Annotated in this window: 206 protein-coding genes, 1 other RNA gene, 3 pseudogenes and 2 riboswitches (2 of these 212 only partly in view); of the genes and pseudogenes, 109 read left to right on the top strand and 101 right to left on the bottom strand. The window is 30.5% G+C overall.

The window, feature by feature from the left end; genetic code table 11:
- A protein-coding gene (locus CW731_RS02310) for a S9 family peptidase (RefSeq protein ID WP_100947599.1) crosses the window boundary here: on the bottom strand, positions 1–440 show its start. The gene continues 1,663 nt to the left of window position 1, outside the view; the window shows 440 of its 2,103 coding nt (coding positions 1–440); it begins with the start codon at positions 438–440; its stop codon lies beyond the left edge, outside the window.
- Positions 441–579: 139 nt separating this feature from the next.
- Here CW731_RS02310 and CW731_RS02305 point away from each other — a divergent pair, with 139 nt between their 5' ends.
- On the top strand, positions 580–903 hold the full coding sequence (locus tag CW731_RS02305; RefSeq protein WP_100945208.1) for a YbaB/EbfC family nucleoid-associated protein: 324 nt from the start codon (positions 580–582) through the stop codon (positions 901–903).
- A gap of 115 nt (positions 904–1,018) precedes the next feature.
- Complete coding sequence (locus CW731_RS02300) at positions 1,019–3,616, top strand: AsmA-like C-terminal region-containing protein (protein WP_100945207.1); 2,598 nt, start codon at positions 1,019–1,021, stop codon at positions 3,614–3,616.
- Between the two features lie 58 nt (positions 3,617–3,674).
- Here CW731_RS02300 and CW731_RS02295 read toward each other — a convergent pair whose 3' ends face one another.
- On the bottom strand, positions 3,675–4,121 hold the full coding sequence (locus CW731_RS02295) for a DUF5362 family protein (RefSeq protein WP_232734703.1): 447 nt from the start codon (positions 4,119–4,121) through the stop codon (positions 3,675–3,677).
- Between the two features lie 117 nt (positions 4,122–4,238).
- Positions 4,239–5,513 carry an ornithine--oxo-acid transaminase gene (gene rocD / locus CW731_RS02290; RefSeq protein ID WP_100945206.1) on the bottom strand — a complete coding sequence of 425 codons (1,275 nt, stop codon included), beginning with the start codon at positions 5,511–5,513 and terminating at the stop codon, positions 4,239–4,241.
- A gap of 336 nt (positions 5,514–5,849) precedes the next feature.
- On the opposite strand from rocD, the gene rlmD reads away from it, so the two are divergent.
- The 11 genes from rlmD (at position 5,850) to CW731_RS02240 (ending at position 14,461) form a co-directional block, all read left to right on the top strand.
- Entirely contained in the window at positions 5,850–7,304 is a 1,455-nt protein-coding gene (rlmD, locus tag CW731_RS02285; protein WP_100945205.1) for a 23S rRNA (uracil(1939)-C(5))-methyltransferase RlmD, read from the top strand.
- 173 nt (positions 7,305–7,477) lie between these two features.
- Positions 7,478–7,786, top strand: coding sequence for a 4a-hydroxytetrahydrobiopterin dehydratase (locus CW731_RS02280; RefSeq protein ID WP_100945204.1), 309 nt, complete (start codon positions 7,478–7,480; stop codon positions 7,784–7,786).
- Between the two features lie 33 nt (positions 7,787–7,819).
- Positions 7,820–8,314 carry a DUF6452 family protein gene (locus CW731_RS02275; protein ID WP_100945203.1) on the top strand — a complete coding sequence of 165 codons (495 nt, stop codon included), beginning with the start codon at positions 7,820–7,822 and terminating at the stop codon, positions 8,312–8,314.
- Positions 8,295–9,014 carry a DUF6048 family protein gene (locus CW731_RS02270; RefSeq protein WP_100945202.1) on the top strand — a complete coding sequence of 240 codons (720 nt, stop codon included), beginning with the start codon at positions 8,295–8,297 and terminating at the stop codon, positions 9,012–9,014. Before CW731_RS02275 ends, CW731_RS02270 begins: the two co-directional genes overlap by 20 nt.
- Positions 9,015–9,080: 66 nt before the next feature.
- A complete protein-coding gene (locus tag CW731_RS02265) occupies positions 9,081–10,028 on the top strand; it encodes an isopenicillin N synthase family oxygenase (protein WP_100945201.1) in 948 nt (315 codons plus the stop codon).
- A gap of 15 nt (positions 10,029–10,043) precedes the next feature.
- Positions 10,044–10,367 (top strand): translation initiation factor, encoded by a 324-nt coding sequence (locus CW731_RS02260; RefSeq protein WP_100945200.1) that lies wholly within the window; start codon positions 10,044–10,046, stop codon positions 10,365–10,367.
- Positions 10,368–10,376: 9 nt separating this feature from the next.
- Positions 10,377–11,246, top strand: a complete 870-nt coding sequence (locus CW731_RS02255) for a nucleoside phosphorylase (protein ID WP_100945199.1) — start codon at positions 10,377–10,379, stop codon at positions 11,244–11,246.
- On the top strand, positions 11,247–12,107 hold the full coding sequence (locus tag CW731_RS02250) for a substrate-binding domain-containing protein (protein ID WP_100945198.1): 861 nt from the start codon (positions 11,247–11,249) through the stop codon (positions 12,105–12,107).
- 19 nt (positions 12,108–12,126) lie between these two features.
- Entirely contained in the window at positions 12,127–12,267 is a 141-nt protein-coding gene (locus tag CW731_RS15535) for a hypothetical protein (RefSeq protein ID WP_157812169.1), read from the top strand.
- Between the two features lie 296 nt (positions 12,268–12,563).
- Positions 12,564–13,442: a UDP-2,3-diacylglucosamine diphosphatase gene (locus CW731_RS02245; protein WP_100945197.1), complete on the top strand. Its 879-nt coding sequence runs from the start codon at positions 12,564–12,566 to the stop codon at positions 13,440–13,442.
- 5 nt (positions 13,443–13,447) lie between these two features.
- Positions 13,448–14,461: a glycosyltransferase family protein gene (locus CW731_RS02240; RefSeq protein WP_100945196.1), complete on the top strand. Its 1,014-nt coding sequence runs from the start codon at positions 13,448–13,450 to the stop codon at positions 14,459–14,461.
- Here the strand turns inward: CW731_RS02240 and CW731_RS02235 are convergent.
- Entirely contained in the window at positions 14,445–15,107 is a 663-nt protein-coding gene (locus CW731_RS02235; RefSeq protein WP_100945195.1) for a uracil-DNA glycosylase, read from the bottom strand. The two genes, CW731_RS02240 and CW731_RS02235, sit on opposite strands and share 17 nt — an antisense overlap.
- A 183-nt stretch (positions 15,108–15,290) precedes the next feature.
- Here CW731_RS02235 and CW731_RS02230 point away from each other — a divergent pair, with 183 nt between their 5' ends.
- The 4 genes from CW731_RS02230 to CW731_RS02215 all read left to right on the top strand — a co-directional run bounded on the left by CW731_RS02230 (position 15,291) and on the right by CW731_RS02215 (position 26,370).
- On the top strand, positions 15,291–18,782 hold the full coding sequence (locus CW731_RS02230; RefSeq protein ID WP_100945194.1) for a T9SS type A sorting domain-containing protein: 3,492 nt from the start codon (positions 15,291–15,293) through the stop codon (positions 18,780–18,782).
- Positions 18,783–19,066: 284 nt separating this feature from the next.
- Positions 19,067–21,274 (top strand): DNA mismatch repair protein MutS, encoded by a 2,208-nt coding sequence (locus tag CW731_RS02225; RefSeq protein ID WP_100945193.1) that lies wholly within the window; start codon positions 19,067–19,069, stop codon positions 21,272–21,274.
- Positions 21,275–21,501: 227 nt separating this feature from the next.
- Positions 21,502–22,704, top strand: coding sequence for an exonuclease subunit SbcD (sbcD, locus tag CW731_RS02220; RefSeq protein ID WP_100945192.1), 1,203 nt, complete (start codon positions 21,502–21,504; stop codon positions 22,702–22,704).
- A gap of 12 nt (positions 22,705–22,716) precedes the next feature.
- Positions 22,717–26,370: an AAA family ATPase gene (locus CW731_RS02215; protein WP_100945191.1), complete on the top strand. Its 3,654-nt coding sequence runs from the start codon at positions 22,717–22,719 to the stop codon at positions 26,368–26,370.
- 120 nt (positions 26,371–26,490) lie between these two features.
- On the opposite strand, the gene CW731_RS02210 is transcribed toward CW731_RS02215, so the two are convergent.
- Entirely contained in the window at positions 26,491–27,558 is a 1,068-nt protein-coding gene (locus tag CW731_RS02210; protein WP_100947597.1) for a methyltransferase, read from the bottom strand.
- A 308-nt stretch (positions 27,559–27,866) separates the two neighbouring features.
- On the opposite strand from CW731_RS02210, the gene CW731_RS02205 reads away from it, so the two are divergent.
- From CW731_RS02205 to CW731_RS02195, 3 genes are all read left to right on the top strand, one after another.
- Complete coding sequence (locus CW731_RS02205; protein ID WP_100945190.1) at positions 27,867–30,764, top strand: FAD-binding and (Fe-S)-binding domain-containing protein; 2,898 nt, start codon at positions 27,867–27,869, stop codon at positions 30,762–30,764.
- Between the two features lie 138 nt (positions 30,765–30,902).
- Positions 30,903–31,895 (top strand): aldo/keto reductase, encoded by a 993-nt coding sequence (locus CW731_RS02200; protein ID WP_100945189.1) that lies wholly within the window; start codon positions 30,903–30,905, stop codon positions 31,893–31,895.
- Between the two features lie 111 nt (positions 31,896–32,006).
- Positions 32,007–32,504, top strand: a complete 498-nt coding sequence (locus CW731_RS02195; protein WP_100945188.1) for a hypothetical protein — start codon at positions 32,007–32,009, stop codon at positions 32,502–32,504.
- Here the strand turns inward: CW731_RS02195 and CW731_RS02190 are convergent.
- Together CW731_RS02190 and CW731_RS02185 are read right to left on the bottom strand one after the other, a co-directional pair.
- Positions 32,501–33,319: a 1-acyl-sn-glycerol-3-phosphate acyltransferase gene (locus tag CW731_RS02190; protein ID WP_100945187.1), complete on the bottom strand. Its 819-nt coding sequence runs from the start codon at positions 33,317–33,319 to the stop codon at positions 32,501–32,503. The genes CW731_RS02195 and CW731_RS02190 overlap by 4 nt on opposite strands.
- A gap of 57 nt (positions 33,320–33,376) precedes the next feature.
- A complete protein-coding gene (locus CW731_RS02185; RefSeq protein ID WP_100945186.1) occupies positions 33,377–34,006 on the bottom strand; it encodes a CoA pyrophosphatase in 630 nt (209 codons plus the stop codon).
- An 83-nt stretch (positions 34,007–34,089) separates the two neighbouring features.
- On the opposite strand from CW731_RS02185, the gene CW731_RS02180 reads away from it, so the two are divergent.
- Positions 34,090–34,356: a hypothetical protein gene (locus CW731_RS02180; protein WP_100945185.1), complete on the top strand. Its 267-nt coding sequence runs from the start codon at positions 34,090–34,092 to the stop codon at positions 34,354–34,356.
- Here the strand turns inward: CW731_RS02180 and CW731_RS02175 are convergent.
- From CW731_RS02175 to cysS, 4 genes are all read right to left on the bottom strand, one after another.
- The gene (locus CW731_RS02175) at positions 34,353–34,664 is read right to left on the bottom strand and encodes a DUF6787 family protein (protein ID WP_100945184.1); all 312 of its coding nucleotides are present in this window, start codon (positions 34,662–34,664) and stop codon (positions 34,353–34,355) included. The genes CW731_RS02180 and CW731_RS02175 overlap by 4 nt on opposite strands.
- A gap of 6 nt (positions 34,665–34,670) precedes the next feature.
- Positions 34,671–35,504, bottom strand: coding sequence for a prolipoprotein diacylglyceryl transferase (gene lgt / locus CW731_RS02170; RefSeq protein ID WP_100945183.1), 834 nt, complete (start codon positions 35,502–35,504; stop codon positions 34,671–34,673).
- Positions 35,505–35,600: 96 nt separating this feature from the next.
- On the bottom strand, positions 35,601–35,834 hold the full coding sequence (yidD, locus tag CW731_RS02165) for a membrane protein insertion efficiency factor YidD (protein ID WP_100945182.1): 234 nt from the start codon (positions 35,832–35,834) through the stop codon (positions 35,601–35,603).
- Positions 35,835–35,945: 111 nt separating this feature from the next.
- Positions 35,946–37,424: a cysteine--tRNA ligase gene (cysS, locus tag CW731_RS02160; RefSeq protein ID WP_100945181.1), complete on the bottom strand. Its 1,479-nt coding sequence runs from the start codon at positions 37,422–37,424 to the stop codon at positions 35,946–35,948.
- Between the two features lie 396 nt (positions 37,425–37,820).
- Here cysS and meaB point away from each other — a divergent pair, with 396 nt between their 5' ends.
- Together meaB and CW731_RS02150 are read left to right on the top strand one after the other, a co-directional pair.
- Complete coding sequence (meaB, locus tag CW731_RS02155) at positions 37,821–38,888, top strand: methylmalonyl Co-A mutase-associated GTPase MeaB (RefSeq protein WP_100945180.1); 1,068 nt, start codon at positions 37,821–37,823, stop codon at positions 38,886–38,888.
- 97 nt (positions 38,889–38,985) lie between these two features.
- Positions 38,986–39,495, top strand: a complete 510-nt coding sequence (locus tag CW731_RS02150) for a DUF3124 domain-containing protein (protein WP_100945179.1) — start codon at positions 38,986–38,988, stop codon at positions 39,493–39,495.
- Positions 39,496–39,659: 164 nt separating this feature from the next.
- Here the strand turns inward: CW731_RS02150 and CW731_RS02145 are convergent, their stop codons facing one another.
- From CW731_RS02145 to CW731_RS15935, 4 genes and pseudogenes are all read right to left on the bottom strand, one after another.
- Positions 39,660–41,885, bottom strand: a complete 2,226-nt coding sequence (locus tag CW731_RS02145; RefSeq protein WP_100945178.1) for a TonB-dependent receptor plug domain-containing protein — start codon at positions 41,883–41,885, stop codon at positions 39,660–39,662.
- Positions 41,886–41,914: 29 nt separating this feature from the next.
- Positions 41,915–43,210 carry a lipopolysaccharide assembly protein LapB gene (locus tag CW731_RS02140; RefSeq protein WP_100945177.1) on the bottom strand — a complete coding sequence of 432 codons (1,296 nt, stop codon included), beginning with the start codon at positions 43,208–43,210 and terminating at the stop codon, positions 41,915–41,917.
- Between the two features lie 142 nt (positions 43,211–43,352).
- Positions 43,353–44,234 (bottom strand): annotated as a pseudogene (locus CW731_RS15725) (DUF4331 family protein).
- Positions 44,235–44,327: 93 nt separating this feature from the next.
- Positions 44,328–44,600, bottom strand: a pseudogene (locus CW731_RS15935) (DUF4331 family protein); the annotation flags it as partial.
- Between the two features lie 191 nt (positions 44,601–44,791).
- Between CW731_RS15935 and CW731_RS02125 the strand changes: the two are divergent.
- The 4 genes from CW731_RS02125 to CW731_RS02110 all read left to right on the top strand — a co-directional run bounded on the left by CW731_RS02125 (position 44,792) and on the right by CW731_RS02110 (position 48,403).
- Positions 44,792–45,610 (top strand): ion transporter, encoded by an 819-nt coding sequence (locus CW731_RS02125; protein WP_100945174.1) that lies wholly within the window; start codon positions 44,792–44,794, stop codon positions 45,608–45,610.
- Between the two features lies 1 nt (position 45,611).
- Entirely contained in the window at positions 45,612–46,538 is a 927-nt protein-coding gene (gene miaA / locus CW731_RS02120) for a tRNA (adenosine(37)-N6)-dimethylallyltransferase MiaA (protein ID WP_100945173.1), read from the top strand.
- Entirely contained in the window at positions 46,528–47,802 is a 1,275-nt protein-coding gene (locus tag CW731_RS02115) for a DUF2254 domain-containing protein (RefSeq protein WP_100945172.1), read from the top strand. Before miaA ends, CW731_RS02115 begins: the two co-directional genes overlap by 11 nt.
- 82 nt (positions 47,803–47,884) lie before the next feature.
- Positions 47,885–48,403 carry an OmpH family outer membrane protein gene (locus CW731_RS02110; protein ID WP_100945171.1) on the top strand — a complete coding sequence of 173 codons (519 nt, stop codon included), beginning with the start codon at positions 47,885–47,887 and terminating at the stop codon, positions 48,401–48,403.
- A 79-nt stretch (positions 48,404–48,482) separates the two neighbouring features.
- On the opposite strand, the gene CW731_RS02105 is transcribed toward CW731_RS02110, so the two are convergent.
- The 3 genes from CW731_RS02105 to CW731_RS02095 form a co-directional block, all read right to left on the bottom strand.
- A complete protein-coding gene (locus CW731_RS02105; protein ID WP_100945170.1) occupies positions 48,483–48,707 on the bottom strand; it encodes a hypothetical protein in 225 nt (74 codons plus the stop codon).
- A gap of 91 nt (positions 48,708–48,798) precedes the next feature.
- Positions 48,799–50,178: an MATE family efflux transporter gene (locus tag CW731_RS02100; RefSeq protein WP_198519842.1), complete on the bottom strand. Its 1,380-nt coding sequence runs from the start codon at positions 50,176–50,178 to the stop codon at positions 48,799–48,801.
- A gap of 126 nt (positions 50,179–50,304) precedes the next feature.
- A complete protein-coding gene (locus tag CW731_RS02095) occupies positions 50,305–50,871 on the bottom strand; it encodes a fasciclin domain-containing protein (protein WP_100945169.1) in 567 nt (188 codons plus the stop codon).
- A gap of 190 nt (positions 50,872–51,061) precedes the next feature.
- On the opposite strand from CW731_RS02095, the gene tpx reads away from it, so the two are divergent.
- From tpx to ribB, 6 genes are read left to right on the top strand one after another with little or no spacing between them, the layout of a single operon-like run.
- The gene (tpx, locus tag CW731_RS02090) at positions 51,062–51,559 is read left to right on the top strand and encodes a thiol peroxidase (RefSeq protein ID WP_100945168.1); all 498 of its coding nucleotides are present in this window, start codon (positions 51,062–51,064) and stop codon (positions 51,557–51,559) included.
- Positions 51,560–51,563: 4 nt separating this feature from the next.
- A complete protein-coding gene (locus tag CW731_RS02085) occupies positions 51,564–51,944 on the top strand; it encodes a diacylglycerol kinase family protein (RefSeq protein ID WP_100945167.1) in 381 nt (126 codons plus the stop codon).
- Positions 51,945–51,976: 32 nt separating this feature from the next.
- On the top strand, positions 51,977–54,454 hold the full coding sequence (locus CW731_RS02080) for a DNA translocase FtsK (protein ID WP_100945166.1): 2,478 nt from the start codon (positions 51,977–51,979) through the stop codon (positions 54,452–54,454).
- Positions 54,455–54,488: 34 nt separating this feature from the next.
- Complete coding sequence (locus CW731_RS02075; protein WP_100945165.1) at positions 54,489–55,145, top strand: outer membrane lipoprotein carrier protein LolA; 657 nt, start codon at positions 54,489–54,491, stop codon at positions 55,143–55,145.
- 60 nt (positions 55,146–55,205) lie between these two features.
- Positions 55,206–56,654, top strand: a complete 1,449-nt coding sequence (locus CW731_RS02070; protein ID WP_100945164.1) for an LptF/LptG family permease — start codon at positions 55,206–55,208, stop codon at positions 56,652–56,654.
- Positions 56,655–56,658: 4 nt separating this feature from the next.
- Positions 56,659–57,804 carry a 3,4-dihydroxy-2-butanone-4-phosphate synthase gene (ribB, locus tag CW731_RS02065; RefSeq protein ID WP_100945163.1) on the top strand — a complete coding sequence of 382 codons (1,146 nt, stop codon included), beginning with the start codon at positions 56,659–56,661 and terminating at the stop codon, positions 57,802–57,804.
- A 213-nt stretch (positions 57,805–58,017) separates the two neighbouring features.
- Here the strand turns inward: ribB and pepE are convergent, their stop codons facing one another.
- Positions 58,018–58,719 (bottom strand): dipeptidase PepE, encoded by a 702-nt coding sequence (pepE, locus tag CW731_RS02060; protein ID WP_100945162.1) that lies wholly within the window; start codon positions 58,717–58,719, stop codon positions 58,018–58,020.
- A gap of 99 nt (positions 58,720–58,818) precedes the next feature.
- Here pepE and CW731_RS02055 point away from each other — a divergent pair, with 99 nt between their 5' ends.
- The 6 genes from CW731_RS02055 (at position 58,819) to CW731_RS02030 (ending at position 66,482) form a co-directional block, all read left to right on the top strand.
- Positions 58,819–59,604: a hypothetical protein gene (locus CW731_RS02055; protein ID WP_100945161.1), complete on the top strand. Its 786-nt coding sequence runs from the start codon at positions 58,819–58,821 to the stop codon at positions 59,602–59,604.
- Between the two features lie 74 nt (positions 59,605–59,678).
- On the top strand, positions 59,679–60,470 hold the full coding sequence (locus CW731_RS02050; RefSeq protein WP_100945160.1) for a carboxypeptidase-like regulatory domain-containing protein: 792 nt from the start codon (positions 59,679–59,681) through the stop codon (positions 60,468–60,470).
- A gap of 84 nt (positions 60,471–60,554) precedes the next feature.
- The gene (locus tag CW731_RS02045) at positions 60,555–61,358 is read left to right on the top strand and encodes a hypothetical protein (protein ID WP_100945159.1); all 804 of its coding nucleotides are present in this window, start codon (positions 60,555–60,557) and stop codon (positions 61,356–61,358) included.
- A 29-nt stretch (positions 61,359–61,387) separates the two neighbouring features.
- Positions 61,388–61,885, top strand: a complete 498-nt coding sequence (locus CW731_RS02040) for a DUF6702 family protein (protein WP_100945158.1) — start codon at positions 61,388–61,390, stop codon at positions 61,883–61,885.
- 31 nt (positions 61,886–61,916) lie between these two features.
- Entirely contained in the window at positions 61,917–64,046 is a 2,130-nt protein-coding gene (locus CW731_RS02035) for a M1 family metallopeptidase (protein ID WP_100947595.1), read from the top strand.
- A gap of 231 nt (positions 64,047–64,277) precedes the next feature.
- Positions 64,278–66,482, top strand: a complete 2,205-nt coding sequence (locus tag CW731_RS02030; RefSeq protein WP_100945157.1) for a M1 family metallopeptidase — start codon at positions 64,278–64,280, stop codon at positions 66,480–66,482.
- Positions 66,483–66,665: 183 nt separating this feature from the next.
- On the opposite strand, the gene CW731_RS02025 is transcribed toward CW731_RS02030, so the two are convergent.
- Together CW731_RS02025 and idi are read right to left on the bottom strand one after the other, a co-directional pair.
- Positions 66,666–67,079: a 6-carboxytetrahydropterin synthase gene (locus CW731_RS02025; RefSeq protein ID WP_100945156.1), complete on the bottom strand. Its 414-nt coding sequence runs from the start codon at positions 67,077–67,079 to the stop codon at positions 66,666–66,668.
- On the bottom strand, positions 67,072–67,590 hold the full coding sequence (gene idi, locus CW731_RS02020; RefSeq protein WP_100945155.1) for an isopentenyl-diphosphate Delta-isomerase: 519 nt from the start codon (positions 67,588–67,590) through the stop codon (positions 67,072–67,074). Before idi ends, CW731_RS02025 begins: the two co-directional genes overlap by 8 nt.
- 120 nt (positions 67,591–67,710) lie before the next feature.
- Here idi and CW731_RS02015 point away from each other — a divergent pair, with 120 nt between their 5' ends.
- From CW731_RS02015 to arsB, 8 genes are all read left to right on the top strand, one after another.
- The gene (locus tag CW731_RS02015; RefSeq protein WP_100945154.1) at positions 67,711–68,418 is read left to right on the top strand and encodes a peptidylprolyl isomerase; all 708 of its coding nucleotides are present in this window, start codon (positions 67,711–67,713) and stop codon (positions 68,416–68,418) included.
- A 163-nt stretch (positions 68,419–68,581) separates the two neighbouring features.
- Positions 68,582–70,174, top strand: coding sequence for a peptide chain release factor 3 (locus tag CW731_RS02010; RefSeq protein ID WP_100945153.1), 1,593 nt, complete (start codon positions 68,582–68,584; stop codon positions 70,172–70,174).
- Positions 70,175–70,177: 3 nt separating this feature from the next.
- The gene (locus CW731_RS02005; protein ID WP_100945152.1) at positions 70,178–71,740 is read left to right on the top strand and encodes a hypothetical protein; all 1,563 of its coding nucleotides are present in this window, start codon (positions 70,178–70,180) and stop codon (positions 71,738–71,740) included.
- 108 nt (positions 71,741–71,848) lie between these two features.
- Positions 71,849–72,781, top strand: a complete 933-nt coding sequence (locus CW731_RS02000; RefSeq protein ID WP_100945151.1) for a peptidylprolyl isomerase — start codon at positions 71,849–71,851, stop codon at positions 72,779–72,781.
- A 331-nt stretch (positions 72,782–73,112) separates the two neighbouring features.
- Complete coding sequence (locus tag CW731_RS01995; protein ID WP_100945150.1) at positions 73,113–73,445, top strand: helix-turn-helix transcriptional regulator; 333 nt, start codon at positions 73,113–73,115, stop codon at positions 73,443–73,445.
- A gap of 48 nt (positions 73,446–73,493) precedes the next feature.
- Positions 73,494–73,961 (top strand): DUF6428 family protein, encoded by a 468-nt coding sequence (locus tag CW731_RS01990; protein WP_100945149.1) that lies wholly within the window; start codon positions 73,494–73,496, stop codon positions 73,959–73,961.
- A 16-nt stretch (positions 73,962–73,977) separates the two neighbouring features.
- Positions 73,978–74,610 carry a low molecular weight phosphatase family protein gene (locus CW731_RS01985; protein WP_100945148.1) on the top strand — a complete coding sequence of 211 codons (633 nt, stop codon included), beginning with the start codon at positions 73,978–73,980 and terminating at the stop codon, positions 74,608–74,610.
- A gap of 3 nt (positions 74,611–74,613) precedes the next feature.
- Positions 74,614–75,660: an ACR3 family arsenite efflux transporter gene (arsB, locus tag CW731_RS01980; RefSeq protein WP_100945147.1), complete on the top strand. Its 1,047-nt coding sequence runs from the start codon at positions 74,614–74,616 to the stop codon at positions 75,658–75,660.
- A gap of 145 nt (positions 75,661–75,805) precedes the next feature.
- Here the strand turns inward: arsB and leuB are convergent, their stop codons facing one another.
- From leuB to leuC, 4 genes are all read right to left on the bottom strand, one after another.
- Positions 75,806–76,861, bottom strand: a complete 1,056-nt coding sequence (leuB, locus tag CW731_RS01975; RefSeq protein ID WP_100945146.1) for a 3-isopropylmalate dehydrogenase — start codon at positions 76,859–76,861, stop codon at positions 75,806–75,808.
- Positions 76,862–76,958: 97 nt separating this feature from the next.
- Positions 76,959–78,479, bottom strand: a complete 1,521-nt coding sequence (locus tag CW731_RS01970; protein ID WP_100945145.1) for an alpha-isopropylmalate synthase regulatory domain-containing protein — start codon at positions 78,477–78,479, stop codon at positions 76,959–76,961.
- A 22-nt stretch (positions 78,480–78,501) separates the two neighbouring features.
- Positions 78,502–79,101 carry a 3-isopropylmalate dehydratase small subunit gene (gene leuD, locus CW731_RS01965; RefSeq protein WP_100945144.1) on the bottom strand — a complete coding sequence of 200 codons (600 nt, stop codon included), beginning with the start codon at positions 79,099–79,101 and terminating at the stop codon, positions 78,502–78,504.
- Between the two features lie 72 nt (positions 79,102–79,173).
- Positions 79,174–80,583: a 3-isopropylmalate dehydratase large subunit gene (leuC, locus tag CW731_RS01960; RefSeq protein WP_100945143.1), complete on the bottom strand. Its 1,410-nt coding sequence runs from the start codon at positions 80,581–80,583 to the stop codon at positions 79,174–79,176.
- Positions 80,584–81,107: 524 nt separating this feature from the next.
- Here leuC and CW731_RS01955 point away from each other — a divergent pair.
- The 5 genes from CW731_RS01955 to CW731_RS01935 all read left to right on the top strand — a co-directional run bounded on the left by CW731_RS01955 (position 81,108) and on the right by CW731_RS01935 (position 85,345).
- Positions 81,108–81,377: a hypothetical protein gene (locus CW731_RS01955; RefSeq protein WP_157812168.1), complete on the top strand. Its 270-nt coding sequence runs from the start codon at positions 81,108–81,110 to the stop codon at positions 81,375–81,377.
- 345 nt (positions 81,378–81,722) lie between these two features.
- Positions 81,723–83,567: a cystathionine beta-synthase gene (locus CW731_RS01950; protein ID WP_100945141.1), complete on the top strand. Its 1,845-nt coding sequence runs from the start codon at positions 81,723–81,725 to the stop codon at positions 83,565–83,567.
- A 198-nt stretch (positions 83,568–83,765) separates the two neighbouring features.
- The gene (locus CW731_RS01945; RefSeq protein WP_100945140.1) at positions 83,766–84,446 is read left to right on the top strand and encodes a lipopolysaccharide assembly protein LapB; all 681 of its coding nucleotides are present in this window, start codon (positions 83,766–83,768) and stop codon (positions 84,444–84,446) included.
- A 90-nt stretch (positions 84,447–84,536) separates the two neighbouring features.
- Entirely contained in the window at positions 84,537–85,001 is a 465-nt protein-coding gene (locus CW731_RS01940) for a DUF962 domain-containing protein (RefSeq protein ID WP_100945139.1), read from the top strand.
- A gap of 5 nt (positions 85,002–85,006) precedes the next feature.
- A complete protein-coding gene (locus CW731_RS01935) occupies positions 85,007–85,345 on the top strand; it encodes a tRNA-binding protein (protein ID WP_100945138.1) in 339 nt (112 codons plus the stop codon).
- Positions 85,346–85,392: 47 nt separating this feature from the next.
- On the opposite strand, the gene CW731_RS01930 is transcribed toward CW731_RS01935, so the two are convergent.
- The 3 genes from CW731_RS01930 to CW731_RS01920 form a co-directional block, all read right to left on the bottom strand.
- Positions 85,393–85,551, bottom strand: coding sequence for a YqaE/Pmp3 family membrane protein (locus CW731_RS01930; protein ID WP_076686390.1), 159 nt, complete (start codon positions 85,549–85,551; stop codon positions 85,393–85,395).
- A gap of 167 nt (positions 85,552–85,718) precedes the next feature.
- Complete coding sequence (locus tag CW731_RS01925) at positions 85,719–88,217, bottom strand: M14 family metallopeptidase (RefSeq protein WP_100945137.1); 2,499 nt, start codon at positions 88,215–88,217, stop codon at positions 85,719–85,721.
- 166 nt (positions 88,218–88,383) lie between these two features.
- Positions 88,384–88,659 (bottom strand): helix-turn-helix domain-containing protein, encoded by a 276-nt coding sequence (locus CW731_RS01920; RefSeq protein ID WP_100945136.1) that lies wholly within the window; start codon positions 88,657–88,659, stop codon positions 88,384–88,386.
- Between the two features lie 157 nt (positions 88,660–88,816).
- On the opposite strand from CW731_RS01920, the gene CW731_RS01915 reads away from it, so the two are divergent.
- The gene (locus tag CW731_RS01915; protein WP_100945135.1) at positions 88,817–89,329 is read left to right on the top strand and encodes a VOC family protein; all 513 of its coding nucleotides are present in this window, start codon (positions 88,817–88,819) and stop codon (positions 89,327–89,329) included.
- Positions 89,330–89,437: 108 nt separating this feature from the next.
- On the opposite strand, the gene CW731_RS01910 is transcribed toward CW731_RS01915, so the two are convergent.
- The gene (locus CW731_RS01910; RefSeq protein ID WP_100945134.1) at positions 89,438–90,613 is read right to left on the bottom strand and encodes a dicarboxylate/amino acid:cation symporter; all 1,176 of its coding nucleotides are present in this window, start codon (positions 90,611–90,613) and stop codon (positions 89,438–89,440) included.
- A 254-nt stretch (positions 90,614–90,867) separates the two neighbouring features.
- On the opposite strand from CW731_RS01910, the gene CW731_RS01905 reads away from it, so the two are divergent.
- From CW731_RS01905 to CW731_RS01895, 3 genes are all read left to right on the top strand, one after another.
- A complete protein-coding gene (locus CW731_RS01905; protein WP_100945133.1) occupies positions 90,868–91,707 on the top strand; it encodes an AraC family transcriptional regulator in 840 nt (279 codons plus the stop codon).
- Positions 91,708–91,919: 212 nt separating this feature from the next.
- Positions 91,920–93,422 (top strand): aldehyde dehydrogenase family protein, encoded by a 1,503-nt coding sequence (locus CW731_RS01900; protein ID WP_100945132.1) that lies wholly within the window; start codon positions 91,920–91,922, stop codon positions 93,420–93,422.
- Between the two features lie 98 nt (positions 93,423–93,520).
- Positions 93,521–94,030 (top strand): YqhA family protein, encoded by a 510-nt coding sequence (locus CW731_RS01895; protein ID WP_100945131.1) that lies wholly within the window; start codon positions 93,521–93,523, stop codon positions 94,028–94,030.
- A gap of 118 nt (positions 94,031–94,148) precedes the next feature.
- On the opposite strand, the gene guaB is transcribed toward CW731_RS01895, so the two are convergent.
- The 7 genes from guaB to CW731_RS01860 form a co-directional block, all read right to left on the bottom strand.
- Positions 94,149–95,624: an IMP dehydrogenase gene (guaB, locus tag CW731_RS01890; RefSeq protein WP_100945130.1), complete on the bottom strand. Its 1,476-nt coding sequence runs from the start codon at positions 95,622–95,624 to the stop codon at positions 94,149–94,151.
- A gap of 280 nt (positions 95,625–95,904) precedes the next feature.
- Positions 95,905–98,304, bottom strand: a complete 2,400-nt coding sequence (locus CW731_RS01885) for a TonB-dependent receptor plug domain-containing protein (protein ID WP_100945129.1) — start codon at positions 98,302–98,304, stop codon at positions 95,905–95,907.
- A 3-nt stretch (positions 98,305–98,307) separates the two neighbouring features.
- Positions 98,308–99,681, bottom strand: coding sequence for an HTTM domain-containing protein (locus tag CW731_RS01880; protein WP_100945128.1), 1,374 nt, complete (start codon positions 99,679–99,681; stop codon positions 98,308–98,310).
- Positions 99,682–99,750: 69 nt separating this feature from the next.
- Entirely contained in the window at positions 99,751–100,851 is a 1,101-nt protein-coding gene (locus CW731_RS01875; RefSeq protein WP_100945127.1) for an imelysin family protein, read from the bottom strand.
- 89 nt (positions 100,852–100,940) lie between these two features.
- The gene (locus CW731_RS01870) at positions 100,941–102,122 is read right to left on the bottom strand and encodes a DUF4856 domain-containing protein (RefSeq protein WP_100945126.1); all 1,182 of its coding nucleotides are present in this window, start codon (positions 102,120–102,122) and stop codon (positions 100,941–100,943) included.
- Between the two features lie 137 nt (positions 102,123–102,259).
- A complete protein-coding gene (locus CW731_RS01865) occupies positions 102,260–103,783 on the bottom strand; it encodes a bifunctional UDP-sugar hydrolase/5'-nucleotidase (RefSeq protein ID WP_100945125.1) in 1,524 nt (507 codons plus the stop codon).
- A gap of 78 nt (positions 103,784–103,861) precedes the next feature.
- Positions 103,862–104,719 carry a hydroxymethylglutaryl-CoA lyase gene (locus CW731_RS01860; RefSeq protein ID WP_100945124.1) on the bottom strand — a complete coding sequence of 286 codons (858 nt, stop codon included), beginning with the start codon at positions 104,717–104,719 and terminating at the stop codon, positions 103,862–103,864.
- An 84-nt stretch (positions 104,720–104,803) separates the two neighbouring features.
- On the opposite strand from CW731_RS01860, the gene CW731_RS01855 reads away from it, so the two are divergent.
- Positions 104,804–105,973, top strand: a complete 1,170-nt coding sequence (locus tag CW731_RS01855) for a nitrate/nitrite transporter (RefSeq protein WP_100945123.1) — start codon at positions 104,804–104,806, stop codon at positions 105,971–105,973.
- 141 nt (positions 105,974–106,114) lie between these two features.
- On the top strand, positions 106,115–106,633 hold the full coding sequence (locus CW731_RS01850) for a thioredoxin family protein (RefSeq protein WP_100945122.1): 519 nt from the start codon (positions 106,115–106,117) through the stop codon (positions 106,631–106,633).
- A gap of 83 nt (positions 106,634–106,716) precedes the next feature.
- On the opposite strand, the gene CW731_RS01845 is transcribed toward CW731_RS01850, so the two are convergent.
- The 15 genes and pseudogenes from CW731_RS01845 to CW731_RS01775 form a co-directional block, all read right to left on the bottom strand.
- Positions 106,717–107,094: a hypothetical protein gene (locus tag CW731_RS01845; RefSeq protein WP_100945121.1), complete on the bottom strand. Its 378-nt coding sequence runs from the start codon at positions 107,092–107,094 to the stop codon at positions 106,717–106,719.
- Positions 107,095–107,190: 96 nt separating this feature from the next.
- Complete coding sequence (locus tag CW731_RS01840) at positions 107,191–107,967, bottom strand: zinc-dependent peptidase (RefSeq protein WP_100945120.1); 777 nt, start codon at positions 107,965–107,967, stop codon at positions 107,191–107,193.
- Positions 107,968–108,204: 237 nt separating this feature from the next.
- Positions 108,205–109,977: a translational GTPase TypA gene (gene typA / locus CW731_RS01835; protein WP_100945119.1), complete on the bottom strand. Its 1,773-nt coding sequence runs from the start codon at positions 109,975–109,977 to the stop codon at positions 108,205–108,207.
- A gap of 124 nt (positions 109,978–110,101) precedes the next feature.
- Positions 110,102–111,154, bottom strand: coding sequence for a molybdopterin-synthase adenylyltransferase MoeB (moeB, locus tag CW731_RS01830; protein WP_100945118.1), 1,053 nt, complete (start codon positions 111,152–111,154; stop codon positions 110,102–110,104).
- 40 nt (positions 111,155–111,194) lie between these two features.
- A complete protein-coding gene (gene thiH, locus CW731_RS01825; RefSeq protein ID WP_100945117.1) occupies positions 111,195–112,304 on the bottom strand; it encodes a 2-iminoacetate synthase ThiH in 1,110 nt (369 codons plus the stop codon).
- Between the two features lie 4 nt (positions 112,305–112,308).
- Positions 112,309–113,079 carry a thiazole synthase gene (locus tag CW731_RS01820; protein WP_100945116.1) on the bottom strand — a complete coding sequence of 257 codons (771 nt, stop codon included), beginning with the start codon at positions 113,077–113,079 and terminating at the stop codon, positions 112,309–112,311.
- A 122-nt stretch (positions 113,080–113,201) separates the two neighbouring features.
- A complete protein-coding gene (gene thiE, locus CW731_RS01815; protein ID WP_100945115.1) occupies positions 113,202–113,807 on the bottom strand; it encodes a thiamine phosphate synthase in 606 nt (201 codons plus the stop codon).
- 5 nt (positions 113,808–113,812) lie between these two features.
- Positions 113,813–114,568, bottom strand: a complete 756-nt coding sequence (locus tag CW731_RS01810) for a hydroxymethylpyrimidine/phosphomethylpyrimidine kinase (protein WP_100945114.1) — start codon at positions 114,566–114,568, stop codon at positions 113,813–113,815.
- A 42-nt stretch (positions 114,569–114,610) separates the two neighbouring features.
- On the bottom strand, positions 114,611–115,207 hold the full coding sequence (locus CW731_RS01805) for a thiamine phosphate synthase (RefSeq protein ID WP_100945113.1): 597 nt from the start codon (positions 115,205–115,207) through the stop codon (positions 114,611–114,613).
- Between the two features lie 168 nt (positions 115,208–115,375).
- Positions 115,376–117,235 carry a phosphomethylpyrimidine synthase ThiC gene (gene thiC, locus CW731_RS01800; protein WP_100945112.1) on the bottom strand — a complete coding sequence of 620 codons (1,860 nt, stop codon included), beginning with the start codon at positions 117,233–117,235 and terminating at the stop codon, positions 115,376–115,378.
- Positions 117,236–117,284: 49 nt separating this feature from the next.
- A pseudogene (gene thiS, locus CW731_RS01795) lies at positions 117,285–117,491 on the bottom strand (sulfur carrier protein ThiS); the annotation flags it as partial.
- Between the two features lie 46 nt (positions 117,492–117,537).
- A riboswitch (TPP riboswitch) is annotated at positions 117,538–117,632 on the bottom strand.
- A 153-nt stretch (positions 117,633–117,785) separates the two neighbouring features.
- On the bottom strand, positions 117,786–118,364 hold the full coding sequence (locus CW731_RS01790; protein WP_100945110.1) for an NAD(P)H-dependent oxidoreductase: 579 nt from the start codon (positions 118,362–118,364) through the stop codon (positions 117,786–117,788).
- A 62-nt stretch (positions 118,365–118,426) separates the two neighbouring features.
- Entirely contained in the window at positions 118,427–118,990 is a 564-nt protein-coding gene (locus CW731_RS01785) for a Crp/Fnr family transcriptional regulator (RefSeq protein WP_100945109.1), read from the bottom strand.
- 42 nt (positions 118,991–119,032) lie between these two features.
- Entirely contained in the window at positions 119,033–119,317 is a 285-nt protein-coding gene (locus tag CW731_RS01780) for an LETM1 domain-containing protein (protein WP_100945108.1), read from the bottom strand.
- Positions 119,317–120,480: a proline dehydrogenase family protein gene (locus CW731_RS01775; RefSeq protein WP_100945107.1), complete on the bottom strand. Its 1,164-nt coding sequence runs from the start codon at positions 120,478–120,480 to the stop codon at positions 119,317–119,319. The genes CW731_RS01780 and CW731_RS01775 overlap by 1 nt, the downstream gene beginning before the upstream one ends.
- Positions 120,481–120,568: 88 nt before the next feature.
- On the opposite strand from CW731_RS01775, the gene aroB reads away from it, so the two are divergent.
- Complete coding sequence (gene aroB / locus CW731_RS01770) at positions 120,569–121,627, top strand: 3-dehydroquinate synthase (RefSeq protein WP_100945106.1); 1,059 nt, start codon at positions 120,569–120,571, stop codon at positions 121,625–121,627.
- A 143-nt stretch (positions 121,628–121,770) separates the two neighbouring features.
- On the opposite strand, the gene CW731_RS01765 is transcribed toward aroB, so the two are convergent.
- On the bottom strand, positions 121,771–122,223 hold the full coding sequence (locus tag CW731_RS01765) for a cold-shock protein (RefSeq protein ID WP_100945105.1): 453 nt from the start codon (positions 122,221–122,223) through the stop codon (positions 121,771–121,773).
- Between the two features lie 250 nt (positions 122,224–122,473).
- On the opposite strand from CW731_RS01765, the gene CW731_RS01760 reads away from it, so the two are divergent.
- From CW731_RS01760 to CW731_RS01740, 5 genes are read left to right on the top strand one after another with little or no spacing between them, the layout of a single operon-like run.
- Complete coding sequence (locus CW731_RS01760; RefSeq protein ID WP_100945104.1) at positions 122,474–123,145, top strand: TetR/AcrR family transcriptional regulator; 672 nt, start codon at positions 122,474–122,476, stop codon at positions 123,143–123,145.
- Positions 123,146–123,147: 2 nt separating this feature from the next.
- Positions 123,148–124,812: a peptidase domain-containing ABC transporter gene (locus CW731_RS01755; protein WP_100945103.1), complete on the top strand. Its 1,665-nt coding sequence runs from the start codon at positions 123,148–123,150 to the stop codon at positions 124,810–124,812.
- Positions 124,813–124,817: 5 nt separating this feature from the next.
- Positions 124,818–126,176 carry an HlyD family secretion protein gene (locus CW731_RS01750; RefSeq protein ID WP_100945102.1) on the top strand — a complete coding sequence of 453 codons (1,359 nt, stop codon included), beginning with the start codon at positions 124,818–124,820 and terminating at the stop codon, positions 126,174–126,176.
- A gap of 4 nt (positions 126,177–126,180) precedes the next feature.
- Positions 126,181–127,581 (top strand): TolC family protein, encoded by a 1,401-nt coding sequence (locus tag CW731_RS01745; protein WP_100945101.1) that lies wholly within the window; start codon positions 126,181–126,183, stop codon positions 127,579–127,581.
- A gap of 44 nt (positions 127,582–127,625) precedes the next feature.
- Positions 127,626–128,060 (top strand): hypothetical protein, encoded by a 435-nt coding sequence (locus tag CW731_RS01740; RefSeq protein ID WP_100945100.1) that lies wholly within the window; start codon positions 127,626–127,628, stop codon positions 128,058–128,060.
- Between the two features lie 32 nt (positions 128,061–128,092).
- Here CW731_RS01740 and CW731_RS01735 read toward each other — a convergent pair whose 3' ends face one another.
- The 4 genes from CW731_RS01735 to CW731_RS01720 form a co-directional block, all read right to left on the bottom strand.
- Positions 128,093–128,551, bottom strand: coding sequence for a MaoC family dehydratase (locus tag CW731_RS01735; protein WP_100945099.1), 459 nt, complete (start codon positions 128,549–128,551; stop codon positions 128,093–128,095).
- 2 nt (positions 128,552–128,553) lie between these two features.
- Positions 128,554–129,183, bottom strand: coding sequence for a trimeric intracellular cation channel family protein (locus CW731_RS01730; protein ID WP_100945098.1), 630 nt, complete (start codon positions 129,181–129,183; stop codon positions 128,554–128,556).
- A complete protein-coding gene (locus CW731_RS01725; protein WP_100945097.1) occupies positions 129,183–130,304 on the bottom strand; it encodes a DEAD/DEAH box helicase in 1,122 nt (373 codons plus the stop codon). Before CW731_RS01725 ends, CW731_RS01730 begins: the two co-directional genes overlap by 1 nt.
- Positions 130,305–130,485: 181 nt before the next feature.
- A complete protein-coding gene (locus CW731_RS01720) occupies positions 130,486–130,875 on the bottom strand; it encodes a thioesterase family protein (RefSeq protein ID WP_100945096.1) in 390 nt (129 codons plus the stop codon).
- Between the two features lie 104 nt (positions 130,876–130,979).
- On the opposite strand from CW731_RS01720, the gene CW731_RS01715 reads away from it, so the two are divergent.
- Entirely contained in the window at positions 130,980–132,317 is a 1,338-nt protein-coding gene (locus CW731_RS01715) for an MATE family efflux transporter (RefSeq protein ID WP_100945095.1), read from the top strand.
- Between the two features lie 353 nt (positions 132,318–132,670).
- Here the strand turns inward: CW731_RS01715 and CW731_RS01710 are convergent, their stop codons facing one another.
- A complete protein-coding gene (locus CW731_RS01710; RefSeq protein ID WP_100945094.1) occupies positions 132,671–133,345 on the bottom strand; it encodes a DUF2461 domain-containing protein in 675 nt (224 codons plus the stop codon).
- Between the two features lie 57 nt (positions 133,346–133,402).
- On the opposite strand from CW731_RS01710, the gene CW731_RS01705 reads away from it, so the two are divergent.
- The gene (locus tag CW731_RS01705) at positions 133,403–134,215 is read left to right on the top strand and encodes a DUF1853 family protein (protein WP_100945093.1); all 813 of its coding nucleotides are present in this window, start codon (positions 133,403–133,405) and stop codon (positions 134,213–134,215) included.
- A gap of 159 nt (positions 134,216–134,374) precedes the next feature.
- Here CW731_RS01705 and CW731_RS01700 read toward each other — a convergent pair whose 3' ends face one another.
- The 4 genes from CW731_RS01700 to CW731_RS01685 are packed head-to-tail and all read right to left on the bottom strand — an operon-like array spanning position 134,375 to position 138,678.
- Positions 134,375–135,484 carry an efflux RND transporter periplasmic adaptor subunit gene (locus CW731_RS01700; RefSeq protein ID WP_100945092.1) on the bottom strand — a complete coding sequence of 370 codons (1,110 nt, stop codon included), beginning with the start codon at positions 135,482–135,484 and terminating at the stop codon, positions 134,375–134,377.
- Positions 135,485–135,503: 19 nt separating this feature from the next.
- Positions 135,504–136,748: an ABC transporter permease gene (locus tag CW731_RS01695; RefSeq protein WP_100945091.1), complete on the bottom strand. Its 1,245-nt coding sequence runs from the start codon at positions 136,746–136,748 to the stop codon at positions 135,504–135,506.
- Between the two features lie 2 nt (positions 136,749–136,750).
- A complete protein-coding gene (locus CW731_RS01690; protein ID WP_100945090.1) occupies positions 136,751–137,983 on the bottom strand; it encodes an ABC transporter permease in 1,233 nt (410 codons plus the stop codon).
- A 2-nt stretch (positions 137,984–137,985) separates the two neighbouring features.
- Complete coding sequence (locus tag CW731_RS01685) at positions 137,986–138,678, bottom strand: ABC transporter ATP-binding protein (protein WP_100945089.1); 693 nt, start codon at positions 138,676–138,678, stop codon at positions 137,986–137,988.
- A gap of 333 nt (positions 138,679–139,011) precedes the next feature.
- Here CW731_RS01685 and CW731_RS01680 point away from each other — a divergent pair, with 333 nt between their 5' ends.
- Both CW731_RS01680 and CW731_RS01675 read left to right on the top strand, forming a co-directional pair.
- Positions 139,012–139,425 carry a thiol-disulfide oxidoreductase DCC family protein gene (locus CW731_RS01680; RefSeq protein ID WP_100945088.1) on the top strand — a complete coding sequence of 138 codons (414 nt, stop codon included), beginning with the start codon at positions 139,012–139,014 and terminating at the stop codon, positions 139,423–139,425.
- A gap of 55 nt (positions 139,426–139,480) precedes the next feature.
- The gene (locus CW731_RS01675) at positions 139,481–140,140 is read left to right on the top strand and encodes an HAD family phosphatase (protein WP_100945087.1); all 660 of its coding nucleotides are present in this window, start codon (positions 139,481–139,483) and stop codon (positions 140,138–140,140) included.
- A 56-nt stretch (positions 140,141–140,196) separates the two neighbouring features.
- Here the strand turns inward: CW731_RS01675 and CW731_RS01670 are convergent, their stop codons facing one another.
- From CW731_RS01670 to CW731_RS01650, 5 genes are all read right to left on the bottom strand, one after another.
- Entirely contained in the window at positions 140,197–141,576 is a 1,380-nt protein-coding gene (locus tag CW731_RS01670) for an aminotransferase class V-fold PLP-dependent enzyme (protein ID WP_100945086.1), read from the bottom strand.
- A gap of 32 nt (positions 141,577–141,608) precedes the next feature.
- On the bottom strand, positions 141,609–142,142 hold the full coding sequence (locus CW731_RS01665) for a cysteine dioxygenase family protein (RefSeq protein ID WP_100945085.1): 534 nt from the start codon (positions 142,140–142,142) through the stop codon (positions 141,609–141,611).
- Positions 142,143–142,592: 450 nt separating this feature from the next.
- Positions 142,593–142,919, bottom strand: a complete 327-nt coding sequence (locus CW731_RS01660) for a hypothetical protein (RefSeq protein ID WP_100945084.1) — start codon at positions 142,917–142,919, stop codon at positions 142,593–142,595.
- Between the two features lie 2 nt (positions 142,920–142,921).
- Positions 142,922–143,761, bottom strand: a complete 840-nt coding sequence (locus CW731_RS01655) for a sulfurtransferase (RefSeq protein ID WP_100945083.1) — start codon at positions 143,759–143,761, stop codon at positions 142,922–142,924.
- A 9-nt stretch (positions 143,762–143,770) separates the two neighbouring features.
- Complete coding sequence (locus CW731_RS01650) at positions 143,771–145,099, bottom strand: dicarboxylate/amino acid:cation symporter (protein WP_100945082.1); 1,329 nt, start codon at positions 145,097–145,099, stop codon at positions 143,771–143,773.
- Between the two features lie 122 nt (positions 145,100–145,221).
- Between CW731_RS01650 and CW731_RS01645 the strand changes: the two genes are divergently transcribed.
- Positions 145,222–145,860 (top strand): DUF937 domain-containing protein, encoded by a 639-nt coding sequence (locus tag CW731_RS01645; protein ID WP_100945081.1) that lies wholly within the window; start codon positions 145,222–145,224, stop codon positions 145,858–145,860.
- A gap of 58 nt (positions 145,861–145,918) precedes the next feature.
- On the opposite strand, the gene bshA is transcribed toward CW731_RS01645, so the two are convergent.
- The 4 genes from bshA to dnaB all read right to left on the bottom strand — a co-directional run bounded on the left by bshA (position 145,919) and on the right by dnaB (position 151,141).
- Entirely contained in the window at positions 145,919–147,052 is a 1,134-nt protein-coding gene (gene bshA / locus CW731_RS01640) for an N-acetyl-alpha-D-glucosaminyl L-malate synthase BshA (RefSeq protein ID WP_100945080.1), read from the bottom strand.
- 164 nt (positions 147,053–147,216) lie between these two features.
- Positions 147,217–148,062 (bottom strand): transketolase, encoded by an 846-nt coding sequence (locus CW731_RS01635; RefSeq protein WP_100945079.1) that lies wholly within the window; start codon positions 148,060–148,062, stop codon positions 147,217–147,219.
- 233 nt (positions 148,063–148,295) lie between these two features.
- Positions 148,296–149,555 carry an asparagine synthetase B gene (locus CW731_RS01630; protein WP_198519841.1) on the bottom strand — a complete coding sequence of 420 codons (1,260 nt, stop codon included), beginning with the start codon at positions 149,553–149,555 and terminating at the stop codon, positions 148,296–148,298.
- Between the two features lie 71 nt (positions 149,556–149,626).
- A complete protein-coding gene (gene dnaB, locus CW731_RS01625; protein ID WP_100945077.1) occupies positions 149,627–151,141 on the bottom strand; it encodes a replicative DNA helicase in 1,515 nt (504 codons plus the stop codon).
- Between the two features lie 138 nt (positions 151,142–151,279).
- On the opposite strand from dnaB, the gene CW731_RS01620 reads away from it, so the two are divergent.
- From CW731_RS01620 to CW731_RS01590, 7 genes are all read left to right on the top strand, one after another.
- A complete protein-coding gene (locus CW731_RS01620) occupies positions 151,280–152,356 on the top strand; it encodes a DUF3810 domain-containing protein (RefSeq protein ID WP_100945076.1) in 1,077 nt (358 codons plus the stop codon).
- A 97-nt stretch (positions 152,357–152,453) separates the two neighbouring features.
- Complete coding sequence (locus CW731_RS01615; RefSeq protein ID WP_198519840.1) at positions 152,454–155,414, top strand: amidohydrolase family protein; 2,961 nt, start codon at positions 152,454–152,456, stop codon at positions 155,412–155,414.
- Positions 155,415–155,419: 5 nt separating this feature from the next.
- Positions 155,420–156,715 (top strand): amidohydrolase family protein, encoded by a 1,296-nt coding sequence (locus CW731_RS01610; RefSeq protein ID WP_100945074.1) that lies wholly within the window; start codon positions 155,420–155,422, stop codon positions 156,713–156,715.
- 205 nt (positions 156,716–156,920) lie between these two features.
- The gene (locus CW731_RS01605) at positions 156,921–157,718 is read left to right on the top strand and encodes an RNA methyltransferase (protein ID WP_100945073.1); all 798 of its coding nucleotides are present in this window, start codon (positions 156,921–156,923) and stop codon (positions 157,716–157,718) included.
- 3 nt (positions 157,719–157,721) lie between these two features.
- Entirely contained in the window at positions 157,722–158,465 is a 744-nt protein-coding gene (gene ppgK / locus CW731_RS01600; protein WP_100945072.1) for a polyphosphate--glucose phosphotransferase, read from the top strand.
- 150 nt (positions 158,466–158,615) lie between these two features.
- The gene (locus tag CW731_RS01595) at positions 158,616–159,380 is read left to right on the top strand and encodes a hypothetical protein (RefSeq protein WP_157812167.1); all 765 of its coding nucleotides are present in this window, start codon (positions 158,616–158,618) and stop codon (positions 159,378–159,380) included.
- A 153-nt stretch (positions 159,381–159,533) separates the two neighbouring features.
- Complete coding sequence (locus CW731_RS01590; RefSeq protein ID WP_100945070.1) at positions 159,534–160,766, top strand: M48 family metallopeptidase; 1,233 nt, start codon at positions 159,534–159,536, stop codon at positions 160,764–160,766.
- On the opposite strand, the gene CW731_RS01585 is transcribed toward CW731_RS01590, so the two are convergent.
- A complete protein-coding gene (locus CW731_RS01585; protein ID WP_100945069.1) occupies positions 160,763–161,239 on the bottom strand; it encodes a hypothetical protein in 477 nt (158 codons plus the stop codon). The genes CW731_RS01590 and CW731_RS01585 overlap by 4 nt on opposite strands.
- 117 nt (positions 161,240–161,356) lie before the next feature.
- Between CW731_RS01585 and CW731_RS01580 the strand changes: the two genes are divergently transcribed.
- From CW731_RS01580 to CW731_RS01570, 3 genes are all read left to right on the top strand, one after another.
- Entirely contained in the window at positions 161,357–163,579 is a 2,223-nt protein-coding gene (locus CW731_RS01580; RefSeq protein WP_100945068.1) for a bifunctional (p)ppGpp synthetase/guanosine-3',5'-bis(diphosphate) 3'-pyrophosphohydrolase, read from the top strand.
- Between the two features lie 72 nt (positions 163,580–163,651).
- Positions 163,652–164,101 carry a Fur family transcriptional regulator gene (locus CW731_RS01575; RefSeq protein WP_100945067.1) on the top strand — a complete coding sequence of 150 codons (450 nt, stop codon included), beginning with the start codon at positions 163,652–163,654 and terminating at the stop codon, positions 164,099–164,101.
- A gap of 38 nt (positions 164,102–164,139) precedes the next feature.
- Positions 164,140–165,411 (top strand): adenylosuccinate synthase, encoded by a 1,272-nt coding sequence (locus CW731_RS01570; RefSeq protein ID WP_100945066.1) that lies wholly within the window; start codon positions 164,140–164,142, stop codon positions 165,409–165,411.
- A gap of 80 nt (positions 165,412–165,491) precedes the next feature.
- On the opposite strand, the gene CW731_RS01565 is transcribed toward CW731_RS01570, so the two are convergent.
- From CW731_RS01565 to nirK, 6 genes are all read right to left on the bottom strand, one after another.
- Positions 165,492–167,288 (bottom strand): hypothetical protein, encoded by a 1,797-nt coding sequence (locus CW731_RS01565; protein WP_100945065.1) that lies wholly within the window; start codon positions 167,286–167,288, stop codon positions 165,492–165,494.
- 148 nt (positions 167,289–167,436) lie between these two features.
- Complete coding sequence (locus tag CW731_RS01560) at positions 167,437–168,690, bottom strand: alginate export family protein (RefSeq protein WP_100945064.1); 1,254 nt, start codon at positions 168,688–168,690, stop codon at positions 167,437–167,439.
- A 44-nt stretch (positions 168,691–168,734) separates the two neighbouring features.
- Positions 168,735–169,457 carry an iron-sulfur cluster repair di-iron protein gene (ric, locus tag CW731_RS01555; RefSeq protein ID WP_100945063.1) on the bottom strand — a complete coding sequence of 241 codons (723 nt, stop codon included), beginning with the start codon at positions 169,455–169,457 and terminating at the stop codon, positions 168,735–168,737.
- Positions 169,458–169,461: 4 nt separating this feature from the next.
- Complete coding sequence (locus CW731_RS01550) at positions 169,462–170,172, bottom strand: SCO family protein (protein WP_100947594.1); 711 nt, start codon at positions 170,170–170,172, stop codon at positions 169,462–169,464.
- Between the two features lies 1 nt (position 170,173).
- On the bottom strand, positions 170,174–170,899 hold the full coding sequence (locus CW731_RS01545; RefSeq protein WP_232734702.1) for a formylglycine-generating enzyme family protein: 726 nt from the start codon (positions 170,897–170,899) through the stop codon (positions 170,174–170,176).
- A gap of 66 nt (positions 170,900–170,965) precedes the next feature.
- Positions 170,966–172,420 (bottom strand): copper-containing nitrite reductase, encoded by a 1,455-nt coding sequence (gene nirK / locus CW731_RS01540; protein ID WP_100945061.1) that lies wholly within the window; start codon positions 172,418–172,420, stop codon positions 170,966–170,968.
- A 91-nt stretch (positions 172,421–172,511) separates the two neighbouring features.
- On the opposite strand from nirK, the gene CW731_RS01535 reads away from it, so the two are divergent.
- Both CW731_RS01535 and CW731_RS01530 read left to right on the top strand, forming a co-directional pair.
- Positions 172,512–173,006 carry an Rrf2 family transcriptional regulator gene (locus tag CW731_RS01535; RefSeq protein WP_232734701.1) on the top strand — a complete coding sequence of 165 codons (495 nt, stop codon included), beginning with the start codon at positions 172,512–172,514 and terminating at the stop codon, positions 173,004–173,006.
- Positions 173,003–174,223, top strand: a complete 1,221-nt coding sequence (locus CW731_RS01530; RefSeq protein ID WP_100945059.1) for a hypothetical protein — start codon at positions 173,003–173,005, stop codon at positions 174,221–174,223. The genes CW731_RS01535 and CW731_RS01530 overlap by 4 nt, the downstream gene beginning before the upstream one ends.
- Here the strand turns inward: CW731_RS01530 and CW731_RS01525 are convergent.
- Positions 174,192–175,628 (bottom strand): aspartate aminotransferase family protein, encoded by a 1,437-nt coding sequence (locus CW731_RS01525; RefSeq protein ID WP_100947593.1) that lies wholly within the window; start codon positions 175,626–175,628, stop codon positions 174,192–174,194. The two genes, CW731_RS01530 and CW731_RS01525, sit on opposite strands and share 32 nt — an antisense overlap.
- Before the next feature lie 217 nt (positions 175,629–175,845).
- Between CW731_RS01525 and CW731_RS01520 the strand changes: the two genes are divergently transcribed.
- From CW731_RS01520 to CW731_RS01510, 3 genes are all read left to right on the top strand, one after another.
- The gene (locus tag CW731_RS01520; RefSeq protein WP_100947592.1) at positions 175,846–177,390 is read left to right on the top strand and encodes an OstA-like protein; all 1,545 of its coding nucleotides are present in this window, start codon (positions 175,846–175,848) and stop codon (positions 177,388–177,390) included.
- Entirely contained in the window at positions 177,391–178,575 is a 1,185-nt protein-coding gene (locus CW731_RS01515) for an aspartate aminotransferase family protein (protein ID WP_100945058.1), read from the top strand.
- Positions 178,576–178,730: 155 nt separating this feature from the next.
- Positions 178,731–179,072, top strand: a complete 342-nt coding sequence (locus CW731_RS01510; RefSeq protein ID WP_100945057.1) for a hypothetical protein — start codon at positions 178,731–178,733, stop codon at positions 179,070–179,072.
- A 152-nt stretch (positions 179,073–179,224) separates the two neighbouring features.
- Here CW731_RS01510 and CW731_RS01505 read toward each other — a convergent pair whose 3' ends face one another.
- The 12 genes from CW731_RS01505 to CW731_RS01455 all read right to left on the bottom strand — a co-directional run bounded on the left by CW731_RS01505 (position 179,225) and on the right by CW731_RS01455 (position 191,518).
- On the bottom strand, positions 179,225–180,118 hold the full coding sequence (locus tag CW731_RS01505; RefSeq protein ID WP_100945056.1) for an anti-sigma factor: 894 nt from the start codon (positions 180,116–180,118) through the stop codon (positions 179,225–179,227).
- A 77-nt stretch (positions 180,119–180,195) separates the two neighbouring features.
- Complete coding sequence (locus tag CW731_RS01500) at positions 180,196–180,867, bottom strand: Crp/Fnr family transcriptional regulator (protein ID WP_100945055.1); 672 nt, start codon at positions 180,865–180,867, stop codon at positions 180,196–180,198.
- 59 nt (positions 180,868–180,926) lie between these two features.
- Complete coding sequence (locus CW731_RS15930; RefSeq protein WP_368356657.1) at positions 180,927–181,304, bottom strand: peptidoglycan DD-metalloendopeptidase family protein; 378 nt, start codon at positions 181,302–181,304, stop codon at positions 180,927–180,929.
- A 95-nt stretch (positions 181,305–181,399) separates the two neighbouring features.
- Positions 181,400–181,627 (bottom strand): hypothetical protein, encoded by a 228-nt coding sequence (locus CW731_RS15925; protein WP_368356656.1) that lies wholly within the window; start codon positions 181,625–181,627, stop codon positions 181,400–181,402.
- Between the two features lie 61 nt (positions 181,628–181,688).
- A complete protein-coding gene (locus tag CW731_RS01490) occupies positions 181,689–183,956 on the bottom strand; it encodes an aconitate hydratase (protein ID WP_100945054.1) in 2,268 nt (755 codons plus the stop codon).
- A 183-nt stretch (positions 183,957–184,139) separates the two neighbouring features.
- Positions 184,140–184,442: RNase P RNA component class A (rnpB, locus tag CW731_RS01485), an RNA gene on the bottom strand.
- Between the two features lie 193 nt (positions 184,443–184,635).
- Positions 184,636–185,778, bottom strand: coding sequence for a molecular chaperone DnaJ (gene dnaJ, locus CW731_RS01480; protein ID WP_100945053.1), 1,143 nt, complete (start codon positions 185,776–185,778; stop codon positions 184,636–184,638).
- A 65-nt stretch (positions 185,779–185,843) separates the two neighbouring features.
- Complete coding sequence (locus CW731_RS01475) at positions 185,844–186,392, bottom strand: nucleotide exchange factor GrpE (protein WP_100945052.1); 549 nt, start codon at positions 186,390–186,392, stop codon at positions 185,844–185,846.
- Between the two features lie 87 nt (positions 186,393–186,479).
- The gene (locus CW731_RS01470) at positions 186,480–187,028 is read right to left on the bottom strand and encodes an HNH endonuclease (RefSeq protein ID WP_100945051.1); all 549 of its coding nucleotides are present in this window, start codon (positions 187,026–187,028) and stop codon (positions 186,480–186,482) included.
- Positions 187,029–187,086: 58 nt separating this feature from the next.
- Entirely contained in the window at positions 187,087–188,397 is a 1,311-nt protein-coding gene (murA, locus tag CW731_RS01465; RefSeq protein ID WP_100945050.1) for a UDP-N-acetylglucosamine 1-carboxyvinyltransferase, read from the bottom strand.
- 6 nt (positions 188,398–188,403) lie between these two features.
- Positions 188,404–189,057 carry a DUF4290 domain-containing protein gene (locus tag CW731_RS01460; RefSeq protein WP_100945049.1) on the bottom strand — a complete coding sequence of 218 codons (654 nt, stop codon included), beginning with the start codon at positions 189,055–189,057 and terminating at the stop codon, positions 188,404–188,406.
- Positions 189,058–189,196: 139 nt separating this feature from the next.
- A complete protein-coding gene (locus CW731_RS01455) occupies positions 189,197–191,518 on the bottom strand; it encodes an ATP-dependent helicase (protein WP_100947591.1) in 2,322 nt (773 codons plus the stop codon).
- Positions 191,519–191,815: 297 nt separating this feature from the next.
- Between CW731_RS01455 and CW731_RS01450 the strand changes: the two genes are divergently transcribed.
- The 3 genes from CW731_RS01450 to CW731_RS01440 are packed head-to-tail and all read left to right on the top strand — an operon-like array spanning position 191,816 to position 193,666.
- Positions 191,816–192,430, top strand: coding sequence for a SatD family protein (locus tag CW731_RS01450; protein ID WP_100945048.1), 615 nt, complete (start codon positions 191,816–191,818; stop codon positions 192,428–192,430).
- The gene (locus CW731_RS01445) at positions 192,431–193,150 is read left to right on the top strand and encodes a DUF3307 domain-containing protein (RefSeq protein WP_100945047.1); all 720 of its coding nucleotides are present in this window, start codon (positions 192,431–192,433) and stop codon (positions 193,148–193,150) included.
- A 3-nt stretch (positions 193,151–193,153) separates the two neighbouring features.
- Entirely contained in the window at positions 193,154–193,666 is a 513-nt protein-coding gene (locus CW731_RS01440; RefSeq protein ID WP_100945046.1) for a hypothetical protein, read from the top strand.
- Between the two features lie 87 nt (positions 193,667–193,753).
- On the opposite strand, the gene CW731_RS01435 is transcribed toward CW731_RS01440, so the two are convergent.
- A complete protein-coding gene (locus CW731_RS01435) occupies positions 193,754–194,842 on the bottom strand; it encodes a YncE family protein (protein ID WP_100945045.1) in 1,089 nt (362 codons plus the stop codon).
- Positions 194,843–194,847: 5 nt separating this feature from the next.
- Positions 194,848–196,677 (bottom strand): TonB-dependent siderophore receptor, encoded by a 1,830-nt coding sequence (locus CW731_RS01430; RefSeq protein ID WP_198519839.1) that lies wholly within the window; start codon positions 196,675–196,677, stop codon positions 194,848–194,850.
- 80 nt (positions 196,678–196,757) lie between these two features.
- Positions 196,758–196,958: riboswitch (cobalamin riboswitch) on the bottom strand.
- 56 nt (positions 196,959–197,014) lie between these two features.
- Between CW731_RS01430 and CW731_RS01425 the strand changes: the two genes are divergently transcribed.
- Positions 197,015–198,151 carry an ABC transporter substrate-binding protein gene (locus tag CW731_RS01425; protein WP_100945043.1) on the top strand — a complete coding sequence of 379 codons (1,137 nt, stop codon included), beginning with the start codon at positions 197,015–197,017 and terminating at the stop codon, positions 198,149–198,151.
- 6 nt (positions 198,152–198,157) lie between these two features.
- Positions 198,158–198,718: a cobalamin adenosyltransferase gene (locus tag CW731_RS01420; protein ID WP_100945042.1), complete on the top strand. Its 561-nt coding sequence runs from the start codon at positions 198,158–198,160 to the stop codon at positions 198,716–198,718.
- A 199-nt stretch (positions 198,719–198,917) separates the two neighbouring features.
- Here the strand turns inward: CW731_RS01420 and CW731_RS01415 are convergent, their stop codons facing one another.
- From CW731_RS01415 to CW731_RS01400, 4 genes are all read right to left on the bottom strand, one after another.
- Complete coding sequence (locus tag CW731_RS01415) at positions 198,918–200,198, bottom strand: LuxR C-terminal-related transcriptional regulator (protein WP_157812166.1); 1,281 nt, start codon at positions 200,196–200,198, stop codon at positions 198,918–198,920.
- A gap of 91 nt (positions 200,199–200,289) precedes the next feature.
- On the bottom strand, positions 200,290–203,034 hold the full coding sequence (locus CW731_RS01410) for a DNA gyrase/topoisomerase IV subunit A (protein WP_100945040.1): 2,745 nt from the start codon (positions 203,032–203,034) through the stop codon (positions 200,290–200,292).
- A 189-nt stretch (positions 203,035–203,223) separates the two neighbouring features.
- Complete coding sequence (locus CW731_RS01405; RefSeq protein WP_100945039.1) at positions 203,224–203,424, bottom strand: hypothetical protein; 201 nt, start codon at positions 203,422–203,424, stop codon at positions 203,224–203,226.
- On the bottom strand, positions 203,411–205,273 hold the full coding sequence (locus CW731_RS01400; protein ID WP_100945038.1) for a DNA topoisomerase IV subunit B: 1,863 nt from the start codon (positions 205,271–205,273) through the stop codon (positions 203,411–203,413). The genes CW731_RS01405 and CW731_RS01400 overlap by 14 nt, the downstream gene beginning before the upstream one ends.
- Positions 205,274–205,494: 221 nt before the next feature.
- On the opposite strand from CW731_RS01400, the gene lysA reads away from it, so the two are divergent.
- The 8 genes from lysA (at position 205,495) to CW731_RS01370 (ending at position 214,880) form a co-directional block, all read left to right on the top strand.
- Positions 205,495–206,739 (top strand): diaminopimelate decarboxylase, encoded by a 1,245-nt coding sequence (gene lysA / locus CW731_RS01395; RefSeq protein WP_100945037.1) that lies wholly within the window; start codon positions 205,495–205,497, stop codon positions 206,737–206,739.
- A gap of 80 nt (positions 206,740–206,819) precedes the next feature.
- Entirely contained in the window at positions 206,820–207,332 is a 513-nt protein-coding gene (locus CW731_RS01390; RefSeq protein WP_100945036.1) for a GNAT family N-acetyltransferase, read from the top strand.
- A gap of 83 nt (positions 207,333–207,415) precedes the next feature.
- Entirely contained in the window at positions 207,416–209,539 is a 2,124-nt protein-coding gene (locus CW731_RS01385) for a Tex family protein (protein WP_100945035.1), read from the top strand.
- An 18-nt stretch (positions 209,540–209,557) separates the two neighbouring features.
- Entirely contained in the window at positions 209,558–209,695 is a 138-nt protein-coding gene (locus tag CW731_RS15530; RefSeq protein WP_157812165.1) for a hypothetical protein, read from the top strand.
- A gap of 35 nt (positions 209,696–209,730) precedes the next feature.
- A complete protein-coding gene (locus CW731_RS01380) occupies positions 209,731–210,771 on the top strand; it encodes a RelA/SpoT domain-containing protein (RefSeq protein ID WP_100945034.1) in 1,041 nt (346 codons plus the stop codon).
- 167 nt (positions 210,772–210,938) lie between these two features.
- Positions 210,939–211,082: a hypothetical protein gene (locus CW731_RS15525; protein ID WP_157812164.1), complete on the top strand. Its 144-nt coding sequence runs from the start codon at positions 210,939–210,941 to the stop codon at positions 211,080–211,082.
- 169 nt (positions 211,083–211,251) lie between these two features.
- Positions 211,252–213,573 (top strand): type IA DNA topoisomerase, encoded by a 2,322-nt coding sequence (locus tag CW731_RS01375; RefSeq protein ID WP_100945033.1) that lies wholly within the window; start codon positions 211,252–211,254, stop codon positions 213,571–213,573.
- 380 nt (positions 213,574–213,953) lie between these two features.
- Positions 213,954–214,880 (top strand): sterol desaturase family protein, encoded by a 927-nt coding sequence (locus CW731_RS01370; protein ID WP_100945032.1) that lies wholly within the window; start codon positions 213,954–213,956, stop codon positions 214,878–214,880.
- Between the two features lie 196 nt (positions 214,881–215,076).
- Here the strand turns inward: CW731_RS01370 and CW731_RS01365 are convergent, their stop codons facing one another.
- From CW731_RS01365 to CW731_RS01355, 3 genes are read right to left on the bottom strand one after another with little or no spacing between them, the layout of a single operon-like run.
- Positions 215,077–215,298, bottom strand: a complete 222-nt coding sequence (locus CW731_RS01365) for a VF530 family DNA-binding protein (protein ID WP_100945031.1) — start codon at positions 215,296–215,298, stop codon at positions 215,077–215,079.
- A complete protein-coding gene (locus CW731_RS01360; protein WP_100945030.1) occupies positions 215,298–215,963 on the bottom strand; it encodes an NAD(P)H-binding protein in 666 nt (221 codons plus the stop codon). Before CW731_RS01360 ends, CW731_RS01365 begins: the two co-directional genes overlap by 1 nt.
- Entirely contained in the window at positions 215,963–217,591 is a 1,629-nt protein-coding gene (locus CW731_RS01355) for an aminopeptidase P N-terminal domain-containing protein (protein WP_100945029.1), read from the bottom strand. Before CW731_RS01355 ends, CW731_RS01360 begins: the two co-directional genes overlap by 1 nt.
- A 132-nt stretch (positions 217,592–217,723) precedes the next feature.
- Between CW731_RS01355 and gcvT the strand changes: the two genes are divergently transcribed.
- From gcvT to CW731_RS01300, 10 genes are all read left to right on the top strand, one after another.
- On the top strand, positions 217,724–218,809 hold the full coding sequence (gene gcvT / locus CW731_RS01350) for a glycine cleavage system aminomethyltransferase GcvT (protein WP_100945028.1): 1,086 nt from the start codon (positions 217,724–217,726) through the stop codon (positions 218,807–218,809).
- 109 nt (positions 218,810–218,918) lie between these two features.
- Positions 218,919–220,034, top strand: coding sequence for an SDR family oxidoreductase (locus CW731_RS01345; protein WP_100945027.1), 1,116 nt, complete (start codon positions 218,919–218,921; stop codon positions 220,032–220,034).
- Between the two features lie 31 nt (positions 220,035–220,065).
- Complete coding sequence (locus tag CW731_RS01340) at positions 220,066–221,064, top strand: metal-dependent hydrolase (protein WP_100945026.1); 999 nt, start codon at positions 220,066–220,068, stop codon at positions 221,062–221,064.
- 396 nt (positions 221,065–221,460) lie between these two features.
- Positions 221,461–222,477 (top strand): Gfo/Idh/MocA family oxidoreductase, encoded by a 1,017-nt coding sequence (locus CW731_RS01330; RefSeq protein ID WP_100945024.1) that lies wholly within the window; start codon positions 221,461–221,463, stop codon positions 222,475–222,477.
- A gap of 105 nt (positions 222,478–222,582) precedes the next feature.
- The gene (locus CW731_RS01325) at positions 222,583–223,449 is read left to right on the top strand and encodes a YkgJ family cysteine cluster protein (RefSeq protein WP_100945023.1); all 867 of its coding nucleotides are present in this window, start codon (positions 222,583–222,585) and stop codon (positions 223,447–223,449) included.
- 227 nt (positions 223,450–223,676) lie between these two features.
- Positions 223,677–224,462, top strand: coding sequence for a hypothetical protein (locus CW731_RS01320; protein ID WP_100945022.1), 786 nt, complete (start codon positions 223,677–223,679; stop codon positions 224,460–224,462).
- Between the two features lie 186 nt (positions 224,463–224,648).
- Positions 224,649–225,026, top strand: a complete 378-nt coding sequence (locus CW731_RS01315; RefSeq protein WP_100945021.1) for a hypothetical protein — start codon at positions 224,649–224,651, stop codon at positions 225,024–225,026.
- Between the two features lie 71 nt (positions 225,027–225,097).
- Positions 225,098–225,508: a DoxX family protein gene (locus CW731_RS01310; RefSeq protein ID WP_100945020.1), complete on the top strand. Its 411-nt coding sequence runs from the start codon at positions 225,098–225,100 to the stop codon at positions 225,506–225,508.
- Positions 225,505–225,927: a DsrE family protein gene (locus tag CW731_RS01305; protein WP_100945019.1), complete on the top strand. Its 423-nt coding sequence runs from the start codon at positions 225,505–225,507 to the stop codon at positions 225,925–225,927. Before CW731_RS01310 ends, CW731_RS01305 begins: the two co-directional genes overlap by 4 nt.
- 10 nt (positions 225,928–225,937) lie before the next feature.
- Complete coding sequence (locus CW731_RS01300; protein WP_100945018.1) at positions 225,938–226,960, top strand: TQO small subunit DoxD; 1,023 nt, start codon at positions 225,938–225,940, stop codon at positions 226,958–226,960.
- A 196-nt stretch (positions 226,961–227,156) separates the two neighbouring features.
- On the opposite strand, the gene ychF is transcribed toward CW731_RS01300, so the two are convergent.
- A complete protein-coding gene (gene ychF / locus CW731_RS01295) occupies positions 227,157–228,248 on the bottom strand; it encodes a redox-regulated ATPase YchF (RefSeq protein WP_100945017.1) in 1,092 nt (363 codons plus the stop codon).
- A gap of 154 nt (positions 228,249–228,402) precedes the next feature.
- On the opposite strand from ychF, the gene CW731_RS01290 reads away from it, so the two are divergent.
- Positions 228,403–229,896 carry a carboxypeptidase-like regulatory domain-containing protein gene (locus CW731_RS01290; RefSeq protein WP_100945016.1) on the top strand — a complete coding sequence of 498 codons (1,494 nt, stop codon included), beginning with the start codon at positions 228,403–228,405 and terminating at the stop codon, positions 229,894–229,896.
- Positions 229,897–229,959: 63 nt separating this feature from the next.
- Here CW731_RS01290 and CW731_RS01285 read toward each other — a convergent pair whose 3' ends face one another.
- The gene (locus CW731_RS01285; RefSeq protein WP_100947590.1) at positions 229,960–230,310 is read right to left on the bottom strand and encodes a 4Fe-4S dicluster domain-containing protein; all 351 of its coding nucleotides are present in this window, start codon (positions 230,308–230,310) and stop codon (positions 229,960–229,962) included.
- A gap of 69 nt (positions 230,311–230,379) precedes the next feature.
- Here CW731_RS01285 and CW731_RS01280 point away from each other — a divergent pair, with 69 nt between their 5' ends.
- A protein-coding gene (locus CW731_RS01280) for an acyl-CoA reductase (protein WP_100945015.1) crosses the window boundary here: on the top strand, positions 230,380–230,686 show its start. 755 nt of this gene lie beyond the right edge of the window; 307 of the gene's 1,062 nt are visible here — the first part of the coding sequence; the start codon lies at positions 230,380–230,382; the stop codon falls past the right edge of the window.

Here is a 230,686-nt window from a genome sequence, read left to right as displayed (position 1 = left end):
ATATTTAAACCTCCTAATTGAAAATAATCGAAATCTTTAGCCAATTCATTTACATTAAACATTATTTGTTCTTCTGCTTCTAAATTGTCCTTTTTTCTACTATAAATAGGGTATTGCATTCCTTTCTCAAAACGCGTAATATAAAAATAACCATTGTCTTTATAAGGTACAGAAGAATCATCCTCTTTAATTCTACCTTTCATTTCTTCGAATAAATTCTCTTCAAAATTCTTAGAAAATTCAGTTACTTTATCATGATACGTATTTTCTTCCTCTAAATAATTAATTACTTTCTGAGTTTGATCATCTCTTACATCCCCTAATTTTTGTTCATCAGTCAAACGCATCCAAAAATAGTTATCTATTCTTACATCTCCGTGTTTTTCTAATTTAGTGGGTTGTTTCTCTGCTGTAGGTGCTTTTGCATCTATATTTTTCATGGGTTCATTTTTACAAGCGGTTGCAAAAATAAGACTTAAAACAATGGTTGTAACAAATAATTTTCTCATTTTTAGTTGATTTATATATCCTTACAATTTACTAAATTTGCAGCTAACTTAATTTTAAAAAGAAATAGACATGTTTGGAGACTTATCTGGAATGATGAATAAATTAAAAGATGCGCAGCAAGAAGTTGAAAAAACAAAAACTAGATTAAATTCTGTTTTAATTGATGAAGCTTCTGCAGACAATAAAATTAAAATTACACTAACCGCAAATAGAGAAATTAAAAACATATCTATTCACGAATCTTTACTCTCTGATGCAGAAGAGTTAGAAGATTTTTTAATTCTTACCTTAAACAAAGCAATCGCTAAGGCATCTAAAATTAATGAAGATGAAATGGCAGCTGCAGCCAAAACGAATATGCCAAATATACCAGGAATGGACATGTTTAAGTAACATTATCTCTTTTTAAGAGATTTAAAAAAACTCATTTGAGTTATTTTTAACAGTATTTAAACTAAGATGCCTCTTGTAAAAGAGGTATTTTTGCATCATAAATATAATATTGATTATGATGGAAGAAAAAAAGAAGTCATCTTTAGGAAAGAAAATACTTAAGTGGTCTGTTTCTATTTTTTTAGTTTTATTAATTGCATTAATCTCCATTCCTTTTTTGTTTAAAGACAAAATTGTAGCAATGGTTTCTAAAACTATTAATAATAACATAAATGCAACCGTTACTTTTAAAGAGACAGATTTAAGTTTGTTAAGAAATTTTCCTTTAGCAAGTTTAAAAGTAAAGGATATTCTTGTTATAAATAAAGCACCTTTTTTAGGTGATACTTTATTCAAATCTAAAGAACTAAACTTAAATTTAAAAATTACAGAACTCTTTAAAAGCACTACAGAAACTTTAGAAATTAACAGTGTTTCCTTACAAAACGGAGCGCTACATATTCTTTTCAATAAAGAAAATATTGGCAATTATTATATTGCTAAAAAGAGTAATACTTCTACTGAAGGCTCAGAAAGTTCGTTATCTCTAGCAATAAAAGAGTACGAATTGGAAAACATTAATTTTAGCTATTTTGATGAAAACTCTCAAATAAAATTAGCTGTAGACAGCATTTATCATATAGGAAAAGGAAATTTCGCAAAAGACATTTTAGATCTAGATACAAAAACCGATGCTAAAATTTCTTTAGATATGGAAAACGTAAATTATCTAAATAATGTATCTATAAAGTTAGATGCTGTTTTAGGAATCGATTTAAAAAACTTAAAATATACATTTAAAGAAAACACTGGTTACATCAATCAATTGCCTTTAGAATTTAATGGGTTTATTCAGTTGGTAGAAGAAAATCAGTTGTACGATATGACGTTTAAAACGCCAACCTCAGACTTTAAAAATTTACTAGCGTTACTACCTAAACAATATTCAGGTAATTTAAATACCATTAAAACCGAAGGGAATTTCGATTTAAAAGGTGTGGTAAAAGGAACCTATTCTAAAACTACAATTCCAACTTTAGACATTTCTTTTATTTCTAAAAATGCGATGTTTAAATATGCCGATTTACCAAAAGCTGTTCATAACATAAATATAGATGCTAATATTATTAATAAAACAGGTTTTGCAAAAGATACATATGTTGCAATTAATAAGTCTTCATTTAAAATAGATCAAGATGTTTTTAGCGCAAACGGCAACATTTCAAACTTAACAAAAAACGCGACTGTAAACTTAGAAGCTAAGGGAAATATTAACTTAGCGAATATTAGAAAAGTGTATCCTATATCGCTAGAAAATGAGTTAGAAGGAATTTTAAAAGCAGACATTATTACAAATTTTGATATGAATTCTATTGAAAAAGGAAACTATCAAAACATAAAAAACAAGGGTAATATTACCATTTCTAACTTCAAATACAAAGGTGAAGATGTCGCTAATCCGTTTTTTATCGATAAGGCTTCGGTTACATTTAATACAAATACAATAAAACTAGAAGAATTTAATGCAAAAACGGGTGCTTCCGATTTGGCTATTCAAGGAAACTTAGAAAACTTTTATGGATTCCTATTTAAAGATCAGAAATTAAAAGGGAACTTCAATCTAAACTCTAGTAACTTTAAGGTGGATGATTTTTTAGCGAAAAGTGAAACCACCATAAAAACCCAAGAAACTTCTAGTTTAAAAATCCCTGCTTTTTTAGACATTACTTTAAACACAAAAGCAAAGAAAGTAATTTACGACAATATTAACCTGATCAATGTTTCTGGAAACATTTTAATTAAAGATGAAACAGTAACCTTAAAGGATCTAAAATCAGATGTTTTTGGAGGTAATATTGGTTTCAACGGAGTTGTTTCTACGAAAGGAAAAAAATCTAAATTTACGATGGATTTAAATTTAAAAGAATTAAATATTTCAGATTCTTTTAGCAGTTTAGAAATGTTAAAGTCGATTGCTCCTATTGCAAAAACTATTGAAGGTAAAATAAATTCGACCGTAAAAGTTTCTGGAGATTTGGATGCGAATATGACGCCTAATTTAAAATCTATTACAGGTGAGTTATTCGGAAAACTATTAGACCCGAAGTTAAATGGAAGTAATTCTAAAGTACTAACGTTGTTAGAAAAAAATGTTGATTTTATAAGTCTAGACAAATTAAATTTAGACGGCATAAATGCACTACTAACCTTTAATAATGGTGAAGTAAGTGTAAAGCCTATCAACCTAAATTATAAAGACGTTGGTATTGTAATTGATGGTAAACATGGTTTCGACAACACTATGAATTATAATGTTACGTTTGATGTGCCTGTAAAATATTTAGGAACTACTGTTACAAACGCTTTGGCTAAACTAACTCCAAAAGATGCCGAAGAAGTTAAAAGCATCCCTGTAAAAGCAATTTTAACAGGTAGTTTTTCGAGTCCTAATTTTTCTTCAAACATTAAAAATGCAACGGCAGATTTAATGAAGAATATTATCGAAAAGCAAAAACAAAGCTTACTAAATCAAGGAAAAGATAAATTGAAAGATTTGCTTTCTGGCGGAATCAAAAAAGATTCAACAAAATCTACAGATAAGACAAAAGATAAAATAAAAGATGTTCTTGGTGGACTCTTCGGAAAGAAAAAAGATACTGTTAAGAAAAATTAATCATAAAAAAACGGAAGCAAATTGCTTCCGTTTTTTTATATACAATACTTTTAAAGTTCTAGAAAGCCGCAGCCGCACCTATAACACCAATAATTGCTGCTAAAACATAAATTGACAGAATTATAATTGTAAAAACTCCAATAAACTTATAGTGAGATTTTAGCATTTCAAAAGCACTTGCTAATACTTCATCATCTTTAGAAATGAGTGCTTTTTTCATTTTTACAGAAAATTGATACAAATAGTATATTGGAAAAATGTAAATAAGTCCAAATATAACATATAACCCAGTCATCATACTTCCAACATCAAAAGGCATTGCTTGCGTTTGTGGCATATTATTATAAATAGCTCCTATAAAAAAGCTGCCTATAAGCATTAAGCCTAATCCTATAAAACCTAATATAGATAAGAATTTACACCACTTTGCTGTTTCTTTCAAAAATCCTTTAGCAGCACTTGTTAAGGTTAGTTCTTCTAATTCTGTAATCGCATTTTGCATCATTTTTTTATTTTGTTAGTTATGTCCAACAAAAATAGTCAAATTAAGATATTGACAAATAAAAAGCCACAAATAAAAAATTTGTGGCTTTTAGACATCTAAATTTAAAAAGTACTATTTCTAAAACTCAGAAATTGTATTCTTAATAATGGCAATACAATCCATTAATTGCTCTTCAGTCATTACCAAAGGTGGTGCAAAACGAATAATATTTCCGTGTGTAGGTTTAGCTAATAAACCATTATCTCTTAATTTCATACAAATATCCCAAGCAGTAGAACTATCTTCAGAATCGTTAATTAAAATTGCATTCAACAAGCCTCTTCCTCTAACAGATTCAACCAAATGATTGTTTTTACAAAACTCCGTTAATTCGTCTCTAAATATTTTCCCTAATTTATCTGCGTTTATTGCTAATTTCTCATCAGCAACAACTTCTAAAGCAGCCATTGCAACAGCAGCAGCAACAGGATTTCCGCCAAATGTAGAACCATGGTTTCCAGGGCCAATTACATTCATAACAGCATCATTTGCTAAAACAGCAGAAACAGGATATACTCCTCCACTTAACGCTTTACCAAGAATTAAAACATCTGGTTTAACTTCTGGTGTACCAGAGCAATTTTTCTCTGGACACGCACAATTTCCACAAGTAGCCAATAAACGCCCCGTTCTAGCAATACCTGTTTGTACTTCATCTGCAATAAATAATACATTATGATCTGCACACAATTTTTTTGCAGCTGCTAAATAACCATCAGAAGGCACAAAAACACCCGCTTCACCTTGTATTGGTTCTACTAAAAATGCAGCAATATTATTACTACTTTCTAACGTTTCTTGTAATTGCTGTAAATTGTCATATTCAATTTTAATAAATCCTTTTGTATAAGGACCAAAATTCTTTCTAGCCACAGGATCATTAGAAAACGAAATAATAGTAGTTGTTCTACCGTGAAAATTATTTTCACATACAATTATTTCTGCCTTATTTTCATTAATTCCTTTAACTTCATACGCCCATTTTCTAGCAATTTTTAAAGCCGTTTCTACAGCCTCTGCACCAGTGTTCATTGGCAAAAGTTTGTCAAAACCAAAAAGCTCTGTAGCATATTTCTCATACTGCCCTAACATGTCATTATAAAATGCACGTGAAGTAAGTGTTAAAGTTTTTGCTTGATTTACCATTGCATCTACAATTCTAGGATGACAATGCCCTTGATTTACTGCGGAATAAGCAGACAAGAAATCGTAATATTTTTTTCCTTCAACATCCCAAACATATACACCATCACCTTTACTCAAAACCACAGGAAGTGGATGATAGTTGTGTGCACCATGTTTACTCTCTAATTCTATCGCTTGTTGCGATGTAAGTTTGTCTAAAACAGCCATTTTATTTATTCGTTTTAAATGTTTATAATTAAATAACCATTCCTGTTCTACCTTTATCCTTTCAGTAAAAACTGAAAATTCAGCGTGGGAAAGAAATCATCCCCGAAGTTTCACAAAAGTAAATAAAATAATTAACTATTTGAACACAGAGTTTGTAGAAGTGTGGGCGTTCCCTAAAGGTCGCGCTTTCCGCTATATCTTTTTGTAAAAAAACAAAAAGGATGCCGCTACAATCGCTAACGCAAATAGCAAACTAGAAAGACTGTAAACTTAAATTGAATATCAGCAAATCTATCAATATCTTTTTCCTAATTTTGCAAATCAAAATCATAAGAAATGCCACGTAGAGAACGCAACAAATTTGTAAAGAAGAATCAAGTTTTAGAATTAAAAATTGAAGATTACGCTTTTGGAGGAAAAGGGATTGCAAGAATTCATTCGGAAGAAGGAAGCTTTGTTGTTTTTATACCTAATACGTTGCCTGGTCAATTGGTAAAAGCACAAATTAGCAAATCTAGTAAGAACTATGCAGAAGCAAAGTTAATCGATGTTTTAGAACCCTCTGAAGATGAAATTGAAGTTCCGTATCAAGACATCCCTGGTGCACCTTACATTCAATTACCAATAGAATTACAACACAAATATAAAAAAGAAAGTACCCTTTCATTATTCAAAAAAATAGGAAAGGTAGAAAATATAGTAGACTTATTTGATGAATTTGTAACCTCGCCAAACGTATTTCATTATCGTAATAAAATGGAATATGGTTTTTCTGCCATTGGGTATGACAGAGTTACAAAAAGAGATAAAGACGAATTTACCTTAGGTTTTAAAAGACGTGGCGTTTGGTGGATGGGAGATAATTTAGAAAAAGATTCTGGTTTGTTTGACAAACAAATGGAAGACAATCTAAAAAACATTCGTCAATATTGTATCGAAACAGGCTTAGCACCTTGGCACGGACCAAAAAGAGAAGGTTTCTTCAGGTATTTTGTGGTGAGAAAATCTTTTAAGACAGACGAGTTATTATGTAATTTAGTAACCACATCCCCAGAATTAGATAAGTTCGATTTAAATAAATTCGCAAACTTTCTAAAAGATATTTTCGGAGATCGTTTAGCTGGTTTATTACACACTATTAACGATGAAACTGGAGACAGAACCATTGCAACTTCAGGAAGTGTAGATTTAGTCTACGGAAAAGATAAAATTGTAGAAGAATTATTAGGTTTAGATTTTGAAATCAGCATGAAAAGCTTTTTTCAAACAAACCCAAAATGTGCGGAAAAATTATACGATAAAGTTGTAGCATACGTTTTAGAAGATAAGTCTAAAGTAGACAATACGGTTGTAATGGATTTATTCTGTGGAACAGGAACCATCGGACAAATTGTAGCTTCTAAAAGTGAGAACGCAAAAATTGTAGGTGTAGACATCGTTGCATCTGCAATTGAAGATGCAGAAAAAAATGCCAAAAGAAATAAGATCGATGGTTTACAGTTTTATGCAGCAGATGTTGGTAAGTTTTTAACGGCACATCCTGAATATGAAAACAAAATTAAAACCATTATTTTAGATCCTGCAAGAGCAGGAATTGCACCTAAAACATTACAAAAGATAATTAATCTTAAAGCAGATAGAATGGTGTATGTTTCTTGTAACCCTGCAACACAAGCTAGAGATACAGAACTGTTAGCTGAAGCTGGGTATCAAATTAAGAAAATTAGTTTGGTAGATCAATTTCCGCATACAAGTCATATTGAGACGGTTGTTTTGTTTGAAAAGTGTTAAAACAACTCATAATTTCTAAATAATTGGGTTTTATTTCTGAAAATGAAACTATTTTAGCAAGACAGAAAATATAAAAAATTACAAATAAGTTCAATTATTTACGAAAACATCCGTTAAACTCGTAAAAAAATAGCAATAAGCGATTCAATAAATAAACTCTAAAAGTAAATACCATGAATAAGATAAAACTATCAGAATCAGCAATAGAAAAAAAATTAGAAAACCTTGTAGATTGGGAATATTACGACAACGCATTACATACCGATTTCGAATTCGATAATTTTAAAGATTGTATGTCTGCAATGAATAGAATTGCCTTCGAATGTGAAGCCTTAAATCATCACCCAGAATGGACAAATGTATACAATACATTAGATATTACATTAACAACGCATGATGCTGATGGTGTTACAGAATTAGATTTTAAATTAGCGGCTGCAATCAATAAAATTGTAGAAGTTGAAGAAGAAGAAGAAGAATAGTTCTATAAAAACAATCTAATTATTATTTAACTTGTGAAAAAAATCATTCTCTTTTTATTACTATTCCTAGTCCTCTTTTCTGCTTGTGAAAAAGATGATTTCTGTGTACAGAATCCTGTAACATCAAAATTAATAATAGATTTTTATGATGCTACCAATAGAGAAACGCCTAAAAAAGTACAGCTATTATCAGTTTGGTCTGGTACAAAAGATACTATTTCGCAATATACAAGTGTAAGTGAAAATAGTATTTCAATTCCTTTGAATTCTTTAACCTCTGAGACGGTATACTCATTTAAGAAAAACACTTCAGGTGGCGCAACTTCAAAAAATGAAATTACTACATTTACCATAAAGTATGATACAGAAGAGGAATTTGTTTCTCGTTCTTGTGGTTACAAGGTCGTTTTTAATAATGTAGCATTTTCTGCAGATACGGGTTCAACTTCTTGGATAAAAGATTTTACACCAACAACTATTATTAATCTTGACAATCAAACTACAGCACATGTACAAATATTTCATTAGCATTTGTTTGTTATTTGTTTTTGCAGAAGGTTTTTCTCAGGAACAGAAAAAAGACACACTTCTTAGCAAAGAAATAGATACAGTTATCTATAAGACAAACTATGGTTTTCGTTTAGGAATAGATATTAGTAAACCAATAAAAGCTATTGTTGATGGCGCATATAGTGGTTTTGAGATTGTAGGAGACTATAGAATTAAAAAGAATTTATATATTGCTGCAGAAATTGGTTATGAAGAAGAAACAAGTGCAGAAGATTTTTCTAATTCTACTTCTAAAGGAAATTACATTCGTTTAGGTGTTAATTATAATGCTTACAAAAACTGGTTAGACATGAATAATGAGATTTTTGTTGGATACAGATACGGTTTCAGTTTATTTGATCAAACATTAAATAGTTATACACCAAATGTGTCAGATGCAGAAAATGGCAATTATTTTCCAGCAAACCTTAATACCGCAGCAAGATCTGCTACAAATTTAAATGCACATTGGTCTGAATTAATGTTAGGTATAAAAGCTGAATCCTTTAAAAATTTCTATGTTAGTTTTAGTGTTTCTTACAAAGTTTTAATGAGTGTAAAAGATCCAAAGGATTTTAAATCTTTGTTTGCCCCAGGATTTAATAGAATTTTTGAAAGTAATACCGGTTTTGGCTTCAATTATACATTAAGTTACTTAATTCCGTTTTCAAAAAAATAAAACCACGCTATTAATTACTGATTTTTCAGTAACTTTATAGGCTGTTTTTAATAAAAAACTACAAAAATGAATAAAATACCAAGTGTAAACTTAGCAGATTTTTTATCTGATGATAAAAATAGAAAGCAAAAATTTATAAATGAAATTGGTCACGCTTATGAAAACATAGGTTTTGTGGCTTTAAAAGGTCATTTTTTAGACGATACATTAGTCTCTGACTTATATAGCGAAATAAAAAACTTTTTTGATTTACCTATTGAAACAAAAGAAAAGTATGAAATACCTGGAATTGGAGGACAAAGAGGCTATGTTTCTTTCGGAAAAGAATCTGCTAAAGGTAAAAAGGAAGGTGATTTAAAAGAATTTTGGCATTTTGGGCAATATGTAGAAGACGATGTAGAAAGAGCCAAAGAATATCCAGAAAATGTACTGGTAGACGAACTTCCGAAGTTTAACAAAGTTGGAAAAGAAACCTACAAAATGTTAGAAAAAACAGCCAAATATGTGTTGCGTTCTTTAGCATTGCATTTAGATTTAGAAGAAACATATTTCGATCATTATATTAAAAACGGAAATAGCATTCTACGTCCTATCCATTATCCGCCAATTAAAACAGAACCAAAAGGAGCTGAAAGAGCTGCCGCTCATGGAGATATTAATTTAATTACTTTATTAATGGGGGCGCAAGGAAAAGGTTTGCAAGTTCAAAACCATAATGGAGATTGGATTGATGCAATGGCAGAACCAGATGAAATTATGATAAATGTTGGTGATATGTTGTCTAGACATAGCAATAACAAATTAAAATCTACTATTCATAGAGTTGTGAATCCGCCAAAAGAAATGTGGGGAACTTCTCGTTATTCAATTCCGTTTTTTATGCACCCAATATCAGAAATGAAGTTAGATGTTTTAGAAGATTGTATTGATGCTGAAAACCCAAAACAGTTTGAAGATATTACAGCTGGTGAGTTTTTAGACCAACGTTTAAAAGAATTAGGTTTAAAAAAATAACACGATTATCTATAAATGGATTTTAAAGATCAATTAAAAAACTTATTTCCAGAACATGAGGAAAAAATTGAACCTAAAAAAGAGAAATCTAATATTTGGTTACAAGAAGATCCTATTATCTGTAAATACGAAAAACGCAAAGGAAAGCCAATTACTATTTTAGAAGGGTATACTGGTGCAACTTCCGATTTTAAAATTTTAGCTAAAGAAATTAAAACCAAACTTTCTGTTGGTGGCAGTTTTAAAGATGATAAAATTATTATTCAAGGAGATTACAGAGACACTATAATGACAATGCTTAAAGACAAAGGTTTTAAAGTAAAAAGAGTTGGAGGTTAAAAAATAAGTATGAACATACAACAATCTGAATTAATTTTAAATCCTGATGGTAGCATTTACCATCTGAATTTAAAACCAGAAAATATAGCAAACGATATTATTTTTGTTGGCGACCAAGATCGAGTTGATAAAATTACGAATCTTTTTGATTCTATTGAATTTACAACTCAAAAAAGAGAGTTTAAAACATCTACCGGTGTTTATAAAGGCAAAAGATTGTCTGTAGTTTCTACAGGTATTGGCCCAGATAATATAGATATTGTTTTAAATGAATTAGATGCACTTGTTAATATAAATTTAGAAACAAGACAGCCAAAAGCTAAACTTACAGCTTTAAATATTGTAAGAATTGGTACATCTGGTTCTTTACAAAAAGACATTCCTGTAGATTCTTTTTTAATGAGTTCTCATGCCCTAGACTTAAATGGCATGCTTCACTCCTATCAAATTGAAGAAATTTCAAATAAAGAAATTGAAGATGCATTTGTAAAACAAACCAATTGGAGCGCTAAAAAATCACATCCTATTTTAATTAAAAATAGTAGTGAATTGGCACAAAAATTAGATTCAGATAAAATTTTTAAAGGAATTACAGCAACTGCCGGTGGTTTTTACGGACCACAAGGTAGAGTTTTACGTTTGCCTTTACAAGATGCTGATATTAATAAAAAGATAGATTCTTTTAATTACAACGGAAATAGAATTACCAATTTAGAAATGGAAACTTCTGCTATTTATGGTTTATCTAAGCTGTTAGGCCACAATGCCGTTTCTATGAATGCAATTATTGCAAATAGAGCAAATGGTACTTTTAGTAAAAACTACAAAAAGGTTGTAGAAGATTTAATTGAGTATTCGTTGAACAAATTAGTAGAATAGATGACGAGTTTAAAAGTTGGTGGTGTGCCAGAGCATTTTAATTATCCTTGGTATTTAACACTAAAAAACAAAGATTACACCAAAGAAAACATCAATCTTAGATGGCAAGATTACCCTGGTGGAACTGGTGAAATGTGCAGGTCTTTACGTTCTGGTGAAGTAGATATTGCAATTGTTCTAACAGAAGGAATCATTAAAGATATTTCTAATGGAAATCCATCTAAAATTGTACAAACCTTTGTAGAAACACCTTTAATTTGGGGAATTCATGTGGCTGCAAAATCCGAATTTAAAACTATTGCAGATTTAGAACATGCTACCATCGCGATTAGTAGATTTGGTTCTGGTTCTCATTTAATGGCAATTGTAAATGCTTTTAACCAAGGTTGGAATGTAGAAAACCTAAAGTTTAAAGTAATTGGTAATTTACAAGGTGGTATTGATGCTTTAACAGATGGAGAAGCAGACTACTTTATGTGGGAACATTTTACAACAAAACCTTTAGTAGATAATGGTACTTTTAGAAGAGTAGACAATTGCCCAACACCTTGGCCTTGTTTTGTTGTTGCTGTTAGAAATGAAGTTTTAGAAAATAACTTTAGTGAAGTTAAGAAGGTTTTAGATATTATAAATGCCCAAACAAAAGACTTCAAAAACATTCATAATATTGATGAAATTCTAGCAAAAAGATACGAACAAAAGTTAGAAGATATTCAAAAATGGTTAAAAATTACAGAATGGAATGATGGTAAACCCATCACTAAAAACTTAATTTCACGAATTCAAAATAAAATGGTTCGCTTTAACGTTATAGAAGAGAAGAAAAAATCAGGTGAGTTCATAAAAAATATGTACATTTAGCCTTTAAAAATTATTAAAAATGAAAAAAGTAGTATTTATTGCAATTTGTATTCTAGGAATCATTTGTTCTTCTTCTTGTAGAAGCACTTCTAATGCTTGTGGTTTAGCAGATGTTTCAACAACCAACCAAACAACATTAAAGCAGATAGATTTATCATAATTTATCTGTTTCTTAATTTCAAATTCAATGAATCCGCTTTTTAGCGGATTTTTTTATGCCTTCTAACCTATTATTATTCATAACATTAAGATTACTTTAACTAAACTTTTTCATAAGAATTTACTTACCTTTTTTTCATTATTACTTTACTCTAATAATACATTAAGGACGTAAGTTTGAGAAACTATATGATAAATGCTTTTGTTTATGCTCTTATTTAAAACAACTATTCTTAAACCATTTAAAAAGAATACCGCTGTTTATAATAATAACTTCTCAACTTTTTACTTTATAAAATGAAAAAACACGAAAAACGCAAGTTAGATTATGTTGTAATTTCAGATGTACATTTAGGTACTTATGGTTGTAAAGCAACAGAACTTTTAAATTATTTAAAAACGATTGAACCAAAAGTATTAATTTTAAACGGTGATATTATTGATATCTGGCAATTTAACAAACGTTATTTTCCAAAAGCTCACATGAATGTAATTAAACACATAACTTCTCTTCTATCTAAAGGAACAGAAGTCTATTATATTACAGGAAATCACGATGAAATGTTACGTAAATTTAAAGGGTTTCAATTGGGAAGTTTTAAGATTCTAAACAAATTAGTTTTAAATATTGATGATAAAAAAGCGTGGGTTTTTCATGGAGATGTATTTGATGTTACAATGAAACACTCTAAATGGTTGGCTAAATTAGGAGGAAAAGGGTATGATATTTTAATAATAATAAACACATTTATAAATTGGATTAGTAAGCTTTTTGGTTACGGAAAATTATCACTTTCTAAAAAAATTAAGAACAGCGTTAAAGGTGCTGTAAAATTCATCAATCATTTTGAAGAAACAGCGTCTGACATTGCGATCGATAATAATTACGATTATGTTATTTGCGGGCACATTCATCAACCAGAAATAAGAGAAATAACAAATCAGCATGGGAAAACAATGTATTTAAACTCTGGTGATTGGATAGAAAATTTAACAGCTTTAGAATATAACAATAAACAATGGAGTTTATACGAATATGCGAAAGATGAAATTGCTAGAACTAAGGAACAAAAATTAAGCAAAAAAGAATTGAAGGCCTTAAAAAAAGAAGATTCTAATAACTTTATTTTTGATGAATTTTTAAAAGAATTCGAAATTCAAAAACCTTTAAAATAATATATATGAGAATACTGTATGCTATTCAAGGTACCGGAAATGGTCATTTAACAAGAGCTAAAGAGATTATCCCTATTCTACAGCAAAAAGGAGAATTAGATATTTTAGTTAGCGGAAATGAAACTAATTTAGAATTAGGTTTCGATATAAAATACAACTTAAAAGGCTTAAATTTTACATTTGGTAAAAATGGCGGTATCGATTTTATTACGAGCTATAAAAAGATGAAGTTAGCACGTTTTTATAGAGAAATTAAAAACCTTCCTGTAAAGGATTACGATTTAATTATTAATGATTTTGAACCCGTTTCTGCTTGGGCAGCAAAGCTACATAATGTAAATATTATTTCTCTAAGTCATCAAAATGCAGTGTTGGATAATGCGTCTCCAAAAGCAGGGAAATTTAATCTAGAAAAACTTATTTTAAAATATTACGCACCAGCAAAAGTACGTTTTGGTTTTCATTTTAATAGTTATAGTTCTGCCATATTTACACCTATAATCAGACAAAAAATAAGAAATAAAGGTGTTAAAAACAAAGGACATTTTACGGTTTATCTACCTGCATATCATCACGAAAAAATAATTAAAATTTTATCTAAAATCCCCATTGTAAAATGGCATATTTTTTCAAAAGACACTAACAAGTTAATTTTTCAGAAAAATATCACTATTTTTCCTGTAAATGAGTTCGACTTTATAAAAAGTATGGCCACTTCAAGTGGTGTTCTTTGTGGAGCGGGGTTTGAAACACCAGCTGAAGCCTTATTTTTGAAGAAAAGACTGATGGTGGTTCCTATGAAAAACCAATATGAACAACAGTGTAATGCATTAGCTTTAAAAGAAATGGGTGTTCATACAATTAAAAAACTGACTAAAAGACAAGTTCCCAAAATAGCAGAATGGATTCATTCTAGTAATACTATTGAAGTAAATTATCCTGATACTACAGAAGATCTTTTAGAAGCTCTTTTAATACCTTATTGTAACATGCAAATATTACCTACCATTTTATCGTGATTTTTTGCAAATTTTGTAAAATATTATTTGTTTTAGAAAAATGACGACTACCAAACCAACCTCTCCAAGCTCCTAAAGGTGAAGGATGTGGAGCTGTAAAAATAGTGTGTTTATCAATATTTATAAGTTTTATTTTGCTCTCAGCAAATTTACCCCAAAGTAAAAAGACAACATTTTCTTTTTCTTCTGAAACCTTTTTAATGACTTCATCGGTAAAAATTTCCCATCCTTTTTTTTGGTGACTTCCAGCCTCATGTGCTCTTACGGTTAAAGTTGCGTTCAATAATAAAACACCTTGTTTTGCCCATTTTTCTAAATTTCCGCTTTTAGGAATTTCTTGATTTAAATCTGCAGAAATTTCTTTGAAAATATTTTTCAAAGACGGCGGATGTTTCATTCCTTCTTTAACAGAGAAACACAAACCGTTTGCTTGGTTTTCATCATGGTAAGGATCTTGACCAATAATTACCACCTTTAAGTCTTCTAAAGAACAAAAATTAAATGCCGCAAAAACAGCTTCTTGTTTTGGGAAACATTCATAATTTTCATATTCAGAATCCACAAAACTAACTAAATCTTTAAAATATGGTTTTTCAAATTCTGGTTGCAAGATATATTGCCAACTATCGTTTATGGCCGTTATCATAATTTTATTTTTTGGCAAAAATACCTTTAATAATAGACAGAATTAAATTACAATGATTAAACCTGAGCTTCCTCTTTAAAAACAGAACTTTTAATTTACCTAAACATAATATAAAACAGGGTTTTACCTCTTTTATAATTTAAATAATCAATTTAAATTTGAAAAAAATATAAAACCACACGTATGAAACTAAAATTACTTTCAATTGTACTTTTCTTTATGTCAAATACAATTTTATCCCAAATTGTAAATATTCCTGATGCAGAATTTAAACAAGCATTATTAAATTATTCTCCTAGCATAGATACGAATAATGACAATGAAATTCAAGTAACAGAAGCTGCTTTAATTACTGTTTTAAATATTTCCGGACATCAGGGGTGGGAAGATATGGTGGGGCCTTGTCCCGATCCTTCAGACCCTACATGTATAGGTGGAGGTGGTCCTGGTATGATTTTTCCGGGTATTTCAGATTTTACGGGTATAGAGGCGTTTATCAATTTAACTTCTTTAACATGTAGTCAAAATGATTTAACTAGTTTAGATGTGTCTGCTTTAACTCAACTAGCCTATTTAGATTGTTCTAATAATATAAATTATAATATTTTCAGCAATCCTTACTTAGGTATCGCTTCACTTAACCTTTCAAATTCGGGGTCATTAACTACACTAATTACAAGTAGTAATAATCTAAATTCATTAGACTTATCCAATCAAACGTCGTTAACATCTGCTATTGTAAATAATAATGTTTTAACAAATTTAATATTAGCAAATACACCTGTATTACAAAGTTTAAAATGTGAATATAATCAATTACCTTCTTTAGATATTTCAACTTCTACAGCATTAACAAGTTTAGAGTGTTATAACAATCAAATTACTAATTTAAACGCAACGAACAATACTTCTTTAATTACTTTAAAAAGTTATAACAATAACATAAGTAGTTTAAACTTACCTACTTCTAATACTTTAACACATGCATATTCTTGGGGTAACAATATTACTAGTTTAGACGCTTCTATGGCAACTGGTTTAGTAGAGTTAGCTGTTTATACGAATTCTTTAACTAGCTTAATATTACCAACAACGAGTACTTTAAAGAAACTTTTGTCTTATCAAAATAACTTAACAATTTTAGATACATCCGTTGCTTCTGGGTTAGTTACTTTAAATACATCTAATAATTCTTTAACTAGTTTAACACTACCTAGTTCTTCTTCTTTAAAAACCTTAGTTACTAACGAAAATCAATTATCTATGTTAGACACATCTATGTCCACAGGATTAATTACAATAAATGCGACAAGTAATTTATTAACTAGTTTGCTGCTCCCCTCTTCAACTACCTTAGAATTATTATTTTGTAACAACAATCAACTATCATCTCTTAATGTAAATTCAAATACAGGCTTAAAAGTATTGTCTTGTAGTAACAATTCTTTAAACTCTCTTAATGTAAGTCAAAATACAAATTTAACAAACTTAATTTGTAGCAACAATAACTTAACCACCCTAAATACACTTTCAAATAATTTATTATCTAACCTTGGTTGCTCTGGAAATCAGATAACCAGCTTAGACGCTACAACTATTACAACATTAAATTATCTTTATTGTTCAAACAACCTTTTAACAACTCTTGATTTATCTACTTTTAGTAATTTAACAGTGCTTGAGTGTAGTTCTAATCCATCTTTAAGTTCTTTAAATTTAAAGAATGGAAACACTTCTAATATTTCAAATAGTAATTTAGTTGTAAATAATAACCCTAATTTATTATCAATTTGTGTTGATGATGCTACGGCTGCTGCTGGTATCTATTTAAATATAGATTCGCAAACAAATTTTACAGAATATTGCTCTTTTGTTCCTGTAAATTCAAATACAATAACGGGTACAATTTCTTATGATTTTAATAATGATGGTTGTGATGCAGCAGATACAAAATCTGTGAATACAAGAATTAATAGTGTAAGTAGCAATGTAAGTGCTTCTTCTTTTAGTGCTACAGATGGTTCTTATACCATTTATATTAATGACACAGATATAGATACTGAGATAATTCCTAACTTCCCTTCTTTCTTTTCTGTAACACCAACAATGCAAACAACCAATTTTACAGGTTCTGGAAATACAGAAATTATCGATTTTTGTATCACTGCAAACGCTCAAGTAAATGATGTTGAAGTATATTCTTTTACAACATCTGAATCTAGACCTGGTTTTGATACACAATTAAGAATCTTTTATAAAAATAATGGTTCTACAATTATACCTTCTGGAACTGTAACCTTAAATTTTAATGAGAACCAAGAAGTATTTAACAACGCAAGTATAACACCAGACACACAAACAAGTAATTCATTATCTTGGAATTATACAAACTTGCTCCCTTTTCAAGAAAGTTATATCGATGTATATTTTACAATTAATACACCTATAAACCCAGTAAACCCTGTAAATGGAGGAGATACCATAAGTTATACTTCTTCAATTACACCTTTAACTGGCGATGCAACACCAACAGACAACACACATCTTTTTTCTGATGTTGTTGTAAATGCTTACGACCCTAATGATGTTGTTTGTTTTGAGGGGAATAAAATTAGTACAACGCAAGTACCAAATGATTTAACTTATAGAATTCGTTTTCAAAATACAGGTACAGCATCTGCAATAAATATTGTTGTAAAAGATATTTTAGATACCGATTTAGATGTTACAACCTTTCAACCAATATCAGCAAGTCATAATTATAGGGTAGCAATTAAGAATACAAACGAAATTGAGTTTATTTTTGAAAACATTCAGTTAGCAGATAGTACGTCTAATGAACCAGCAAGTCATGGTTGGATTTTTTATAAAATAAAACCAAAAAGTACAGCAGTAATTGGTGATGCATTTGATACTACAGCAAACATTTATTTCGATTATAATGCACCTGTAATTACTAATACCTATAATACAACTGTTTCAATTGAGACAACGATTCCGGATGCTAATTTTGAATTGGCTTTGATAAATTTAGGCTTAGACTCTGGTACACCAGATAATAAAGTTTTTACAGCTAATATTAATACAATTACAAATTTAGAAGTTGCCAATAATAATATTGCAGATTTTACGGGTATTGCAAATTTTACAGCTTTAACAACGTTAAATGCTAGTAATAATCAATTAACAAGTTTAGATCTAAGTACACTTAGTGCGTTAACTTCTATAAATTTAACATCCAATACATTAACATCTTTAAATGTGAAAAATGGAAATAACACAAATTTTATACAATTTGATACGACCAATAATCCTAATTTAACTTGTATTGAAGTGGATAATGCAATATATTCTACTACAAACTGGCCCAACAAAGACATAACTACAACCTTTGTAAATAACCAAGCAGAATGCACAGCTTTAAGCACACAAAAATTTGATTCATTATCGTTTTCAATGTATCCAAACCCATCAAACGGAAAAATGAATATTGATCTTTTAGAAAAAGCAACATTAAAAATTTACGCGATAACAGGTAAAGAAATTAATACAAGAAAATTGAATATTGGTAAAAATGAAATTACAACTTTAAATTTAGCTAAAGGAATCTATCTATTTAAGCTATCAAACAAAGAAAAATCATCAACAAGAAAAGTTATTATAAATAGAAATTAATCCCCCATTTTGAAACACCATATCCCTTTTATTAAAGGTGATATGGTGTTTTTTTTTTATAAAAAGGTATAAACATCCTTGTTACAATAGACGTCTACTATCAATCAGGTATCAAATACCTTCAGTTTATAAAAAATCTAATTAAGTAAAGTTTAAAATAGCTTTACATAGAACAACACTTATATAGATAATTTTTACAATTTATTTCGAGAAATATTTTTCTATCGATTCTCTATTTTTAGCTCTATTGTTTCTTATTTTTGTAACACATCAAAATTAAAAAATTGAGCACAAATATTTCAGAAAAAACATTACAAGATTTAGAATTTGCTACCGTTTTACAACATGTTTCAGAACATTGTATTTCTGGCTTAGGTAAAGTAGGCGTTCGAGAAATTCAGCCAATACCTAGCAGAAAACAACTATTTATAGAGCTGCATTTGGTGAATGAATACCTGTCTTCTTTTCAAAGCGAAAACAGAGTTCCAAATCATGGGTTCGACAATGTAACAGAAAGTGTAAAGCGTTTGGCTATAGAAAATAGTTTTATAGAAACAGATGCTTTTCTAAAAATTGCGACTACTTCTTTAACGGTAAACGAGCTTATTAAGTTTTTCAAGAAATTTAAAGTGCAGTTTCCTACGTTTTTCGAACTTTCTCAAGAAATTGAATTCACCACTTTTGTAGATGATGAAATTAAAAAAATTATCGATATTTCTGGTGAAGTAAAAAACAACGCTTCTACTACTTTAAAGCAAATTAGAAGAGATATTAATAACATTCGTGGTAAAATTGGTGCAAGTTTTTCTAGTGCACTTTCCTCTTCTATTGGTGCTGGTTATTTAGATGATATTAAAGAAACGGTTGTAGACAATCAGCGTGTATTAGCAGTTTCTGCAATGCACAGAAGAAAAGTTGCGGGTAGCTTGTTAGGTGCTTCCAAATCTGGAAACATCGTTTATATTGCACCACAGGCAACGTTGGCGTATAGTAGAGAATTTCAAAATTTAGTATACGAGGAAAAGCAAGAGGTTATAAAAATATTACGAACTTTAGCCGAAAAGATTCGTCCTTTTACGCCACTTTTAGAAGAATATCTTGCCTTTTTAGTACATACAGATGTTGTGGGTGCAAAAGCAAAATATGCGAGAGAAATGAACGCTATTTTACCAAAAATAACCAAAGAAAAAAGAATTTATTTTAAGAATGCTGTACATCCTATTTTATGGCGAAAAAATAATGCTCAGCAAGTAAAAACCATTTCTCAATCTATAGAATTAAATGAGAAACAACAAATAATTGTTATTTCTGGCCCTAATGCAGGTGGAAAAAGTATCACCTTAAAAACCATTGGTTTATTGCAATTAATGTTGCAGAGTGGTGTTTTAATTCCTGTGGATGAACGCAGTCAAACCTATATTTTTGATGCAATTTTAACAGATATTGGAGACAATCAATCTATAGAAAATCAATTAAGTACGTATAGCTATCGTTTAAAAAACATGCGTAATTTTTTACGAAGATGTAATGAAAAAACATTGTTTTTAATTGATGAATTTGGTACCGGTTCAGATCCAGAATTAGGTGGTGCTTTGGCAGAAATTTTCTTAGAAGAGTTTTATGAGAAAAAAGCCTTCGGAATTATTACAACCCACTACTCTAACTTAAAAGTACTGGCAAACGAATTAGAAAATGTAACCAATGCAAATATGCAGTTCGATGAGCGTTCTTTAGAACCTTTGTACAAATTATTTATTGGGCAAGCAGGTAGTTCTTTTACGTTTGAAGTAGCGCAAAAAAACGGAATTCCGTTTAGTCTTATTAACAAAGCAAAAAAGCGTGTTGATACAGAAAAAGTTCGTTTAGATAAAACCATTTCTAAGCTGCAAAAAGAAAGAACCAAACTGCAAAGAAATTCTGATAATCTTGAAAAACAAAAATCTAAGGGACTAGAACATTTAGAAAGTTTACAAGAAAAGGAAGATAAAATTCAGTCTAAATTGGCGGGATTTCAAGAATTGTATGACAACAACCAACGAATGCTTTCTTTAGGAAGAAAAATTAACGAATTTCTAAACAAGTATTTTCAGAACAATAATAAGAAAGAGTTAAATACCAATTTTAACAAATGGGTGGTCGATGAAAAAGTAAAGTATGCCAAGAAAAATCCTATAAGCCCAAAAACAAAATCTCAGAAACTGAAAGCAAAAGTTGTTGAAAAACAAATGCAAGACGTCATTCAAAAAGTAGAAAAAGAGGTTTTACAAAAAGTGGTAGAAGTTCGAAAAGAAAAAAAGATTGAAGAAGTAAAAATTGCCCAAGAAAAAGCAGCGTACGATTACCAAATTAACGACAGAGTGCGTATTAAAGATTCTAATTCTGTGGGTACTATTGATAAAATTGACAAGAAAACTGTAACTATTAATTATGGTATTTTTACTACGAAAACAGCAGTTACAAATTTAGAACTGGTAGAAAAAGTTAAAAAGTAAGTTTTTTTATTTGTTGGTTTTTGGTGAAAATAATTCCCGAGGCTTTCCCTCGGTTTCGTTAAAACTGTCATCGCTGTGCAAACAGGAATCTAAATAAAGAATTTTGGTTTTTAAGTTCATAAGGTTCATTTTAAAACCAACAAAATGCTTAGCGTAAAAGTTTATTTGAAAGAATTTTTATTTGAAAAAATGATATTAGTATATCGTTCTAAAAAAGCTAAAAAGAAATGAAAATACTTCACACTGCAGATTGGCACTTAGGCCATCGATTGCATGAAAACTCTCAATTTGAAGAACAAAACTTGTTTTTAAGTTGGGTAGAGAATTATATTATTACCGAAAAAATTGATGTATTATTAATTTCTGGCGATGTATTTGACACCGGTTCTCCGTCTAACCAAAGCTTGGAAATGTACTATAGCTTTTTAGTCAAATTAAAAGGCACTTCTTGTAAATCGATTATTATTACTGGAGGAAATCACGATTCTGCTGGCACTCTAAATGCGCCAAAACATATTTTAAATGCACTTTCTATTAAGGTTGTTGGTAAAGCAACCGAAAAAATGGAAGACGAAGTTTTTAAAATCGAAATAAATAACGAAAAAGTAATTATTGCTGCAGTACCCTATTTGCGTGACGGCGATATTAGACGTGCAGTTGCAGGAGAATCTTTTGATGAACTAACAGACAAATATAAAACAGCATTAATAAACCATTACGACGCTGCCGCAGCACAATCTGAACTTATTAATACTACAGATGCACCGGTAATTGCTATGGGACATTTATTTGCAACAGGTGGTTCGGTTTCAGATAGTGAGCAAAATATTTACGTAGGAACTTTAGGGCATATTGGTGCGAATGATTTTCCTGCTTATTTCGATTATATTGCTTTAGGACATTTACACAGACCTCAAATAATTGGCAGAAACGAACGTGTAAAATATGCTGGTTCTCCTCATATTTTAAGTTTTAGTGAAATTAACTACGATAAGAAAATTGTTGTTTTAACATTAGAAAATAATATAATTAGTAAAATTGATGATGTTGTTGTTCCTAGATTTAGAGAATTTCACAAGCTTACAGGTACAATGTCTGAATGCATGCAGCAATTTCCAAATATCGTTTCTAACTCTTTTCAATTAACACCTTGGGTAGAAATTGTCTTAAACGAAAATAACACGATTAATACCGATGAACTAAAAAAAGAAGCCGAAAAATATTCCTTTGAAATCTTAAAAACAGCCTTAAAAAATCAACGTAAAAATAAAGGAATTGAAGAATTATTAGAAAACACAAAATCAATAAAAGAACTATTACCTACGGAAGTTTTTCAACTAAAATGTGAAGAAATGGGATACGATTTAAAAAAGAGTCCAAAAGTGTGGGATGCTTTTAATGAAATTTTACAATCCGTTAAAAATCAATAAAAGTAGGTCGCTATGAAAATTTTAAAGATAGAACTCCAAAATATAAATTCATTAAAATCTGATTTCCCTATTGTAATCGATTTTGAAAATGAACAGTTTAAAGATGTTGGTTTGTATGCTATTACAGGTGCAACTGGCGCAGGAAAAACTACTATTTTAGATGCTATAACCGTTGCGTTGTATCATAATGTGCCTCGCTTTAACAATACAAAAGGAACTTTATTAGACGTTGTAAGTCACGGTGCAAATGAAGCTTTTAGTCGCGTTACCTTCGAAAATAACAACCTTTTGTATGAAACTTTTTGGGGAATAAGAGTTGCAGATAAATCAGGAAAAAAATATAAGAATTCGAAAGAAGAAGTCAGTTTAAAAAACCTGACGACAAATACTATTTTAGCGACTCAAAAAAGGCTTTTAATTAATGAAATTATTAGTGTTACACAGTTAGATTACAATCAGTTTTTAAGATCTGTAATGCTTGCACAAGGTGAATTTGCGTCCTTTTTAACTGCCAAAGGACCAGAAAAAGGAAAATTATTAGAACAAATTACGGGCGAACAGATTTATAAAAAAATCGGACAAGGAATATTAGATAGAAAATCTGAGGAAGAAAAAAAGCTAAAAGAAATTCAGGCAAGAATTAATTCTGATGATGTTTTAACCGAAGAAAATAAAATAGAATTGTCTCAAAAAGACAAAATTTTAAATGCAGATATCGTCACAACTGAAAAAGATATCAAATCGATTCAGTTTGTGGTAGATTGGTATTTGAAATTTCAAGATTTGAATACGAAATCAGAAATTTTAGATCAGAACGCGAAATCTTTAAGTACTTATATTGAGAATCATAAAGAAGAATTAGACCTGTTAGCTGCAAATGAAAAAGCGGCTCCGTTTAAAGAATGTATTCAGAATTTAAATAAAACAAAAAAAGAGGCTACTGCAAAAGCTTTACAATTAAAAGCCTTAGATGAAGAATTAACACAACTTAAACCTGCAATTGAGCGTTTAGAAATTACCAACAAACAAGAAAAAACGGCAGTAGAAAATGCTGATAAAGAGTTTTCTTCTTGGTTGCCTAAATTTGATTTGGTAACCAACTTAGATGGCGAATTAAAAAATGAAATCGATAAAAAACAAAAAGCAGTCCAAAATTTAGAAACGTTAACGCGTGAAATTTCCTTGTTAAAAGTTGAAGAAAAAAACTTAGCAAAAGAACTTACAGAAACCACTTCAAAAATTAAAAACGAAGAAATTTTTATTGCAAAAAATAGTTTCTTAAAAGAAGTTGCAACAGAAATATCTAATTGGGCAAGTGCTTTAACTTCTTTAAAAGCGAATAAAGAAACACTAAAAATAGCGTCAGAATTTAGCTTTCAAAAAAAGAAAGAAGTTCTTAATACTACTGCCACTTTACAAGAAAATAAGAAGATTTTAGATCATAAAATCGCTGAAATAAAAATAATTGAGAAAGAAATTTCAGCAATTGCCGTACAACTAACAGAACATACATTAACCACAATTTTAGCGGAAGAAAAGAAACTTTCTGTAACAGAAGCAAACTGGAAACAATTTAAAAACTTTTCTGAGCTCATTATTAAAGAAGAGAAAGAACTTCAAAAAATAGCAGCACAAAAGAAGTTGTTTTCTACGGATTTAGAAACGACTACAAAACAAATTGAAGTATTAAAAAAAGAAATAGCAACACAAGAGAAATCGGTTTTAGATGCAGATAAAATTCTAACTTTAGAAAGAAGTATTTCTAAATATGAAGACGATCGGAAGCATTTAATAGAAGGAGAAGCGTGTAGTTTGTGTGGTTCTGAAGAACATCCGTTTGCAGAACATTTAGACGTCATTGGTGTTTCTAAATCTGAATTAGAACTACAAACACGAAAAAACACCTTAAAAAAACTGACCGATTCAAAAGCTGAATTGGAGAAAACGGAAGTCAAATTAACCACAAGCATTCAAAGTTTTACACAACAAACTACTGCTATTTCCGAGGAATTAAAAGCCATTCAACAAAAAGCAACGCAACTACCTATAGATTGCAAACTAAGAAACACCACTAAGATAGTTCTTGAATTACAAACCGTTTCTGAGCAATTAAAATTGATCGCTGAAAAGATAAAGGTGACTCAAAATTTACTCGCTAAAAAAGATGCTTTAGCTGCTACTTTTAAAGAACAGAATCAGTCTGTTGGCAAACTACAAAATACGGTTGCTACACTTCAAGAAAAGATTAAAAACACGACTACTGAAATTGAAGTGAATCAAAAATCGATGGTTGATGTAACCAAAAAATGTACAGATTTAGAAAGCGATTTAAAAACAAAATTATCGAAATTCAATTATGAAGTACCAGCAATTGACAACACCAATATATTCATAAAAGAAATAGAAAACCTAATTGCTAATTTTCATAAAAAACAGCAAGATGTAAATGCATTAAAAGCAACGTTGACGGTTATTCATACAAAATCTGGTAATACTACCAAACAACTTGCAACACACGCTAAAACGGAAACTGAATACCGTAAAACCATCACCGATGCGAATCTAAAATCTATTGCGTTAAAAACAAAACGAATTGCTATTTTGCCTATTGATATTTCGGTAACAGAAAAAAGAGAGCAGTTACAAAAGGTAAGTAAACAAGCAACTGAAAAACTAGAAGCAAGTAAAATTGCCTTTCAGAAACTACTCGATTCTAAAAAAGAAAAAGAGGTTTTAAAAATCAAACATAACGAAGATCATCTTCTTTTAGTTCAAGAAATAGCAGCTATAAAATTGGCATTATTTTCTGAAATGAAAAATAGCGATTTTGAAACTATAGAAAGCATTGAAAAAGCTTTGTTACCCAAAGAGCTTGCAGTAAAGTATACAGAAAATAAAGAACGTATCAAAGAGAATCAACTCAAATTAAAAACCTTAAGAGAGGAGAACTTAAAGGCAAAATCAGCCTTAAACAAAGCTAAAAACTTTGAAACCTCAGAAGTCGAAAGTAAATTAGCTTCAAAAGATTTAAAACTAAAAAGAGATCAATTATCTACTGAAAAAGGAAAAATAGCCGAAGCTTTTAGAAAAGATCAAGAAATTAAAGACAGAAATTTAGAAGTTTATAAAAAAATTGAAGCACAAGAGCAAGTTTGTACCATTTGGCGAGAATTATTCAAAATTATTGGAAACTCAAAAGATGCCTTTAATGTCTACGTACAGCGTTTAACCTTAACACAATTGCTAGATTTAGCAAATGTGCATTTGTACAAGTTGAATAAGCGCTATTCTTTAAAAATGGAAGATGAATACAAGCCAAAAGAAGAGCTTAATTTTAATTTAATTGATCATTATCAAACCGATCAAGCAAGATTGGTAGACACGTCTAGCGGTGGCGAAAAGTTTATTATTAGTTTGGCTTTGGCTTTAGGGCTTTCTGATTTGGCGAGTAAAAATGTAAAAATTGACTCTTTATTTATTGATGAAGGTTTTGGTACTTTAGATAAAAACACGCTAGAAACGGTAATTTCTACTTTAGAAACCTTGCAATCTCAGGGTAAAATGATTGGTATTATCTCTCACGTAGAAAACTTAAAAGAACGCATTCCTACGCAAATACAAATTACTAAAAAAAGCAATGGCGTTAGTGTGGTGGATATTGTTTAAGGATTCAATCAAGAAAGAACGATATAAGAAAGTGAACACATATAATTAATTCCCCTTTAATTACTCACAAAAAAATAGGGAAGTTTCCACTTCCCTATTTTTTATTCTATATATTAAAATCTATACCTTAGTCAAAACCCAAAGTTGCACTTCTTCGGCTGCACGCCAAGTTTGATTTCGTTTTGTTTTATCAGAAGCCGTTTTTACTGTTTTCTTCAAACACTTTTCTAATTTAAAACGGACACCTTTTGCCAATTCCTTTTCTATTGGATGTTCCTTAGAAACGTTGGTTATTTCAGCCAAATTAGAGAATAATACTACTAATTTTCCGTCTTTCGATAATCTGTTATTTGCTTCAGCAAAAAACTTTGGAAACAAGTTTTTATTGTAATAAATAGCTTCGTCTATATTTTCTATAGGAGACGCTGCTGGCAGCCAAGGCGGATTAAAAACAATTAATTCTGCTTCTTTTTCTATCGTAGCAAAAAGGTTTCCGTAAAATAATTCGATTTTACGAGACAATTTGGTATCGCCCATAAACTCTTGTAAACCAACAATTGCATTCGGGTTGGTATCTGTACCAAATACTTTCTGAAAACCATGTTGTACCATCTGAAAAGAAAGTACACCACTACCAATACCAACATCTATGGCAGATTTTTTAGGTCCTTCATAACGCTTTAACCAATTGTCAAACAAGATTAAATGATCGAAACGCGTTGGAAAATACGTACCATAAAAAGGATGAATTTTATTTCTTAAAACAGGTACTTTAATTCCGTTTGTAAACCATTGCCACGCACTATTTAGTCCTTGAACTTGTGGAAACGTTAAGAAAAAACTATTATTATCTGGATACAATTTTTCTAACCAACCAATGCTAGGTGCTTTTTTTAAAACAACTTCGTGTTTTTTAATTTTCACTAAAACCTGATTCGAAAGTTGGTGATATGCTGCGCGATAGGCACGTTGTTCTGAAAACGTCTTATTTGGCAACCTATTTTTTAAATGTTTGTGCAACTCTTTTAAAAGTAACATTCCGTTGCTATAAAATTCAGTAATCAAAACCGACTTCCCATCTTTCATTGCGTAAATGGTTTCTCTTACGTCTGTTGTACTTTCAAATTTTATTAAATCGTCTCCAGGAACAATTGGTGTTGGTTTGTTTATTTGTATATTAGAATTCATGTATGGTTGCATTATAACGAATTGCAGACAAATAAAATTTGCAAATCGTGCGTTTAAAAAATTGACTTATAAGAGGTATTTAGAGCCTCTTAATTATTTTGCAAAGATACTTTTTAAAACCTAGGAAAAGGGATAATAATATAAATAGCATCGATTAATAGCTATCATTTTTTACACCTCACAAATCAACAGTTTTTGAAAGCATTTTTTAAAGAATCAATAAAAATAACGAAAGAAGTTTATTAAGGGTTTAATTTTATTATATTATTCAGATATTTGTGTGCAGAATTTTTATTTACACAACTCAAATGATTCAAAATACAGTTTTAGAACAACTTCATCAATCACTTTCTGGTGATGTACTTTTCGATAGTTTACACAAAACTTTATACGCTACAGACGCTTCTGTATATCGAAAAATTCCGTTGGCTGTTGCGTTTCCAAAAGATGTAAAAGACCTTAAATACTTAATTGCTTTTGCTACAAAAAATAAGATTACGCTTATACCAAGAACTGCAGGAACTTCTTTGGCTGGCCAATGTGTTGGAGACGGAATTGTGGTAGATGTTTCTAAACATTTTACAAATATTATCTCTTTTGATGAAGCTGCAAAAACTATAAAATTAGAACCAGGAATTGTAAGAGATTCTTTAAATGCGTACTTAAAACCTTTCGGCTTATTTTTTGGCCCGAATACTTCTACATCTAATCGTTGTATGATGGGCGGAATGGTTGGTAATAATTCTTCTGGAAGTACGTCTATAAAGTATGGCGTTACCCGTGATAAAGTGTTAGAAATTGAAGCTATTTTAAGTGACGGAAGTTCTGTTGTTTTTAACAAAATTACATCAGCTGCATTCATCAATAAAACAAAAGAAAATACCCGAGAGGGACAAATTTATAAAAGCCTTTTTGACGAGCTCTCTAACGAAGAGAATCAGCAAGAAATTAAAAATGAGTTTCCGAAAGCAACCATTCATAGAAGATGTACAGGTTATGCGGTAGACGAATTACTAACTTCCGATTTATTCGGTGGAACATCTCCAACCATAAATGTTGCAAAATTATTAGCTGGTAGTGAAGGAACTTTGGCTTTTTCAACGTCAATTACATTACAATTAGACGCTTTGCCTCCTGCTGAAAGTATTATGGTCTGTACACATTTTACAAGTATTAATGAAAGTTTATTGGCTACGGTAACTGCCATGAATCATAATTTGTACAATTGCGAATTAATGGATAAAACCATTTTAGATTGTACAAAGAACAACAGAGATTTGGCTAAAAATCGCTTCTTTTTACAAGGAGATCCGGAAGCTATTTTAATGTTAGAAGTTTCTGCAAACACACTTCCAGAAGCAGAAATTTTAGCAAATAATTTAATTGCAGATTTAGAAAAAAATAACTTCGGGTATTACCATCCAAAAATATATGGAGAAGACATTGCAAAGGTTCATTATTTAAGAAAGGCAGGTTTAGGTGCTTTGGGAAATATGATTGGTGATAAAAAAGCGGTGGCGTGTATTGAAGATACGGCTGTGGCTTTAGAAGATTTGCCAAATTATATTGCAGAGTTTACTCAAATAATGTCTAATTACAAGCAAAATGCGGTGTATTATGCACATGCAGGCGCTGGAGAATTGCATTTACGTCCGATTTTAAACCTGAAAAAGAAGGAAGATGTTGTCTTATTTCGAAAAATTACGACTGAGACTGCGCAGTTAGTAAAAAAATACAAAGGTTCTTTTTCTGGGGAACATGGAGACGGAATTGTGCGTGCAGAATTTATACCTTTAATGATTGGGGAACAAAATTATCAATTATTAAGACGTATTAAAAAAGCCTTTGATCCAAACAATGTGTTCAATCAAGGCAAAATTACAGATGCTTTTGCGATGGATGAAAGTCTGCGTTATGAAATTGATAGAGTTGAACCAAAAATAGCAACCATTCAAGATTTTTCTGACAGCGAAGGAATTTTAAAATTAGCAGAAAAATGCAACGGTTCTGGCGATTGTAGAAAACCTGTAGAAGCCGGCGGAACAATGTGCCCAAGTTACAGAGCTACCAAAAACGAGAAAGATACCACAAGAGCAAGAGCAAATACCTTACGTGAATTTTTAACAAATTCAGAAGAAGCAAATAAATTTAATCACAAAGAATTAAAAGACGTTTTCGATTTGTGTTTAAGTTGTAAAGCCTGTGCATCCGAATGCCCAAGTAACGTAGATATTGCTACTATGAAGGCAGAGTTTTTATATCAATATCAAGAAACAAATGGGTATTCTTTTAGAAGCAAATTGTTTGCAAATAATGTAAAATATAACAAATTAGGTAGCATAGCTCCTGCCCTAACAAATGCTATTTTAAATACTCCTTTTGCAAAAGCAGCCATGGGCGTTGCACAGAAAAGAAGTGTGCCTAAGTTGGCTCCGAAAACTTTAAAAAACTGGTATAAAAAACAGCAAAAATCAACCCATAAAAAAATTGTTTATTTATTTTGTGATGAATTTACCAACTTTTACGATGTAGAAATTGGAAAAGATGCCTTTTCTCTTTTTGAAAAATTAGGGTATAACTTACAAATTGTACCTCATGAAGAATCTGGAAGAAGCTTTATTTCTAAAGGATTTTTAAAACAAGCAAAAGTAGTTTGTAACTTAAATGTGGCTGTTTTTAAAGATATAATTACAGCAGAAACGCCTTTAATAGGAATAGAACCTTCTGCTATTTTAACCTTTAGAGACGAATATATTCGGTTAGCAGACGATAAAACATCCGCAGAAAAAATAGCTGAAAATGTTTTTACTTTTGAAGAGTTTCTGGCGAAAGAAGTTGAAAAAGGAGATATAGATACGTCGTTGTTTACTTCAGAAACGAAGACACTTAAAATACACGGACATTGTCATCAAAAAGCATTGTCTGGAACGCATGCAAGTTTTCAAATTTTAAATATTCCAACAAATTATAGAGTAACAATCATTAATTCTGGTTGTTGCGGAATGGCAGGTTCTTTCGGGTATGAAAAAGAACATTACGATCTTTCGATGCAAGTTGGTGAAGATACCTTGTTCCCGAAGGTAAGGAATACACCAATGGAGACAGAAATTGTTGCTGCTGGAACGAGTTGCAGACATCAAATTTTTGATGGAACAAAACGTGTTGCAAAACACCCAATAACTATTTTAAAAGAAGCATTAGCCTAGTACATTCGTTATAGTTAATAAAGGAATGTTATAATTGTAAAATCATTACTTTTTTGTTTCTTTTAATTTTAAAGATTCAACACTATTACTAGCTTAGCATAACAGTAACTAATTTAAAAAAGAAATAATTCCATAATTATGGCGAAATACAAAGCAGATTCAGAAAGATATACCAAAATGAACTACAGAAGAACAGGAAATAGTGGTTTGCTTTTACCGGAACTTTCTTTAGGTTTATGGCATAATTTCGGTAAAAATGATGATTTTGAAAATGCTAGAAATCTCTTAAAATGTGCTTTCGATAACGGAATTACACATTTTGACTTGGCAAATAACTATGGTCCGCCTTATGGTTCTGCTGAAAAAACATTTGGACAAATCTTAAAGAAAGACTTCAAAAAATATAGAGATCAATTAATTATTTCCTCGAAAGCGGGGTATGATATGTGGGAAGGTCCTTATGGAGATTTGGGTTCTAAAAAATACTTAGTTGCTAGTTTAGATCAAAGTTTAAAAAGAATGGGCTTAGATTATGTAGATATATTTTACCATCACAGACCAGACTATGATACGCCTTTAGAAGAAACCATGGGTACTTTAGATTTAATGGTAAGACAAGGAAAAGCATTGTATATTGGTTTGTCTAATTATCAACCAGAAGAAGCGGAAAAAGCATTTAAAATTCTGAAAGATTTAGGAACTCCTTGTTTAATTCACCAACCAAGATATAACTTGTTTGATCGTTGGATAGAGGACGGCTTATTAGATTTATTAGGAAACTCTGGCATTGGTGCTATTTGTTTTTCGCCTTTGGCACAAGGAATGTTAACCGATAAATATATTAAAGGATTACCAAAAGATTCTAGAGCGGTAAAAGATGGTCGTTACTTAAAAACAGATAAGGTAATGGAAATGCTTCCTAAAATTAAGGCATTGAACGAAATTGCAGAAAGCAGAAATCAGAAATTAGCACAAATGGCAATTTCTTGGATTTTAAAAGATGACAGAATTACATCTGTTTTAATTGGTGCAAGTAAAACCGAACAAATTATAGATAGTGTAAAGGCAATTGAAAATACTGTTTTTTCTAAAAATGAAATACTTGCTATTGATACCATTTTAAAAGAATAATAGATTATATGCTAAAAAAATAAAGACTACCTTTAAATAATTGCTATGCTTAATAAATTGCTTAAAATGTTCGAAAAGAAAAACGCTCCCCTCTTTTTCATACTACTTTTAATGAGTAGTATTTTTACATGTGCTCAAAATTCTATAAATGTTTCTTTGCATCAAGATTTTAAATTATTAGTTTTTGGAGATCAATTAGGAAATAGAGCAGGAACTTTAGATCTTATTGCACGAGTTAAATACGAAGGAAAAGATCATAAATTAGGTTATATTGTTTATGGTTTGGAATACGAAAAAGCATTGTTAGCAGATGAATATTCAAGAGTTGGTGGTTTTGCAGGTTTTACTTTTATGGATATTTTTAACGATTACAATCTCCACGTAACTCCTTCTTTGGGTGCTGGGTATATTAATAGAAAACAGCAAAACCTTTTTAGTTGGTCTGCTGCTCTTCAGTTAGATTATTATATAAGTAATAACATAAAATTAAGTGTTTTAAATCAAATTACCGAAAGAACAGATCTAGAAATGCTCTACGATGATTTAAAATATAGATACAGTTTATTTATTGGAATAGAAATTAAAATTTTTGAATTTAAGAAACGTTAAGAACTCCAAAACTCCCTTTTTTTATTCAATTCTTCTTCTTCTTTTGTAAGTTCTTCTAACTCCTTAACAGATAAAACTTTCAAAAATGAAGGATGTTGTTCTATTGCAAATTCAATTTTAGTAACAATATCTGCAATACTTTCATTCTCATAATCTATTTCTAATGGCTCTTTAATAACCATAGATTGTAGTACATTTCGTTTTTTTATGCTCAACCCTTTTTTATCAAAAGAACGTCTAAAACCATCGATTACAATTGGGACAACAACTGGCTTACAGGTTTTTATAATATGAGCAGTTCCTCTTCTAATTGGCTTAAAAGGCGTTGTGGTTCCTTGAGGGAATGTAATAACCCAACCGTCTTTTATGGCTTTTTGAATGTTAGAAATATCAGAATTTTTTACTTGTCTGTTTACATTTTTCCCTGCATTTCGCCAAGTTCTATCAATAGAAACAGAACCTGCATACGCAAATATTTTTGGTAACAAACCCGATTTCATTGTTTCACCAGCAGCAACAAAATAAATATTTAATTTCGGATGCCAGATGTACCCAACATTTTTAATAGAATCATCTCTACCACTTAAGGCAGCATTAAATACATGAAACATCGCTGCTACATCTGCAAAGTAAGTTTGATGATTTGAAATGAATAAAACATTATTATCTGGTAAATTTCTTAAAATTTCTGAACCTTCTATCTGTAAATTATTGAATTTACGATATCTACCGTGAGAAATCAAGCCGAAAAGTCTAATGATCATCTTTTTTAAAAATAAGATATGACCAAAAGGATTTCTTTTAAATAAGGGCATTTTTAGTTCTTTTTAAATACTTGGTTAAAAGCAAATTTACGAAACAAATCACAAAATTTAATGTTTTAAAAGTTCTTTAATTTCTGAAAGCATCATTGCTGTAGCACCCCAAACCACGTAACCATTTAACTTAAAGCAGGGTACGTCAATATTATCCATATAAGAAGTAGATAGATTTACAGTAGATAAAGAGGTTTCATTTAATAAATCTTCTAACAAAACTTCAATCGTATTTTCAACTTCATAATTGGTGACAAAAAAAGGCTTTTCAGCGGAAAAACCAATAAAAGGAGTTGCTAAAAAATTACTTGGCGGAATATAAACATCCGTCAGTTCTCTAATAATTTCTACAGATTTTGGCAATACCCCTATTTCTTCAAAAGCTTCTCTTAAAGCTGTTTCTTGTAAATTAATATCAGTTTTATCAATTTTGCCTCCAGGAAAACTTATTTGTGCAGAATGTGTGCCTTTATAACTGGCTCTTTCTGTTAAAATAAAGGTCGTTTCTTCTTTTCCGTTCGGATAAAACAATGCCAAAACTGCCGCTTTTCTTGGATTGCTTGCTTTAATTGTATCGGCATCATATCTTAAACGAAGTTCTGGTGCTAGTTTAAATTGTGCATCTAAACCGCCTAAACCTTTAGCTTTAAGTGATGCTATTTTATTTTTGAATTGATTAAATTTCACTTTACAAAGAATCTTTTTAGCTAAATTATTGAATTCTATACAAAATAAATATTTTTTGGCAAGAGTTTTGAATAAGATATTATATGAATAATAAATACAAAAAATTGGCAGCAAGCCTTGTGTTAGACGCCATTGGTTTTATACCAATTCCTTTTATAGATTTTCTTTGGGCTCCATTATCTGGTTATATCATGACTAAAATGTATAAAGGCAAAGAAGGTAAAGTTGCTGGTATTATTTCTTTTTTCGAAGAAATTCTTCCTTTAGATATTATACCTACATTTACAATTATGTGGGTTTATAGCTACGTAATAAATAAAAGAAAAAATGAAGAATTAATAGAAAATTAACCCTTCGCTTTAAATAAAAAGCCCAAACCTAATCTGCTTAAAAATTTCTTTTCAAAAGCCCAGAAAAATTTGAATTGACCAAAAAACCAACCTACAATTGGTAAGGTTAGTTGATAAATAGGAAATATAAGTAAGATTCTTAAAGGCCAATAAATAAAACCCGAAATAGTTTCAGGATTTAAACCCAAAAAATTAGTAATGGGTTTTGCTACCCAGGTGGCAAAAGATCCATTAATTGCGAAAACAATAAATATGGCCAAAATAGACCAATTACTTTCTATTCCCCAACGTTGTTTTAATTTTTCCATAAAAATCTAAGCTACTTTTTTTGATTTTCTAACCATTAACCAAACTCCAATTAAAACTAAAGGAATACTTAAAACTTGCCCTGTATTTAACGGACTAAAAACCCATTCTTGTCCTCTTTCTTGCACTTGTGGTTCTTTTAAAAACTCTATTATAAAACGTAATGACCATAAAACTACCATAAATACTCCAAAAAGGAAACCTGTTTGTTCTTTTTTATTTGTTTTCCAATATAAATGCCATAATACAAAGAACAATGCTAAATAACTAAAAGCTTCATATAATTGTGTTGGATGTCTTGCAACTGTTTCTCCTGCTGCTTTAAAAATAACTCCAAAACTAGATCCTGTTTCTTTCCCGTAAATTTCTGAATTGAAAAAATTACCAAAACGAATGAAAAACCCTGCCAAAGCAACCATAATAGCCAATCTATCTAAAATAAATAACCAAGGTTTGTTTAAATGTTTTTTAGCGTAGAAATACATCGCAATAGGAATACCTATTGCTGCACCATGACTGGCGAAACCTGTATACCCTGTAAATTTCCAACCTTCTGCAGAATTTTTAAATGGCAAAAATATTTCTAATAAATTGTTCTGATAATAATCCCAACTATAAAAGAAAACATCTCCTAAACGCATTCCTATTAACATAGAAAGAAAAACATACATAAATAATGGATCCATCTTTTCTACAGGAATTTTATCTTCTACGTAGATTTTTTTCATGAAACGCAATCCTAATAAGAAAGCAGTTACAAACATTAAGCTGTACCAACGAATTACAAAAAAACCTAAATCTATTCCTATCGAAGGATTCCACTCTATTGCTAAAAAATTCATATATTTTTCTATATCTGGTCAAGCGCAGTCGAGACCTATTTTATATTAATGTACTTTTAATAAACCTCTCGACTACGCTCGAGGATACAAAACTATTTATTCTTTCTTTTCTGGTACAGGATCATAACCACTTCCGCCCCATGGATGACAACTAAATATCCTTTTCAAAGCCAACCAACCACCAGAAAAAAGACCGTGTTTTTGCAATGCTTCTATTGTATAATGCGAGCAGGTAGGACTATATCTACAAGTTGCTGGTGTAAATGGTGAAATTGCGCTTTGGTAAAAACGAACAAGTAAAATAAAAGGATATGAAAGTATTTTCTTCAAAAATTATAGATTTAAGAATTGTAAAAAGAAATTTCTCAACCGCTCCTCTTTTGAAATGACATTCCTACTTAAAAATTTGAAACTCATAATTTACAATTCGTAATTATCTATTTAATTTACTAAAAACGTTGTGCCTTCTTTACCATCTTTTAATTGAATTCCTAGCTCAATTAATTCATCTCTAATTTGATCTGATAATGCCCAATCTTTATTTTCTCTTGCTTCTTTTCTTAATTTAATTAATAATGCTACTACTCCATTTATTTTTTCTGAATTGTCTTGTGAATTTTCATTCATCAAACCTAAAACATCAAAAACAAATCCGTTTAGAGTTTCTTTAAATTCAAGTAAATCTTCTGCAGTTAAACTTGCTTTTTGGTCTTTTATTTGATTGATTACTTTTACAGCATCAAATAAATTAGCAATTAAAATTGGCGTATTAAAATCGTCATTCATTGCGGAATAACAAGCTTTACTCCAATCTTGAATGTTAAAAGTAGATGTTTTGCCAGCTTCAACATTCTCTAAAAAATTAACAGCTTCCATCAACTTTCCGTGTCCTTTTTCCGAAGCTTCTAAAGCTTCACCAGAAAAATCTAAAATACTTCTATAGTTTGCCTGCATATTAAAGAAACGAACAACACTTGCTGAAAATGCTTTTGGTAAAATGTCATTTTCTCCAGATAAAATTTCATTAGGTAAAATAAAGTTTCCTGTAGATTTTGCCATTCTTTGGCCATTTAAAGAAAGCATATTTGTATGCATCCAATAGTTAACAGGCGTTTTACCACTACATGTTTTAGATTGTGCAATTTCACATTCGTGATGCGGGAATTTTAAATCCATTCCACCTCCATGAATATCGAACTGCTCACCTAAATATTTTGTACTCATTACAGAACATTCTAAATGCCAACCAGGAAAACCATCACTCCAAGGAGATGGCCAACGCATAATATGGCGTTCATCTGCTTTTTTCCAAAGTGCAAAATCTTGAGGATTTTTCTTATCTGATTGTCCGTCTAAAGTTCTAGTATTATGTAATAAATCTTCCACTTTTCTTCCAGAGAGAATTCCGTAATTTTCTTTTTTATTGTATTCTAAAACATCAAAATACACAGAACCATTTACTTCATAAGCAAAACCTTTTTCTATGATCTCTTTAATCATTTCTATTTGTTCTACAATATGACCTGTTGCGGTTGGTTCTATACTTGGTGGTAAAAAATTGTAATTTTTAAGCACATTATGAAAATCTACAGTATAGCGCTGTACAACTTCCATAGGTTCAATTTCTTCTAAACGTGCTTTTTTAGCAATTTTATCTTCACCTTCTTCGGCATCATTTTCTAAGTGACCTGCATCAGTAATATTACGTACATAACGTACTTTGTAACCTAAATGCAATAAATAACGATACACAACATCAAAAAACATAAAAGTTCTTACGTTTCCTAAATGGGCATTACTATAAACTGTTGGGCCGCAAACATACATGCCTACGTAACCTTCTGTTATGGGTTTGAAATTCTCTTTCTTTTTAGATAGAGAATTGTATACTTTTAATTGATTTTCTTTGTAGCGTTCCATTAAAAAAAGTGACTAATTACAGGGGATAAAGATAGGTACTTTTAAAAGAATAGAGAAATGGAATTTGTTAGAAGTTTGCCTAAAAAAGAGTTGACAAAATTAATATTCCATTTCCTTGTATTTAATGGTAAAGAATTGGTTATGATTGGGTTTATTACTTCTCTCTCATCTTAAAGGCAATATATTTATAATATATTCTAAAATTGATAAAAAAAATTATAGTGAATAGTAGAGAATTTCTGCAGAAACTTACAAAGGTTAATCTTCATATGTATTCAGTTCAATTACCAAAAATTTAACCTGTCTATAAATTAGAGAAGCTTTAGTTAAATCTAATAAAGTGATAACACATAAAATATCATTATTTATTTATAAATTTACATATTAACTTTTACAATGGATATAAAATCTTCTGCATTACACGAAAATGAAGGCGTTTCACCACCAGAAACGACCAGTAAATCTTCTGCGGAAAAAATAAAATTAAACAGAGCCAAACAAAACTCTGTAGATGAATTTGTTGCTAAAATTTTAGAAGGAAATATTACTTTTCTAAGCAGAGCAATTACGTTAGTAGAAAGTACAAATGCGAAACACCAACAAAAAGCAAATGAAATTTTAGAACGTTGTTTGCCTTATGCTAATAATTCTGTTAGAATTGGAATTACAGGTGTTCCTGGAGTGGGAAAAAGTACGTTTATTGAAACGTTCGGAAAACACTTAACTGCGCAAGGAAAAAAAGTAGCTGTTTTAGCAGTTGACCCAAGTAGCTCTGTAAATAAGGGCTCTATTTTAGGTGATAAAACTAGAATGGAAGAATTGGTTACCGATAAAAATGCATTTATAAGACCTTCTCCTTCTGGAACTTCTTTAGGTGGTGTTGCACAAAAAACACGTGAAAGTATTATTCTTTGTGAAGCTGCTGGTTTCGATACTATTATTATTGAAACGGTTGGTGTTGGTCAATCAGAAACGGTGGTGCATTCTATGGTAGATTTCTTTTTATTATTAAAACTATCTGGTGCTGGTGATGAATTGCAAGGAATAAAGCGCGGAATTATAGAAATGGCAGATGCAATTGTTATTAATAAAGCCGATGGTGAAAATAAACAAAATGCAAAAATTGCCAAAGTTGAATTTAATAGAGCACTGCATTTATACCCGCTAAAAGAAAGTAAATGGCAACCAAAAGTTTTAACTGCAAGCGCTTTGCATAATTCTGGAATTGAGAAGATTGATACGATGATTTCTAACTATATTACACTAACAAAAGAAAATAAATATTTCGATAAAAAAAGAAATGACCAAAATAAATTCTGGCTGCTATCTACCATTGAACAGCAACTAAAGGCTAATTTTTATCAGAATATAAAAATTAAAAGTGCTTTAGAAAATGAAATTATAAACTTAGAAAGTGGTAAAACAACTCCTTTTAATGCGGCTAAAAGGTTGTTAGATTTATAATCATTTAACTTCTTGCTAAATCTTTAAAGATATTATTTTGCTAAAAACTATTACAAATACTATAATCCTATTATTTACATAAAAAAATCTCTTCAAAATGAAACTAAAACATATAGGTATTGCTCTTCTTTTTTTACTTTTCAGCTGTAATAAAAAGAAAGAAATTAGTTCTATAAACACTGAAAACTGGACAAAAAGGGCTATAAATATCAGCAAGAAAGATTCTCTTAAATATGGTAAATCTTATCTTTCTATTTACTCTCAAGTTTACAGCATGTCTGAACACAGAAAGCATAATTTAACAGCAATGATTAGCCTAAGAAACACTAGTGATATTGATTCAATTTACATTCTAAAAGCAGAATACTACGATACACATGGCAATTCAATTCGAAAATATTTTGATTTCCCAATTTTTTTAGCACCAATGGAAACTACAGAAATAATTATAGATGAGATTGATGTTTCTGGCGGAACGGGTTCTAATTTTATTTTTGAATGGAAAACTCCTAAAAACACCCCAGAACCTATATTTGAAAGTGTAATGACATCTACAATTGGCCAACAAGGCTTATCTTTTATAACTCAAGCAAAAAGAATTAAATAGTATCATATAAATTTTCCTATTCTTTTTTAATAGTACGCTTTCCTCACTATTTAAGATTAAAAAATGGTGAAAAAGTTAAAAAAAATACCTGCTACAAATTGTAACAGGCATTTCATCCAACTAAAATCAACCAAAACAAACATGGTTAAAATATTTATATTATTCTAAAACGTATATGTAATGCTCGCTTTCGCAAAAAACGGTGTTCCTGGTATAAAATGAATTTCTTCTACTGAATTTGCTTCATTTTGTAATCTCGATTCTGTTGCAAACTGAGTTTCATTCCAAGCAACATCAAAAATATTTTCTACAGCCACCCCTAAAGTAATATCGTTCATTTTATAATTTACATTAAAATCTGCTATAAAATAACCGTCTGCAACGATAGAATTGTCTTCGTTTGCAGGTCTATCATCAATATATCGATATTGTAAACCTCCAGAAAAGTTTCCTAAGTTAGCAACAGACAAACCACCAACCATTGTAAAATCTGGCGCTAAAGGTATGTAATCTTGTCCGCTTACATTTTCTAAACTTCTTGCTTTTGTGTAGGTTAAATCGGTATTAAAAAACAACCAATCTGTAAATTGATATGTTATACCAAGATCGAAACCGAAACGTTCAGACTCTCCAGATGGCTCTACAATACCAGCGTCACCAACATAAACAAATTCTTCTTCAGACAATAAATACCAAACAGCTGTATTTAAAACCATATTTTTTGTAGGCTTCCAAATATTCCCAAAATCTAAACCGTATGCTTTTGGTAAAATTTTATCTGCATTTTGTTGTAAAACTACTCTTGTATCATTAGAGTGAAAACCAATTCCTGATTTTAAAAACCATTGTAAGTTATTATTCTGAGCATACAAAAAGTTTAATTTAGGCGTAACAATTGCCTTATTTTTAGTTAAGGTTTCATAATTCGTTTTTAAAGCATCGTTGTAAATAAATTTAAAATAATCTAAACGAACCGCTGGTGAAACTTTAAATTTTCCTAACTCAAATTCAGAATTAAAAAACGCATACATATTGGTTTGTTTTACATCTCCTAATTGAATTCTGTCTATAACTTCTTTTCTGTTTTTTGTATGAGAAAGCTCTACATCATTAATTAAATCGTAACGTAAACCAGCACCTTTTGTAAATTTAGCTTCTATATCTCCAAATTCTTTATTCGAAATTATTTTAGCATTTGCTCCAAAAATATCTCTGTTTTCAAATTGTCTTATTTGATCTCCGTTTATAGGGTCTTCTAAAAAGAAAGTAAAATTAGAAAACAATTCAAAATTGTATTTAGAATAAAAAACATTGGTTTTTAGAATAGACTCCTCAGACAATGTTTTCTGCAATTGAACATTAAAATTAGTTCTAGAAGTCGTTCCTCCTTCGGTGTCATCTATTGCGCCAAAACGAGTTATATTTCCGTTTTTAACTTCTCTTTCTGGTATCTGACCAGAAGCGTCCCAACTACTTGTAAAGTGAGAAGCTGTTAATGTAACTTTGTCTTTTCCATTTAAAAAGGTATTGTATTTTCCGAATACATTTAACCTGTTAAAGTTTTGTGGTGACTCGAAAGGACCATCATTTGAAATATATTCTATAGCTACATATGCATCTTCGTTTTTTTTGTTTTCTAAAAGATTGAACATACCTAAAGTTCTTAAAGAATTAAATTGACCTACTTCTAAAGAAACTGTGCTTTTCTGAATGCTGTTTTTTGTTGAAAAATTGACATAACCAGCAGTATTAAAATCACCTTGATTTGCATAATAAGGTCCTTTACCAAAATCTATTTTTTGAATAGTTTCAGGAATCATAAAGTGTAAATCGCTATACCCTTGACCATGAGCATGAGAAACCATATTAATTGGCATTCCGTCTACAGAAAGTGCAATATCGGTACCATGATCGATGTCGAAACCACGTAAAAAAATCTGTTCTGCTTTTCCACCACCAGCATGCTGCCCAATAATTAAGCCAGGTACTTTTCTTAGAATTTCTTGAGAACTATTTACAGGGTTTACTTGTAAATCTATCTTAGAAATAGTTTGTAAAGCATTAATTTCTTTACGTAAAACCAATTCTTCTAATTGAAAAATCTTTGTTTCTAAAAGAACAATAAAGTTATTAAAGTTCTTTTTAGAAAGTATAATTTCTTGCTTTTGAAAACCTAAAATTCCAACTTGAATCGTATCTCCAATTTTAGAACTCATTATTTTAAAATTCCCATTTAAATTCGAATGTGTGTGAGAATTTGATGTAACGTTAAAAACATACGCATTTTCTATTGGTGTATTAAAAACATCTAAAACACGTCCTTTTAATTCTTGCCCAAATATGTGTATACAATTTGTCAAAAGAATAAATACAATCAGTTTACTTTTCATTATTTTATATTTTTATTTGACCTGCGAATTTAGATATTTTTAATGTCATTTTCAAATAAAGGACCTAATTCGTATATACTTTCTAATAATTCTTTTTTCAGTAAAATTGCGGCGTCTAATTTACCATTTGCTTTTAAAATATAGGCTGTATGTAATAATGCTTCTGGCTCAAAAGTTTTGTTAATTACATGATTCTCTGTAATTAATAAAGCTTTTTCTTTTTGTCCGTTTTTAAAGTAAGACCAAGCTAATAAATCATACGATTGAGCTGTAGGTCTTTCTGAAACTTCTTGTGTAGCAATTTCTAATGCTTTTGCTTTTTTAGAAGCATCATCTGCATATAGTAAAACATCATATTTATGATACATTACTCCGTAATTTGTATTTGAAACTTGTGCTAAATATTTATCGACCTGCCTATCTTTTTCTTCTGATTTCCCCATAAAATCTAATATTTCAGCTTTTAATAGGTGATAATCTGGTGCTTTATTTTCTTCTGTTACGGTTTCTAGAATTCTTAATGCTTCTGCTGGGTTTCTTTCATAAGAATACACAACCCAAGCAATACCTTTTTTAGCATAACTATCATTAGGGTTTAATTCTAATGCTTTTAAATAACCACTGTAAGAATCTTTAATTCTACCTGCATGCCCATAATAATCTGCAAGATTTGTATAGTTCCACTGCACTAATGATTTGTTATTTGAAGATTTTACGATTTCTAAAGATGCTTCTAAATATTCAATAGCTTTGTCTAAATTACCAATATGATCATTGTATTTAGAAATTCTAATTAAGTAATCGAAGCTTTTAAAGTTTTTTACTTTTGATAAGTACTTGTCTGTTTCTTCTAAATTTCCTAATTCTAAATTTACATCAATCAACATAAATTGAGTTTGTTGTAAATTTTCACCATTTACTTCAGCTTTTTTAAGTAATTCTAAAGCCTCTTTAAACCTGTGTTGCGAAATGTAATTTCTAGATAAACTTCTTAAATAACCAGCGTTATTATAATTTGTTCTCTCATTTACTAAAACTAAGTTTTCTTCCGCTTGTTTTAGTGACTCAATTTCTCCTGTTAATTTAAAAACAGCATTGTTTGCAGCTGCTAATTTTGCGTAATACGGATATTGACCGGGTGTTTTTTCTAACTTTTGTTTCCAAAAATTAAAATCTGTCTGTATGTTTTCTAAAGATGTGCTTTCTGAACCTAATAAAAATTGTTCATAATCTTTAGTATTTGTTATTTGTTTGTTTGTTGATGTATTGCAACTTGTTGCGATAGAAAAAGTTACAAATAATAAAATTAGTTGGAAATATTTCATTTTTTGTATTTTAAAAGTGATTAAATAACTGACGTACTTTACGAGGGAAAACACGTCAGAAAAATTAAAAATATGAGATGGTATTCTTTAAGTTTATTACTGGCACAAGTTCCCCCAAACCTGTGCCAGATCTAAACAGCTTCTACCAAGGTGAAGCTAAATAAGGAAAACTTGTTAAAAATTCTTTATCATTTGCATCTACGTTGTCATTAGATAATGTAGGGTTCTCAGAATCAGTTAATCCTGTTTCACCACCAAAAATCAATATCAGCTCTACAGTAATTACATCATCTGCCAACGCTCTTCCTGTTAAAAGGTTTGTACCGTCGTAAAAAGTTGTAATGCCATCTAAAGAAACATTTAAAACATCTGTAGCTAATAAACTTGTAAAAGCTGCAGCATCTTGTCCTAAAGCATTTTTATCTCCCATGTTTGCAAAAGCAGGACTTAACCCTTTTAAATTTGTTTCAAACATTGCTTGAAACTTTGCATTTTGTTCAGACGGAACTGTTACATTAAATTCATCTTTACTTGCTGAAGAAGTAAATACCGTATTTACTGCTGGCCTACCCATTTGATCTTTCTGGACAAAAGTTCCAGAAAAATCTGTTTTTATGATTACTGGCTCGTCATCATTGTTGTTACAACTTACGAATACTATTGAAGACATTAATAAAGCTGCCGTATATTTTATAAAATTAATTTTCATGATATTATGTTTTAAGTTTGTTAATTATTGTTTTACTTTAGCTTCTACCCAAGTATTAATTTTACCTGATGTACCAATCATACTTTTTGGTACTTCAACAACTATAGATAATACGTTGGTACCTGCAAATGTATCTGACCCTGGAGTATTAAAAGCACTTGCTGTTCCTCCTATGATTTCACTATATCTAGCAAAGTCAAAGAAAAAAGGGTCATCTCTTGGTCCTGCAAACATTTTCATTCCAGAAGCATTCGTTCCTATTACTGCACTAGAACCTTTTTTTGAAATAGCTACTTCTCCCTTTACAGATGACATTTCAGAAATTGTACTATTCAATCCTGTAACAGATGGTGCAACTGGGCCGAAGAAATACATTTTACCGTCTCTTGGAATTGCTTGAATAACTAAATCTTCTACATTGTCTCCGTCTGTATCAATATTAATTTCAACCAACACATTCTCGTCAAAATTGGTCGTTTCCGTTGCAGAAGGACTTAATAACCCTTGTACATTCGCTACAAAAACCAAATTACTTGTGTTTTCTGCTTGAAAAGCGTAGAAATCTGTAATATCTGCAGATGTTCCTTTTGCTGCTGGCGCATCAATATGATCTGCCGCTACTGTAACTAAACCTATAATTGCAACAATTACGGTTCCTAATAAAATTTTACTTTTTTTCATTGTGTGAGTTTTTAGTTTATATTTAATTGAATCTCACTCATACTTACGAGATGATTTGAAGTACGGTTTTTAAAAAGAGTGTTTTTTTTTAATATTTTTTCAAAACCCTTGTAAATACTGATAAAATTAATAGTAAAAATTTTTAAACTCAGTAAAAATTTGTAGTATTGTAACAGAAAATAAGCTAAATTTTGAGTGATTCTATAAAAAAACCTTCTTGGAAAGAAAGACTTCATGAAATTATCTATGAAGCAGATACTAAAGAGGGAAAATTATTTGACGTAATATTATTAATTGCAATTCTGGCAAGTATCTTGCTGGTCATGCTAGAAAGTGTAAAAAGTTTTGATAATGCACATCATTCTCTATTAAATATTGGAGAATGGATTATTACTATCCTTTTTTCAATAGAATATATTCTGCGTGTTATATCTATTAAAAAACCATCTAAATATATTTTCAGCTTTTACGGAATTATAGATTTCCTTTCTACAGTGCCTATGTATTTATCTTTATTTTTTATTGGCTCCCAAGGCTTAGTTGCTTTAAGAGCACTGCGTTTGTTACGTGTATTTAGAATTTTAAAATTAGCTAGATATATTGGTGCTTCTAATAAACTAATGTTGGCACTAAAAGCAAGTAGAGCAAAAATTGCTGTATTTTTATTTTTTGTGGTAATTGTATGTATTATTTTAGGGACTATTATGTATATGATAGAAGGTGAAGAAAATGGTTTCACAAACATTCCTGTTAGTATTTATTGGGCAATTGTAACCCTAACAACTGTTGGTTTTGGAGACATTGCACCTCAAACCCCATTAGGTCAATTAATTGCAAGCGCTATTATGATTTTGGGTTATTCTATTATAGCCATTCCTACGGGTATTGTAAGCTCAGAAATGACAAAAACAGATGTAGATACAAATACACAATCATGCCCAAGTTGTCTAAAGGAAACTCACAAGACAAATGCAACCTTTTGTTATAACTGCGGAAGCATATTAAATTAAAATGAACAACTCTAAGAACACCTTAATTAGCATTGTTGGTCCTACAGCAATTGGTAAAACTGCCTTAAGTATTCAACTTGCTAACACTTTTAACGCAAGTATTATTTCTTGCGATTCTAGACAGTTTTTTAAAGAAATGACCATTGGTACAGCTGTTCCTGAACCAGAAGAATTAAAAGCGGCAAAACATTACTTTATACAAAATAGAAGTATTTTTGATGCCTACAATGTAGGAGAATTTGAAAGAGATGCTTTAGAAAAACTAGATGATCTCTTTAAAGAAAACCCTGTTCAAATAATGGTTGGTGGAAGTGGTTTGTATATAGATGCCGTTTTAAAAGGGTTGGATTATTTTCCTGAAGTGGATGTTAAAATACGAGAAGAGCTAACATTAAAACTAGAAAAAGACGGAATTGAAGCACTACAACAACAGTTAAAAGAATTAGACATAGAGACTTATAATACAATTGCAATAGACAATCCGCATAGAATTATGAGGGCTTTAGAAATTTGTATTGGTTCTGGCACTCCATATTCAACCTTTAAAAACAAACCTAAAAAAACTAGAGATTTTAATGTTATAAAAATAGGTTTAAATGCAGATAGAGAAATAATTTACAACCGAATTAACCAACGTGTAGATATAATGATGGCGAATGGTTTGTTAGAGGAAGCAGAAAAGCTATACCCGAATAAAACCTTAAATGCATTGCAAACGGTTGGTTACAGAGAGTTATTTTCTTTTCTTGACGGAACATTTACAAAAGATTTTGCTATTTCTGAAATTAAAAAAAACACCAGACGTTTTGCTAAAAGACAATTAACTTGGTTTAAAAGAGATGAAAATACTTTATGGTTTGATTATTTAACTAATATTGAAACGATTAAAAATAAGATTAGTAAAACAATAACCGAAAATGAAAGATAAGTTTTCAACATTACTAAGTAAAATTTATAATTTAAAAAATAAGATTGCCTTCTTCCCTTCTATTATCGCTTTGGCTGGAGTTCTTTTTGCTTATGTAATGATGTACTTAGAAAATCTTGGTATTTCTGCTTATTTACAAAGTTTTTTACCAGAGCTTGTTATTAATGACAAAGAAACTGCAAGAACTATCTTGTCTACTTTTATTGCAGGTTTAACGTCTATAATGGTTTTTAGTTTTTCTATGGTTATGATTTTACTAAACCAAGCTTCTAGTAACTTCTCACCTAGATTATTACCAGGCTTAGTTTCAAATAGAAGACATCAAGTAGTCTTAGGAGTTTATTTATTCACTATAATCTATTGTATTTTAATTTTAGTTTCTATAGAGCCAAGTGGAGATAAATATCAACTTCCAGGATTTTCTATATTGCTTTCTATTGTGTTTATGATTCACTCATTAGCAGCATTTATTTACTTTATCCACTCCATCTCTCAAGAAATTCAAATAAATAATATTTTATTAAAGATATATGAATCTGCAGAAAAGAAATTACTTCATTTAATTGACGATGAAAAAAGCCTAATAAATAAAACAATAGATACTCAAAATTGGATTCTTCATAAAACAAAATGTACTGGTTATTTTAAAATATTGTCTTTAGACATTTTATTAGATTTAGCATTTGAGAATAACTTTCAATTAGAAATATTAGCTAATAAAGGTTCTTACTGCAGTGAAGATGCTGTTTTATTTAAAACTAATATTGCGATTAACGAAGAAATTTCAGAAAGAATACATGCTAATTTCACTTTTTCTAAAGGAGAATTAATTGACGATAATTATTTATTAGCTTTTAAACAAATTACAGAAGTCGCTGTAAAATCTATGTCACCAGGCATTAATGATCCAGGAACGGCTATGAATGCAATAGATTATCTTTCTGAATTGCTAATTTTAAGAGTTCAGAAGAAAAACATAGATATTAAGCAAAAAAATAATAAACCTTTTGTTCTTGTAAATTCTTTAGAATTCGAAGATTTATTATACAATATTATGGCTTCTTTAAGAACATATTGCACTCATGATATTATTATTGTTACAAAACTACTAACTTCTTTAAATAATGTAAAAAAGAAATCTAAATTTGAAGAGTATACTGCTATTATAGCCAAAGAAACAGACTATTTATTAACAGATGCAAATACTAATATTTCTAATAAAGAAGATTTAAAAAAACTAGAAAACTATGCTTCAACTTTATAAAATAAAAATTTAACTTTTTTTATAAGTAAGAAACTTGGCTAAATAATTCACTTTTATATCTTTGTCATACAAAAATTAAACCATGAAACTAAAAATTACAGTATTATTTATTGCTTTTATAAGTACATTTTCTAGTGCACAAACTAAAGTTGGCACTGTAGATAGTGACTATATCGTTAATTTTATGCCAGAAGCAAAAACCGTTATAGAAATGACGCAAGTTTATGGCGCAAAATTAGATTCTTCTTTCAGTATAAAAGTTGAAGACTTTAAAGTAAGGTTAGAAGATTACAAAGCTAAAGAAAAAGATATGGGTGTTTTAGAAAAAAAAACAATTCAACAAGAGTTAAGTGCTTTGGAACAAGATATTAATAAATATCAAAAAAATGGAAACACTTTAATGGGCTTAAAAAGAGATGAACTGATGCGTCCTTTATACAAAAAATTAAGTGATGCTATTGCCGTAGTTTCTAAAGCAGGAGGTTACACTCAAATTTTAACTACAACAGGTAATCAGTTTGCTTACATAGATGAAAGATTTGACATCACGGACCTAGTCATTAAAAAATTAGGAATTACAATTCCTGAAGCTAAGCAATAAGTTAGAAATAATTATATATTTAAAAACCTCCTATTATAAATATAATAGGAGGTTTCTTTATAGTTTAAAATAGAAGTACCTACTCAAATTCTTTCATCTCCTCATCATAAAAAACGCCTGCTTTATCCATTAAGTCGGCTAATTCCGTAGCAATATCTTCTTCATTTTCTCCTGTTAGATCTTCAAACCATTCTATTTCATCGTCTTTTAAATTAATCATAAAGCGAGGGAATTCTGTATGCAATACAAAAATATCTTCTGGAGAATTACTGTTATCTGCTATTAAAAATTTTGGTAAATTCATTGTAATTATATTATTTGTGTCTGTTCGAACGCAGTCGATAACTAATTTAATTTTTCACCTAAAGACCACTCGCCTGCGCTCGAGGGGTCGTTTATTCTTCTTTATCTTTTATCAACTTTAAAGTTAAGGAATTAAATCGAATGTATAATAAAACGGAAGCTGTTGTTAAACCTGCTAGCAAACCAAGCCAAATACCAAAACTTCCATACATTTCCTCTTTCCCTAAATAATAAGAAACAGGAAAACCAATAATCCAATAAGAAACAAAAGTTAAAATAGTAGGTACTTTTACATCTTGTAACCCTCTTAAGGCTCCTAAAAAAACTACTTGAATACTGTCTGAAATTTGAAAGAAAGCTGCAACTAACAATAAATTTCCTGCAATTGTTATCACTTCCATATTATCTTTATAGTTTGTTATATCACCTAAATCCACATATAAATTTGGTAAACTTTTATGAAATATAAAAAATAATAATGCAAAGAAAACAGCTAATAAAACGCCCAATAGAAAGATAGAAAATGCTATTCTACGCAACTCTTTAAAATTTCGTAATCCTTTTTGGTTTCCAACTCTAATCATAGCAGCCACACTTAAACCAGTGGCAACCATAAACGTCATCGAAGATAAATTTAAAGCTATTTGATTTGCTGCTTGCGGGTTTTTACCTAACAAACCACTTAACCATACAGCAGCTGTAAAAATGGCAACTTCAAAAAACATTTGCATAGCACTTAAAGAACCTAAATTAACAATTCTTCTAATCATTACTATATCTAAAACAAATAATTTTATATTTCTTACAATTGCACTAGAGCGTTCTTTATACCTTAATAATACCCAAAGATAGATTACCATAATAACTCTAGAAATTAATGTACCAAGGGCAGCACCAACCATTCCCATTTCTGGGAAACCAAACTTACCAAAAATTAAAAGGTAATTTAAAATTACATTTATAATGTTTGCAATTAGGGTAGCATACATTGGGTATTTAGTCATCGATAATCCGTCGCTAAACTGCTTAATTGCCTGAAAAATTATTAACGGTATTAATGAAAAAGCAACGATATCTAAATATGGAATTGCCAATTCTACAACTTCTTCTGGTTGTTGCATTAAATACATTAATGGTTTAGAAAAGAAAACAAGTAAGAATAGTAAAATTCCTAAAGTTGAACACAAAAATAAACCATGTTTATATGTAGATTTTGCTTGCTCGAAGTTATTAGAAGAATCTGCCTCTGCAATTAACGGTGTTATTGCTGTAGAAAAACCGATACCAATAGACATTGCAATAAACATAAAACTGTTTCCTAAAGAAACTGCTGCCAATTCTGCTGTTCCTAATTGGCCAACCATAATGTTATCTATAAAACTCACAAAAGTGTGTCCTAACATTCCTAGCATTACAGGTGCTGCTAATTTCCAGTTGTATTTAAATTCTGAGGTGTATTGAGAAATATTCAAAGTATTGTTCTTTTTAAAGACCGCAAAAATACAACTTGTTATTAGAATACTTTACAGCTATTAGCTAAAAATACAAAAAAAGTCACTTTTAAAAAAGTGACTTTTTTTGTGAATAAATATAATTTTCTACATTGCTAGTTTTGGTAATAAAACAGCGTTTACTACATGGATAACTCCGTTAGATTGATTCACATCTGCAATTATAACTTTAGCTTCGCCTCCATTTTCATCAGAAATATAAACCTCTTTTCCTTTCATCCATGCAGTAATTTTACCACCACTTACCGTTTTAATTTCTACTTTTCCGTTTTCTTTTTTAATCAATTTAATAATCTCTTTTGCGCTCCATTTACCAGCAACAACGTGATATTTTAAAATTGACTGCAACTTCATTTTATTTTCGTCCATTAATAAAGTTTTTACAGTACCCATTGGTAACATGTCAAAAGCTTTATTTGTTGGTGCAAAAACAGTAAAAGGCCCTTCACTTGATAGCACATCTACTAAACCAGCTGCTTTTACTGCTGCTACTAATATTGTGTGATCTTTAGAGTTTACTGCATTTTCTACAATGTTTTTAGAAGGATACATTTCTGCACCACCAACCATTTTTATTTTTTGAGCCACAAAAGACTGTCCTAAAAATAATGCAAAAACAAGAACCGAAGTCTTAATAAAATTTATTTTTTTCATAATACGTAAATTAAATAATTAATAATTTTGTTACAATCACACTTACGAAATTATACAAGTCTTGGTTTTATTTTTATTCCAAAAAAAAATATTTCTAAAATGCAATAATTATTTATTAGGTTTAAGAGTTTATATCTTCTCAAATAATTTAATTATTCTTACTTTTGGCTTTTAAATAAAACTTAATAAAATGGCAAATATAACTTTAAAAGGAAACGCAATAAATACAATAGGAAATCTACCAAAAATTGGCTCTAAAGCTTCTAATTTCTCTCTAAAAACCGTAGAGTTAGGAGAAAAAAAATTGTCTGATTTTGCTGGTAAAAAAGTAGTTTTAAATATTTTTCCTTCTGTAGATACAGGTACTTGTGCAACCTCTGTAAGAGAATTTAATAAAAAAGCATCTGAATTAGAAAATACAGTTGTTTTATGTGTTTCTAAAGATCTACCTTTTGCACAAGCACGTTTTTGTGGAGCTGAAGGCATAGAGAATGTAATGATGTTATCTGATTTTGCTACTGGTAGTTTTGGAAAAGATTATGAATTAGAAATTACAAACGGACCACTAGCCCACTTACATTCTAGAGCTGTTATTGTTTTAGATGAAAACGGTAACGTAGTTTATACAGAACAAGTTTCTGATATTGTTGATGAACCTAATTATGAAGCTGCATTAAAAGCTATTTAGTTTCATGAAAAACCCAAATGATAGTTTTATTAGAGGAAGAATACGCAGTTTAAAATTTGCTTTTAGGGGTACCTGGTTGCTAATAACTACAGAAGACAGTATAAAGGTACAAGTCTGTGTTGCAATTATTGCAACAATTTTGGGCTTCTATTTTAATATTTCTAATGTAGAATGGATGCTTCAGTTTTTAGCAATAGGAATGGTTCTTGTCGCAGAATCTTTAAACACTGCTGTAGAAAAAGTGGCTGATTTTGTGCATCCAGATTTTCATGTGAAAATAGGTTTTATAAAAGATATTGCAGCGGGTGCACCAACATTTGCAGGAATCATCTCTTTAATTATTGCAGGGTTTATTTATATACCAAAAATTAGTTTATTATTTTAGCTTAACTTGCTTCAAAAACACGATATACATTAATGGCTAAAAGAAAACCTAGCACAAAAAAGACCACAGAAACATCTAAAAAAAAACCAACTATTTTTGCTTTTTTAAAAACAAAACAAGCACAAACAATTTTTGGCATTTTTCTAATGTTGTTCTCTCTTTTTTTATGCATCGCTTTCATTTCTTTCTTTTTTAATTGGCAAGAAGACCAAAGTACTCTTCATCAATTGACCAATAGAGCTGTAAAAAGCAATAACTTATTAGGAAAAATTGGAGCAAACTTAAGCCACTTTTTTATCTATAAAGGTTTTGGTATTGCAGCATTTACAATATCATTTCAACTATTTTTAACAGGATTAAATGTTTTATTTCAAAGTAAATTATCTAAAATAATAATTTCTTGGAACTGGGGTTTAGTTGCCATGGTTTTAATTTCTGTAACCTTAGGTTTTTTACATGAAGAATTCGCACTTTTATCTGGTATTGTTGGTTTTGAAATTAATGCATATCTTCAAGATTTTATAGGTAAAACAGGTTTAGCAATTATTTTAATATTTTTCTTTTTAGCCTACATCATTTTGCGTTACAAGGTTAATTTCGATCATTTTATAAATCAAGTAAAACAGAAAAGAATAGAAAGAGCCGAAAAACAGGCAGCTGATATTCTATTGAAGCCAGAAGAAAAAACAGAAGAAAAAGCAGTTTCTATAAAGACGGATTCAGAAAAAATATCTGAAACTATTTCTTTAACTTCGGATAAAAAAGAGAAATCAGAATTTGAAAAATCTGTTATCGATTTAAAACCTACTATTTCTAAGCATTCTGATGTTCCCACTAAGAAAGAAGCCCTTAAATTAACTGTAGAAGACAACACAGCACCTATTTCAGATACTGAAATTTTAAAAGAAGAAGAAGAACCTATTGTAGAGATTGATGTTGCTATTAGCAGAGAAGAAAAAAGTGTAGCCGAAAATTTGTCAGATAAATTGGTAAAAGATTTTGGTGAATTTGACCCAACTTTAGAATTGGCTAATTTTAAGTTTCCTACCTTTAATTTATTAAAACAATATAATGAAACAATTTCTATAGATCCTGAAGAATTAGAAGCTAATAAGGATAGAATTGTAGAGACTTTAAAAAACTACAAGATTGGTATTGCAGAAATTAAAGCAACTGTGGGCCCAACAATTACGTTGTATGAAATTGTACCAGAAGCAGGAATTAGAATTTCAAAAATTAAGAACTTAGAAGATGATATTGCATTGTCTTTATCTGCATTAGGAATAAGAATTATCGCACCAATTCCTGGAAAAGGAACTATTGGTATCGAAGTACCCAATAAAAAATCGACCATTGTATCTATGCATTCTGTTATTTCTTCAAAGAAATTTCAAGAATCTACTATGGAATTACCCATTGCTTTAGGAAAAACAATTTCTAACGAAACATTTGTAGTTGATCTTGCAAAAATGCCGCATTTATTAATGGCGGGTGCAACAGGACAAGGTAAATCTGTTGGTTTAAATGCCGTTTTAACGTCACTTTTGTATAAAAAACACCCTGCAGAAGTCAAGTTTATCTTAGTCGACCCAAAGAAGGTAGAGCTTACATTGTTCAATAAAATTGAACGTCATTATTTAGCAAAATTACCAGACGTAGAAGAAGCAATTATTACAGATACCACTAAGGTTGTACATACATTAAATTCTCTTTGTATTGAAATGGACAACCGTTATGATTTGCTAAAAGCAGCAATGGTTCGTAATATAAAAGAGTACAATACAAAGTTTAAGGCACGTAAATTAAATCCGAATGACGGCCATCAATTTTTACCATACATTGTTTTGGTTATTGATGAGTTTGCAGATTTAATTATGACTGCTGGTAAGGAGGTAGAAACACCAATTGCACGTTTAGCACAACTTGCCAGAGCAATTGGTATTCATTTAATTGTAGCAACCCAAAGACCTTCTGTAAATGTAATTACAGGTATTATTAAAGCAAATTTTCCTGCAAGAATTGCATTTAGAGTAACATCTAAAATAGACTCTAGAACCATTTTAGATGCTGGCGGCGCAGATCAATTAATTGGTAGAGGAGATTTATTATATACAGCAGGTAACAGTTTAAATAGAATACAGTGTGCTTTTGTAGATACGCCAGAAGTTGAGAAAATTACCGATTTTATTGGTTCTCAAAAAGCATACGCAGATGCTTATTTATTACCAGAATACGTAGATGATGAAAGTGGCACAAGTATTGATATAGATATTGCAGATAGAGACAAACTATTTAGAGATGCTTGTGAAATTATAGTAACAGCACAACAAGGTTCTGCCTCTCTTTTACAAAGAAAATTAAAATTAGGCTACAATAGAGCTGGTAGGTTAATCGACCAGTTAGAAGCTGCCGGTATTGTTGGTGGTTTTGAAGGTAGTAAAGCAAGACAGGTTTTAGTACCAGATTTTGTAGCCTTAGACGCATTATTAGAAAACGAAAAAAAAATATAACTTCTTTTAAGTAAGAGTTGATACGTATTAAATTATGAAAAAAACAGGAATCTTATTTTTAAGTCTTTTTATAACAACCATTACATTTTCACAAAATGATGTGAAAGCAAAATCTTTATTAGATGATGTTTCTACTAAAATGGGCGCTTACAAAAATATGTATATTGGTTTTAGCCAAACCTTAAGTAATGAAGATGCAGGCATAAAAGAAGGTGATGAACCACCAATTAGAGGAGAAATTAATTTAAAAGGAGAAAAATATAGCTTAAATTATTTAGGTAATCAGTTTATTTATGATGGTAAAAAACTATATGTAATTAACCATGATGAAAAGGAGATTTCTATTTCAGATAGCGATTTAAGTGGAGATGATGGTTTTATTTATCCTTCTAAATTATTAACCTTTTACAAAGAAGGCTACAACTTAGAAATGGGAGAATTAAAAAATATTAAGGGCAGAGACATTCAGTTTGTAACTCTAAATCCTATCGATAGTAATTCAGAAATTGTAAAAGTAGAATTAGGTATCGATGCAAAGACAAAGCACATCTATAAATTAATTCAAACAGGTGCAAATGCATCAAAAACTACGTTTACTATTACCAAATTTAAAAAGAATGAGGACTTATCTCAGAACTTTTTCTCTTTTAACAAAGCAAAATATCTAAATCAAAATTACACAATAGATTAATTCTTTCAATTAACAGAAAATTAGTAGCATATTTATATTTAAGAAACTACTTTTGCTACAATGAAAATTTTAGATAAATACATCTTAAAAACATTCTTAGTACCTTTTGCTGCTACATTCTTAATTGTTTTATTTGTCTTAGTAATGCAATTACTTTGGCAAACTTTCGAAAACATAGCTGGTAAAGGTATTAGTATAGGTTTTATTTTTAAATTTTTATACTATACATCGCTTAGTATTGTGCCGCAAGCACTACCAATTGCAGTATTACTCTCTTCTATTATGGCTTTAGGTAGTTTAGGAGAAAACTATGAGTTTGCTGCAGCAAAATCTGCAGGAATTTCATTGCAACGTTTAGTTAGACCACTTATCTTTCTTACACTTATTTTAAGCGGAATCAATTTTTTATTTTTGAATAACATTTTTCCGTATGCAATACTAAAGCAACAAAATTTATACTATAATATTAAAAAGAAAAAGCCAGCTTTAGCATTGGTTCCTGGTAGTTTTAATAGCGATTTACCTAATTATCAAATTAAATTTGATGAGAAATATGGGAAGGAAAAAAACTTACTAAAGAATGTTTTAATCTACGATTTAAGTTCTAGAAAAGGAAATCAGAAAGTAATTACTGCAGAAAGAGGCAAAATAATTTCTGAAGAAGGTAGTAGATATATGACTTTTATCTTATATGATGGTTATTATTACGAAGACCACACAAAATCTTCAAAATCTAACGCTAAGAAACAAAAAATGCCTGCCTCACAAGCAACATTTAAAGAATATGAATTTAATATAGATATTTCTGATTTAGTTGGTGATGGTGCTTTAGACGAAGAACGTTTTAAGAACAGTTATAAGATGCTTAAGCTAGAGCAACTTAATGACACCATTCCTGTTCTGAAGACTTCTTATAACGATTTGTTACTATCTAGAGCTAATAGTATTTCATCGATATCTAAATCAAACCAATTATATAAATATTCAGATTCTTTAAAAACAAAAAATATAGATACAATTAGTACCCTTGATAACTTTGACCTAAAAAATAAAATTAGTATTTTAAATGGATCAAAAACAAAGATGAATAGTGCACTTACAAACGTAAAAAATAATATAGATAATATTAAAAGGAAAAGAAAAACATTAAACTATTTCGATTCTGAATATTATGGTAGAATCGCCTTGTCTTTCTCTTGCTTAATCCTATTTTTTATTGGTGCTCCTCTAGGGTCTATTATTAGAAAAGGTGGTTTTGGCCTACCAATGATCTTAGCAATAGGTATTTACGTTATTTACTTCTTTGGAAACACCATGGGAAAAAACTTAGCAGAAGAAAGCTCAATTTCTTCTTTATTAGGATCTTGGATTTCTGCAATGGTTATGATTCCTTTCGGAATTTTCTTAACAAGAAGAGCTACTAAAGACAAAGGATTATTTAATATTGATACAATTCTAAACCCAATTAAAAATTTATTTCTAAAATTTAAGTCTAAAAAAGACATATAAAAGTATGACCTCTTTATCAAACGAAAAAAATACACAGCTTAACAATATTGCAGAAGCAATTGAAGATGTTAGAAACGGAAAAGTTATTATTGTTGTTGACGATGAAAACAGAGAAAATGAAGGCGATTTTTTAGCTGCTGCTGAAAAAGCAACTCCAGAAATGATTAATTTTATGGCAACTCACGGTCGTGGATTAATTTGTGCACCATTAACAGAAAAACGTTGCAAAGAGCTAGAATTAGGAATGATGGTTGAAAACAACACAGATCCTATGGAAACTGGTTTTACCGTTTCAGTAGATTTACGTGGAAAAGGTGTAACAACAGGTATTTCTGCTGCCGATAGAGCGCTTACCATGCAAGCTTTAGTAGATAAAGAAACAAAACCTTTCGATTTAGCAAGACCTGGACATATTTTTCCTTTAAGAGCTAAAGAAGGTGGTGTTTTAAGAAGAACTGGGCATACAGAAGCTGCCATAGATTTTGCTCGTTTGGCTGGTTTAGAACCTGCAGGAGTTATTGTAGAAATAATGAATGAAGATGGTACAATGGCACGTTTACCAGAACTTTTAAAAGTTGCCAAAAAATTTGATATTAAGATCGTTTCTATTGAAGATTTAGTTGCTTATAGAATGGAGCATGACTCTTTAATTGAAAAGAAAGAAGATTTTGATATTACGACTCGTTTTGGCGAATTTCGAATGCGAGCGTATGAACAAACTACCAATAATCAAATTCATATTGCGTTAACCAAAGGTTCTTGGTCTAAAGAAGAAGGCGTTTTAACACGCGTAAATTCTACTTCTGTAAATAATGACATCTTAGGAACTTTAACAAATAACGCAGATAAGAAATTAGACCAAATGTTTCAGGTGATTAATGATGAAGGAAAAGGAGCCATCCTTTTTGTAAATCAGCAAAATCAATCTCAAAATTTATTGTCTAGATTAAATATTTTAAAAGAAAATCAACTAAACGGAGAAATAAAGGCACCCGAAATTAAGTTAGATAATAGAGATTTTGGTATTGGAGCTCAAATTTTACACGACTTAAACATTAGTAAATTAAAATTAATTACAAACTCTAAACAGACAAAAAGAGTTGGTATGATTGGTTATGGTTTAGAAATTGTAGACTATGTAACTTATTAAGTATAATTTATATTGGTCTATTAGTAGCGCTCTTTTTCTTTGTTCTGTTTTTTAACGGAACAAAGAAAAGAAGCTCTAGACAACATACTCTAATTACTTTAAACGCAAGTTTTAAAATTTCTGAAAATACATTTCTAAGATTTTATAAAATTAGACTTTTTTGAATAAATAAATCTCGAGACCTTTTTCTTCCTTCTCTAGAAAAGTAATAAACTAAACGCACACCACTACTCCACTTTCTAACTCAACGGGTTTTTCATTTTGTTGAAACAATCTTGCAGAATGTTTTCCTTGAAGTGTAATTTTTTCACCTTCAACAGAAAGCCAACTTCCTTCTCGTAAACCTAAAACGGCCGTTTCATTAAAAACATGAAACTCTTTTATTCTAGTTTCTCTAGTTTCTCCCATATGCTTAGAATCTGCTATTGGGTCTAAATAATGTGCATTTATATTAAAAGGAATACACCCTAAAGTTTTAAAACTTGGCGGATACACAATTGGCATGTCATTCGTATTCCTCATATTTACGCCACAAATATTACTTCCTGCACTTGTACCTAAATAAGGTGTTCCACTCTCCAATGCTTTTTTTAAAACACCTAAAACGTCCTTTTTATATAATTGATTAACCAACTCAAACGTATTACCGCCGCCAGTAAAAATTGCTTCCGCATTTGAAAGAGCTTCTTTTGTGTTTTCAAACTCATGAATTCCTTTTACATCTATCTTAATTTTAGAAAATGCTTTTTTAACAATGGTTGTATAATCGTCATAAGAAATTCCACCTGGTCTTGCATACGGAATAAAAGTAAGCGTTTTTACTGCCTTAAAATGCAATTGTAAAGTTGGTAATAAATAATCTAAATAACCAGTTCCATAAACGGTAGAAGTACTTGCTATAATTAATTTTTTCATAACTCAAAAATAGTGAAATTGTTTTATAATTTTCACTTTAACAAAAATTTACATATCTGTTAATACATTTTTAAGAGTCTCTTTATATTTCTTTGTAACATGAGATATTTAATACTCTTAATATTACTTTTCTTCTTTTTCAAACCAATACAATCTCAAGACAAGAGAAAATTAATAAATGGTGAAGTAAGGTTAGATAGCATACCTATTCATGATGTGCATATTGTGAATTTAAAATCGAATATAGGAACCGTAACAAATGATACTGGCTCATTTAATTTACCTGTAAGATTAGGCGACAGTATCTCTATTTCTCATATAAATCTTAAAAATTTAATAGTTACTATAACAAAAAAGAACATGAGTTCTTTAAAGTTAACTATTAATTTAACAGAACAAGTAACAGCATTACAAGAATTTACACTAGAAAAACCAAGAAGTATATTTGAACAAGACAAAGATATTATGATCTACAAAGGACCAACTATAAATGCGCAAACGTTAAACCTTCCTTATGCAAATACGAAACCTAAAATAGATAACACTACTTTTAAAATTCGTTCTGGCGCAGTTGTAAATTTAGATAATTTATTAAATGCATTTAATGGAAACAATAAAAGAGCTAAAGTTCTTAAAAAAATAACTTTGGAAGATGAGCGCCTTTTAAATATAAGAAAATATTTTACAGATGATTTTTTTATTACTGATTTACAAATTAAACAAGAGCTTATAAATTCATTTTTAAATTTCTGTCTAAAGCAAAACATTATTTACCTTTTTAACAAAAAAGATCATTTAAGACTTACCCAAATATTACTAAAAGAAAGTAAGTCTTTTCAGCAGAAAGAAAATTTTGAAGTAAAATTAGCCTTAAAAAAGAACTGATTTAACAACAATTTACAATTCTATTAATAGAGTTTTAAGTGATGGTTCTATTTTCTTTGTAAAAAATTAACCATATGAAAAAAACACTACTTTTTATTATTTTTATAATTTCTGTTTCATCATATTCTCAAAAAAACAAAAGTTTTTTCTTCGGAAAAATTATCGATTCTACTTTAGCAGTAAAGGATGCACATGTTATTAATTTAAAGACAAGACAAGGTACTTTTTCTAACGAGTATGGTATTTTTAGAATTTCAGCAAAAGAAAACGATAGTTTACAAATAACTTCTATAGGTTATAAAACAACTCTTATACAGGTAAAAGCGTTCCATTTAAGAGAAAAAAAGAATCTCATTTTTCTAAAAAGAGAAACCTATAATTTAGATGAAATTGTACTAAAAAGAACAGATTTAACGGGTTCTCTATCTTTAGATGTAAAAAAAACACCAAAAAATTACAAAGCAGATGCCGTAGAAAAATTATTGCATGAAATTAAAAGCATGGATATATACGCTATCTCTAATATGCCAATGGGCGCAAATGAAATTCATTTAGCCAAACCTAAAGCTATTAAACTTACTGGTACTTTTCAAGGTGTTGGTATTTCATCTGGTGGAAAAACTGCTATAAGTAAAGAAAAATATCTGTTAGACAAATTAGAAGAAGAACAACAAGTTTCAATTAAAATTTTCAAATTACTAGGCGAAGATTTCTTTTTAAAGGAATTAAAGATCCCGAAAGAAAAATACAATCACTTTTTTACGTATTGTTCTTACAAAGGTGTTGTTGAACTTTATAAAAAAAACAAAATCTTAAAGTTGATAAAAGTATTAAAAGAAGAAAGTATTGGCTATTTAAAATTATAAAAATCTTTTAACAGAAGTTTACCAAAAAATTATATGTCTTTAAAAAATCTAATTCCGAAATTTGTAGCTACCCAACTTAACTGCATGATCAAAAAAATACTTCTAGTGTTCCTTTTTAGTTTTGTTGTGTTTTCTACTTTTTCCCAACAAAGAAAAACCTTAATAAATGGTAAAGTTACAGACTCTTTAAGCACGGTTAAAAATGCGAATATCATTAACGTAAAAACGAATCAAGGTACTTTTTCTTCAGACAACGGTGTTTTTAGAATTTTTGTAACAGAAGGAGATTCCTTAAGAATATCTTCAATACAGCACATTACCAAATTTGTAATCATCAATAAAAACAACATTCATAATAAATCTATAAACGTAAAATTAGCTTATAATACAGTTGTTTTAGATACTTTCGAATTAAAAAAACACAACTTATCTGGTAGTTTGGGTATCGATTCTAAAAGTGTACCTAACAACAAAAAAGATTCTTTATTAAGAAACCTTATGGATTTTTCTGAAATAGAATTTGGTAAATTAAGATTTTCTATTGACGAGATAGACAGAAGTAAACCACCTATAGTTAACACAGTGCCTAATTCATTTTCTGGCGCAGGGGCCGGTGGAACAATTCCTTTTAAAGATTCTGAACGTTTGTGGGCTTTAAGAAAAAAATTGGCTAGAAAAAAAGCTTTTCCTTATAAAATAATGTCTGAGCTAGGTGAAAAATTCTTTTTTGATGAACTGAAAATCCCTATGGATAAGTACTTTCATTTCTTAGAATACTGCAATCCTTTAGGAATTGAAACACTTCATAAAGACAAAAAGGTTTTAGATATTATTAAAATTTTTCAAACAGAAAGTAAAACGTACCTACAAATTATAAAAAATGAGTAATTTGGCTCAGTAATTGTTTTCAAATTTATATGAAATTTAAAAAATCCTTTTTATTACTTTTAGTAATTCCGTTGCTCTCCTTCTCTGCACATAAATATTATTTAAGCTTAACACAGATAAAATTTAAAGAAGAATCTAAATCTGTACAAATTATTATTAATGTCTTTATGGATGATATTGAGACTGCTTTAAATAAAGACTATAAGATCGATTTGCAACTCACAACAAAAAAAGAACTTCAAAATAATGATGTTTATTTTGAAAAATACTTAAAAACTAAACTTCAATTTAAAATTGATAATGTTGCTAAAGAGTTTACATATATTGGAAAAGAATATGACGGAGATTTGGTCTATTTTTACTTAGAAATTGAAAATATACCTACCATTTCTACGATAGAAATTACCAATAAAATATTAATGAAACATTTTCCAGAACAACAAAACTTAATAAAATCTAAAGTAGGTAAGAAAAATAAAAGTGTTTTACTTTCTAAAGATGATTATAATAAAATATTAACCTATTAAAATGAATACTAATCAATACAAATTTCAAATTATGAGAAAAATAGGGCTACTAATCCTTTCAATTGTGTTTCTAACCAGTGCTACTTTTGGGCAAGATTCTAAAGCAAAAGAAGGGCACACCAATCAAAATAAATTTAAGCAACTAAAAGAGCTTTTACCAACACCTAATTTGCAAAGAACTGCTTCTGGTGCACCAGGTTTAAAATATACGCAGCAAAAGGTAGACTATAATATAGACATTGTTTTAGACGACGATAATACAAGAATTTACGGGAATGAAACCATAACATATCATAATAATTCAGATGATACTTTACAGTATTTATGGGTTCAATTAGATCAAAATATGAGAGCTGCAGATTCTAAATCTCCAGACATTCAATCTAGTACAATTCCTAACAAAACCTCTAAAACAAGATTTAATAAATCTTATGTAGATACTCCTTTTGATGGTGGTTTTAAAATAGAAAGTGTAACAAATACAGATGATAGCAATTTATCTTATATCATAAACCAAACAATGATGCGTATTGATTTAGCACAACCTTTGGCTTCTGGTGAGCAGTTTCAATTCAAAATAAAATGGTGGTACAATATTAACAATCACAGAACACAAGGTGGTAGATCTGGTTATGAGCACTTTCCTAAAGATGGAAATAACAACTATGTTATTGCTCAATTTTACCCAAGATTATGTGTGTATGATAATGTAGAAGGTTGGCAAAATGACCAATTCTGGGGACGAAGTGAATTCGCTTTAGAATTTGGAGATTTTACGGTAAATATTACAACACCAGAAGATCATATGTTAGGGGCAACAGGTATTTTACAAAACCCTAAAGATGTTTTTTCTAATAAAGAATTAAAAAGAATAGAAGAAGCTAGAAAAACTTTTGACAACCCTGTAATTATTAGAACTCAGGAAGAAGCAGAAAAAATAGAAAAAAGTAAATCTAAAAAGACTAAAACTTGGAAGTTTTATGCTGAAAATGTGAGAGATTATGCATTTGCTAGTTCAAGAAAATTTATTTTCGATGCAATGGCAGTAGACATCAATGGAAAAACGGTGATGGCAGAATCTTTATATTCTAAAGAAGCGAATCCTTTATATGGTGACCACTCTACAAGAGCAGTTGCACAAACGTTAAAAACATATTCTAGATATACATTTGATTACCCGTATCACAAAGCAATTTCTGTAGACGGACAAATGGGAATGGAATATCCGCAGATTTGTTTCAATCCAGGAAGACCAGATGCTGATGGTACGTATTCAGACAGAACAAAATATAGAATGATTGGTGTAACAGTGCATGAAGTTGGTCATAACTTTTTTCCTATGATTGTAAACTCTGATGAAAGACAATGGACTTGGATGGATGAAGGTTTAAACTCTTATGTACAAATGTTAGCTATGATGGATTATGAAGAGGGATATCCTTTAGGTAGAGGATTACCTAAAAACATTGTACGTTATATGGCTGGAGATCAATCTAAGATTTCTCCAATTATGTCGAAAGGAGATAATGTACATAGCTTTGGTAACAATGCGTACGGAAAACCTGCAACTGCTTTATGGATTTTGAGAGAAACAATTATGGGTAAAGAATTATTTGACCATGCTTTTAGAACCTATTCTCAAAGATGGATGTTTAAACACCCTACTCCTGCAGATTTTTTTAGAACAATGGAAGATGCTTCTGGTGTAGATTTAGATTGGTTTTGGAGAGGTTGGTTTTACACAACTGATGTTACAGATATTGGTATCGAAAATGTAAAAAAGTTTTATGCGACAGATGACAATAAAGAAACCATCAATTTTATTGAAGATAAAAGCGCTGGTTTAAAAATAACGAAACCTAAAAAAGCGAATTCTAACTATTTCTATGAAATTACATTTAATAAACCAGGTGGTTTGGTTATGCCAATTATTGTAGAATACACTTATGATGATGGTACCACAGAGAAAAAGACATATCCTGCTCAAATTTGGAGATATAATGACAAACAAGTTACAAAAGCGATTCATTCAGACAAGCAAATAACTAAAATTATGATAGATCCAGATTTAGAAACTGCAGATGTAGATGTATCTAATAACAGTTTTCCTAGAGAGAAAAAAGATAAATTTAGCAAGTTTAAAACAAAGATGAAAAATTAAGAAAATGAAGCATATCTGTTCGAGCGCAATCGAGAACTCAGAAATACCCTGATAACAGATAAACCTTCCGGCATATTTTATTTTTTAGTTTCAATAATTTTAAAAAGCGGTGTGAATTCATTTTCACATCGCTTTTTTTTATAAAGATTTGTTAAAATTTTAACAATATTTAACGGAGTTGCTCTTATATGCTTACTTTAGACGGCATATTTTAATTCAAATCAAACAAAAATGAAAAAACTTTCTTTACTAGTATTTTCACTTTTCTTTATCAGTTTTGCAACCATAGCGCAAGAAGGAACGAAAGAAAAGAAGAAAACACAACAAGGGCACACAGATCAAAACAAATTCCGACAATTGAAAGATGTTTTGGCAACTCCAAATGACCAACATGCAGCCTCGGGTGCTCCTGGTCACCAATACACACAACAAAAAGTAGATTATGTGATGGACATTCGTTTAGACGAAAGTGCTAACAAAATTTATGGTGATGAAGAAATTACGTATCACAACAATTCTAAAGATCATTTAGAATACTTATGGGTACAGTTAGATCAAAATATGAGAGCGGATGATTCAAAAACTCCGTTAGCAAAATCTAATAGTGCTGCTGCATTTGTTACGCCAGATAATTTTAAAAGTTCTTATATGAACGAAAAAAAAGGTTTTGGTTATGACATTACAAAAGTAGAAAGTAATGGTAAACCATTATCGCACACAATTAATAGAACCATGATGCGTATTAATTTACCTGAAGCATTGGCTCCTGGTAAAACTTTTGAATTTAGAATTCAGTGGAACTATTTAATCAATGATATTAATAAAGATGGTGGTCGTTCTGGATTAGAAAATTTCAAAGACGGAAACAACAACTATACAATTGCACAATTCTTTCCAAGATTAGCTGTGTATAATAATGTTGAAGGATGGCAAAACATGCAGTTTTGGGGGCGTTCTGAATTTGCATTAGAATTTGGAGATTATGAAGTAAACTTAACGGTACCTTCAGATCATATTGTAGAAGCTACTGGTTCTTTACAGAATGAAAAAGACGTTTTAACAAAAACACAACGCAAGCGTTTCGAAAAAGCTAGAAAAACGTTTGACAACCCTGTAATTATTGTGACGCAGGAGGAAGCTGAAAAAGCTGAAAAAGGACGTGCAACAGGAACAAAAACTTGGAAATTTAAAGCAAACAGAGTCCGTGATTTTGCATTTGCAAGTTCAAGAAAATATATTTGGGATGCAATGGCAGTAAATATAAACGGTAAAACGGTTATGGCTACTTCTTTATATCCTAAAGAAGGAAACCCGTTATGGGAAGAGCATTCTACAAGAGCCGTTGCAACAACGCTTATCGAATATTCTAAATTAACATTTGATTATCCATATTCTAAGGCTGTCTCTGTGCATTCAGAAAGACAAGGAATGGAGTACCCAATGATTTGTTTCAACTTTGGAAGACCAAATGAAGATGGAACATATTCTGATAGAACTAAAAAAGGAATGATTGGTGTAATTGTACACGAAGTTGGACACAACTTTTTTCCTATGATTGTAAATTCTGATGAAAGACAATGGACTTGGATGGATGAAGGTTTAAACTCATTTGTTGAAATTTTAGCTGAAGATGTGTATGATGCAGAATTATTTGCTTCAAACCCAGCAAAAGAAATTACAAGATATATGGGCGGAGATCAATCTAACATCTCTCCTATTATGTCTCAAGGAGATTATGTAAAGCAATTTGGACCTAACGCATATTCTAAACCAGCTGCTGGTTTATATATGTTAAGAAAAACAATTATGGGACCAGAATTATTTGACCACGCTTTTAGAACCTATTCTAAACGTTGGATGTTTAAACACCCAACACCAGAAGATTTCTTTAGAACCATGGAAGATGCTTCTGGAATGGATTTAGATTGGTTCTGGAGAGGTTGGTTTTATACAACTGATGTAACTGATATTGGTATTAAAGAAGTGAAGTCTTTATATTTAACTGATAAACCAGGTGAAAGAGTCGTAAAATTAAAAGAACAATACAAACAATATTTTGACAACTTAGGTGAATTAGTTTATATTACTGATAAGAAAGAAGACGCAAATGCTAATGCAATGAATAAATATGCTGAAGGAAAAGAAATACCTTCATTTATTTATGCTGTAGAATTTGAAAAACCGGGAGGTTTGGTTATGCCAATTATTGTGGAGTTGACGTATGCTGACGGAACAACAAAAAGAGAAACGTACCCTGCTCAAATTTGGATGAGTAATGATACAACTGCTAAAAGAGTATTTGCGTCATCTAAAGAAATTAAGAGTATTGTAGTAGATCCAGATTTTGAAACTGCAGATGTAGATACTTCTAATAACAGCTGGCCTAAGAAAGAAGGTAGTAAGTTTGAAGAATTTAAAAACAAAAAAAAGAACTAAAACCTTTTCTTTTTAAATCATAAAAAAAGCCTCGTTTACGAATTGTAAACGAGGCTTTTAATTTATGTGCTAGTTTTAAATATTCTCTTCTAAAAGTTTCCTGAATTTATATTTTATTAAAGCAGAGAGAACAGTGTTCTATATAAACTAATTAGATATTAGATACTATAACTAAGCAAGGTTTTACTCACCTGAGTAACTCACAAAATTTCTAGGAGTTTCATACAACGTAACTTCCAAATCTAAGTTTTCTGGCAATAATTTTCTTAGTTTATTATAGGTAACTACAGAAATATTTTCTGCTGTCGGATTCAAATCTTTAAATTCTGGAACTTCTAAATTGAGGTTCTTATGATCGAAACAATCTTCAATTTCTGTTTTTATATGATTTCGTAAAATACCCAAATCATATACGTATCCCGTTTCTTCATCAATTTCTCCTGTTAAAGAAACGATCAGTTCATAGTTATGACCGTGAAAATTAGGGTTGCTACATTTGCTAAAAACTTCAAAGTTTTTTTCATCGCTCCACTCTTTTCTATACAATCTATGTGCAGCATTAAAATGTGCTTTTCTATGAACAGTAACTTTAGGCATATGTTAGTTTTTCGTAAGATTTATCAAAAATTATTTTAAACCACTCTGTATAACTTTCAGGGTTTTCTTCAATGTCTTTCTTTACATCTTCTAAAGTCATCCATTTATAAGCTTCAGCTTCCTTTCTATTCAATTCGGGTGCGTCTTCATATCTACCAACCATAACATGGTCAAATTCATGCTCTGTCAAACCATTGTCAAAAGGTGCTTTGTAAATAAAAGAAAAAACTTCTTTTATTTCAGTTACAAATCCCATTTCTTCTTGCAATCTTCTTCTCCCCGCTTCCACATTACTTTCTCCTTCTCTTTGATGAGAACAACAAGTATTAGTCCATAATAAAGGTGAATGATATTTAGAAGCAGCTCTTTGTTGCAGCATTAACTCCCCTTTTTCGTTAAAAATAAAAACTGAAAAAGCTCTGTGCAATAATGCTTTTTCATGTGCTTCAATTTTCTCCATCAAACCAATTGGCTGATCATTTACGTCTACTAAAATAACTAGTTCTTCCATTATTACAAAAATAAGAAATGAAGTAGCAATAAATCATAAAAATCAATTAAAAACAATCAAATTTTTCTATTCTTTTATTTTGATGATTTATCTTTGAAGCATAAAATCTGCTTTTTATTTATGAAAATTTTAATAAAACTTGCTTTAATTCTATTCATTCTCTCTTTTTATCAATGTAAAGAAGGAACATCTGCAAAGGAAGAAACAAAAGGAACTTCAATAAAAAAGACAAAAAATACATTAAAAAAAAACTTAGAAAAAACAGTTTTAAAACCTTGGGATAGTTTAAATAAAGATAACGTCTCCTCATTTTTTACTGAATATGGAAAACAGAATAAGGAAACTAAAGTGATTATTAAAACAAAATTTGGAGCCATTAAACTGCGTTTATATGATGATGTTCCTATTCATAGAGCTAATTTTATTTTCTTAACCAAACTAAAATATTTTAATACTACAGTTATTTATAGAGTTGCCAAAAACTTTGTTATTCAAGGAGGAAATTCTGATGAGACTTACACCAGAAAACAACGAAGATTGTATGGTAATTATTTATTAGAACCAGAGTTTAGAAGCCATAGAAAGCATAAATATGGTGCTTTAGCAGCAGCGAGACAATGGGAGAAAAATCCTAATAAATTATCGAATCCGTTTGAGTTTTACATGGTTCATAGTAGAAGCGGCGCGTATCATTTAGACAACCAACACACCGTCTTTGGTGAAGTAATATCTGGTTTTGACACGATGGACAAAATATCTAAAGTAAAAGTTGGTGTAGACGAATGGCCCGTAGATGATATAAAAATGACTATTGAAATTCTAGAATAGTCATCATTTTTCATAAAAATAGGTTCCTAATAAGTGTTGTAAAATCATCCCTAGAAAACTATAAACATAAAGTCTAAAAATTTTGACTGATTTGATACGTAAATCCCTATATATATTCATAAATTATAGAATAAAACCTATCTTTGCACCTCAATTTTTGTAGATGAACTTTTTAAAGGAAATTAAACGTAGAAGAACTTTCGGAATTATCTCGCACCCGGATGCTGGTAAAACAACACTAACAGAAAAGTTATTGCTTTTTGGGGGTGCAATTCAAGAAGCTGGTGCGGTAAAAAACAATAAAATAAAGAAAGGGGCAACTTCCGATTTTATGGAAATTGAACGTCAGCGTGGAATTTCTGTAGCCACTTCTGTTTTAGCCTTTATTTATAAAGATAAAAAAATTAACATTCTAGATACTCCTGGTCACAAAGATTTTGCAGAAGATACCTTTAGAACTTTAACCGCTGTAGATAGTGTTATTGTTGTAATTGATGTTGCAAAAGGTGTAGAACCACAAACTGAAAAGTTGGTAGAAGTTTGTAGAATGAGAAGCATACCAATGCTAGTTTTCATTAATAAATTAGATAGAGAAGGAAAAGATGCGTTTGATTTATTAGACGAAGTTGAACAAAAATTAGGATTGAGAGTAACTCCGATGAGTTTTCCTATTGGAATGGGATATGATTTCAAAGGAATTTATAATATATGGGAAAAAAAATTAAACCTTTTTTCTGGTGATAATAAAACAACAATTTCAGACGGAATTGAGTTTTACGATTTATCAAACCCAGAACTAGACAAGATTGTTGGAGAAAAAGCTGCGAAAACTTTACGTGAAGAAATAGAATTGATCGACGAAGTATATCCTCCTTTTAATCAACAAGAATATTTAGAAGGAAATCTTCAACCCGTATTTTTTGGTTCTGCTTTAAATAATTTTGGAGTAAAAGAATTATTAGAAGCGTTTATAGAAATTGCACCTTCACCACAACCGAAAAAAGCAGAAGAGCGTTTAGTAGACTCTAAAGAAGAAAAACTAACCGGTTTTGTATTTAAGATTCATGCAAACATGGATCCTAAACACAGAGATAGGTTGGCTTTTATAAAAATAGTTTCAGGAACTTTTAAAAGAAATTCGCCTTATTTACACGTTAGAACAGGTAAAAAAGTAAAATTTTCTAGTCCGAATGCATTTTTTGCAGAAAAGAAAGAAATTGTAGACGAATCTTTTCCTGGAGATATTGTTGGTATTCATGATACCGGAAACTTTAAGATTGGAGATACCTTAACAGAAGGAGAAATACTTAATTTTAAAGGAATTCCTAGTTTCTCACCAGAACACTTCCGTTATGTTAATAACGCAGATCCAATGAAGTCTAAACAATTATACAAAGGTTTAGACCAATTAATGGACGAAGGAGTTGCTCAATTATTTACTATAGAAATGAATGGAAGACGTGTTGTTGGTACTGTTGGTGCTTTACAATACGAAGTAATTCAATATCGATTAGAACATGAATATGGTGCAAAATGTACGTATGAAAATCTAAATGTTCATAAAGCATGTTGGGTAGAACCTGAGAACCCTAAAAGTGACGAATTTAAAGAGTTTAAACGTGTAAAACAACGTTATCTAGCAAAAGACAAACAAGGGCAATTGGTGTTTTTAGCAGATTCTGAATTTACAATTCAAATGACCCAAAATAAATATCCATCAGTAAAATTACATTTTACGAGTGAGTTTAAAAAATAAACTATGAAAAAATCACTTTTAATTTTAGCAACCCTTTTAAGTTTGCAGACTTTTTCTCAATCTTATGATTTATCAGATTTTAAGGGCAAAGAAATGCACAATAGTATCCGATTAAATTATATTTTAGTAAATCAACCTACTGAACAAGTTAGTTATGGCTTAGACCCAACCATGGGGTTTGTTGGTTTAAATTATAATATTCCTTTAAATGACTGGTTGTATACAGGTGTAGGTTTTCATACAGCGATTACAGGAGATCAAGGTGGTTTATTTACGTTAGGTGTAAATTTAGGTGTAAATAAACAAATTTATAAGAATTTATATTTTGATGCTAACGTTCACTTTGGTGGTGGTGGCGGCTATAGAAGTTTAGTTAACGGTGGCGGAATTATATACCCGAACGTTGGTTTACAATATAAAAGTAAAGGTTATTCTTTTGGTGTACAATATGGTTATGTAAACTTTTTTACGGGAATTCAAAAAGATGATAATGTTTCGTTTTTTATTGAAATTCCTACTTCAGTAAGAACAACTTCATATGCAAATGCTCAAAAAACCTTTGCTGTTAACGATGTCTCTAAAGATGAATTCTGGAAGGAACCAGCTGTAAAAAGTGTACAACAAGTAACTTTTGACTACTTTTTTCCTATTGGAGACTCTAGAACAGACGCTAGTACTACGCCTAAATACAAACCTATAAACCATACTTTATCTGTTTTAGGGTTCGAGTACCAACGCTATTTAACAGACAATACGTTTATTTATGCACATGTAGATGCTATGTATAGTGGTTTAACTGCTGGTTTTATGAACTTATTTTTTGGAGTTGGTAAAAATGTAATTGAAACGAAACACGTAAATTTCTTTGGGAAATTTGGTGTTGGTGCTGCTGGAGGTAGAATTTACCCAGAAGGCGGTTTAACAATATACCCAAGTATCGGGGCAGATTTAAAACTTACAGAAAAATTTGGTTTGAGTGCTCATGGTGGTTACCACAGATCTATTGGTGGTACTTTTGAAGCCTATACTGCTGGTTTTAGTTTGAAGTATTATGGTTTAAGTGGCGGAATTTCGCATCCTTTTACTGGTGAAAAATCAACTAAAATTAAAACGCAAGGAATTCAAATAAGTGTTCAAAATCAAACGTATTTTGATGTTGCTAAATTCGGAATTCCTGCAAGTGATTTGCAATTAATTGCTTTGAAAGTAAATTACGACTTAAACCATAGGTTATATTTAGCAGGGGAAGCTTCCTTTGCTTATGAAGGAGAATCGGGTGGTTATGCGCATGGTATTTTTGGTTTGGGTGTGAAATCGAATAAATTTGTAAACGACAAATTTTCTTTATTTGCTGAACTTGCTGCAGGTGTTGCAGGTGGCGGACGTGTAGATTCTGGTGAAGGTGTTTTAATAAGACCAACTGCAGGAATTAATTATCATGTAAGTGATGATTTTTCTTTCAATATTTCTGGCGGACAGATGTGGTCTCCTTTCGGTGATGTAAACTCAGCAAATATTAATATTGGCCTTTCTTATGGAATTTCCATATTAAATTCAAAAAAATAAATAATTTCTTATTTTAGAAATTATGATAATCAATGTCAGTTCGAGCGCAGTCGAGAACTAATAAATAAGACCTCTCGACTGCGCTCGAGGAAGACAAAATTAAATATTATGAATAACGGTATATACGCCAAATTCACTACTTCAAAAGGTGAAATTTTAGTACAATTAGAACACGAAAAAACTCCTGGAACTGTTGGTAATTTTGTTGCCTTAACAGAAGGAAATTTAGAAAATTCAGTAAAAGAACAAGGAACACCTTACTATGATGGATTAAAATTTCATAGAGTGATTCCAGATTTTATGGTACAAGGTGGTTGTCCACAAGGAACAGGTACAGGAAACCCAGGTTATAAGTTTGATGATGAATTTCATTCAGATTTAAAACATGATGCTCCAGGAAAATTAGCAATGGCTAATTCTGGTCCTGCAACAAACGGTAGTCAGTTTTATATTACTCATGTTCCAACACCATGGTTAGACGGTAAACATACTGTTTTTGGATCTGTAATTGAAGGACAAGATGTTGTAGATGCAATTGCACAAGGAGACGAATTAACTTCTGTAGAAATTGTTAGAGTTGGTGCAGATGCAGAAACTTTTAATGCAGTAGAAGCTTTTAGAACCTTTGAAGGTTCAAGAGAAAAACGTGAAGCAAATGAAATTGCAAAACAAAAAGAATTGTTAGATTCTGTTGCGAATGGTTATGATGAAACTGCAAGTGGTTTACGTTACCAAATCTTACAAAAAGGAACAGGAAAACAAGCAACAAAAGGTGCTGGAGTTTCTGTACATTATAAAGGTCAATTATTAGACGGTACTGTTTTCGATTCTTCTTATAAAAGAAAAGAACCAATCGATTTTAATGTTGGCGTTGGTCAGGTTATTGCTGGTTGGGATGAAGGAATTCAATTATTACAAGTGGGTGACAAAGCTCGTTTTGTAATCCCTTCTAATTTAGCATACGGTTCTGCTGGTGCTGGAGGAGTAATTCCACCAGATGCAACACTTATTTTTGATGTTGAGTTAATGGGTGTAAAATAAAATTATTTACCTATTAAAATATTTTTAAACCCCAAAGCTTTATCAGCTTTGGGGTTTTTTACTAATTAGAATAGGTGTTTTCTTATCATATTTCTCCTAAAAAAATAAATTTAGGAATACTAACATAATTAATTCAAACGATGTAATATTTGTATTATGGTTTCCCATAAGCCCAAAAACTTGTAATAAAAGCACAATATTTATTTTCTACCAGCAAAAAATATCAACACTATAAAATAAAATAGCTATTTTTTGAGAACATTATAAAAAAATTTTGAACACACAAATAATAATCGTAATATTGCAATGAATAAATAAATAAATAAATAAAATGGGATTAGCTAAAACTGAAATGTTTACCGACCAACAAAATAAAATTGCTCTTTTTGCAAAAGTTTTCGGACATCCTGCGAGAGTTTCTATTTTACAACATTTATTTAAAATTGATTCTTGCATTTGTGGAGATTTAGTCAACGAAATTGGATTGGCTCAACCTACGATTTCACAGCATTTAAAAGAACTAAAACATTTAGGATTAATCAAAGGGAACGTAGAGGGAACAAGTGTTTGCTACTGTATTCATAAAGAAAATTGGACAGCAATGAAAACCGTTATGTCAGATTTTCTTAATCAAGATCTAACTCAAAAACAAGATTGCTGTTAAAAAAATTTAAATCCATTCATCGTATAATCGCAATAAACAAATTAAAAAATGAAACTATCAGAAGTAAAATTAGCAATACAAAAATTAGAAACCATAGGTTTTCAATTACCAAACGGAACACTAGTACCTAATCATTTTCACGTTACAGAAATTGGTAAAATAACAAAGCATTTTATTGATTGTGGTGGAACCGTAAGAAAAGAAGAAGTAGTAAACTTTCAACTTTGGAATGCAAACGACTATAACCACAGATTGCACCCAGAAAAACTATTAAGTATTATAGAACTTTCTGAAAAGATTTTAAAAATAGAAAATTTAGAAATTGAAGTAGAATATCAAACGGAAACCATTGGAAAATTTGGACTTGAATTTGATGGAAAAAATTTCTTATTGACCAATAAACTAACGGATTGTTTGGCTCCAGATAAATGTGGTATTCCTGTAGAAAAGACAAAAACTCAAATTTCTCAAATCCAAGCAGGAAATTCTTGCGAACCAGGAAGCGGTTGCTGCTAAAAAAAAACTTATAGAAATGATGAAATCAGATTCAACCCTATTTTCAGAAATAAAAAAATTAATTGAGCAATTAACTCCTCAAACTATTTCAGATGAACGTAAAACAGTTTTACAACCGCTAACAGATTTTATTCAATCAAAAGTTAAAAATCATCAAGAAATTAGGATCAACTTTATTTGCACGCACAATTCACGAAGAAGTCATTTGACCCAAGTTTGGGCACAAACAATGGCTAACTACTTTAATGTTAAAAACGTTTTTTGTTATTCAGGCGGAACAGAAAGTACCTCACTTTTTCCAATGGTTGCTGAAACTTTACAAAATTCAGGTTTTAAAATTAAAACTATTTCTGAAGGTAGTAATCCCATATACAGTATTAAATATGCGGATAATGGGCACCCAATAATCGGATTTTCAAAAACGTTGGATGATGATTTTAATCCAAAATCTGAATTTGCTGCGATTATGACTTGTTCACAAGCTGATGGAGGTTGTCCGTTTATTGCTGGTGCAGAAAAACGCATTCCAATAACTTTTGAAGACCCAAAAATATTTGATAATACACCTCAACAAGCTGAAAAGTATAAAGAAAGAAGTCTACAAATTGTAACAGAATTATTTTACGTTTTTTCTCAAATAAACTCATAAAAAATGGCAACAAAAAAATTAAGCTTTCTTGACAGAAATCTAACTCTTTGGATATTCGTAGCAATGGCTTTGGGAATTGGACTTGGCTATTTTATTCCGACATTTCCTAACATTATAAATTCATTTAATAGCGGAACAACAAACATTCCGATTGCAATTGGTTTGATATTAATGATGTATCCTCCTTTAGCAAAGGTTAATTACTCGCTCTTACCAAAAGTTTTCAGAAATACAAAAATTCTATCTATTTCACTTATTCTAAACTGGGTAATTGGTCCCGTCTTAATGTTTGTTTTAGCAATTACATTTCTACGAGATTATCCCGAATATATGGTTGGACTAATTTTAATTGGTTTGGCACGTTGTATTGCAATGGTTTTAGTATGGAACGACCTCGCAGAAGGAAGTAGCGAATATGGGGCAGGTTTAGTTGCGTTAAATAGTGTTTTTCAAGTATTTGCATACAGTTTTTATGCGTGGCTTTTTATAACGGTTCTTCCTCCCTATTTTGGATTTAAAGGTGCAATTGTAGATATTTCAATCGGAACAATTGCAGAAAGTGTAGCAATATATTTGGGTCTTCCATTTGTAATGGGAATATTAAGCAGATTAATTCTAGTGAAACTAAAAGGTGAAGAATGGTATACAAATAAATTTATTCCAACAATTTCGCCAATAACTTTAGTTGCTCTTTTATTTACCATTGTAGTTATGTTCTCACTAAAAGGAGAATTAATTGTTGAAATTCCAATGGACGTAGTAATTATTGCAATTCCTTTACTTATATATTTTACATTAATGTTTATCATTGGTTTTTTCGTTACTAAGGCAACAGGAGCAGCATATGATAAGACAACTGCAGTAGCTTTTACAGCAGCAGGAAATAATTTTGAATTGGCAATTGCTGTTGCTATTGCTGTTTTCGGATTGAACTCTGGGCAAGCATTTGCAGGAGTAATTGGACCACTGGTTGAAGTTCCTGCATTGATTTTATTGGTTCGAGTTTCCTTTTGGCTACGAAAAAAGTATTACGGAAAAACCAACGCTTAAAGCTGTATACACTTTGTAATTAGCATTATTCAATACTATTCTAAAAATTGCAGAAAACTTATACTTATCATTAACAAAAATTTAAAAAACAAAATAAAAGCTCTCTGAAAAGAGAGCTTTTATAATATATATAAAGTAGTAAATACTAGATATTTGCTGCTAACCAGTCTCCTACTTCTTTTGTACCATAAGATTTTCCTCCATCAGCTAAATCTTCAGTAACAAAACCTGCATCTAATGCTTTATTTACAGCATTTCTAATTGTTTTTCCTTCTTCATGTAACCCAAAATTTTCAAATAGCATTGCTGCAGATAAAACAGTCGCCATAGGATTTGCTATGTTTAACCCTGTTGCTTGTGGATATGAACCGTGTATAGGTTCAAATAAGGCATTCTCTGTTCCTAAAGAAGCTGAAGGCATTAAGCCCATAGAACCAGAAATTACAGAAGCTTCATCCGTTAAAATGTCTCCAAATAAGTTTTCAGTAATTAAAACATCATAACTATTTGGCCATTGTACCAAACGCATAGCAACTGCATCTACAAACTCATAAGAAACGGCAACTTCTGGATAATCTTTTTCCATAGACTGTACTGTTTCTCTCCATAATCTAGATGTTTCTAAAACATTAGCTTTGTCCACACAACATAATTTCTTAGAACGCGTCATTGCTAATTCAAAACCTTTTACAGCCAATCTTTTTACCTCTGCTCTTGTGTATACACAATTATCAAATGCGGTTTCACCACCATCTCTTCTACCCTTTTCACCAAAGTAAATTCCTCCAGTTAATTCACGTAGAAAAACCAAATCTGTTCCTTCTATTCTTTCTCTTTTTAAAGGGGATTTATCTAATAAAGATGGAAACGTAAATGTTGGCCTTACATTTGCAAATAAACCTAATTTCTTACGCATTTTTAACAATCCTTGTTCCGGACGAACGGTTGCCAAAGGATCATTATCATATTTTGGATGTCCTATTGCACCAAATAATACAGCATCTGAAGCCATACAAATAGCATGCGTTTCATCTGGATAAGGCTCACCAACTGCATCAATTGCAGCTGCACCCGTTAAAGCTGGTTTCCATGTGATTTTATGGTTGAATTTCTTAGCAACGGCATCCGATACTTTTACGGCTTGGTCTATTACTTCTGGTCCAATTCCGTCTCCTGCTAATACTGCGATATTTAATTTCATGTATTTTGTTTTTTTGTCATTGCGAGGCACGAAGCAATCTGTTTGTTAGATAACAAAGATTCCTTCAGTCATATTTCCTTCGGAATGACAGCTTGTATTAAATAATATTCAACATTTTCTCTGTGGCTTTAATTGCAGATACTGTTTGATCTGAATCTAACCCACGTGTAATAAATTCTTTTTCTTCTAGTTTCCAAGTAATAATCGTTTCACACAATGCATCTGAATTACTTCCTGGCGGAATTCTTACTGCGTAATCAATTAATACAGGTAAATCTTTTTTACTATGTGTTTTATACAACTTTCTTAATGCGTTTATAAAGGCATCAAATTGCCCATCTCCTTGCGCGTGTTCCTCATAAATAAGACCTTCTACTTTTAATTTTATTGTAGTAGATGGTTTTAATCCTTTAGAGTGTGTTAATACATAATTTTCTACAATAACACGTTTTTCAATAGTATCGCTGTCTAAAACATCAGAAATAATATAAGGTAAATCATCTTGTGAAACAACTTCTTTCTTATCTCCTAACGCTATAATTCTTTGGGTAACTCTCTTTAGTTCATCATCATTTAAGCTAATTCCTAAATCTTGTAAGTTTTTCTGAATATTTGCCTTTCCAGATGTTTTTCCTAAGGCATACTTCCGTTTTCTACCAAAACGTTCTGGCATTAAATCGTTAAAATAGAGGTTATTTTTGTTATCTCCATCGGCATGAATTCCGGCTGTTTGGGTAAACACATTGGCGCCTACAACAGGTTTATTTACAGGAATCCGAAAGCCTGAAAATGTTTCAACCAACTTACTCACTTTATTTAGTGCTTTCTCATTTACAGTGATTTCAACTTCCTTCAGAAAATCATTAATTACCGCAATAACACTTGCCGTTGGCGCATTTCCTGCACGTTCTCCCATTCCGTTAATGGTTAAATGCAATCCGTTTGCTCCTGCTTTAACAGCTTCCATTACATTGGCAACTCCTAAATCGTAATCATTATGACCGTGAAAATCAATATGTGTTGTTGGATATTTCTGACGAACTTCAGTAATAAATTTAAAAGTTTCATCTGGAGTTAAAACTCCTAAAGTATCTGGTAATAAAACGCGTTCTATATTTTGAGCCGTTAAGAAATCTAAATATTCAAAAACGTATGCTTTGGAATTTCGCATTCCATTAGACCAATCTTCTAAATAAACATTGGTTTTAATATCATGTTTTGTAGCTAAATCAATAGTTGTTTTTATATCTGCAAAATGTTGTGTTGGTGTTTTTTTAAGCTGATGTGTTAAGTGATTTAAAGAACCTTTGGTTAGTAAATTCTGGACTTTTGCTCCAGATTCTAACATCCATTCGATAGATTTTCCTTCATCAACAAAAGTTAACACTTCTATTTTGTTTAAACAATTGTTTTCAGAAGCCCAAGAAGTTATTTTTTTAACTGCTTCTAATTCGCCTTCAGAAACTCTGGCAGATGCTATTTCTAGGCGATCTACTTTTAATTCTTCTAACAATAATTTTGCGATTGTTAATTTCTCTGAAACTGAAAACGACACTCCAGATGTTTGTTCTCCATCTCGAAGTGTCGTATCCATAATTTCAATCTTTCTTCTTGCCATACCTTAACCTTAAAAGTTATTTTTAAAATGGTCTTGTTTTAGCAAACTCTGTAATCTCGTTTTCGATGTTTTTTAAGTAATCAATATCATCAAAACCATTTAACATGTTGTCTTTTTTGTAGGTATTAATTACAAAAAATTCAGATTCACCTGTTGCAACTAATGTTACTGTTTGGTTTGGCAAATCAACTTTAATTTCTGTTTTTGGGTCTGCCATAATTGCAGCAAATAGCGTATCTGCGAATTCTGCAGAAACCTGAACCGGTAAAACACCTACATTTAAACAGTTATTTTTAAAAATATCTGCAAATGCTGAAGAAATTACACAACGCAATCCGAAATCGTACACAGACCAAGCTGCGTGCTCTCTAGAAGAACCAGAGCCAAAATTTCTACCTCCTACTAATATTTTAGAACCTGCATGCATTTTTTTGTTTAAAGGAAAATCTGGTTTTGGTGTTCCGTCTTGGTTGTATCTCCAATCACGAAAAAAGTTGACATCAAAATCTACACGCTCTGTTGCTTTTAAGAAACGAGCAGGAATTATTTGATCTGTATCTACATTTTCTATTGGTAATGGATATGCTGTACTTGTTAATACTTCAAATTTATCGTAAGCCATTTTTATTTTGCTTTATGCCTTAAGCGATAAGCTTTAGGCGAATATTTGTTTTTTAGCTTATAGCATAAAGCTTTAAGCATATTGCTTTTTTAATAATGTTCTCGGATCTGTAACCACGCCTTCAACCGCAGATGCTGCAGCAACTAAAGGACTTGCTAATAAAGTTCTAGAACCTGGACCTTGTCTTCCTTCGAAATTTCTGTTTGATGTTGAAACAGATAATTTTCCTGAAGGTACTTTATCATCATTCATTGCCAAACATGCCGAACAACCTGGTTCTCTTAAAACAAAACCTGCGTCTGTAATAATTTTATCTAAACCTTCTGCTTTTATTTGATCTACTACTTTATGCGAACCCGGTACTAACCAAGCAGTAACATTGGGTGCTTTTTGTCTTCCTTTAACTATAGAACAAAATCCTCTAAAGTCCTCTATTCTACCATTTGTACAAGAGCCTAAGAATACAAAGTCAATTTCTTTACCAATCATAGAATCGCCTTCGTTAAAAGACATATATCCTAAAGATTTTCTGTAAGTTTCTACGCCACCTTCTACATTTTCTGCTAATGGAATCGATTTTGTCACGCCCATTCCCATTCCTGGGTTTGTACCATACGTAATCATTGGTTCGATATCGGATGCATCGTACGTAAACTCTACGTCAAATTCTGCATCTTTTGCTGTATATAAAGTATCCCAATATTTCATCGCTTTGTCCCAAGCGGCTCCTTTCGGAGTTTGAGCACGTCCTTTAATATATTCGTACGTTTTTGCATCTGGAGCAATCATACCTCCACGTGCGCCCATCTCAATAGATAAGTTACACACCGTCATACGACCTTCCATAGACATGTCTTCAAAAACATCTCCTGCATATTCAATAAAATAACCCGTTGCACCCGAGGTTGTTTGTTTTGCTATAATATACAAAGCAACATCTTTAGGTGTTACACCCAAACCTAATTTTCCGTTTACGTTAATACGCATCGATTTAGGTTTCGATTGCATAATACATTGTGTAGACAAGACCATCTCTACTTCCGAAGTACCAATACCAAAGGCAATTGCACCAAAAGCACCGTGAGTTGACGTGTGAGAATCTCCACAAACAATCGTTGCACCAGGTAATGTAATCCCGTTTTCTGGCCCTACAACATGTACGATTCCGTTATTTTCATCCCCTAAACCCCAATGCGTAATTCCGTGTTTTTTAGCATTGTTTTCTAGAGCATCTAATTGATTTGCAGACAAAGGATCTGCAACCGGTAAATGCTGATTTATGGTTGGTGTGTTGTGATCTGCTGTTGCGAATGTGCGTGCAGGATATACAACACTGTTTCCTCTACTTTCTAAACCTAAGAAAGCTACGGGACTTGTAACTTCGTGGATAAAATGACGGTCTATAAAAAACACATCTGGTCCGTCTTTAACTTGACGAACAACGTGTGAATCCCATACTTTGTCAAATAATGTATTTGCCATTTGTTTGTTCTTTAATTATTCAAATTAGAATCAGTTACCAAAAATAAGGTTTTTAATGTGTTCTATTCTTATAGATAAATCTAATAGTATTATTTTCAACTGTTAAAGAAAGATATATATCACTCTATATCAAAAACATACCTCATACTAAGATACGATGTCTATCTATTTTATCAGTTCTAAAATTGTTTTATCGAAGACAGTTGATAATTACTATTACAAAGAACTATCATTTTATTATTACTACTTTCACTTCATTTTTATTTACACTTCAGCTTCTCTCAAGATAAATCCCAAGAAACAAAAAAATCACCCTTCACACTCTTGTTGTTTTCCATCTATTGAATTCCTACAGAAATTACGGTTTATCAAAAAAAATAAATCATTCTTGTTTTATTTTTTTTGATAAATTACTATAAACTAAATAAATATGAATTTATTATTTTGTAATTTTATCGTTACAAATTCTTCTAACTTACTATGATAGAATTTCTAAACAAAAAATGACTTATAAAGGACAAAACATGAAATTAGACAGATTTATTAGACACACTTTTATTCTAATATTGTGTATCCCTTTATTTTTAAATTGTTCGAAAGAAGATATTTGCACAAAAAAGGTTAATATCCCATTATGGGACGAAAATAAAAAAGTTTTCGTTGATAATTTTCAAGATTTGCCCTGTGATTTTAATGGCACAGCTAAAAGTTTATCTGAGTTCACTTTTAATGAAAAAAAAGAACTGTTAGTAAATTTTCAAAATAAAGAGACTGTTCGAGTTTTAATACATTAAATCACTTCCCTTAAAAACGTATTAAAGACTCTAAGACAATATCGTTAAAATAACTTCTATTAAAATTTAAAAGGAAAATCAAAGTTTAAAGAAAAAACGGACGATTACATTACTGAACGAAAAAAGTAAAAACAGTGAAAGTAATCTATAAAAACTGATAGAAGAATAGTTTTTTAAAAATAGTAATAAAGCTTCTATTTTATAATTTTTAGAGGCTTAAAACTTAAGCTTTCAAATACTTTTTAATATTAAACAAATCATCTGGCTAAACATAACAAAAACAACTCATAATACTTTAAAAAAATCTAATTAATGTATCTTAGCAGTCTATTTAAAAATGAAATTATGCAAGACAATAAAACGCTAAATTATATAAAAGATGTATTAGAAAATATGCCTACAGGTTGGTTGAATCTAACAACCCATCGATTAGATATTTATGATGAAAAATTAGCTAAAGTTCAGTTTTTAGATCAATTTAAAGACTTGTTTGATAACAACAATTCAGAAGCAACTGCACTAGATAAATTACCAACCGCTTACGATTATATTCGATTAGGGCATCCTTTGTCTTGTATTTTAGAATGGGCAATTGGTAACCTAAATAATGTGAATTCTGAAAATGTAATTACTTTTTCTTCACAGACCATTCCTGTATTAGCTATTCTTAGAAAAAACTTATTAGAGAATAAAAACACTCAAATAAATTACAAAGGTGAATTGCCAGCCTTTTTTGATGCTGATGTTCTTAGAAATATCTATGGTTATAATTTTGAATTACAGAAAGTAGAAAATGCCGAAACTATTTCTACATTTGATGGAAGTACTATTTTTATGGAAGCACAAGAGATGGTTTGTAATTTTAATCTTACCAAAAATATTGACTTCTTTATAAACACACATTCAGAATTAGGTAGTGTTTTAATAGTGAATGGCGCAGAAAACGAAACGTATATTTCAGACATTCAGCATGTAAGAAGAAGAGAGACCATTGCAATGACTCCGATTAATTCTCTTACTGCCTTAGAATCTCTAGTTGCGAATTCTTCCGTAGAAATTAAAAACAGTAATTTAGAAACGAATAAAATAGCTGTTTTAGAATCGATTAAAGAAATTACGGATACAACAATAAAACCATTAGTAGGTTCTTGTGGATTGTCTATTCAATATGCCATTATGATGGGCTTGATTGATGATGCTCTAGAAAACTACCAAGGTAAAGCCATTAAAATTATTGTTCCGCCAAACTGTTATGGTGGTACAAATGACCAAGCAAGACGTGTTGCAGCTTGTTTAGATACTGTTGAAGTGGTAGATTTACCTGTAGATGGCGATAATGATATGGTACAAAGTATAGATGCCATTTTGGCAAAAATTGCGCAAGAAGATGGTATTCCTTATATAATTGCAGAAATTCCTACAAATCCTAGAGTTGAAGTACCAGATCTTTTAAAACTAAAAGAAGTTTTAAGTAAAGAACGTACAACTGCAAATGGTGCTATTGCTATTGATCCTGTTTTTATTTTAGACCAAACTTTTTGTCCGAATGTACATTTCTTAGGAGAAAATGCCATCTTATCATCTATTAGAACAATTTCTTATGCAAGTGGATCTAAATTTCCTAGTGGTGGAAAATGTACAGCTGGTTATTGTGTAGGAAATGTAAAAACAGCAACTTTAATGGAAAAAATAGAACTTCACCTAAAGCTTTGCGATAATGAAGCGACAGCACTTCAAATGGAAATATTGGCAAAACAATTGCCTTCTATGAACCAAAGAATTGCAGATGCTTACGTAAATACTCGCGATTTTGTAAACTTTATTACTGCTACGCTACCAGCAGCAAAAATTAATTTTGTCTCAAAAGAATTGGCAGAAGAAGGCTTTACTCCATCCGTTTTTTCATTAGACCTTCCTACAAAAGGAACTACAGATAAAGAAAGAGAATCTTACAAAAGAGCATTAAACTTGAAGTTAATCAATTTAATGATTACAGAAATTCCTAATGAAAGTAAATTCTGTGTAAGTTACGGACAATTAAAAGGCTGCTATTGGACCATACCTGCAACCTCTACTCAAGGTACTACTAAAGAAGGCGATAAGGATTATATTGTACGTGCGTCACTTTCTCCTAATATAGACCTTGAACTGCATAAAAAAGTATTCTTAGATTTTGTTAAAAGTATTTAACATTTAAAACAGGGTGAATAAAATATTTTAAAGTTGTTTTTTCTTTGTAAATGAAATCTTCTTCATTTGCAAAGAAATTACTTCATTACTAAGAATGGTTTGTATTTAATTTTATTAAATCTTTTATTTTTTCGATAAACTGTAACAAAACCTATAGATTAGTCGTCTAAAATAAAGAATCAATCTACCAAACCAATCATGAGAAACCATCTTCTACCTTCAATCCTATTCCTTTTATGCATTAGTTGTGCTTCACCAAAAAATTCTGAAGATTTTATTTCTGAAACAACCGGACGTTACTTATTTAATGCCAATGAAGTTTTAGAAGTCTATTTCAAAGAAAAAGAATTGTTTATAAAGTGGCGTGGTAGAGAAGATATTCAACCTTTAAAAGTAAACGATAGTTCTTTTTACATGAAAGAATTAAATGAGAAAATAATATTTGTAGGTGCACCTAAAATTCATATTAAATTAGCAGAAAAAACAGAGCATAAAGGTGTAGAATACCTTTTTAGTAAAATGAAACCTGGTGAGAAAACACCTACAGAATATTTTGAAGCAAAAAACTATAACAAAGCTTTAAAAGCATTCTTAGAAATAAAAAAACAAGATTCTTTAAGTCCTGTAATTAGACAATATACTATTAACAGAACAGGATATAATTATATGAAAAATAATGAGTTTGAAAAAGCAATTGAAATTTTAAAAATAAACACCCAGCTATATCCTAAGAGTTCTAATACTTTCGATAGTTTAGGAGATGCTTATTTAGAAGCGAAAGATACCGTGAATGCCATTGATAACTACAATAAATCTTTGTCTATAAATTCTGAAAACAGCAGTTCTTTAAGAATGTTGAAGAAAATCACTGAAAAATAATGTCAATACAAATGCTAAATGCAACTAATTTATAAATTTAATTTTCTTTTTACTTAAAATACTCATACATTTAAAATTTAATTTTAAAATATGAAAACTGCACAACAATGGTTTGATGAATATGCTATAAGCCATCAAAATGAAACCAACCAACAAGTACATTACATTTGTGTTCCTTTAATTTTTTTTAGTGTAATAGGGCTTTTAATGAGCATACCAAACCTATTTCTAGAAAATTCATTTGGTCTAAACAATCCATTAATTGAAAATTGGGCGGCTGTTACTGGCGTTCTAATCTCTTTTTTTTATTTCCGTTTAGGTTTCTGGTATTTTATGGAAATGTTGTTTGTAATACTGCTTTGTATTATTGGTAACTTCTGGTTAGGCAATACTGTTAATCTTCTCTACGCATCTATAATTATCTTTGTTGTAGGTTGGATTGGACAATTCTGGGGACATAAGGTAGAAGGAAAAAAGCCTTCTTTTGCAAAAGATTTGCAGTTTTTATTGATTGGACCACTTTGGGTGATTCAGAAATTAGGTAAAAAGAAATAACAAGTATGAAAGAAGAAATAACCTTTGAAGATTTTCTAAAAGTAGATATTAGAATAGGAACTATTATTGAAGTAAACGATTTTCCGAAAGCAAGAAAACCTGCCTACCAACTTAAAATCGATTTTGGCACCTTAGGAATAAAAAAAACAAGTGCACAAATAACAGATTTGTACTCTAAAGAAGATTTATTAAATAAACAAGTTTCTGCGATCATCAATTTTAAACCAAGGCAAATAGCCAATTTTATGAGTGAAGTACTCGTTTTAGGTATTTATAATACTGGTGGAAACGTGGTATTATTACAAGCTTCTAAGCCTGTTAAAAATGGAGAACAGGTTAATTAATTTTAATGAATTAATTGTTTAGTTCCTTGCAATGACGTTTTTTAAAATTAATTCTTAGGATTATTCAAAATTACCAAAGCACCAATTACACCAGGAATCCATCCACAAAGGGTTAATAAAAAGATAATAAAGAAAGAACCACAACCTTTATCTATAACAGAAAGTGGCGGAAAAATAATAGCAAATAATACTCTAAAAAAACTCATAATACAATTTTGGTTGGTTATACTATAAAGACGAGTTATAAGCTACTTTGTTACACGTAACTCTTTACTTATTTATAAAGAATACATATCTAAATTAAAAAATGCTATGAATTTACTAATTAAAATAGTGAACGCATAGCATTTTTTATCTCTTGTACTTATTAAAACTACATCTTATCTCCAAAGAAAATAGCATTCATTAATAACTTGTTTGTTCCGTACCAGAAAGCTCTAAAATTAGTATTATCTGTAAAAACAAGTACGCGTCCTCTTCCCATTCTTTGTACTTTAAAAGGAACTGTGTTTTTAATCACTTTTGCATTTTCCTTAGAAATATATCCACTTAATAACGGATTAGAAGTATACTGAATAGGATTGTTATAACTACGTTTGTCTGCTTTAATAAATAAGGTTGAATTTCTAAACAATGCTAATTTCTCATTTTTGTATCCAAAATTTATAGGATGAGATCTGTCTACATTTGCTTCAAAAATAGCACCACCAATAACTTGTGCACCAGATCTTAAAGATTTGTTTTCAAAAGAAACAGCTTTAATAGTATCTGTTTTCACTTTATCAAACTCTAAACTTATAAACTTACTACTAGCCAACCATCTTGCTGTATTTTTATAGCCAATTAAAACGCCACCATTTCGAACCCAAGTTTTCAACTTTTCTTCTGCGCTTTTTCCTAAATTATAACTACTAGGAACCACAATTGTAGTGTATTTACTAATATCTATTCTGGTAAAATAACGCATATCTAGACGCGTTATAGCCATATCAAAACGTTGGTCTAGCAAATGCCAAATTTCTCCAGAATCGTTTCCTGCAACTCCATCACCAACCAACATGGCTACTTTTTGCTTTTTAATATTGCTAAAATTATTACTACCTAAATCAATTCCGTCATTTAAACCAGTAGTAACTCCGTTTATAGAAACATGACTTTCTAGTGCTATTTCTTGTAAAAATTGAAACAATTCTAACGCATTTAATTCTTGATTCTGAACAGGAATAAAGATGGTTCCGTAATCATACGAGTTTCCGCCATTATTAAAATTTTTCATAGAAACTTTTGCACGAATTCCTTTCTGTAAAATTGCATTTAAAGCTTTCGGAGTATAATATTCATTCCAAGACATTAAATACCCATAATCACTTTTAAAAGAAACAACACCTTCTTTCATTTTTAAATCTAAAATTTCATTCCCAACTTTAGAAACAGAAACATTTTCTGCATAATCTACGCCAAAAGCATGGTTAAAAGTCCAAGCAGAAACATCATAAAATAAACTATCTTTAAAAGTAGTTCTTACATCGAACATCGCTTTTACCAAACGATGATTCTTCTGATTCATAGGAACTACATAACTATACCCTTTTTTAAACGTTTTTCCGTTTTGGGTAAAATTGTCTTTTACATCATGAATTTTAATTTGATGACGTTTTAGAACTTCTGCCAAATGATAGCTCTTTGCAGCATCTTTTTCATCACCAAAAACAATGGCTTTATTAGCACCTGTATTTCTAGATTCTTTGTAAAAATCTTGCTGATACTTTAAGATCTTAACTCTCATTTTTCTACCCGCTTCTAAAGTAGATAAAGCAGCAGTAAACTGATTTCTAATAGTAAACGGAAACGTTAAAACACCATTTATAGTTTCTTGAGCATGCCCTCTAGAACTTCCTTGTTCAAACAAAATACCAATACCACCATTTATGTCTGGAAATGTTGATCCTTTTCCGTAATAAAAATCATCAAAACTTTCTTCGGAATAATATAGAGAACCTATTTTATCTAGCGCTTTTGCATGATAGGTTCCTATTTCTTTTGTTAAATCCTGATTCATTTGTGGGGTCAACGGATTAGTTCTACTCGGAATTCCTGGTTGAAAAAAGAAACTAGAATTGCTTCCCATTTCATGATGATCTGTTAAAATATTTGGCAACCATTTATGAAAACTTGCTATTCTTGCCTTGCTTTCTGGCAATTGTACTGGCAACCAATCTCTGTTCATATCAAACTGATAATGATTGGTTCTTCCACGGGGCCAAATTTCTGAGTACTCTCTATCGTTAGGATCTGGATTTATATTTTTACTTCTGTTGGTGTTTGCCCAATACGCAAAGCGCTGTAAACCATCAGGGTTTAAAGAAGGATCTAATAAAATAACCGTATTATTTAATAAATCATCTATTTCAGCTCCTTCTGCAGCTGCTAAGTAATAAGCAACAGCCAAAGCTGCATTAGAACCACTAGGCTCATTCCCATGAATAGAGAATCCTTGGTACACTACAATAGGGTTTTTAGAAACGTCTACCGAATTATTATTGGTTGCTTTAATATGATTTTTTCTAATATTTTCTATATTCTGATGATTATCTAGAGAAGTAATTGTTAAAAGTAACAAAGGTCTGTCTTCATAGGTTTTCCCTCTATCTTCAATAGAAATTCTATCTGAAGAAGCTGCCAAAGCTTTCATATATGTTACTAACTTATCATGTGTAATATGCCACTCACCTACTTCATGACCAATAATAGATTCTGGCGTTGGAATATTTTTGTTATACGTTACATCTTTTGGTAAGTAATAAGATAAATCTACTTTTTGAGCCGAAACTGAAAAGGAAATAAAAAAGAGAAGAAGTATTAATTTTTTCATATAAATAAGAATTTGGTTGTCTCACAAATATATAAATTCAAATAGGTTAAATTTATACTTTAACATACATTTGTAAATAAAACGTTCTTATTCCAAAACTTCTTATAAATTTTAAAAAAAACTAATTACAGAGTTGTTTTAACTAATAATTCATTTTTTTTATTTATTATCTATAACTATCTTCTAACCCCCATTTATCTAGACTTCTTAAAATATTCTCAAGAGACTTACCTCTATTCGTTAATTTATATTCTACTTTAGGAGGCACCACAGGAAAAATTTCTCTAGAAATAAGTCCGTCTTTTTCTAACTCTCTAACAGTTTGTGTAAACATTTTATTCGAAATACCTTCGATGTGTTTTTGCAGTATTCCAGAACGCAAACTACCTTCTAATAAATGAAATAAAACTAAAGGTTTCCATTTTGTTCCTATTAAATACATTGTATATTGTAAGGGACAATTATTATTTTTAATCAAAATTATGTATTTACACTATTGATAATCATTATTTTACTCCTTTTAGTAACTATAGCACTTTTTAGTTAGTTATTGCCTATTAAGCAAATATAATCTAATTTTGTAATTTAAATTAAAAGACATGACAACTAATAAAAATTATCCTAAATCATTTTCACATATCGGACTTACAGTTCCCAATATAAAGGAAGCTGTAAAATTCTATTCAGAAATAATGGGTTGGTATGTAATTATGGAACCTTCTACAGTTAAAAAAGAAACAGAAACCGCCATTGGTCAAATGTGTATTGACGTTTTTGGAGACGAATGGACGGAATTTGAAATTGCGCATTTAGCAACTTCCGACGGAATTGGAATTGAGTTATTCTCTTTTCCGCATGGAGTTAAAGAAGCTCCGGAATTCAATCCTTTTAATACAGGGCTTTTTCATTTTTGCATACAAGATCCAAACATAGAAGATCTTATCGCTAAAATTGTATCTTATGGAGGTAAACAAAGGATGCCAATTAGAGAATACTATCCTAAAGACAAGCCTTTTAAAATGTGTTATGTTGAAGATCCGTTTGGTATTGTTTTTGAAATCTACACACATAGTTACGAGTTAACATATTCTTCTGGTGCTTATTCAAAATAAGGCATTATAATAAGGGAGGTTCTACCATATAATTTTGAATATAAAAAGACCGTTAAATTTTAAAACTTAACGACCTTTTTATATATTTTAACTGATATTTTTAGGTCTTTAGACAACCAACTTTTGCTTCGTGATTTTATTTACCACTATAGAAATAGCGCCATCTCCGGTAACGTTACAAGCAGTACCAAAACTATCCATAGCAATATACAAAGCAATCATTAAACCTAACATTTCTTCGTTAAAACCTAACATCGATTGTAAAATTCCTACAGCTGCCATAATTGCTCCTCCAGGAACACCCGGTGCTGCAATCATTGCAATTCCTAACATGAAAATAAAACCAGCAAAAAGTGTAAAACTAAAAGGCATACCTTCTAAAATCATTAAAGCCATTGCACAAGCTGTAATTTTCATGATACTACCAGACAAATGAATGGTTGCACATAACGGAATAACAAATCCTGCAATTTTTTCTGAAACACCGTTTTTTAAACATTGCTCTAAGGTTACTGGAATAGTAGCTGCTGAAGATTGTGTACCCAATGCAGTAAAATATGCAGGCATCATTGTTGCCAATAATTTTAAAGGATTCTTCTTTATAAGTGCACCTGCAATTGTATATTGAAGTAACAATAATAAGATGTGCAAGGCGAAAATAACACCAATAATACTTATAAATACAGATAATATAGAGAATACCTTTCCGCTAAAAGACATACTTGCAAATATTCCTAAAATAAATAATGGCAATAACGGAACGATTACATTTTCTATAAGTTGCATTATTATCTTCTGAAAATCTCTAACCACAAATTTTAAAGTTGATTTTTCTTGATATGACAAGCCTAAACCAATAACAAAGGCTAAAACTAAAGCAGACATTACATCTAATACTGGCGGAATGGTAATACTAAAATAAGGTAACAATTCACGACCAGAATCTGCAATTAGTGCGGCATCATTAACGTGTGATTCTAAAAGTTGTGGAAATATATTTGAAGCTGTAAAATATGTCATAAACCCAGAAAACAAAGTAGAACCATATGCAATAGCTGCCGTAAGTAATAATAATTTACCGGCACCTTTTCCTAAATCAGAAATTGCTGGCATTATAAGCCCCATGATTATTAAAGGAATAGAAAAATTCAAAAACTGTCCGAAAAATGAATTAAAAGTTGTAAAAACTCTGTTTACAGATTCTGGTAAATATAAACCAAAAACAATACCTAAAACGATGGCAATAAAAACTTTAAATAGTAAATTTGAAAATAAACGTTTCATATTATATGCTAATTAGTAAAAGACTTTAAGCGTCTTTTTAAAGATTATTTTTAAGTGCGCAATATACAGCCAATGTAATAAAATAGGCTGTAATGAGTACTTTTTTTTCATTATTAACATACTTTATACTTACTTATCTAAAAGTTTATTAAGCGAATGTTTATTCTTAAAAGAGCGTTTATTAAAAGGTCGGCTGTTTTTTTAGTAATTTTGATTTCACAGAAACTTCAAAATAGATATTAAAACGTACAACTATGCCTATAGAAAATATTCCTGAGATATATTTTAAGAAGAAAAATGAACCACAAGACATATTTGTTTATGATTTTAAAATGACCAACGATGTCGTAAAAAGTAAAGTCAATCTAAGTATGAATATGTTTAGCTTTCTTCAAGTAGGAAAAAAACAAGTACATTTTGCGAATACCTCAAAAGCAGTAAATAACAAACAATCTTTATTATTAAAAAAAGGGAATTGGTTATGGACAGAATTATTAGACACAGAAGCTGTTTATTACTGTAAGCTTTTCTTTTTTTCTGAAAAAAAACTTACAGATTTTTTAAGTAAGTATACCAATAATGTAAAACCTTACAAAGAAGATGTGCCCTATTTTGTAATAGAAAATGATGATTATTTAGCCGCTTTTATAAACTCTCTCTCTTCTACTACATTTACAGACCATAGTTTTAGTGATGCTTTATTGGTTTTAAAATTTGAAGAGATTATGTTGTATTTGCTCAATAAATACGGATCGAGTTTCGAATATTATTTGCACTCTTTAATTTCTAAAGAGGTTTCTCCTTTCAAGAGCATTGTAGAAAGTAATGTGTACTCTAATTTAAAATTAGAAGAAATTGCTTTCTTATGTAATATGAGTTTATCTACTTTTAAGCGTCATTTTACAAACGAATATAAAGAACCACCTGGAAAATGGCTTCAAGAAAAACGCTTACAAAAAGCAAAAGAACTGTTACAAAAAGGAGATTTGAAAGCTTCTGATATTTATCTAGATATTGGTTATAACAACCTGTCTAACTTTAGTGTAGCTTTTAAAAAGAAATTCGGAATGAGTCCAACAGATATTTCAAAATAAAAAAATAAAAATACAATAAATTGATTAACAGTAAGTTAAATGTAATTATTAAATACTTATTTACATAAAAAAACACATTGACCTTTTTTCATAAGTTATTGGACCGTTTCCGTAAATAGAAACCTTACAAACCGAAGTACATTTGTACCATAATTAAACAACACTTGTTTTAGCAAGTATCTATTAAGAATCAAAATTAAAAATAAATAATTATGGCAAATGTAACTAAACCTGTATTCAAAGAAAGATATGGGAACTTTATTGGCGGTAAATTCGTTGCTCCTGTTAAAGGGCAGTATTTCGATAACGTATCTCCAGTAGACGGTAAAGTATTTACCCAAGCAGCACGTTCAACTCAAGAAGATATTGATCTTGCTCTTGATGCTGCTCACGAAGCGTTCCCAACTTGGAGCACATCATCAGCTACAGAACGTAGTAATGCTTTATTAAAAATTGCACAAGTAATGGAAGACAACTTCGAATACCTTGCAACTTTAGAGACTATCGATAATGGGAAACCAATTCGTGAGTCTCGTGCAGCAGATATTCCTTACTGTATTGATCATTTCCGTTATTTCGCAGGAGTTATTCGTGCAGATGAAGGAAGTATTTCTGAACACGACAAAAACACTGTAAGTATCGTATTACATGAACCTATAGGTGTTGTTGGAGAAATTATCCCATGGAACTTTCCAATGTTAATGTTAGCTTGGAAAATAGCGCCAGCTTTAGCAGCAGGTTGTACAGCGGTTGTAAAACCAGCAGAACAAACTCCTACAAGTGTTATTGCTTTAATGGAACTTATTGGTGATATTTTACCAGCAGGTGTATTAAACATTGTAACTGGTTTTGGTGCAGAAGCTGGTGCAGCTTTAGCAACGTCTAAACGTATTGCAAAACTTTCTTTCACAGGTTCTACGGAAACTGGACGTAAAGTTTTACACAATGCAGCAGAAAACATTATTCCTGTAACTATGGAATTAGGAGGTAAATCACCTAACGTATTTTTTCCATCTGTAGCAGATCAAGACGATGATTTCTATAGCAAAGCTATTGAAGGTGCATTAATGTTTGCACTAAACCAAGGAGAAATTTGTACAGCTCCGTCTCGTATTTTAGTGCACGAGGATATCGCTGACGATTTCATCGAAAAAATGAAAGTACGTTTAAAAGCAATTAAAACAGGTAATCCATTAGATCCTGAAACAATGATTGGTTCTCAAGTTTCTAAACCACAATACGATAAGATTCTTAGCTATATTAAAATTGGTAAAGAAGAAGGTGCAGAAGTTGTAGCTGGTGGTGATGCTGGTAACTATGAAGGAGAACTTTCTGAAGGATACTACATTCAACCTACAGTATTAAAAGGTAAGAATAACATGCGTGTCTTCCAAGAAGAAATTTTTGGCCCAGTTGTAGCTTTAACAACATTCAGTTCTACTGAAGAAGCTATCGCAATCGCAAATGACACACCTTATGGTTTGGGTGCAGGTGTTTGGTCTCGTGATGCTCACGAATTATTCCAAGTTCCACGTGCTATTCAAGCCGGTAGAGTTTGGGTAAACCAATACCATACGTATCCTGCTCACGCTCCTTTTGGTGGTGTGAAAGAATCAGGATTCGGTCGTGAAAACCACAAAATGGCTTTAGATCATTATCGTGTTGTAAAAAACATGTTAATCTCTTATGACAAGAAACCAATGGGATTCTTTTAATTGAAAATAACAATTAAATTTAAAATAAAACCCCGGACTTACCGGGGTTTTATTGTTTTAATAACAAATATGCACATCAAAATTATTCTCTTTTTATAATGAAAAAACCATTTTACTCCTTCAGATACATAAGTTGGATTGCTATTGTCTTTTCACTTTTAGGATCCTTCCTTTTATTTGTTGTAGGCGCTTTAAAAACATTAAATGCATTTCGTGTTTTCTTTTTAAGTTATATTCCAGAAGGTAAAGAACATTTACATATAGTAGATATTGGAATTACATACCTTATAAAATCTTTAGATACATTTTTAATTGCATTAGTCCTCTTTATTTTTGCACACGGCATATATACTTTGTTTATTTCGAACACATCTAGTGTTAAAAACAATGGTGTGCTAAACTGGATTCAAACACCAAATATTGGTCATTTAAAAAATATTTTGGCCGAAGTTATTGTCATTATTCTATTCGTAAAATTCCTAGAGATTGTTTTTGTAAATATTGATAACCTACAATGGAATCTACTAATACTTCCTATTTCAATTGTTTTAATGGCAGTCGGGTTAAAAGTATTAAAATTGAATAAAGATGAAAATAGTAAGGATTAGTAACAATTTTAAGAACCTACCTTAACATCTAATGTTACCAGAAATTTTCAAATTATTAAAAAACAAAAAAGCTCAAGAATTTTATTCTTGAGCTTTTAAAATATATAAATATTTATTTTTATCTTCTACTATAATTCGGAGATTCTTTTGTAATAGCAACATCATGCGGATGACTTTCATTAATTCCACTTGCGGTAATTCTTACAAATTGCCCAGTTTCTTTTAGCGTTTCTATATCTTTTGCACCACAATATCCCATTCCTGCTCGTAAACCACCAATAAACTGATGAATACTTTCATCTAAATCTCCTTTATAAGGAACTCTACCTACAATTCCTTCAGGAACTAATTTCTTAATATCTGCTTCAACATCTTGAAAATAACGATCTTTAGAACCTTGTTTCATGGCTTCAACAGATCCCATTCCTCTATAAGACTTAAATTTTCTCCCTTCGTAAATAATTGTTTCACCAGGAGATTCTTTTGTTCCTGCTAATAAAGAACCCAACATAACACAATCTGCACCAGCAGCAATTGCTTTTGGTATATCTCCAGTATAACGAATTCCTCCATCTGCAATTACAGGAACTCCGCTACCTTTAATAGCTGCTGCAACTTCTAAAACAGCAGAAAACTGAGGAAAACCAACACCTGCAACAACTCTTGTTGTACAAATAGAACCAGGCCCAATACCAACTTTTACTGCATCTGCTCCTGCTTCAACTAAGTATTTAGCAGCAGCACCTGTTGCAATATTACCAACAACAACATCTAAATCTGGAAACTTAGCTTTTACTTGTTTTAGAACAGTAACTACACCTTTGGTATGTCCGTGCGCCGTATCAATAATTACAGCATCTACACCAGCATTTACCAAAGCTTGTGCTCTTTCTACAGCATCACTAGTAACACCTAACGCAGCAGCAACTCTTAATCTACCAAAAGTATCTTTGTTTGCAATTGGTTTCTGAGTCACTTTAGTAATATCTCTAAATGTAATTAACCCTTTTAACTTGAAGGCATCATCAACAATTAAAAGTTTTTCAATTTTATAATTTTGAAGAATTTTTTCAGCATCATTTAAAGAAGTTCCAACAGCTGCAGTAACTAAGTTTTCACTTGTCATTACATCTACAATTGGCTTTTTTCCATCATGCTCAAAACGCAAATCTCTATTGGTAACAATTCCTTTTAAAGTTCCGTTATCATCAATAATAGGAATTCCTCCAATACTATGTTCTTGCATGCTTGCTTTTGCATCTAAAACAGTTGCTGTTAAAGGAAGTGTAAAAGGATCTAGAATCATACCAGATTCTGCACGTTTTACTTTTCTAACTTCTTGCGCTTGTTGCTCAATAGTCATGTTTTTATGTAAAACACCAATACCACCTTCTCTTGCAATAGCAATTGCCAAAGCAGACTCTGTAACAGTGTCCATTGCTGCCGATGCAATTGGTACGTTAATGGTAATATTTCTAGTAAATTTTGTTTGTATACTTACTTCTCTTGGAAGTACTTCTGAATAGGCTGGAATTAAAAGAACATCGTCATATGTTAATCCTTCACCTAAAATTTTGTTGTTGTGTGCTGTCATGTTGCAATTAAGGTATAATTGCGAGCAAATTTACAACTTATTATTGAGAATAAAGTTCTTATAAAAAAATAATTATTGTTTTTTTATAAGAACTTTAGCTTATTTATAATGAATCGTTTAAAATAATTAAGCGATTAAAAGTTGTTTTAAAAATTAGAATACTATTCATCGTTTAATACCATCAGAAAGAAATGAAATTTTGTAAAAACTATACAATTTTTATTGGGAAAAACATATCATTCAAAAAAAAACCTCGAGATATTAACTCAAATATTTTTGCTTAAAACTTTAATTCTAAACCAACATAGTAATTTCTGGGCGCAGAAGGTATAATTCCTGGTCCTGGATAACCTGTTGCTCTTCTTGTAAAATAAGAATTGTCTAATACATTATTTACACCTGCTTCTAGCTTTGCAAACTTGTAGGTATAAGACATAGAAAAGTCTAAAATACTATAGGCTGGTATTTCTCCTGTGACCCCACTAATACTTCCTCCAGGTGCATTTGTAGCATCAGAAAACTGACGAGATAAATAAGAGTATTGTAAGCTCGATAAAAAGTTATTATACCCAAAACGAATACCTGTTTTTAAGTTTATGTTCGGAATAAACTCAACTTCATTACCAACAACACCATTTTTTTCTGATTTTGTATATTCTGAAGTAATAAATGATGAATTTATAAAGTAATTTAAAACATACTCTGAATTCATATCAAAAACTTTCTTCAAATTAAAATCGATTAAACTTTCAATTCCTAAAATTCTTGCATCACCAATATTATCTCTTTCGGCTTTACCATCTGCTCTTGTATAAATGTTAATCCTGTCGTTATAAAAGACTCCAAATACATTGGCATCATAAGAAAAATAATTTTTATAATTTCCTCTAAGACCAGCATCAATAGTAAACCCTTTTTCATCTGTAATGTCTGGTGAAATTTCAAAAGCTGGGTTTGCAGTACTAATATCAGAAAAAGTTACAGATCTATAGTTCTGAGAAATGTTTCCATAAAACTCTAACGATTTACTGTATTTATAACTGGTTCCAACACCTAATAGGATAAAGTTTCTTTCATTAGATTCTTCCTCATCTCTTAAATTATCATTAATTACGTTTCCTGCAGCATCTGTAACAATATCCTTTATAATCTCATCTCTTTTGGTGTTAATATATTCCATTCTAAAACCAGGAGTTATAGACAATTTATCATTTACATAAAAAATATTTTCACCAAATAAAGACACATTTAAATTAGGAAACCTACTGTCTGATTGTCTCGGATAATTAGGATATTTATCTAAGCGCATTTCAAAATCTGCATCGGAGCCATCTGAACCAGGACCTTGCATATTTGTATTGTTCGCCTTGTAAAACTTTGTTCCTATTAAAAAAGTTGCTTTTCTATCGAATATTCTATAATTACTTAATAATCTGGTTTCAAAACCAAAATTCTTAAAAGTTCCTTTTATCAAATCTCTTTCAGAACCAGGATCTACTTGATTTACTCTATTTGTTCTAAAACCTAGCGCATCTCTAGACGCATCTAATCCGAAGAAATTAAAAGAAAAATTGGTTTTATTAGAGAATTTATGTTCCCATTTTAAGTTATACAAAAACCATTTTACTTGAAACCAATTACGCGCTCTATTGCTTTGGTAGGGGGCTTCATTAAACATAGCATCTGTTAAACCACCAGCTTGTTGCGCGAGATAATCTAAAACTGTTAACTCTAAAGAAAGGTTACTTTTTTCATTAAATTGATACCCAACATGCACAAAGGCATTTTTAGATTCAAAATTAGAGTTTGGTCTAAATCCGTCTCCTCTTTTATAGTTTAAAAACGTATAATAGCTCCATTTTCCTTGCGTATCACTTAAGCTTGTAAAGTTGGTAAACAACCCAAAACTACCTGCAGTATTTCTAAAAACAATCTCTTGTTCTTTTGTTGGTTTCTTAGTGACAAAATTTACCAAACCACCAAACTGTGTACCGTATTGAAGTGAAGCTGCACCTCTAATTACTTGAATTTCTTCTAAACTTTCTGCTGCTGGCGTGTAATAACTTTCTGGGTATCCTAAAACATCTGCACTAATATCATACCCATTTTGACGTGTATTAAAATTGGCTGTTCTATTTGGATCTAAGCCTCTACCACCAATATTTAATTGCAAACCTGCATCGTCATTCTGATAAATATTTAAACCTGCAATTTGATTAAAAATCTGACGTGCATTATTGGTTGCTAAATTTGCTGTAGATTGATTTACTAAAATAACTTCGGTCTTTTTTCCTGCAAATATTGAAGTTCCTTCTACGTCTTTTAAACGCTTCAATTCAAAAACTTTTTCTTTTCTTGCTTTAATTTGAATTTCAGATAAATTCTCTGAAAAATTATCTAAGGTTACTTTTAAATTTGCAAAATCTTTTAATTGAACAAATACGTTTTTAAGGCGATATTCTTCCACATAAAAAATTAAGGGTAATTTTGTTTTCTCTGTAGAAAAACTAAACTTTCCTAAAATGCCAGTTTGTGCTAATAAACCGCCTGTTTCGTCATAAATCTGAACTTTATTAATCGGTTTATTTCCTTCTGAAACAATAACCCCCGTTATTTTATATTGACTAAAAACACTTGTTTGCAACAAGATTGATAATATAATTAGTATCCTAAATTTCATTATTTATATTCCTTTAATTTTTATTTCTGATTGAAATGGCAACACCCAATCTTTATGTTTTAATGATGCTTTTTGCTGATATAAATCGACTTCTTCATCTATAAATTTCGTACTTAATCTACCGTTTATAGCTACATAACTGTCTGCAAAAACACCAACATTCTTATGGCCTTGTTTTGTAAAATGGTCTCCTAGAAAATGTGCGTATTCTAATATAAAATCTGGCTGATAGCTCATTTGTTTTTCTTGAAATGAGGTTAAAAAGTCGGTGTTATTTACTCTAAAATAAGTACCAGATTCTAAGTTTACAATTTTAAAATTAGTGCTTCCTGCTTTTTCCATGAGCATCACTCTCCATGAAAAACGATAGCCTTCTTCTGTCCAAAACAACTCTCCTGGATATAGTAAATAACGCCAAGGAAGTAAAATTTGAATGACAAAAAACACACCAAATAAAACTAAAAGTACTTTTCTTTTACCGTTTGAAAAATGAAAATCATCTACTAATACAAGTGTTTTTTTTGTTTTTAAAATGTATGTTTTTATAAAGTTTATAATTTGATAATGCAATTTTGCATCAAAGAAAATTAGTGCAGAAACAATCATAATAAAAGGAAACATACCAATTGGAAACAAAACTCTTGTAAATACATGGAAAAAAATTACGAATAGAAAAGCTACAAAACGTGTTCTCTTATACAACAATAAAAAAGGAATTACCAAATCATACAACATACCAGACCAACTCATCGCAAAGTGAAACCAGTTTTGCTGCATTAAATTTTCGCCAATAAATGGCAAATCATATTTAGATGGCAACCAAATTTTTAAAGGCATTGCTCTAAACAACCAATCTGAATTTAGTTTCGCTAAACCAGCATAAAAATAAACGATTACTAATAACAGTTTAATACTATCGATAGTCCATTTTGGTATGTGTTTGTATTGTTTTTTTCTGATAAAAGCATCTACCGAAAAATAAGCGTTAGCGGGTAGAAAAATCAGCAAGAAACTAAGAATCGTTATAAAATAATAATGATTTAAATAGGTAGTTTTGTCTAACAATTCTATGTACAAAAACGATAGAAAAAAGGTGATAATTGCAATTCTGTATTTATATCCAAAAGCGACAAAGAGTGCAGACAGCCCACAAATAATAAAAAGCAAATAGGTATAATTCCCAAGTGGTTGTATCCAACTAAAACCGAAATAGGTGAAATTAAATTTTGGAACTAAGTACAATTTTTCTATCCAACCATTTGCCCAAAATCGAACGATGCTTGCAAATAGCATCAGCCCAAAAAACAAACGAAATATTGCCAAAGGGGCACTACTTGTTTGTTCTTTAAAATTGTATTTAAGTCTTTTATTCAACATAAAAAAACCTGATTATCATTGATTAATCAATAGAAAATCAGGTGCTTATTTTAGTTTAATTCATTTTGATTAATCTCCATCAGCATCAACATAATCTACATTAATATTAAATGCCTGTAGCATATCTACTTTTAGCAAAACTACAGCTTTTTGTAATTCGTCAAAAGACTTTGTCATTGCAGTATTATCCGTGTTTATTTGTATTGAAAAGCTCTTGTCTAATTTATTAATTTCTGTAGTAGCTAAATTAAACTGATTTGTAATACTTGTTGCAATATCTGTTCTATTCAACTTTATTAAATAATCTTTAAAACCAAGACCTACAGTAGATGAAGCATAATATTTACCTTCAAATAAATTTTTTACAGCTGTTAAAGCTTCTAAAGCCAGTTCTTTAGAAACATCATTTTTATAAAATCCTTCTACTTTTTCTGGTAATGGAGTTGATGAAAAAACACCCACTGGAATTCCAAATTTATTAGCTCTCAACCCTTTTTCATAATAAAAGATATAATCGTTTATTAGTTGATTTACAACACTTGTAGCCGTATTTTGTGTACTTGCAATAAACGTATTTCTTTGTGCTTTAAAATCTGATACAACACTTGTTGTAAGCGTGTTCATTTGATTTAAAACAGCTGTAATATATTTCTTATAATTATCGTTATTAGTGGCAGTTGTGTATTTTTCTAAAATAGTAGCATCTGTATCTGCAACACCGTATAATAAGTAGTCTAATGCAGGAAAACCTTGCGCATCATGGTTATTAACACTTGTTAAGTCATAACTTCCATTAGTAATATTATCTTCAACATCTTTTACTGTTAATGGATAAATATTCATATAAAATGAAAACTGAATTTCTTCTGCTTTACCAATATTAAACATTTCTACGTGTTGCCACGCCTTATATGCAATTAACCAAGAAGCTCTTAAGTCATCTAAATTAACTTGATTTGGGTTTGCAGTAAACGTTTCTCCAGTAGTTTTTAAAGCATTCATTTTAGTGCTAAAATCTTCGTAAGCAGGTATTATGATGTTGTCTGCAATATTTACCAACATAGCACTTCTATCGAAACTATCTGTTACAGCTGGTTCTCCTTTTTCAGATGAAGAACACGCATAAATTGTAATTACTAATATAAAAAGTATTAAAAAATTTTTAAACATATTATTTCTATTTATTCTAAATAAAGACACAAAAATAACAAAAAGCAATCAGTTAAGATTACTTTTTGCTTTTTAATTACCTTGGTAATTTATATTCCTGCTTGTTCTGTTGTAAAATTGAATTTGGCAGCAATTGCATTAGAAACTTCATCTATAGTTGCTTCTGTAATATCCCAGAAACCATTACCCACTTGTAATTTTGTCATAAAACCATCTACTTCTGCTTTTGTAAAATAAGATTCTGTAGAATTTGGTTTTCTTGTAAACTGTAAGCTATACACAAAACCTAAAGCTTCAGACAATGCATGAAAAGCAGCTGCTTTGTCTGATGTTAATTTTAATTTACCATTTTGTAAATAGTAAATTCCTCTAACAGCAATAACTGTAGATATATTTTCTTTTAAGATTGCTGCTTGCGCATCTCTAGTATTGTAATCTTTTTCTGTAATCGCAGCTCTTCCTAATTTGAAAGCATTGTAAACAACAACATCTATACCTTTAAAATTTGCATTTCCTTTTACTTTACCTAAATATTCATTTAAAAATTTATCTGCATCATAAGTTGGTGCAGTTACATCTGCTTCGTTTCCGTATAAATAACCAAAAGCTTCATCCCATTTATGTTCCATAGAAGTGTAATTTTTACCGCTTAATAAAACATCTCCGTTGTTATCTGCAATATTTGTTCCTGCATCTAAAACAGCAGTACTTAAATAGTTGTTTAAAATTTGATCTACCATTAAACCACCAATTAAACTTTTAGCTATTAATTGATTATATTCTACACCTTTTTTATTAACATACCTTACAGAACCACCACCAGCTTGTTGAATTTTACCTGCAACTCCTGCAGAAGCATCTATTTCCCAATTAGGAAAAACATTATTTACTTGTGCTTCAATCCAAGAATCAAATTGTGTTTTTATTGCTGTTGCATCCGTAGTATTTGCCGAGTAAAAATCTGTTGAGGCAGCAACTTTACTTCTAATGTTTTTAGAAGATGCATTTAAATCTGCGTCAGAAAAATTATTATCTCCTGCAGAATGAGCAAATTTTGCGTTTAACGTAGCAACCGTTTCAGAAGTGTTTCTAAGTGCAGAAAGAAACTCTGCTCCCATTTTAATTCTTGTTGTTTGTCCGCCAAAACTTACAGATGAAGTTCCGTTTCTTTCAAATTTATACGTTGAAGGAGCTACTGTATTTGTTACGTTATTATTGCTACAAGAAATTATTGAGGCAGCAAAAGCGAATGTTAAAAGTACTTTTTTCATTTTATTTAGATTAACTATAAATAGTATTTTATTTTTATGCAAATATACTACTCATAATTAATTCAACAAAGCTTATTTAGAATAAATTAAAACAATATTTAATTAACACTATAACTTACTAAAAACAAGTAATATAATTAAATACTTTTTAAATATGCTACTACCGCTTTTCTAATATCAACCGCCAATTCTTTTTCTTTTGGTGTATAAATAGAATAAACTTCTTTATTTGTAGGAGACAAAAAAGGAATATCGAAACCTTTTAGCAAATAATCTGAAAAAGCAACTGTATACGTCTTATCAATATCCAACGGTTTTTGTGAGATAAACCAGTTCTTTCCTTTAAGCTTAACATTATGTCTGTGCAAATACGCACCAGTTCCTGCAGCTAATTGTCCGTAATCTAATACACGTTTTAGCAATCTTCCCTTTATCTCGACTCTTAAAACAGCACCTCCATAAGGCAACACTCTAAAGACATCTACAGGTGTTATGTTACCAACTAATTGATCGTCTATTCTAATAGAACCTCCGTTTACAAGAGCAGCATCCACTTTATCATCATATACAAAAGACATTGCGCTTGTAATAATTTGCCCTAAATTAGTTTGTGTGCTTCTAATTGGTGTGTCTCTTCCGTCTAGCGGAATTTCAGTTTTATAAATAATTTCTGATGGATTTGATATTACATCTTTAATTTTAGTATTTAAAATGTTTTGCCATTTTGTTACAATTTGTCCAACTTTTTCATCTTCTTTTATGATAGCATTAATTTCTTTTAATTCTGATGCTACAACCGTCTTTTTTGTTTTTTTATCATAAGAAATTCTATGAATATAAACCGTCTTCGCATTTGCATCTGCTTTAGAAATTTGAACATTACCAATAAAATTATTACTATTTGTATGTTCATGACCACCCATAATTAAAGGCAATTCAGGTATTAATTTTGCAATTCTTTTATCATTTGCCAATTTTACATGCGTAAAACCAAAAACCACATCTACTTTATCTTTTAAGAAAGCGTAAGATGCTCTTGCTTTTACAAACATATTACTATATTCTACATATTCTTTCGGGTTTGAAGGAATACAGACACTTATAAAACCAATTTTTATTTTTGTACCATCTTTGTCTGTAAACTCTTTAATAAAAGTTTCATGTACGTCTTTTTTTATGCCATTTATTTCTTTGTAAAAAGGAATTGAACCTTCTCTTGTTTTTAATTTTACGTTTGCAGAAATCCAAGAAAAAGCACTTTCATTCAATCTTTTTTGAAGGTCTTTTTGTGAAATATCAAACTCATGATTACCAAAAGCTACTAAGTCGAAATGCATCGCATTCATAACTTCTACCATTTGCTTTCCTCGAACACGCTCTCCATCAACTTTTATAGTTCCTAATAAAGACGGATTCAGAAAATCGCCCGCCATAAAAAGCATGGTGTTTTTATTTTCTTTCAGCAAATCTTTGTGCACAGTTGCTACTCTTGCCATTCCACCAAATTCACCTCCTTGAATGGGTGCAATTTCATAGACGTCATTTAATTGTAGAAAAGTGAAATCTATTTTCCCATCATCTTTTTGGGTTTCTTTTATTGATGAACAAGAAACTAGAATACTTATTGATAAAAAATAAAAAAGTGATTTTGTGATTTTCATTTTACTTTTTTGTTAAAGATGGAATTATTCAAAATTTGAACAACAGTTTTCATTTAATTTTCAATTATTAAATTAGTATCAATCAAAAACTTCTAAAGCTTTGTTATAAGCACTTTCAAAACTCATTGGTTTAATATTTGTATCTGCTTTTTCTGCAGTAAAATAAGACAATAATTTTTCAGTTGGCATATTTCCTGTCAATTCGTCTTTCGCCATCGGGCAACCACCATAGCCTTTTATAGCACCATCAAAGCGATTGCAACCTGCTTTAAAAGCTGCGTTTACTTTTTCGTACCATTTATCTGGTATTGTATGCAAATGTGCCCCGAATTCAATTTTAGAGTATTCAGTAATTAAATTAGAAAAAAGATATTCGATAACTTCTGGAGTAGAACTACCAACGGTATCTGAAAGCGATAAAATTTTAACACCCATTTTAGACAATTTTTCGGTCCACTCGCCTACTATTTCCACATTCCAAGGATCGCCATAAGGGTTTCCAAAACCCATCGATAAATAGGCAACCACTTCTTTTTTAGATTTATCTGCAATATTTAAAATTTCATCTAATGTTTCTATAGATTCTGCAATTGTTTTGTGCGTATTTCGCATTTGAAAATTTTCTGATATAGAAAAAGGATATCCTAAATAATCTATTTCTTCAAATTGTGAGGCATCATTTGCACCTCTAACATTTGCTATAATTGCCAATAATTTACTATCTGTTCTAGACAAATCTAATTTTGCTAAAACGTCTGCAGTATCTCGCATTTGCGGAATTGCTTTTGGAGAAACAAAACTTCCAAAATCAATGGTATCAAAACCTACTTTTAAAAGGGAATTTATGTACAATGCTTTTTTTTCTGTCGAAATAAAATGAGATTTTATTCCTTGCATTGCATCTCTTGGGCATTCAATAATTTTGACTTTTTTCATCAATTCAAAGATATAGAAACAAACTGATTTCTAAAATGTTTTTAAATTGAATATTACATTCTTTTCAATAAATTCGCAGTATAAATGAAACATCACAAAATAGTCCTTCCAATTATCGTTATTTCTCAATTTTGCTGCACGTCTTTATGGTTTGCAGGGAACGCAGTCTTAAATGATTTGGTTGTTAATTTCAATTTAGAAACCAATGCATTAGAAAATTTAACATCTGCTGTTCAGTTTGGTTTTATTATTGGTACACTTTTGTTTGCTTTATTTACAATTGCAGATCGCTTTTCTCCTTCTAAAGTCTTTTTTTTCTGCGCTATTTTAGGTGCAATCTTTAATAGTTGCTTAATTTTAGAGAAAAATACCTTTACTAGTTTATTATTGCTACGTTTTTTAACAGGATTTTTCTTGGCAGGAATTTATCCTGTAGGAATGAAAATTGCCACCGATTATTATCAAAAAGGATTAGGTAAGTCTTTGGGATTCTTGGTTGGCGCTTTGGTTTTAGGAACTGCTTTACCACATTTACTAAAAGATAGCATGCATACTTTTTCATGGAAAAATGTCCTTTTATCTATTTCTATTTTAGCTTCTTTTGGCGGACTTTTACTTTTTATTTTTGTTCCAAACGGTCCATTTAGAAAAAAAGGAACTTCTTTAGATTTGACAATTTGTTTAAACGTTTTTAAAAATACTTCCTTTAGAAAAGCTGCTTTTGGCTATTTCGGACATATGTGGGAATTGTACACTTTTTGGGCATTTGTGCCAATTTTACTAAAAACCTATTCAGAATTACATACAGATGTTCAGTTTAATATTCCATTGGTATCTTTTTTTATTATTGGTATTGGAAGTATTGCTTGTGTTTTAGCCAGTTATTTAGCAGAAAAATTCGGAACTCAAAAAATAGCTTTTTCAACGTTATTACTTTCTGGTATTAGTTGTTTGGTTTCTCCATTCTTTTTTATAATCGCTAATGAAACTATTTTTATACTCTTTTTACTTTTCTGGGGAATGGTCGTTATTGCAGATTCGCCATTATTTTCTACTTTGGTTGCACAAAATGCACCCGAAAAAGACAAAGGAACAGCGCTTACCATTGTAAACTGTATTGGTTTTTCGATTACTATTATTAGCATACAATTAATTAGTAATTTATATCATGCTACAAACTCTACTTTTATCTATATGTTATTGGCAATTGGTCCTGTTTTTGGATTGATTTCTTTAAAACTGAAAAAAAGTTAAGCTAATTTATTATTTATAAACCCGTTAGCAACACACACATAAATCTTCTTATCGAACTTAGCTCGTTTAAAATTTATCCTTTTATAGTACATAACAAAATATTAATTTTCTACATTTGAGAATAACTTAAAAAATTAATTCATGAAAATTAAAATTTTAGTACTATTAATTGCAGGTTTATTTTCTTTTATAACTGCCACTTCTGCGCAAGAAACTACGACTAGTTTATTAGAAAGTGCACAAATAAAAGCAAAAGAAGAAGGTAAAGCCGTTTTTATAAAGTTTGAAGCTTCTTGGTGTGGTTGGTGTCATAAAATGACCAAAGACATGAAGGCTGAAGGCATAAAAAAGTTCTTTGAAGAGAATTATGTGATTGTACCTATTGTAGTAAATGAAACTAAAGAAAATGAAAAATTAGAAAATCCGGGTTCTAAAGACTTGTTAAAAAAATACGAAGGAGACAAAGCTGGTTTGCCTTTTTGGGTAATTTTAGATTCCGATTTAAAAGTAATTACAAATTCTTTTGATGCTAAAGGACAGAATTTAGGAGGACCTGCAAGTAACGAAGAAGTAAATGAATTTATTAAAAAAATAAAGAAGTCGGCTAAAATAGTATCAGAAAAGGATGTGAAAAATATTAAAAAACAATTTATTCAATAATAAACAACACTTTCAATTTTTTAAATAAAAAAAGCTCAAGGTTTAACTCTTGGGCTTTTTTTATATTATATATTTCTATTTAACTATGATTGTAAAGGAATTTCTGGTAATTTATTTCTAAAGCTAGGTGCATTGTCTCTATAAGAAACTAATTTATTTTTAGAAACCAATACTATTAAATCTTCACTTAAAGTAAATAAAGTTGCGGTTCTAAAGGTTTCCATTAGTAATTTTTCTATTTCAGACATTACTTCTTCCAAAGAAAATTGTTTGAACTCGTTATCTTCAGCATGACGATATTTCAATTCAAAAATAGACTTATCATCAACCTTAAATAAACGAACATATACATTTAATAAACCCTCACTTTTTCGCATAGGTTTGCTTAATGTTAGTTTTACAAATTCATCATTTGTTAGGCTACGTTGTAATGTTTCAAATAAAACTTTAAATTCACTCATGCTGCAAAAATATAAATAACAAATTATTAAAACCTTTTTAAATGGATTTTATTCTGTTTGAATTCTTACTTTTTTATGATAAAGAAAAATTTAAATTTACTTAATAAAACAAGCCGCTAACATTTTATACAATTCTGGGTGTTTCCTTTGAAATAACTTTGGTCTTTCAAAAAAATATTCTCCTGCTACCGCTAAAAATTCAATTTCAGAGGTTCCTCCATAATTTCTAATATCAGACGTATCATTATTAATTGCCTCCATTTTCTTGTGCACTAATTGTAAATACGGAATGATGTATTGCTTATCTAATAAAACAGCAGGAACGCCATCTATAACACCATCTGCTTTATCTAGAAGGTGAATAAATTCGTGAATTGCTGTATTATTTTTATCTGTTTTATTATTAAAACCATGATATAACGCTTTTTTAGAAAGAATCATTTGATCCTCAAACCTTCCTGTACCAACCAAACCTCCAATAGTTCTATATTTTGTTTTAGAATCAAATTGTAAGTCTTCATCAAAATAATCTGGATAAATTAATACGGTAGTCAAATTAGAATAATTCCATTTCGGAAACCTAAAAACCGGAATTACTGCACTTGCTGCAATTAATAAAGTATCTAATTCTTCTAATTTAAAATGAATTGCTCTAATATTTGTCTCATTTAAAAAATGTGCCATCTTAGAACAAAATACTTTCTGTTCATTAATTGTTAGCTTTTTATAAAAAACAACATTATTTAATAATAGTTGATGCCAATGTTTTGGGACTATAAAGTCTTTTAAAGGTATTGTTGGAACTTTTTTCTTAGATTTAAAGCTAACGTACAAAATAAAGAGAAGTAAAGCAATAGCGATTATATATAGCATTGTATGTTATTTATAAGTGGAAAACTACAAAAAGAAAAAGATTTAGAAGTAATTTTCAGATAAGTTTATATATCTAAATTTTATTCTTTTTAAAACATCAAAACACTTCTTTTACTAAGGTTAATTATAATTTAATAAAAGAGCTAAACTCCATAAAAAAAGCTCAAGTTTTAAACTTGAGCTTTTTAATTTTATATAGATTTCTGCCAAAACAGAAATGAAAATAATTTTTAAAAATTATCCTTTAAAAACAATTTTACGCATACGTAAACTTTCTGGAGTTACTTCTAAGTACTCATCTGCTTTAATGTATTCCATGTTTTCCTCTAAAGAGAAATCTACTTTTGGTGCAATTTTCATAGCCTCATCTGTACCAGATTTACGCATGTTTGTTAATTGCTTTCCTTTAATTAAGTTCACAGCCATCTCATCAGATTTGCTATTTTCTCCAATTACTTGACCAATATAGATTTCTTGATTCACATCGATAAAGAAAACTCCTCTATCTTGTAAACGGTTTAATGCATATGCAGTTGCTTTACCAGCAGCAGAAGAAACAATTGCTCCTTTTATTTCTTCAGTAAAGTCTCCTTTATAAGGCCCATATTCACTAAATCTGTGGTTAATAATTGCTGTACCACCAGTTGCTGTTAAAATTTTGTTTCTTAAACCAATTAACCCTCTAGAAGGAATTGAAAATTCTAAATGCTGTAAATCTCCTTTTGGTTCCATAACTAACATATCTCCTTTTCTAAGAGATACTAAGTTAATTGCTTTAGAAGCCATTTCTTCTGGTACATCAATAGACAATGTTTCCATTGGTTCATGTTTCTTACCATCAATCATTTTAATAATTACTTGTGGTCTTCCCACTTGTAATTCATATCCTTCTCTACGCATTGTTTCAATCAATACAGACAAGTGTAAAACTCCACGTCCAAAAACGTTAAATTTATCTTCACTATCAGTAGTTTCAACTTTTAATGCTAAGTTTTTTTCTAATTCTTTGAACAAACGATCTCTAATGTGACGAGATGTTACATATTTACCTTCCTTACCAAAGAAAGGAGAATTGTTAATTGTAAACAACATACTCATTGTAGGTTGATCAATCTCTGTTCTTGGTAATGCTTCTGGGTTTTCTAAATCTGCAATTGTATCACCAATTTCAAATCCTTCAATACCTGTAATTGCACAAATATCTCCACAAGGTACTTTTTCTACTTGTACTTTACCCATTCCTTCGAATACGTGTAATTCTTTAATTCTTACTTTTTTAATAGAACCATCAGCTTTACATAAACTATATTCTTTACCAACTTCTAAGTCTCCTCTAAAAACACGTCCAATTGCAATTCTTCCGGTAAATTTAGAAAAATCTAAAGAAGTAATTTGCATTTGAGGTGTACCTTCGTTGTACTTAGTTGCTGGAATAGATTCTAATACAGCATCTAATAACGGAACGATATCAGTTGTTTGGTTTTGCCAATCTGTAGACATCCAGTTGTTCTTTGCAGAACCATAAATTGTGGTAAAGTCTAATTGCTCTTCTGTTGCTTCTAAAGCAAACATTAAATCAAAAACTTTTTCATGAACGATGTCAGGAGTACAGTTTTCTTTATCAACTTTATTTACAACAACAATAGGTGTTAATCCTAAAGCTAAGGCTTTTCCTAATACAAAACGAGTTTGTGGCATAGGTCCTTCAAATGCATCAACCAATAATAAAACACCATCAGCCATTTTTAATACACGCTCTACTTCTCCACCAAAATCGGCGTGACCAGGAGTATCAATTACGTTAATTTTTGTGTCTTTATATTGAACAGATACGTTTTTAGAAAGAATTGTAATTCCTCTTTCACGTTCTAAATCATTATTATCTAACAATAAATCTGTACGTTCTTTACGATCGTCTAAGATTTTAGCTTGATCTATAATTTTATCTACTAACGTTGTCTTACCGTGATCGACATGGGCTATAATAGCAATATTTCTAATTGGCTGCATTTATGTATTCTTAAATTTCGGGCAAAAGTAGTGTTTTTTGATTAAAGTTTGTAATCAATCTAAAAAAGTTTAACTATCTAAGACTTAAAATTATATAAAATAATTATTTTTTTTCGGAATTCAATTAAAAACAACCTCCTTTTAAATTCAATATTTTAAAGTTATAATTGTTTTCAACCAAAATATCAATCGCCTTTTTACTTCGGATACCAGATTTACAATACACTACCAAATTTTTATTTTGATGAACCTCATCTATACGTTTTAATAACTCGCCTAAAGGAATATGTTGCCCTCCAATATGGTATTCTTCTCTTTCCCAAATTTCTCGCACATCTAATAAATTATATTTTTCTTTATTTTTTTGGAGTTCTTCTAAAGAAATTTCTTCTTTGGATAAAATTCCACAGAAAAAATCATAATCCGTTTCTAAAGAATTAATTTCTAATTTAATATCTTTTTCATATTTCAATACTGTTTGATTCATTTGTAAAGAATCATACATCAATAATTTATTGGCTAAAACGGCTCCTATTCCACAAATAATCTTAATAGTCTCATTGGCTTGTAAACTTCCTATAATTCCGGGTAACACGCCTAAAACGCCTATTTCTGAACAATTAGGAGATTCGTTCGGTTTTGGTGGCGTTGGATACAAACATCTATACGTGCCACTTCCTTTATAATTAAACACACTTACCTGACCTTCAAACTTAAAAATGGCTCCGTACACTAAAGGTTTATTCGTAATAACAGCCGCATCGTTTGCTAAATAACGCGTAGAAAAATTATCGCTTCCGTCTACAATAATATCGTAATTACTGAATACTAAAATGGCATTTTCTTTGGTTAACTTCTCTTGATACACCTTAAAATTCACAAACGGATTTAATCTCGACAATCGCTTTGCAGCAGTTTTAGCTTTTGACAAACCAATATCGTCAACCGTATATAAAATCTGACGTTGCAAATTACTTTGATCTACAACATCATCATCAATAATACCGATTATACCAACACCTGCAGCAGTTAAATATTGTAAAACAGGGCAACCTAATCCGCCAGCTCCAATAACCAAAACTTTGGCTTGTTTTAGTTTCAATTGCCCTTCCCTTCCTATTTCATTTAAAATTAAATGACGATTGTATTGCTTTTTTTCTTCTGATGTAAGCATGATAATTATTCTTTATAATTCGTAATTTGAAAGTCGTAATTGATTACTTAAAGTGTTCCCAATCTTTCCAAACTACTTCTAAATCTTGATTTTTTAACATTTGTACAACGTCATCAGTACTTCTTTCATCAGAAATTTCAAATTGTTCTAAAGATTGTGGTTCTACCGTATAACCTCCAGGATTTGTTTTAGATTCTGCACTTATAGAAGTAATTCCCAAATTAACAATGTGATTTCTAAAAACCTCACTTTCTCTGGTAGACATCGATAATTCTGTGTCTTCATCAAACAAACGAAACGCACAAATAAGTTGCACTAAGTCCGAATCTGTCATTTCTACTTTTGGCTCTAATCCGCCAGAATGCGGACGTAATCTTGGAAAAGAAATAGAATACTTTGTTTTCCAATACGTTTTTTGCAAATATTTTAAATGCAAAGCGGTAAAAAAACTATCCGCTCTCCAATCTTCTAATCCGAATAAAGAACCCAAACCAATTTTATGAACTCCTGCTTTTCCTAAACGATCTGGCGTATCTAAACGATAATCGAAATTAGATTTTTTTCCCTTCGGATGGTGTTTTTTATACTCGTCTCTATGATACGTTTCTTGATACACCAAAACAGCATACAATCCGTTTTCTACCAACAACTCATATTCGTCTTGGTCTAAAGGCTGAACTTCTATGGTAATATTCGAAAATTGAGAGCGAATTAATTGAATAGCATTTTTAAAATACTCAACTCCTACCGTTTTATTTGCTTCTCCTGTGACCAACAAAATATGATCATATCCTTTTGCTTTTAAAAAGGCGACTTCCTTTAAAATTTCTGCATCTGTTAAAGTTCGTCTCGGAATTTTGTTTGTCATACTAAAACCACAATACGTGCAAATATTCTGGCATTCGTTACTCAAATACATTGGCACATACATTTGCATGGTATTTCCAAAACGTTTCTTTGTTAACAACTGACTTTTATGTGCCATTTCTTCTAAAAATGGTTTTGCAGCAGGAGAAATTAAGGCTTTAAAATCTTCTAAATCTAGTTTGTCTTTTAACAAAGCTTGTTTTACCTCAACAGCTGTTTTATCAAAAATACTTTTTAGACTAAAATCCCAATTATAGGTATCGAAAAGTTCTTTAAAATGACTCATATTTTTAATTTAAAAAACTCGTTAACGGACTACTTGCTATCGCCATTTCACTTCTCGGAGCCAATTTTGCTTCAAACGCCATTCTTCCTGCTTCAACTGCCATTTTAAAGGCTTTTGCCATTGCTATTGGGTTTTGAGAAACGGCAATTGCCGTATTTACCAAAACAGCATCTGCGCCTAATTCCATCGCATAAGCCGCATGAGATGGCGCACCAATACCCGCATCTACAATTACAGGCACGTTAGATTGCTCTATTATAATGTCTAAAAAATCGACTGTTTTCAATCCTTTATTACTTCCAATTGGTGCTCCCAAAGGCATTACACATTGCACACCAACCTCTTCTAAACGTTTACATAAAACAGGATCTGCATGAATATAAGGCATCACTACAAAACCTAATTTCACCAATTCTTCGGCAGCTTTTAGCGTTTCTATTGGATCTGGCAATAAGTATCTTGGATCTGGATGAATTTCTAATTTCACCCAATTGGTTTCTAAAGCTTCTCTAGATAATTCGGCAGCAAAAACGGCTTCTTTTGCGGTTCTAACTCCAGATGTATTGGGCAATAAGTTGATATGTTGATGGTTTAAATGTGATAAAATATCATCTTTCTCATTCTGAACATCGACTCTTTTTAAAGCCACTGTTATCAACTCACTTTCGGAAGCCAATAATGCTTCTTTCATTAATTTTGAGGAACTAAACTTTCCTGTCCCTGTAAATAAACGAGAGGTAAATTCTTTATCTGCAATTTTTAATTTTTGACTCATTTTTTTATTGTTTTGAATTGATGTCCGTTCGAGCGCCGTCGAGAACTCTTAACAACTACGTTTTCTACTTTCAATTAAAATATATTTTAATTTTAGTAATGCTCGAGAAGACATATCAATCTTTAATTTAAAATTTCTTGAAATTTAGCAATACTAGTTACATCTTTTGTGATTGCCCCAGAAACTGCAATTCCGTAAATACCTGTATTTGTAATTTTTGCAACGTCTTCTAAAGCAATTCCGCCAATAGCAATAATTGGAGTTTCAGTTTGTAACTCTTCTAATAGGTTTCTATATCCTTCGACTCCTAAAACCGGACTTAAATTCTTCTTTGTTTCAGTAAACTGATAAGGACCTAAACCAATATAGTCTACTTTTTTATCTAGTAGGTTTCTGCAATCTTCTAATGTATTTGCTGTTCCTCCAATGATGTAAGACGTTCCTAAAAAAGCACGAACTTTTGAAGGACACGCATCAGTTTTTCCTAAATGAACTCCGTCGGCTTTTATTTCTTTGGCAACCTTGTAATGATCGTTTATAATTAATTGGGCTTTAAAGCGTGTTGTAATTTCTCTTGCTTCTTTTGCTGTTTCTAAAATGGTTTTAGCATCACTATTTTTTAAACGTAATTGCACCCAATCTGCACCAGCAACACACGCTTTTTGTATATTTACTAAATGTTCTTTGGGCGTTTCGCCTTGTGATATATAGTGTAATTTACTAATCATTCGTTTTAATAATTATGCGTTCCTAATAAAGATTCGTTAGAACTTAAAAACTGTTCTGTGTACAATTTTGTGTTTCTACAAGCGTCTTCTAAAGGAATATCTTTGGATAAATTTGCCGCTAAGGCTGCGGATAAAACACAACCACTTCCATGTTTTTCAAAAATGGGTTTTGTTGTTATTGGCGGAATATTGAGTTTTACTATTTTACTGTAATACACCTCATCCCATCCTTTTTTATCGACTCTGTGTCCTCCTTTTAGGTAGATATTTGTTTTTTCGGATATAAATTTAATTGTTTCTTCAATACTTTTATCTGGAAACAATGCTTTTATTTCATCGTAATTTGGCGTTATAAAAGAACAGTTTTGTAATACTTTTTCGAAAGTGTCTAAATCTTGAATAGTATGAAATGTAAAACCTGCACTTGCTTTTAAAATAGGGTCTAAAACTATTTTTATATCCGGATTTAACTTTTTTAGAGTCAGAATGACTGCTAACAAAACTTTCCAAGATTGAATGATCCCTATTTTTACGACAGGAATTGAAAAGCGCTTAAAAAGTTGTTCTACCTGACCTAATATGACTTTTCTTTTTATCCAAACACAATCTGTAAATTCCACATCATTCTGAACCGTAACTGCTGTACAAACCGATAACCCGTATAGATGATGCGCCTCAAATGTTTTAATATCTGATGTGATTCCTGCTCCGCTTGATGGATCTAAACCTGCAATGGTTAGTATGTAATTTTTTTGATTCAAATTTTTATGTGTTTACTTATCTACTGCTCTCGAACTTATAGATTAAACTAATGAGTAAAACTTCTCTTTTATACTTTTAAAACTTTCTACGGGGTTTTCTGCATTCCAAACGCCACCTAAAACGCCAACTCCTTTAAAACCTAGTTGTAATGTTTCTTGTATGGTTTCAGAATTAATTCCGCCCATGCCAACGATGGTTTTATTGATATCGTTTACATCAAAACCTTTGCCTTCGTATCCTTCTTTAGAAATCGATGAAAAAACCGGACTTAATAAATGGTAATCGAACTCGAAATAACAATCCTTTAAAACTTTTGGTTCATGAAAAGAAGAACTAATTGTTTTACCATACATGTTTAGCGTTTTAAAATACTCACTCGGATTATCGATATAATCTATGCGTTTTTGCTCTTGAAAATGAATACCTTTTAAATTAAAATCATTTATTAATTCATGATGATAATGCACTACAATTCTGTTGTGATATTCTTTATCTATTTGATTTAAATACGCAGCGTGTTCTTCATAGTTTTTTTCTGGTTTTCTAAAATGATAAAACATCAAACCATGTTCGAACAACTGATTTAGTATGTTAATTTCATTAGGAATATCTTTTTCTGGAGCAATAAGAACTATCATATTTTTTATAATTGAATTAACAGATTACTTCGTCGTACCTCCTCGTAATGACGGTTGCTTGGTTTTTGAGTTAGGGATTGCAGTGGCATCCTTTTGCTTTTTCAGCAAAAGATATAACGGAAAGCCCGCCCACGCTTTTTTTCTAAGCGTGGGAACTTCCTAATTATATTATAAATACACTTCTGATCCTTTCTCTTTAAACTCCTTAGATTTTTCTTGCATTCCTTTTGCAATCACTTCATTATCTACAATGTCGTTTTCGGCTGCAAAGTCTCTCACTTCTTGAGAAATTTTCATAGAACAGAATTTCGGTCCGCACATAGAACAGAAATGCGCCACTTTTGCGCCATCTGCAGGCAAGGTTTCATCGTGGTATTCTAAAGCACGTTCTGGATCTAAGCCTAAATTGAATTGATCGTACCAACGGAACTCAAAACGTGCCATACTTAAGGCGTTGTCTCGGTGCTGAGAACCTGGATGCCCTTTTGCTAAATCGGCAGCATGAGCAGCTAATTTATAAGTAACTACACCCACACGAACGTCTTCTTTATTAGGCAAACCTAAATGTTCTTTTGGGGTTACGTAACACAACATGGCACAACCAAACCAACCAATCATAGCGGCTCCAATTCCCGATGTAATATGATCGTAACCTGGTGCAATATCTGTTGTTAATGGTCCTAAAGTGTAAAAAGGCGCTTCGTCGCAAACCTCAATTTGCTTCTCCATATTTTCTTTAATCATGTGCATTGGCACGTGACCTGGACCTTCTATAAAGCACTGTACTTCGTGCTTACGAGCAATCTGAGTTAACTCGCCTAAAGTCTCTAATTCGGCAAACTGCGCTTCGTCATTTGCATCTGCAACAGAACCCGGACGTAAACCATCGCCTAAAGAAAAGGCAACATCGTATTGTTTTAAAATCTCACAAATATCTTCGAAATGTGTGTATAAAAAGCTTTCTTTATGATGCGCCAAACACCATTTTGCCATGATAGAACCGCCACGAGAAACAATACCTGTAACACGTTTTGCGGTCATTGGTACGTAACGCAACAAAACACCTGCGTGAATGGTAAAATAATCTACTCCTTGTTCTGCTTGCTCAATTAACGTATCACGGAAAATTTCCCACGTTAAATCTTCTGCAACTCCGTTTACCTTTTCTAAAGCTTGGTAAATTGGTACGGTACCAATTGGCACGGGGGAATTACGAACAATCCACTCGCGTGTTTCATGAATATTTTCTCCTGTAGATAAATCCATAATATTATCTGCTCCCCAACGACATGCCCAAACTGCTTTTTCTACTTCTTCTTCGATAGATGAAGTTACAGCAGAGTTACCAATATTTGCATTGATTTTTACCAAGAAGTTTCTACCTAAAATCATAGGTTCTGCTTCTGGATGATTGATATTTGAAGGAATTACCGCACGACCTCTCGCTACTTCTGAACGTACAAATTCGGCTGTAATTTTATCTGGAATAGAAGCGCCAAAGTGCTCGCCTTTGTGCTGCTTTCTAATCTCTGTCATTTCATCAATTCGTTGGTTCTCTCGAATAGCGATGTATTCCATTTCTGGAGTAATCATACCTTGTTTTGCGTAATGTAATTGCGTAACGTTTTGTCCTTTTTTTGCTCTTAAAGGCTTCTTTAATAAGGCAAAACGCATGTGGTCTAAACTCTTATCGTTTAAACGCTCGTTGCAATATTCCGAAGAAAAAGAATCTAATTGTTCTACGTTTCTTCTGTCTAAAATCCATTGTTCACGAATTCTTTCGATTCCTGCATGAACGTTAATTTCTTTGTTAGGATCTGTGTAAGGCCCAGAAGTATCATATACAGTTACAGGTTCATTTGGCGTTTTCTTTTTCGTCATAGAATCTGTAGTATCGCTTAATGCAATTTCTCGCATTGCGACTTTAATCTGTGGATGAATTTTACCTGATACATACACTTTTGTAGAATTAGGAAACGGATGTCTTGTAATGCCGTCTTGCTTTGGTGCGGTGTCTTTGCTCTTCATAATTATAGTTAGATCAATTAAATAGTTTGTTTTTTAAAATGTTTAACTATTAACCACCTTGTGTGGATTTAATAATTAAAACTTCATCACTATTTTGAAGTAACCGTAAAGACCAATCGCTTTTTTTAACTACACTGCCATTTATAGCAACAGCAATTCCGTTCGTCTTTATTTCTAAAAAACGAATTAATTCTGCTAACGCTAAAGTTTCTGAAAATTGATGATTTTCTTGGTTTACTTTTATAGTAATCATATTTTTAAAATATTTACTGTAAACCGTAGAGAGGTAGTTTTTGTATAACTAAATCTAAGCAACTTTTTCCTACGTTGGTATTAACCAAATCAGGTTCTAAGGATTTTTCTCAAACTAATTTAATAGCTACTCCTAAAGTTTACTTTACAAATGTATTGTATTATTTAAAGATAAAAGAAGTTTTAAGTTATTTAATTATAAAAACATTGTAATTAATAATTGGTAATTTTAAAAACGAACACAGCTCTTTCAATTCAGCACAAAAGCATTTGTTTTCTTATACACTTGTTGTGCTAATTACTTAAGTGTTTCTCCTAATAATGATATTTTTTCTAACCATTTCTCTCTATAGTTAATATTTGAATCTTTAACGGGTGAAATATATGTAACCTTAACAGGATTAATTCCACAAAAATTTAAGGTTCCTTTTTTAAATTGATTTATTACAGGGCTTTTCATAAACAAATAATCATACCATTTAGGAGTATCTGCTGTAATAATAATTCTTCCTGTTTTTCCTTTCAATAATTTTTTTGGTAATGCTTTTCCTTTAATAAATTCAAAGGTGATACCTGGTAAAAATGTACGATCAATAAAGCCTTTCATTAGTGCAGGGTAACCATACCACCACATTGGAAATACCCATACGATATGATCTGCTTTTTTTATTTTTTCTATAGCATCAAGTAAATCAGGCTCTAATTCTGTTCTTTTTTGATATCCAAACATTAGGTTAGGATTAAAGTCTAAATCTATTATATTAATTTGGGTTAAGATTGAATTAGTCTTACTTGCACCTTTTAAATAAGCTTCTGATAATGCATAATTATAACTCTGCTTATTAGGATGCCCATTAATTATTAAAACTTGCTTCATAATTTGTTCTTTATTTTTTTACAAAGAACGGCAGGGTTAAATTACTTAGAAAGGACATTTGTCTAATTAGAGATAGACTTTCTTATGCGACTTAAATGTCGCTGTGTAATTCCTAAATAAGAAGATAAATAATTCAGTGGTATTAATTGCAAATATTGAGGTTGGTTTGTAAGCAAATCTTCATACCGTTTCTCTGCACTTTCTTTTTGTAATATGAAAATTCTCTTTTCCATTTTTATATATTCCTGCTCTGCAATGAGCTTAAAAAACTTAAGCCAGTTAGTGCTTGATTTCTCTAAATTTAAAATTTCATCTCGTGAAATAGTAAACAACTCAACATCTGTAATAGCTTGAATATTCTCTGCGGTTTTTGCTTGAGATAAAAATGAAGAATAAGCACTCGCAAAAGAATTTGAAAAAGTAAAACAATAAGTTACTTCTTCATCTAAAGATGAATAATAAAAAGACCTAAATATTCCAGAAACTACAAATGCGACCTCTTTACAAATTGCATCTTTTTTAATTAAATAATCACCTTTGTCTAATTTCTTAAAAGTTACTTTACTTACAAATAAATCAATTTCACTATTCGATAGTGTCTTAAATGATTTTAAGTAATTTCTCATTTCTTTTATTACTATTAACTAAGAAGGTTAAGGATTATCTACTTATTTTATATCCTCTTTAGATGCAGATGGTAAAATATCTGGAATTAATTTGATTAATAAAGGCAATAACAACGCACCTCCTGGAAGCATAAAAACAGTAAATGCAGGTATTGCTTTACAAATATCTAGCAGTTGAATTTTAATTTTCAACTTTTCTTCTTCGGATAATTTAGAGCGTGTAGATTTTCTTATTAAATGCATTGCTTCTTTACTTTGCAACAGTTCTTGATGTAATCTCAACTTGTTTCTGTACAACAACATTTTTATTTCATCTATTGTTTGCACTACCCTTTTCTACGTTTACGCTCTGTTTTAATCAAATTCAACTCTCTACTTGTTTGTCCCGCTACAGATGTATTCTCTTCTGCTCTTCTTATTAAGTAAGGCATAACATCTCTTACTGGCCCAAAAGGAAGGTATTTTGCAACGTTATAATTTTTATTTGCTAAATTGTAACTAATATGATCGCTCATACCAAATAACTGACCAAACCAAAGTCTTTCGTCATTCTCTTTAATACCTTGTTTTTTAGCTAAATCCATTACTAAGTATGAGCTTTCCTCGTTATGAGTTCCAACAAATAATGCCATTTTAGAATGGTCCATCATGTACATAATCGCTTCATCATAATTAATGTCTGTTGCTTCTTTATGCTCACAAATTGGTGATGGATATCCTTTTTCGTCTGCTCTTTCTCTTTCTTTCTCCATATAAGCACCACGCACAACTTTTAAGCCAATGTAAAAGTCTTTTTCTTTTGCTTTTGAATGCAATTCTTTTAAATAATCGAGTCTATCATGTCTGTACATTTGCAACGTATTAAAAACAATTGCTTTTTCTTTATTATACGTTTCCATTAATTCTTCAATTAACTCATCCGCAGCTTTCTGCATCCAACTTTCTTCTGCATCTATTAATAAAGGAACGTCTTTTGCTGCCGCTACTTTACATACTTTATGGTAACGAGCTACTACTCTAGCCCACTCTTCTGTTTCCTCTTTAGAAAGTTCTTTGCCCTCAGATATTTTCTGATACAGAGCAAAACGCCCAAATCCTGTTGGCTTAAAAACCGCAAAAGGAATCGACTTCTTTTCTTCACAAAAATCAACAATTTTTAGAATTTTTTCCAAAGCACCATCAAAACTTACTTCTTTATCTTGCCCCTCAACAGAATAATCTAAAACACTATGTACGTTACCATTATCATACATATTATCTATAACAGACATACAGTCGTCTTCTGTTACACCTCCACAAAAATGATCAAAAACAGTAACTCTAATTAAACCTTCTATAGGTAAATGTACCTTTAAAGCAAAATTTGTTACAGCACTTCCAATTTTTACCATTGGTTGGCTTTGTATCATTCTAAATAAAAAATATGCTCTCTCTAACTGCGAATCAGTTTTTAATGAAAAGGCAACTTCTGTGTTATTAAAAAGCTTCATTCAATCGATTTTTATTATAACAAATATAAGTTAAGATTATAAATAATTCAATAATTTCTATTTAATTTGCACGTTCAATATTTTAATGATGAAATCTATAAAAGCAGTGAGCTATCCTGTTCATTTTCAAGAAAAAGGATACCAAGAATTATCTAATTTAATTTCAAAAAACAACTATTCTACCCTCTTCATTTTAGTAGATGAGAATACTTTTGAACTTTGCTATCCTAAATTCATTCCAAATTTAGTAACGGACAAAAGAATTGAGGTTATAGAAATTGAATCTGGTGAAATAAACAAAAACTTAGAAACTTGTATTGGGGTTTGGAATGCAATTACAGAGTTAGGTGGCGATCGTAAAAGTTTAGTAATTACTTTAGGTGGTGGTGTTATTACAGATTTAGGTGGTTTTGTAGCTTCTTGTTTTAAACGTGGAATCGATTTTGTTAATATACCTACCACTTTACTTTCTATGGTAGACGCTTCTGTTGGTGGTAAAACAGGTGTTGATTTAGGAGTTCTGAAGAATCAGATTGGGCTGTTTGCGAATCCTGAAATGGTACTTGTAGACACCAATTATTTAGCAACAGTTTCAGATAGAGAGATTAAATCTGGAACAGCAGAAATTATTAAGTACGGAATTACCTATGATGTGAAACTTTTTAATGAAATAAAGGATAACAAAGGCTTAAATATAAACGATTTAATATTTCGTTCTATAGAAATAAAAAATGAAGTTGTTTTACAAGATCCTAGAGAACAAAACTTACGTAAAGTTTTAAATTTTGGTCATACATTAGGGCATGCAATTGAGTCTTTTTATCTAGAATCTAATGATAAAGAAAACCTAACACATGGCGAAGCAATTGCAATAGGAATGGTTTGTGAAAGTTTTATGTCTTCTAAATTATTAGGCTTCCCAACGGAGAAAGTAAACGAAGTAAAAAATGTAGTCTTATCAATCTACAACAAAACAAATCTTCTAAAAGAAGACTTTTCTAGTATTATGGATTTATTAAAGCATGACAAGAAAAACGTAAACGGACAAGTGAATTTTGTGCTTTTAAATGATTACGAAGATCACAAAATTGACTGTAAAGTTCCTGATGAGTTAATTATTGAAAGTATGGAGTTTTATAATTCTTAATCTTTCTTATAAACAAAATGTAATTTAAAAAAAAGAAGCCTTTCATTTTAAAAAAATTGAAAGGTTTTTTTATGCCTGAAAATTAAGCATAAAAAAAGCCTTTTCAATAAAATGAGAAGGCTTTTTTTATGTTTTAAAAAGAATTAAATCTTAGTAACTTTTACCGCATTCATACCACGCATTCCTCTTTCTAATTCAAAAGAGACTTTATCGTTTTCTGCAATATCATCTATTAAACCACTAACGTGCGTAAAATATTTTTCGTTATTCTCCATATCTATAATAAAACCAAAACCTTTAGAAGAGTCAAAAAAGGAAACTTTACCTTTTCTAACAGGATCTTCTTCTGGTAGATCTTCTTTTTTAGTTACAGAAATCTGAATATCTTCTAATTCGTATTCTACTTTTAATTCTGGATCTGGTGGAGTATCTGTTAAATTCCCATTATGATCTACATAAGCAAATTGGATTCCTGTTGACCCATTTTCATCTTTGTCCGCTTTTCTTGCGTCCATTTTCTTTTGCTTGTCTTGACGTTTCTTTAAACGTTTCTTTTCTTTTTCACTCTTACTAAATGTTTGCTGCGATTTTGCCATTAAAATACTACTAGTTTTAAATTATTATTTCTGAAAAGATAAAATACTAAACAAATAAATTCAAAATCAAATTAAAGCTAACTTGTGGAATAATCGAAGTGTATTCTGTCTTAGTATGCAAAGATACTATTTTATAAACAATTATTTGTACTGATAATGATCTATATATCGAAAAATAAATATTTTATTAGCAAAACATTCTTTTGTAATAGCATTACTATTATATTTGCAATCCTATAAAAAGTGAGTTATGAAGAGTTTATTATCTGTATTAAAGATTGCTGTACCACAAAAGATTTTTATAAAAGATCCAGAAACATCCGATTTAGGGAAGCGAATTATAGAAAATAGTATTTTATTAATAGATGAAATAGGCTTTGATAATTTCACTTTCAAGAAATTAGGAATTAAAATTGCCTCTAATGAAAGTTCTATTTATAGATATTTTGAAAGCAAACACAAACTCCTTTTATACTTATCTTCATGGTATTGGGCTTGGCTAGAATATCAATTAGTTATTGAAACTTTCAGCATTTCAGATCCAAAATCTAAATTAGAAAAAGCAATTTCTATTCTTACAAAAACGGTAGTAATAGACAGTAATTTTTCACATGTTAATGAAGCTATTCTCTACAAAATAATTGTAAATGAAAGCTCTAAATCTTTCTTAACGAAAGAGGTTGACAATGAAAATAAAGATGGTTATTTTGAAATTTATAAACGATTAATAACAAGGTTAGAGGAAATGATTTTAGCAATTAAACCAAAATACGAGTTTGCTTTAAGTTTGGCTAGTACTATTTTAGAAGGTGGTTTACATCAACATTTTTTAAACGAACACTTCCCTTCTATTACTAATTGCAAAAATGGAAAAACACCAACAAACTTCTTTATACAAATTGTTGAAAATACTTTAAAATAATTATGGAAAACAAACAATTAACACCATGGCAACGTTTTGTAGGTCTTTTAGAATTAGAAAGAAAAGACATCTTTCAGATATTCTACTATGCAATTTTTGGAGGTATTGTAGCCTTGACCTTGCCTCTAGGAATACAAGCAATTATAAATTTAATTCAAGGAGCACAAATTTCTACTTCTTGGGTTGTCTTAGTTATTGTTGTAACTATTGGGGTTATTTTTACTGGAGCTTTACAATTAATGCAATTGCGAATTATAGAAACTATACAGCAAAGAATTTTTGTGAGAGCTTCTTTTGAATTGAGTTACAGATTTCCAAAGATTAAAATGAATGAATTACGCAATTACTATCCGCCAGAATTAGCAAACCGTTTTTTTGATACATTAAATATTCAAAAAGGATTGTCTAAAATTTTAATTGATGTACCAACGGCGTTATTACAAATTGTATTTGCTTTAATTTTATTATCCTTTTATCACTCATTTTTTATCATTTTCGGAATTCTTTTACTTTTATTAATATACATCGTTTTTAAATTTACCGCCCAAAAAGGATTAGAAACTAGCCTCGTGGAATCTAAAATGAAATACAAAGTTGCACATTGGATTCAGGAAGTTGCAAGAACTGTTGTCAGCTTTAAACTGTCAGGAAACACCAATTTGGCACTTCAAAAAAATGACATTCTAGTTAGTAAGTATTTAGAAGCAAGAGAAAATCACTTTAAAATATTGATTTTACAATTTAGCCAAATGATTGGTTTTAAAGTAATAGCAACCGCGAGTTTGTTGTTAATTGGTGGTGCTTTGGTTTTAAATCAAGAAATGAATATTGGACAATTTGTTGCTGCAGAGATTATAATTTTATTAATTATTCAGTCTGTAGAAAAACTAATTATTGGTTTAGAGTCTTTTTATGACGTGCTAACGTCTATAGAAAAACTAGGGCAAGTTGTTGATAAGGAACTGGAAGCACAAGAAGGTGAAAAACCATTATTTAAAGAGGGCTTAACCGTAGAATTAGAAGATGTTTCTTATGGTGTTGAAAATAGAGAAAAACACATACTAAAAAAAATATCTGTAACTCTAAAATCTAAAAGTAGAATTTTAATATTGGGAGAAAGTGGTGCCGGAAAATCTACATTATTGCGGTTAATATCTGGAATTATAGAACCAATCTCTGGAAACATTTACATCAATAATCTATCTTTAGAAAGTCTACATTTAAATCATTATCGTTCTCAATTAGGTTTATCCCTTTCAGACGAAACCCCTTTTGAAGGAAGTATTAGAGAAAACTTAGTTTTTGGTAACAAAACGATAGAAGATGCTATTATATATGAAGCATTAGATATTGTTGGCTTAACTCAGTTTCTAAAAGAACAACCAAATGGCTTAGAAACAGTTCTATATCCTGAAGGAAAACAAATGTCTTACAGTATTGGAAAGAAAATAATTTTAGCTAGAGCAATTATAAAACAGCCAAAAATAATGATTTTAGAAGATCCTTTAGATCAATTTAATTTAGAGGAAACTTTAAAAGTTATTAACTATTTAACAGATCCTAAAAGACCTTGGGCATTAATTGTTGCAAGTAGTAAAAAAAGTTGGAGAACACAATGTAACCAAATAATCACCTTAGAAAAAGGGGAAATTAAATCTATAAATTAATAATTATGTTAAATATTTCTAACAATCAATTAAATAAAAAAGTAGATTTAACAACGTTTGAATCTGGTAAAGAGATTTTTAATAAAAATTATTATAAAGCGTTGAATAAATTCTTATTCGTTTTTGCCTTTTTAGGTTTTATTCTTCTCTTTTTACCTTGGACACAAAACATAACAGGCAAAGGTTTAGTAACTACTTTAACGCCAGATCAACGACCACAAACAATACAGTCTCAAATACCTGGTAGAATTGAACAATGGTTTGTAAAAGAAGGGGATTATGTAAAAAAAGGCGATACTATACTTAGAATTTCTGAAGTAAAAAGTGATTATTTTGACAATCGTTTAATTGAAAGAACAAACGATCAAATTAGTGCAAAGTTATCTTCCGTAAGCGCATATCAAGGAAAAGTGCAAGCTTTAGAAAGGCAAGTACAAGCTCTTAAACAAGAGCGTGGTTTAAAAATAGTACAATCTAAAAATAAATTGCTGCAATCTAAATTAAAGGTAAAAAGTGATAGCATTAATTTTGAAGCTGCTAAAACAAACTTAAAAATCGCAGAAAAACAATTTGATAGAACAGAAATACTTCAAAAGGAAGGTTTAAAAGCAGTTGTAGATGTTGAACAAAAACGTTTAAAACTGCAAGAAACCCAGTCTAAACTAATTGCACAAGAAAACAAACTCTTAGCTAGTAAAAATGAAATTTTAAATTCGGAATTAGAATTAACTAGAATTGGTGCAACGTTTACTGATAAAATTTCAAAAGCACAAAGCGACATGTATACTGCAAAATCTAACGGTTATGATGCGAAAGCACAAGTGTCTAAATTAGAAAATAGTAATAGTAATTATAAAATTAGAAACGGACTTTTATATGTTACTTCGCCTCAAAATGGTTATATAAATAAAGCTATAAAAGATGGAATTGGAGGAACTTTTAAAGAAGGAGAGTCTTTAGTTGGTATTATGCCAGAGAAATATGATTTAGCGGTAGAAACCTATGTAAGACCTATAGACTTGCCTTTATTGCATATTGGCGAAAAAGTACGTGTTCAGTTTGATGGTTGGCCAGCAATTGTCTTCTCTGGTTGGCCTAATGCATCTTACGGAACGTATGGCGCTAAAGTTGTCGCTATCGAAAATTTTATAAGCAATAATGGAAAATACAGGGTTTTATTAGCGCCAGATGAGACAGATAATACGTGGCCAACAGCAATTAGAGTGGGTTCTGGTGCAAAAACAATTGCCCTTTTAGAAGATGTTCCTATTTGGTTTGAATTATGGAGGCAATTAAACAGCTTCCCTCCGAATTATTACCAACCAGAAGGAAGTAAAAAAGAAAAATCTGACATTAAAAAATAGTCACATGAAAAAACAGCTATTTATATTCTTTGTATTGATTTTTTGGCAGCAAAATGCACAAGATAAAGTTGGCGATATTTTAACTTTATCTGAATTTTTAGGATACGTAAAAAATTACCATCCTATTGTAAAACAGGCAAATCTTGTAATTAATAATAGTGAAGCAAAACTATTAAAAGCAAGAGGTGCTTTTGATCCTAAAATTGAAATAGATTTTGAAAAAAAACTATTTAAAGAAAAAGAATATTACAATAAATTAAACGGTGCTTTTAAAATACCTACCTGGTATGGTGTCCAGTTCAAAGCAAATTTTGAACAAAATGATGGTATTTACTTAAACCCTGAAAATAAAGTTCCTTTAGACGGTTTATATAGTGCTGGTGTTTCTGTTTCTTTAGCAAAAGGATTCTTAAATAACCAAAGAATGGCATCTTTAAAACAAGCAAAGTTCTTTTTTAATCAGGCAAAAGAAGATCAACAAATATTAGTGAATACAATTTTATACGATGCTTCTTTCACTTACTTTAACTGGTTGAAAACATATAAAGAAAAACTAGTTTATGAGTCCTTTTTAAACAATGCTAAAGTCCGTTTTAATGGAACGAAAAGAGCTTTTCAAGAAGGTGAAAAACCTGCAATAGATACACTTGAAGCAGGAATTACTTTAAACACCCGAAAGTTAAATTTAGAAAAAGCTAGAATTAAATTGGTGAAATCATCCTTAGAGTTGTCCAATTTTTTATGGTTGAATGAAAATACTCCTATCGAATTAAAAGAAAACATCATTCCAGATATAGAAACGGTTAATAATATTGACAGAACATTTAATATTGCACTTTTCAATACTGAAAATTTTGACATTGAAAATCACCCAAAAATAAAATCTTTAAGTTTTAAAATTAAAAGTTTAGATGAAGAAAAACGTCTAAAAGTGAATAACTTATTACCAAAAATTGATGTTCAGTATAATTTTATTTCTTCAAAAGGAGATCAAATAAATTCTTTTAACAACAACAATTATAAGGCAGGAATTAACTTTAGCATGCCTTTATTTATAAGAAAAGAGAGAGGAGATTTAAAGTTGGCAAAAATAAAGTTACAAGATAAAAAGTTAGAAAATAACGCAACAAAAGTGGTCATCAGAAATAAAATAGACGCCATACAGCAAGAACTAGCTTCTTATATTTTACAAAATGATTTCACTTTTAAAATAGTAAGAGATTATGATGTCTTATTAAAAGCTGAAGAACGTAAATTTTTCCTAGGGGAAAGTTCTTTATTTTTAGTGAATTATAGAGAAGAGAAATACATCGATTCTAAATTGAAAGCAATTAATTTAGAAAACGCTTTCTTTAGAGCAAAAGCAAGTTTGTTTAAAGAGGCTGTTATTCCTTTTTCTGAATAAATTATTTGTTTCGTATATTTATACAAAACAATCCTACTATTATCATGACGACAGATACAAACAAACCTAGTATTGCTTTTTGGATTATTGGAATTATTGGAGTAATTTGGAATGCAATAGGTGTAGATGGTTATTTAAACCAGACGTATAAAACAGCGCGTTTTAAAGCCATGTACTCTCAAGAACAATTAGAAATTATATTTAACTTACCTTCTTGGGTTACAGCAGCTTTTGCTATTGCCGTATTTTCTTCTCTCCTAGGATGTATTTTATTGTTGCTAAGAAAAAAAGTAGCGAAAACACTTCTACTTATAGGTTTAATTGCAGTAGCTATCCAAACAATTTACAACCTGTTAATAAATCCTGCAAAAGAATTGTATGGCTATTTTGAATATGCAATGTTGGTTATAATTCCGTTATTTTCTCTTTTTCTGTATTGGTATGCAAAGAAATGTATTCCAGACGGAATTTTAAAATAGTACTAAATTAACAGCATCTATTAATTAGCTTTTTACTCGTAGAAAGCTGCTAAAAATTCAGCAACACAAGCAGGTTTATCTTGCCCTTTAATTTCTATGGTACAAAAAAAGGTTGCTTTCACTCCGTTATTTGATAACGACTCAATTGCAATAACTTTAGTTAATATTCTTAACTGACTATTTACAGGAACTGGATTTGGAAAACGGACTTTGTTCAAACCATAATTTAGCCCCATTTTTAAGCTTTTAATGGTAAAGACGTCTTCTAATAATTTAGAAATCATAGAAACTGACATAAAGCCGTGTGCAATAGTAGATTTGAAAGGAGATTCCTTTTCCGCTCTTGCTTCATCAACATGAATCCATTGTTTATCTAAAGTAGCGTTGGCAAAATCGGTAATCATTTCTTGTGTAACGGTGTACCAATTTCCTGTTGGTAAATCTTTACCAACCATCTTTTTAAAATCTGAAATTGTATTAAAAACCAACATCTTTATTTTTTGAATATTGTAAATAAATCGCTTTTCACTTTCGGAAGTTCTAAGTGAAATCTCACAGCAACTGCTCTAATAGTTACCACTACAGCTGCAGAAATTATAAAGTTTATATTTTCATCTACCCTAAAATGATTTAAAATTAAATATACAATTCCACCAGATAAACAAGCGGAAGCATATATTTCTTTTTCAAAAATTAAAGGAATTTTATTGGTTAAAACATCGCGTAAAACACCTCCAAAAACTGCAGAAATCATTCCCATAATTAACGCAACAATTGGGTGCAATTCAAAAGATATTGCTTTCTCTAGACCAAGTAAAGTAAATACGCTAATACCAATAGTATCAAATAAAAACATTGTTTTACTTAAATAGGCAATTTTACTTTTAAAAAGAAAAGTAAACATTACGGCAGTAAATATTACATATAAGTAGTTTAAATCAGCAATCCAATTTATGGGGTGTGCGTTTATTAAAACATCACGTAACATTCCGCCACCAACAGCGGTAACAAATGCAATTATTATAACTCCAAAAATGTCGAATTTTTTATCTAAAGCAACTAGTGCACCACTGATAGCAAAGGCAAAAGTTCCTAAAATATCTAATACATAAATAACACTCATTACACTTCTACCTCTGTAAATTTGATGTTTAAATCTCTCTGAATTTCGTGAATTCTCTCAATTTCATAAGGTAAAACAAACGCTATAGAAATTCCTGTTTTTCCAGCTCTAGCAGTTCTACCACTTCTATGTGTGTAATAATCTAATTGTTCTGGCAATTGATGGTGAATTACAAATTCTAAATCTCTTACATCAATTCCACGAGCAGAAACATCTGTAGAAACTAAATATTGTAAACTTTCATTTTTAAAAGCACGCATTACTTTATCACGTTCTTTCTGTTGCATATCTCCTTCTAAAGCAGCCGTAGAAAAACCTTCTTCAATTAATAATTCTGCTAAATTTTGTGCACCTGCTTTTGTTCTACAAAATATAATACCACGTTGTGCTCCTCTTTTTTCTAGAAAAGAAATAATTTTACCTGCTTTTTCTTTAATTGTAGTTTTTACAAATTGGTGTCTAATATTTTCATTTACCAAAGAATCTGGATTAATTTCAATCCTTGGCGCATTAGAGTCCATATAAGTTTTTACAATTTTCTTAATTTCTTCTGGCATCGTTGCAGAAAATAACCACGTGTTTCTGTCGTTTTTAACCGTAAACTTCAAGATTCTATTTAAATCTTGTTTAAAGCCCATACTTAACATTTCATCAGCTTCATCTAAAACAACAGTGTTTACATGACTAATATCAATATCTCCACGTTCAATTAAATCGATTAATCTACCCGGAGTTGCAACCACAACATGTGTAGTTCTTTTTAGGTTTCCTATTTGTCTATCTATTTTTTCTCCACCAAAAACAGCTTCAATAAAAATCTTTTCTTCATCATATTTGGTGAATTTGAACAACTGCTTTTTAATCTGTTGTACCAATTCTCTAGTTGGCGATAAAATTAGCGCTTGTATATTATTAGATGTTGTATCTATATGGTGTAAAATTGGCAAACCAAAAGCAGCCGTTTTACCTGTACCTGTTTGTGCCAAACCAATAAAATCTGTTTTAGATTTTAATAAAATAGGAATTCCTTTTTCTTGAATTTCTGAAGGTTCAGAAATACCTAATTCTTTAATCGATTTTATATATGAGGATTTTATTCCTAACTCTGAAAATGAAGCCATTTTGTCTCTAAATTTTGTGCAAAGATACTTTTATTGATTTTAATAATTGTAAAAGGATTTAGATTTTATTCAACTATAAACGAACAAATTATGATGCCGTTTTATTTAAAGAAACAGATACCGTTAATTCTAAAATTTCGACTTCATAAATTGTGAATTTACAATACTACTAATCTCTTTTTTAAGGATATAAAACCTTCATAACATCTTCTCTAATTCTAACAGGTTTGTATTTTATTACATCTAACATTCCCCAAACTGTTTTAGCTTTAACTAATAATTGATTCTCTCTATAAAATTCCATCAAACGTTCAGATTTAAAGCCTTTTGTTTCTCCAACCCACGTTTTTATAGTAATTTCATCTCCTAAAACGGCTTGTTTTAAGTATTCTATTTCGTGTTTTAAAACCACCCAAATATATTGTGGTAAAGGTGTATCTCTAGTCAAAAAAGCCCAATGCTCAAAAGCAACTGTATCCATCCATTGTACATAAACTACATTATTTACATGATTTAAATCGTCTATATTTTCAGAGGTAACTGTTACTTTTAATTCAAAAATATCCTTCATTCTTTTAATTTGTACAAATTTATAAATTTTAATAGTTCTATAACAATTATTGATGTTTCAATTTCGCTAGAATACTTAAAATTCACGTTCTTTGTAGAACTTCTATGAACAAGCTAGCAAACAAATTAGGTACAGAAAAAATAAGTAAATTATTGATAAAACAAGCAGTTCCTGCAACGATAGGAATTCTTGTAATGTCTTTAAACATGATAGTAGACACCATTTTTGTAGGACAATGGATTGGTGTTTTGGCAATTGCAGCAATTACAGTAGTCTTGCCAATTGCTTTTTTAATTTCTTCTATAGGAATGGGAATTGGAATTGGGGGAAGCTCTATCATTTCTAGAGCTTTAGGTGCAAATAATTCTGAAAAAGCTTTTTTAACCTTCGGAAATCAGATTAGTTTAACAGTTATTTTAGCCATACTTTTTGTAATTCTTGGAAACATTTTTAGTGTTTCTATTTTAAATTTATTTGGTGCAAAAGGAGACATTCTACCAATTGCATCAGAATATTTTAACGTAATTATTTACGGAGTTCCTTTTTTAGCTTTTGCGATGATGGGAAACCCAACAATTAGAGCAGAAGGAAAACCAAAGTACGCTATGTATGCAATGATGGTTCCTGCTGTATTAAATGTTTTATTAGATATTTTATTTATAAAATATTTTAATTGGGGAATGTACGGAGCAGGTTTAGCAACCTCAATTTCTTATGTAAGTTGCGGGTTGTATATTTTGTATTTCTTTTTATCTTCTAAAAGTGAATTAAAAATTATACCAAAGAACTTTAAATTAGATTTTAAAATAGTGAAAGAAATTACACAGATAGGTGGCGTTTCTGTGGTTAGACAAGGTGCAATTAGCATATTAATGATTGTTTTAAATTACTCACTTTTTACCTATGGTGGCGAAATATCTATTGCAGTCTATGGAATTATAAATAGAGTAATGATGTTTGCTTTTTCTCCAATTTTAGGAATTTCACAAGGTTTTTTACCTGTTGCTGGTTTTAATATTGGTGCAGAAAAAAACGACCGAGTAAAAGAAACCATTAAAAAATCTATCTTTTTTGGTTCTGTAATTGGAACATTAATTTTTATTGCAGTTGCTATTTTTAAAGAAGAAATTATTTGGATTTTTACAAACGACGCTACACTTTTAGAAAAAACACCCGATGCCTTGTTAATTGTCTTTTTAGTTACACCAGTTGTAACCATGCAATTAGTGGGTTCCGCCTACTTTCAGGCAGCAGGAAAGGTAATGCCTGCTTTATTTTTAACCCTTTTAAAACAAGGAATATTCTTAATTCCATTAGCCTATTTTTTACCAATTTATTTTGGTATAAATGGTGTTTGGTGGTCCTTCCCTATTGCAGATGTGCTGTCTACAATTATAACAATTTTGGTTTTAAAACGAGAAGTTAATCGAAATTTGAAGTAGTTATCAGTATTACTAAGAAAATTTCTCTTTTCTTAAATATTAGTACAGAACTTTACAATATTATTTTTGGCGTTCCCTAAAAAGGTAGGGCTTTACACTATATCTTTTAAACTGTTTTATCCCGAAGTCTCGGGAAACAGTTTAAAAGGATGCCGTTTCAATCCCTAACGCAAATTTTGCCAACTAAATAGAATTCCTAAAAACTCCATAACATTCAAAAAAAAAAAAGAGTTAGAAGATTCTAAAAAATAGATCTTTTAAATTTATCAATCTCATTTCCAAATAATATTCCTTTTGTAAACGATAACATACAAAAACTTAACAACACGCTTTATTTGTCTGTGACAATAATTTTAAACAATTGACTCTCCATTCAAATTCGTCGTTAAAATATCACTAAATAAATTAAAAAACGGACGTAGAGCTTTAAAACTTTTATCTACTTCTTCTACAAAATTAGGTGCTAATACTTCTGCATCTGTAAAATTTCTAGTTGCAATAAATCCTTTTTTGCGTAATAAATCTACATCTGGGTGTTCTTTATCGAAACCTCTAGGAGCTGTTTTTAATTCAGAAAAACTCTCAAATTTTCCGCCAAAATACTTTTGATAATTTTTATCTTTTAAAATATCTTTTATTTCTGAAGCGTCTAACTCAATTTCTTTTCGAATTCTTAATAAATCATCTTTACTAGGTTCCCAAAATCCACCAGCCAAAAAAGATTCTCCTGGTCTAATTCTTAGAAAATAACCACCTCTTAAATCTTTACCTAATCTAGAAAAAGAATTTGCAAAATGTGCTTTGTAAGGTGTTTTGTCTTTAGAAAAACGAACATCTCTATAAATACGCATCATTTTAGATTTCTCTATTTCATCATGCTTTTGCAAGTTTAAATTTATAGCTGCAAATACATCTTTTACATTTTGTTGTTCTTTTAAGTATGTTTCTTTATGATCTGCAAACCAATCTCTATTGTTATTTTTTTGTAGGTCTTCAAGGTATTTAAATGTAGATTTCTGGAATTGCATTTTATTGATGTTTTAAAAGTTAAATTTACAAAATAGATTTGTAACTTCGAATTTGAAATGCATCAAAAAACAAAAGATATACAGAAAAGATACGATGGCTTTTTACAAACAAATTGTTTGTGGAAAGGCAATGCAATTTTTGGCCTACAACATTTTAACCTTCCGTATAAATCATCTAAAATTAACAGTATCCTTGATGAGAAATTACGCTTAGGAAAATACATAGAACGTTTTGTTTCCTTTGAATTAGCACAAGACGCATCCATAGAGATTGTTTCTGAAAACATTCAAATTCAAAAAGAAAAAATTACACTTGGTGAGTTAGATTGTATTCTTTTAAAAGATAAAAAACCCGTTCATTTAGAAATTATCTATAAATTCTATTTGTTTGATGCATCCGTTGGAACTTCTGAAATAGACCATTTTATTGGTCCGAATAGAAAAGATTCTTTAGTTGAAAAACTAACAAAACTAAAAGGAAAACAGTTACCACTGCTCTACTCTAATGAATGTTTAAAATATTTAAAAACAATCAATTTATCATCAGAAAACATTGCACAACAAGTCTATTTTAAAGCACAATTATTTGTTCCTTTTTCTGATAAAAAAATTCAGTTATCAAAAATAAATAATGATTGTATTGTAGGTTTTTATAGCAAACTAGAAGAATTAGAACAGTTTTCTAACTGTAAATTTTTTATTCCTATTAAAAAAGATTGGTTAGTGGTTCCGCATGAAAATGTAAACTGGTGCTCTTTTATTCAATTTAAAGAAGAGACTAATTCAATTTTAGAACGACAATTTTCTCCACTTTGTTGGCTAAAAAAAGAAAACGGAGAAATTGAAAAGTTCTTTTTAGTTTGGTGGTAATATTTTTTATTCCAATACAATTCTCAACTATTCTCAAACAGACCTTTCTTAATCTTTAAACTATTATATCAATCAAAAATAAATTTTAAAAACATAAAAAAGAGGAACTTATCTAAATAAGTTCCTCTTTTTTTTATAAAATCAACTAATTATTTTTGATTAGTCTTTCTTTTTCTCGTCTTTAGAAGCTTTGTTCCAAACTTTTATTTCGTCATCTTTCGTAACACCTTCTAAAACTTCAACATTTACACCGTCAGAAGTTCCTAGTTTTACTGTTCTTTTTTCAAAAGTTCCTTCACCAGTTTTTACTTCAACATAAGGCTCTTCTGTTTTTTTGTCAAACTTTAACACCCCTTCTTTTATAGCCAGAACACTGTCTTTTTTTATTAAAACAATATCTGCATTTGCACTATAACCTGCTCTAATAAAAAATTTATCATCTAAAGAAACATCTGCTTTAATTTTAAATTGAACAGCACCACCTTCTTCAGTTCCTTTAGGTGCTATAAAGTTCAATTTTGCAGGAAATTTAGTTCCTTCAATTGCACCAATCGAAACTTCAATATCAGTTCCTTTAACTAGTTTACCAACTTCAGATTCGTCTACTTTTCCTTCAAAAATCATTTTACTCATATCTGCAATTGATGCAATAGTAGTACCTGCATTAAAATTGTTAGATTGAATTACCTGATCTCCTTCTTTTACAGGAATCTCTAAAATTGTACCAGACATTTGTGCAATAATATTGGTATTTGCCGCACCACCTGAACCTGCAGAACCTCTTTTAATAATTAAATAATCATTCTGAGCATTCTTTAAATCTTGTTGTGCTTGATTGTAAGATAATTCTACACCTTCATATTCTGCTCTTGCAATTACACCTTTGTCAAATAAATTTTTAGATCTTTTGTAAGAAACTTGTCCGTTATTTACTCTTAATTTAGCATTGTCTACTCGACCTTTTGCACTAATTAAAGATTGTTCATTAGGCACAACTCTAACAACTGCAATTAAATCTCCTTTTTTAACTTTCGAACCTTCTAACAACATTACTTTGTCTATAATTCCGGTAATTTGAGGCTTAATTTCAATTTCCTCTAAAGGGATTACTTTACCAGTAGCTACTGTTTTTTTAACAATTGTTGTTCTAAATGGTGTTTCTGTTTCATATTCTACAATACTCTTTTTGTTCTTTTTACCGAACCAAACAAGTGCTGCAATAAAACATACTGCTATAACTATTAAAATAATTTTAGATCTTTTACTCATGATTTGTTGTTAATTGATTTTATTCTTCTCTTAATGCTTCTATTGGTTTTACTACTGTTGCCATGTGTGCCGGAATCAATCCTATTAAGGTTCCTAGCACTATTAACGTGACAAATGCAATCAATATAATGGGGATGTTTACTGTTGGGTTTATTAATGCAGCATCTTCACCTTGGCCAAATGCCATGTCAATTAAAAATAAAACTACACTTCCAAAAATAATACCTAACATGCCTGCTACTGTTGTTAGAAAAACGGATTCTAATACAATTTGCTGTCTAATACTTTTTGGTGTTGCACCTAACGCTCTTCTAATTCCAATTTCTTTTGTACGTTCTTTTACGGTAATTAAAAGAATGTTACCAATTGCAAAAACTCCTGCTATTAGAGTAGCGATACCTACAAACCAGGTTAAGAACTGCATACCCGTTATAAAACCTGTAATCTTTCCTATTTCTTTTCCTAGGTTCACACTACCAAAAGCTCTTTCGTCATCTGGGTGTACTTTATGCAACCCTTTTAAAGTAAGTAACACGTCACTTTCCATTTGTTCGATATCTGTTCCTTCATGTGCCGTTATCATCATCCAATCTACCTTATTGGCAGTATTGTACACTTTTTTAAAAGTAGAAAACGGAATGTATGCACAATCTCCATCAAAATCTATAGTATTTGATGGCTTGTAAACTCCAATAACTTTATAACTGATACTATTTATTTTAACGTATTGCCCGATTGGAAATTCGTCTTTATCAAATAATTGCTTGTACATATCTTCTGATATGACAGTAACTTTTCCTATTGATGAAATATCATTCTGATTTAAAAAACGACCATATAATAATTGTTTTTTCTGAATTTGATCTAAGATGGGATAATCTCCACTCACTTTAAAATTACCAGATTTAAAGTCTTTTATAATTAAATTGTTTGTCTGATTTCTTGGTGCTAACAATTTAATCTCGTCTGAATATTCAGATTTTAACACCTCAATATCATTCATTGTTAATGTAAATCTTCTTCCTTCTTGAAAACCTTTAAAAGGAGTATCTGTAGACTGCGTCCAAACAAAAACACTGTTGGTTGCAAAATTACCAAACAATTTGTTAAAACCATTTTCCATTCCTCTTGCGGCACCTAATAAAACGACTAACAAGAAAATTCCCCAAAGCACACCAATTATAGTAATTGCAGTTCTTACTTTGTTTTTACGAATGCTTCCGTAAATCTCTTGCCAAGTATCTGAATCGAATAAAAATTTCATAATTAATCTGCTCTTAATGCTTCAATAGGTTTAATATTTGCAGCTCTTTTTGCGGGTATATATCCTGCAATTAATCCGGATGTGATTAATACAACAGTAGCGCCAATTACAATACCTGTACTTACACTTGGGTCTTTAATAAAATAATCTTCTTCTAAACTATTGCCAATTAAGCTTAAAATATAAGTTCCTAAAGAAAGCCCTAGATACCCTGCAATGGTTGTAATTAAGACCGATTCTTGCACCACCATACCAACAATAGAAGAAGGTACTGCACCTAATGCTTTTCGAATACCAAATTCTTTTGTTCTTTCTTTAATTACAAAAATCATAATATTAGAAATACCAATAATTCCTGCGACTAAAGTTCCCGAACCAATTAAAATTACAATGGCATATAAAATTCCCATAAACTGGCCAACACCTTTATTTGCCTCTGCCATATTTCTAACAGAAAGTGCACTTTGGTCATCTGGGTGAATATTCATTCTTTTACGTAAATCACGCTCCATTTGATTCCCGAAAGCAATTGCTCTGTCTAAACTTAGATCTGGGCTATATCCTAATGCAACCTGATTAATGTAATCGTTATTACCATACATTCCTTGCGCTGTAGTTAAAGGTATAAATGCTTTTCTTTCTTCATTATCTCCGCCTTCATCAGAAAAAACACCAATCACTAAATAAGAACTTCCATTTACATTTACTCTTTTTCCTAAAGCAGGTCTTTCTCCAAATAAATCTTCTTTGATTAATCTACCAATAACAATAGATTTAGATTTTTCGTTTAAATCTCGCTCATTTAAATACCTTCCTTCATCTATAATTGTTTTTTCTAAAAATTGATGATCTGGATTTACAGCCATTACACTGTAAGAATTTGCTTCATTTTTATATTTAATAGAAAAATTCTTATAAATTCTTGCAGATTTGTATTGTATTTTATCACTATATTCATCTCCAATGTAATCGTAATCTTTATTTTTAAGTTGAATTTGTCTACCTGTTTGTAAACCTTTATAAGGTTTAGAAGTTTTCCAAACACGAACAAACATCGCGTTTTGAGCATCATCTGCAAAAGCACCTTTAAAAGAGTTGCTTAAACCACTCACAATACCAAATAATAATGTAAAAAGTAAAATTGCAAAAGCTACTGTAAAACCAGACATTACAGAACGTAGCCTGTTCTTATTAATACTTTGAAAAATTTCTCTCCATCGATCTAAATCAAACATAATTAAACTGCTTTTGCTGCTTTGGTAAATTCATCACTAATAATAACACCATCCTTTAAACGTACAATTCTTTTGGTCTGTTCTGCAACTTCTTCTTCATGTGTAATTACAAAAACAGTCATTCCTTCGTTATTAATATCTTTTAACAAATCCATTACAGAATCTGTTGTAGTAGAATCTAATGCTCCTGTTGGTTCATCTGCTAAAACAACCTTTGGTTTTGTTACCAAAGCTCTTGCAATGGCAACACGTTGTTTTTGTCCTCCAGAAAGTTCGTTTGGTAAATGATTTGCCCAATCTTTTAAACCAACTTTATCTAAATAGTCTAAAGCTACTTTTAAACGCTCTTTTCTTGCCATTCCTTTATAATACAAAGGCAATGCAACATTTTCTAAAGCCGTTTTGTAAGAGATTAAGTTGAACGATTGAAAAATGAATCCTAAAAATTTGTTTCTTAAAATTGCTGCTTTTTTCTCATTTAAATCTTTTATTAGTTGGCCGTTTAAGTAATAGTTACCTTCGTCATGCACATCTAATAAACCAACAATATTTAATAAAGTAGATTTACCAGAACCTGAAGATCCCATAATAGAAACGAATTCGCCTTCTTTTATATGTAAATCTATTCCTTTTAAAACGTGTAAAGAATCTTTTCCTATTGGGTAAGATTTGTGTAATCCTTCTATTTTAATCATTAGTTGGTTATTTTATATAAAAGTATTGATTGCCATTGGTTAAATTATTAATTTTTTGTTAAAATAAATAACGACAACAACTCGAATACAAACATAAGACGCTTCAAAATAAATTATGTTACAAGAAAATAACTATTTTTTTTAACCGAACTCTAATCGATACCTATTTATAAAAACCTGTGTCCTAATAATGCCTAAAATTAAATTTTTTTTTTAGATTCTTACTTTCTTTAGAATGAAGTTTTAACGGAAATATCTAGTAACCTATAGGAATTGTTTTCGAATTCAAAAAGTTGAAGTATCTTTGTAATTCAAAAAAAATGAAGTTTTTAAATGATTGATATTCCTAAAAATAAGAAAGTAATTTTATTTGATGGTGTTTGTAATTTATGTAATAATTCAGTTACAACAGCCATTAAATACGATAAAAAAAACACTTTTTTATTCGCTGCAATTCAATCTGAAGCAGGTAAAAAAATAATCGATTATTTAAAGATCGATACTTCCAAGACAGATGCTATTATTCTCTATGAACCTGGTGTTTCTTACGACGTAAAATCTACTGCTGCTTTAAAGATAATGTCTAATTTTGGCGGAATTTGGAAACTCACCAATTTGTTATTTATTTTTCCTGAATCCTTTAGAGATCTAGTGTATGATTTTATTGCAAAAAATCGTTACAAATGGTTTGGAAAAAAAGAAAGTTGTGTAATACCAACAAAAGAACTGCAAGCTAAGTTTTTGTAATAAATTACCACAGACTCATAAATTAAAAAACACCCAACTTTAGAAAATTGATGAAATGAAATTAAAAAACAAAGTGAAATGTGTCATTTTTGATATGGATGGCGTTATTATAGATTCTGAAGAAATTCATAAAAAAGCCTATTATGAAACCTTTCACTCTTTAAATGTTACTGTTTCAGAGGCACTCTACAAATCTTTTACCGGTTCTTCTACCATAAATGCTTTTCAGCGTTTGGTCGCTCATTTCAATTTAGATGAAAACCCAAAAGATTTAGTTTTAGATAAGCGCAAACGCTATGTAAATTTCTTTGAAAATGACCCTAATTTACATTTGGTTGAAGGTGTTGAAGAGCTTATAAAATATTTCTACAAGAAAGAAATTACACTGGTTTTGGCTTCTTCATCTGCGATGGTAAATATCGACAGGGTTTTTAACAGGTTTAACTTAAATAAATATTTTACTGCAAAAATTAGTGGAGCAGATTTAAAGGAATCGAAACCAAACCCAGAAATTTTTAATAAAGCAGCTGTTTTAGGTAATACTCCAAAAGAAAACTGTATCGTTATAGAAGATTCCGACAACGGAATAAAGGCTGCAAATGATGCAAATATCTTTGTTTTTGGCTACGCAAATAAAATGTCTGAAGGGCAAACTTTAGAAAGTGCAGATTATGTGATTCATGATTTTAAGAAGCTGAAAAATATTATTTTATAAAAGGTTTACATCAAACTAAATTATATAAAATCAAAATTCTAGATACTCTTCTCATTTTATTTTGTTAAACTTGGAGTTTTTTTAACAAACCCTTCTAAAACTTTAAAGAAATTTAAAATATCTTCCTTTTCATTATTTGCATTTATAGTTACTAGTCTAATAAAAGTATCAGCTTCAAAAGAACCAAAACCAACAACGGTAATTTGATGCTCATACAAAGCTGTACAAAGTACCATTGGATCTACATTTTTATAATTGAAACAAATAGAAATTGAATTATCGAAGCTGTACAAAGTATAATCAGGATTGCTTCTAATGTACTCTAAAGCTACATTTGCCAAATCAAATTGTTGTTCTACAATTTCTTTTAAACCGTTTGTTCCAACAGACTTCCAAAGTGTCCAAAATTTTAAAGCATCATTTCTCCTTCCGCATTGAAACGAAGTTTTACCCAAGTTAAAATCGTCTCCGTCTGTTTGATATAAATAATCTGCATCATTACTAAACGAATCGTGCAATTGTTTTTTATCATTTACCAAAATGATAGAGCACGTTAATGGTGTTCCTAGCATTTTATGTGCATTGTAACTAAATGAATCTGACCGCTCAACTCCTTTTATTAAATGTTTGTATTTCTCACTAAAAATAACACTTCCACAATAAGCACCATCTACGTGCAACCATATTTTATACTTTTCTGTGATATCAGCAATTTTATCAATTGGGTCAAAAGCACCTAAAACTGTTGTTCCTGCGGTAGCATTTACGTAGGTTGGAATAAATCCTTTATCAATATCATCAAGTATTTGTTCTTCCAATTTCTCTGGAATCATGCTTCCTTTAGAATCGGCAATTATATATCTAATATTATTTCTTCCTATACCTGCAAAACTAGCATTCTTAGCTGTTGAATAATGTGATTCTTTAGAAGTGTAAATAATCATCGGTTTCGACATTCCGTTTAATCTACAACTAGGGTCTTTAGCATCACGTCCCATAACCAATGCCATATAATTACTCATAGAACCACCTGTTGGAAACGTACCATTGCTTTTAGAACCATACCCAATTAAATCGCAAGATTGTCTAATAATCTCTTGCTCTATACCAACTTGTGGCCCCGCAACTTTATAAGTATACATACTGTTATTTAACATAACAGCTAATAAATCTCCTAAAATAGCTTTGCTTTGTCTTCCTCCAAAAAGTTGATTAAAAAATAAATTTGTTGCTGTTTTAGGTGTTGATACAAGTACATCACGAAGTAGAGATTTAAAATCATCATCAATCATTGCTCCATTATTTAGCGAAAGATCAATAGTTTCATACAATTTACTCGAATCTATTCTTTTTGCTACCGGATTTTTTTCTTCTTCAATAATTAAAGCTTCTACAAGTTCATTAAATAAAGCTAAATCACTATTAATATTAGACATACTATTTTTTATCTTTTTAATTCTATTATTGATTATGCAATGGTATCATAATCTAAATTTTTACTTACAAAAGTTTTTGAAACCTCATTAAAAACGTTGCATTTACGAATTGGTTTTGCATACAAATGAAGCGACATACTTCTTTTTTTAGATATATTTTCTAACCGATGAAACCCCATAAAATCTTTCATATAGGTAATATCATTCGGTTTCGAAATAGTCGATTTAAAAACAATTAACTTACCAACTTCATCTTGCTTATAAATAGTTTCTTTAAATTCTCCTTCAATAACTTTTACCCAACATTCTTCTCCACCATGATCGTGAATAGATGTTCGATGTCCTTTGCACCAACAGATTAAAATCAATTCAAATTTTTCATTGTCTACAATACAATTTCTAGTATAGCATTCATTAGACCATGAAGCGTATTTTTCAAAAGCATTTGCGTTTAATTTTGTTGAATGTATTATGTGATTGTAAGTCGTCCTCTCTCCTTCTGAAAGCGCAGTTATTAAATCGCTTAATGCTTGAGGAGTTGTAGTGTTATCTTCGTTAGAATTCAAAATAATGTATCGCTTTTTTTTGTTTGTTTAATGTACAAATCCAAGGTCATTCCCTAAATCCAACTAAATAAATTGAGCTAATTTATTAAACTACCCCAATATTCCAAATATAGTAATTTTTAAGCTTTTTAGTTATGTTCTAAACTATTTTTCAATATAATTAAACCTTATTAAATATGAAAATTCATTTTTAGACTTGCAAATTAGTTATAACTAACACAAATATAAATAACTAAGCAAGAGCTTAATTTAGCATTTAAAACAGTTTTAGAAATAACTTTTTATGATACTTTAATTTCTAACCGAGGTTATTTAATTTAGATAAAACGGTCTAAGAATCAAGATTAATAAATTACTTTGAAAGATATTATTTTTAAAAATAACATAAAAAAACTCAAGTTATTACTTGAGTTTTTTTATGTTATTCAAAAGACCAAGACTTCACCAATACTAGCCTATCATTTTCTTTAAAATTGTAAACACTTTTTTTTCTAAAATATCGACAGAACCATCAGCAAAAAAAACTTGTTTTACATCTCTTAACAACCTGTCTTTTTCTTCCTGAGAAAATTGATTCTCTGACATGTAATGTTGAATTTTATTCAAATTATCTTCATCTGAATCTACCACAACTTCTGTATGAATCCTATGAAATGTCTTTTCGTCTATTTTGGTACGAATATAATTCTGTTCAGAAATGTCTTCTACATGATTGCAATGTGCCGCATACAAAAGTACATACGCTTCAAACTCTTTTCTAGTCCAATTTAAATTCATATTTATAAAGCTATTGGTAAATTATCTGTACTTCCCCACTCCGTCCAAGATCCGTCATAAACGGCAACGTTTTCTACCTCCGCAATTGTTGCCCCTAAAGCTAAAATAGCTGCCGTTATTCCTGAACCACAAGTAAAAATAAGTGTTGTTTTATTTTTAAAATCACTAAAAATATTTGTCAATTCAACATCAGATTTCATTTTTCCGTTTTCTAAGATTTCACCAAAAGGCAAACTCACAGAATTCGGAATATGTCCGCTTTTTAAGTCTTTTCTTGGCTCTGCTGCTGTTCCGTAGAATCTTCCATTAGAACGAGCATCAACAATTAAAACGTTTTTATCATTTATGGATTCTAGAACATCTTTGGTATATTTTAATTTTTCTGATTGATAAGCAACTTTAAAATTTCCTTTTTTTGGTTGATGCACCTCTGGCTGTTGAATAGGAAAGTTTTTAGCTTTCCATGCAGGTAAACCACCATCTAAGACCGCTACATTTTTAAAGCCCATTAACTGAAACATCCACCAAACTCTTGGTGAAGAATAGATTCCCAAATCGTCATAACAAACCAATATAGCCTCTTTATGAATTCCTAATTCTTGTGCTTTTTCTTCAAATTCTTTTGGAGATAAGACAGTATTAGGCAACGCTGCATTTTTATCAGAAAAACTATTTTTTATATCAAAAAAAACAGTACCTCTAATTTGTGTTTTCTCTTCCGTAACTATTGTATTCGCTGTTACTTTCGGAATTGTACAATCTAAAATAATGAGATTTTCATCTTCTAAATTGTCTTTCAACCAATCTACAGAAACTAAAGGATGTTTAATTTTTAATGACATTATAAGGTGCTATTTTACTTTATCATAATTATCATCCCATTTTTTTTCTTTCGGATTATCTCTTAGTTTCCCTAAAGATTTTGCAACCAACATAGAAACCGTAGCATCTCCTGTAACATTTACAGTAGTTCTCATCATATCTAAAGGTCTGTCTACTGCAAAAATTAACGCCAAACCAATTGGCAATAATTCTTCAGGGAAACCGATTGATTCTAATACAATTACCAACATAACCATACCTGCACTTGGTACAGCCGCCGAACCAATAGATGCCAATAATGCTGTTAAAACAATAACCACCTGGTTTGAAAAGGTTAAACCTTCAGGCCAAATTACTTGCATAATAAATACCGCAGCAATTGCTTGGTATAGACTTGTTCCGTCCATATTTATAGTTGCTCCTACTGGTAGAACAAAACCTGAAACTTCTTTGTCTACCCCTAAATGCTCCTCTACTCTTTCCATAGTTACCGGTAATGTTGCTGCACTCGAACTTGTAGAAAATGCTAATAATTGTGCTGGACTTATTTGCTTTAAAAACCATAAAGGTGATTTTTTTGTATAAACACTCACAAGAATTAAATAGAAACCAATCATTAATAATAATCCGCCAACTACACAAAGTGCATACACTAATAATTTTAATAAGATTTCGGTATCATCAAAAGCAATAATTACGTTTGCTAACAATGCAAATACGGCATAAGGCGCAAAAAGCATAATTAAATCGACCATTTTCATGACCATTTCATTTAAAGAATCAAAGAAATCTACTAATGGTTTCGCTTTTTTCTCTGGAATTAATAACAAAGAAATTCCTACAAACATTGCAAAAAAGATAATTTGCAACATACTTGCATCTACAAAAGATTGAAAAATATTGCTAGGAAAAATATCTACTAGAGCTTGCAATGGTCCTGCGTCTTTTTGAGCAGATGCTTTTACTAATTTATCTGTTACCCCTAAATCTGTTTCATATTTAGATTTAATCTTCTCAATGGTGTCAGCAGACATTCCTGCTCCTGGTTTTACAATATTTACAATTCCTAAACCAATAATAATTGCAATTAATGTTGTACCTATATATATAGTAATGGTTCTTAAACCCATTTTCTTAATTTTAGAGATATCTTTTAAATCTGATATTCCTTTAATTAATGAGGCTAATATTAATGGAACTGCAATTAATTTTAATAGATTAATAAATATGGTTCCGAACGGTTTAATCCAATCTGTAACAAAACCCTTTCCTCCATCAACAGTATTCATTATAAAACCAAAAACGATACCTAATACCATTCCTATTAAAATCTTCCAGTGTAATGCTAATTTCTTCATTAAGTTATTTAAATTATTTAGATTGTGAAAGATAAAAAAATAATTAAAAAATGAGGTGACTTTATTTGTATATTGTGTCATAAAATTAGAAAACATTCATATTAATTATTAAAAACATAAAAATGGCAGGTATTTTAGACTTATTAGGTAGTGATTTAGGAAAACAAATTATTTCTGGAGTAGCAGGTTCTACTGGAAATGATTCAAATAAAACAAGTAGTGTTTTAACAATGGCTTTACCAGTATTAATGAAAGCTATGGAAAGAAATGCTTCTACTCCTGAAGGTGCAGAAGGCTTAATGGGTGCTTTATCGGGTAAACATGATGGTGGTATTTTAGACAACCTTGGTGGTTTGTTTGGTGGTGGAGTTGATGAAAGTGTAAAACAAGACGGAGCTGGAATTTTAAGTCATATATTAGGAAACAAACAGCAAGGTGTAGAACAGGTTATTGGTCAGAAATCTGGCTTAGATGCTGGTTCTGTTGCAAATATTTTAAAAGTTGCTGCACCAATTTTAATGGGAGTTTTAGCAAAAGAGAAGAAAGAGCAAAATATAAGCAACTCTGGAGATTTAACAGGTCTTTTGGGAGGTTTATTAGGTGGAAATTCTGTTGATAACGATCAAAGTTTCTTAGAAAAAATATTAGATGCAGATGGTGACGGAAGCGTTATTGATGATGTTGCTGGTATGGTTTTAGGAGGAAGCAATAAAAAATCTGGTGGGCTTGGTGGTTTATTAGGCGGTCTTTTTGGAAAATAAAAGAACCAAATTTCTAATATAAAAAAAGCTCAAACATTTATTTGTTTGAGCTTTTTTATTAAACTTTACTTTTATAACAAGACTTATAAACCTCTTCATACACAGGAAGTATACTTTCTAAAGAAAACTGCCTCGTATGTTTTTTTGCATTATGTTTAAATCTGTCTAAAGTTGCATCATCTTTTACAATTGAAATAGCATTTTTTGCCATATCCACAACATCTCCCAAATTACTTAAATAACCTGTTTCACCATGAATATTAACCTCTGGCAAACCACCAGTATTTGTAGAAATTACAGCAGTTCCTGCAGCCATTGCTTCTAAAGCAGCCAAACCAAAACTTTCCGTTTGAGAAGGCAATAAAAAAACATCTGTGTAACATAAGATTTTAGCTACCTCTGTACTGTTTCCTAAAAAGAAAACATCTTTAGTTAATTTTAATTCTTTTACTAATTTTTCTGCCTTTGCTCTTTCTGGTCCTTCACCAATCATTAATAATTTAGACGGAATTTCTTTTCTTACTTCACTAAAAATACGAACAACATCTTCTACTCTCTTTACAGGTCTAAAATTACTAACATGTGTAAAAATTCTTTCATTTGGTTTTGCTAATGCAATACGTTTACAATCTTCTTTATCTGCATTCTCATATTTCTCTACATCAATAAAATTATAAATTACTTTTATATCTTTAGTTATGTTAAACAACTTATTTGTAGTTTCTTTTAAACTGTTAGAAACGGCAGTTACAACGTCAGAATTATTAATACTAAACTCTACAGCTGTTTTGTATGTTGGATGGCTTCCTACTAAAGTAATATCTGTTCCATGAAGTGTAGTTACAACTCTTACATCTAAGCCTTTTTCTTTTAGCATTTGTTTTGCCATATAAGCAGCATATGCATGTGGTATTGCATAATGTACATGTAAAACTTCTAGCTCGTGTTTTCTAACAACTTCTACCATTTTACTTGACAAAGCTAATTCATAGGGTTGATATTCAAAAAGTGGATATTCTTCTATAACCACTTGATGAAAATGCAAATTGTGAGATAGAAAGTCTAAACGAACAGGCTGATTATACGTTATAAAATGTACTTCATGACCTTTGTTTGCCAAAGCCATTCCTAACTCTGTAGCTACTACTCCACTTCCACCAAATGTTGGATAACATACAATACCTATTTTCATGTAATTATTGAAATATTAAATGATTTAAAATTGAATTAATTCTAATTTCTTAGTTGTAAAGATAAAGGTATTCTTACATTCTTATTCTAAATAAAAGCATAAAAAAAGAGCTGTTCATTTAAAATAAACAACTCTTTTTAGTATTTTAATCTTTAAATAGCTTTCTAGTAATCTCCTAAAGTTTCAGCATTTTGAGATAAAGCATTCTCTAATTGTTCGTCACTAGGTGCTTTACCGTGCCACGCATGCGTATGCATCATAAAGTCTACTCCGTTCCCCATTTCTGTATGTAATAAAATACAAACTGGTTTTCCTTTTCCTGTTAAAGATTTTGCTTCTGCTAAAGCAGCCAAAATAGTTTCAATATCATTTCCTTTTTCAACATCTAAAACAGTCCAATCAAAAGCTTCAAATTTTGCTTTTAAACTACCCATTGCTAAAACATCATCAGTAGTACCATCAATTTGTTTTTCATTTAAATCGATTGTACAAATAATATTATCAACTTTTTTTGCTGATGCATACATAATTGCTTCCCAGTTTTGCCCTTCTTGCAGCTCACCGTCACCATGTAAAGTATATATTATTTTATCATCTCCATTTAATTTTTTAGCTTGTGCAGCTCCTAAACCAACAGACATTCCTTGCCCTAAAGAACCAGAAGCAATTCTTACTCCAGGTAAACCTTCATGAGTTGTAGGGTGCCCTTGTAATCTTGAATCTAACAATCTAAAAGTTGCTAACTCAGATACAGGGAAAAAGCCACTGTGTGCCAAAACACTATAAAAAACAGGTGAAATATGTCCGTTAGATAAAAAGAATAAATCTTCATTTTTACCATCCATTGTAAAGTCTGTAGAATACTCCATTACTTCTTGATACAAACAAGTAATAAACTCTGCACACCCTAAAGAACCTCCTGGATGACCAGAATTCACTTTGTGTACCATTCTTAAAATATCTCTACGAACTTGTTGCGTAAAATCTTGTAATTGTTGTGTTGTTGGCATTTTGTTATTTTAATTTATGGCAACAAAAATACGAAAGTGATTGGATTTGTTTTCAATTTATATTTTATTTATTGAAGTTTTATTAACAGTTTCTATTTTCTTTAATAAATAATTTTTTTTTCTTGGTATTGATTGAGTGCGTTAGGGATTGAAGTGAAAATCCTTTTGCCTTTTTTAAGGCAAAAGATTGTAGCGAAAAGCCCGCTCGAACGCCAAAAAAAACAATTAATAAATTATGTTTTCTGCTTTTTCTTTTTTGCTGCAGGAAACAACACGTTGTTCAAAATTAAACGATAACCAGGTGAAGTTGGGTGTAAATCCAATTCAGTTTTTGGATCACCAACTCTGTGTGTGTAATCTTCCGGGTCATGGCCTCCGTAGAAAGTAAACATTCCTTTTCCTTTGGTTCCGTGAATGTAACGTGCTTCTCTGTTCACTTTATTTTCACCCAAAACCAAGACATTGCTTTTTACTGTATTTCTATCGAACGAAGTTGTTTGCCCCATAAATCCTTTTACTAAAGTGGTATGATTTTGCGTTAACATGGTTGGTACCGGATCCCATTTAGCCGAAAATTCGACCAAAGAAAAATAATCTGAAGTTTTAGTAATTTTACGCTTGCTCGTCATATCTATCGATGAAAACTCATAGGTAGTTGGACTTCTAATTAATTGATAATCTTTAAATGCAAATGTTTTATTGTAGTTTATTTGAGATTGATAATTTGGTGTAGAGGCATCTCCATCGAACATTGCTTCAGCAATATCAACATCTTCTGCTGAAAGTGCAATATCGAAACTATCGGTTGCAGAACACATGGCGAACATAAAGCCACCACCAACAACATAATCTCTAATCTTTTTAGCAACTGCTAATTTTTCTTGTGAAACTTTAGAATACCCAAGTTCTTTTGCTAATTTTTCTGCCCTTTGTTTTCCTTCAATATACCAAGGTGCTGTTCTAAAAGAACCATAAAATCGTCCATATTGACCTGTAAAATCTTCATGATGCAAGTGCAACCATTCATAAATGAGTAGCTTATCTTCTAAAACCTCTTTATCGTAAATAACATCAAAAGGAATTTCTGCATAGGTTAAAACCATGGTTACAGCATCGTCCCAAGGCATTTTGTCTTTTGGTGAATACACAGCAATTTTAGGTGCTTTTTCTAAAGTTACCGCATCTTGATTAGAAGATGGTGCTGCAATTTCTTGTAAAATCAATTGCGCTTTTGCATCAGAAATAACTTGATAAGAAACACCTCGAATTTTACATTCGTTTTCTACAATTTTATTGTTTTCAATTAAAAATGCACCTCCATCGTAATTTAATAACCATTTCGATTTTAAACCCGCTTCTAAAGAGAAAAAGATAATTCCGTATGCTTTTAAATGGTTTTTCTGATTATCACTATTCATGGGTACATATATAAAAGATGCCCAAATTGAGTTTGAAATGAATAGAAATGCTAGAATTGTTAAGAGTTTTTTCATATCAAAAACTAAAATACACAATTACTCTGAAGCAATTGTGTATTTCTATAATTTTATAAATTCTTTAATATTTAAAAAGGAACATCTGTATCACCAAAAGCGTCTTTTGGATCAATTCCTCCTCCTTCAGAAAAAGGATCATCAGGGAAATCTGCATTCATAGAAGATTGAAATTCTGAACTAAAACCTTCTTCTAAATCAGAGAATTTTGCTAAATGTCCTGTAAATTTCAAACGAATATTATCCAATCCACCATTTCTGTGTTTTGCAACAATAAATTCTCCTTGTCCTTCACATGGCGTATGCTCATCATCATCCCACTCTGTCATTCCGTAATATTCTGGACGGAAAATAAATGATACAATATCTGCATCTTGCTCAATTGCACCAGATTCACGTAAATCGGATAATAAAGGTCTTTTACTTCCTCCACGCGTTTCTACAGCACGTGATAACTGAGAAAGTGCAATTACAGGAACTTCCAATTCTTTTGCCAAGGCTTTCAAATTTCGAGAAATCATAGAGATTTCTTGTTCACGATTTCCACCAGCTTTTCCACCAGCAGTCATTAATTGTAAATAATCAATTACAATAATTTTAACGCCGTGTTGTGAAACCAAACGTCTTGCTTTTGCACGTAAATCGAATACAGAAAGAGAAGGCGTATCATCAATAAAAATAGGTGCATCCGATAATTTCTTAACTTTTACATTTAATTGTTCCCATTCATGAGGCTCTAAATTTCCTTTTCTTAATTTTTCTGAAGTCAAACCTGTTTCCGAAGAAATCATACGTGTAATTAACTGTACAGAAGACATCTCTAATGAGAATACTGCAACACCATGACCAAAATCAATTGCCATATTTTTTGCCATCGAAATTACAAATGCCGTTTTTCCCATACCAGGACGTGCGGCTATAATTACTAAATCGGACGGTTGCCAACCAGAAGTTAACGCATCTAATTTGGTAAAACCTGTTTCTAAACCAGACATTCCTTCCGAATTTCCAATTTCTTGAATCTTCGCTAATGCTTGTTTTACTAGTGAACCTGCAGCTTCAGAACTCTTTTTTAAATTACCTTGGGTAACTTCAAAAAGTTTTGCTTCGGCATCATCTAATAATTCGAAAACGTCTGTACTTTCATCATACGCATTTTCTATAATCTCGCTTGAAATGGAAATTAATTTACGTTGAATAAATTTTTGAAGGATAATTCTAGCATGGAACTCAATATGCGCAGAAGAGGCTACTTTCTGAGTTAAACGAATCAAAAATAAATCGCCACCAACAAATTCTAATTTTCCGTTCTTCTTCAACAGATTAGAAACCGTTAATAAATCAATCGGTTCAGAATTCTGAAACAATTCATAAATAGCAGCATAGACTTCATGGTGTTTCTGATCATAAAAAGCATCTGCACTTAAGACGTCAATTACATCATCAATTCCTTTTTTATCAATCATCATTGCACCTAGCACAGCTTCTTCTAGTTCTACTGCCTGCGGCGGAATCTTTCCTTTTTCAAGACTGATAATCCTACTTTTATCTATCTTTTTCCCTTCGATTGCCTTCGTTTTTTCCATGGCTACAAATGTACTTTTTTACTTTGTTAGATGTTTCTAAATTGTAACTTTTATTTGTTGACATTTATTGTAAACTAAATTGTTATTATCTTGTTAATAACCAGTCAACTTCTATTTTGAATTCTTATTTTTACCCAAATGAAAATAAATAAAAGACATCTTTTTCTAACTATTTTTCTTCCAATTCAGGTGTTATTAGTACAAATAGCTGCCAAAAACCCTGCCTTTATAGAGCGTTATTATTCCAACGGAATCTATCCTCCTATTGCTTATTTTTTAAGAATTCTACTGGGTTGGCTTCCTTTTTCTTTTGGCGATGTACTTCTTGCCTTTCTACTATTTATTTTTCTTCGTTTTATAATTCGATTGATAAAAACGCGATTCAGAAATTTTGTTCCTAAGATTATTCATTTTACTGCAATTTTATCGATCCTTTATTTTTGCTTTTATCTTTTCTGGGGATTAAACTATTACAGAGAACCTTTGGCGAAAAACCTACAATATCAACAAAAAAAATACACCACTGCACAACTTCAAAAAGTGACAGAACAAATAATCGAAAAACTGAATTACTATCAATTTGAAATTACAAAAAACGATACTTTAAAGGTTGAAAATAAGTATCACCCAAAAGAAATGTACACAATGGCAATTGCAGGTTATAAAAATTTATCAGTAGATTTTCCGCAGTTAAAATATCAACACAAATCTGTAAAGAGTTCTTTAATGAGTTTATTACAAACTTATAATGGTACTTCTGGTTATTTGAATCCTATAACGGGTGAGGCACAAGTAAATGATCGAATTCCTAAAACGAGTTATCCAACAACGGTTTGTCATGAAATGGCACATCAAATAGGATTCGCAGCAGAAAATGAAGCTAATTTTGTTGGTTTTTTAGCAGCTACATATAATGACGATCTTTATTTTAAATATGCAAGTTATAGAATGGCTTTGGGTTATTGTATTTCTGAACTTAGAAAACGAGACAAAAATCAATCCAAAGAGCTTTGGCGAAATGTAAACAAAGGAATTTGGAAAGATTTTAACGCTAGTTATCTATTTTGGGAAGAATATAAAAATCCGTTTGAGCCTATTGTAAAAAAAGGCTACAATGCTTATTTAAAAGCGAATAAACAAGACAAAGGAATTGAATCTTATAATTATGTGGTAGATTTATTAATCACTTATTTAGAAACTTCTAAAGATATCTAAATTTCTTAAATTTTTGTTAAAGTAATTTCTTTTAACAAATTACAAATTGCTTCTAATTAAATTTAACGCAATTAATTCAAATAACTATATCAAACTTATGAGAAAACTACTCTTATTCTTCTCGTTTTTGTTGTCAATTTCTTTGCATTCGCAAGATTATTTTCCAACAGATGCAGGAGTAAAAACAACAGACAACACATTAGCAGCATTTACCAATGCGACTATTTATGTGACACCAGAAAAGGTGATTAAAAACGCCACTTTACTAATTGAAAACGGTAAAGTGATACAGGTTGGTACATCTGTTAAAATTCCTAAAGGCGCAAAAATTGTAGATCTTTCAGGAAAGACAATCTATCCTTCTTTTATCGATTTGTATTCAGATTTTGGAATTAAAAAACCCAAAAGAGCTTCTAGCAACTCTAGAAGTACACAATATGCAGCTTCTCGTGAAGGTTATTACTGGAACGATCACGTGAGACCAGATGTAAATCCTATAAAAAATTTCTCTTTTGATTCTAAAAAAGCAAAAGAATTGATAAGCGCAGGTTTTGGTGTTGTAAATACACATATGCAAGATGGTATTATTCGTGGAAACGGGTTACTAATTGCATTAAATCCTAATTCTTCGGATGCTTATAGAATGTTAGATACAAAATCTGCTCAATATTTATCATTTTCTAAAAGTGCAACTTCTAGACAAGCATATCCTAGTTCTAGAATGGGTGCAATGGCATTATTACGTCAAATGTATAATGATGCTGCTTGGTATGCAAATGGCAACATGAAAAATAAAGATTTGGCTTTAGAAGCTTTAAATAGTAATAAAAACTTGGTTCAGATTTTTGAAACAGGGAATCTATTAGATGCTTTAAGAGCAGATAAAGTGGGTGATGAATTCGGAATTCAGTACACTATTGTTGGTTCTGGTGACGAATTTGAAAGAATTGGTGACATTAAAGGAACTAATGCAAACTTTATAATTCCTATTAACTTTAGTAATGCTTTTGATGTTTCTAATCCGCTTTTAGCGCAACAAATCTCTTTAAGAGACATGCGTAAATGGAATCAAGAACCATCTAACTTAAAAGTATTATCAGAAAACGGCGTTAATTTTGCATTAACTACACGTTCTTTAAAATCTGTAAAGTCTTTTCATAAAAACTTACAGAAAGCGATTAAGTATGGTTTCGATAAAGAAAAAGCGTTGGCTTCTTTAACTACAATTCCTGCAACTATTATTGGTAACAATGCTATCGGAAACTTAAATACAGGAAGTTATGCAAACTTTATTGTAACTTCTGGAGATATTTTTGATGCAAAAACTACCATTTATGAAAACTGGGTTCAGGGAGACAAAAATGTAGTAAATGATATGACTATTAAAGACATTACAGGAAATTACATGTTATCTGTAAATGGTAAAAACTACGATTTAACTATTTCTGGTAAAGGTGCTAAACAAACGGGTGCTATTAAAATGGGTGATAAGAAAGTAAAATCTAAATTTTCTTTCACAGATGATTGGATTGCAATCACATTAAATGAAGATAGTGTTTACACAAGAATGATGGGTAAAGTTATAAACGCTGCCAATGTAATGCAAGGAACTGCTTTTGACACTCAAGGAAATGAAACTTCTTGGTCTGCAAGTAAAAAAGTAAAAAAAGACAGTAAGAAAAAAGAAGATAAGAAAAAGAAAGAAGATGCTATTGTGGTGCTTCCAGTAAGTTATCCTAATCTTGGTTTTGGAAATTATAAGTTACCAGAAACGGAAACTATTTTAGTTAAGAATGTTACGGTTTGGACAAGTGAAGATGCAGGTATTTTAGAAAATACAGATGTTCTTTTAAAAGATGGTAAAATATCTAAAATTGGTAAAAACTTAAAAGCAAGAAGAGCAACAGAAATTGATGGAACAGGAAAACATTTAACTGCTGGTATTGTAGATGAACATTCTCATATTGCAGCTTCTGCTGTTAATGAAGGTGCACAAAACTCTTCTGCAGAAGTAACGATGGAAGATGTAATAGATCCTAATGACATCAATATTTATAGAAACCTTTCTGGAGGAACAACTTCTTCGCAAATATTACATGGTTCTGCAAACCCAATTGGTGGGCGTTCTGCAATCATTAAACTGAAATGGGGAGAAAGTGCTGCAAATATGATTTATGACAATTCACCAAAATTTATAAAATTTGCTTTGGGAGAAAATGTAAAACAATCTAGAAGCTCTAATGGAGTCCGTTTTCCTCAAACAAGAATGGGTGTTGAACAAATGTTTACCGATTATTTTACAAGAGCACAAGAGTATGAAGCTGTAAAGAAAAGTGGTAAAGAGTATCGAAAAGATGATGAAATGGAAACGTTGGTTGAAATTTTAAACGGAGAACGTTTTATATCTTGTCACTCTTATGTACAATCAGAAATAAACATGTTAATGAAAGTTGCTGAGAAATTCAATTTTAGAATCAACACTTTTACACATATTCTAGAAGGCTACAAACTTGCCGATAAAATGGCAGAACATGGTGTTGGTGGTTCTACTTTTTCAGATTGGTGGGCTTACAAATACGAAGTTAATGACGCAATACCATACAATGCTGCAATTATGCACAATGCTGGTGTAACGGTTGCTATAAATTCTGATGATAGAGAAATGTCTAGACGTTTGAATCAGGAAGCAGCTAAAACTATTAAATATGGTGGCATGTCTGAATTAGAAGCATGGAAAATGGTGACTATCAATCCTGCTAAATTATTACATATCGATGATAAAGTGGGTAGTATAAAAGAAGGTAAAGATGCAGATGTTGTTTTATGGAGCCATCACCCAATGTCTATTTATGCAAAAGTAGAAAAGACAATTGTAGATGGTACTATTTATTTTGACAGAGCTGAAGACATTAAAAAACGTGAAGCTATCAAGATAGAAAAAAGTAGATTGATTACCATGATGATGAATGAAAAAATGAATGGTGGTAAAACAAAAGCACCAATGAAAAGAAAAGATATAAATTTTCACTGTGATACTTTAGAAGAACTTAAAAACTAAAAAAGATGAAAAAAATAATATATAGTTTGCTATTCTTCTTCTTAGTAGGAAATAGTATCGCACAACAAACACCTGCAGACAAACAAACCACCGCTTTTTCTATTGAAGGTGCAACGGCACATTTAGGAAACGGACAAGTAATAGAGAATTCTCTAGTTATGTTTAACGAGGGTAAATTAACGTTTGTTGGTAGCGCAATGGTAAAAATTGCAAGACAAGGAGCTGTTATAAATGCAAAAGGAAAACATGTATATCCTGGCTTTATTGCTGCAAATGCTACGTTAGGTTTGGTAGAGATAGATGCTGTAAAAGCAAGTGATGACGAAGATGAAATTGGTATTATGAATCCGCATATTAGAAGTTTAATAGCTTATAATTCAGAAAGTAAACTTGTAGAATCTATGAGGCCAAATGGTGTTTTAATGGCACAGGTAACTCCTAGAGGCGGTACTATTTCTGGTACATCTTCTATTGTACAATTAGATGCTTGGAATTGGGAAGACGCTTCAATTAAAACAGATGATGGTATTCACATGAATTGGCCTTCTAGTTTTACTAGCGGAAGATGGTGGTTAGGAGAAGATCCTGCTTTAAAACCAGATACTAAATATGCTGGAAAAATTGAGGATATAAAATCTTACTTGATGAATGCTAAAGGTTATTTAGCAGGTAATAAAGAGAAAACTCACTTGCCTTATCAAGCTACACAGGGTTTATTTAATGGTTCTAAAAAACTTTTTATTCACGTAAACGGACAAAAAGAAATTACAGATGCTATTACCATAGCTAAAGAATTAGGTATTAATAACCTTGCCATTGTTCGTGGAGAACATGCAGATAAAGTAGCAGACTTATTAGTAAAAAATAATGTTGCTGTAATTTTAGAAAGACCTCACAGAAATCCAAATAGCGAAGATGATTCTTATGATTCTACGTATACGATTGCTAAAACTTTAATAGATAAAGGTGTTTTGGTTAGTTTGGGTATGGAAGGACAAATGGAACGTATGAATACTAGAAACCTTCCTTTTTACGCAGGTACTTTTGCTGCTTTTGGTTTAGACAAAGAAGTCGCTTTACAGTTAATTACGTTAAATACCGCTAAAATTTTAGGAATCGATTCTTTTACAGGTTCTTTAGAAGTTGGTAAAGACGCAACTTTATTTATTTCTGAAGGAGATGCTTTAGAAATGCGTGGTAATATTTTAACAAATGCTTTCATTCAAGGTAGAAAAATTAGTTTAGAAACACACCAAACAGAACTTTGGAAACGGTACTCTAACAAATATAAAACAAAATAAATTGTTTTATTAAAATCAAAAAAGGCTCGCTATTCGCGAGCCTTTTTCGTTAAAAACAGTTAACAGTAAAAAAACTAAACAATCTTCTTTTTCTTAGCAATAAGTTTTTAGGTGATTCACCTAAAAGTTTATGTTTCATTACATTTACAAATATTGTACAAATTGTCTGTTTTCACAATACCTATAATTAGGTATATTTGTATCGATGAAAGAAATTACGAGTATACAAAATTCTTATATTAAAGAGCTTCTAAAATTACAAGAGAAATCTCGAGAACGTAAAAAAACAGGACTTTTTATTATTGAAGGAAAAAGAGAAATATCACTTGCAATTGCTGCAGATTATGAGTTCGACACTATTTTATATTTTGATGGATTAATTTCTGAACAAGAAGTTTTACACCTCTTTAATTCAAATATAAATAGAATCTTAATATCTAAAGAAGTCTATCAAAAATTAGCGTATAGAGATTCTACGGAAGGAATAATTGCCGTTACAAAAGCAAAAAACTTCTCTTTAGAAAACATTCAATTTAAAAATAAGAAGCCGTTAATATTAGTTGCTGAAGGTGTAGAAAAACCAGGAAATATTGGTGCCCTTCTAAGAACCGCAGATGCAGCAAATATAGACGCTGTTTTTATTGCAAACCCTAAAAGCGATTTGTACAATTCTAATATTATTAGATCTAGTGTTGGTTGTGTTTTTACAAATCAAATAGCAATAGGAACTTCCGAAGAAATCATCGAATTTCTTAAAGAAAATAATGTTAGAATTTATGCCACCACTTTACAGAATTCAAACGAATATCACAAAGAAAAGTACACAGAAGCATCTGCAATTGTTGTAGGTACAGAAGCAACGGGGTTAACTGCTGTTTTTAGAGAAAAAGCGACGCAGAATATAAACATACCAATGCAAGGAAAAATAGACTCTATGAACGTTTCTGTTGCTGCTGCCATTGTTTTATTTGAAGCAAAAAGACAAAGAGATTTTAAAATATAAAGTATGAAAATGTTAGGGATAGATATTGGTGGTTCTGGAATTAAAGGAGCTATCGTAAATACAAAAACAGGCGAATTACTAACTGAAAGATTTAGAATTGCAACACCAAAACCTGCAACACCAGAAGCAGTTGCTAAGGTTGTAAATGAAATGATTGCACATTTCGATTGGAAAAAAGCAGTTGGCTGTAGTTTTCCTACAACAATTGTAGACGGCAAATGCATTCACTCTGGTAATTTGAGTCCGAAATGGTTGAATATAAAAGTAGATAAATTATTCAAAAAGGAATGCAAACTTCCATTTTATGTAAGTAATGACGCAGATTTGGCTGGTTTAGCTGAAGTAAGTTTAGGTGCTGCAAAAGATGAAAAAGAGGTTGTACTTGTAATTACAATTGGCACAGGCATTGGCTCTGGCTTATTTTATGATGGAAAATTAATTCCGAATTTAGAAGTTGGTAGAATGTTACATACCAATGGTGAAATTATTGAGTTTCACACAGCCGATTCTGTACGAAAAAAAGAAGACTTGTCATTAGAAGATTGGGCAAAAAGATTCGATTCTTTGTTAGAATATGTTCGTATTGTCTTCACACCAAGCTTAATTGTTTTGGGCGGCGGAATTAGCAAAAAATTTGACGATTTTAAACAATATCTAACCACAGATGTAACCGTTAAAGTTGCTGAATTCAGAAATAATGCAGGTATTATTGGTGCTGCAATGTATGCAAGTAAAAAGTGTAAATAAACGGTATTTCTACTTCTTTTCAATTTCTTCAATTCAAATTCAAAAAAAATAAAAAGCCAATTTGTTCTGCCTCTAAACTTAAAAATAGCGCTTCGCTAAGCGCTAAAACGAAACCAGATACGTGTTAACCCAAGATGTAATTAAATAAAAATGATGAATAAAAAATGGCTATTATATATAATGTTTGTGTTTTCGAACATTCTGTATTCTCAAAATGAAAAAGATTCGCTAGAAATTGCTGTTATTCATGAAACTTTACCGTTTTATTTAAATACCAATCCAAATTCAGTGGCCTCATTTTTAAAAGGTAACGATACCTATAACGTAATGTACAATGCCTTGCGTTCTCATCCAGATCCAAAACACGTAAAAAAGATAAATGCATATGCAGATTCTATAAAAAATATAATCACTTCAAAAAAAATTCAAGTTTTAACAATCGACACCTTGTACCAATATTCGTATCAGCCAATGGCATACGAAGACTTGAGGAAAAAAGGTGATTGGAAAAAAAAACAGGAATCTTTAAGAGATGAATTTAAACGAAATAGATTCGTTAGACTCGATAGGCCTATTAGTATCGAATTCGTTGATTTGATAAAAAAGCAAATAGATTCTAAGCAATTAAAACGAGTTATTAACTTAACCGATTTAAATAAAGGACATTATGAATTCATTGATAAATCTTCGGGTTGTCAGGATTCCTTGTTTTGCATGGAAGGTATTCGAGTCTTTAGGCCAACCTTTAATGAAAAAAAAGACAAAGCTTGTTATTTAATTAGTTTTGAGTGTAAATCTGAAAGAGTTTGTAGAGATTTTTTATTTATTGAAAAAATAAATGAGAAGTGGTACTATGTTGACTCTTATCCATCCAGTCAAATAAGTCAAGAAATAATGGCCCTTAACAAAAAGTAATAAAGGTGTGTGTCAAAAAGAAAGATAGTACACCAAATTTATCATTTGAAAGTAAAATTATAAACTTGGCTAAATATGAACCCGAAAACAAGTGGATTTTGATCCCTTTCTATTATTATAAAGAACCGTTAGTTAAACTTCAAAAACAAACAAATGACTCCAACTACCCTATTTTACATATTAATCTCCATTTTAGTCATTAGTTTTATTATTGATAAAATTCTAGATACGTTAAATGCAAAACATTTTGATGATAAAATTCCTACAGAATTAGCAGATGTTTATGATAAAACCGAATACAAGAAATCGCAAGCCTATAAAAAGACAAATGAGAAATTCTCTAATATTAGCGGTACTTTCTCATTTGCATTAACACTTCTTTTCTTTTTTGCAAACGGATTTAAATATCTAGATGATTTTGCAAGAAGTTTTACAGACAATCCTATTTTAGTCGCACTTATTTTCTTCGGAATTATTATGTTAGGTTCAGACATCTTAACAACACCTTTTTCCTATTACAAAACATTTGTTATAGAAGAAAAATTCGGATTTAATAAATCTACAAAAGCAATATTTTGGTTAGACAAACTAAAAGGTTGGTTGATGACTATTTTAATTGGTGGCGGAATTTTAGCAATCATTATTTGGTTTTACCAGCAAACAGGAAAAAATTTCTGGATCTATGCGTGGATTTTAGTAGCTGTTTTCTCTTTGTTTATGAATATGTTTTATGCAAAACTAATTGTACCACTATTTAACAAACAAACGCCTTTAGAAGACGGAGAATTAAAGTTCGCCATAGAAAAATATGCAATTTCAGTTGGTTTTAAAATCAATAATATTTTTGTGATTGATGGCTCTAAACGTTCTACAAAAGCAAATGCTTATTTTTCTGGTTTTGGTTCTCAGAAAAGAATCACACTTTTTGATACCTTGATAAACGATTTAGAAACCGAAGAAATAGTAGCTGTTTTAGCACATGAAGTTGGGCATTACAAGAGAAAACACATTGTTTTTAATTTGGTAACATCTATTCTTCTAACGGGCTTTACGCTGTTTATTTTGTCTCTATTTGTCAATTCTCCATTGTTCTCTGAAGCTTTGGAAGTTTCGAAACCTAGTTTTCATATTGGTTTAATAGCATTCGGAATTTTATATTCGCCAATATCTGAAATTACAGGTTTGTTTATGAATTACGTGTCAAGAAAATTTGAATATCAAGCAGATAATTTTGCCAAAGAAACTTTTGCTTCAAAACCTTTAATTACGTCACTAAAAAAATTGTCGAAAAATAGTTTGAGTAATTTAACCCCTCATCCTGCGTATGTTTTTATGCACTATTCACATCCAACTTTGTTGGAAAGAATTAAAAATTTGAAAAACTAATTCTTTTCTATAACAGAATAAACTATTTCATTAATCATTTTTTTATACTTAGCGTCCGCATTAATATCTAACATTATTGTAAGTTCTATACTTGTTTTTTTATTATATTTAAGATAATAGACTTCCTTTATAAAATCAATTCCTTCTTTATTAATAGTTCCTTTCATAAATAATACTTTCTTTCCACGTATCATTTTCTCCCCTTTAATCTTCATTTTTTTTGATACAAATAAAGCATCTAATTTTAATTTTTGTTGATTATAAGAAATGGGTAGAAATAATGCAACAACTAAAGCATTTGGTTTTTTTGAAACATACATATTTGCATAAACGTTTGTAAAAACATTTTTATCTATATCAATTATCACCTTCACTTTTTGCATCTCAAAAAGATTCTCTTTTTTACCTCTATCTTGCGAATATGCATTTAAACCTAAAAAAAGTAATACTAAAACTAAACGAATGTTTTTCATTTTGCAAAAATAGTAAATAATAATATTCATAAATTTAGAAAACGAAAAACTTGTTTGTTAAAATTCTTATTCCTAAATTCACTTAAGATTATTAATAATAAATCTTCAAAGTAATTTATGCAATACACAGCAACCATAGAAGAAGAAAATAAGGAAATTGCAAGCAGATATAAACATCTGCTAAAAGGTACTTATGAAATTTTATCTGTAGAAGATAAAAAACTTATAAGAAAAGCCTTTGAAATTGCTGTAGATGCACATTCTGAACAACGCCGAAAAACTGGCGAACCTTATATTTTTCATCCTATTGCAGTGGCAAAAATTGTTGCTACAGAAATTGGACTGGGCGCAACTTCTATTGCTGCAGCTTTGTTACATGACGTTGTAGAAGATACCGATTATACCATAGATGATATGGAGCAATTGTTTGGAGAAACCATTGCTAGAATTGTAAACGGGCTCACAAAAATTTCTCGTTTAAATAAAGAACAAGACGTTTCTATACAAGCAGAAAACTTTAGAAAAATGCTCTTAACATTAAATGATGATGTGAGAGTTATTTTGATAAAAATTGCAGACAGATTGCACAATATGCAAACTATGGATGCAATGCCTGCTTATAAACAAGTAAAAATTGCCTCTGAAACATTATATATTTATGCGCCTCTGGCTCACAGATTAGGTTTGTACAATATAAAGACAGAACTAGAAGATTTAGGTTTAAAATACACAGAACCAGAAGTTTTTAATGATATTGTTACCAAGATAAAAGAGAGCAAAGAGGATCAAAAAAAATACTTAGAAACTTTTGCGGAAACATTAAAAAAAGGCCTTGATAAAGAGAATTTCACATACGATATAAAAGGTCGTTTTAAATCCATTTATTCTATTCGTAGAAAAATGCGAAAGCAAAATGTTACTTTCGAAGAAGTATATGACAAATATGCAATTAGAATTATCTATACACCTACTTCTGGTGATGATAAATTTGATGCTTGGAAAATTTACACCATTGTAACAGATTATTTTAAACCAAACCCAACACGATTAAGAGATTGGATTTCGCAACCTAAATCTACGGGTTATGAAGCCTTACACATTACAGTTATAGGGCCTAGTGCACAATGGGTAGAAGTACAAATTCGTTCTAGTAGAATGAATGAGATTGCAGAAAAAGGCTACGCAGCTCATTTTAAATACAAACAAGGAAACAGTAATGAGAGCGGTTTAGAGACTTGGTTAAACAAATTAAAAGAGTCTTTAGAAAACCAGAGTTTAAATGCTGTTGATTTTGTTGAAGAATTCAAATTGAATTTATATGCAAAGGAAATTTATGTATTTACACCAAAAGGAGATTTAAAATCGTTACCAAAAGATGCATCAGCCTTAGATTTTGCCTTTTCTATACATACAGATGTTGGTTTAAAATGTAGAGGAGCAAAAGTAAACGGTAAATTAGTACCGCTTAGCCATACCTTAAAAAGTGGCGATCAAATAGAGGTTATTACAACTTCAACCAATAAACCAAATTCAAGATGGTTAGATTTCGTTATTACTGCAAGGGCAAAAACAAAAATTAGAGCCGCTTTAAAAGATGAAGAAAAGAAAATTGCAGAAGAAGGGAAAGCTATTTTAACAAGAAAGTTACGTCATTTAAAAATTCCTTTTAATGAAAAGACAATTAATGAGCTCGTTAGCTTCTTTAAGATAAGAACAAGTTTCGATTTATTTTATAGAATTGGTAGTGGAGCTATAGATAACACAAACCTAAAAACATATGTTGCCCAAAGAAATAGTACAATCCTTAATTTCTTTAAAACAAAATTAAGAAGAACTCCTTCCGGTAATAAAGAGATTGTAGAATCTGATGAAGTAACAAGTAAATATGATGCTTTAGTTTTTGGAAAAGAAGAAGAAAAACTAGATTACAAACTATCTAAATGCTGCAACCCTATTCCTGGAGACAGTGTTTTTGGTTTTTTAACTATTAATGAAGGTATTAAAGTTCATAAAAAGAATTGTCCGAATGCAATTTCATTGCAATCTAACTACGCTTATAGAATTATGCTTGCAAAATGGATAGACTCTACCAAGCAAGACTTTAAAGTCTTTTTACTTATTAGTGGTGTAGATAATAGAGGTATTATTAACGATTTAACTAAAATTATCTCTAGCAACATGGGCGTATTTATTAATAGTATAAATATTGCTGGTAATGAAGGCGTTTTTGAAGGTAAAATAAGCTTAAGCGTTAAGAATAGTAGCCAATTAAACAAACTAATAAAAAGTATTCAGAAAGTAGAAGGTGTTAAAAAAGTAGATCGCGTGAATAGTTTGTAAATATCCTATTCAAAAAAAGTATTTTATTCAGAAATAACTGTAAATTTGTTCTTTCGTAAAAATTTTAAGAAAATGAGTAATTCTCTTGAAAATCAAGAAGTAGTAAAAAAAGTATTTACGTCATATTTAGAAGAGAATAAGCACAGAAAAACGCCTGAGCGTTATGCTATTCTTCAAGAAATTTATGATGCAGATGAACATTTTGATATAGAGTCTCTCTATATTAAGATGAAAAACAAGAACTATAGAGTTAGTAGAGCAACGCTTTACAACACTATAGAAATTTTGTTGAATTGTGGTTTGGTAAGAAAACATCAATTTGACGGGCAATCTATGGCGCGTTATGAAAAAAGTTACTTCGATAAAAATCATGATCACGTAATATTTACAGATACAGGTGAGGTAAAAGAATTCTGTGACCCTAGGATTCAAATTATCAAAAAAACAATTGAAGATATTTTTGATATTGATATTAAAAATCATTCCCTCTATTTTTACGGAACAAAAAAGAAAAATTCTTAATTAACAATACAACAATAAACAACTAATTAACACAACTAATGGCTGTAGATTTATTACTCGGATTGCAATGGGGAGATGAAGGAAAAGGTAAAATTGTAGATGTTTTAACAACAAACTATGATATTATTGCACGCTTTCAAGGAGGCCCAAATGCAGGACATACATTAATTTTTGATGGACACAAACACGTTTTACATACAATTCCTTCAGGAATTTTTCACAAAACAGCATTAAATGTTGTTGGTAATGGCGTAGTTATAGATCCTGTTATCTTTCAAAAGGAATTAGAAAATTTAGACAAGCATAAAATTGATTATACTTCTAAATTATTAATCTCTAGGAAAGCACATTTAATTTTACCTACACACAGGTTATTAGATGCAGCTTCAGAAACGTCTAAAGGAAAAGCAAAAATTGGTTCTACTTTAAAAGGAATTGGCCCTACTTATATGGACAAGACTGGTAGAAATGGAATGCGTGTTGGAGACCTAGAGTTAGAAAACTGGAAAGAAAAATACCACGCTTTAACTGCGAAACATTTAGGAATGTTAGATTATTTTAACATTGAAATTGAATATGATTTAGATGAGTTAGAAGCCGAGTTTGATAGAGGAATCGACAAATTAAGAACTTTACAATTTATTGATAGTGAAGAGTTTTTAAACCAAGCTATAAAAGATAAAAAAACAATTTTAGCAGAAGGAGCGCAAGGTTCTTTGTTAGATATTGATTTTGGTACATATCCTTTTGTAACTTCATCTAACACAACAGCCGCAGGTGCTTGTACAGGTTTAGGTGTTGCACCAAATAAAATTGGTGAAGTTTTTGGAATTTTTAAAGCCTACACAACACGTGTTGGTTCTGGTCCTTTTCCAACAGAGTTGTTTGATGAAGATGGAGCTGAAATGGCTAGAATTGGTCATGAATTTGGCGCAACTACAGGAAGAGCAAGACGTTGTGGTTGGTTAGATCTAGTAGCATTAAAATATGCCGTAGATGTAAATGGAGTTACACAGTTAATTATGATGAAAGGAGATGTACTTTCTGGTTTTGACACCTTAAAAGTATGTACTTCTTATAATTATCAAGGAAAAGAAATTTCTCATTTTCCTTACAACATCGAGCCAGAAAATATCTCTGTAAACTATTCTGAATTTAAAGGTTGGGATGAAGATTTAACAAAAATGACTTCTGCAGATCAATTACCACAGAATTTATTGGACTACGTTGCTTTTATTGAAAAAGAAACAGGTGTTCCTATAAAAGTAGTTTCTGTTGGTCCAGATAGAAAACAAACTATTAATAGATAATTATCTATTAATTTATAAATACAAAAAAAGCATCTTTTAATTTTTAAAAGATGCTTTTTTTGTATTCTATAGATACTGTATTAAATATTTTCTATTGCTACACCTACTAAAATTAACTTCTTCTGTTCTATCTGAAGTGCATTTAAAAGCGCTTCTTTTTGATTTACAAAAGACTCTTTCTGAGCCTTAAATAATTTATCATAATAACGAATACCTTCTTCTAAATTATTTTTAAATTTCAATAAATATCGTAATTGTTTTTTATCAATACTGGTCTTTACATCAGCTACTTTTTCTTGTAAGTGTGTAATATAAAGAGATAACTCTTTAATAAATATGTTTGGTCTGTCTGTGCGAGTCATCATATTTTTTCTGCCATAAATATGATCTGTAATGTCACGTAAAGTCATAATATTCTCAAAATAAGCCATATTTGGACCTGGACAAACAGAAACACCGGCTCCAATTTTCTTTGTACTCATATCATTTAGAATTAATGTAGCAGTACTTAGCCCTACACAAATACAAGATTTTTCTATAATTTTATTATGCTTTTGCTCTTTGTCTTCTGCTGAAATATCTAAAGAATCTAACTCTTTTAATTTTAAATATTGATATTCTCTAGAAGCTGTACACAAACCTGATTCTTTAAATTCCTTATTTAAAGCGATAAATTTATTCGGACAAGCACTTCCTGGTCTGTTTTTATTAATAAACTGTTGCTTTTCTAAATCTTTTGTATTTCCTTTAAGTGTGTTAAACGGAACACCTAAAGGCGAAGTATTGCTTAAATACAAATCTTCTTCTTTTGCTTTTGCTAACTTTTCCATCGTTTTTTCATCAACGCTAGTTGCTTCTGGTACTAATAAAAATGGACTTCCCCAGCCTACAGAATCTAATTGATATTCTTCCATTAGAAAAGAATGCTCTTCATCTGTACCAACGCCACCTTGAGTTGTAATTTTTAAAGCTAACTCTTTAGTAGGTAAAACTCTATTCGATTCCTTAAGAGCTTCAATCAATAATGTTTTGGTTTGAATTTTTAAAGATTCTTTATTTACTTTAAATTCCTCTAATACTGGGCCTAATAAAAAACCATCGGTTGCAAATGCATGTCCACCACAATTTAAGCCAGATTCTATTCTATATTCTGAAACCCATAACCCCTTTTTAGCTAGAAATTTTCCTTGAATAAAAGCAGATCTATAATCACTTACTTTTAGAATTATTTTCTTTTTAATGTTTCCATTTTCATCAGGAAAAAAATCATCAAAATTACTGATGTATGAATACAATCTTGGGTTCATTCCTGCAGAAAGTACTAATGAAGAAGACAATTTACTATTAGAATACCCTCTTAAAGCAGCATGAGCGTCATTATATTCAATAGGTAATAGTTCTTTATTTAGGTAATTACCTTTATCTACCTTGGTCATAATATTAACATCTATACTACCCATAGTTAAATTTTTACAAACCCAATCTTTTAACCTAGAAAAAGGAATTCCATTTTCTGTGAGTTTCTCATATTCTTTTTTTAACGAAGAATATTCAGGTAACATAAAAATATAGTCTTTTAATGCCTTGCTTTTTATAGAAGATATATTTTTTAATTGATGTAGTTTTTCTTCAGTTTGTTCATGCATTAAATTTAAATAAGAAGTAATTCTCTTTGCTCTAAAATCATCCACTTTATCGGATATTTCTTTATAAGGAATTTCAAATTTCTCACTATACAATTTTCGTAGCTTTTCTAATAAGATATCATCTACCAAAGATATTACGGAATCGATGCCATATTGAGCTACTTTTAAAGGTGAATCTATTGTAAACCCTATTCCCATTACAGGGATATGAAACGAGTGTGTTCTTTTCATCTTTTAATTTATATTTTAAATAAGCCTACAATGTATTCTTATTTACTTTCGTAAAACATGACTATTATCATTAAACAATTTGAAAAATAAAAAAGTCTCTTTTCCTGATTTACATCTTAAAAGAGACTTTTCGTTAACTAAAAAAAAACTATTTTGTAGCAAATAAGGTTGGTTTAAAGGTTATCATTAACCAAGTCCAAGAATTATCTGCAGAACTATCTCCATTTTTTAAAACTTCCAAAGAATCCGTTCCAAACATTTTAGAAAAACCTCCATTTAACAGTACGTTTTCAGCAATTTTATATCCTAGAACAACATCAATTTCAGTTCCTAAATTAGTGTTCATTTTAGAACTTCCTTTGTAAACATCTGCTGCAGACGAAAATAAATGAGGAATTACTTTTGCAGAGAATTTATTTTTAGAATAACTTAATGTTGCATTAATATCTACTAAGCCCACAGAATTTATATGATTTCCTACATAAAAATAGTCCATAAAACCATTAAATTTATGGTTGGTTCCAAACACAGGGTTAAAAGATTTTATTTTAGTACTTGTATCATTCATATCCTTTCCAGACAAGTACTCTGCTCCTAGCCCAAAATTAAATTCTTCTGAAACGTTGTATTTTATGTTTCCACCAAAATAGTTTGCACTCACAGAATTCTCTAGAATCTTTCCAGTTTGAAAATAAACGGATCCATCTAAAGATAGTTTACCTAACTTATAAGTAACTCTAGATCCAAAAGTTTGGGAGTAATTTAATTCTTCTTCGGTTTTAGAATTCAAAAACTCAACACCATTATTCAATGCTAAAAAACTCAATCCTAAATTATTAATAGCTGTATGATACCAAGCAAATTGAAACGTTTTATAACCAGCCACATTTGTATATACTGAATTTGTAAGTTGCTCTGCATCGTTATTTAAAGAATATCCCAATTCTAATTTCCCATTTTCTGAAGTTTTTATTTTTGCAATAGCAGCATCAAAACTTCTAGCTTGTTGCGCCCAACCAACATTTCCAAAAATTCTACTATCATCATAAATTATTTCTTGACGGCCAAATTTTAAAGAAAAATTATCGGTAAATTGATATGCTGCCCACGCTTGATGAAAAGAATTTGCATTGTCTTTAGAAGCCAACGTACTTACATCTCCCCAAACTCTAACGTTTTGTAAAGAAACACCAAGCGTCAATTTTTCTTGTTGGTAGTCAAAATTTAAGCGCGTTCTTTGAGATATAAAATTAGCACCTTCTTCCCCTGACTTTATCAATGTTTTGTAACCATGCCTGTTTTCAAAACGAGGTCTAATTTCTGATGATAACTTAAATGATTGAGCCGTTATTAAAACGGTAAAAAAGAGTGTTATTATTGTAATAAGGTTTATTTTTTTCATAATTTTAAGTATAAAATTATAGTTTCAATATTTTAAAATGAAAATTATTGATTGTTTTTTTGCTCTAAAAGAATTGCTTTAGGAAACAAAATATTATTTTCTAAGTGAATATGTTGATGTAAATCTTGCTCGAACTCCTCTAGTTTTGCATACAAAGCTTTAAACGTATTACAAGCTCCTTCTGGTGGTGTATAATTGTTAGAAAGTTCTTTTATTTCCTTAAGAATATCGCCTGCGTTTTCATGCTCTTCTTCCATCATTTTTATTGGATTGTTTACCGTACCAAAATGTGGAGTCTTTACTTTTATACCTGCTTTGTCTGCTTTTACTAATTGCTTAATAAAAGGAAATAAAATAAGCTCTTCTTTTTTCATGTGTGCAGCTAACTCTTGTGCAACCGCTTTAAATAAGGTATTAATTTTGATAACTTCTGCATAATGATGCCCATGAACTTTGGCTACTCGTTCTGCATATTGTAATACTAAGGGGGTACTTTCTGCAACATAACTATGATGAATATTCTCTATATGATCTGCTAAAAAATCTAGTTTCCAGCTATCATAATTATAAGCCTTAGAAACTGGATTGTTCATATTTGATAGTTCTTTTGCCAAAGTTTCATAAGAAATATTATTTTTTTCACATGCTTTTTTAATCGAAATTCCTCCGCCACAACAGAAATCAATTCCATGTTTTTTAAATATATCTGCTGTTTTTATATTGCTAGTAACAACTTCTGCTACAGTGTTATTTTCTGTTATATTCATAATTTTATTTTTGAACTGTTTCTATAATCTTTGTAATTGTTTCTTTATTATCTACACCTAATCCTTCTTGTTGATGCACCAATTCTCCTTGTGGATTAAACACACTTATAATATTTGAATGCGAAAAATCTAAAGGTGAAATTTGTTTGTATTTTAATGCTAAAACATTAGAAAACTCTCTAATTCCAATTTCTGTACCTTGTAAAAAAGTCCATTCTTCACCATCAATGTAATTTTCTATCGCAAATTCTTTTAGTCTTTTTGGGGTATCATTTTTAGGATCTATGCTCACTAAAACATACTGAATATCTTTTTTATATTCAGCCGGAATTTTACCTTCAATATTTCTCATATCAGCAGTTAGTCTAGGACAAGCAGCTTTACAAGTAGTGTAAATCATCACCATTACCAAAGTTTTACCTTTTAGTTCTTTTAATGTGATTGATTTTCCTTCTTCTGTATTCCAATTTGACGTTAAATTAAAGATAGATTCGTCAGAAATTTCATCACTTATTACTTTTGAAGCTTTTCTTGAATTTGATTTTAAATCCATTTCACAAACAGGACAAATACCTTTTTCTGAATATACTTTCTCCCCTTCACATTTCATGGGGCATTGATATTCAACCTTACTACTTTCTTTTACTGCTTTTTTATCACAAGAAACGAATAATGTAACTGTTACAATTAATAGTATATATGTTAGTTGTTTCATTTTAATTTGTTTTATCATCTTTTACACATCTAAAACCAAGGTTTCTCATGGAATATCTTGCTTTTAAACTTCCTCTTATTGCATATCGCATAAATGCTGCATAATTCATTAAATCTGTTGCATTTATGGCTGCGCTTCCGCAGAATAAATTACTATCTTTATCTACATCTTTTCTAGATTCACCAGAAATTAAAACAGAATTAAAATCTGAAGTCCATTCCCATACCAAACCATGTAAATCATAAACTCTCCAATAATTTCTAAATGTAGAACCAATGGTTTGATTAAATGTTTTTGGCTTTTCGTACCATCCCAAAATAAACTGATTGTAGGCTTCTTCTTTTCTTGCATCTGGCATTGTTTTGTTTGCCATAGCTACATATTCCCATTCATCTACTGTTGGCAATCTTTTTCCTTGGCTTTCACAATAACTTTTAGCAGCAAACCAAGAAACTTGAGTAACTGGTGATTTTAATTTTTGATTTACATTTAGAGTTGTATCTGTTTTCCATTCTCTTAAATAACTTCCATCAACAAATAATTTAATAGTTTTACTTCTTTGCCATTTAGGGTGTTTTTTAATAAAAGCTAAATATTCCTTGTTGGTAACAGGATAAACATCCATCAAAAAATCATTTATAGAAACTTTCATAGAATCTCTACCGTAAAGTGGAATATAGTTTCCTCCTTTAATTGGTACCATTTTAGATTGACAATTTGTGATCATTGAATTTAGAAAAAGTATGCAAATTGTCAATCTTAAAATAGTTTTCATAGAATTTGAATTAAGTAATTAGTGACTGTTTTTAACTTCTTTTACTGTATTTATGCTAACGTTTGTTTTATTATTTCCCCAAGAATTATATACATAGGTCATAACATCTGCCACCTCTTCATCTGTTAACGTTTGCTTGGTCATTACACTATTATATTTTTTACCATTTACAGTAATTTCACCTGTTTTACCATTTAAAACAATACCAATAGCTCTTTTTACATCTGCATTTAAGTAATCTGACTTTGCTAAAGGAGGAAATGCATTCGGTATTCCTTGTCCTTCTGCTTGGTGACAAGCAAAACAAGTTTTCATATACACATTTTTACCATCTTTAAGTTTCTGAGCCAATGTCTTATTTGAAGACTGTACAGCAACTTCTTTCTTTGTATTATCTGGCATTGTTTGAATTGTACCTCCTTCTGGAAGATAGATTCCTTCTTGCTTTACACCCGAGTATAGTTTTTTGTTTTCTTCTCCTGTTACTTTTAACATTCCTAATGCACCTTTATTAAAAGCTCTAAAAATAGCGTGATCTACAATAATAAATGTTCCAGGAACTTCTACTTTAAATTCTACAATTGCTGCGCCACCAGAAGGAATTGATGTTGTTTGTACATTTGTATTAATTAAATCTCCACCTTCAATGTGTACTTTATCAAAAATTTCTCCAATAACATGAAAAGATGAAGTTAAATTTGGGCCACCATTACCAACATATAAACGAACCGTTTCACCAACATTTGCAGTAATTGCATCGTCACCTGTTAAAGCACCAACTTTACCATTAAACACCACGTAATCTGCTTCTTCTTTTATTGCTTTTGTCATATCAAAAGGTTGTAATCCTCTTTCTCCATTTTCTCCTTTAGTGTAGAAATCTCCTTGCATAATGTAATACTCTTTATCTACTTTAGGTAAACCTCCTTCTGGTTCTACTAAAATTAAACCATACATTCCGTTAGCAATATGCATTCCTACTGGTGCAGTAGCACAGTGATACACATATAAACCAGGGTTTAATGTTTTAAAAGAAAAAGTTTTTTTATGACCTGGTGCAACAAAAGAAGAAGTCGCTCCACCTCCAGGACCAGTTACCGCATGCATGTCTATATTATGAGGTAATTTATTATCTGGATGATTCGATAGTGTAAATTCTACTTCATCTCCTACTCTTGTTCTTATAAAGCTCCCTGGAACAGAACCTCCAAAAGTCCAATAAACATATTTTACACCATCAGTCATTTCACCTTCCTTTTCAAGAATTTCCATGTTTACTAACAGCTTTTTTGCAGTTCTATCTCCAACTGGCGCTGGCACAAAGGGTGGCGAAGTTAATTCTGCATCTATCGTTCCTTTTATATAGATGTTTGCAGTATCTACCATAGCTATTTCTTTCTTCTCTTCACTTTTACAACTTGTTAGCAGCAAGCTTGTAATAGTTAATAAACACACTGTTTTTAAAAGTTTCATTTCTTTAGTTTTAAGTTAATCTTTCTATTATTAATAAAAGATATTTATATCTTTTATTAAACAAATTTATGGTACTTTTAAAGTAAGAAATATGACAATTATCATAAAAAGATGTTTTTATCTTTTTATTTTTGTAGAAAACAAAACCATGTTGTCAAAAGCAAGTAAATATGCAATAATTGCAGTTTTATACCTTACAAATACAGCGACCAAAGAGAAAAAAATAAGCGCTAAACAGATTGCTGAAAAATTAAAAATACCAGCTCCTTTTTTAGCAAAAACGCTACAAGAACTAACAAAAAAGGAGATAATATCTTCTATTAAAGGACCTCATGGAGGGTTTTATTTATCTAGAAAAAATGAAAAATATTCACTTTTTGATATTATTGATTGCGTTGACGATATCGAAAAATTTAACCAATGTTATTTAGGCCAACTTCAGTGTAGCGATGAAAGCCCTTGTGTAGTTCACCATTTATATATGCCTTTTAAAAATGAATTGATAAAAAAACTTAAAACAAAAACAATTTTAGAAATGGCAAATGAATATAAAATAAATAACAACTTGAATGAAATTATAAAATGATAATTATAAAAAAACACATTTTAATTAGTCTTTTTTATTTTCTAGTAGCAGCTAGTTTAGGTGTTTTATTGCGACTTTTTCCTGTTGTAGCTGTAAGTGCTAACTATAAATATATTGTACATACACATTCGCATATTGCTTTATTGGGCTGGGTATATGTTGCTTTAACTTCATTAATATTTTACTTATTTATAAAAAAAGAAGCTGTTAAAAGATATGCTGTTGTTTTTTGGTGTACTCAAATAACAATTATAGGAATGTTGGTCAGTTTTCCTATAACTGGCTATGCATTGTTTTCAATAATATTTTCTACCTTATTTCTAATTTGTACCTATTGGTTTTATGCCCTTTTTAGAAAAAATAATGCCTGTAATAAGGCAAGTTATACTTACAAATTTATAAATACTTCGCTCCTATTTATGGTCTTTTCTAGCATCGGACCTTGGGTTATAGGAATTATTATGAACACCCTTGGAAATTCTTCTCATTGGTATAAAAATGCTATTTATTTCTATTTACATTTCCAATACAATGGTTGGTTTATTTTCTGTTTATTAGGGTTGTTTTTCTTCTTTTTGGAAAAAAAGAAAATAAAGGTTCAGAAAAACAGTATCAAAAAACTTTACATATTGATGCTTTTAGGTTGTATATGCACCTTATTTTTATCGTTTTTATGGATAAAACCACCAGTGTATATTTATATTATTGCTTTTATTGGAGGTTTTCTACAGATTATAGCCCTTTTTAAATTTTATCAAATTATTAATAATATCAAACCTGAATTATCTAAGAAACTAAGCCCTTTTTTATTTCAGTTACTAAAACTTATTTACCTACTTTTTATCTTTAAAATAGTGTTACAGTTTGTTAGTTCAATTCCTTATTTTGCTGAATTAATATCGCAAATTATAGATTTTGTAATTGGTTATTTACACCTTACTTTTTTAGGATTGGTAAGTTTAAGTTTATTCGTTTTCTTATATTATTTTAAAATATTAAGACTTTCAAAAATTTGGTTAATAATCTACCTTACAGGCTTTGTTATTTCTGAATTTTTAATTTTTTATAAAGGTTTTTGTAATTGGCAACAACTATCTATATTCGATAATTATCACCAATTTTTAGTACTGGTTAGTGCACTTATTCCTATAGCACTTTTAGGGATATTTGTTCAGAATTGTAAGGCTATTTTTTCCACTCAGAGAGTACTTCAATAGCAAATGCATCACATTGACTTAATGTTTCTTTAATGTGACCTAAAGTTGTTTTAGGGTTTATTAAACACATTCTAATTACAATCTGATTCTGTAAAACTGTAGTTACCAAAAGTGCTTCTTTAGAGGCAACAACTCTAGCTGAAATTTCTTGATTTAGTGTATCTATTTCTTTTTCAGTTAAATTTAAACCTAAAGGATTGTATCTAAAATTAATAATTGCTAAGGTTGCTGGTGAAACTATTTCCCAGTTTTTACTTTCTCTTAACAAATCTTCCGTTTGGTCTGCTAAATCAATATTATACGTAATGGCTTTTTTAAAGGTTTCTAATCCGTAAGTTTTTATAGACATGTAAAACTTTAAAGCTCTAAATCTTCTAGTTAACTGAATACCGTAGTCATAAAAATTAATTTCCGACTCATTCCCTTCAATATCTCTTAAATACTCTGGTTTTTCACTAAACGTATTGCTTAACCAAGAAGCATCTTTCACTAATAAACAGCCTATTTCATAAGGTTGAAAAAACCATTTATGAGGATCTACAGTTAAAGAATCTGCACGTTCTATTCCTCGTAAAATTTTACTTCCTTTTTTAGATAAAATTGCAGCGCCACCATAAGCACCATCAATATGAAACCAAAGATTTTCTTTTTCACAAATGTCTGCCAACGCATCTAAAGGATCTACCGTTCCTGTATTTGTTGTACCAGCAGAAGCAATAATACAAAAAGGTTTTTTCCCTTCTAATTTATCTTTTGCAATTTCGTTCTTTAGTTTATTAATACTAAACTTAAATTCTATATCTGTCGGTATTATTTTTACTTGTTCCTTTTTAAAACCTAATACTCTAATTGCTTTTATATTTGAAGAATGGGCTTGGTCTGATAAATAGATAACAGCATTAGAAAAATCGTCTCCACACTTTACCTTTCTTGCAGTAGCTAAAGCTGTTAAATTTGCCATAGAGCCACCACTTGTAAAGATTCCGCCACCTTTTGTTACCGGAAAATCAAACATTTTTAACAACCAGTTTAACGTAACAATCTCTAATTCTGCTGCTGCAGGAGAAACAATCCAACCGCCAGAAAAAATATTGAATCCGGTTGCTAAAGAATCTGCCATTGTACTAATAAAGTTACTTGGTCCAGGAACAAAAGAAAACGCTTTTGGGTGGCTAGAAATATTACTATTAGGAATTACATTTTCCATTACAAAGTCTAAAACTTTGTCTGCATCCATTCCTTTCTCCGGAGCTTCTTGCAAGAAAACAGCATCCATTTCTACCCTAGTTGCACTAGAAACTGGCTTTTTATTTTCTATTTGGTCGTAATGGCTTACAATTAAATCTACAATCTTATAACCGTAAGATTTCATTTCTTCAACAGATAAATCAAAAAAGGAATTCATTATTTTTATTTTTTTTGCAAAACTACAAGATATTCTGTTCATAGAAGCGATAAATAGTACCTTTATAAACGAGTAAGTATTCGGTTAAATTTCACTTTTCTTTAGTAATCAACTATAATCTTTTCAGTATTTTTGTACAAAACAGCATCTTTTGAAAAAATTCTTAGTGTTCTCTTTTCTCTTATATTCTATTTTAGGTTTTTCACAATCTAAAAAAATGATTTATTCCTCTGAGCAACAATATGTTGATGAAGAGAAATACCCTGGTGCAACTGTTTTACTTGGAAACGTTAAAATGACGCATGAAGGTGCTGTTCTTACTTGTAAACAAGCCTTATTTTATCAGAAAGAAAACTTTTTTAAGGCACTTCAAAATGTTATTATCAAACAAGGAGATACCATTACGCAAACGAGTGATTACTTAGATTATGATGCAAATTCTAAACAAGCATTATCTTGGGGAAATGTAGTTTTAAAAGATCCTGAAATGACGTTAACTACAGATACTTTACAATTCGACAGATTAAATCAAAAATTATATTATCAAAGTTATGCAACTATAAAAGATCAAACAAATACCTTAAATAGTAAAAACGGAAACTATTATTTAGAAACCAAAAAATTTACAGCAACTACTAAAGTTACCGTTGTAAACCCAGAACACAATTTAGTTTCGAATCATTTAGATTATTATACAAATTCTGGTTTAACATACTTGTATGGTCCATCAACCATTACTAATACCCAAAATGAAAATAGAATTTATTGTGAACGTGGCTTCTATAACACAAAAACAGATATTTCTTATTTTGTAAAAAATGCGAAACTCTATTTAAAAGAAAGAACAGTAGAAGGTGATAGTTTGTATTACGATAAAAAGAAAGGTTTTGCTTCTGCAACAAACAATATTCAAGTAATAGACACCGTAAAAAACTTTGTAACTAGAGGAAATTATGCCGAAATATTTGAAGAAAAAGATTCCCTTTTTATCATTAAAAGAGCCGTTGCTATTTCTATTGTAGACAAAGATTCAACCTTTATTCATGGAGATACTTTGTTAGTTACTGGTATTCCTGAAAAAAGAATAGTAAGAACCTACCATAATGTTAAAATATTTAAATCTGATTTACAAGGAAAATGCGATTCGATATATACAGATCAACAAAGCGGAATTACTAAAATGTTTAGAGATCCGGTTTTATGGTCAGACGGAAACCAAATTACTGGCGATACAATCCATTTAATTTCTAACGTAGAAACAGAGAAATTAGATTCTTTAAAAGTCTTAAACAATGCTTTTATTGTCTCTAAAGATTCTTTATCTGTAAACGAATTCAACCAAATAAAAGGTAGAAATATGTTTGGTAAATTTAAGGAAAACAAACTCCATTTACTTTTAGTAAAAGGAAATGCAGAATCGGTTTATTACAATAGAAATGAAGAAACAAATATTATAGAAACCATTACAAAAGAAATTTCTAGTAATATAGAATTCACCCTTGATAAAGGGCAAATAGAAACAATAAAATATTTAAAAACTTCGGAAGGAAAAACCTATCCTCCTTCAAAATTTCCTGAGGAAGATAAAAAATTACAAGGTTTTATTTGGCGAGAAAACGAACAACCTAAAACGCAAGAAGATATTTTTAAAAAAGATAAAGGCGAAAAAACGCCTATTAAAAGCGATAAGGACGTTATAAAACCTTTACTAATTATCGATCCTAAAAAAAGTAAAAAAGAAATTACTACAAAGAACAAATAGATGAAAGATGATTTCTTTAAATACCAAGCACAGACTTCTCCTCACCCACTAGCTATAGAAGTTTCGCATGCAAAAGGAAGTTATATTTATGATACTTCAGACAAAGAATATTTAGATTTTGTGGCGGGCGTTTCTGCGAATAGTTTAGGTCATAACCATCCAAAAGTTACAGAAGCAATTAAAAATCAGTTAGATTCTTATGCACATGTTATGGTTTATGGTGAATTTATTCAAAAGCCACAAGTAGATTTATGTAAGCTTTTAGCACAGAATTCTCCCAAAAACCTAAATGCTGTTTACATTACAAATTCAGGAACAGAAGCTACTGAAGGTGCTTTAAAATTAGCCAAAAGAGTTACAGGTAAATTTGAAATTGTTGCTGCAAAGCACTCGTATCATGGGAATACTATGGGCGCAATGAGTGTTTCTGGTGTAGAAAGACAAAACCAAGCATTTAGACCATTAATTCCGGGTACAAAATTCATCATCTATAATAATGAAGCTGATTTAGAATACATCACTCCCAAAACTGCTGCTGTTATTTTAGAAACTATTCAAGGTGGTGCTGGTTTTATAGAACCTAAAAATGGGTTTTTATCAAAAGTAAAAAAGAGATGTGAAGAAGTTGGTGCACTTTTAATCTTAGATGAAATTCAATCAGGAATTGGTAGAACGGGTACTTTTTGGGGATTTGAAAATTACAATGTCGTTCCAGATATCATAATCACAGGAAAAGGTTTGGGTGGCGGTATGCCAATTGGCGCTTTTATTTCTTCTTCTACAATGATGGGGGCATTAAAAGACAATCCTAAATTGGGTCATATCTCTACATTTGCAGGACATCCTGTTATTGCTGCTGCTGCTTATGCCACCCTAACAGAAATATTAAGCGAGAATTTACTTTTAGAAAGTTTACGCAAAGAACAAATTATTAGAAAACAGCTACAACATACTGCTATAAAAGAAATTCGAGGAAAAGGACTAATGTTAGCTGCACTCGTTGAAACACCTGAACTTGCTGCTCAAATTATCTTAAAGTGTTTAGAAAACGGATTGATTCTCTTCTTTTTATTATTTGAAGGTCGAGCAATGAGAATTACGCCTCCGCTTACAATATCAGACAAAGAACTTGTAAAAGGGTGTGAAATTATTCTTAAAAGTATCAATCAAGTATTAAAAACTTAAAATACTAACTTACAGTTAATTAACTACAAAAAAAACATATTATTTCTTAATTTTTGTTAATTAACGTTAATTAAAACTTAAACTCCGTAATTGCTGAAACGTTTTTAAATTGATGTCGTCTTTACTATATAACATCAATCTAAAACACATCTATTATGAAGAATTTAAAAACAATTATCGCCGTAATCGCAATTAGTTTATCAACTGTATTTTCTATTTCTGCAACAGAAGTAAATCCTAAAAAAACAAAAACATTAAGAACAGAAATGTCTTCTTTTATTGGAAATAACATTCCTGTTCAATTAAATAAAACAACTACAGCTGAAGTTACTTTTATTATAAATAATAAAAATGAAATTGTAGTATTATCTGTAAATTCTAAAGTTTCTGAATTAAATTCTTTTTTAAAAAGAAAATTGAATTACAAAATAATAACTGTAAAAGGAATTAAGAAAGGTGAAATTTATAAAATGCCTTTAAAAATTAATGTAAAATAAAACAACTGGTTGGTTAGTTGGTGCCCATTTAAAGTAAGACTTTATTTGGGCATTTTTTATATCTATAAAACTAAAAAGGGTAATTCATATAACATGAATTACCCTTCGATTTAATTAACCATTAAGAAAATTGAATAGTAAATTTATTTCATTTATCTAGTTACTGTACCAGATAAAATTGCAATTGGTCCTGCTTCCATATCAATTACAGTATGATTTATTGCGTCTGCAGGAACCATATGTGCTAATGGTTTTAAAGTAAATGGTGCAACACTATTATCTGGACTAGGCTCTACAGAAATAACAACAGTTGCTCCTTTTAAATCTGTAGGAAAATCAATTTCTGCAACAGAACCCATTAAATAATCTTCACCTGGGTAACCAGGACCATTTCCTTTTGTTCCCTTAAAAGGTGAAGTGGTAGCATTATTATCTGCTTCTTCTGCAGAAGTAAATGTACCAGTACTTACTGGAGTTCCTCCTAAGACTACCCAACCTTCATACTTCCATCCTGCAGTTAATGTTGGCAAACCTAAACCTGCAATGGTTGGTGAACTAGAATTGTCTAAAAACCAAATTCCACTAGCTTCATTTGTATTATCATCATCTGTTGGTGTTGCTAGAATATATTTCCCCCAAGAAGCTCCTAAAGTTTTAATAGCTCCATTTGCATCTACAACAATATTATCTGAATTTACACTTGCTGAATTCTCTAAAAAGTCTCCTGCTAAAATTTTTGTTGCTGCTGGTGCAGGATCAGAATCTATAGCTGGTTCAATAGATAATACAAATTTTGTTGCTGTTTGTAAATCACTAATACCTACAGTATATGTTTGTGGAAAAGTAATACTTGTAAAAGTACCTGTACTTACGGGACTACCGTTTACAATTAACCAACCTTCGTAGACAAAGTCTGAGCCTAATTCTTCTAAGCCGATAAAGTCTACGGTTAAGTTACCTGTTGTTACTTCATTCTCATTATTGCTGCATGATACAAAAAATGTAGTCAACGTAAAAACTATTGCTAAATTTAAAACTTTTTTCATCTTATTAAATATTTATTGTTAATATTGATGACAAAGCTATATCCTTAATAAATCTTTAAATGTTCGCTAACAAACACTTATGCACTTTTTTCTAAAATTCTTAATTCTTTTCTATTAAAATTGATGATATTCTCCTGTTTTAGTTCGTTCATTAAAACATTTAAATTAGATCTAGAAGTACCAATTAAAGAAGCAATATCTTTTTGGGTATAAGGATGAACTATTACTTTATCTCCAGTCTTCTCACATTCGTAACTATACTCTTCGCATAATTCTTTTGTAAACTCTAAAAAACGAGTTCGTGTGTCTTTAAATAAAATTAATTGTAGTCTTCTTTCTAATTTTTTAAACCTTAAACCTAAAAACTTATAAATCTTTAAGCTAAAATTTTTATTATCACGCATTAAATCGTGCATTGTATCTACTCCTATCGGACAAATTGATGTTGTAGCATCTATAGATTGTGCAAATTCTTCTCTTTTTTCTTCTCCTAAAATTGCTTTTTCACCAAATAATTCACCTTTAGTTAAAATAGCGTTTACGACCTCCTCACCTTCTTCTGTATAATAACCCATTTTCACTTTTCCTTTTTCAATTAAAAAAATTTTATTAGCTACGTCTTCAGTAAAATAAATATAGTCACTTTTCTTATACAAATCGAAAGTGTGACATTCCTTATATTCTTTGAACTTATGTGGACAAAGAAGATTGAATAAGTTTACATTATCAAAGAACCAAAAGTTTTTCATGAAAGTACACTTTATATTAGTTCTTTTAAAAGTCTGAAAACCTTATAATAGCTTACAGGTTAAATCTTAATTTTTAGTAATAAATTAGGGTCTGGACAATTTTTCTTATAAAAAGCTACATTTTCTTCAGATGAAACTCCAGGATAATCTCCAAAATTTTGTTCCATATTTCTAATAATCTGAAAATGTAAATGAGGAGCATAATCCCCATTAACTTCAGCATTTCCTAGGAAACCAATTGTACTCCCCTCTAAAACAACGTCTCCTATCTTAATATTTTTAATTGAGTTTGAAGATAAATGACCATACAAACTATAGAAAACTTCCTTATTAATTTGATGTTTCAAGATAATGGTTGGTCCATAATCTCCAAAATTATTATTATTTTTAAAACTATAAACTTCGCCATCTAAAACAGCTAATACTTTTGTATTCACTTTGCACCATAAATCGATACCTAAATGAATATTCCTTTTCTCTTTCTCTGTTATATTTTTAAAATAATCACTTCGATCATATAAATTTCTTTTTTCTAAATACCTCCATAAGCAACTTCCTTTTCATTCTTTTTTAAGTATGAATTGATGTGTTTTTCCCATTCTTTAGAGGAAGAAACATCAAAATTTTGTAGATCGGTATTTTTTTCAGAAATATCTATTGGTAGGTATTTCTCAAGAGCAATAGCTGCATCAATAACTGGTATTGGTTCTATTGAAAGCTCGTTTAAAAATTGATTAAATTCTTCTGTATTCTTCATCATTTTGTGTAACAAAAAAACTCTCGAAGAAATTCGAGAGTTTTATATTTAAACATTAGAAATATTAAGCGTTTTCTTTCTTTATTAAGTTTAAAGCAGAACCTTCATTGTACCATTCAATTTGACCTTCATTGTATGTATGATTTACAACAATAGTATCTTTAGATCCGTCTGCATGCACAACCTCTATAGTTAAAGGTTTATTTGGCGCAAACTCATTTAAATCTACAAAGTTAAAAGTATCATCTTCTTGTATTAAATCGTAATCTGCTTCATTTGCAAATGTTAAACCTAACATTCCTTGTTTCTTTAAGTTTGTTTCATGAATTCTAGCAAAAGATTTTACTAAAACAGCCGCAACACCCAAGTGTCTTGGTTCCATAGCAGCATGCTCTCTAGAAGAACCTTCACCATAATTGTGATCTCCAATAACAATTGTTTTAACTCCTGCTGCTTTATAAGCTCTAGCAGTATCTGGTACACCACCAAACTCACCTGTTAATTGATTTTTAACAAAATTTGTTTTCATTCCAAAAGCATTCACAGCTCCTATTAAACAATTGTTAGAAATATTATCTAAATGACCTCTATAACGTAACCATGGTCCTGCCATAGAAATGTGATCTGTGGTACATTTCCCATGTGCTTTTATTAGTAACTTTACACCTGTTAAATCATTTCCTAAAGGCGTAAAAGGCTCTAATAATTGTAATCTTTCAGAATCGCTTTTTACAGCTATTTGTACATGGCTCCCATCTTCTTCTGGCGCTAAATAACCATCATCTTTTACTTCAAAACCTTTTGGAGGTAATTCCCATCCTGTCGGTTCATCTAACATTACTTCTTCACCGTTTTCGTTGATTAATTTATCCGTAATTGGATTAAAGTCTAAACGACCAGCAATAGCCACTGCTGCTACCATTTCTGGTGAAGCTACAAAAGCATGTGTATTAGGATTACCATCCGCACGTTTTGCAAAGTTTCTATTAAAAGAATGAATTATAGAGTTCTTAGGTGCATTTTTAGGATCTTCATAACGTGCCCATTGACCAATACATGGTCCACAAGCGTTGGTAAATATTTTAGCATCTAATTTTTCAAAGATTCCTATAATACCATCTCTATCTGCAGTATATCTTACTTTCTCAGAACCTGGATTAATTCCTAATTCAGATTTCATCTTTAAACCTTTATCAATTGCTTGTTGTGCAATTGAAGAAGCTCTCGATAAATCTTCATAAGAAGAGTTGGTACAAGAACCTATTAAACCCCATTCAACTGTTAAAGGCCAATCATTTTTATTAGCAGCCTCAGTCATATCTGAACCAGCTTTTGTAGATAAATCTGGCGTAAATGGTCCGTTTAATAAAGGGCTTAATTCAGATAAGTTTATTTCAATTACTTGATCAAAATATTGTTCTGGGTTTGCATACACTTCTGTATCTCCCGTTAAATAATCTTTTACTTTATTTGCAGCATCTGCAACATCACTTCTATCTGTAGCACGTAAATAACGTTCCATAGACTCATCATAACCAAAAGTAGAAGTTGTAGCTCCTATTTCTGCACCCATATTACATATAGTACCTTTACCAGTACAAGACATAGAAGTTGCTCCTTCACCAAAATATTCTACAATTGCTCCTGTTCCTCCTTTTGCTGAAACAATGCCTGCAACTTTTAAAATTACATCTTTTGGCGCTGTCCAACCAGAAAGTTTTCCTGTTAACTTAACTCCAATTAACTTTGGGAATTTTAATTCCCAAGCCATACCTGCCATAACATCTACTGCATCTGCACCACCAACACCAATAGCAACCATACCTAAACCACCAGCATTTACTGTGTGAGAATCTGTACCAATCATCATTCCTCCTGGAAATGCATAATTTTCTAATACTACTTGATGAATAATTCCTGCTCCAGGTTTCCAAAAACCTAAACCGTATTTATTAGATACAGATTCTAAGAAATTAAAAACTTCATTACTTGTATTTAAAGCTGACTGTAAATCTGAACTTGCACCATTTTTAGCTTGAATTAAGTGATCACAGTGTGTAGTTGTAGGAACAGCAACTTTCGTTTTTCCTGCCTGCATAAATTGCAACAAAGCCATTTGCGCGGTTGCATCTTGTAAAGCAATTCTATCTGGAGCAAAATTTACATAGTCTTTCCCTCTCGAAAAAGCTTTTTTAGGATTTCCATCCCAAAGGTGACTATATAATATTTTTTCTGCTAAAGTTAAAGGTTTTCCTGTAATTTCACGTGCGGCATCTACTCGTTCTACAACGTTTGCGTACACTTTTTTGATCATCTCAATATCAAAAGCCATATTCTCGTTAAATTTTATGATTATAAGTAAAACAAAATTACATTTTTTAAGTGAATTTTAAAAGATAAATAATAGATAGCTACAATTAATGAATAAAGAAAAGTTATATTCTTAAATACTGATGATTTTATAATTAAAAGCAAGGTATTTTATCATAATATAAAAATCTACCTAAAATAATATTAAAAAAGCAGGCTAATAAGCCGAATTCTGTCCCTTAAAAAGGTTCTTATCATTTATCTAGTTCTAAAATTGCTCTTAGAATCCATCTGCCTACCCTTTAGAATCGAGCGAGTAGCTCTCAAACTCTAATATACATGGCATTGCACCTCATAGAGTTTACCTGGTTTCACTACAGCCGAACTGTACATACTTTCTGTTGCACTGGTCCTCAACTTACGCTGGACGGATGTTATCCGCTATGATACTCTTTGGTGTCCGGACTTTCCTACTTGTTAAAACAAGTCGATAAGATAAGCCTGCTTATTTTTTAATATTTTACAAAACTACAATTTCTTTTCATAAAAAACCCACTCAATAAATTGAGTGGGAAAAATTGCTATGAAAAAGAAAAAGTGTTGCCGATAAATCGGCAACACTACAAATATATATTAAATCTTATAATAAAAACTATTTTTTGATAAGTTTCTTTATTATAATCTATAATTATAACATATGTCTATGAAAACATATCTTTTACTTTTTCAAAAAATGATTTATCCGACTTATTCGGAGCTGGTGTAAAATTCTCACTATCAGCCATTTTTTCAAAGAATTGTTTTTGCTCTTTATTTAATTCTTGAGGCGTCCAAACATTAATATGAATTAAGAAATCTCCAGTTCCATATCTTTCAATACTTGGTAAACCTTTTCCTTTTAGTCTTAAAATCTTACCAGATTGTGTACCTGCATCAATTTTAATTTTAACTTTTCCTGTAACAGTATCAACCTCTTTACTGGTTCCTAAAACAGCTTCAGAAAAATTAACATACAAATCGTAATGAATGTTAGTTCCCTCTCTCTTTAAAGTTTCGTGCTGAATTTCTTCAATTAAAACTAATAGGTCACCCGCAATCGAGTTCTTACCGGGTGCTTCATTACCTTTCCCTCCTACTTTCAATTGAACCCCTTCTGTTACTCCTGCAGGAATATTTATAGGAACAGTTTCTTCTCTAATAATTAAACCTTGTGCATCTGCATCATTTGGTTTACTGCTTATAATTTCTCCAGCTCCAGAACAAGTTCCACAAGTTGTTGCTGTTTGCATTCTACCTAAAATAGTGTTGGTAACACGCATCTGTTGACCAGAACCATTACAAGTAGTACATGTTTTATAAGAAACCCCATCTGCTTGAACCTTACGTCTAACTTTTACTTTCTTTTCAACACCTTTTGCTATTTCTTCTAAAGTAAGTTTTACACGAATTCGCATATTGCTTCCTTTAACTCTTGCCTGACGTTGACCTCCGCCACCGCCAAAACCACCAAAGCCTCCGCCGAAACCACCTCCGCCACCGCCGAAAATATCTCCAAATTGACTAAATATGTCATCCATATCCATTCCGCCGCCGCCAAAACCGCCGCCGCCTTGAGGTCCTTCAAAACCAGCATGACCATATTGGTCATAACGTGCTCTTTTATTTTCGTCACTTAATATTTCATAAGCTTCTGCAGCCTTTTTAAAGTTTTCTTCAGCACTTTTATCATCTGGGTTCTTGTCCGGGTGATATTTAATAGCCATTTTTCTATAGCCTTTCTTAATTTCTGCTTGCGAAGCAGATTTTGAAAGACCTAATATTTCGTAAAAATCTTGTTTTGCCATTTTGTTTCAATTATCAATTAACAGTAATCAGTGATTAGTGGTAATTGTACATTGTTAATTGTAAATTACTGTCCGATAACTACCTTTGGATAACGAATAATTTTGTCACCTAACTTATATCCTTTTTCTACACAGTCTATAACTTTACCTTTTAAATCTTCTGATGGTGCAGGTATTTGTGTAATTGCTTCGTGAATTTCTGCATCGAAAGCATCACCAGCATTTGTTTCTAACCTAGATAAGCCTTTTAGCTCTAAAGTATTGTAGAATTTTTGATAAATTAATAAAACTCCTTTTCTTAGTTCTCCTGCTTCTTTATCATCTTCAATATGTGGCAGCGCACGTTCGAAATCATCAATAATTGGCAGTAAAGATGTCATTAATTCTTGTCCTGCTGTTTTAAACAGCTCTACTCTTTCTCTACTTGTTCTTTTTTTATAGTTTTCGAACTCCGCAAACAAACGCAAAAACTTATCTTTTTCTGCTTGAAGTAATTCTTCGGTTGTTGGTTCCTCTATTACAGCCTCCACCTCAACTTCTTGATTTTCTTCAACTTGAACATTTTCTTGTTCGTTTTTTATTTCCTCTTCTTTTATTTTGTCTTTCTTACTCATTTCTTTGTAATCGTTAAATTGTCTACTCTATATTGGCAAAAATGTTGCCAACAAAAAAAAAGTGTCAGACTGACACTTTTTTTATTCTTAAATAGTAACATGAGCCCAATTTTCACCAGATTTTATTCTATGAATTTGCATATCTGAAACTCCAAAACGCTTAGCAATCATGGTAATTCTATTTTTTTTATTTTGAAGTTGTTTTTTTATAATTTTTACTTTCCCTACACTAAGCTTATAATTGGTTTTAATGTTTTTTCGAGATTCTATAAATACTGGGTTTTTAAACTGATGTAATTCTTTTTCTCGTTTAGTTGCCCATTTTAAATTTTCTACAGTATTGTCATTTTTATCATAATTAATATGTAAAACAAAAACTTGTTCTTCATTTTCTTTTTCTAAAAAATGTTGGGCAACGAGTTTGTGAACATATCTACTTGTAGATTTGTTATTTACTGCTTGTTTTAATGAAATAGTTTCATAATCGTTAATGAAACTCTTTTTTCTTAACGATTCTTTATCGCCTTCGCAATAAATAACTCTACCAAAATTTGAAATTTTAAATTTCTTTTTTATAGAAACTTTTTCATCAAACTCAATTTTTTTCCATTCTTCGTTATATAAATTCCGTATCATCATTAAAAAGTATTTATTTTAAATTCATAAAACACTTTTTCTTATTCATCATTTTTTTTTACTCATTAATTCTTTCAATCTTAGCACCAATAGATTTTAAACGAGCTTCAATATTCTCATAGCCTCTATCTATTTGCTCTATATTATTGATTATTGAGGTTCCTTTAGCAGATAATGCAGCGATTAGTAAAGAAATTCCTGCTCTAATATCTGGTGATGTCATTTTGGTTGCTTTTAATGAGCTTTCAAAATTCATTCCAATTACTGTTGCTCTATGAGGATCACACAAAATAACTTTTGCTCCCATATCAATTAATTTGTCAACAAAAAATAATCTGCTTTCAAACATCTTTTGATGTATTAGCACGGTTCCTTTTGCTTGTGTTGCAATTACTAAAACGATACTTAATAAATCGGGGGTAAAACCAGGCCAAGGTGCATCTGCTACTGTTAAAACAGAACCATCTATATAATTCTGAATCTCATAAGATTCTTGTTCTGGAATGTAAATATCATCACCTTTTTTCTCTAATTGAACTCCTAGTTTTCTAAATACATTAGGTATTTGCCCAAGGTTTTCCCAACTAACATTTTTAATTGTTAACTCAGAGCGTGTCATCACTGCAACACCAATCCAAGAGCCAATTTCAATCATGTCTGGTAAAACTGTATGCTCACAACCACCTAAAAAAGTTACTCCTTCAATAGTTAGTAAATTAGAACCAACTCCAGAAATTTTTGCTCCCATAGAATTCAACATTTTACATAGTTGTTGAATGTATGGTTCGCAAGCTGCATTGTAAATTTTAGTGGCTCCTGTTGCTAGAACAGCTGCCATTAAAATATTAGCCGTTCCGGTTACAGAGGCTTCATCTAACAACATTTCCGTTCCGTGTAACTCTTCTGCTTCTACTCCGTAAAAATATTCTTCTTTATTATAACGGAATTTTGCACCTAATCTAATAAAGCCCTCGAAATGTGTATCTAGTCTTCTTCTTCCTATTTTATCTCCTCCAGGACGCGGAATATACCCTCGACCAAAACGAGCTAATAACGGACCAACAATCATAATTGACCCTCTTAAAGAACTTCCATCTCTTTTAAAATCTGCAGATTCTAAATAATCTAAATTAATTTCATCTGCCTGAAATGAATAAGAGTTTCTACTTAATTTATCTACTTTTACTCCTAATTCTCCAAGAATAAAAATTAGTTTATTTACATCAATAATATCTGGAACATTGTTTACAACTACTTTTTCTGGAGTTAATAAAACGGCACAAAGTATCTGTAAAACTTCATTTTTTGCTCCTTGCGGAGTAATGGTTCCTTTTAATTTATGACCGCCTTCAATTTTAAATGATGCCATAGACTCTTATCTTTTTCTGTTTTTATTTTGATTACTATGCTGTGGTTTCTTATACGTGGTTTTCGAGGTACTTTGTCCTTGAGTACTTCTTTTTCTTAACAAATTTTTGCTTTCAGAAAGAGCTTCTTCAGTTTCTCTTAAATCAATTTTCCCATCAGATAAATCGAATAAATGCTTAAAAATCACTGCATCGTCAACCGTGTCTTTATTCCAGTTTAAATAGCATTTTTTCATGTGATTTGCAACGGTAAAAACCAATGCTTCCTTTTTATCTCCATCTTCCCAACTCAAAGCAATATCTATCATGGTTTGAATATTGTTACCATAATAGCGGTATCTAGATGCAGATTTTGGGTATGCTAAACCTTCTGGCTTTTCTCTTAATTCTTCCTTTGATGGCTGTGGGTAAGGAGATTCTACATCTAATTTAAAATCTGCCATAATATACAACTGATCCCAAAGTTTGTGTTTAAAATCTGGAACGTCACGTAAATGTGGCTGTAAATTTCCCATTACATCTACAATTGCCTTTGCCATTTTATCTCGTTCTTCTTTAGTTTCTAAAGCTAAACAATGGTCTACTAATTTTTGTATATGTCTGCCGTATTCTGGTATTATCATTAACGGTCTTTCTGAATTATATTCTAAATCGAATGTCATTTATTTATTTTTGAAGTGTGTTCTCGATACATTTCCTTTGTCATTTCAATCAAAAGAAAACACTCGAACGGACAATTTATACCTTGTAGTTATTTAGTGTTGCAAAATAACAATTTATTTTTAGTTTTTTGAATGATTTTTAGCCAATCACTTTTAATTTAGCAAATTGTAGCAATAATTTCTTTTTTCCTGCGGTTGCAAACTGAATTTCTGCTTTTTTATCTGGCCCCTTACCTTCCATTCCTATAACGGTTCCTGTGCCAAATCTATTGTGTTCTACAATATTTCCTACAATAATATCTCCATCAAAGAGATTCATTTTTGGTGTAACCTGAGAAATCTTTTTTAAGTTTTTAGGAATTACAATTTCCTTCTTTTTAGAAATCTCACGTTCCATTTTTTTACGTTGAATTGGTTTCTGAAAACGAATTCCTTTTGGCGCATCATCAAAAATACTCTTATCTAAAAAGTTATTTATTATTGGGTTGGTTACTTTTGGAGTAATGTAAAATAAATATTGATCGTCTATTTCTTCTAAAAACCTACTTGGTTCTGCATCGACTAATTTACCCCATCTGTAACGTGTTTGTGCATACGTTAAATAAGCTACTTTTTCTGCTCTTGTTAGCGCAACATAAAACAACCTACGCTCCTCCTCTAGTTCACTTCGGGTATTCATACTCATGGCAGAAGGAAATAAATTTTCTTCTAAACCAACAACATACACATACGCATATTCTAATCCTTTAGACTGGTGAATGGTCATTAAAGAAACCGTTGGCTTATCGTCGTTTTTTTCTGAATCGAAATCTGTAGCCAAAGCAACATCTTCTAAAAAGGTGGTTAAAGAAGCATCATTACCTTCTTCAATCTTATCTGTAATAAAATCTTTAATACCGTTTAAAAGTTCTTGAACATTTTCTACTTTACTTACAGCTTCTGGTGTTCCGTCTTTTTCTAAATCTTTTATTAACTGCGCCTTTTTCACAACAATTTCTGCAATTTCAAACGCATTTTTTGTTTGCGATTCTATTTGCAGACTTTGCATCATATTCATGAAATTACGAAGCTTATTCTTAGTTCCTGCATTTATTTTTAAATCGATTTTATCAATATATTTTATAATATCGAAAATCGATTTTTTATAATGGTTTGCTGCGATTGTTAGCTTATCAATCGTTGTTGCTCCAATTCCACGAGCAGGATAATTGATAATTCTTTTTAATGCTTCTTCGTCATTCGGGTTGATTAAAATCCTTAAGTAAGACAAAATGTCTTTAATCTCTTTTCTCTGATAAAAGGAAATTCCTCCGTAAATTTTATAATCAAGTCCTTTTTTACGTAACGCGTCTTCAATTGCTCTAGACTGTGAATTTGTTCTATAGAGAACACAAAAGCTATCTAAACTTAACTGATGGTTCATTTGGTTTTCCCAAATAGATTGCGCTACAAAACGTCCTTCTTCTCCATCAGAAATAGTTCGCATTACATTTATGGCATCTCCTGCATCATTAGAGGTCCATACTTCTTTATCTAATTTTGTTTTATTTTTTTCTATAACAGAATTTGCTGCATTTACAATGTTACTTGTAGACCTGTAATTCTGCTCTAATTTAAAGGTTTTAACATCAGGATAATCTTTCTGAAAATTTAAAATATTCTGAATATTTGCTCCCCTAAAACTATAGATACTTTGAGAATCGTCTCCAACAACACAAATATTACCAAATTTATCTGCCAAAGCTCTTACGATAATATATTGTGAGTGATTTGTATCTTGATACTCATCTACCATAATATAACGAAAACGGTCTTGGTATTTTGCCAAAGTTTCTGGAAAACGAGCCAATAATTCATTGGTCCTTAATAATAAATCATCAAAATCCATTGCACCTGCCTTAAAACACCTGTCTACATAGATTCTATAAATATCGCCAACTTTTGGCCTGCTTGCATGTAAATCTGCTTCTTGTAAATCTGGACTATTAAAATATGCCTTAACCGTGATTAAACTATTTTTAAATGAGGAAATTCGACCTAAAATCTGTTTTGGTTTGTACCGTTCTCTGTCTAACCCCATTTCTTTAATAATTGAACTTATTAAACGGACAGAATCTTGCGAATCGTAAATTGTAAAGTTTGTAGGAAAGCCTAACTTGTCTGCTTCTGAACGTAAAATACGTGCAAAAACCGAGTGAAAAGTTCCCATCCAAAGGTTTTTGGCTTCACTTTGCCCAACAACAGAAGCAATTCTTGCCTTCATTTCTTTAGCCGCCTTGTTTGTAAACGTGAGCGATAAAATATTAAACGAGTCTACACCTTGCTTCATTAAATGAGCAATTCTATAGGTTAATACACGTGTTTTACCAGAACCTGCTCCAGCAATAATAATCATTGGGCCATCTTTTTGCAAAACAGCTTGCTTTTGAGCTTCGTTTAAAGAATCTAAGTAACTATTCAAGAGATATATTTTTGAAGTATTTTGAAGCGTCAATTTAACCAAACTATTCCTTTTTGTAAAGGAAGAAAGCTATTTTTTATTCACAACTTATTCCTACTAAATTTTGGCTTAAAATGAAATAAGATTAAAATATTTCTTAGTAATGAATAAGCTGTATTGCTACCCTTTTATACGTCAAAAAACAGATAAGTATAAATATCTGTCATAGAGCAGATAATTAGACTTATCTGTCATAGAGCAGATAAAATTATGTTTTTGAAAAGAAAAAGGCTATATTTGTTTAAATTACAAGAACTAATGACAAGTATTTTAACTGGAGATATTATAAATTCTAGAAAGAATAATAACGATTCTTGGTTAGAATCGTTAAAAAAAATCTTAAAAACATACGGAGAAACACCTAAGATTTGGCAAATTTATAGAGGAGATAGCTTTCAATTAGAAATAGAAGATGCAGAAAAAGCATTTTATGCTGCACTAAAAATTAAAGCTCAATTAAAATGTACTTTAAATATTGATGTTAGAATTGGCATTGGAATCGGTAAAAAAGAATACAATAGCTCTAAAATTACGGAGTCTAACGGAGAAGCTTTTATAAACTCTGGTTTTGCTTTTGATAATTATTTAAAAAAACAAAATTTAGCCATAAAAACTCCTTGGAAAGAAATTGATGAAGAATTAAATATTGCACTAGATTTAGCATTATTAACAATAGATTCTTGGTCTGTAAATTCTGCGGAAGTTTTTAAAATTTCATTAGAAGAGCAAGAGGCAACACAAAAAGAAATTGGCGCAATTTTAGGTATTACACAAGGTCGCGTTAGCGAAAGACAAAAACGCGCAGGTTTAGACCCTATTATGAAGCTAGAAGAACGGTTTAGAAAATTAATCAACCAAAAAATAAACGAATAAATGTTGTTGTTTTTAAAGTTTTTACTGGCACATATTTTAGGTGACTTTGTTTTTCAATCAGAAAAATGGGTTAAAAACAAAGAAGAAAAGAAAATTAGATCCTCAAAATTATATTTCCATTTAGGTATTCATGCATTTTTATTGTTGATTTTTCTTCAATTTAATTTACAAGAATACTGGCTAGGTTTTATAATTATTCTTGTCTCTCATTTTATTTTTGATGTTTCTAAACTCTATCTTCAGAAGAAAAAAACAAAGAGAAATTGGTTTTTAATAGACCAAGTTTTGCATATTTTAGCATTGGTTTTTGCGACTTCTATATATAGTGATTTTAACTTATCTACAATTAACGTTTTTACAAGTAAAACACTGCTTCTAATAATTGCAATAACAATGATAACAAGTGTTTCTGCAATAATTATAAAGGTTTTTATTACACAATGGAGTCCTGAAAGTAAAAAAGAAAATGACGCTTCTTTGGCAAAAGCAGGTCGTTATATTGGTATTTTAGAACGTCTTTTTGTCTTTATTTTTGTTGCTACAAATCATTGGGAAGCAATTGGTTTTTTATTAGCTGCAAAGTCCGTTTTTAGGTTTGGAGACTTAACTTCATCTAAAGATAGAAAACTAACGGAGTACATTTTAATTGGTACTTTATTAAGTTTTGGTTTGGCTATTCTTATAGGAGTCTTATATTCGTATGCATTACACCTTATTTAATTTATGGAAGATAAAATTTTAGAAAGTATCGCATATGTTTTACCTGCAGCAGTTACTGGTCTAGTAGCTTACTACATGTTTAATGGCTTTATCAATAATAAAAATTCTGAGAAAAAGCTAGAATTATTAGCACAAAAAAGAAAAGAAGCTTTGCCTATTAAATTACAGGCATGTGAGCGTTTAATGCTTTTTTGCGACAGGATAAATCCTGTTAAAATGTTAATGCGTATTCCACCAATTTCTACAGACACAAACGATTACTTACAACTACTAATTGCCAATATAGAACAAGAGTTTGAACATAACTTAGTGCAACAAATCTATATTTCTGAAGATACTTGGACCGCTATTTACGCGGCTAAGAATGCCGTTACAAATAAATTAAGACAAGTATCTGAAAACGCTAATTCTGCAAATGAACTGCGTGAAAATGTACTAATTGAATATACTAAAACGATACCACCAACAGAAACTGCGATAGATTTTATTAAAAGCGAAGTAAGAAGTTTGTTGTAATAAAAAACTCCAATTTAGAATTACCTAAAATGGAGTCTTTCGTGGGGGAACACTGTTTCCTTTTTCAAAAGAACGTTAAATATTTTCTTAGTTAAAATAAATTTTAGAAGCACCTAAACCTACTGGTGCCGTATATTTCACTGTTTTTGTAGATAAATCTGTAACTGTTAATTTACTTAACGCTGTAAAATTGTAGCTTACAGTAAACAAATTATTATCTTTTACTGCCATACCATATATACTCCCAGTAGAAATACCCTCTGTTGCAAGCGTAGTGTCAGATTCATTAATAACAAACACCTTTTTTTCCGCCCCCATATAGTAGTAAACTTTACCATCAACATAAGATAATTGAGATGCTCTTTCATTCTCTTTAAAAGTAATTTCTTTATTAATTGTATTATTTACAAGATTGATAAATAAAATTGAAGAAGTTGTACTAGTTAATACAGGGTAATCTGGTGCACCTCCATAACTTAATGGTTTACCTTCAGACAATACAATTAAATTACCAGAAGCATCAAAAAACATTTCATCTGGATTGTCTTTTACTGTTATTTTCTTTACTGTATTGTTTGCAGATAAATCTACTACTGAAATAATGTTGTTAGAACTAAAAGCACCTTTGTGAGAAACATATAATTTGCTGTTTTTAGCTAAAATTCTTTCTACTCCATTATCTAAAGGAATCGTTACCGCTTCCATTGTATTAGTTTTTAAATCTATTACCGCTAAATAATCATCTGAAGTATCTGAACCACTACCCCAGTTTGTTACATATCCTTTACCATTGGCAATTGCCATGTATCTCGGGTTTTTTAAACCTGTTTTTATTTCTGTTTTCTTCTCAAAAGTGTATCTATCTGCAACAACAATTGTATTAACATCATTTAAAATAATATAAGCTTCTGTATCAGAAAAAGAAATAGATTGTACTAAACCACCTAATTGCGCATCGTTAACACCTGTATAAATAAAATTAGTAGCTAACCTGTTTAAATTCTCATTTACATAAGAAATAGAACCGTCTTTGTTACCAAAATTACCTTCTGCACTTATAATGATTCCATTGTTATATCTACCAGATAACTCAGGAATTACCTCATTTTTCTCAGAACATGATGTAAAAACTAAACTGAATATGAATAGTTTAAAAATTGATTTTGTAATTGTCATTTGTATTAAAATTTATAGTTTATGTTAATATTAAAATTTCTTCCAGGCATAGGTCTTAAGTTTGAAAAATAATACACTTCATTAAATATATTATTCAATTTAAAACCCATTAATAATTTATTTTTTTTTCTTTGAAATATCTTAAAATCTATTCCAAAATTAGTAACGCTTAAAGCCTTTAATGAGTAAAAATCGATATTAATTTCATTGGTATACACCTTACTCTGATACAAATTTTGCAAGGAAAACATTATCCTATTATATGTATAGTCTAAATTAAAATTAAATAGATGTTTAGGTGCGTAAGGTAAAAACGTACTAGTTTCCTTATTTTTTGCCAATGTAAACGTGTAATTCGTTGAAAAATTGAAGCTATGGTCTCTAATTTTTTTAGATAGATTTATAAATGTTTCAATTCCTTTATGATCTACATCACCAACATTTCTAGGTCTCCATAGGTTAGATGCCGCAGTAGGTAACCATAAAATTTTATTACTTAGTTTAATGTAGAAAACTGAAGTAGTTATTTCTATATTTTTTTTATTAAATGTAGCACCAATTTCTCCTTGAATAGATTCCTCTGGTATTAATTCTGAATTACCAACTACTGGCCAATACAATTCATTAAAAGTTGGCACTCTATAGTTTGTAGATATATTACCTTTTAAAACAAAGTTTTTTGTAATTTCTTGCTCTGCAGCAACAGACAATGATACAGGTACTTTAAAATCAGAATTAAATTCTTTTCTGAAGTTAATTGCTGTTGTTAATTTTGCTGTAGGTTTATATGTTATTTTTGCTAAACTTGCAAAAAAGGTTCTTTCTTTTGAATTAATTTCATTCGTTGTACCTTTATTATTATCATAAATAAATGTAGAAGAAAATTTTAAATAATTAGAGAAACGATATTTTAGATTATAGCTGATATTATAGTTTTTAGATTTCCCAAAAACAAAATTTGAAGCACTTTTATCATTATAATATCGATACTCTTGCGTTAAATACGCAGCACTTATAGTTTGAGTGAAATTAGAGAAAGAATATTTCCATTTTAACAAATTTCTTTTATTAAAATCTTCATTCCTCTCACTTCCTGCTGCAGGATTTGGTAATCCGTCAGAAAATAAACGATCACCATAATAACCAGTTGAATATAAATAAAGTTTATTTTCCACCGAAAATTGATACCCTATGCTAAAATTTATACCATAATTTTCATACGTTCCATTTTCATTCTTCAATAAACTACCATCATCATTTTTATACCTAGTATCTATAAATGTATAATCATTATCAGAGTAATTTAACGTAGAAGCTAATTTTATAGCCCATTTGCCTGTACCAATATTCGTTTTAAAGAAGTTAGAAGAGGTATTAAAACTACCATAAGAAGAAAATAAGTGAAAATCTTTATGTTTTTTAAATGATAAATTATCATTTAAATGTACAGTACCACCAATAGCTCCAGAACCATAATCTACGCTACCACCACCACTATTAATAATAATCTCATCTGAAAGACTTGCAGAAAGTGAGTTGAAATCGGTTTGCCCGCTACCCATTGCATTAATTGAAATCCCGTTCCATAACACTGCGGTATTAGATGCAGAAGTACCTCTAAAACGCGCTGTACTAATACCACCATTACCGTAATCTCTAAATGAGATAGGGCTATTATATCTTAATAAATTAGTAAGGTTTATTGGGTTTTTAACAATTTGATCGGTTGCTATTTTTATTTTTTTAAGCCCTATAACATTATTTTTTTGTTGCTTTTTACTTATTATAATAACCTCTTTTAAAGTATTTACAATAGTATCTTTTTGCGCAAACATATTATATGCACAAAAAAAAACTAATAAAAAAAATATGTAATTATTTTTCATAATATCTTAAACTTCTATCCCGAAAGTTTTTAAAAAATTTAAATAATGGCAGGTCTCCTGACTTGCGTCTTGTAACAAACCTTCCCAACAATAAAAATGTCAGTGGCAAAAGAATTAGTTACAAGCTTTATAGCTTACAGTTGCGGGAACAGTTCTAGATTTTAACCAGATTCCCTTTTAATTTGATGCAAAATATTATTTACATCAAAACCAAAATCGATGCAAATGTAGTTTATAAATTGATATTAAAAAACATTTTTGTAATCTTGTGCTAAAATTATTTATAATGAAAAAACAACTAAAAATATCTTTTCTATTTTTTCTTTTTTTATTGATTATTTCTTGTAAAAAAGAGACTCAAAACACCGATAAAAAAACGAATATTAAAAGTAATATTAAGTATGCTAAGGGTTTTGATATTATCGAAAACAACGGAATTAAAAAACTAATTATCAAGTCTGCTTATCAAAACTCTAAAGAAGAGTTTACTTATACTGTTAGAAATAAAAATAAAATTTCTAACAACCTACAAAACAACGATATTTCAACTCCAATTAAAAAAATAGTAGTAACATCTACTACCCATATTCCAATGGTAGAGTTATTGAATGAGGAAACCGCTATTATTGGCTTTCCTTATTCTAAATTCGTTTCTTCAGAAAAAACGAGGGAATTAATAGATAATGGTTCAATTACTGAAATTGGTCAAAAAGGATCCTTGAATACAGAAATATTACTTAATTTAGACCCCGAATTAATAGTTGGTTATAGTGTTTCTTCTGCAGATAAAAGCTTAAATTTACTTGAAAAGGCAGGTGTAAACGTAATTTATAACGGAGACTGGCTTGAGGAAACACCTCTAGGAAGAGCTGAGTGGATAAAATTCTTTGGTGTTTTATTTGATAAAGAGAAGAAAGCAGATAGTATTTTTAATGCAATTGAAAAAAACTATTTAGATGCAAAAAAGATAGTAAACGAATTAGTTAACAAACCAAGTGTTTTATCTGGAGCAGTTATTAGTAAAGATATCTGGAACTTACCTGCTGGTGAAAGTTTTGTTGCGACTTCATTGAGTGATGCAAATTTTAATTATTTATGGAAAGATACAAAAGGAAAAGGTAGTTTATCTTTAAGTTTCGAAAGTGTATTTGAAAAAGGTAAAAATGCAGATTTCTGGCTTGCTCCTGGCCACTATTCATCTAAAGAAGAGTTAATAAAAAGCAATGTTTTGTACGCTGAATTTAAAGCTTTTAAAAATAACAAAATTTACACACCTACTAATAAAAAAGGAAAAACAGGCGGTATCCTTTATTACGAATTAGCTACAGTTAGACCAGATCTTGTTCTTAAAGATTTTATTAAAATAGCACACCCAGAATTACTTCCAAATTATGAATTTACATTTTACGAAAAATTAAAATAGTTCTACATGAAAAAATTACGCCCAAAACCCTCTATAGATGAGCTCTGTTACCCTTTTATTTATGAAGAGTCTACACTTTGCGATTATGAAATAATAACCGACCAACTTACCCGTTTAGTAGGTTGGGTAATAGATGAACTCCGTGAATTAAGGTTAGAATACCCAAATAGCAAAGAATTAAAAAAACTAGAAGAAGAACTTAACTGGTTATTACCACTATGCTATCATCTTAATGGCTCTATTAGAGGCAAGCTTGCTATTTCAGAAGAAGATCACTTACAATTGCTTAATTACTATAGAGCTATGAAAAAAGAAGTAGATAATTTAATTCATGGCTTTGTTTTACCTGGTGGAAGATCTCCTGTAGGAGTACTAAACCAATGCTCTTCACTTTCTAAGAAAGCAATTCGGTTAATGGTTATTATACACAATAAAGAGAACAAAGAAGTTGCAAATATTTTACCCAAATTTGCTAATTTACTCTGCAATTATTTTTTTACGGCTACTATTTTAATAAATAAAGTAACTGGCTTTGTAGAAACTCCTTTTGTTAGCAAGAGTTACTAATTTCTCATGAAATAGAATTAATCTTAAAAAATGAAATAAAAAAACCTTCAAGATTTAACTGAAGGTTTTCTGTCTAAAATTTGGGGGAAATAATAACAATTAAATATAGATAAATAATATTTAAACTCTTTAATAAATTGTTTTTTTTAAGGTAGTTTTTGGGTAGTTTTCTTTATGAAAATCAGATTTTTAAGGTATTTTAGATAGCTAAAGCTTCTTTCCTACTTTTTATATTTAATTTTTCATAAATATTTTTCACATGAAATTTTACTGTATTTACAGAAATATTCAATTTTACTGCAATTTCTTTATTAGTAATACCCCCAATTATAAAATTAAATATTTCTAACTCTCTGAAACTTAAATTAGCTTCTTTTAGATGATGCTTTTCTGTTTTGTTAGTTTTTTTAAGTGCCTCTGACAATAACACTACTTCTTTAGAATAAGCAATAATTTCACTTGTCATTAATAAGTTTTCATTTTTTAGTATTCGCATTCTGTAAACAACAGCAAATGAAAGTAAAATCATTTCAAAAAAACCACCAAGTTTTAAAACCTTAGCGCTTATATAAAAAGAACTAAAGCCAAAAAGCTTTAAAATAAAGAAATTAATTGATAACATTAAAATAAAAAAATAACCGATAACAAAAATTTTGGTGTAAATGTTTTTTCTAAATAACAAAACACCTAAGAACCAACAAAATAATAATAAAGAAAAGCCTAAAAGCTCCATTATTACAAAAAACAGAAAAATATCAGTAACTATATATAAACAAAAAAAGATAGCAACTAATACCAGTATAAACCACCCTACATAATTCACTTTAGAAAAATAACTACCTGCTTGTAAGTAATTTTTCGAAAATAAAAATGAAAAAATAAAAACAAAAAAATGGATGATAACGTATAAATTATTAATCACATTTTTTGAAAAATTAAAAAAATATAGCATACCATCACTTATAAAAAGCGAAGAAGTAACACTCAATAGAAACAAGCTGTAATAAATAAAAATATCATCTTTAAAATTAATAAAATAAAAAATATTTATAAGAATGACTATAAAAGCACAACCATTGTAAAAGCCAATAAATAATAGATCTTTTTTTTCCGCTTTAAAAAAAGTAGAGTGAGATATAACATTAATAGGGATTAGTGCTTCTCGAGAAGTATCTACTTTTAAAAAAATAGGATTCTTAAAAGTTACTGCATACGATGAATAGCGCTCTCCTTTTAAAATATCTAATTCCTTTTTATTTTGATAAGCTTGCGTGTTCCGTATTTGATCATTTAAAATTTGTACTATAAAACTTTCATCTTTGTCTTTAAATTTTTCTATTTTAAACCAAAAAATGCCATTATCTAATCCTTTATTAATTAATCTTTCATAACTTTTTAATTGTATAGTTTCTATATTACTAATACTTACTTCTTTTTTTAAATCATGGAAATAAGTAATTCTTGTTTGAGAAAAACTCAAACTAACAAATAATATGAAAAAAATATAAATTAATGTATGTTTCAACTTTTCTCTATCTATTGGTGTTTAAAAAAAGAAAGCTTCGCATTTCTTAAAATAATTTTGTCTGATTCTCATCATCTATTCTCTTCTGTTCTTCTTTTTTTCTTGCTATCGATTTCTGCAAAGCAACCTTTGCTTTCTCTTCTGCAGAAAGTTCTTCTAAAACAGGTTTTTTAGTTTCTATTTCCGGAATTTCAATTGGTAAACTATCATCTATAACTTCTATTTCTTCAGTAATAACCTCCTCTGGCTCTTCAAAAGGTAAAGAATCTAATAAATTTACTTGTTTTATTTTCTCTATTGTTAATTGGTTTCCTTGGGCTTTAATTCCTTTAATAGCTATAAATTCTTCAAAATTAACTTCTTCATTTTCTAAATTTCTTTTAGAATAGACAACTTCAGCCATTGGTCTATAATCTGTAGCAATAATTTCTAATTGAGATTTTGGATGCTCTGAAATAAAAATCTCTTCCTTTTCTGTTGTTTCAATTAAAAAACGTTTTATATAGTAACGCTCTTTCTCTCCATCAAAATAAATAGCAGAAATTGGTTTATTTGGTTTCCATTTTTCTAATACAATTACATCATTATCAAAATGCATTGTTAAATTTGGTTTTACCGCTTTTGCTTTTCCACTTTGCGTAACAATTAATAATTTATCTTCTGCTCTAAATTCACCTAACAATTCTCCTCTATCATCAACATTTAAACGTTGCACTGTATCATCAAACCAAATTTTACGTGGTTTTAAGGTAGAAACTCCTTCAGATTTAAAGTCGATACTCTTAATCGTATATTTAGTAATTATGTTTCCTCTTACAGCTCTTCCTTTTATAGCTAAATCGGCAAAATCAATATCCCATTTCAATTTTTTAATGCCTCCAACAGCACGTAAATTAACCGTCACAACTTCAGCTTCTCCATTTAAATTTGCTGTAAAATAATGGACAACAGACCCTTTGTTCCCGTTTGTTAAATCGTACTCCTTGTCTCGGGTAACAGACGTCACATTAAAACGTTTCATGTAAGAAGGTCCCTTTACGCCATCTCTGTACATAAAATTGTAAACCGTTCTGTTGTCTTTCTTTTTAAAGACAGCAACATACAGAACATCTTTACCAACAAAGGTTTTAGAATCTACCTTTGTTACCATCATAACACCATCTTTTCTAAAGATAATAATATCATCAATATCAGAACAATCTGTTACAAACTCGTCTCTTTTAAGTGAAGTTCCTATAAAGCCCTCTTCTCTATTTACATAGAGTTTTGCGTTATTCATTGCCACTTTAGAGGCTACAATATCATCAAAAACTCTAATTTCTGTTTTGCGCTCTTTGTCTTTTCCGTAGGTTTCTTTTAAGCGTTTAAAATAATCAATTGCATACACAATTAAGTTTGCCAAATGATCTTTTACTACTGCAATTTTATCTTCTAAACCTTCTATAAATTGTTTTGCTTTGTCAATATCAAATTTTGATATTTTCTTAATACGAATTTCCGTTAAGCGCGTAATGTCTTCTACCGTTATTGGACGTTTTAAATGTTTTATATGAGGCTGTAAACCTTTATCAATCGCTTCAATTACGCCTTCCCAAGTTTCTTCCTCTTCAATATCTCGATAGATTCTATTTTCTATAAAAATGCGCTCTAAAGATGAAAAGTGCCATTGTTCTTCTAACTCATTTAATTGAATTTCTAATTCTTTCTTTAACAAATCTACCGTTAAATCTGTTGAATGTTTTAACATTTCAGAAACACCGATAAAAACAGGTTTATTATTTTCGATAGTACAACACAAAGGTGAAATAGAGTTTTCACAATTTGTAAAAGCATACAGCGCATCAATAGTTTTATCTGGTGAAACATTTGGTGGCAAATGCACCAAAATTTCTACCTCTGCAGCGGTATTATCTTCAATTTTTTTAATCTTGATTTTCCCTTTTTCATTGGCCTTTATAATACTATCAATTAAAGATGTAGTTGTAGTACCAAACGGAATTTCATTAATAACTAATGTCTTTTTATCTAATTGTGCAATTTTTGCACGAACCCTCACCTTTCCCCCACGTTTACCATCATTGTAATTGGTAAAATCTGCAACTCCTCCTGTTATAAAGTCTGGTAATATTCTAAAACTTCTTCCCTTTAAATATTTTATAGAAGCATCAATCAATTCAATAAAGTTATGCGGTAGTATTTTGGTTGATAAACCTACAGCAATTCCTTCTGCTCCTTGTGCTAGTAATAGCGGAAACTTTACCGGTAAATCTATCGGCTCTTTCCTTCTACCATCATAAGACATTTTCCAATCTGTAGTTTTCGGATTAAAAACTACGTCTAAAGCAAACTTAGACAAACGAGCTTCAATATATCTAGATGCTGCTGCTCTATCTCCAGTAAGAATATTACCCCAGTTTCCTTGCATATCAATAAGCAATTCTTTCTGACCAATTTGCACCATAGCATCTGCAATAGAAGCATCACCATGTGGGTGATATTGCATTGTATGACCAACAATATTCGCTACTTTATTGTAACGCCCATCATCTAAATCTTTCATAGAATGCATAATTCTACGCTGTACAGGTTTTAATCCGTCTTCTAAAGACGGAACTGCTCTTTCTAAAATTACATACGAAGCATAATCCAAAAACCATTCCTTGTACATTCCTGTAATCTTGGTAATGGTTTCGACGGAATCCGCCTGATTCTCTACAGAATCTGATTGACTTTCTAGATTTGATAATTCTTCTTCGTGCTCGTGCTCGTTGTCGTTTATTTCTTCACTCATTTTTAAACGTTAACTGTTTAATCGTTTAACTGTTAATTTGTATTTTCTAATAAAAACACTGTAATAATGCTCTTTTATTGGGCGTTACCAAAGGTCGGGCTTTACGTTATATCTTTTTTTATCTCGATAAAAATCGAAATAAAAAAAGGATGCCACTTCAATCCCTAACGCAAACACTTGCCAACTATATTAATTATCTTTCTTAGATTCTTTATTTTTAACTTGCATTGAAATGATAAACAATACAGCAGATAAAACTCCAAAAAAAGCTCCAGAATTATTTTTACTTCCTAAATTATTCCAATCTATTAAAGACAAGCAAAAAATGAATAGCACTGCAAACACTACCGTTAGAATATTCTTAATTACTCTTTTATTAAATTTCTTCATCTTCTAGAGTATCCAACTCAACTTTTAAATTTTCAATAATAAATTTCTGTCTATCGGGTGTATTTTTTCCCATATAGAACTCTAACATTTGCTCAATAGACATCTCTTTGTCTAACATTACAGGATCTAAACGAATGTCATCTCCAATAAAATGAACAAACTCATTTGGCGAAATCTCTCCCAAACCTTTAAATCGAGTTATTTCTGGCTTTCCTCTTAATTTACCTATTGCTTCTTGTTTTTCTTCTTGAGAATAACAGTAAAATGTTTGTTTCTTATTTCTTACTCTAAATAACGGCGTTTCTAAGATGTATAAATGTCCTTCTTTGATCAATTCAGGAAAAAATTGTAAGAAAAAAGTAATCAATAGCAAACGAATGTGCATTCCATCGACATCGGCATCTGTTGCAATTACAATGTTGTTGTAACGCAATTCTTCTAAACCATCTTCTATATTTAAAGCAGCTTGTAATAAATTAAATTCTTCATTTTCGTACACAATTTTCTTACTCAACCCGTAAGAATTTAAAGGCTTCCCTTTTAAACTAAAAACGGCTTGTGTATTTACGTTTCTCGATTTTGTAATAGAACCAGATGCAGAATCTCCCTCTGTGATAAACAAAGTAGTTTCTAGGTAATTTTCTTTTTTAATATCTCCTAAATGAATTCTACAATCGCGTAATTTTTTATTATGTAAACTAGATTTCTTTGCTCTGTCTTTTGCTAACTTTCGAATTCCAGAAAGTTCTTTACGTTCTTTTTCTGCCTGAATTATTTTACGTTGAAGTTTATCTGCAACTTCCGTATTCTTATGCAGGTAATTGTCTAGCTTGGTTTTAAGAAAATCATTAATATACGTTCTAACCGTTGGTAAATCGCCTCCCATATCTGTAGAACCCAATTTTGTTTTGGTCTGACTTTCAAAAATAGGCTCCATTACTTTTATAGCAATGGCAGAAATAATGGATTTACGAATATCTGATGCTTCAAAATTCTTACCGTAAAATTCTCGAATAGTTTTTACAATTGCTTCTCTAAATGCCGCTTGGTGTGTTCCCCCTTGTGTGGTATGTTGTCCGTTTACAAAAGAATGATATTCTTCTGAATATTGCGTTTTACTGTGTGTAATAGCAACTTCGATGTCATCACCTTTTAAGTGAATTATTGGATACAACATGTCTTCTTTGTTGTTGTTATCTTCCAATAAATCTTTCAGTCCATTTTCAGAAAAAAACTTTTCACCGTTAAAAATTATGGTTAAACCTGGGTTTAAATACACATAATTCTTCAGCATTTTTGCTACATACTCATTTCTATATTTATATTTCTTAAAGATTTCTTCATCTGGCACAAACGAAACTTTGGTTCCTTTTCTGCGCGAGGTTTCTTCTAAAAATTCTTGATTTTCTAAATTTCCTTGGCTAAATTCTGCAGAAGCAGATTTTCCATCACGCGAAGATTCAACTCTAAAAAATGATGAAAGTGCATTTACTGCTTTTGTACCAACTCCGTTTAAACCAACCGATTTTTTAAATGCTTTAGAGTCGTATTTACCACCAGTATTCATTTTAGAAACCACATCAACTACTTTCCCTAAAGGAATTCCTCGTCCGTAATCTCTAACCGTTACCTTACTTCCATGAATAGAGATTTCTATGTTTTTTCCAGCTCCCATCACGTATTCGTCAATAGAATTGTCTAAAACTTCCTTTACAAGAATGTAAATTCCATCATCTGCAGAAGAACCATCTCCTAGTTTACCAATGTACATTCCCGGACGCATTCTTATATGCTCTTTCCAATCTAAAGACCTGATATTATCTTCCGTATATTTTGTTTCTTGACTCATGAAATGTCTTACTGTTGTTAGGTTTGAAGCCTTGCTAAAATAACATTAAACCAGCAAAAATAAAACACCTTAGTTAATTAGTTATCAACATGATTTCAACGATTTTTTATGGTAAATACCGATGTAAAAATCACAAAATAAAACAATATGTTATATTTTTAAACAAATCAAAATATATTAAACAATTTAATTACTTTTGACAGAAATAAATTAGAATCATCGTGGAAAGAGCACAACTTTTAGAATTAGCAAATAAATACGGAAGTCCTTTATATGTTTACGATACCGATAAAATCGAATCGCAATACAACAGGTTAACAAATGCTTTTAGTAGCGTTAAACATTTAAAATTGAATTATGCCGTAAAAGCACTTTCAAATATCAATATTTTAAAGTTTTTTAAGAATATTGGTGCAGGTTTAGATACCGTTTCTATTCAAGAGGTTCATTTGGGCTTAACTACAGGAATCGATCCTAAAAAAATAATCTATACGCCCAATGGTGTTTCTTTAAAAGAGATTGAAGAAGTTGCTAAATTAGGAGTTCAAATTAATATTGATAATCTTTCTATTTTAGAGTTATTCGGACAAAAACATCCAGAAATTCCTGTTTGTGTGCGTATAAATCCACATATTATGGCAGGTGGAAATTCTAAAATATCGGTAGGCCATATCGATTCTAAATTCGGAATATCGATTCACCAAGTTCCGCATATTAAACGTGTGGTAGAAAATACAGGAATGAATATCAACGGAATCCACATGCATACTGGGTCAGATATTTTAGATATCGATACTTTTTTACGTGCTACAGAAATCTTATTTGATGTTGCTAAACAATTTGAAAATATCGATTTTATCGATTTCGGAAGCGGATTTAAAGTTCCGTATAAAGAAGGAGACATTTCTACAGATATCGAGCAATTGGGCCTACAATTGTCAGAAAGGTTTAATGAATTCTGTGTAGAATACGGAAAAGACATTACCTTAATGTTTGAACCTGGAAAATTTTTAGTTTCTGAAGCAGGTGTTTTCTTAGCCAAAGTAAATGTTGTAAAACAAACAACTTCTACTGTTTTTGCACACATAGATTCTGGTTTTAATCACTTAGTAAGACCAATGATGTATGATTCTTATCATCACATTACAAATATTTCTAATCCAACAGGAAGAGACAGATACTATTCTGTGGTAGGATACATTTGTGAAACAGATACTTTTGGTTCTAATAGAAGAATTGCAGAAATCTCTGAAGAAGATATTTTGTGTTTTCACAATGCAGGCGCCTATTGTTTTTCTATGGCTTCAAATTACAACTCTCGATTTTTACCACCAGAAGTTATGGTACACAAAGGAAAAGATTACTTAATTAGAAAAGGACAAACGTTACAAGATATTTTACACAATCAAGAAATTATTGACTTTACATCAGAAAAGAAAACTAAAAAAGGCAAAGTTACAGCGTAGTAACTTCTTAAAATAAATTATTTTAGCCACGAATTCATAAATTAAAATGAATTCGTGGTTTTTTTATACATTAAATTTATATGAAAATAAGACTTTCTAAAATTGAAGACATTTCCAAAATCATGGAAATTATTGAAGAGGCAAAACAATTTTTAGCTTCTCAAGAAATCGATCAATGGCAAAACGGCTATCCGAATACTGAACAAGTAGAAAATGATGTTTTAAAAGGAGAAAGCTATGTTGTTGTAAATGATGAAAATCAGATAATGGCAACTTCTATGTTTACATCAAACCCAGAACCAACATATAAAGTTATTGAAGGAAATTGGATTGTTGATGAAACTGAAGTTTACGGAGTAATTCATAGAATGGCTATTAAAAAGGAGTTTCGAAAATTTGGTTTGGCTACTTTTATGTTTCATGAATTTCATTTACAATTACTAGAAAAAAAGATTAAAAGCTTAAAGATTGATACGCATGAAGAAAATACAGGAATGCAATCTTTACTAAAAAAATTAGGCTACAAATATTGTGGAATTATTTATACCAATTACAACGCCAAGAGATTAGCTTTTGAAAAAGTAATTGTGTAAAAATTCAATTTAAAAACTATATTTACAACCTCATAAATTCATTTTTATGAGGTTTTTTTATTCCTCAAAATTCAATCGGAAAAATGCAAATCCTTCAATATATAATTCAGCAAACACAACTTTCATCTAAATCTGTAGAAAATACTATTTCTTTATTAAATGAAGATGCTACAATTCCTTTTATATCTAGATATCGAAAAGAAATGACAGGTAATTTAGATGAAGTAGAAATTGGAGAAATCGTTAAATTTAAAGAAGTTTTTGAAGTCTTAGAAAAACGTAAAAAAGCTATTTTAAAAGCTTTAGAAGAACAAAATGTTTTAACAACCGAATTAGCACAGAAAGTAACGACTGCTAGCCATTTAATTGCTCTTGAAGATTTGTATTTACCTTTTAAGAAAAAGCGTAAAACCAAAGCAGAAACTGCACGTTTACAAGGCTTAGAACCGTTGGCAAAAATGATAATGAGTCAACGAGTAAACGACTTAGAACATACAGCTTCTAAATACACATCCAACGAAGTTGAAACCATTGAAGATGCTTTAGAAGGTGCTCGTTTTATAATTGCAGAATGGATTAATGAACGTACAGATATTAGAACTAATTTAAGACGAGAATTAGAACGTCATTCAACAATTTCATCTAAAATTATTAAAGCAAAAGCTGATGATGAGAAAGCGCAAAAATTTAAAGATTATTTTGATTGGAACGAATCTTTAAGTAAAATTCCATCACACAGATTATTAGCTATTTTAAGAGCAGAAAACGAAGGTTTTATTCGTGTTAAAATAGAAATTGACAAAGAAAGAGCACTTCAAAAAATGGAAGAGCGGATTATTCGTTCTCAAAACGAATGTTCAGAACAACTCCAATTGGCAATTGCAGATGCTTATAAACGTTTGCTATTTCCTTCGTTATCTAACGAAGCAATGTCTATTGCAAAAGAAAAAGCGGATGAAGCTGCAATTACTGTTTTTGCAAAAAACTTACAACAATTATTATTAGGCGCTCCTTTAGGTGAAAAAAGAATTTTAGCAATCGACCCTGGTTTTAGATCTGGTTGTAAAGTGGTTTGTTTAAATGAACAAGGAGATTTAGTCCATAACGAGAATATTTATCCGCATGCGCCACAAAATCAATCTATAGAAGCCATTAAAAAAATTAGTTCTTTAGTTGATGCTTATAAAATTGAAGCCATTGCTATTGGAAACGGAACAGCATCAAGAGAAACCGAACAGTTAGTAAAGAAAATTCAGTTTAAAAATGATGTTGAAGTTTTTGTGGTGAGTGAAGCTGGCGCATCTATTTATTCGGCTTCTAAAATTGCACGAGATGAATTTCCTAATTATGATGTTACTGTTCGTGGTTCTGTTTCTATTGGAAGAAGATTGGCAGATCCATTGGCAGAATTGGTAAAGATTGATGCAAAATCGATTGGGGTTGGCCAATATCAGCATGATGTAGATCAAACTAAACTGAAAAAATCTTTAGATACCGTTGTAGAAAGCTGTGTAAATACGGTTGGTGTAAACATAAATACAGCAAGTGAATCTTTATTGAGTTATGTTTCTGGAATTGGACCAAAAATTGCAGAAAATATAGTGAATTATCGAAATGAAAACGGTTCTTTTACCTCTAGAACTGCCATTAAAAAAGTGCCGCGTTTGGGCGGAAAAGCCTTTGAACAAGCTGCTGGTTTTTTACGTATTAAAAATGCGAAGAATCCGTTAGATGATTCTGGCGTGCATCCAGAAAGTTATGCTTTGGTTGATAAAATGGCGAAAGACCATAAAAATAAAGTTGCAGATTTTATTGGCAACAAAGAAGTTCTTCAACAAATAAATTTGAAAAACTACATTTCTGAAACGTTTGGTCTACCTACGCTAGAAGATATTATTAAAGAATTAGAAAAACCTGGAGTTGACCCAAGAGCAAAAGCGAAGATGTTTTCTTTTGATCAGAATATTAAAACAATTACAGATTTAATAAGCGGACAAACTTTACCCGGAATTGTAAATAACATTACTAATTTTGGTTGTTTTGTAGATATCGGAATTAAGGAAAGTGGCTTAATTCATGTTTCTAATCTGTCTGATACGTTTGTAAAAGATGTAAACGCAATTGTTACTTTACAACAACAAATTACTGTAAAAGTATTAGAGGTTGATGTGGTTAGAAAGAGAATTCAATTGGCTTTGGTGAAGTAAAATTCTTATCTTTATAAAATGACTAAGAAAATAGAAAAAATTGATTTTTGGGATGAACTAACTCAATCTCAAAAAGATGAAATAGAGCAAGGAATTAAGGATTTAGATGAAGGCAGAAGTATTTCTTGGAAATATTTTATGAAAGAAATTTATTAAACTCTATTTAATAAATTAATAACCTTGCATTAAAAATGAAATATAGTAGAAAAAGAATTTCAAAGGAAGGAAAGAAACTATTATCTTCAAAATCAAGTGAAGAAGTAAATAATGCACTTTCTATAATTAATGAATGGAGAACTAATCACCTTCACCCTTTAAACGTACTTAAAAATGCAATTATAAGGCTATTAGATAAAAATGAAATTACACCATACTTAGTTTCTCAAAGACTGAAGAGAATTACATCTATTGAATATAAGTTAGATTTAAAACCAGATATGGGACTTGGAGGAATGAATGATATTGGAGGAATTAGAATAGTTCTTAAAGACTCTAAACAATTAGCAATTCTTGAAAAAATATTATTAGATAATCGACTAAATCACAAACTATTACCCAAACCTTATAATTATATTTTATATCCAAAAAAATCAGGTTATAGAAGTGTTCATTTTGTATATGAATATAACTCTAAAAAAATAGATTATAATAAGTTAAAATTAGAATTACAAATAAGAACTGTACTACAACATAATTGGGCAACTGCAGTTGAAACTGCAGGAATAATAACAAAAACTTCATTAAAATCAAGTAAAGGCCCTGACGAATGGTTAGACTTTTTTAAAATTGTAAGCTCTCTTTTTTCATTAAAAGAAAAACTACCTGTACTAGAAGAACATAAAGATAAATCCATACAAGATTTAATGATTGATTGTTATGTCTTATCTAAAGAATTAGATATTATAACAATTTTAAAAGGCTTAAGAGTATCTGCAAATCATATTGATAAAAAATATATGAAGAATGGAGATTACTACTTAATTCATATAAAAACTATTGACAAACGAGTTGTTTTAAAAAGTTACACAAAAAATCAATTTGAGAAAGCAACAAAAGAATACGTAAAATTAGAAAAAGAAGTAGAAAATACTAAAGACGCAACCGTATTAGTTTCTGCTCAATCCTTTAAATCATTAAAAAAAGCTTATCCAAGTTACTTTTTAGATACTTCTGAATTTATAAAAGCACTTGAAAAAATCAATAAAAATTGTATTGATAGAAAATTTGTTTAAACTTAAATAATGCTAAACAAATATTAATAATCAGCACAAAACACAATTAACTCGACAAAGGAAATAATTACTCAATAAAAACAGGACTGATGAGTATTAGAGGTTGATGTGGTTAGAAAGAGAATTCAATTGGCTTTGGTGAAGTAAAATTTTTATTATCTTTAAACATGAGTAAAAAAGAAAAAACAGATTTATGGGATGACTTAAGTGATTCTCAAAAGAATGAAATACAACAAGAAGTTAGTGAATCAATTAAAAAGAAAAAAGTCTCTTGGGAAGATGTAAAAAAAGAACTCTCAAAATTAAAGTGATATAAATGCTATTTATAAATTAAAAACCACTTGATTAATAATATATTAATATCAATTTTAGTCCTTCAGGTTTTAAAAATCTGAAGGAATTCTATTTTATTAACAATCGCAAAAAGAACATCTTAAAATATATAATAATTCACTAATTTCGACCACACAAAAATAATCAATGAAAGTCTGTATTGCCGAGAAACCAAGTGTAGCAAGAGAAATTGCTAACATTCTAGGAGCCAACACAAAACGTGATGGTTACTACGAAGGAAATGGCTATGCGGTAACCTACACTTTCGGACATTTATGTACACTTTTAGAGCCTAAAGATTACAAACCGCATTGGAAAAGTTGGGATTTGAATAATTTACCAATGCTTCCAGAACGTTTCGATACCAAAGTAACAGGTGATGCAGGAATTAGAAAACAATTTAATATTGTAAAATCTTTATTCGATAAAGCAACAGTTGTTATTAATTGTGGGGATGCTGGTACAGAAGGAGAATTGATTCAGCGTTGGGTAATTAATCAGGCGGGTTACAAAGGTGAAGTGCAACGTTTATGGATTTCATCTTTAACGGAAGAAGCCATTAAAGAAGGTTTTAACAACTTAAAACCTGCAGAAAAATATGACAATTTATATTATGCAGGATTCTCTAGAGCAATTGGAGATTGGTTATTAGGTTTAAACGCAACACGTTTATATACCGTAAAATTTGGCGGTTATAAACAAGTTTTATCGGTTGGTAGAGTGCAAACTCCTACCCTAGCAATGTTGGTAAATCGTTTTGTGGAAATTGAGAATTTTAAACCTCAACCTTATTGGGAATTACAAACTACGTATAGAAACACTCTTTTTAATTATGAAGACGGACGCTTTTTAAAACAAGAAGACGGACAAGTTTTAGCGAATAAAGTTAAAGAATCAGACTTTGAAATTGTTTCTGTTACCAAAAAGAAAGGAAAAGAATACGCTCCTAAATTGTTCGACTTAACCGGCTTACAAGTATATTGTAATAATAAATTCGGTTTTTCTGCAGATGAAACATTAAAAATAGTTCAGAAGTTATACGAGATGAAAGTTGTTACGTATCCTAGAGTTGATACTACTTTCTTACCAAATGATGTGTATCCAAAAATTGCAGGAATTTTATCGAAATTAACAAACTATAGCGAATTAACGCAACCACTTTTAGGAAGTAAAATAAAAAAGTCAAAACGTGTTTTTGATGATAAAAAAGTAACCGATCACCACGCTATTATTCCTACCGGAATTCAGGGGAATTTACAATACAATCAGCAACAAGTGTATGATATAATTACACGTAGATTTATTGGTGTTTTTTATCCAGATTCTGATGTTTCTAATACTTCTGTAATAGGTAAAGCCGCAGATGTTCCTTTTAAAACAACCGGAAAAGAAATTCTAACCAAAGGTTGGCGTGTTGCTTTTGAAACAGAAGAAAGCAAGATTAAAAAAGAATTAAACGAACAAGTTACTTTACCTTCTTTTAGTAAAGGTGAAAAAGGATCTCATGAACCTTCATTCTTAGAAAAAGAAACAAAACCACCCAGAAACTTTACAGAAGCAAGTTTATTACGCGCTATGGAAACCGCAGGTAAGCAAGTAGATGATGAAAATTTACGTGAATTGATGAAAGAAAACGGAATTGGAAGACCTTCTACCCGAGCAAGTATTATTGAAACTTTATTCCGAAGAAAATATATTGAGCGCAAAAAGAAATTAGTTTTACCAACCCAAACCGGAATTGATTTAATTAATATTATTGACAACGAATTATTAAAATCTGCTGAATTAACGGGACGTTGGGAAAAACGCTTGAAGGAAATTGAACGAGGAGAATTTAATGCAGGGACCTTCATTAATAATATGAAGAAAATGGTAGACGAATTGGTGTATGAAGTCCGTTCTAATACCTCTAAGAAACGAATTTCTTCTGAAAGTGAGAAAGCTACTGAAAACGCTGCTAAACCAAAAGTTAAAAAGGCGCTAACAAAAAAAGAAGTTCTAGGAAAAACATGTCCGAAATGTAAAAAAGGAAGCCTTTTAAAAGGTGCTGCTGCTTTTGGATGCTCTGAATATAAAAACAATTGCGATTTAAAAATACCTTTTGAAATCTGCGGAAAAAAGGTTTCTGAAAATCAATTAATACGATTGATTGACAAAGGTTGTACAACGAACTTAAAAGGTTTTAAAACAGACGCAGGTGCTGTTGAAGGCTTAATAAGATTTGATGAAAATTTTAAAATAAAACTAGAAGCTAAAAAAACGGCAGCTGCAATTTCTCCAGAAAAAACTACTGACAAAATCTCTTGTCCGAAATGTAAACAAGGAACTGTTTTAAAGGGAAAATCGGCTTATGGTTGTTCTGCTTATAAAACAGGATGCGATTTTGTTTTTACCTTTGATGCTATTAAGAAAATTGCCAACGGAAGACCTTTAACAAAAGAGTTGGTGCTTCAAATAATTGCTAGTTAATTTTTAAACCGATTACTAAACCCCCTTTTGGTTTTAGAAGATAAATTACAACAAAGTAAAGCGGTAAAAAAAACTGATTTAAAGAGATTAGACCTCACAGGTTTTAAAAGCTTGTGAGGTCTAATTATTTATTAAAAAAAAACTAGTAGACAATTTTTGTCCTAATTGAACGGTTTGTTTTAGCGCTATTTTATCCTTTTTAGAAAAAGAGAGAATATTTGTCTTATGCCTACTATAGATTCCTGTCTACAAAGGAATGACAAATAAAAAGTTATTTTTTTGGAGTAACAACTCTAAAAAAAAAATAAAACTATCTATTAAACCTTGCCTAAACGAGTATTATTACCTTAGTTTTATAGCATACTAAACCTAATTATTTTATGGATTTTACAAACCCTCTAGTGTACGGTGTTCCTTGCTTTCTAGGTCTTATCTTATTAGAGTTAACTTACAGCAAACATCATAAAAAAGAAGAAAATAAAAAATTATATAAATGGAAAGATTTAGCTGCTAGTCTTAGCATGGGAATTGGTTCCGCTATTTTGGCTCCGTTAACAAAAACGATTGCTGCTATTGTACTTTTTAATTTTGTGTATGAAATTTTTAATCCAATTTTAGATGGAGTTCGTACAAATATTATGGGCTATGAATCTTTTGGGTACGCTTGGTATATCTGGATTTTATGTCAATTATTAGACGATTTTAGTTACTATTGGTTTCACAGACAAAACCATAATGTTCGTTTTCTTTGGGCAGCGCATATTGTACACCATTCGTCTGACAACTTTAATTTAGGAACTGCGGTAAGAAATGGCTGGTTTACTATTCTATACAAACCTTTTTTTTATATGTGGATTGTAGCTATTGGTTTTCCGCCAGAAATGCTTGTTGTATGTTTAGGTATTGAAGCTTTATGGCAATTTCAACTGCATACTGTTTACGTACCAAAATTGGGTTTTCTTGAAAAAATACTGAATACGCATACAATGCACCAAGTACATCATGCCCAAAATGCTGAGTATATGGACAAAAATCATGGTGGTTTTTTAAATATATTCGATAGAATGTTTGGAACCTGGAAAGAACTAGACGAAACAATTGATATAAAATATGGTGTAACGCACGCTCCCGATTCTTACAATCCGATTACCATCTTAACGCATGAGTATAAAGATATCTGGAGTGATATGAAAAAATCTAAAAACTGGTTTCATAAATTTAAATATGCATTTGCAGCTCCGGGTTGGAGCCATGATGGAAGTACACTTACCATTAAACAACAGCGAAAAAATCTGAGTGACATCTAATATTGTTATAAAAAAATCTGTGAGTTTTAATAAACTGACAGATTTTTAATTTTATTATTATGAAATTCACTTTTTAATGAAAGCAAAAAGCGGGCAAAAAAGTCTAGCCCTGATTGAACGGTTTGTTTGAGCTCTTTTTTATTCCTTTTTAGGATAAAAAAAGCGAGTAGTGAAAGCAGGAAATAGCTTCAAAAAATTATTTTAACATTGTTTTTTCGTACAATCTTTCTACTTTTTCTCTTGCCCAAGGTGTAGTTCTTAAAAATTTTAAACTCGATTTATACGTAGGATTGTTTTTAAAAGCATTAATATTTAAAAGGTCTCCTAATTCTTCCCAACCATATTCTTTAAAAAGCTGCTCTAAAATAGTAGCTAATTTTATTCCATGCATTGGATTATTGGGTTGTTCTGTATTCATTATTCTGTGGTATTTACTATTGTTAAAATTTTATCTGAACTGATTATTGTCTCAGCATCATGTTTATTTGCAAGTATTTGCATGCAGCTTGCTATTTTCTCGGGATGAATCATTCTGTACTTTTTTAAGCCTCCAATTAATAAAGGATTTAAAACTTTTAAAATTCCTTGTCCTATTTTTTCGCCGAATCTAAACTCTTTTCTATCGCCACCAATTAAAGAAGGTCTTACTATAAAAGTATGTGCTATTTTTTGCTGTAAAACAGCTTGTTCCATTTCTCCTTTTGTTCTGTTATAAAACACAGAACTTTTGGCATCTGCTCCCATGGAAGACATGACTACAAAAGTATGGATATTATTTTGTTTGGCAAGTTTTGCCGCAGTTACTGGAATACCATAATCTATAGATTTGTATAATTCTTTGTCTTTTGTTTTTGAAGCTGTGGTTCCAATACAACAAAAAACTTCATCTGCAATAAACTCATTTTTAGAATCTTCTAATTTTAGTAGATCTATTAAATGTTCTTCAATTTTATCTGAAGTTATAGTTACAGCACTTCTAGAAAAAAGTTTAATTTTTTGATATGATTTGTCTGCTATTAACTTTTCTAAAAGAAGACTACCAGTTAAACCTGTGGCTCCTAAAATTATGGCTGTTTTATTCATTATTTATCTAAATTTGGTAATACAAAATCATCTAAAACAGATTTTTTTGCCATCATTTTTTCGATTTCGTTTACTGTTCTTGGTGCTTCGGATGATAAGTTTACAGGACCGTTTCTAGTTACTAAAATATCATCTTCTATTCTAATTCCGATTCCCCACCATTTTTTATCACACGTACTTCCTTCTGGAATATAAATTCCTGGTTCCATCGTAACCACCATATTTTCTTCAAAATTACCGTAATTCCCTGGATCGTGTACATCTAAACCAATATGATGCGAAGTGCCATGAGGATAATACGGATGTTTTTCATCTACAGATTTTATAATGCCTAATTTATACAAACCTTCATCTACAATTTTCTTAGAAAGTAAATTTGGTTTCGCCATACTTTCTCCAATAACATAAGCAGCAATACCCGCTTCTTGTGCATTATAAACAATCTCATAAATGGCTTTTTGTTCTTTAGAAAATTTACCATTAGCAGGAATTGTACGCGTAACATCTGCTGTATAGCCTCTATATTCTGCACCCAAATCCATTAAAACCAAGTTATTGCCTAACTTCGTTTTACTGTTTTCTATATAATGTAATATACAACCATTGTTTCCTGCGCCAACTATAGACGGATAGCCTTCATATTCTGCGCCATATTTTTTATATACAAATTCATGAATTCCTTGTAATTCCATTTCAGACATGTGGGGTTTCATGGCTTTCATAACTTCTACTTGCCCAATAGCAGAAATACGAACAGCTTTGGTTAATAATTTTAACTCCTCTATTGTCTTTACTTCTCTTAGCGTTGCTAAATTTGCTGATAAAAAAGTGACGTCAATATTTGTTTTAGCGTCTAGTTTTAAGGCTATTTTCTGTTGTAATTCTTTTTTTAAATTGTTATCTGTAGCCTCTTTAAATTTCATTAAATCTTCATCACTTTTTAACGAAGGATCATATGCCAAAGCTCTACCAATTATTTGCGCAACATTGGCACTATTTTCTATGGATGTTGTTTTTACCAACTCATATATTTGTTTTTTTATGGGTGATAAAAAGTTCTTCGGGTTGTATGCTGCTTTTTCTTTAAAAGCGATCACCAAATCATAAACTTCCGAAGTCTCTCTAGCCGAATTTCTATAATCGTCATGGAATTTCTCAATAAAAATTCGATCAAAATTTTTAAAAGTGATGTTTGAATTTACAAACTCATCAGCATTTAATGCCATTTTAAAGCCCAATTCATTTTTTGCCCCTTCAATTCCTAAACGTTTCCCATTCCATTGTTCTGCTCTTTTGTCACGTTTTTGAACGTATAGAATTTCATTATAAGAAACGCCGTTTTCATCAGTTTGCTCATCAGAAAACAACACTAAAACTCCGTTGGGCTCTCTATACCCTGTTAAATAATAAAAATTCGGATCTTGATGAAACACATAATCTACATCATTAGCTCTATTTCTCAACGGATTTGCAAAAACGACCGCAACAGAATTTGTAGGCATTTTCGCACGCAAAGCTTCTCTTCTATTCTTATGAAAGTCTTTTGATAAGAAATCGGTTGGTGTTTGTGAAAATCCGCTAAAAGAAGTTACTAAAAAAGCAACCAAAAGAAATTTAAAATTCTTCATTACAATAGGTTTAGTTGTTGGTTTCTCAAATGTAGCATTAATTCTTTTTAAGTTAAAAAGATTAACAAAATATTAGTGGTTGGTAATTCCGAATTTTTCAATAAATTAGCATAAATTTTAAGAAATCTATCAATGAAAAATATTGCATTACATTCAATTCACGAAAAATTAGGCGCAAAAATAGTTCCTTTTGCTGGTTACAATATGCCTGTACAATATGAAGGCGTTACTGCAGAGCATTTAACAGTTAGAGAAGCTGTTGGTGTTTTCGACGTAAGTCACATGGGAGAATTTTTAGTTAGCGGAGAAAACGCGTTGGCTTTGATACAAAAAGTGACTTCTAATGACGCTTCTAAGCTAGAAATTGGTGATGCACAATACAGCTGTTTTCCGAATAAAGAAAACGGAATAGTAGATGATTTAATCATTTACAAAATTAAAGAAAACGAATATTTATTAGTAGTAAATGCTTCTAATATTGAAAAAGATTGGAATTGGATTTCTTCTTTTAATGAAGAATTTAAAGCCGATTTAAAAGATTTATCTGAAGAATATTCTTTATTAGCAATTCAAGGTCCTAAAACAATGGAAGCAATGCAGCCGTTATCTTCTCTAGACTTGGAGGCAATTCCTTTTTACAAGTTTAAAATTGGTGATTTTGCTGGTGTAGAAAATATAATTATTTCTGCGACTGGTTATACGGGTTCTGGCGGATTCGAAATTTACTGTAAAAATTCTGAAGTTGAACAAGTATGGAAGAAGGTTTTTGAAGCTGGTGCAGCTTACGGAATTAAGCCTATTGGTTTAGCTGCAAGAGATACCTTGCGTTTAGAAATGGGATATTGTTTATATGGTAATGATATTGATGATACTACGTCGCCAATTGAAGCTGGTTTAGGTTGGATTACCAAATTTACCAAAGACTTTGTAAACGCAGAAGCTTTAGCAAAAGAAAAAGAGCACAAACCAGAAAGAAAATTGGTTGCTTTTGAGTTGGATGAAAGAGGAATACCAAGACAAGGCTATGATATTGTAGACGGAAATGGAAATGTTATTGGAAATGTAACTTCTGGTACCATGAGCCCTTGTTTACAAAAAGGGATCGGAATGGGATATGTACCAAGAATTATGTCTAAATCTGGCACACAAATACATATTCAGGTTCGTAAAAAAGCGATTCCTGCAACCATCGTTAAACTTCCTTTCTATAAAGGATAAGTTTTAGCATTAAAAAATAGTAGAAATGGCATTCTCAAAGCTTCGAGAATGCCATTTTTAATTTTAAAAAGGGTATTTTTACTAGTTGAAATACAGCTTAAATATATCTATGAATTGTCTATTAACTGGTGGTGGCGGAATTGTTGGAAGTCACATAATTTTTGAATGGCTACACAAAGCCATTGTAGAGAAAACGGTGCAGCATCTTTTTCTTATTATAAGAGATAATGACAAAACAGCACAACAACGTTTAGTTGCTATTTTAGAAGATGAATCTCGGCCAGAATATTTAAATAGCTTTAGTTTAGAAGCATGTTTAGAAAGAATTACGGTCATTGCGCATGATTTATCAACCATTACTAAAAGTACTTTAGAAAAACATAATTTTAATACGGTTATTCATTGCGCTGGCTCTACAAGTTTATTACATACTACCGATTCTAAAGAGAAAGTACACACGCAAAACTACTTGGTAACAAAGCAACTTTTAGAGCAATTACCAGCAGCCGTAAACCGTTTTATTTACATTAGTACTGCGTATTCTTTTGGAATTCAGGATGAAAAAGTAAATGATAACATTGAAAACTATACTGTTACAGAATTTAGAAATCCGTATGAGCAATCTAAATACGAAAGCGAATTGTATGTAAAAGAAACCTGTAAATTAAAAAATATTACTTCTCAAATTTTAAGACCAAGTATTATTTGCGGTCGTTTATTAGATGCTCCTTTTTATGAAACGCCTAAATTTGATGTTTTCTATTCATGGGCGATGTTTTTAGACAAATATGCAACCAAAGCTACCAAAAACTTTAGAATTTGGATTGATAAGAAAAGTGGATTGAACATTGTTCCTGTAGATTTTGTTTCGAAAGCAATTTTATACGCATTTTTAAATCCTGCTATAAAGGAATTAAATATTGTGAACCCTAAACAGATTTTACACAAAAATTATGTTGGTGCTGTTTTACAGTCTTTTAACATTAATTCTTATGAATATGTAGCTGAAATGCCGAAAAATCTAAATGGTTTTGAGCAGTTATACTACAAAAGTATCGGGAGTCTTTTTGAAAAATATGTATCCGTTCCTGATTTACAATACCATTCTGAACAAATTTTAAAACTGATTAAAACCTTAAAATTAGATGATACTTTAGGAGTTCATGAAAATTTCATGAACTTGATTGACTTTTCAGTTGAAAAAAAATTTAGAAAAAGTTATTAATTAAACAACAAATTAAATACATTTTAAAAAATTGGATTCATTAACTCAAATAGTTTTAGGTGCTGCCATTGGAGAAGCCGTTTTAGGAAGAAAAATTGGTAACAAAGCCATGTTATATGGTGCAATTGCTGGTACAATTCCCGATTTAGATGTACTTTCTGCTTTCTTTACAGATAAAGTTACCGCATTAGAAATTCACAGAGGTTTTACACATTCTATTTTTTTCTCTGTGCTCTTTGCTCCTATTTTTGCGTTTATAGTTACCCGTTATGAGAAATATAAAAACCTTAAAAATTGGTCTTGGTTTTTCTTTTGGACTTTTATAACACATCCTATTTTAGATGCACAAACCACTTGGGGAACGCAACTTTTTTGGCCTTTGGATATTCGCTTAGCCTTCAAAAATATTTTTGTGGTAGATCCTTTATATACCGTTCCGTTTTTGGTGTTTCTAATTTTAGCGATGCGTCAAAAAAAGGAATCGAAAAAAAGACGCTTTTATAATAATTGGGGATTGCTTATTAGCAGTTCTTATCTAATTCTTACCCTTGTTTTAAAAGGGATTTCATATAAAACATTCACCAAAGAACTTTCTGTACAAAATATTATTTATAAAGACATAGAAACAAAACCAACACCATTAAACACTATTTTATGGACGGCAAACGTTGAAACTGAAAACGCTTTCTTAATTGGTCATTCTTCTTTTTTAGATAAGAATCCGATTGCCTTTTCTAGCTATCCTAAAAATCATGAGTTATTAGGTGATTTGGCAAAACATCCTAAAGTAAAAAGAATGATTGCTATTTCTAAAGGTTGGTACACCATCAATAAAAAAGACGACATTTTATATTTTAACGACTTACGTTTTGGTGCACTAAGCATGCAACCTAATGCTGAAAACTTCGTTTTTAAATACAAGATTGAAGTGGATGCAAACGGAACTCCGTTTTTTATTGAAGAGCCTAAAGAAAAAAGTGATGGTAAAAAATTATTGTCTGAATTGTGGGAAAGGATTAAGGGGAATTAAGATACTTCTAATAATATTTTACTTCATAAAATCATAGCTAAATTAACTCTAATTTATGCTTATTTTTTGAAACCTCCCTTGTTTTGTAGACAAGTAAGCATAGTTGCTCATATTTACATTGGTTATCTTTATAAAGTAATTTTTTCTTACTTACTCTCTCAAAGGTGATATTATTTGGAAGTTGTAAATCATTAACAGAATTAAGAAAAAAACCTTTCATTTGGTGCTTAAAGTAAAATTATTATATTTCTGATAGTATCAAATGATACTATCAACGATGTTCCAACCTTCAAATAACATCCTCAATTTAAAATTAACAACTAGACAAAACAACGTGTATTAAAATTGCTATATTTGAATAATACCAAAAAATTAAAAAAAATAAATCAATATTAAATGACCAAAACCCCAATAAAAACAGGAATATTATCTTTCGGAATGTCCGGACAAGTATTTCATTCTCCTTTTTTAAATGAACATAACAATTTTGAATTAAGTGCCGTTGTAGAAAGAACTAAAAAAAAGGCACATCTTATATATCCAGAGATAAAAAGTTACAATACTATTGATGCACTTTTAGAAGATTCAGAGATAGAATTAGTCATTGTTAATACTCCAAATCCTACTCATTTTGAGTTTGCTTTAAAAGCATTAAAAGCAAAGAAACATGTGTTGCTAGAAAAACCTTTTACGGTAAATTCTTTAGACGCAAAGAAATTATTTGAAGCTGCAAAAAAATACAATTGTGAGGTACTTCCCTATCAAAACAGACGGTACGATAGTGATTTTTTATCAGTAAAAAGTGTATTAGAATCTGGAAAATTAGGAAAATTAGTAGAATTTCACCTTCGTTATGATCGCTATAAATATGTTATTGGCGAGAAAGTCACCAAAGAAACACAAGTTCCGGGTAGTGGTTTAGCTTATGATTTAGGTCCGCATTTGCTAGATGCAGCAATTTCTATTTTCGGAATTCCACTTAAATGGACTAAAAATTTGGGTCATTTTCGTCCAAACACTAAGGTAGACGATTATGCTCACTTTCATTTACTATATCCAGAAGGTCTGCAAGTTTTTATTACAACAAGTATGTTGGTTTCAGAGCCACAACCTGCATTTATTTTACACGGAACAAAAGGTTCTTATATAAAACAGCGCGCAGATGTTCAAGAAAAACAATTATTGGAAGGCATGATTCCTTCGAATCCGTTATTTGGTATAGAAGAACCTAGCAAACAAGGTGTTTTAACATCCATTACAACGGAAGGAATAAAGAAACAGGAACCTATAATTTCTAAAAAATCTTCTTATATGCACGTGTTTGATGACGTGTACAACACCATTAGAGAAGGAAAACCGTATCCAGTAACAGCACAACAAGTGATACAGCAATTAGAAATTTTAGAAGCTTAAAACTAGTTTGTAAAACTTTCGCTATCGTTTAACCACAAGGTTACTATTAATCTTTAGCTTTGTGGTTATTCCATTTAATAAAACCATTACAAATCAATCTTAATAATGCAAACAACAAAACTAAGCGCTCAAAGTATATTACCTCTTACCTGCTCTCGAGCCGGAACTTGTTGTTTTGGGAAGGCTGTTATGTTAAATCCTTGGGAGTTATTACGCTTTAGTAAAGAGAAAAAAATTACTGCACGAGCATTTCGAGATTTGTATTCAGATTTTGGCGGTATTCGACTAACTTTCAACGGGAAAGAAGATAAAAAAGGACAAAAATCTTGTAGTCAATATATAGAAAATGTAGGTTGTAGTGTTCACCAAGGTCGCCCATTAGCATGTCGTTTGTATCCATTAGGGCGTCAAATACAATTTGATGAAGCACATTATATTTATGAAGGGAACCAATTTCCTTGTTTAACAGATTGCGCAGAAGTTTTAAATTTACCTAAATTAAGTGTAGGTGAATATCTAAAAGGACAAGATGCGGCTCCTTTTGAAAAAGCGCAAGATGCCTATTTGCTCATCATGCAAAACATCGCAGATATTGCTTTTGAGTTATTACTAGAATCTGGTTTGGCGGCTTCCGGAGATACCAAAACATTAGCCGTTTGGGGAGAAATGGGCAACGAGCTTCCAGAAATTTTAGCAGAAAGAATTGGCAAAGAATGGATGGATAGTTTGATGATTCCTGAAATAACAACAGACACGGAGAACCCGGTTACTTTCGCTCAAAAACACAATGATTTGCTATTATTAAAAGCACAAGAAAATTTTGGGAGTTTACAAACACTTGCAGAACTTCACGAAGCTTCTGTACTTATAATGGGGGTGGCACTGCATTTATCTAGAGGTTTAGGTGCAGACACAAAAGGGATTGCAGAACATTGGATAGAAATTGCAAAAAGTAATGGTGCTAAAGCGTAATATCTATTGAAAACCTAAAAATTATCGCTTCTTTAAAAATTGAATATTTCTGTTTATCTAAAGACCGATTTTCACATGAAACCTATTTTCGAATACATAAATATCGATTCGATTTTTTGTTTGAATAAATTATTTCATTTTATATATAAAAAAAGAAAACTAATTTGTAAGGATTCAAATAATGATGCGATTATTGAATATATTACTAACGTATCTTAAAACATCACATGAAAAAAACTATTATTACATTATTTGCAGGTTTAGTACTTACTGTAAGTTGTAAAAAATCGCCAGCAGCCACGAAACAAATTGAAGAGAAACCTGTTGAAAAAACCTTTTCTCAAAAAATTGAAGTAGCACATAAAAAAGATGCATTTTTAACCCATGAAGCGATACAATTTGATGCGTTAATTGAATTTGGAGGAAATGAAATTTTTGATGCAAAAGTTACTGTTTCTACAACATCTGATTTGGCACAAATTACTTACAAGAACGGTGATGAAATTTATATAAATAAAGAAACTATTTTTGTTTCTCCTAGCTTAAAAGATAATCCGGGAGTTCGTTTTCATGCATATACTTGGAGTTATTTCTTCCTTTTTCCTTATAAATTAAATGATAATGGAACAAAATGGAATGCTAATTTCAAAACAAAAGAAGTCAATCCTATTTTTGACATAGCAAAACTAACTTTCGGAGCAAATATTGGTGATGCACCAGATGATTGGTATATTGTATACAAGAATAAAAACACCCATCTTTTAGAACATGCTGCTTATATTGTTACTGCGGGCAAAACCAAAGAGGCGGCAGAAGCAGATCCGCATGCGATAAAATACCAAGATTATAAAATGGTAGATGGTATTCCGTTTGCTTCAAATTGGGGTTATTATGGCTGGAATATCGAAACAGGGTTAGCTGATAAAATAGGAAGTGCTACAATTACTAATATTAAATTTGTTGAAGGTTTTAGAAATAATTTTTCTATTCCTAAAAACTTTTTAAAGAAGTAATTATCCTTTAAAATACTTTAAGAACTCACTATCAAGAAATTTGGTAGTGAGTTTTTTTTTATAGATAATATGTTCATATCATTACTTTATTACCTTAACATGCGAACCTCGTATTGGTTTAAGTTTTCACATTATATTAAGACAATAATAACACTTTGCCATTTAAACTTTATGTAAGTTTGAATCGTGAAACAAAAAGTAAACATTAAAACAATAATCAATATACTTCCAATTTTGGGGTTGGCATTATTGCTGTTGCTTTCACCTTGTAAAGTTCGAAACTTTATCGAAGCAGAGCTTGGCATTCCACAAACGGAAGTCTCTAGTTTGAACAAAACGACCATTAGCAATTCTAACTGTGCTGACTTAAATAGTACCAATAGAACTATCGTTCAGAAAAATTCGCATTCAAAAAATTTACCTGCAATTTTAGCCGACTTAAAGTTGACTTTCTATGTATCTGATTTTTCTAGTAGCTACATTCATCCCCCTGAAGTAAGAAAGCACTCTACATCCACAGTTCCACTCTATATTTTATATCAGAATTTTAAAGATTACCTATAATTAACCTTTTTTTCAGGAAATATAATCAGTTTACAACAACTGATATTGTATTAATTTATAGATCATCTAAAATGAAATTTCAAGAAAAAACACTTGAAGTGAACTACAAATCTGTGGTTATACTTCGTATTATGCTTAGCTTAATTTTTATCGTAGCAAGTACTAGCCATTTTTTTAATACCCAAAAAACCGTAAATAGAATAGAACAAGCTAATATGGGATTTATCGGTAACATTTTTGGATCTCCAGAAATAGCCGTAATTATTTCTGGTATTGTAATGGGTATTGCAAGTATTTCTCTACTTATTGGTTTTAAAACACGAATTGCAGCAATGCTACTAATCGCTATTTTAATACCAATTACTTTAACAATTCAAGTCGGGCAAATGACAACCTTAGGTCCCCTTTTTAAAAATGTAGCCCTACTTGGCGGGTTATTATTTTTTAGTATCAATTCAACTTTAAAAACTCAAAAACAATGAAAAATTCAATTCTAATTATAACAACTTTGTTCCTTTTATTATTTGGAACAACCCAATTAGTAGCTCAAAATTTTAATCTGAAAAAGAATAATTATTTAGTCCTTTCTAAAAACATTCAACAGCTTAAACCTGTTATGTTAGCCGCAAAATCTTTAGAGATAGAAGAAGACAAAAAATATGGCGATTTCTACATTATCCTTTGCGGAAAAACAGTAAATAACATTCCTAATAACCCTGATTTTAGAGCACTTTTAAATGAAGCTACAAAACAAAATATAAAAGTTTTTGCATGTGGTATTTCGCTTCAAAAATTTAATATAAGTCAAGATCAACTGCCTAAGAACATCAAAATTACAGAAAATGGCATTTTATATGGACTACAATTAACAAAAAAAGGATTTACCTCAATAACTATATAAGCAATTCAAAATGAAAAATATCAGTATAAAAAATGATGCAGGCTTATTAGTGCTAGCAGTGAGATTAGTAATCGGTTGGACGTATTTTTCTGCCTTTTGGAGAAGAACAATATTAGCCAATAAACTAGACCCAGAAGTGGCTGGGTATATTGGTGAAAAATTCAACCACTTTTTACCCAACGCATTAGGTATTAAACCAATAATTCTTTACTTAGTAGAAAATCCGGACATGCTTTGGCTAAGTATGGTAATTTTTACAATAGTTGAAGGTATTGTTGGCTTTTTTATCTTATTTGGCTTGTTTACTAGAGCTATGAGTATCGCTGTTTTTGGCTTAGCCATGGGTATTCTTCTTGGTTCTGGATGGATTGGTACAACATGTCTAGATGAATGGCAAATTGGTGTCTTAGGGATTGCTACAGGTTTTACGTTGTTTTTAACAGGAAGTGGCAAATATTCTGTAGACAATTATTTAATGAAAAATAATTTTGCAATCACTAAAAAGAAATGGTTTCCGTGGATAGGATCTGGAATCTTACCTATTAAAGATCGTATATTCTCTAAAGTGGTACTTATTGGTTCTTTACTTATTTTTGGAATGACTTTAATGACCAACCAAATATTTCATGGAGGACTTTGGGGAACGCTTCACAACAAATCTGTGAAACCAAAACTCGAAATTACAGAAGGTAGCATTAACAATAGCACACTATCTTTTGATGTATTTAGAACGGAAGGTGTAGATGTTTATGGTTCTTGGCTTATCGGTATTGAGTTAACTGATAAACAAAACAATATAGTACTAGAATACACTCAGGAAGATTTAGCTTCTTTAGACAAAGAAAGTATTTCAAACTATTATGTAGCTAAAATAAAACCAGGCAAACATAGCTTGATTATTCCGCTAGGAGCAAAAGCAAAGTTGAATTTAAAAAATGAAGCCTTGTTAAAATTAACCAAAGGTAGCTATATTTTAAAAATGACAGATATCAGTGGTGCATACTGGAAGCATGAAATATCGATAACTAATTAAGTTAAAATTAAGATGTAAAAAAATAGCAGTTTGAATATAAAACTAAACTGCTATTATTTATAGAACTAAATATTTTTATTTATGTAAAATGTTGTCCATTTTATAAAAAGCATATAACGATAGCAAAAAATAAATGCGCATAAAAAATCCCCATGATTTCTCATGGGGATTTTTAATTTTTATATTTTAAAAATAATTACACGTTAAAACGGAAGTGCATTACATCACCATCTTTAACAATGTACTCCTTACCTTCTACTCTCATTTTACCTGCTTCTTTTACTTTTGCTTCAGAACCATAAGTTACAAAATCTTCATATGCAATAGTTTCTGCTCTAATAAAACCTTTTTCGAAATCTGTATGAATAACTCCCGCAGCTTGTGGTGCAGTAGAACCAATAGGAATTGTCCAAGCTCTTACTTCTTTTACACCCGCCGTAAAATACGTTTGTAAATTTAATAATTTATAGGCAGAACGAACCAATCTAGCAACACCAGCTTCTTCTAAACCAATATCTGCTAAAAACATTTGTCTTTCTTCGTAGTCTTCTAACTCTGTAATATCTGCTTCTGTAGCTACTGCTAAAACAATTACTTCTGCATTTTCATCTTTTACAGCTTCTCTTACTTTTTCTACATAGGCATTTCCTGAAACAGCAGAATCTTCATCAACATTACAAACATATAACACTGGTTTTAAAGTAATGAATTGCAAAGGTGCTACAAATTCCATTTCTTTCTCAGAAAACTCTAATGTTCTTACAGAAACTCCTTTTAATAGAGTTTCTTCAATTTTTAACAAAACAACCAATTCTGCTTGTGCCTCTTTATTACCTGTTTTTGCCGTTCTTTTTACGCGTTCTAAACGTTTTTCAACCGCTTCTAAATCTTTAAGTTGCAATTCGATATCAATCGTTTCTTTATCTCTAACAGGATCTACAGATTCATCTACATGAATAATATTATCGTTATCGAAACAACGTATTACATGTAAAAGCGCATCTGTTTCTCTAATATTTGCCAAAAACTGATTTCCTAAACCTTCTCCTTTACTTGCTCCTTTTACAAGTCCTGCAATATCTACAATCTCTACAGTTGCAGTTAAAACTCTCTCAGGGTTTACCAGTTCTTCTAACTTTTCAATTCTTTTGTCTGGTACATTTACCACACCTAAATTTGGTTCAATCGTACAAAAAGGAAAGTTAGCACTTTGCGCTTTTGCATTTGATAAACAATTAAATAAAGTTGATTTTCCTACGTTTGGTAATCCTACAATTCCGGCTTTCATGTCTATAAATTTTAAACGATAAGAATAGAATTAACATAAATTAGGTTAATCTTCTTAAAATTTTGAGAAGGCAAAGATAATACTTTGTTAAATTTATTGGTCTATTTATTCAGGAATTAAAATTTGCTTTACATTTCTGAGTAAATAAAATTCTATGCATCTAAAATTACACTTAATTTTTTTATTTTTCTTTGGAAGTTTTGCTATTTATGCACAAAAAACAACAGGAAAAATATTTTCAAAAAACTTAAACCAACCAATTGAAAAAGTTGCAATTGCTACAAATATTCGCACGGGAACAATATCTAATAAACTCGGAGAATTTAAGCTAGATTTAAAGAATGTAGAAACAATTACTTTTTCTTTTTTAGGTTACGAAACAAAAACATTTTCTGTTCATGATTTAAAAAATTTAGGCTTTACTGTTTATTTATCTGAAACTGTAAACCAATTAAATGAGATTGAATTAAAAATCGCTAAAATCTCTTTAGAGTCGTTAATTTCTAAAACGATAGACAGTATGAAAAAGAATTACATTTCTAGAGCTGTAAAACAAAATTTTTATGTTTTTGAAAAACAAAAAATGGCTTTTCAAAAACTAGCGCTAGACCTAAAATCTAGCTCTTTACTAAATAGAAAAAACAGAAAATTAGCACAGAACGAACTTCAAAGTTTTTCGAATTATTTAAAAGTCAACAGCCCAGAATTTACAAAAGAATTTGTTGGCGTTATTTCTTCCAAAGAAATTTTAAATAAAAAAATAGGTAAGACTTTTAAACTGAATAAAATTGATACCGTCATAGGCTATAAAAAAAATGATATTGGTAAAGGAATCACTATAAATAACATTCAAGACAAACTTCAAAATATAATTTTAAAACATTTAAGAAATGATAAAACGTATAAAATTAAAACAGGTTTATTTAAAGTAGAAGATTCTTTGTCTTTTAAAGAGCTTTCTAAAAAAAATGATTCTATACAAAAAGATAATTCTTATGGTGAATTTAGAGTAACAAGCAATAAAAGAGCCGCAGAAGTAAAGGGTTTATTTTTTAAAAATGAAGATGAACACAACTTCTTAAATGGTACATATTACCATCAAAAATTAGAGAAAAATGAAATTATTAAAGGACAAAAAATGTATGTAGTTTCGTTTAAACCGAGAAAGTCTAAATCTAAATTCTCTGGCAAGGTATATATAAACCCCTATGATTTTACTGTAAAAAAGCTCATTTATAAGTATGCAAAAGGAAAACGCGGAGAACACGTAAACTTAAAATGGCTTTTGGGTATTAAGTATTCTGAGAATGAAAACTCAACTATATTACTTTATAAAAAGAATGAAATAGGTAAGGTTTATGCCTCTTATTTTAAACAAACTATTAAAAATTATGCTTACATAAATAGGCCTATAAAATTCATAGAAAACTCTAAAGAAAAAGAGAAAGTAAAATTTAATATTAAGGTTGAAGTAATTATGAATGAAATAACAGAAGTGCTGCTAAACAACACAACTTATATACTTAAAGAATCTATTACAACCAACAAAAAAGAAGATTTCAGTAGAAGAAAACAATATATTTCAAAAGAAACCTATCTCGCTTCCCATTGGAAAAACAGAAAATTAATTGATATTTATCTGAAATAAGTTCAATAAAAAAATCCCGAGTTTAAAACTCGGGATTTTAATTTTATACTTAGTTAAGATGTATTAATCGTTATGCATAAACTTCTGTTTCGCTAACAATTCTTCTTCTGTCTCTACATTGTCATCATCTGGCACACAACAATCTACAGGGCAAACTGCAGCACATTGTGGCTCTTCGTGAAAACCTTTACACTCTGTACATTTATCTGCAACAATGAAATAGATTTCATCTGAAATGGGTTCTTGCGTTTCATCTGCGTTTACAGACTTACCATTTGGTAAAACAGCCTTTCCTTCTAAATCTGTTCCTTCTGAATATTTCCAATCGTCTGCGCCTTCATAAATTGCAGTATTTGGACATTCTGGTTCACATGCTCCACAATTTATACATTCATCTGTTATTATAATTGCCATAATTTTCTTTTCTGTTTTGTACCTTTGCAATTGCAAAAATAACGCCAAAATTAGTTACAACCAAAATAAATGGATAGTATTCAAAATAGAATTACTGCTTTTATAAAATTAGGAGCTTTTTTAAGTCAGTTTTCTCAAGAAAAATTTGATAAAATTGAAGGAATAGAACATAATGATTTGTTTTTTGATGGTTTTAAACATCAAATAAAAATAGCACAAGAGAAAAACTCTTGGTTTACAAAAGAGAATATTGTTTTTGCTTTAGGAAGTTGGTCTAGAGCACTCACAAAAAACAACCTAGAAGAATGGGTTTCTAAAAATAAGTTACAAATAGAATCTCCCAAAACAGTTGCCATTGTTATGGCAGGAAATATTC

It is taken from the genome of Polaribacter sp. ALD11, from assembly GCF_002831685.1.
In the GTDB taxonomy this organism is placed as follows: Bacteria; Bacteroidota; Bacteroidia; order Flavobacteriales; family Flavobacteriaceae; genus Polaribacter.
Note: the sequence above shows the minus strand (reverse complement) of the source record. Positions and strands in the feature narration are given on the sequence as shown.

Coding starts and splice junctions, on each gene's coding strand:
- CW731_RS02305 (WP_100945208.1), top strand. CDS start 580: ATGTTTGGAGACTTATCTGGAATGATGAATAAATTAAAAGATGCGCAG.
- CW731_RS02300 (WP_100945207.1), top strand. CDS start 1,019: ATGATGGAAGAAAAAAAGAAGTCATCTTTAGGAAAGAAAATACTTAAG.
- CW731_RS02295 (WP_232734703.1), bottom strand. CDS start 4,121: ATGATGCAAAATGCGATTACAGAATTAGAAGAACTAACCTTAACAAGT.
- rocD (WP_100945206.1), bottom strand. CDS start 5,513: ATGGCTGTTTTAGACAAACTTACATCGCAACAAGCGATAGAATTAGAG.
- rlmD (WP_100945205.1), top strand. CDS start 5,850: ATGCCACGTAGAGAACGCAACAAATTTGTAAAGAAGAATCAAGTTTTA.
- CW731_RS02280 (WP_100945204.1), top strand. CDS start 7,478: ATGAATAAGATAAAACTATCAGAATCAGCAATAGAAAAAAAATTAGAA.
- CW731_RS02270 (WP_100945202.1), top strand. CDS start 8,295: ATGTACAAATATTTCATTAGCATTTGTTTGTTATTTGTTTTTGCAGAA.
- CW731_RS02265 (WP_100945201.1), top strand. CDS start 9,081: ATGAATAAAATACCAAGTGTAAACTTAGCAGATTTTTTATCTGATGAT.
- CW731_RS02260 (WP_100945200.1), top strand. CDS start 10,044: ATGGATTTTAAAGATCAATTAAAAAACTTATTTCCAGAACATGAGGAA.
- CW731_RS02255 (WP_100945199.1), top strand. CDS start 10,377: ATGAACATACAACAATCTGAATTAATTTTAAATCCTGATGGTAGCATT.
- CW731_RS02250 (WP_100945198.1), top strand. CDS start 11,247: ATGACGAGTTTAAAAGTTGGTGGTGTGCCAGAGCATTTTAATTATCCT.
- CW731_RS15535 (WP_157812169.1), top strand. CDS start 12,127: ATGAAAAAAGTAGTATTTATTGCAATTTGTATTCTAGGAATCATTTGT.
- CW731_RS02245 (WP_100945197.1), top strand. CDS start 12,564: ATGAAAAAACACGAAAAACGCAAGTTAGATTATGTTGTAATTTCAGAT.
- CW731_RS02240 (WP_100945196.1), top strand. CDS start 13,448: ATGAGAATACTGTATGCTATTCAAGGTACCGGAAATGGTCATTTAACA.
- CW731_RS02235 (WP_100945195.1), bottom strand. CDS start 15,107: ATGATAACGGCCATAAACGATAGTTGGCAATATATCTTGCAACCAGAA.
- CW731_RS02230 (WP_100945194.1), top strand. CDS start 15,291: ATGAAACTAAAATTACTTTCAATTGTACTTTTCTTTATGTCAAATACA.
- sbcD (WP_100945192.1), top strand. CDS start 21,502: ATGAAAATACTTCACACTGCAGATTGGCACTTAGGCCATCGATTGCAT.
- CW731_RS02215 (WP_100945191.1), top strand. CDS start 22,717: ATGAAAATTTTAAAGATAGAACTCCAAAATATAAATTCATTAAAATCT.
- CW731_RS02210 (WP_100947597.1), bottom strand. CDS start 27,558: ATGAATTCTAATATACAAATAAACAAACCAACACCAATTGTTCCTGGA.
- CW731_RS02205 (WP_100945190.1), top strand. CDS start 27,867: ATGATTCAAAATACAGTTTTAGAACAACTTCATCAATCACTTTCTGGT.
- CW731_RS02200 (WP_100945189.1), top strand. CDS start 30,903: ATGGCGAAATACAAAGCAGATTCAGAAAGATATACCAAAATGAACTAC.
- CW731_RS02195 (WP_100945188.1), top strand. CDS start 32,007: ATGAGTAGTATTTTTACATGTGCTCAAAATTCTATAAATGTTTCTTTG.
- CW731_RS02190 (WP_100945187.1), bottom strand. CDS start 33,319: ATGCCCTTATTTAAAAGAAATCCTTTTGGTCATATCTTATTTTTAAAA.
- CW731_RS02180 (WP_100945185.1), top strand. CDS start 34,090: ATGAATAATAAATACAAAAAATTGGCAGCAAGCCTTGTGTTAGACGCC.
- CW731_RS02175 (WP_100945184.1), bottom strand. CDS start 34,664: ATGGAAAAATTAAAACAACGTTGGGGAATAGAAAGTAATTGGTCTATT.
- lgt (WP_100945183.1), bottom strand. CDS start 35,504: ATGAATTTTTTAGCAATAGAGTGGAATCCTTCGATAGGAATAGATTTA.
- cysS (WP_100945181.1), bottom strand. CDS start 37,424: ATGGAACGCTACAAAGAAAATCAATTAAAAGTATACAATTCTCTATCT.
- meaB (WP_100945180.1), top strand. CDS start 37,821: ATGGATATAAAATCTTCTGCATTACACGAAAATGAAGGCGTTTCACCA.
- CW731_RS02150 (WP_100945179.1), top strand. CDS start 38,986: ATGAAACTAAAACATATAGGTATTGCTCTTCTTTTTTTACTTTTCAGC.
- CW731_RS02145 (WP_100945178.1), bottom strand. CDS start 41,885: ATGAAAAGTAAACTGATTGTATTTATTCTTTTGACAAATTGTATACAC.
- CW731_RS02140 (WP_100945177.1), bottom strand. CDS start 43,210: ATGAAATATTTCCAACTAATTTTATTATTTGTAACTTTTTCTATCGCA.
- miaA (WP_100945173.1), top strand. CDS start 45,612: ATGAACAACTCTAAGAACACCTTAATTAGCATTGTTGGTCCTACAGCA.
- CW731_RS02115 (WP_100945172.1), top strand. CDS start 46,528: ATGAAAGATAAGTTTTCAACATTACTAAGTAAAATTTATAATTTAAAA.
- CW731_RS02110 (WP_100945171.1), top strand. CDS start 47,885: ATGAAACTAAAAATTACAGTATTATTTATTGCTTTTATAAGTACATTT.
- CW731_RS02105 (WP_100945170.1), bottom strand. CDS start 48,707: ATGAATTTACCAAAATTTTTAATAGCAGATAACAGTAATTCTCCAGAA.
- CW731_RS02095 (WP_100945169.1), bottom strand. CDS start 50,871: ATGAAAAAAATAAATTTTATTAAGACTTCGGTTCTTGTTTTTGCATTA.
- tpx (WP_100945168.1), top strand. CDS start 51,062: ATGGCAAATATAACTTTAAAAGGAAACGCAATAAATACAATAGGAAAT.
- CW731_RS02085 (WP_100945167.1), top strand. CDS start 51,564: ATGAAAAACCCAAATGATAGTTTTATTAGAGGAAGAATACGCAGTTTA.
- CW731_RS02080 (WP_100945166.1), top strand. CDS start 51,977: ATGGCTAAAAGAAAACCTAGCACAAAAAAGACCACAGAAACATCTAAA.
- CW731_RS02075 (WP_100945165.1), top strand. CDS start 54,489: ATGAAAAAAACAGGAATCTTATTTTTAAGTCTTTTTATAACAACCATT.
- CW731_RS02070 (WP_100945164.1), top strand. CDS start 55,206: ATGAAAATTTTAGATAAATACATCTTAAAAACATTCTTAGTACCTTTT.
- ribB (WP_100945163.1), top strand. CDS start 56,659: ATGACCTCTTTATCAAACGAAAAAAATACACAGCTTAACAATATTGCA.
- pepE (WP_100945162.1), bottom strand. CDS start 58,719: ATGAAAAAATTAATTATAGCAAGTACTTCTACCGTTTATGGAACTGGT.
- CW731_RS02055 (WP_100945161.1), top strand. CDS start 58,819: ATGAGATATTTAATACTCTTAATATTACTTTTCTTCTTTTTCAAACCA.
- CW731_RS02050 (WP_100945160.1), top strand. CDS start 59,679: ATGAAAAAAACACTACTTTTTATTATTTTTATAATTTCTGTTTCATCA.
- CW731_RS02045 (WP_100945159.1), top strand. CDS start 60,555: ATGATCAAAAAAATACTTCTAGTGTTCCTTTTTAGTTTTGTTGTGTTT.
- CW731_RS02040 (WP_100945158.1), top strand. CDS start 61,388: ATGAAATTTAAAAAATCCTTTTTATTACTTTTAGTAATTCCGTTGCTC.
- CW731_RS02035 (WP_100947595.1), top strand. CDS start 61,917: ATGAGAAAAATAGGGCTACTAATCCTTTCAATTGTGTTTCTAACCAGT.
- CW731_RS02030 (WP_100945157.1), top strand. CDS start 64,278: ATGAAAAAACTTTCTTTACTAGTATTTTCACTTTTCTTTATCAGTTTT.
- CW731_RS02025 (WP_100945156.1), bottom strand. CDS start 67,079: ATGCCTAAAGTTACTGTTCATAGAAAAGCACATTTTAATGCTGCACAT.
- idi (WP_100945155.1), bottom strand. CDS start 67,590: ATGGAAGAACTAGTTATTTTAGTAGACGTAAATGATCAGCCAATTGGT.
- CW731_RS02015 (WP_100945154.1), top strand. CDS start 67,711: ATGAAAATTTTAATAAAACTTGCTTTAATTCTATTCATTCTCTCTTTT.
- CW731_RS02010 (WP_100945153.1), top strand. CDS start 68,582: ATGAACTTTTTAAAGGAAATTAAACGTAGAAGAACTTTCGGAATTATC.
- CW731_RS02005 (WP_100945152.1), top strand. CDS start 70,178: ATGAAAAAATCACTTTTAATTTTAGCAACCCTTTTAAGTTTGCAGACT.
- CW731_RS02000 (WP_100945151.1), top strand. CDS start 71,849: ATGAATAACGGTATATACGCCAAATTCACTACTTCAAAAGGTGAAATT.
- CW731_RS01995 (WP_100945150.1), top strand. CDS start 73,113: ATGGGATTAGCTAAAACTGAAATGTTTACCGACCAACAAAATAAAATT.
- CW731_RS01990 (WP_100945149.1), top strand. CDS start 73,494: ATGAAACTATCAGAAGTAAAATTAGCAATACAAAAATTAGAAACCATA.
- CW731_RS01985 (WP_100945148.1), top strand. CDS start 73,978: ATGATGAAATCAGATTCAACCCTATTTTCAGAAATAAAAAAATTAATT.
- arsB (WP_100945147.1), top strand. CDS start 74,614: ATGGCAACAAAAAAATTAAGCTTTCTTGACAGAAATCTAACTCTTTGG.
- leuB (WP_100945146.1), bottom strand. CDS start 76,861: ATGAAATTAAATATCGCAGTATTAGCAGGAGACGGAATTGGACCAGAA.
- CW731_RS01970 (WP_100945145.1), bottom strand. CDS start 78,479: ATGGCAAGAAGAAAGATTGAAATTATGGATACGACACTTCGAGATGGA.
- leuD (WP_100945144.1), bottom strand. CDS start 79,101: ATGGCTTACGATAAATTTGAAGTATTAACAAGTACAGCATATCCATTA.
- leuC (WP_100945143.1), bottom strand. CDS start 80,583: ATGGCAAATACATTATTTGACAAAGTATGGGATTCACACGTTGTTCGT.
- CW731_RS01955 (WP_157812168.1), top strand. CDS start 81,108: ATGAAATTAGACAGATTTATTAGACACACTTTTATTCTAATATTGTGT.
- CW731_RS01950 (WP_100945141.1), top strand. CDS start 81,723: ATGCAAGACAATAAAACGCTAAATTATATAAAAGATGTATTAGAAAAT.
- CW731_RS01945 (WP_100945140.1), top strand. CDS start 83,766: ATGAGAAACCATCTTCTACCTTCAATCCTATTCCTTTTATGCATTAGT.
- CW731_RS01940 (WP_100945139.1), top strand. CDS start 84,537: ATGAAAACTGCACAACAATGGTTTGATGAATATGCTATAAGCCATCAA.
- CW731_RS01935 (WP_100945138.1), top strand. CDS start 85,007: ATGAAAGAAGAAATAACCTTTGAAGATTTTCTAAAAGTAGATATTAGA.
- CW731_RS01930 (WP_076686390.1), bottom strand. CDS start 85,551: ATGAGTTTTTTTAGAGTATTATTTGCTATTATTTTTCCGCCACTTTCT.
- CW731_RS01925 (WP_100945137.1), bottom strand. CDS start 88,217: ATGAAAAAATTAATACTTCTTCTCTTTTTTATTTCCTTTTCAGTTTCG.
- CW731_RS01920 (WP_100945136.1), bottom strand. CDS start 88,659: ATGTATTTAATAGGAACAAAATGGAAACCTTTAGTTTTATTTCATTTA.
- CW731_RS01915 (WP_100945135.1), top strand. CDS start 88,817: ATGACAACTAATAAAAATTATCCTAAATCATTTTCACATATCGGACTT.
- CW731_RS01910 (WP_100945134.1), bottom strand. CDS start 90,613: ATGAAACGTTTATTTTCAAATTTACTATTTAAAGTTTTTATTGCCATC.
- CW731_RS01905 (WP_100945133.1), top strand. CDS start 90,868: ATGCCTATAGAAAATATTCCTGAGATATATTTTAAGAAGAAAAATGAA.
- CW731_RS01900 (WP_100945132.1), top strand. CDS start 91,920: ATGGCAAATGTAACTAAACCTGTATTCAAAGAAAGATATGGGAACTTT.
- CW731_RS01895 (WP_100945131.1), top strand. CDS start 93,521: ATGAAAAAACCATTTTACTCCTTCAGATACATAAGTTGGATTGCTATT.
- guaB (WP_100945130.1), bottom strand. CDS start 95,624: ATGACAGCACACAACAACAAAATTTTAGGTGAAGGATTAACATATGAC.
- CW731_RS01885 (WP_100945129.1), bottom strand. CDS start 98,304: ATGAAATTTAGGATACTAATTATATTATCAATCTTGTTGCAAACAAGT.
- CW731_RS01880 (WP_100945128.1), bottom strand. CDS start 99,681: ATGTTGAATAAAAGACTTAAATACAATTTTAAAGAACAAACAAGTAGT.
- CW731_RS01875 (WP_100945127.1), bottom strand. CDS start 100,851: ATGTTTAAAAATTTTTTAATACTTTTTATATTAGTAATTACAATTTAT.
- CW731_RS01870 (WP_100945126.1), bottom strand. CDS start 102,122: ATGAAAAAAGTACTTTTAACATTCGCTTTTGCTGCCTCAATAATTTCT.
- CW731_RS01865 (WP_100945125.1), bottom strand. CDS start 103,783: ATGAAAATCACAAAATCACTTTTTTATTTTTTATCAATAAGTATTCTA.
- CW731_RS01860 (WP_100945124.1), bottom strand. CDS start 104,719: ATGAAAAAAGTCAAAATTATTGAATGCCCAAGAGATGCAATGCAAGGA.
- CW731_RS01855 (WP_100945123.1), top strand. CDS start 104,804: ATGAAACATCACAAAATAGTCCTTCCAATTATCGTTATTTCTCAATTT.
- CW731_RS01850 (WP_100945122.1), top strand. CDS start 106,115: ATGAAAATTAAAATTTTAGTACTATTAATTGCAGGTTTATTTTCTTTT.
- CW731_RS01845 (WP_100945121.1), bottom strand. CDS start 107,094: ATGAGTGAATTTAAAGTTTTATTTGAAACATTACAACGTAGCCTAACA.
- CW731_RS01840 (WP_100945120.1), bottom strand. CDS start 107,967: ATGCTATATATAATCGCTATTGCTTTACTTCTCTTTATTTTGTACGTT.
- typA (WP_100945119.1), bottom strand. CDS start 109,977: ATGCAGCCAATTAGAAATATTGCTATTATAGCCCATGTCGATCACGGT.
- thiH (WP_100945117.1), bottom strand. CDS start 112,304: ATGAGTCATTTTAAAGAACTTTTCGATACCTATAATTGGGATTTTAGT.
- CW731_RS01820 (WP_100945116.1), bottom strand. CDS start 113,079: ATGAGTCAAAAATTAAAAATTGCAGATAAAGAATTTACCTCTCGTTTA.
- thiE (WP_100945115.1), bottom strand. CDS start 113,807: ATGATTAGTAAATTACACTATATATCACAAGGCGAAACGCCCAAAGAA.
- CW731_RS01805 (WP_100945113.1), bottom strand. CDS start 115,207: ATGATAGTTCTTATTGCTCCAGAAAAAGATATTCCTAATGAAATTAAC.
- thiC (WP_100945112.1), bottom strand. CDS start 117,235: ATGAAGAGCAAAGACACCGCACCAAAGCAAGACGGCATTACAAGACAT.
- CW731_RS01790 (WP_100945110.1), bottom strand. CDS start 118,364: ATGAAGCAAGTTTTAATAATTAATGGGCATCCTAATAAGCAGAGTTAT.
- CW731_RS01785 (WP_100945109.1), bottom strand. CDS start 118,990: ATGAGAAATTACTTAAAATCATTTAAGACACTATCGAATAGTGAAATT.
- CW731_RS01775 (WP_100945107.1), bottom strand. CDS start 120,480: ATGAAGCTTTTTAATAACACAGAAGTTGCCTTTTCATTAAAAACTGAT.
- aroB (WP_100945106.1), top strand. CDS start 120,569: ATGAAATCTATAAAAGCAGTGAGCTATCCTGTTCATTTTCAAGAAAAA.
- CW731_RS01765 (WP_100945105.1), bottom strand. CDS start 122,223: ATGGCAAAATCGCAGCAAACATTTAGTAAGAGTGAAAAAGAAAAGAAA.
- CW731_RS01760 (WP_100945104.1), top strand. CDS start 122,474: ATGAAGAGTTTATTATCTGTATTAAAGATTGCTGTACCACAAAAGATT.
- CW731_RS01755 (WP_100945103.1), top strand. CDS start 123,148: ATGGAAAACAAACAATTAACACCATGGCAACGTTTTGTAGGTCTTTTA.
- CW731_RS01750 (WP_100945102.1), top strand. CDS start 124,818: ATGTTAAATATTTCTAACAATCAATTAAATAAAAAAGTAGATTTAACA.
- CW731_RS01745 (WP_100945101.1), top strand. CDS start 126,181: ATGAAAAAACAGCTATTTATATTCTTTGTATTGATTTTTTGGCAGCAA.
- CW731_RS01740 (WP_100945100.1), top strand. CDS start 127,626: ATGACGACAGATACAAACAAACCTAGTATTGCTTTTTGGATTATTGGA.
- CW731_RS01735 (WP_100945099.1), bottom strand. CDS start 128,551: ATGTTGGTTTTTAATACAATTTCAGATTTTAAAAAGATGGTTGGTAAA.
- CW731_RS01730 (WP_100945098.1), bottom strand. CDS start 129,183: ATGAGTGTTATTTATGTATTAGATATTTTAGGAACTTTTGCCTTTGCT.
- CW731_RS01725 (WP_100945097.1), bottom strand. CDS start 130,304: ATGGCTTCATTTTCAGAGTTAGGAATAAAATCCTCATATATAAAATCG.
- CW731_RS01720 (WP_100945096.1), bottom strand. CDS start 130,875: ATGAAGGATATTTTTGAATTAAAAGTAACAGTTACCTCTGAAAATATA.
- CW731_RS01715 (WP_100945095.1), top strand. CDS start 130,980: ATGAACAAGCTAGCAAACAAATTAGGTACAGAAAAAATAAGTAAATTA.
- CW731_RS01710 (WP_100945094.1), bottom strand. CDS start 133,345: ATGCAATTCCAGAAATCTACATTTAAATACCTTGAAGACCTACAAAAA.
- CW731_RS01705 (WP_100945093.1), top strand. CDS start 133,403: ATGCATCAAAAAACAAAAGATATACAGAAAAGATACGATGGCTTTTTA.
- CW731_RS01700 (WP_100945092.1), bottom strand. CDS start 135,484: ATGAGTAAAAGATCTAAAATTATTTTAATAGTTATAGCAGTATGTTTT.
- CW731_RS01695 (WP_100945091.1), bottom strand. CDS start 136,748: ATGAAATTTTTATTCGATTCAGATACTTGGCAAGAGATTTACGGAAGC.
- CW731_RS01690 (WP_100945090.1), bottom strand. CDS start 137,983: ATGTTTGATTTAGATCGATGGAGAGAAATTTTTCAAAGTATTAATAAG.
- CW731_RS01685 (WP_100945089.1), bottom strand. CDS start 138,678: ATGATTAAAATAGAAGGATTACACAAATCTTACCCAATAGGAAAAGAT.
- CW731_RS01680 (WP_100945088.1), top strand. CDS start 139,012: ATGATTGATATTCCTAAAAATAAGAAAGTAATTTTATTTGATGGTGTT.
- CW731_RS01675 (WP_100945087.1), top strand. CDS start 139,481: ATGAAATTAAAAAACAAAGTGAAATGTGTCATTTTTGATATGGATGGC.
- CW731_RS01670 (WP_100945086.1), bottom strand. CDS start 141,576: ATGTCTAATATTAATAGTGATTTAGCTTTATTTAATGAACTTGTAGAA.
- CW731_RS01660 (WP_100945084.1), bottom strand. CDS start 142,919: ATGAATTTAAATTGGACTAGAAAAGAGTTTGAAGCGTATGTACTTTTG.
- CW731_RS01655 (WP_100945083.1), bottom strand. CDS start 143,761: ATGTCATTAAAAATTAAACATCCTTTAGTTTCTGTAGATTGGTTGAAA.
- CW731_RS01650 (WP_100945082.1), bottom strand. CDS start 145,099: ATGAAGAAATTAGCATTACACTGGAAGATTTTAATAGGAATGGTATTA.
- CW731_RS01645 (WP_100945081.1), top strand. CDS start 145,222: ATGGCAGGTATTTTAGACTTATTAGGTAGTGATTTAGGAAAACAAATT.
- bshA (WP_100945080.1), bottom strand. CDS start 147,052: ATGAAAATAGGTATTGTATGTTATCCAACATTTGGTGGAAGTGGAGTA.
- CW731_RS01635 (WP_100945079.1), bottom strand. CDS start 148,062: ATGCCAACAACACAACAATTACAAGATTTTACGCAACAAGTTCGTAGA.
- CW731_RS01630 (WP_198519841.1), bottom strand. CDS start 149,555: ATGAAAAAACTCTTAACAATTCTAGCATTTCTATTCATTTCAAACTCA.
- dnaB (WP_100945077.1), bottom strand. CDS start 151,141: ATGGAAAAAACGAAGGCAATCGAAGGGAAAAAGATAGATAAAAGTAGG.
- CW731_RS01620 (WP_100945076.1), top strand. CDS start 151,280: ATGAAAATAAATAAAAGACATCTTTTTCTAACTATTTTTCTTCCAATT.
- CW731_RS01615 (WP_198519840.1), top strand. CDS start 152,454: ATGAGAAAACTACTCTTATTCTTCTCGTTTTTGTTGTCAATTTCTTTG.
- CW731_RS01610 (WP_100945074.1), top strand. CDS start 155,420: ATGAAAAAAATAATATATAGTTTGCTATTCTTCTTCTTAGTAGGAAAT.
- CW731_RS01605 (WP_100945073.1), top strand. CDS start 156,921: ATGAAAGAAATTACGAGTATACAAAATTCTTATATTAAAGAGCTTCTA.
- ppgK (WP_100945072.1), top strand. CDS start 157,722: ATGAAAATGTTAGGGATAGATATTGGTGGTTCTGGAATTAAAGGAGCT.
- CW731_RS01595 (WP_157812167.1), top strand. CDS start 158,616: ATGATGAATAAAAAATGGCTATTATATATAATGTTTGTGTTTTCGAAC.
- CW731_RS01590 (WP_100945070.1), top strand. CDS start 159,534: ATGACTCCAACTACCCTATTTTACATATTAATCTCCATTTTAGTCATT.
- CW731_RS01585 (WP_100945069.1), bottom strand. CDS start 161,239: ATGAAAAACATTCGTTTAGTTTTAGTATTACTTTTTTTAGGTTTAAAT.
- CW731_RS01580 (WP_100945068.1), top strand. CDS start 161,357: ATGCAATACACAGCAACCATAGAAGAAGAAAATAAGGAAATTGCAAGC.
- CW731_RS01575 (WP_100945067.1), top strand. CDS start 163,652: ATGAGTAATTCTCTTGAAAATCAAGAAGTAGTAAAAAAAGTATTTACG.
- CW731_RS01570 (WP_100945066.1), top strand. CDS start 164,140: ATGGCTGTAGATTTATTACTCGGATTGCAATGGGGAGATGAAGGAAAA.
- CW731_RS01565 (WP_100945065.1), bottom strand. CDS start 167,288: ATGAAAAGAACACACTCGTTTCATATCCCTGTAATGGGAATAGGGTTT.
- CW731_RS01560 (WP_100945064.1), bottom strand. CDS start 168,690: ATGAAAAAAATAAACCTTATTACAATAATAACACTCTTTTTTACCGTT.
- ric (WP_100945063.1), bottom strand. CDS start 169,457: ATGAATATAACAGAAAATAACACTGTAGCAGAAGTTGTTACTAGCAAT.
- CW731_RS01550 (WP_100947594.1), bottom strand. CDS start 170,172: ATGAAACAACTAACATATATACTATTAATTGTAACAGTTACATTATTC.
- CW731_RS01545 (WP_232734702.1), bottom strand. CDS start 170,899: ATGATCACAAATTGTCAATCTAAAATGGTACCAATTAAAGGAGGAAAC.
- nirK (WP_100945061.1), bottom strand. CDS start 172,420: ATGAAACTTTTAAAAACAGTGTGTTTATTAACTATTACAAGCTTGCTG.
- CW731_RS01535 (WP_232734701.1), top strand. CDS start 172,512: ATGACAATTATCATAAAAAGATGTTTTTATCTTTTTATTTTTGTAGAA.
- CW731_RS01530 (WP_100945059.1), top strand. CDS start 173,003: ATGATAATTATAAAAAAACACATTTTAATTAGTCTTTTTTATTTTCTA.
- CW731_RS01525 (WP_100947593.1), bottom strand. CDS start 175,628: ATGAATTCCTTTTTTGATTTATCTGTTGAAGAAATGAAATCTTACGGT.
- CW731_RS01520 (WP_100947592.1), top strand. CDS start 175,846: ATGATTTATTCCTCTGAGCAACAATATGTTGATGAAGAGAAATACCCT.
- CW731_RS01515 (WP_100945058.1), top strand. CDS start 177,391: ATGAAAGATGATTTCTTTAAATACCAAGCACAGACTTCTCCTCACCCA.
- CW731_RS01510 (WP_100945057.1), top strand. CDS start 178,731: ATGAAGAATTTAAAAACAATTATCGCCGTAATCGCAATTAGTTTATCA.
- CW731_RS01505 (WP_100945056.1), bottom strand. CDS start 180,118: ATGAAAAAAGTTTTAAATTTAGCAATAGTTTTTACGTTGACTACATTT.
- CW731_RS01500 (WP_100945055.1), bottom strand. CDS start 180,867: ATGAAAAACTTTTGGTTCTTTGATAATGTAAACTTATTCAATCTTCTT.
- CW731_RS15925 (WP_368356656.1), bottom strand. CDS start 181,627: ATGATGAAGAATACAGAAGAATTTAATCAATTTTTAAACGAGCTTTCA.
- CW731_RS01490 (WP_100945054.1), bottom strand. CDS start 183,956: ATGGCTTTTGATATTGAGATGATCAAAAAAGTGTACGCAAACGTTGTA.
- dnaJ (WP_100945053.1), bottom strand. CDS start 185,778: ATGGCAAAACAAGATTTTTACGAAATATTAGGTCTTTCAAAATCTGCT.
- CW731_RS01475 (WP_100945052.1), bottom strand. CDS start 186,392: ATGAGTAAGAAAGACAAAATAAAAGAAGAGGAAATAAAAAACGAACAA.
- CW731_RS01470 (WP_100945051.1), bottom strand. CDS start 187,028: ATGATACGGAATTTATATAACGAAGAATGGAAAAAAATTGAGTTTGAT.
- murA (WP_100945050.1), bottom strand. CDS start 188,397: ATGGCATCATTTAAAATTGAAGGCGGTCATAAATTAAAAGGAACCATT.
- CW731_RS01460 (WP_100945049.1), bottom strand. CDS start 189,057: ATGACATTCGATTTAGAATATAATTCAGAAAGACCGTTAATGATAATA.
- CW731_RS01450 (WP_100945048.1), top strand. CDS start 191,816: ATGACAAGTATTTTAACTGGAGATATTATAAATTCTAGAAAGAATAAT.
- CW731_RS01445 (WP_100945047.1), top strand. CDS start 192,431: ATGTTGTTGTTTTTAAAGTTTTTACTGGCACATATTTTAGGTGACTTT.
- CW731_RS01440 (WP_100945046.1), top strand. CDS start 193,154: ATGGAAGATAAAATTTTAGAAAGTATCGCATATGTTTTACCTGCAGCA.
- CW731_RS01435 (WP_100945045.1), bottom strand. CDS start 194,842: ATGACAATTACAAAATCAATTTTTAAACTATTCATATTCAGTTTAGTT.
- CW731_RS01430 (WP_198519839.1), bottom strand. CDS start 196,677: ATGTTTGCGCAAAAAGATACTATTGTAAATACTTTAAAAGAGGTTATT.
- CW731_RS01425 (WP_100945043.1), top strand. CDS start 197,015: ATGAAAAAACAACTAAAAATATCTTTTCTATTTTTTCTTTTTTTATTG.
- CW731_RS01420 (WP_100945042.1), top strand. CDS start 198,158: ATGAAAAAATTACGCCCAAAACCCTCTATAGATGAGCTCTGTTACCCT.
- CW731_RS01410 (WP_100945040.1), bottom strand. CDS start 203,034: ATGAGTGAAGAAATAAACGACAACGAGCACGAGCACGAAGAAGAATTA.
- CW731_RS01405 (WP_100945039.1), bottom strand. CDS start 203,424: ATGAAGAAATTTAATAAAAGAGTAATTAAGAATATTCTAACGGTAGTG.
- CW731_RS01400 (WP_100945038.1), bottom strand. CDS start 205,273: ATGAGTCAAGAAACAAAATATACGGAAGATAATATCAGGTCTTTAGAT.
- CW731_RS01390 (WP_100945036.1), top strand. CDS start 206,820: ATGAAAATAAGACTTTCTAAAATTGAAGACATTTCCAAAATCATGGAA.
- CW731_RS01385 (WP_100945035.1), top strand. CDS start 207,416: ATGCAAATCCTTCAATATATAATTCAGCAAACACAACTTTCATCTAAA.
- CW731_RS15530 (WP_157812165.1), top strand. CDS start 209,558: ATGACTAAGAAAATAGAAAAAATTGATTTTTGGGATGAACTAACTCAA.
- CW731_RS01380 (WP_100945034.1), top strand. CDS start 209,731: ATGAAATATAGTAGAAAAAGAATTTCAAAGGAAGGAAAGAAACTATTA.
- CW731_RS15525 (WP_157812164.1), top strand. CDS start 210,939: ATGAGTAAAAAAGAAAAAACAGATTTATGGGATGACTTAAGTGATTCT.
- CW731_RS01375 (WP_100945033.1), top strand. CDS start 211,252: ATGAAAGTCTGTATTGCCGAGAAACCAAGTGTAGCAAGAGAAATTGCT.
- CW731_RS01370 (WP_100945032.1), top strand. CDS start 213,954: ATGGATTTTACAAACCCTCTAGTGTACGGTGTTCCTTGCTTTCTAGGT.
- CW731_RS01365 (WP_100945031.1), bottom strand. CDS start 215,298: ATGAATACAGAACAACCCAATAATCCAATGCATGGAATAAAATTAGCT.
- CW731_RS01360 (WP_100945030.1), bottom strand. CDS start 215,963: ATGAATAAAACAGCCATAATTTTAGGAGCCACAGGTTTAACTGGTAGT.
- CW731_RS01355 (WP_100945029.1), bottom strand. CDS start 217,591: ATGAAGAATTTTAAATTTCTTTTGGTTGCTTTTTTAGTAACTTCTTTT.
- gcvT (WP_100945028.1), top strand. CDS start 217,724: ATGAAAAATATTGCATTACATTCAATTCACGAAAAATTAGGCGCAAAA.
- CW731_RS01345 (WP_100945027.1), top strand. CDS start 218,919: ATGAATTGTCTATTAACTGGTGGTGGCGGAATTGTTGGAAGTCACATA.
- CW731_RS01330 (WP_100945024.1), top strand. CDS start 221,461: ATGACCAAAACCCCAATAAAAACAGGAATATTATCTTTCGGAATGTCC.
- CW731_RS01325 (WP_100945023.1), top strand. CDS start 222,583: ATGCAAACAACAAAACTAAGCGCTCAAAGTATATTACCTCTTACCTGC.
- CW731_RS01320 (WP_100945022.1), top strand. CDS start 223,677: ATGAAAAAAACTATTATTACATTATTTGCAGGTTTAGTACTTACTGTA.
- CW731_RS01310 (WP_100945020.1), top strand. CDS start 225,098: ATGAAATTTCAAGAAAAAACACTTGAAGTGAACTACAAATCTGTGGTT.
- CW731_RS01305 (WP_100945019.1), top strand. CDS start 225,505: ATGAAAAATTCAATTCTAATTATAACAACTTTGTTCCTTTTATTATTT.
- CW731_RS01300 (WP_100945018.1), top strand. CDS start 225,938: ATGAAAAATATCAGTATAAAAAATGATGCAGGCTTATTAGTGCTAGCA.
- ychF (WP_100945017.1), bottom strand. CDS start 228,248: ATGAAAGCCGGAATTGTAGGATTACCAAACGTAGGAAAATCAACTTTA.
- CW731_RS01290 (WP_100945016.1), top strand. CDS start 228,403: ATGCATCTAAAATTACACTTAATTTTTTTATTTTTCTTTGGAAGTTTT.
- CW731_RS01285 (WP_100947590.1), bottom strand. CDS start 230,310: ATGGCAATTATAATAACAGATGAATGTATAAATTGTGGAGCATGTGAA.